Source organism: Sideroxydans lithotrophicus ES-1 (assembly GCF_000025705.1).
In the GTDB taxonomy this organism is placed as follows: Bacteria; Pseudomonadota; Gammaproteobacteria; order Burkholderiales; family Gallionellaceae; genus Sideroxyarcus; species Sideroxyarcus lithotrophicus.
Map to the genome: position 1 here is coordinate 2,154,646 of NC_013959.1, position 228,123 is coordinate 2,382,768.

At 58.4% G+C, this 228,123-nt stretch carries 231 protein-coding genes, 3 tRNA genes, 2 pseudogenes and 1 riboswitch (2 of these 237 cut by a window edge); of the genes and pseudogenes, 124 read left to right on the top strand and 112 right to left on the bottom strand.

Going from position 1 to position 228,123, the window contains the following annotated elements; genetic code table 11:
• Window positions 1–1,314 carry the 5' portion of a 2-isopropylmalate synthase gene (gene leuA / locus SLIT_RS10625; RefSeq protein WP_013030252.1) on the bottom strand. It extends 378 nt beyond the left edge of the window, so the window shows 1,314 of its 1,692 coding nt (coding positions 1–1,314); it begins with the start codon at window positions 1,312–1,314; the stop codon falls past the left edge of the window.
• Between the two features lie 175 nt (window positions 1,315–1,489).
• Between leuA and SLIT_RS10630 the strand changes: the two genes are divergently transcribed.
• Entirely contained in the window at window positions 1,490–1,963 is a 474-nt protein-coding gene (locus SLIT_RS10630; protein ID WP_013030253.1) for an Lrp/AsnC family transcriptional regulator, read from the top strand.
• Here SLIT_RS10630 and SLIT_RS10635 read toward each other — a convergent pair.
• Window positions 1,954–3,123, bottom strand: a complete 1,170-nt coding sequence (locus SLIT_RS10635) for an MFS transporter (protein WP_013030254.1) — start codon at window positions 3,121–3,123, stop codon at window positions 1,954–1,956. The two genes, SLIT_RS10630 and SLIT_RS10635, sit on opposite strands and share 10 nt — an antisense overlap.
• 108 nt (window positions 3,124–3,231) lie before the next feature.
• Here SLIT_RS10635 and grpE point away from each other — a divergent pair.
• The 8 genes and pseudogenes from grpE to SLIT_RS10675 form a co-directional block, all read left to right on the top strand.
• A pseudogene (gene grpE, locus SLIT_RS10640) lies at window positions 3,232–3,768 on the top strand (nucleotide exchange factor GrpE); the annotation flags it as partial.
• An 89-nt stretch (window positions 3,769–3,857) separates the two neighbouring features.
• A complete protein-coding gene (gene dnaK, locus SLIT_RS10645) occupies window positions 3,858–5,783 on the top strand; it encodes a molecular chaperone DnaK (RefSeq protein ID WP_013030256.1) in 1,926 nt (641 codons plus the stop codon).
• A gap of 64 nt (window positions 5,784–5,847) precedes the next feature.
• Window positions 5,848–6,972 carry a molecular chaperone DnaJ gene (gene dnaJ / locus SLIT_RS10650; protein WP_013030257.1) on the top strand — a complete coding sequence of 375 codons (1,125 nt, stop codon included), beginning with the start codon at window positions 5,848–5,850 and terminating at the stop codon, window positions 6,970–6,972.
• An 87-nt stretch (window positions 6,973–7,059) separates the two neighbouring features.
• Entirely contained in the window at window positions 7,060–7,629 is a 570-nt protein-coding gene (locus SLIT_RS10655) for a LemA family protein (RefSeq protein ID WP_013030258.1), read from the top strand.
• A 92-nt stretch (window positions 7,630–7,721) separates the two neighbouring features.
• The gene (locus tag SLIT_RS10660; RefSeq protein ID WP_013030259.1) at window positions 7,722–8,438 is read left to right on the top strand and encodes a hypothetical protein; all 717 of its coding nucleotides are present in this window, start codon (window positions 7,722–7,724) and stop codon (window positions 8,436–8,438) included.
• Window positions 8,439–8,477: 39 nt separating this feature from the next.
• Window positions 8,478–9,374 (top strand): GIDE domain-containing protein, encoded by an 897-nt coding sequence (locus SLIT_RS10665; RefSeq protein ID WP_013030260.1) that lies wholly within the window; start codon window positions 8,478–8,480, stop codon window positions 9,372–9,374.
• Window positions 9,375–9,434: 60 nt separating this feature from the next.
• Window positions 9,435–10,559 (top strand): GNAT family N-acetyltransferase, encoded by a 1,125-nt coding sequence (locus SLIT_RS10670; protein ID WP_013030261.1) that lies wholly within the window; start codon window positions 9,435–9,437, stop codon window positions 10,557–10,559.
• A gap of 51 nt (window positions 10,560–10,610) precedes the next feature.
• Window positions 10,611–11,069 carry a cytochrome c gene (locus tag SLIT_RS10675; protein WP_013030262.1) on the top strand — a complete coding sequence of 153 codons (459 nt, stop codon included), beginning with the start codon at window positions 10,611–10,613 and terminating at the stop codon, window positions 11,067–11,069.
• Between the two features lie 6 nt (window positions 11,070–11,075).
• Here SLIT_RS10675 and SLIT_RS10680 read toward each other — a convergent pair whose 3' ends face one another.
• The 4 genes from SLIT_RS10680 to SLIT_RS10695 are packed head-to-tail and all read right to left on the bottom strand — an operon-like array spanning window position 11,076 to window position 15,172.
• The gene (locus tag SLIT_RS10680) at window positions 11,076–12,278 is read right to left on the bottom strand and encodes a murein transglycosylase domain-containing protein (RefSeq protein WP_013030263.1); all 1,203 of its coding nucleotides are present in this window, start codon (window positions 12,276–12,278) and stop codon (window positions 11,076–11,078) included.
• A gap of 9 nt (window positions 12,279–12,287) precedes the next feature.
• Window positions 12,288–14,186 carry an ATP-binding cassette domain-containing protein gene (locus tag SLIT_RS10685; protein ID WP_013030264.1) on the bottom strand — a complete coding sequence of 633 codons (1,899 nt, stop codon included), beginning with the start codon at window positions 14,184–14,186 and terminating at the stop codon, window positions 12,288–12,290.
• Window positions 14,187–14,633, bottom strand: a complete 447-nt coding sequence (locus tag SLIT_RS10690; protein ID WP_013030265.1) for a hypothetical protein — start codon at window positions 14,631–14,633, stop codon at window positions 14,187–14,189. It lies immediately after the preceding gene.
• Entirely contained in the window at window positions 14,633–15,172 is a 540-nt protein-coding gene (locus SLIT_RS10695) for a peroxiredoxin (protein WP_013030266.1), read from the bottom strand. Before SLIT_RS10695 ends, SLIT_RS10690 begins: the two co-directional genes overlap by 1 nt.
• Window positions 15,173–15,244: 72 nt before the next feature.
• Between SLIT_RS10695 and SLIT_RS10700 the strand changes: the two genes are divergently transcribed.
• Window positions 15,245–15,319 (top strand) — tRNA-Arg (locus SLIT_RS10700).
• A 110-nt stretch (window positions 15,320–15,429) separates the two neighbouring features.
• Entirely contained in the window at window positions 15,430–16,092 is a 663-nt protein-coding gene (locus tag SLIT_RS10705) for a YajG family lipoprotein (RefSeq protein WP_013030267.1), read from the top strand.
• 63 nt (window positions 16,093–16,155) lie between these two features.
• On the opposite strand, the gene alr is transcribed toward SLIT_RS10705, so the two are convergent.
• Window positions 16,156–17,217 (bottom strand): alanine racemase, encoded by a 1,062-nt coding sequence (gene alr / locus SLIT_RS10710; protein WP_013030268.1) that lies wholly within the window; start codon window positions 17,215–17,217, stop codon window positions 16,156–16,158.
• Window positions 17,218–17,417: 200 nt separating this feature from the next.
• Between alr and lplT the strand changes: the two genes are divergently transcribed.
• The 6 genes from lplT to ald all read left to right on the top strand — a co-directional run bounded on the left by lplT (window position 17,418) and on the right by ald (window position 22,905).
• Window positions 17,418–18,644: a lysophospholipid transporter LplT gene (gene lplT / locus SLIT_RS10715; protein ID WP_013030269.1), complete on the top strand. Its 1,227-nt coding sequence runs from the start codon at window positions 17,418–17,420 to the stop codon at window positions 18,642–18,644.
• Window positions 18,645–18,771: 127 nt separating this feature from the next.
• Window positions 18,772–19,752: an esterase/lipase family protein gene (locus SLIT_RS10720; protein WP_013030271.1), complete on the top strand. Its 981-nt coding sequence runs from the start codon at window positions 18,772–18,774 to the stop codon at window positions 19,750–19,752.
• A 10-nt stretch (window positions 19,753–19,762) separates the two neighbouring features.
• Window positions 19,763–19,954, top strand: a complete 192-nt coding sequence (locus SLIT_RS10725; protein ID WP_013030272.1) for a hypothetical protein — start codon at window positions 19,763–19,765, stop codon at window positions 19,952–19,954.
• Window positions 19,955–19,968: 14 nt separating this feature from the next.
• Window positions 19,969–20,853: a peptidoglycan DD-metalloendopeptidase family protein gene (locus SLIT_RS10730; protein ID WP_013030273.1), complete on the top strand. Its 885-nt coding sequence runs from the start codon at window positions 19,969–19,971 to the stop codon at window positions 20,851–20,853.
• A 251-nt stretch (window positions 20,854–21,104) separates the two neighbouring features.
• Window positions 21,105–21,779: a DUF2461 domain-containing protein gene (locus SLIT_RS10735; protein WP_013030274.1), complete on the top strand. Its 675-nt coding sequence runs from the start codon at window positions 21,105–21,107 to the stop codon at window positions 21,777–21,779.
• 10 nt (window positions 21,780–21,789) lie between these two features.
• Window positions 21,790–22,905: an alanine dehydrogenase gene (gene ald, locus SLIT_RS10740; RefSeq protein ID WP_013030275.1), complete on the top strand. Its 1,116-nt coding sequence runs from the start codon at window positions 21,790–21,792 to the stop codon at window positions 22,903–22,905.
• Window positions 22,906–22,935: 30 nt separating this feature from the next.
• Here ald and SLIT_RS10745 read toward each other — a convergent pair whose 3' ends face one another.
• From SLIT_RS10745 to SLIT_RS10760, 4 genes are all read right to left on the bottom strand, one after another.
• Window positions 22,936–23,832: a hypothetical protein gene (locus SLIT_RS10745; protein WP_013030276.1), complete on the bottom strand. Its 897-nt coding sequence runs from the start codon at window positions 23,830–23,832 to the stop codon at window positions 22,936–22,938.
• A gap of 36 nt (window positions 23,833–23,868) precedes the next feature.
• A complete protein-coding gene (locus SLIT_RS10750) occupies window positions 23,869–24,855 on the bottom strand; it encodes a CapA family protein (protein ID WP_013030277.1) in 987 nt (328 codons plus the stop codon).
• A gap of 38 nt (window positions 24,856–24,893) precedes the next feature.
• Window positions 24,894–25,181 carry a hypothetical protein gene (locus tag SLIT_RS10755; RefSeq protein WP_013030278.1) on the bottom strand — a complete coding sequence of 96 codons (288 nt, stop codon included), beginning with the start codon at window positions 25,179–25,181 and terminating at the stop codon, window positions 24,894–24,896.
• A 63-nt stretch (window positions 25,182–25,244) separates the two neighbouring features.
• Window positions 25,245–25,733 carry a universal stress protein gene (locus SLIT_RS10760; RefSeq protein ID WP_223293790.1) on the bottom strand — a complete coding sequence of 163 codons (489 nt, stop codon included), beginning with the start codon at window positions 25,731–25,733 and terminating at the stop codon, window positions 25,245–25,247.
• 121 nt (window positions 25,734–25,854) lie between these two features.
• On the opposite strand from SLIT_RS10760, the gene SLIT_RS10765 reads away from it, so the two are divergent.
• Entirely contained in the window at window positions 25,855–28,278 is a 2,424-nt protein-coding gene (locus tag SLIT_RS10765; protein WP_013030280.1) for a Lon protease family protein, read from the top strand.
• A 25-nt stretch (window positions 28,279–28,303) separates the two neighbouring features.
• Here the strand turns inward: SLIT_RS10765 and hpf are convergent, their stop codons facing one another.
• The 4 genes from hpf to clpX form a co-directional block, all read right to left on the bottom strand.
• The gene (gene hpf, locus SLIT_RS10770; protein WP_013030281.1) at window positions 28,304–28,660 is read right to left on the bottom strand and encodes a ribosome hibernation-promoting factor, HPF/YfiA family; all 357 of its coding nucleotides are present in this window, start codon (window positions 28,658–28,660) and stop codon (window positions 28,304–28,306) included.
• 72 nt (window positions 28,661–28,732) lie between these two features.
• Window positions 28,733–29,233: a BCAM0308 family protein gene (locus SLIT_RS10775; RefSeq protein WP_013030282.1), complete on the bottom strand. Its 501-nt coding sequence runs from the start codon at window positions 29,231–29,233 to the stop codon at window positions 28,733–28,735.
• A 228-nt stretch (window positions 29,234–29,461) separates the two neighbouring features.
• Window positions 29,462–31,051, bottom strand: coding sequence for a bifunctional aminoglycoside phosphotransferase/ATP-binding protein (locus SLIT_RS10780; protein ID WP_013030283.1), 1,590 nt, complete (start codon window positions 31,049–31,051; stop codon window positions 29,462–29,464).
• A gap of 50 nt (window positions 31,052–31,101) precedes the next feature.
• Window positions 31,102–32,127 carry an ATP-dependent Clp protease ATP-binding subunit ClpX gene (gene clpX, locus SLIT_RS10785; protein ID WP_013030284.1) on the bottom strand — a complete coding sequence of 342 codons (1,026 nt, stop codon included), beginning with the start codon at window positions 32,125–32,127 and terminating at the stop codon, window positions 31,102–31,104.
• Window positions 32,128–32,474: 347 nt separating this feature from the next.
• On the opposite strand from clpX, the gene SLIT_RS10790 reads away from it, so the two are divergent.
• The 3 genes from SLIT_RS10790 (at window position 32,475) to SLIT_RS10805 (ending at window position 38,606) form a co-directional block, all read left to right on the top strand.
• Window positions 32,475–33,767, top strand: coding sequence for an HD-GYP domain-containing protein (locus tag SLIT_RS10790; RefSeq protein ID WP_013030285.1), 1,293 nt, complete (start codon window positions 32,475–32,477; stop codon window positions 33,765–33,767).
• Window positions 33,768–34,065: 298 nt separating this feature from the next.
• Window positions 34,066–37,338 (top strand): sensor domain-containing diguanylate cyclase, encoded by a 3,273-nt coding sequence (locus SLIT_RS15305; protein WP_013030286.1) that lies wholly within the window; start codon window positions 34,066–34,068, stop codon window positions 37,336–37,338.
• Between the two features lie 158 nt (window positions 37,339–37,496).
• Window positions 37,497–38,606: a metallophosphoesterase gene (locus SLIT_RS10805; protein ID WP_013030287.1), complete on the top strand. Its 1,110-nt coding sequence runs from the start codon at window positions 37,497–37,499 to the stop codon at window positions 38,604–38,606.
• Window positions 38,607–38,746: 140 nt separating this feature from the next.
• On the opposite strand, the gene SLIT_RS15310 is transcribed toward SLIT_RS10805, so the two are convergent.
• The 7 genes from SLIT_RS15310 to SLIT_RS15315 form a co-directional block, all read right to left on the bottom strand.
• Window positions 38,747–43,072 (bottom strand): PilC/PilY family type IV pilus protein, encoded by a 4,326-nt coding sequence (locus tag SLIT_RS15310; protein WP_013030288.1) that lies wholly within the window; start codon window positions 43,070–43,072, stop codon window positions 38,747–38,749.
• A 42-nt stretch (window positions 43,073–43,114) separates the two neighbouring features.
• Window positions 43,115–43,654, bottom strand: a complete 540-nt coding sequence (locus tag SLIT_RS10820; RefSeq protein ID WP_013030289.1) for a PilX N-terminal domain-containing pilus assembly protein — start codon at window positions 43,652–43,654, stop codon at window positions 43,115–43,117.
• Between the two features lie 5 nt (window positions 43,655–43,659).
• A complete protein-coding gene (locus tag SLIT_RS10825) occupies window positions 43,660–44,676 on the bottom strand; it encodes a PilW family protein (protein WP_013030290.1) in 1,017 nt (338 codons plus the stop codon).
• Complete coding sequence (pilV, locus tag SLIT_RS10830; protein WP_013030291.1) at window positions 44,673–45,314, bottom strand: type IV pilus modification protein PilV; 642 nt, start codon at window positions 45,312–45,314, stop codon at window positions 44,673–44,675. Before pilV ends, SLIT_RS10825 begins: the two co-directional genes overlap by 4 nt.
• Complete coding sequence (locus tag SLIT_RS10835; protein WP_013030292.1) at window positions 45,314–45,829, bottom strand: GspH/FimT family pseudopilin; 516 nt, start codon at window positions 45,827–45,829, stop codon at window positions 45,314–45,316. Before SLIT_RS10835 ends, pilV begins: the two co-directional genes overlap by 1 nt.
• A gap of 18 nt (window positions 45,830–45,847) precedes the next feature.
• Window positions 45,848–46,306 (bottom strand): type IV pilin protein, encoded by a 459-nt coding sequence (locus tag SLIT_RS10840; protein ID WP_013030293.1) that lies wholly within the window; start codon window positions 46,304–46,306, stop codon window positions 45,848–45,850.
• A 323-nt stretch (window positions 46,307–46,629) separates the two neighbouring features.
• On the bottom strand, window positions 46,630–48,336 hold the full coding sequence (locus SLIT_RS15315) for a histidine kinase (RefSeq protein ID WP_013030294.1): 1,707 nt from the start codon (window positions 48,334–48,336) through the stop codon (window positions 46,630–46,632).
• A 171-nt stretch (window positions 48,337–48,507) separates the two neighbouring features.
• On the opposite strand from SLIT_RS15315, the gene SLIT_RS10850 reads away from it, so the two are divergent.
• Window positions 48,508–49,188, top strand: a complete 681-nt coding sequence (locus tag SLIT_RS10850) for an arylesterase (RefSeq protein WP_013030295.1) — start codon at window positions 48,508–48,510, stop codon at window positions 49,186–49,188.
• A 312-nt stretch (window positions 49,189–49,500) separates the two neighbouring features.
• Window positions 49,501–50,892, top strand: coding sequence for a diguanylate cyclase domain-containing protein (locus SLIT_RS10855; protein ID WP_013030296.1), 1,392 nt, complete (start codon window positions 49,501–49,503; stop codon window positions 50,890–50,892).
• 49 nt (window positions 50,893–50,941) lie between these two features.
• On the opposite strand, the gene SLIT_RS10860 is transcribed toward SLIT_RS10855, so the two are convergent.
• Window positions 50,942–51,169: a hypothetical protein gene (locus SLIT_RS10860; RefSeq protein WP_013030297.1), complete on the bottom strand. Its 228-nt coding sequence runs from the start codon at window positions 51,167–51,169 to the stop codon at window positions 50,942–50,944.
• Between the two features lie 152 nt (window positions 51,170–51,321).
• Here SLIT_RS10860 and SLIT_RS10865 point away from each other — a divergent pair, with 152 nt between their 5' ends.
• Genes SLIT_RS10865 through SLIT_RS10875 form a run of 3 tightly spaced genes read left to right on the top strand, consistent with a single transcriptional unit; the run spans window position 51,322 to window position 54,338 of the window.
• Complete coding sequence (locus SLIT_RS10865) at window positions 51,322–51,648, top strand: hypothetical protein (protein ID WP_013030298.1); 327 nt, start codon at window positions 51,322–51,324, stop codon at window positions 51,646–51,648.
• Between the two features lie 58 nt (window positions 51,649–51,706).
• The gene (locus SLIT_RS10870) at window positions 51,707–52,588 is read left to right on the top strand and encodes a DUF6279 family lipoprotein (RefSeq protein WP_013030299.1); all 882 of its coding nucleotides are present in this window, start codon (window positions 51,707–51,709) and stop codon (window positions 52,586–52,588) included.
• A gap of 37 nt (window positions 52,589–52,625) precedes the next feature.
• A complete protein-coding gene (locus tag SLIT_RS10875) occupies window positions 52,626–54,338 on the top strand; it encodes an acyl-CoA dehydrogenase family protein (RefSeq protein ID WP_013030300.1) in 1,713 nt (570 codons plus the stop codon).
• A gap of 12 nt (window positions 54,339–54,350) precedes the next feature.
• On the opposite strand, the gene SLIT_RS10880 is transcribed toward SLIT_RS10875, so the two are convergent.
• The 5 genes from SLIT_RS10880 to SLIT_RS10900 form a co-directional block, all read right to left on the bottom strand.
• Window positions 54,351–54,905 carry a Spy/CpxP family protein refolding chaperone gene (locus SLIT_RS10880; protein ID WP_223293791.1) on the bottom strand — a complete coding sequence of 185 codons (555 nt, stop codon included), beginning with the start codon at window positions 54,903–54,905 and terminating at the stop codon, window positions 54,351–54,353.
• A 97-nt stretch (window positions 54,906–55,002) separates the two neighbouring features.
• Entirely contained in the window at window positions 55,003–55,656 is a 654-nt protein-coding gene (locus SLIT_RS10885; RefSeq protein WP_013030302.1) for a thioredoxin family protein, read from the bottom strand.
• A gap of 14 nt (window positions 55,657–55,670) precedes the next feature.
• Window positions 55,671–56,090 (bottom strand): secondary thiamine-phosphate synthase enzyme YjbQ, encoded by a 420-nt coding sequence (locus SLIT_RS10890; protein WP_013030303.1) that lies wholly within the window; start codon window positions 56,088–56,090, stop codon window positions 55,671–55,673.
• 40 nt (window positions 56,091–56,130) lie between these two features.
• Window positions 56,131–56,646: a GlcG/HbpS family heme-binding protein gene (locus SLIT_RS10895; protein WP_013030304.1), complete on the bottom strand. Its 516-nt coding sequence runs from the start codon at window positions 56,644–56,646 to the stop codon at window positions 56,131–56,133.
• A 27-nt stretch (window positions 56,647–56,673) separates the two neighbouring features.
• Window positions 56,674–57,000 (bottom strand): hypothetical protein, encoded by a 327-nt coding sequence (locus SLIT_RS10900; RefSeq protein ID WP_013030305.1) that lies wholly within the window; start codon window positions 56,998–57,000, stop codon window positions 56,674–56,676.
• Window positions 57,001–57,138: 138 nt separating this feature from the next.
• Between SLIT_RS10900 and SLIT_RS10905 the strand changes: the two genes are divergently transcribed.
• The 13 genes from SLIT_RS10905 to SLIT_RS10955 all read left to right on the top strand — a co-directional run bounded on the left by SLIT_RS10905 (window position 57,139) and on the right by SLIT_RS10955 (window position 68,564).
• Entirely contained in the window at window positions 57,139–58,509 is a 1,371-nt protein-coding gene (locus SLIT_RS10905) for an MATE family efflux transporter (RefSeq protein ID WP_013030306.1), read from the top strand.
• 54 nt (window positions 58,510–58,563) lie between these two features.
• Window positions 58,564–58,722, top strand: coding sequence for a hypothetical protein (locus SLIT_RS16120; RefSeq protein WP_013030307.1), 159 nt, complete (start codon window positions 58,564–58,566; stop codon window positions 58,720–58,722).
• Window positions 58,723–59,013: 291 nt separating this feature from the next.
• On the top strand, window positions 59,014–59,391 hold the full coding sequence (locus SLIT_RS10910) for a DoxX family protein (protein WP_223293792.1): 378 nt from the start codon (window positions 59,014–59,016) through the stop codon (window positions 59,389–59,391).
• A gap of 164 nt (window positions 59,392–59,555) precedes the next feature.
• Window positions 59,556–59,831: a hypothetical protein gene (locus tag SLIT_RS10915; RefSeq protein ID WP_013030309.1), complete on the top strand. Its 276-nt coding sequence runs from the start codon at window positions 59,556–59,558 to the stop codon at window positions 59,829–59,831.
• A gap of 229 nt (window positions 59,832–60,060) precedes the next feature.
• Window positions 60,061–60,411 carry a hypothetical protein gene (locus tag SLIT_RS10920; protein ID WP_013030310.1) on the top strand — a complete coding sequence of 117 codons (351 nt, stop codon included), beginning with the start codon at window positions 60,061–60,063 and terminating at the stop codon, window positions 60,409–60,411.
• A 230-nt stretch (window positions 60,412–60,641) separates the two neighbouring features.
• A complete protein-coding gene (locus SLIT_RS10925; protein WP_013030311.1) occupies window positions 60,642–61,523 on the top strand; it encodes a radical SAM protein in 882 nt (293 codons plus the stop codon).
• A gap of 142 nt (window positions 61,524–61,665) precedes the next feature.
• Window positions 61,666–61,845, top strand: a complete 180-nt coding sequence (locus SLIT_RS16400) for a DUF4160 domain-containing protein (RefSeq protein ID WP_398349088.1) — start codon at window positions 61,666–61,668, stop codon at window positions 61,843–61,845.
• On the top strand, window positions 61,826–62,095 hold the full coding sequence (locus tag SLIT_RS10930) for a DUF2442 domain-containing protein (protein WP_013030313.1): 270 nt from the start codon (window positions 61,826–61,828) through the stop codon (window positions 62,093–62,095). The genes SLIT_RS16400 and SLIT_RS10930 overlap by 20 nt, the downstream gene beginning before the upstream one ends.
• Before the next feature lie 478 nt (window positions 62,096–62,573).
• The gene (locus tag SLIT_RS10935; RefSeq protein ID WP_013030314.1) at window positions 62,574–63,386 is read left to right on the top strand and encodes a class I SAM-dependent methyltransferase; all 813 of its coding nucleotides are present in this window, start codon (window positions 62,574–62,576) and stop codon (window positions 63,384–63,386) included.
• A gap of 87 nt (window positions 63,387–63,473) precedes the next feature.
• The gene (locus SLIT_RS10940) at window positions 63,474–65,531 is read left to right on the top strand and encodes an ATP-dependent nuclease (RefSeq protein WP_013030315.1); all 2,058 of its coding nucleotides are present in this window, start codon (window positions 63,474–63,476) and stop codon (window positions 65,529–65,531) included.
• A gap of 137 nt (window positions 65,532–65,668) precedes the next feature.
• Window positions 65,669–67,483 carry a 3'-5' exonuclease gene (locus SLIT_RS10945; protein WP_013030316.1) on the top strand — a complete coding sequence of 605 codons (1,815 nt, stop codon included), beginning with the start codon at window positions 65,669–65,671 and terminating at the stop codon, window positions 67,481–67,483.
• A 107-nt stretch (window positions 67,484–67,590) separates the two neighbouring features.
• Complete coding sequence (locus SLIT_RS10950; protein ID WP_013030317.1) at window positions 67,591–68,091, top strand: hypothetical protein; 501 nt, start codon at window positions 67,591–67,593, stop codon at window positions 68,089–68,091.
• A gap of 101 nt (window positions 68,092–68,192) precedes the next feature.
• The gene (locus tag SLIT_RS10955) at window positions 68,193–68,564 is read left to right on the top strand and encodes a hypothetical protein (protein ID WP_013030318.1); all 372 of its coding nucleotides are present in this window, start codon (window positions 68,193–68,195) and stop codon (window positions 68,562–68,564) included.
• A gap of 273 nt (window positions 68,565–68,837) precedes the next feature.
• Here the strand turns inward: SLIT_RS10955 and SLIT_RS10960 are convergent, their stop codons facing one another.
• Together SLIT_RS10960 and SLIT_RS10965 are read right to left on the bottom strand one after the other, a co-directional pair.
• On the bottom strand, window positions 68,838–69,140 hold the full coding sequence (locus SLIT_RS10960) for a HigA family addiction module antitoxin (RefSeq protein WP_013030319.1): 303 nt from the start codon (window positions 69,138–69,140) through the stop codon (window positions 68,838–68,840).
• A complete protein-coding gene (locus SLIT_RS10965; RefSeq protein ID WP_013030320.1) occupies window positions 69,140–69,418 on the bottom strand; it encodes a type II toxin-antitoxin system RelE/ParE family toxin in 279 nt (92 codons plus the stop codon). The genes SLIT_RS10960 and SLIT_RS10965 overlap by 1 nt, the downstream gene beginning before the upstream one ends.
• Before the next feature lie 193 nt (window positions 69,419–69,611).
• Between SLIT_RS10965 and SLIT_RS10970 the strand changes: the two genes are divergently transcribed.
• Both SLIT_RS10970 and SLIT_RS10975 read left to right on the top strand, forming a co-directional pair.
• The gene (locus tag SLIT_RS10970; protein ID WP_013030321.1) at window positions 69,612–71,030 is read left to right on the top strand and encodes a PAS domain S-box protein; all 1,419 of its coding nucleotides are present in this window, start codon (window positions 69,612–69,614) and stop codon (window positions 71,028–71,030) included.
• Between the two features lie 162 nt (window positions 71,031–71,192).
• Complete coding sequence (locus tag SLIT_RS10975; RefSeq protein ID WP_013030322.1) at window positions 71,193–71,522, top strand: putative signal transducing protein; 330 nt, start codon at window positions 71,193–71,195, stop codon at window positions 71,520–71,522.
• Between the two features lie 28 nt (window positions 71,523–71,550).
• Here the strand turns inward: SLIT_RS10975 and SLIT_RS10980 are convergent, their stop codons facing one another.
• Complete coding sequence (locus SLIT_RS10980; protein WP_013030323.1) at window positions 71,551–71,943, bottom strand: S24 family peptidase; 393 nt, start codon at window positions 71,941–71,943, stop codon at window positions 71,551–71,553.
• A gap of 205 nt (window positions 71,944–72,148) precedes the next feature.
• A riboswitch (cyclic di-GMP riboswitch) is annotated at window positions 72,149–72,238 on the top strand.
• 103 nt (window positions 72,239–72,341) lie between these two features.
• Here SLIT_RS10980 and SLIT_RS15320 point away from each other — a divergent pair.
• The 5 genes from SLIT_RS15320 (at window position 72,342) to SLIT_RS16125 (ending at window position 76,420) form a co-directional block, all read left to right on the top strand.
• A complete protein-coding gene (locus tag SLIT_RS15320) occupies window positions 72,342–73,718 on the top strand; it encodes an adenylate/guanylate cyclase domain-containing protein (protein ID WP_013030324.1) in 1,377 nt (458 codons plus the stop codon).
• A 171-nt stretch (window positions 73,719–73,889) separates the two neighbouring features.
• Entirely contained in the window at window positions 73,890–75,128 is a 1,239-nt protein-coding gene (locus SLIT_RS10990; RefSeq protein WP_013030325.1) for an RNA methyltransferase, read from the top strand.
• Between the two features lie 44 nt (window positions 75,129–75,172).
• Window positions 75,173–75,574: a phage holin family protein gene (locus tag SLIT_RS10995; RefSeq protein ID WP_013030326.1), complete on the top strand. Its 402-nt coding sequence runs from the start codon at window positions 75,173–75,175 to the stop codon at window positions 75,572–75,574.
• A 3-nt stretch (window positions 75,575–75,577) separates the two neighbouring features.
• Window positions 75,578–76,240: a 3'-5' exonuclease gene (locus tag SLIT_RS11000; RefSeq protein ID WP_013030327.1), complete on the top strand. Its 663-nt coding sequence runs from the start codon at window positions 75,578–75,580 to the stop codon at window positions 76,238–76,240.
• Window positions 76,241–76,270: 30 nt separating this feature from the next.
• Window positions 76,271–76,420 (top strand): hypothetical protein, encoded by a 150-nt coding sequence (locus SLIT_RS16125; RefSeq protein WP_013030328.1) that lies wholly within the window; start codon window positions 76,271–76,273, stop codon window positions 76,418–76,420.
• 56 nt (window positions 76,421–76,476) lie between these two features.
• Here the strand turns inward: SLIT_RS16125 and clpB are convergent, their stop codons facing one another.
• The gene (gene clpB / locus SLIT_RS11005) at window positions 76,477–79,062 is read right to left on the bottom strand and encodes an ATP-dependent chaperone ClpB (RefSeq protein WP_013030329.1); all 2,586 of its coding nucleotides are present in this window, start codon (window positions 79,060–79,062) and stop codon (window positions 76,477–76,479) included.
• Between the two features lie 251 nt (window positions 79,063–79,313).
• Between clpB and nadC the strand changes: the two genes are divergently transcribed.
• From nadC to SLIT_RS11025, 4 genes are all read left to right on the top strand, one after another.
• Entirely contained in the window at window positions 79,314–80,159 is an 846-nt protein-coding gene (gene nadC / locus SLIT_RS11010) for a carboxylating nicotinate-nucleotide diphosphorylase (protein ID WP_013030330.1), read from the top strand.
• 111 nt (window positions 80,160–80,270) lie between these two features.
• Window positions 80,271–80,708, top strand: a complete 438-nt coding sequence (gene trxC / locus SLIT_RS11015) for a thioredoxin TrxC (protein ID WP_013030331.1) — start codon at window positions 80,271–80,273, stop codon at window positions 80,706–80,708.
• Between the two features lie 8 nt (window positions 80,709–80,716).
• Entirely contained in the window at window positions 80,717–80,905 is a 189-nt protein-coding gene (locus SLIT_RS11020; RefSeq protein ID WP_013030332.1) for a hypothetical protein, read from the top strand.
• Window positions 80,902–81,690, top strand: coding sequence for a class I SAM-dependent methyltransferase (locus SLIT_RS11025; RefSeq protein ID WP_013030333.1), 789 nt, complete (start codon window positions 80,902–80,904; stop codon window positions 81,688–81,690). Before SLIT_RS11020 ends, SLIT_RS11025 begins: the two co-directional genes overlap by 4 nt.
• Window positions 81,691–81,907: 217 nt before the next feature.
• Here the strand turns inward: SLIT_RS11025 and SLIT_RS11030 are convergent, their stop codons facing one another.
• The 8 genes from SLIT_RS11030 to SLIT_RS15330 form a co-directional block, all read right to left on the bottom strand.
• Entirely contained in the window at window positions 81,908–82,510 is a 603-nt protein-coding gene (locus SLIT_RS11030; RefSeq protein WP_013030334.1) for an SAM-dependent methyltransferase, read from the bottom strand.
• 182 nt (window positions 82,511–82,692) lie between these two features.
• Window positions 82,693–83,598: an AEC family transporter gene (locus SLIT_RS11035; RefSeq protein ID WP_013030335.1), complete on the bottom strand. Its 906-nt coding sequence runs from the start codon at window positions 83,596–83,598 to the stop codon at window positions 82,693–82,695.
• Window positions 83,599–83,663: 65 nt separating this feature from the next.
• Window positions 83,664–85,874 (bottom strand): O-linked N-acetylglucosamine transferase family protein, encoded by a 2,211-nt coding sequence (locus tag SLIT_RS11040; RefSeq protein ID WP_013030336.1) that lies wholly within the window; start codon window positions 85,872–85,874, stop codon window positions 83,664–83,666.
• Between the two features lie 38 nt (window positions 85,875–85,912).
• On the bottom strand, window positions 85,913–87,283 hold the full coding sequence (locus SLIT_RS15325) for a FecR family protein (RefSeq protein WP_013030337.1): 1,371 nt from the start codon (window positions 87,281–87,283) through the stop codon (window positions 85,913–85,915).
• A 27-nt stretch (window positions 87,284–87,310) separates the two neighbouring features.
• Window positions 87,311–88,672 carry a surface lipoprotein assembly modifier gene (locus SLIT_RS11050; protein WP_190272130.1) on the bottom strand — a complete coding sequence of 454 codons (1,362 nt, stop codon included), beginning with the start codon at window positions 88,670–88,672 and terminating at the stop codon, window positions 87,311–87,313.
• A gap of 263 nt (window positions 88,673–88,935) precedes the next feature.
• Window positions 88,936–89,541 (bottom strand): TylF/MycF/NovP-related O-methyltransferase, encoded by a 606-nt coding sequence (locus SLIT_RS11055; protein WP_223293793.1) that lies wholly within the window; start codon window positions 89,539–89,541, stop codon window positions 88,936–88,938.
• 182 nt (window positions 89,542–89,723) lie between these two features.
• The gene (locus SLIT_RS11060) at window positions 89,724–90,392 is read right to left on the bottom strand and encodes a response regulator transcription factor (protein ID WP_013030340.1); all 669 of its coding nucleotides are present in this window, start codon (window positions 90,390–90,392) and stop codon (window positions 89,724–89,726) included.
• Window positions 90,393–90,405: 13 nt separating this feature from the next.
• Window positions 90,406–91,866 (bottom strand): PAS domain-containing sensor histidine kinase, encoded by a 1,461-nt coding sequence (locus SLIT_RS15330; protein WP_190272131.1) that lies wholly within the window; start codon window positions 91,864–91,866, stop codon window positions 90,406–90,408.
• Window positions 91,867–92,065: 199 nt separating this feature from the next.
• Here SLIT_RS15330 and SLIT_RS11070 point away from each other — a divergent pair, with 199 nt between their 5' ends.
• Window positions 92,066–93,100, top strand: a complete 1,035-nt coding sequence (locus SLIT_RS11070) for a DUF535 family protein (protein WP_013030342.1) — start codon at window positions 92,066–92,068, stop codon at window positions 93,098–93,100.
• On the opposite strand, the gene thrC is transcribed toward SLIT_RS11070, so the two are convergent.
• The 3 genes from thrC to SLIT_RS11085 all read right to left on the bottom strand — a co-directional run bounded on the left by thrC (window position 93,028) and on the right by SLIT_RS11085 (window position 97,186).
• Window positions 93,028–94,461, bottom strand: coding sequence for a threonine synthase (thrC, locus tag SLIT_RS11075; RefSeq protein ID WP_013030343.1), 1,434 nt, complete (start codon window positions 94,459–94,461; stop codon window positions 93,028–93,030). The two genes, SLIT_RS11070 and thrC, sit on opposite strands and share 73 nt — an antisense overlap.
• Window positions 94,462–94,603: 142 nt before the next feature.
• Window positions 94,604–95,917, bottom strand: coding sequence for a homoserine dehydrogenase (locus tag SLIT_RS11080; RefSeq protein WP_041421276.1), 1,314 nt, complete (start codon window positions 95,915–95,917; stop codon window positions 94,604–94,606).
• A gap of 18 nt (window positions 95,918–95,935) precedes the next feature.
• A complete protein-coding gene (locus SLIT_RS11085) occupies window positions 95,936–97,186 on the bottom strand; it encodes a pyridoxal phosphate-dependent aminotransferase (protein WP_013030345.1) in 1,251 nt (416 codons plus the stop codon).
• A gap of 122 nt (window positions 97,187–97,308) precedes the next feature.
• On the opposite strand from SLIT_RS11085, the gene SLIT_RS11090 reads away from it, so the two are divergent.
• From SLIT_RS11090 to queD, 5 genes are all read left to right on the top strand, one after another.
• A complete protein-coding gene (locus SLIT_RS11090; RefSeq protein ID WP_013030346.1) occupies window positions 97,309–97,677 on the top strand; it encodes an Mth938-like domain-containing protein in 369 nt (122 codons plus the stop codon).
• A gap of 8 nt (window positions 97,678–97,685) precedes the next feature.
• Window positions 97,686–98,603 (top strand): AAA family ATPase, encoded by a 918-nt coding sequence (locus tag SLIT_RS11095; protein WP_013030347.1) that lies wholly within the window; start codon window positions 97,686–97,688, stop codon window positions 98,601–98,603.
• 197 nt (window positions 98,604–98,800) lie between these two features.
• Entirely contained in the window at window positions 98,801–99,754 is a 954-nt protein-coding gene (locus tag SLIT_RS11100; RefSeq protein ID WP_013030348.1) for a DUF58 domain-containing protein, read from the top strand.
• Window positions 99,751–101,685 (top strand): transglutaminase TgpA family protein, encoded by a 1,935-nt coding sequence (locus tag SLIT_RS11105; protein WP_013030349.1) that lies wholly within the window; start codon window positions 99,751–99,753, stop codon window positions 101,683–101,685. Before SLIT_RS11100 ends, SLIT_RS11105 begins: the two co-directional genes overlap by 4 nt.
• A 30-nt stretch (window positions 101,686–101,715) precedes the next feature.
• Entirely contained in the window at window positions 101,716–102,156 is a 441-nt protein-coding gene (queD, locus tag SLIT_RS11110; protein ID WP_013030350.1) for a 6-carboxytetrahydropterin synthase QueD, read from the top strand.
• Between the two features lie 3 nt (window positions 102,157–102,159).
• Here queD and SLIT_RS11115 read toward each other — a convergent pair whose 3' ends face one another.
• The 8 genes from SLIT_RS11115 to SLIT_RS11150 all read right to left on the bottom strand — a co-directional run bounded on the left by SLIT_RS11115 (window position 102,160) and on the right by SLIT_RS11150 (window position 111,275).
• A complete protein-coding gene (locus SLIT_RS11115) occupies window positions 102,160–103,128 on the bottom strand; it encodes a diguanylate cyclase (RefSeq protein ID WP_013030351.1) in 969 nt (322 codons plus the stop codon).
• Between the two features lie 80 nt (window positions 103,129–103,208).
• Window positions 103,209–106,451 (bottom strand): PAS domain S-box protein, encoded by a 3,243-nt coding sequence (locus SLIT_RS15335; protein WP_013030352.1) that lies wholly within the window; start codon window positions 106,449–106,451, stop codon window positions 103,209–103,211.
• A complete protein-coding gene (locus tag SLIT_RS11125; RefSeq protein ID WP_013030353.1) occupies window positions 106,448–107,185 on the bottom strand; it encodes a uracil-DNA glycosylase in 738 nt (245 codons plus the stop codon). The genes SLIT_RS15335 and SLIT_RS11125 overlap by 4 nt, the downstream gene beginning before the upstream one ends.
• Complete coding sequence (gene rimI, locus SLIT_RS11130; protein WP_013030354.1) at window positions 107,182–107,619, bottom strand: ribosomal protein S18-alanine N-acetyltransferase; 438 nt, start codon at window positions 107,617–107,619, stop codon at window positions 107,182–107,184. The genes SLIT_RS11125 and rimI overlap by 4 nt, the downstream gene beginning before the upstream one ends.
• On the bottom strand, window positions 107,616–108,293 hold the full coding sequence (gene tsaB, locus SLIT_RS11135; RefSeq protein WP_013030355.1) for a tRNA (adenosine(37)-N6)-threonylcarbamoyltransferase complex dimerization subunit type 1 TsaB: 678 nt from the start codon (window positions 108,291–108,293) through the stop codon (window positions 107,616–107,618). Before tsaB ends, rimI begins: the two co-directional genes overlap by 4 nt.
• A gap of 145 nt (window positions 108,294–108,438) precedes the next feature.
• Window positions 108,439–108,912, bottom strand: a complete 474-nt coding sequence (gene ispF, locus SLIT_RS11140; protein ID WP_013030356.1) for a 2-C-methyl-D-erythritol 2,4-cyclodiphosphate synthase — start codon at window positions 108,910–108,912, stop codon at window positions 108,439–108,441.
• Between the two features lie 2 nt (window positions 108,913–108,914).
• Window positions 108,915–109,595 (bottom strand): 2-C-methyl-D-erythritol 4-phosphate cytidylyltransferase, encoded by a 681-nt coding sequence (gene ispD, locus SLIT_RS11145; protein ID WP_013030357.1) that lies wholly within the window; start codon window positions 109,593–109,595, stop codon window positions 108,915–108,917.
• Between the two features lie 48 nt (window positions 109,596–109,643).
• On the bottom strand, window positions 109,644–111,275 hold the full coding sequence (locus tag SLIT_RS11150; RefSeq protein ID WP_013030358.1) for an HD domain-containing phosphohydrolase: 1,632 nt from the start codon (window positions 111,273–111,275) through the stop codon (window positions 109,644–109,646).
• Between the two features lie 160 nt (window positions 111,276–111,435).
• On the opposite strand from SLIT_RS11150, the gene mfd reads away from it, so the two are divergent.
• The 3 genes from mfd (at window position 111,436) to SLIT_RS11165 (ending at window position 115,628) form a co-directional block, all read left to right on the top strand.
• Window positions 111,436–115,008, top strand: a complete 3,573-nt coding sequence (mfd, locus tag SLIT_RS11155) for a transcription-repair coupling factor (protein ID WP_013030359.1) — start codon at window positions 111,436–111,438, stop codon at window positions 115,006–115,008.
• A 161-nt stretch (window positions 115,009–115,169) separates the two neighbouring features.
• Window positions 115,170–115,421, top strand: a complete 252-nt coding sequence (locus SLIT_RS11160) for a DUF4258 domain-containing protein (protein ID WP_013030360.1) — start codon at window positions 115,170–115,172, stop codon at window positions 115,419–115,421.
• Window positions 115,422–115,430: 9 nt separating this feature from the next.
• Window positions 115,431–115,628, top strand: a complete 198-nt coding sequence (locus SLIT_RS11165) for a DUF2283 domain-containing protein (protein ID WP_013030361.1) — start codon at window positions 115,431–115,433, stop codon at window positions 115,626–115,628.
• Between the two features lie 105 nt (window positions 115,629–115,733).
• On the opposite strand, the gene SLIT_RS11170 is transcribed toward SLIT_RS11165, so the two are convergent.
• Entirely contained in the window at window positions 115,734–116,582 is an 849-nt protein-coding gene (locus SLIT_RS11170; protein ID WP_013030363.1) for an SDR family oxidoreductase, read from the bottom strand.
• Window positions 116,583–116,678: 96 nt separating this feature from the next.
• Between SLIT_RS11170 and SLIT_RS11175 the strand changes: the two genes are divergently transcribed.
• From SLIT_RS11175 to SLIT_RS11190, 4 genes are all read left to right on the top strand, one after another.
• On the top strand, window positions 116,679–117,068 hold the full coding sequence (locus tag SLIT_RS11175; RefSeq protein WP_013030364.1) for a winged helix-turn-helix transcriptional regulator: 390 nt from the start codon (window positions 116,679–116,681) through the stop codon (window positions 117,066–117,068).
• A 110-nt stretch (window positions 117,069–117,178) separates the two neighbouring features.
• Complete coding sequence (gene serB / locus SLIT_RS11180; RefSeq protein ID WP_013030365.1) at window positions 117,179–118,015, top strand: phosphoserine phosphatase SerB; 837 nt, start codon at window positions 117,179–117,181, stop codon at window positions 118,013–118,015.
• 87 nt (window positions 118,016–118,102) lie between these two features.
• On the top strand, window positions 118,103–118,669 hold the full coding sequence (locus SLIT_RS15340; RefSeq protein ID WP_013030366.1) for a hypothetical protein: 567 nt from the start codon (window positions 118,103–118,105) through the stop codon (window positions 118,667–118,669).
• Between the two features lie 414 nt (window positions 118,670–119,083).
• Window positions 119,084–121,906, top strand: coding sequence for an adenosylcobalamin-dependent ribonucleoside-diphosphate reductase (locus SLIT_RS11190; protein WP_041420863.1), 2,823 nt, complete (start codon window positions 119,084–119,086; stop codon window positions 121,904–121,906).
• Window positions 121,907–121,959: 53 nt separating this feature from the next.
• Here SLIT_RS11190 and SLIT_RS11195 read toward each other — a convergent pair whose 3' ends face one another.
• Entirely contained in the window at window positions 121,960–122,856 is an 897-nt protein-coding gene (locus SLIT_RS11195) for an AEC family transporter (protein WP_013030368.1), read from the bottom strand.
• 15 nt (window positions 122,857–122,871) lie between these two features.
• Complete coding sequence (locus SLIT_RS11200; RefSeq protein WP_013030369.1) at window positions 122,872–124,224, bottom strand: DEAD/DEAH box helicase; 1,353 nt, start codon at window positions 124,222–124,224, stop codon at window positions 122,872–122,874.
• 118 nt (window positions 124,225–124,342) lie between these two features.
• On the opposite strand from SLIT_RS11200, the gene SLIT_RS11205 reads away from it, so the two are divergent.
• The 4 genes from SLIT_RS11205 (at window position 124,343) to SLIT_RS11220 (ending at window position 126,851) form a co-directional block, all read left to right on the top strand.
• A complete protein-coding gene (locus tag SLIT_RS11205) occupies window positions 124,343–125,593 on the top strand; it encodes a TIGR03862 family flavoprotein (RefSeq protein ID WP_013030370.1) in 1,251 nt (416 codons plus the stop codon).
• A 72-nt stretch (window positions 125,594–125,665) separates the two neighbouring features.
• Window positions 125,666–126,181, top strand: coding sequence for a cytochrome b (locus SLIT_RS11210; RefSeq protein WP_013030371.1), 516 nt, complete (start codon window positions 125,666–125,668; stop codon window positions 126,179–126,181).
• Window positions 126,182–126,196: 15 nt separating this feature from the next.
• Window positions 126,197–126,616: a SirB2 family protein gene (locus tag SLIT_RS11215; RefSeq protein ID WP_013030372.1), complete on the top strand. Its 420-nt coding sequence runs from the start codon at window positions 126,197–126,199 to the stop codon at window positions 126,614–126,616.
• 10 nt (window positions 126,617–126,626) lie between these two features.
• On the top strand, window positions 126,627–126,851 hold the full coding sequence (locus SLIT_RS11220) for a DUF2798 domain-containing protein (RefSeq protein WP_013030373.1): 225 nt from the start codon (window positions 126,627–126,629) through the stop codon (window positions 126,849–126,851).
• On the opposite strand, the gene SLIT_RS11225 is transcribed toward SLIT_RS11220, so the two are convergent.
• From SLIT_RS11225 to SLIT_RS11275, 11 genes are all read right to left on the bottom strand, one after another.
• Window positions 126,852–127,364, bottom strand: coding sequence for a disulfide bond formation protein B (locus tag SLIT_RS11225; RefSeq protein WP_223293794.1), 513 nt, complete (start codon window positions 127,362–127,364; stop codon window positions 126,852–126,854).
• Window positions 127,361–127,552, bottom strand: a complete 192-nt coding sequence (gene iscX / locus SLIT_RS11230; protein WP_013030375.1) for a Fe-S cluster assembly protein IscX — start codon at window positions 127,550–127,552, stop codon at window positions 127,361–127,363. Before iscX ends, SLIT_RS11225 begins: the two co-directional genes overlap by 4 nt.
• A 193-nt stretch (window positions 127,553–127,745) precedes the next feature.
• Window positions 127,746–128,090: an ISC system 2Fe-2S type ferredoxin gene (gene fdx / locus SLIT_RS11235; RefSeq protein ID WP_013030376.1), complete on the bottom strand. Its 345-nt coding sequence runs from the start codon at window positions 128,088–128,090 to the stop codon at window positions 127,746–127,748.
• 1 nt (window position 128,091) lies between these two features.
• Complete coding sequence (gene hscA / locus SLIT_RS11240; RefSeq protein ID WP_013030377.1) at window positions 128,092–129,960, bottom strand: Fe-S protein assembly chaperone HscA; 1,869 nt, start codon at window positions 129,958–129,960, stop codon at window positions 128,092–128,094.
• 9 nt (window positions 129,961–129,969) lie between these two features.
• Window positions 129,970–130,512, bottom strand: coding sequence for a Fe-S protein assembly co-chaperone HscB (gene hscB / locus SLIT_RS11245; RefSeq protein ID WP_013030378.1), 543 nt, complete (start codon window positions 130,510–130,512; stop codon window positions 129,970–129,972).
• Window positions 130,512–130,835 (bottom strand): iron-sulfur cluster assembly protein IscA, encoded by a 324-nt coding sequence (gene iscA, locus SLIT_RS11250; RefSeq protein WP_013030379.1) that lies wholly within the window; start codon window positions 130,833–130,835, stop codon window positions 130,512–130,514. The genes hscB and iscA overlap by 1 nt, the downstream gene beginning before the upstream one ends.
• A gap of 12 nt (window positions 130,836–130,847) precedes the next feature.
• Window positions 130,848–131,264, bottom strand: a complete 417-nt coding sequence (iscU, locus tag SLIT_RS11255; RefSeq protein WP_013030380.1) for a Fe-S cluster assembly scaffold IscU — start codon at window positions 131,262–131,264, stop codon at window positions 130,848–130,850.
• Between the two features lie 10 nt (window positions 131,265–131,274).
• Entirely contained in the window at window positions 131,275–132,489 is a 1,215-nt protein-coding gene (locus tag SLIT_RS11260) for an IscS subfamily cysteine desulfurase (RefSeq protein WP_013030381.1), read from the bottom strand.
• Between the two features lie 127 nt (window positions 132,490–132,616).
• Window positions 132,617–133,099: a Fe-S cluster assembly transcription factor gene (locus SLIT_RS11265; protein WP_013030382.1), complete on the bottom strand. Its 483-nt coding sequence runs from the start codon at window positions 133,097–133,099 to the stop codon at window positions 132,617–132,619.
• A gap of 130 nt (window positions 133,100–133,229) precedes the next feature.
• Entirely contained in the window at window positions 133,230–133,961 is a 732-nt protein-coding gene (gene cysE / locus SLIT_RS11270; RefSeq protein WP_013030383.1) for a serine O-acetyltransferase, read from the bottom strand.
• Window positions 133,954–134,718, bottom strand: coding sequence for an RNA methyltransferase (locus SLIT_RS11275; protein ID WP_013030384.1), 765 nt, complete (start codon window positions 134,716–134,718; stop codon window positions 133,954–133,956). The genes cysE and SLIT_RS11275 overlap by 8 nt, the downstream gene beginning before the upstream one ends.
• Before the next feature lie 265 nt (window positions 134,719–134,983).
• Between SLIT_RS11275 and SLIT_RS11280 the strand changes: the two genes are divergently transcribed.
• The 5 genes from SLIT_RS11280 (at window position 134,984) to SLIT_RS15345 (ending at window position 141,937) form a co-directional block, all read left to right on the top strand.
• Window positions 134,984–135,781, top strand: coding sequence for an inositol monophosphatase family protein (locus tag SLIT_RS11280; protein ID WP_013030385.1), 798 nt, complete (start codon window positions 134,984–134,986; stop codon window positions 135,779–135,781).
• Window positions 135,782–135,806: 25 nt separating this feature from the next.
• Window positions 135,807–136,841, top strand: a complete 1,035-nt coding sequence (locus SLIT_RS11285; protein ID WP_013030386.1) for an inorganic phosphate transporter — start codon at window positions 135,807–135,809, stop codon at window positions 136,839–136,841.
• A 9-nt stretch (window positions 136,842–136,850) separates the two neighbouring features.
• Window positions 136,851–137,501: a DUF47 domain-containing protein gene (locus tag SLIT_RS11290; RefSeq protein ID WP_013030387.1), complete on the top strand. Its 651-nt coding sequence runs from the start codon at window positions 136,851–136,853 to the stop codon at window positions 137,499–137,501.
• 10 nt (window positions 137,502–137,511) lie between these two features.
• The gene (gene mutS / locus SLIT_RS11295) at window positions 137,512–140,154 is read left to right on the top strand and encodes a DNA mismatch repair protein MutS (protein WP_013030388.1); all 2,643 of its coding nucleotides are present in this window, start codon (window positions 137,512–137,514) and stop codon (window positions 140,152–140,154) included.
• Window positions 140,155–140,467: 313 nt separating this feature from the next.
• Entirely contained in the window at window positions 140,468–141,937 is a 1,470-nt protein-coding gene (locus tag SLIT_RS15345) for a hypothetical protein (protein WP_150103000.1), read from the top strand.
• 8 nt (window positions 141,938–141,945) lie between these two features.
• On the opposite strand, the gene SLIT_RS16220 is transcribed toward SLIT_RS15345, so the two are convergent.
• Window positions 141,946–142,119: a DUF3301 domain-containing protein gene (locus SLIT_RS16220; protein WP_223293859.1), complete on the bottom strand. Its 174-nt coding sequence runs from the start codon at window positions 142,117–142,119 to the stop codon at window positions 141,946–141,948.
• Between SLIT_RS16220 and SLIT_RS15350 the strand changes: the two genes are divergently transcribed.
• Complete coding sequence (locus tag SLIT_RS15350) at window positions 142,066–142,956, top strand: CZB domain-containing protein (protein ID WP_013030390.1); 891 nt, start codon at window positions 142,066–142,068, stop codon at window positions 142,954–142,956. The two genes, SLIT_RS16220 and SLIT_RS15350, sit on opposite strands and share 54 nt — an antisense overlap.
• Window positions 142,957–143,197: 241 nt before the next feature.
• Window positions 143,198–144,685 carry a protein adenylyltransferase SelO gene (locus tag SLIT_RS11310; protein ID WP_013030391.1) on the top strand — a complete coding sequence of 496 codons (1,488 nt, stop codon included), beginning with the start codon at window positions 143,198–143,200 and terminating at the stop codon, window positions 144,683–144,685.
• Window positions 144,686–144,755: 70 nt separating this feature from the next.
• Here SLIT_RS11310 and SLIT_RS11315 read toward each other — a convergent pair whose 3' ends face one another.
• Together SLIT_RS11315 and SLIT_RS11320 are read right to left on the bottom strand one after the other, a co-directional pair.
• Entirely contained in the window at window positions 144,756–145,058 is a 303-nt protein-coding gene (locus SLIT_RS11315; protein WP_223293795.1) for a DUF3301 domain-containing protein, read from the bottom strand.
• Window positions 145,059–145,113: 55 nt separating this feature from the next.
• Window positions 145,114–145,305 carry a DUF1653 domain-containing protein gene (locus SLIT_RS11320; RefSeq protein WP_013030393.1) on the bottom strand — a complete coding sequence of 64 codons (192 nt, stop codon included), beginning with the start codon at window positions 145,303–145,305 and terminating at the stop codon, window positions 145,114–145,116.
• Window positions 145,306–145,430: 125 nt separating this feature from the next.
• Here SLIT_RS11320 and SLIT_RS11325 point away from each other — a divergent pair, with 125 nt between their 5' ends.
• On the top strand, window positions 145,431–145,964 hold the full coding sequence (locus SLIT_RS11325; RefSeq protein ID WP_013030394.1) for a DUF1697 domain-containing protein: 534 nt from the start codon (window positions 145,431–145,433) through the stop codon (window positions 145,962–145,964).
• Window positions 145,965–146,338: 374 nt separating this feature from the next.
• The gene (locus SLIT_RS11330; RefSeq protein WP_013030395.1) at window positions 146,339–146,548 is read left to right on the top strand and encodes a hypothetical protein; all 210 of its coding nucleotides are present in this window, start codon (window positions 146,339–146,341) and stop codon (window positions 146,546–146,548) included.
• 219 nt (window positions 146,549–146,767) lie between these two features.
• On the opposite strand, the gene SLIT_RS11335 is transcribed toward SLIT_RS11330, so the two are convergent.
• Window positions 146,768–148,039 (bottom strand): HD domain-containing phosphohydrolase, encoded by a 1,272-nt coding sequence (locus tag SLIT_RS11335; RefSeq protein ID WP_013030396.1) that lies wholly within the window; start codon window positions 148,037–148,039, stop codon window positions 146,768–146,770.
• 398 nt (window positions 148,040–148,437) lie between these two features.
• Here SLIT_RS11335 and SLIT_RS15355 point away from each other — a divergent pair, with 398 nt between their 5' ends.
• From SLIT_RS15355 to SLIT_RS11355, 4 genes are all read left to right on the top strand, one after another.
• Window positions 148,438–150,510, top strand: a complete 2,073-nt coding sequence (locus SLIT_RS15355; protein WP_013030397.1) for an EAL domain-containing protein — start codon at window positions 148,438–148,440, stop codon at window positions 150,508–150,510.
• Between the two features lie 52 nt (window positions 150,511–150,562).
• Entirely contained in the window at window positions 150,563–151,156 is a 594-nt protein-coding gene (locus SLIT_RS11345; RefSeq protein ID WP_013030398.1) for a 2OG-Fe(II) oxygenase, read from the top strand.
• A 148-nt stretch (window positions 151,157–151,304) separates the two neighbouring features.
• A complete protein-coding gene (locus SLIT_RS11350; RefSeq protein WP_013030399.1) occupies window positions 151,305–151,787 on the top strand; it encodes a C-GCAxxG-C-C family protein in 483 nt (160 codons plus the stop codon).
• Window positions 151,787–152,743 carry a PDC sensor domain-containing protein gene (locus SLIT_RS11355; protein WP_013030400.1) on the top strand — a complete coding sequence of 319 codons (957 nt, stop codon included), beginning with the start codon at window positions 151,787–151,789 and terminating at the stop codon, window positions 152,741–152,743. Before SLIT_RS11350 ends, SLIT_RS11355 begins: the two co-directional genes overlap by 1 nt.
• Window positions 152,744–152,902: 159 nt before the next feature.
• On the opposite strand, the gene SLIT_RS11360 is transcribed toward SLIT_RS11355, so the two are convergent.
• Complete coding sequence (locus SLIT_RS11360) at window positions 152,903–153,385, bottom strand: diguanylate cyclase domain-containing protein (protein ID WP_013030401.1); 483 nt, start codon at window positions 153,383–153,385, stop codon at window positions 152,903–152,905.
• A 451-nt stretch (window positions 153,386–153,836) separates the two neighbouring features.
• On the opposite strand from SLIT_RS11360, the gene SLIT_RS11365 reads away from it, so the two are divergent.
• Window positions 153,837–155,015 (top strand): NAD(P)/FAD-dependent oxidoreductase, encoded by a 1,179-nt coding sequence (locus tag SLIT_RS11365; RefSeq protein ID WP_013030402.1) that lies wholly within the window; start codon window positions 153,837–153,839, stop codon window positions 155,013–155,015.
• Between the two features lie 58 nt (window positions 155,016–155,073).
• On the opposite strand, the gene SLIT_RS11370 is transcribed toward SLIT_RS11365, so the two are convergent.
• The 3 genes and pseudogenes from SLIT_RS11370 to SLIT_RS11380 form a co-directional block, all read right to left on the bottom strand.
• Complete coding sequence (locus tag SLIT_RS11370) at window positions 155,074–155,793, bottom strand: hypothetical protein (RefSeq protein WP_013030403.1); 720 nt, start codon at window positions 155,791–155,793, stop codon at window positions 155,074–155,076.
• 84 nt (window positions 155,794–155,877) lie between these two features.
• Window positions 155,878–156,597, bottom strand: a complete 720-nt coding sequence (locus tag SLIT_RS11375; protein WP_013030404.1) for a hypothetical protein — start codon at window positions 156,595–156,597, stop codon at window positions 155,878–155,880.
• A 275-nt stretch (window positions 156,598–156,872) separates the two neighbouring features.
• A pseudogene (locus tag SLIT_RS11380) lies at window positions 156,873–157,991 on the bottom strand (PilT/PilU family type 4a pilus ATPase); the annotation flags it as partial.
• Window positions 157,992–158,153: 162 nt separating this feature from the next.
• Here SLIT_RS11380 and SLIT_RS15360 point away from each other — a divergent pair.
• The 3 genes from SLIT_RS15360 to SLIT_RS11395 are packed head-to-tail and all read left to right on the top strand — an operon-like array spanning window position 158,154 to window position 160,667.
• Window positions 158,154–159,068, top strand: coding sequence for an NAD-dependent glycerol-3-phosphate dehydrogenase domain protein (locus SLIT_RS15360; RefSeq protein WP_013030406.1), 915 nt, complete (start codon window positions 158,154–158,156; stop codon window positions 159,066–159,068).
• 47 nt (window positions 159,069–159,115) lie between these two features.
• Window positions 159,116–160,189: a glycosyltransferase family protein gene (locus SLIT_RS11390; protein ID WP_013030407.1), complete on the top strand. Its 1,074-nt coding sequence runs from the start codon at window positions 159,116–159,118 to the stop codon at window positions 160,187–160,189.
• A 46-nt stretch (window positions 160,190–160,235) separates the two neighbouring features.
• Window positions 160,236–160,667: a hypothetical protein gene (locus SLIT_RS11395; RefSeq protein WP_150103001.1), complete on the top strand. Its 432-nt coding sequence runs from the start codon at window positions 160,236–160,238 to the stop codon at window positions 160,665–160,667.
• On the opposite strand, the gene lepB is transcribed toward SLIT_RS11395, so the two are convergent.
• The 3 genes from lepB to SLIT_RS11410 are packed head-to-tail and all read right to left on the bottom strand — an operon-like array spanning window position 160,661 to window position 162,335.
• Window positions 160,661–161,317 carry a signal peptidase I gene (gene lepB, locus SLIT_RS11400; RefSeq protein ID WP_223293796.1) on the bottom strand — a complete coding sequence of 219 codons (657 nt, stop codon included), beginning with the start codon at window positions 161,315–161,317 and terminating at the stop codon, window positions 160,661–160,663. The two genes, SLIT_RS11395 and lepB, sit on opposite strands and share 7 nt — an antisense overlap.
• Before the next feature lie 53 nt (window positions 161,318–161,370).
• A complete protein-coding gene (locus SLIT_RS11405) occupies window positions 161,371–161,856 on the bottom strand; it encodes an FKBP-type peptidyl-prolyl cis-trans isomerase (protein ID WP_013030410.1) in 486 nt (161 codons plus the stop codon).
• Entirely contained in the window at window positions 161,853–162,335 is a 483-nt protein-coding gene (locus SLIT_RS11410) for a peroxiredoxin (protein WP_013030411.1), read from the bottom strand. Before SLIT_RS11410 ends, SLIT_RS11405 begins: the two co-directional genes overlap by 4 nt.
• Before the next feature lie 76 nt (window positions 162,336–162,411).
• On the opposite strand from SLIT_RS11410, the gene SLIT_RS11415 reads away from it, so the two are divergent.
• The 3 genes from SLIT_RS11415 (at window position 162,412) to SLIT_RS11425 (ending at window position 164,362) form a co-directional block, all read left to right on the top strand.
• Window positions 162,412–163,566: a cupin domain-containing protein gene (locus SLIT_RS11415; protein ID WP_013030412.1), complete on the top strand. Its 1,155-nt coding sequence runs from the start codon at window positions 162,412–162,414 to the stop codon at window positions 163,564–163,566.
• Window positions 163,559–164,050 (top strand): DUF7931 domain-containing protein, encoded by a 492-nt coding sequence (locus tag SLIT_RS11420; RefSeq protein ID WP_013030413.1) that lies wholly within the window; start codon window positions 163,559–163,561, stop codon window positions 164,048–164,050. Before SLIT_RS11415 ends, SLIT_RS11420 begins: the two co-directional genes overlap by 8 nt.
• Before the next feature lie 126 nt (window positions 164,051–164,176).
• Window positions 164,177–164,362, top strand: a complete 186-nt coding sequence (locus tag SLIT_RS11425) for a hypothetical protein (protein ID WP_041420864.1) — start codon at window positions 164,177–164,179, stop codon at window positions 164,360–164,362.
• 63 nt (window positions 164,363–164,425) lie between these two features.
• Here the strand turns inward: SLIT_RS11425 and SLIT_RS11430 are convergent, their stop codons facing one another.
• Genes SLIT_RS11430 through dapA form a run of 3 tightly spaced genes read right to left on the bottom strand, consistent with a single transcriptional unit; the run spans window position 164,426 to window position 166,708 of the window.
• Entirely contained in the window at window positions 164,426–165,190 is a 765-nt protein-coding gene (locus tag SLIT_RS11430; RefSeq protein ID WP_013030414.1) for an MBL fold metallo-hydrolase, read from the bottom strand.
• A complete protein-coding gene (bamC, locus tag SLIT_RS11435; protein WP_013030415.1) occupies window positions 165,168–165,821 on the bottom strand; it encodes an NlpB/DapX family lipoprotein in 654 nt (217 codons plus the stop codon). The genes SLIT_RS11430 and bamC overlap by 23 nt, the downstream gene beginning before the upstream one ends.
• Window positions 165,822–165,832: 11 nt before the next feature.
• Window positions 165,833–166,708, bottom strand: a complete 876-nt coding sequence (gene dapA, locus SLIT_RS11440; RefSeq protein WP_013030416.1) for a 4-hydroxy-tetrahydrodipicolinate synthase — start codon at window positions 166,706–166,708, stop codon at window positions 165,833–165,835.
• Between the two features lie 108 nt (window positions 166,709–166,816).
• On the opposite strand from dapA, the gene SLIT_RS11445 reads away from it, so the two are divergent.
• Complete coding sequence (locus SLIT_RS11445; RefSeq protein WP_013030417.1) at window positions 166,817–167,050, top strand: FeoA family protein; 234 nt, start codon at window positions 166,817–166,819, stop codon at window positions 167,048–167,050.
• Window positions 167,047–168,834 carry a ferrous iron transport protein B gene (feoB, locus tag SLIT_RS11450; RefSeq protein ID WP_013030418.1) on the top strand — a complete coding sequence of 596 codons (1,788 nt, stop codon included), beginning with the start codon at window positions 167,047–167,049 and terminating at the stop codon, window positions 168,832–168,834. The genes SLIT_RS11445 and feoB overlap by 4 nt, the downstream gene beginning before the upstream one ends.
• 17 nt (window positions 168,835–168,851) lie before the next feature.
• Here the strand turns inward: feoB and SLIT_RS11455 are convergent, their stop codons facing one another.
• The 3 genes from SLIT_RS11455 to SLIT_RS11465 all read right to left on the bottom strand — a co-directional run bounded on the left by SLIT_RS11455 (window position 168,852) and on the right by SLIT_RS11465 (window position 169,867).
• A complete protein-coding gene (locus SLIT_RS11455) occupies window positions 168,852–169,154 on the bottom strand; it encodes a hypothetical protein (RefSeq protein ID WP_013030419.1) in 303 nt (100 codons plus the stop codon).
• A gap of 16 nt (window positions 169,155–169,170) precedes the next feature.
• On the bottom strand, window positions 169,171–169,737 hold the full coding sequence (locus SLIT_RS11460) for a YfaZ family outer membrane protein (protein WP_013030420.1): 567 nt from the start codon (window positions 169,735–169,737) through the stop codon (window positions 169,171–169,173).
• Window positions 169,738–169,777: 40 nt separating this feature from the next.
• Window positions 169,778–169,867 (bottom strand) — tRNA-Ser (locus SLIT_RS11465).
• 197 nt (window positions 169,868–170,064) lie between these two features.
• Between SLIT_RS11465 and SLIT_RS11470 the strand changes: the two genes are divergently transcribed.
• The gene (locus SLIT_RS11470; protein ID WP_013030421.1) at window positions 170,065–170,754 is read left to right on the top strand and encodes a Bax inhibitor-1/YccA family protein; all 690 of its coding nucleotides are present in this window, start codon (window positions 170,065–170,067) and stop codon (window positions 170,752–170,754) included.
• A gap of 69 nt (window positions 170,755–170,823) precedes the next feature.
• A complete protein-coding gene (locus tag SLIT_RS11475) occupies window positions 170,824–171,174 on the top strand; it encodes a HopJ type III effector protein (protein ID WP_013030422.1) in 351 nt (116 codons plus the stop codon).
• A 9-nt stretch (window positions 171,175–171,183) separates the two neighbouring features.
• Here the strand turns inward: SLIT_RS11475 and SLIT_RS11480 are convergent, their stop codons facing one another.
• The 4 genes from SLIT_RS11480 to SLIT_RS11495 all read right to left on the bottom strand — a co-directional run bounded on the left by SLIT_RS11480 (window position 171,184) and on the right by SLIT_RS11495 (window position 174,591).
• Window positions 171,184–171,648, bottom strand: a complete 465-nt coding sequence (locus tag SLIT_RS11480) for a rhodanese-like domain-containing protein (protein ID WP_013030423.1) — start codon at window positions 171,646–171,648, stop codon at window positions 171,184–171,186.
• A gap of 14 nt (window positions 171,649–171,662) precedes the next feature.
• Window positions 171,663–172,961: a 23S rRNA (uracil(1939)-C(5))-methyltransferase RlmD gene (gene rlmD, locus SLIT_RS11485; RefSeq protein WP_013030424.1), complete on the bottom strand. Its 1,299-nt coding sequence runs from the start codon at window positions 172,959–172,961 to the stop codon at window positions 171,663–171,665.
• Window positions 172,958–173,746 carry a 3'-5' exonuclease gene (locus SLIT_RS11490; RefSeq protein ID WP_013030425.1) on the bottom strand — a complete coding sequence of 263 codons (789 nt, stop codon included), beginning with the start codon at window positions 173,744–173,746 and terminating at the stop codon, window positions 172,958–172,960. The genes rlmD and SLIT_RS11490 overlap by 4 nt, the downstream gene beginning before the upstream one ends.
• 248 nt (window positions 173,747–173,994) lie before the next feature.
• A complete protein-coding gene (locus SLIT_RS11495) occupies window positions 173,995–174,591 on the bottom strand; it encodes a LexA family protein (RefSeq protein WP_013030426.1) in 597 nt (198 codons plus the stop codon).
• 242 nt (window positions 174,592–174,833) lie between these two features.
• On the opposite strand from SLIT_RS11495, the gene SLIT_RS11500 reads away from it, so the two are divergent.
• From SLIT_RS11500 to SLIT_RS11535, 9 genes are all read left to right on the top strand, one after another.
• Window positions 174,834–175,337: a hypothetical protein gene (locus tag SLIT_RS11500; protein WP_013030427.1), complete on the top strand. Its 504-nt coding sequence runs from the start codon at window positions 174,834–174,836 to the stop codon at window positions 175,335–175,337.
• A gap of 54 nt (window positions 175,338–175,391) precedes the next feature.
• A complete protein-coding gene (locus SLIT_RS16295; protein ID WP_263053157.1) occupies window positions 175,392–176,219 on the top strand; it encodes an ATP-binding cassette domain-containing protein in 828 nt (275 codons plus the stop codon).
• 19 nt (window positions 176,220–176,238) lie between these two features.
• On the top strand, window positions 176,239–176,664 hold the full coding sequence (locus SLIT_RS16300) for an ATP-binding cassette domain-containing protein (protein WP_263053158.1): 426 nt from the start codon (window positions 176,239–176,241) through the stop codon (window positions 176,662–176,664).
• A gap of 64 nt (window positions 176,665–176,728) precedes the next feature.
• Window positions 176,729–177,448 (top strand): hypothetical protein, encoded by a 720-nt coding sequence (locus tag SLIT_RS11510; RefSeq protein WP_013030428.1) that lies wholly within the window; start codon window positions 176,729–176,731, stop codon window positions 177,446–177,448.
• A gap of 24 nt (window positions 177,449–177,472) precedes the next feature.
• Window positions 177,473–181,525: a Tle-like phospholipase domain-containing protein gene (locus SLIT_RS11515; protein ID WP_013030429.1), complete on the top strand. Its 4,053-nt coding sequence runs from the start codon at window positions 177,473–177,475 to the stop codon at window positions 181,523–181,525.
• Window positions 181,417–181,734 (top strand): transposase, encoded by a 318-nt coding sequence (locus SLIT_RS16225; RefSeq protein ID WP_223293860.1) that lies wholly within the window; start codon window positions 181,417–181,419, stop codon window positions 181,732–181,734. The genes SLIT_RS11515 and SLIT_RS16225 overlap by 109 nt, the downstream gene beginning before the upstream one ends.
• Window positions 181,731–182,705 carry a DUF3617 domain-containing protein gene (locus SLIT_RS11525; protein ID WP_013030431.1) on the top strand — a complete coding sequence of 325 codons (975 nt, stop codon included), beginning with the start codon at window positions 181,731–181,733 and terminating at the stop codon, window positions 182,703–182,705. The genes SLIT_RS16225 and SLIT_RS11525 overlap by 4 nt, the downstream gene beginning before the upstream one ends.
• Window positions 182,706–183,512: a D-alanyl-D-alanine carboxypeptidase family protein gene (locus SLIT_RS11530; RefSeq protein WP_013030432.1), complete on the top strand. Its 807-nt coding sequence runs from the start codon at window positions 182,706–182,708 to the stop codon at window positions 183,510–183,512.
• Window positions 183,493–184,878 carry a tetratricopeptide repeat protein gene (locus SLIT_RS11535; protein WP_013030433.1) on the top strand — a complete coding sequence of 462 codons (1,386 nt, stop codon included), beginning with the start codon at window positions 183,493–183,495 and terminating at the stop codon, window positions 184,876–184,878. The genes SLIT_RS11530 and SLIT_RS11535 overlap by 20 nt, the downstream gene beginning before the upstream one ends.
• On the opposite strand, the gene SLIT_RS11540 is transcribed toward SLIT_RS11535, so the two are convergent.
• From SLIT_RS11540 to SLIT_RS11555, 4 genes are all read right to left on the bottom strand, one after another.
• A complete protein-coding gene (locus tag SLIT_RS11540) occupies window positions 184,832–185,677 on the bottom strand; it encodes a M48 family metalloprotease (protein ID WP_013030434.1) in 846 nt (281 codons plus the stop codon). The two genes, SLIT_RS11535 and SLIT_RS11540, sit on opposite strands and share 47 nt — an antisense overlap.
• A 9-nt stretch (window positions 185,678–185,686) precedes the next feature.
• A complete protein-coding gene (locus SLIT_RS11545) occupies window positions 185,687–186,187 on the bottom strand; it encodes an SH3 domain-containing protein (protein WP_013030435.1) in 501 nt (166 codons plus the stop codon).
• Window positions 186,184–187,884, bottom strand: a complete 1,701-nt coding sequence (locus tag SLIT_RS11550) for a CHASE2 domain-containing protein (protein WP_013030436.1) — start codon at window positions 187,882–187,884, stop codon at window positions 186,184–186,186. The genes SLIT_RS11545 and SLIT_RS11550 overlap by 4 nt, the downstream gene beginning before the upstream one ends.
• Before the next feature lie 75 nt (window positions 187,885–187,959).
• Window positions 187,960–188,544, bottom strand: a complete 585-nt coding sequence (locus SLIT_RS11555) for a superoxide dismutase (protein ID WP_013030437.1) — start codon at window positions 188,542–188,544, stop codon at window positions 187,960–187,962.
• Window positions 188,545–188,707: 163 nt separating this feature from the next.
• Between SLIT_RS11555 and lipA the strand changes: the two genes are divergently transcribed.
• Window positions 188,708–189,643, top strand: coding sequence for a lipoyl synthase (gene lipA / locus SLIT_RS11560; RefSeq protein WP_013030438.1), 936 nt, complete (start codon window positions 188,708–188,710; stop codon window positions 189,641–189,643).
• Between the two features lie 106 nt (window positions 189,644–189,749).
• On the opposite strand, the gene SLIT_RS11565 is transcribed toward lipA, so the two are convergent.
• Window positions 189,750–189,968, bottom strand: coding sequence for a hypothetical protein (locus SLIT_RS11565; RefSeq protein WP_013030439.1), 219 nt, complete (start codon window positions 189,966–189,968; stop codon window positions 189,750–189,752).
• Between the two features lie 316 nt (window positions 189,969–190,284).
• On the opposite strand from SLIT_RS11565, the gene SLIT_RS11570 reads away from it, so the two are divergent.
• Entirely contained in the window at window positions 190,285–191,790 is a 1,506-nt protein-coding gene (locus SLIT_RS11570; protein WP_013030440.1) for a helicase HerA-like domain-containing protein, read from the top strand.
• Complete coding sequence (locus tag SLIT_RS11575; RefSeq protein WP_013030441.1) at window positions 191,790–192,500, top strand: DNA alkylation repair protein; 711 nt, start codon at window positions 191,790–191,792, stop codon at window positions 192,498–192,500. The genes SLIT_RS11570 and SLIT_RS11575 overlap by 1 nt, the downstream gene beginning before the upstream one ends.
• Window positions 192,501–192,528: 28 nt before the next feature.
• Here the strand turns inward: SLIT_RS11575 and arfB are convergent, their stop codons facing one another.
• Genes arfB through SLIT_RS11590 form a run of 3 tightly spaced genes read right to left on the bottom strand, consistent with a single transcriptional unit; the run spans window position 192,529 to window position 194,801 of the window.
• Window positions 192,529–192,942, bottom strand: a complete 414-nt coding sequence (gene arfB, locus SLIT_RS11580) for an alternative ribosome rescue aminoacyl-tRNA hydrolase ArfB (protein WP_013030442.1) — start codon at window positions 192,940–192,942, stop codon at window positions 192,529–192,531.
• Between the two features lie 3 nt (window positions 192,943–192,945).
• On the bottom strand, window positions 192,946–193,161 hold the full coding sequence (locus tag SLIT_RS11585) for an RNA-binding S4 domain-containing protein (protein WP_041421293.1): 216 nt from the start codon (window positions 193,159–193,161) through the stop codon (window positions 192,946–192,948).
• Complete coding sequence (locus tag SLIT_RS11590; protein ID WP_013030444.1) at window positions 193,161–194,801, bottom strand: peptide chain release factor 3; 1,641 nt, start codon at window positions 194,799–194,801, stop codon at window positions 193,161–193,163. The genes SLIT_RS11585 and SLIT_RS11590 overlap by 1 nt, the downstream gene beginning before the upstream one ends.
• Window positions 194,802–195,112: 311 nt before the next feature.
• Between SLIT_RS11590 and SLIT_RS11595 the strand changes: the two genes are divergently transcribed.
• From SLIT_RS11595 to SLIT_RS11670, 16 genes are all read left to right on the top strand, one after another.
• Window positions 195,113–195,913 carry an ABC transporter substrate-binding protein gene (locus SLIT_RS11595; protein ID WP_013030445.1) on the top strand — a complete coding sequence of 267 codons (801 nt, stop codon included), beginning with the start codon at window positions 195,113–195,115 and terminating at the stop codon, window positions 195,911–195,913.
• A gap of 62 nt (window positions 195,914–195,975) precedes the next feature.
• Window positions 195,976–199,317, top strand: coding sequence for a bifunctional diguanylate cyclase/phosphodiesterase (locus SLIT_RS11600; protein WP_190272132.1), 3,342 nt, complete (start codon window positions 195,976–195,978; stop codon window positions 199,315–199,317).
• Between the two features lie 146 nt (window positions 199,318–199,463).
• Window positions 199,464–199,841 carry an ArsR/SmtB family transcription factor gene (locus SLIT_RS11605; RefSeq protein WP_013030447.1) on the top strand — a complete coding sequence of 126 codons (378 nt, stop codon included), beginning with the start codon at window positions 199,464–199,466 and terminating at the stop codon, window positions 199,839–199,841.
• Entirely contained in the window at window positions 199,813–200,295 is a 483-nt protein-coding gene (locus tag SLIT_RS11610; RefSeq protein WP_013030448.1) for an SRPBCC family protein, read from the top strand. Before SLIT_RS11605 ends, SLIT_RS11610 begins: the two co-directional genes overlap by 29 nt.
• Window positions 200,296–200,342: 47 nt before the next feature.
• Window positions 200,343–200,660, top strand: coding sequence for a YciI family protein (locus SLIT_RS11615; protein ID WP_013030449.1), 318 nt, complete (start codon window positions 200,343–200,345; stop codon window positions 200,658–200,660).
• Window positions 200,657–201,310 (top strand): dihydrofolate reductase family protein, encoded by a 654-nt coding sequence (locus SLIT_RS11620; protein ID WP_013030450.1) that lies wholly within the window; start codon window positions 200,657–200,659, stop codon window positions 201,308–201,310. The genes SLIT_RS11615 and SLIT_RS11620 overlap by 4 nt, the downstream gene beginning before the upstream one ends.
• 31 nt (window positions 201,311–201,341) lie before the next feature.
• Window positions 201,342–201,809, top strand: coding sequence for an SRPBCC domain-containing protein (locus SLIT_RS11625; RefSeq protein ID WP_013030451.1), 468 nt, complete (start codon window positions 201,342–201,344; stop codon window positions 201,807–201,809).
• Between the two features lie 9 nt (window positions 201,810–201,818).
• Complete coding sequence (locus SLIT_RS11630) at window positions 201,819–202,316, top strand: SRPBCC domain-containing protein (protein WP_013030452.1); 498 nt, start codon at window positions 201,819–201,821, stop codon at window positions 202,314–202,316.
• A gap of 2 nt (window positions 202,317–202,318) precedes the next feature.
• On the top strand, window positions 202,319–202,900 hold the full coding sequence (locus tag SLIT_RS11635) for a dihydrofolate reductase family protein (protein ID WP_013030453.1): 582 nt from the start codon (window positions 202,319–202,321) through the stop codon (window positions 202,898–202,900).
• 102 nt (window positions 202,901–203,002) lie between these two features.
• Entirely contained in the window at window positions 203,003–203,533 is a 531-nt protein-coding gene (locus SLIT_RS11640; RefSeq protein WP_013030454.1) for an SRPBCC family protein, read from the top strand.
• Window positions 203,534–203,549: 16 nt separating this feature from the next.
• Entirely contained in the window at window positions 203,550–204,488 is a 939-nt protein-coding gene (locus SLIT_RS11645; RefSeq protein WP_013030455.1) for a VOC family protein, read from the top strand.
• A 102-nt stretch (window positions 204,489–204,590) separates the two neighbouring features.
• Window positions 204,591–205,202, top strand: coding sequence for a dihydrofolate reductase family protein (locus tag SLIT_RS11650; RefSeq protein WP_013030456.1), 612 nt, complete (start codon window positions 204,591–204,593; stop codon window positions 205,200–205,202).
• Between the two features lie 51 nt (window positions 205,203–205,253).
• Window positions 205,254–205,691: a VOC family protein gene (locus SLIT_RS11655; RefSeq protein ID WP_013030457.1), complete on the top strand. Its 438-nt coding sequence runs from the start codon at window positions 205,254–205,256 to the stop codon at window positions 205,689–205,691.
• 80 nt (window positions 205,692–205,771) lie between these two features.
• A complete protein-coding gene (locus SLIT_RS11660) occupies window positions 205,772–206,143 on the top strand; it encodes a VOC family protein (RefSeq protein ID WP_013030458.1) in 372 nt (123 codons plus the stop codon).
• A gap of 79 nt (window positions 206,144–206,222) precedes the next feature.
• Window positions 206,223–206,801, top strand: coding sequence for a DUF924 family protein (locus SLIT_RS11665; RefSeq protein ID WP_013030459.1), 579 nt, complete (start codon window positions 206,223–206,225; stop codon window positions 206,799–206,801).
• A gap of 165 nt (window positions 206,802–206,966) precedes the next feature.
• A complete protein-coding gene (locus SLIT_RS11670; protein ID WP_013030460.1) occupies window positions 206,967–208,478 on the top strand; it encodes a B12-binding domain-containing radical SAM protein in 1,512 nt (503 codons plus the stop codon).
• A gap of 231 nt (window positions 208,479–208,709) precedes the next feature.
• Here SLIT_RS11670 and SLIT_RS11675 read toward each other — a convergent pair whose 3' ends face one another.
• Both SLIT_RS11675 and SLIT_RS16405 read right to left on the bottom strand, forming a co-directional pair.
• A complete protein-coding gene (locus SLIT_RS11675; RefSeq protein WP_013030461.1) occupies window positions 208,710–209,648 on the bottom strand; it encodes a hypothetical protein in 939 nt (312 codons plus the stop codon).
• A gap of 47 nt (window positions 209,649–209,695) precedes the next feature.
• A complete protein-coding gene (locus SLIT_RS16405) occupies window positions 209,696–210,067 on the bottom strand; it encodes a histone H1-like repetitive region-containing protein (protein ID WP_083775037.1) in 372 nt (123 codons plus the stop codon).
• A 183-nt stretch (window positions 210,068–210,250) separates the two neighbouring features.
• On the opposite strand from SLIT_RS16405, the gene SLIT_RS11685 reads away from it, so the two are divergent.
• The 4 genes from SLIT_RS11685 to SLIT_RS16130 all read left to right on the top strand — a co-directional run bounded on the left by SLIT_RS11685 (window position 210,251) and on the right by SLIT_RS16130 (window position 212,552).
• Window positions 210,251–210,577: a transposase gene (locus SLIT_RS11685; RefSeq protein WP_013030462.1), complete on the top strand. Its 327-nt coding sequence runs from the start codon at window positions 210,251–210,253 to the stop codon at window positions 210,575–210,577.
• The gene (locus SLIT_RS11690; RefSeq protein WP_013030463.1) at window positions 210,574–211,434 is read left to right on the top strand and encodes an IS3 family transposase; all 861 of its coding nucleotides are present in this window, start codon (window positions 210,574–210,576) and stop codon (window positions 211,432–211,434) included. Before SLIT_RS11685 ends, SLIT_RS11690 begins: the two co-directional genes overlap by 4 nt.
• A gap of 258 nt (window positions 211,435–211,692) precedes the next feature.
• Entirely contained in the window at window positions 211,693–212,292 is a 600-nt protein-coding gene (locus SLIT_RS11695; RefSeq protein WP_013030464.1) for a DNA-3-methyladenine glycosylase I, read from the top strand.
• A gap of 89 nt (window positions 212,293–212,381) precedes the next feature.
• Complete coding sequence (locus SLIT_RS16130) at window positions 212,382–212,552, top strand: hypothetical protein (protein ID WP_013030465.1); 171 nt, start codon at window positions 212,382–212,384, stop codon at window positions 212,550–212,552.
• 78 nt (window positions 212,553–212,630) lie between these two features.
• On the opposite strand, the gene SLIT_RS11700 is transcribed toward SLIT_RS16130, so the two are convergent.
• Together SLIT_RS11700 and SLIT_RS11705 are read right to left on the bottom strand one after the other, a co-directional pair.
• A complete protein-coding gene (locus SLIT_RS11700) occupies window positions 212,631–213,464 on the bottom strand; it encodes an HDOD domain-containing protein (protein ID WP_013030466.1) in 834 nt (277 codons plus the stop codon).
• Window positions 213,465–213,609: 145 nt separating this feature from the next.
• Entirely contained in the window at window positions 213,610–215,070 is a 1,461-nt protein-coding gene (locus SLIT_RS11705; RefSeq protein ID WP_041421303.1) for a bacteriohemerythrin, read from the bottom strand.
• 168 nt (window positions 215,071–215,238) lie between these two features.
• Here SLIT_RS11705 and SLIT_RS11710 point away from each other — a divergent pair, with 168 nt between their 5' ends.
• Entirely contained in the window at window positions 215,239–216,045 is an 807-nt protein-coding gene (locus tag SLIT_RS11710; RefSeq protein WP_013030468.1) for a DUF3014 domain-containing protein, read from the top strand.
• A gap of 24 nt (window positions 216,046–216,069) precedes the next feature.
• Here SLIT_RS11710 and SLIT_RS11715 read toward each other — a convergent pair whose 3' ends face one another.
• From SLIT_RS11715 to lolB, 14 genes are all read right to left on the bottom strand, one after another.
• Window positions 216,070–217,986, bottom strand: a complete 1,917-nt coding sequence (locus tag SLIT_RS11715; RefSeq protein ID WP_223293797.1) for a nitric oxide reductase activation protein NorD — start codon at window positions 217,984–217,986, stop codon at window positions 216,070–216,072.
• A gap of 101 nt (window positions 217,987–218,087) precedes the next feature.
• Complete coding sequence (locus SLIT_RS11720) at window positions 218,088–218,894, bottom strand: CbbQ/NirQ/NorQ/GpvN family protein (protein ID WP_013030470.1); 807 nt, start codon at window positions 218,892–218,894, stop codon at window positions 218,088–218,090.
• A 123-nt stretch (window positions 218,895–219,017) separates the two neighbouring features.
• A complete protein-coding gene (locus SLIT_RS11725; RefSeq protein WP_013030471.1) occupies window positions 219,018–219,407 on the bottom strand; it encodes a YchJ family protein in 390 nt (129 codons plus the stop codon).
• Window positions 219,408–219,452: 45 nt separating this feature from the next.
• Window positions 219,453–219,830, bottom strand: coding sequence for an HIT family protein (locus SLIT_RS11730; protein WP_013030472.1), 378 nt, complete (start codon window positions 219,828–219,830; stop codon window positions 219,453–219,455).
• Between the two features lie 21 nt (window positions 219,831–219,851).
• A complete protein-coding gene (locus SLIT_RS11735) occupies window positions 219,852–220,841 on the bottom strand; it encodes a serine/threonine protein kinase (RefSeq protein ID WP_013030473.1) in 990 nt (329 codons plus the stop codon).
• Between the two features lie 87 nt (window positions 220,842–220,928).
• Window positions 220,929–221,498 (bottom strand): DUF1415 domain-containing protein, encoded by a 570-nt coding sequence (locus SLIT_RS11740; RefSeq protein ID WP_013030474.1) that lies wholly within the window; start codon window positions 221,496–221,498, stop codon window positions 220,929–220,931.
• A complete protein-coding gene (locus SLIT_RS11745; protein ID WP_013030475.1) occupies window positions 221,498–222,898 on the bottom strand; it encodes a DEAD/DEAH box helicase in 1,401 nt (466 codons plus the stop codon). Before SLIT_RS11745 ends, SLIT_RS11740 begins: the two co-directional genes overlap by 1 nt.
• A 160-nt stretch (window positions 222,899–223,058) precedes the next feature.
• Window positions 223,059–224,150, bottom strand: a complete 1,092-nt coding sequence (ychF, locus tag SLIT_RS11750) for a redox-regulated ATPase YchF (protein ID WP_013030476.1) — start codon at window positions 224,148–224,150, stop codon at window positions 223,059–223,061.
• A 74-nt stretch (window positions 224,151–224,224) separates the two neighbouring features.
• The gene (gene pth / locus SLIT_RS11755; protein WP_013030477.1) at window positions 224,225–224,803 is read right to left on the bottom strand and encodes an aminoacyl-tRNA hydrolase; all 579 of its coding nucleotides are present in this window, start codon (window positions 224,801–224,803) and stop codon (window positions 224,225–224,227) included.
• A gap of 57 nt (window positions 224,804–224,860) precedes the next feature.
• The gene (locus SLIT_RS11760; RefSeq protein WP_013030478.1) at window positions 224,861–225,523 is read right to left on the bottom strand and encodes a 50S ribosomal protein L25/general stress protein Ctc; all 663 of its coding nucleotides are present in this window, start codon (window positions 225,521–225,523) and stop codon (window positions 224,861–224,863) included.
• A gap of 85 nt (window positions 225,524–225,608) precedes the next feature.
• On the bottom strand, window positions 225,609–226,556 hold the full coding sequence (locus SLIT_RS11765; protein ID WP_013030479.1) for a ribose-phosphate pyrophosphokinase: 948 nt from the start codon (window positions 226,554–226,556) through the stop codon (window positions 225,609–225,611).
• Window positions 226,557–226,614: 58 nt separating this feature from the next.
• A tRNA-Gln gene (locus SLIT_RS11770) sits at window positions 226,615–226,689 on the bottom strand.
• A 41-nt stretch (window positions 226,690–226,730) separates the two neighbouring features.
• Window positions 226,731–227,612, bottom strand: coding sequence for a 4-(cytidine 5'-diphospho)-2-C-methyl-D-erythritol kinase (ispE, locus tag SLIT_RS11775; RefSeq protein WP_013030480.1), 882 nt, complete (start codon window positions 227,610–227,612; stop codon window positions 226,731–226,733).
• A protein-coding gene (lolB, locus tag SLIT_RS11780; RefSeq protein ID WP_013030481.1) for a lipoprotein insertase outer membrane protein LolB crosses the window boundary here: on the bottom strand, window positions 227,609–228,123 show its 3' portion. 37 nt of this gene lie beyond the right edge of the window; the window shows 515 of its 552 coding nt (coding positions 38–552); its start codon lies off the right edge, out of view; its stop codon occupies window positions 227,609–227,611. Before lolB ends, ispE begins: the two co-directional genes overlap by 4 nt.

Consider the following 228,123-nt stretch of genomic DNA (forward strand, 5'->3'; position numbering starts at 1 on the left):
AACCGTGTCGAGATAGGTCGCCGCGAACAACTGCCAGATCTCGGCCGCGCTGATCTCGCCGCCGTGGCTGTCGGCATGCTGCTGCACCACGCCCGAGAACTCCACCTGCAGGCGGCGCGGCATGACGACACCGTATTCCGTCTCCAGCAGATAGGCGATGCCGCCCTTGCCGGACTGGCTGTTCACACGGATCACCGAGTCGTAGCTGCGCCCGACATCCTTCGGGTCGACCGGCAGGTAGGGCACGTTCCACAACGCGCCAGGCTGCTGCGCGGCAAAACCCTTCCTGATCGCATCCTGGTGCGATCCGGAAAAGGCCGTGAACACCAGGTCGCCGACATAAGGATGGCGCGGGTGGATCGGCAACTGGTTGCAATACTCGACCGTGCGCGCGACAGCGTTGATGTCGGAAAAATCCAGTCCGGGAGCTATCCCCTGCGTGTAGAGATTCATGGCCAGCGTCACGATGTCCACGTTGCCGGTACGTTCACCGTTACCGAAAAGACAACCCTCGACACGGTCGGCGCCCGCCATCAAAGCGAGTTCGGTGGAAGCGACGGCAGTACCGCGGTCATTATGCGTGTGCAGGCTGAGGATGACGCTGTCGCGCCGTGCGAGATGGCGGTGCATCCATTCGATCTGGTCGGCATACACGTTTGGCGTGGCGACTTCCACGGTGGTCGGCAGATTGAGGATGACCTTGTTATGGGGCGTCGCACCCCAGGCTGCGGTCACGGCGTCGCATATCTCGAGCGAGAAATCCAGTTCGGCGGCAGTGAAGGTCTCCGGGCTGTATTCGAGCACCCATTGCGTTTCCGGCTGTTCGGCAGCCAATTGCTTGATCAGCTTCACGGCCGACACCGCCATGTCCACGACCTCCGCCTTGCTCATGCCGAAAACGACATCGCGAAACGTCTTCGAAATGGGGTTGTACACATGCACGATGGCGTGTCGCGCCCCCTTGAGCGATTCCATGGTGCGGCGGATCAGGTGCTCGCGCGCCTGCGTCAGCACCTCGATGGTGACATCCTCGGGAATATGGCCACCTTCGATAAGCTCGCGCACAAAATTGAAATCGGTGGCGGAGGCCGATGGAAAGGCGACCTCGATCTCCTTGAAACCGATCTCGCACAACATGCGGAACATGCGCATCTTGCGTTCGCCATTCATCGGCTCGAACAGCGACTGATTGCCATCGCGCAGATCGGTACTCATCCAGATCGGCGGACGAGTGATGGTGCGGTTAGGCCATTGACGTTCGGCAAGATCGATCGGCGGGAATGGCCTGTATTTGGTTTCGGGATGCTGCAACATGGCTTGGGCTCCTTGAGTGACGGGTCAACGACTCGATGAACAGAATCTTAGGAGCAACCCTCTGGCAGATGCTTGCGTATTTCATCAAAAATCCAAGATTATCAGCAATAATATTGCGTAAATTTCAGTTATGATTAAAACTATCTATCATCATAATGAAATTTAACAGAATCTTATGCAACTCGATCGCTACGATCTGCAGATATTGGAGATCCTTCAACAGGATGGGCGCATCAGCAACCAGGATCTGGCCGACCGCATCAGCCTCACGCCGTCGCCCTGCCTGCGGCGTCTGCATGCACTGGAAGAATCGGGACTGATCACCGGATACCGGGCGCTGCTCGACGCAAAAAAACTTGGTTTGTCGCTGATGGCACTGATCCTGATCTCGATGGACCGGCATACCCCCGAACGGTTGGGCAACTTCGAGGCTAAAGTACTGGAGATTCCGGATGTACTGGAATGCCTGCTCATCACCGGGCAGGATGCCGACTACCAGCTCAAGGTGGTGGTAAAGGACATGGATGCATACCAGGAGCTATTGCTCAACCGCATCACCCGCATCGAAGGGGTCACCGGCGTGCACAGCAGCTTCGTCTTGCGCCGTGTGGTGGACAAGACAGCGTTACCGCTAGGAACTCAGGCCTGAGTCAACACACCATGCGCCGCGTTGCGCAGCTTCCACCACATCAGCAACAGCCCCAGAAACGCCATTCCCGCGCTGAATGAATACAACGCCGATGCGCCCCAGTGTTGCCAGATGGGGCCGCTCGCCAAACCTCCCAGCATGCCGCCCGCACCATAGGAAACGCTTCCATAGAGCGCCTGCCCCCTGGATTGATGCTTGCCTTGAAAGAACTGGTGCACAAGACCCAGGGAACTGGCATGAAACGCGCCAAAGGTAAGCGCGTGCAGCATCTGGGCAAACAACAGCAGCACCACCCAGTCCACCGCCCACCCTATCAGCAGGAAACGCAGTACCGCAGCACCAAAACTGGCCAGCAGGATGCGGGTAAAGCCGAAGCGGTTGGCTAACGCCGGCATCAGGAAGAACACGCCGATCTCGCAGATGACCCCCAGCGCCCATAACCCGCCTACCGCGCTCTTGGAGTAGCCGTGCTCGACCAGATAGATGGAATAGAAGGTGTAGTACGGACCATGCGCGACCGACATCAGGAAGCACGCGCCGAACAAGGCCAGCACGCGCGGCTGCAACACGATCTGGCGGATCGGCTGGTGGTCGGTGTGATGCGCCAGCACATCAGTGCTGGGCAACTGGCGCGCAAACATCAGGATGCCGAGTTCGCACACCAGCCCCGCCCACAACAGCCAGGCGATGGCAATATAGTCGAAGGCGAAACCCAGCCCCACCACGGTGAGAATAAAACCGATGGATCCCCAGGAACGGATGCGTCCGTAATTCTCGGTGTTCTTGCCCAGATAGCTGAGCGTGGTCGCCTCCACCAGCGGCATCGAAGCGCTCCAGAAAAAGCTCATCAAAGCCAGCACCAGAAACAAGCCCCAGAAACTGGTGGTGGCGAACACACCCAGATAAAACAGCACACTCAGCCCGGCTGCCGCCTGCACAACCATCAGCCGCTTGCCCGTGTGGTCAGCCAGCCAGCCCCAGATGCCGGGGGCAACCATGCGCATCACCGGCTGGATCGACATCAGTATGGAAATCTCGATGACGTCGAAGTGGATGGACTTGAGATACAGACTCCAGTAGGGCGCAAACATCCCCACGAAGGCGTAATAGAAAAAATAGAAACCGGCGATGCGCCAGTGATAATTCTTGGAGTTCAGCATGTCAGGAAAACGGCTTAGCGGCGCGCATTATCGCACGCCGGAAAATAATTTCCGCCTTGGCCCTTGAAATCCGAAACCCTGCCCCAATAAGTCCCAAGTCGAAAACAGGAGAGTCGCATGGAGCAAAACGAGAACACCCCTCAGAACGAGCAACCGCAAGCCGGTGCCGGCGCGGCAGATACCACGCCCAGCCTGGAGGAAATGCTGAAAGCAGCCGAGCTCAAGGCCCAGGAACACTACGATGCCTGGATGTATGCCAAGGCCGAAGGCGAGAACATCCGCCGCCGCGCTGCCGAGGACGTGAGCAAGGCGCAGAAGTTCGCCGTGGAGCGTTTTTCCAACGAGATGCTGGCAGTGAAGGACAGCCTGGAAGCTGGCATGGCCGTGCAAACTGAAAATATAGAAAGCTTCAAGAGCGGCATGGAACTGACGCTGAAGCAGCTCTCCAGCGTGTTCGACAAGTTCAACATCAAGGAAATCAACCCGGTCGGCGAGAAGCTGGACCCGCACAAGCACCAGGCCATCGGCATGATCGACAGCGACCAGCCGGCCAACACCGTGGTCAACGTGATGCAAAAGGGTTACAGCCTGAACGACCGCGTGCTGCGCCCCGCCTTGGTCATGGTAGCCAAAGCCAAAGAATAGGCACTTGAAATATCCAATGTCGCCCTGATGTTAGGCGGCAAGGCAACAACAGAATTAACACTTACGTATTCAACTGAAAGGAAAGCATCATGGGAAAAATCATCGGTATCGACCTGGGCACGACCAACTCCTGCGTGGCCATCATGGAAAACGGCAAGACCAAGGTGATCGAGAACGCCGAAGGCGCTCGCACCACCCCGTCCATCATCGCCTACATGGAAGATGGTGAAGTGCTGGTGGGCGCGCCCGCCAAGCGCCAGGCCGTGACCAATCCCAAGAACACCCTGTACGGTGTGAAGCGCCTGATCGGCCGCCGCTTCGAAGAGCCGATGGTGCAAAAAGACATCAATATGGTTCCCTACTCCATCGTCAAGGCCAAGAACGGCGACGCCTGGGTGAAGGTGCGCGACAAGGAAATCTCCGCTCCGGAAATCTCCGCGCAAGTGCTGGCCAAGATGAAGAAGACCGCCGAGGACTATCTGGGCGAGCCAGTCACCGAGGCCGTCATCACCGTTCCCGCGTATTTCAACGACTCGCAGCGCCAGGCCACCAAGGACGCGGGCCGCATCGCCGGCCTGGAAGTGAAACGCATCATCAACGAGCCGACTGCGGCAGCGCTGGCGTTCGGTCTGGACAAACAGGAAGGCGACCGCAAGATCGCGGTGTATGACTTGGGCGGCGGCACCTTCGACATCTCCATCATCGACATCGCCGAAATCGACGGCGAACACCAGTTCGAAGTGATGTCCACCAACGGCGACACCTTCCTCGGCGGCGAAGACTTCGACATGCGCGTAATCGAGTTCCTGGTGGAAGAATTCAAGAAGGAAAGCGGCGTCGACCTGAAGAAGGACATGCTGGCCTTGCAGCGCCTGAAAGACGCGGCGGAAAAAGCCAAGATCGAACTGTCTTCAGCACAACAGACCGAAGTGAACCTGCCCTACATCACCGCCGATGCCACGGGCCCGAAACACCTGGCCGTGAAGATCACCCGCGCCAAGCTGGAAAGCCTGGTGGAAGACCTGGTCGCACGCACCATCGAGCCATGCAAGATCGCGATGAAGGATGCGGGCGTGTCCAATGCTGACATCGCCGACGTAATCCTGGTCGGCGGCCAGACCCGCATGCCGATGGTGCAGGAAAAAGTGAAGGCATTCTTCGGCAAGGAAGCGCGCAAGGACGTGAACCCGGACGAAGCCGTGGCAGTTGGTGCAGCGATCCAGGGCGGCGTGCTGCAGGGCGAAGTGAAAGACGTGCTGCTGCTGGACGTGACTCCGCTGTCTCTGGGTATCGAGACCATGGGCGGCGTGATGACCAAGCTCATCAAGAAGAACACCACGATCCCGACCAAGGCATCGCAGGTGTTCTCCACGGCTGAAGACAACCAGAACGCGGTGACCATCCACGTGCTGCAAGGCGAACGCGAAATGTCCTCCGGCAACAAGAGCCTGGGACAATTCAACCTGGCCGACATCCCGCCTGCACCGCGCGGCATGCCGCAGATCGAAGTGACCTTCAACATCGACGCCAACGGCATCCTGCACGTGAGCGCGAAGGACAAGGCCACCAACAAGGAAGCCAACATCACCATCAAGGCCAGCTCGGGCCTGAGCGAGGAAGAGATCAACCGCATGGTGGCCGATGCCGAAGCCCACGCCGACGAGGACAAGAAGGCGATGGAACTGGTGACTTCGCGCAACCAGCTGGACGCGCTGATCCACTCGACCAACAAGTCGATGAAGGAATATGGCGAGCAACTGTCCGCGGATGAGAAGTCCGCCATCGAGGCCGCGCTGAAAGATGCCGAAGGCGTGGTAAAGGGCGACGACAAGGCCGCCATCGACGCCAAGGCCGAAGCGCTGGCCACAGCCGCGCAGAAGCTGGGTGAGAAGATGTATGCCGCCGAACAGGCCAAGGCGCAGGCCGCCCAAGGCGGTGCTCAACCGGAAGCCAAAGCGGATGAGGCTGACGTGGTGGATGCGGAATTCACCGAAGTCAAAGACGACAAGAAATAAGACTCACCACTCTTGATGTTGTAATCGGTGGGGCGCATGCGCCCCATCGTCACATGGATAAAACATGAGCAAGCGCGACTACTACGAAGTCCTCGGCGTCAACCGCGACGCCTCGGAAGAAGAGATAAAAAAGGCTTATCGCAAGCTGGCGATGAAGCACCACCCCGACCGCAACCCGGACAACCCGAAAGCGGAGGAACACTTCAAGGAAGCCAAGGAAGCCTACGAGACCCTGTCCGACGGGCAGAAGCGCGCGGCTTACGACCAGTATGGTCACTCTGCCTTCGAAGCCGGCGGCATGGGTGGCGGCAATCCCTTCGGCGCCGGCGGAGCGCAGGGTTTCGATTTCGGCGACATCTTCGGCGACATCTTCGGTGGCGGTCGCGGCGGACGTTCGCAGGCGCATCGCGGCGCCGACCTGCGCTACAACATGGAGATCACACTGGAAGAAGCGGCGCGCGGCGCGGAAAAACAGATCCGCATCCCGGTCATGGAAGAGTGCGAGACCTGCAGCGGTTCCGGCGCCAAGCCCGGCACCAGCGCCACCACCTGCCAGACCTGCGCAGGCCATGGCCAGGTGCGCATGCAACAGGGCTTCTTCTCCGTCCAGCAGACCTGCCCGCGCTGTCACGGCAGCGGCAAGCAGATCAGCTCGCCGTGCAAGGACTGCCACGGCACCGGCCGGGTGAAGAAACAGAAGACGCTGGAGATCAAGATCCCCGCGGGTATCGACAGCGGCATGCGCCTGCGCCACAGCGGGCATGGCGAAGCCGGCAGCCACGGCGCGCCGCACGGCGACCTGTATGTGGAGATCCACATCAAGCAACACAGCGTGTTCCAGCGCGACGGCGACGACCTGCATTGCGAAATGCCGATCAGCTTCGCCACTGCCGCACTCGGCGGCGAGATCGAGATCCCCACGCTGGACGGTGCCGCACGCATCAAGATCCCGGCCGAGACGCAGAGCGGCAAGCAGTTCCGTTTGCGCGGCAAGGGCATCAAGGGCATGCGCACCCACACGCATGGCGACCTGCATTGCCATGTCGTGGTGGAGACCCCGTCCAATCTGACCGATCGACAAAAAGAACTGCTGCGCGAGTTCGACGCCATCAGCCAGCAGGACAGCGCCCGCCACAGCCCGCGCGCCAAATCGTGGATGGGCAAGGTGAAGGAATTCTTCGGCCAATAAGCAACAGTCAGCTGGCAATCTTGTGCAGCGGCGCGGCGAATTGTTTATCATTCGCCGCGTCGTCCAACTCGCACAAGGAGCATCGCAATGGGTAGCACGCTAATCCTTCTCGGCATCTGCGTCGTCGTACTGATCTACGGCATCACCTTGTACAACAACCTGGTCAGCCTCAAGCACGGGGTTTCCAAGGCATGGGCGAACATCGATGTGCTGCTCAAACAGCGCCACGACGAGCTGCCCAAACTGGTCGAGGTGTGCAAGCAATACAAACAGTTCGAGCAGGAGACCTTGCAGCGCGTGATCGCCGCACGCTCCCAGGTGCAATCCGCCCGCGAAAGCCAGGATATCGAAGCGTTGGGCAAGGCCGAAGGAATGATGCGCACCAGCCTGGGCGGCCTGTTCGCGGTAGCCGAAGCCTATCCCGAACTGAAGACCAACCAGAACTTCATGCAGCTGCAGACCCGCATCACCGGGCTGGAGAATGGCATCGCCGACCGCCGTGAGCTGTATAACGATTCGGTGAACATCTACAACGTCGGCCTCGAACAGTTCCCGGGAGTGCTCATCGCCAACATGTTCGCCTATGCCGCAAAACCGCTGCTGGAATTCTCCACTGCCGAAAAAGCCGACGTGGACATGAAGTCCCTGTTCAGCTAGGGTTTGCTGCACGGGATCCGCAGTACCGGGTTTTATCGCTTGTGCAGCTGCATGAGCGACCGATTTTCTTAAACAACACAGGAAAAAGTACCATGAAGAAACTGCTCGTTTTGCTCTGCACACTGGGTATCGCACAACCGGTAATGGCGGCCAACATCACCACCCTGGGAAGCCTGGTTCAGCCGGAATTCAGGACGCTTTCCGAGGACCTTGGTGCCGCCTTGAGCTACAAGCCCATCACCCCGGCCGCGCCGCTGGGAACCACCGGCTTCGACATGGGCATCGAAGTCACCCAGACCGACATGTCCAGAAGCTCGCAACTGTGGAGCAAGATCACCAATGGCGGCAGCACCATCAGCAAGCTGTATATCCCCAAGCTGCACATCGCCAAGGGCTTGCCGTTCGGCATCGATATCGCGGCGTTCTATTCCAAGATCCCGAGCACCAACATCTCGCTGTACGGCGGCGAACTGCGCTACGCCATTCTGGATGGCGGCCTTGCACAGCCGGCAGTCGCGATCCGCGGTTCCTTCACCAAGCTGAGCGGCGTGAATCAACTTTCGCTGGATACCAAAGGACTGGATGTCTCCATCTCCAAGGGTTTTGCCATGTTCACTCCCTATGCCGGCCTCGGCCAGGTGTGGGTCAATAGCACGCCGAACGTAGCTGGCCTGGTTGCGGAAAGTTTCACCCAGGGCAAGGTGTTCCTCGGAGCGAATCTGAACCTCGGCTTCAGTAACCTGGCGGCCGAATTCGACAAAACCGGCGGCGTCCAGTCGGTCAGCATGAAGCTGGGTTTCCGTTTCTAACCTGACGTCTCCGCTGCGCGTGACACCAAGAGGACGTCGATGCTGACCACCCTCCGCCGCGAATACGCGCAGCTCATCACTTCCGGCGGGCAACTATTACTGCTGCTTGTCGGCTTCAAGCTGGAATCGCGTACCGGCTGGCTGTGGTGCCTGGGCAGCATGTCCTTCGTCAGCCTGCTCGCCTGGTATTCCACCCTGTATCGCCTGCGCGCGATCAGCGGCACTCCCACTTCGCGCATCGCCTCCGCTGCTCAGGGCTATGTCGAACTGGTCGGGCAAGGCCAAGTGCATGGCATGCCTATCCTGTCCAGGTATTCGAACCTGCCCTGTCTGTGGTGCCGCTATAAACTCGAACGCAAGCGCAGCGACAACAAGGGCTGGAACACCGAGGAACAGGGCGAGAACAGCGCACCGTTCATTGTCGACGACGATACCGGAAAATGTGTGGTCGATCCGCAAGGTGCCGAGATACTCACCCGGCACAAGGACAGCTGGACATCGGGAGAGTACCGCTACACCGAATGGAGGCTGCTGGATATCGACACGATCTATGCTCTCGGCGAATTCAGGACTGCTGGCGGTAGCAACACCACGCTCACACAGGACGAATTGGTGAAGCAGGTCCTGTCCGAATGGAAGATGGACAACGCCGACCTGCTCAAGCGTTTCGACCTGGACAACAACGGCGTGCTCGACATGCAGGAGTGGATGCTGGCGCGATCGGCCGCAAAGCGCGAAGCGGAAAAACGTCTGGATGAGGCTCGCGCCGAACCCGATATCAACTTCATGATCAAGCCGCCGGATGGGCGGCTGTTCCTCATCAGCAACCTCGACCAGGACAAACTGGCACTCCGCTACAAACTCTGGGCCTGGGCGCATATCGTGATCCTGTTCGGCGCGTTGGGAGTCCTGGCCTGGCTGACGCGACAGCCTTAACCCTGAAGCCTGTTCATGGCATTCCCCACGCATTCGTGAGCGCTCCACTACAATAGCCATATGGATCAGCCCACCCTGAAAATCATCGAGGACATTGCAGACATTCCAGCAGCAGAATGGGATGCGCTTGCCGGGGGCGATCCGACGCTTTCCCACGCCTTCTTCCTTGCGCTGCAGGAAAGCGGCTGTGCCATGCCGCAGTTCGGCTGGAAGGCGCAATTCATCACCCTGTGGCAGGGGCCAACTCTTGCGGGTGCGATGCCGCTTTACCTCAAGATGAATTCTTTTGGCGAACATGTGTTCGATTTTGCCTGGGCCGATGCCTATCAACGCAATGGCTTGCGCTATTACCCCAAGCTGGTCTGTGCCGTTCCATTCACCCCGGTGAGCGGCAGGCGCTTGTTGGCAGCATCGGATGAAACGCGCGGCTTGCTGCTGAATCATGCCTTGCAATATGCTCGGGACAGCGGCGTCTCTTCGTTGCATTGCCTGTTCCTGAACGAGGCCGATGCACTGGAAGCGCAGGCTCAGGGCATGATGCTGCGCCAGGACGTGCAGTTCCATTGGCAGAACCCGGGCTATCGGGACTTCGACGATTTCCTGTCCACACTGAGCCGCGACAAGCGCAAACGCATCAAGCAGGAACGGCGCAAGGTGAAAGAGGCCGGCATCGAACTGCAATGCATCTCCGGAGAAACCACCACTTTGGAACAGTGGTCCTTCTTCGCCTCCTGCTACCTGCACACCCTGCGTCTGCACAATTCGCCGCACCAGCTGAACGAGGATTTCTTCCAGCGCATCGGCGCCGCACTGCCGCAGCACACCCTGCTGGTCATCGCATCGCGCGAAGGCCGACCCATCGCCAGCGCACTGAATTACAAGACCGAAGAAGCCCTGTACGGGCGTTCATGGGGAACGTTCGAATTCCATTCCGGACTGCATTTCGAGGTTTGCTACTACCAGGCCATCGAGTTCTGCATCAAGCATGATCTCAAGACCTTTGAAGGCGGCGCAGGAGGCGAGCACAAACTGGCGCGCGGCTTCCTGCCGGTGACCACGCGTTCTGCGCATTGGCTGGCACATCCGCAGTTCGCCCGGGCAGTGGAGAATTACCTGCAGAACGAGACCCATGCCATCTCGGAATACCTGGACGAACTGAATGAGCGCAACCCTTTCAAACACTAGCGCGAATCCATCGAACGTACTTACAATTTTCATTTAACGGGAGAAGCATTCATGAAGATATTACCCATTCCATTCATAGCGTTGACTGGCATGCTGCTCGCCAATGCAGCCGTTGCCGAGAACGATATGATGCAAATCGGCAAGCATCACGACATGAGCATGATCGACACGCGCATCTCGCTGAACGAATCACCGCAGATGAAACAACATCAGCTGTCAAACATGCGGGAACATGTGGTAGCGGTCAAATCCATCGTCGGCCTGATGGCGGAAGGCAGATTCGAGGAAGCCTCGAAGATCGCGCATGACAAGCTCGGCTTGACCCCGGAAATGAAAATGATGTGCGGCATGTTCAATAACGAGAACTTCGAGCAGCTTGGACTGGCCTTCCACAGGAGCGGCGACGAACTCGGCGATGCGCTGCATACCGGCGACATCAAAGCGTCGTTGCGCTCACTCAACAAGACCATGCAGTATTGCGTCGAATGCCATGCGACTTACCGTCAGTAGCCAGCCTTACATCGCGGCATAGCGTTTCTTCGCAGCTACCGCACTCACGATGTAACCGCGAGTCTCGGCATAAGGCAGCCTGGTGCGCAAAGCATCGTACACCTCGTCCGGACGCATCGAATTGATCCTGTCCAGCGCATCGTTCTGGCGCGCCTTGCCGCTCAACTTGCTGAACGCACGCAACACATTGCTGGGCCCGGTGTTGTAGGCCGCAATGGCGCAGTATTCGCGCGATACGGGATTGCGGATATCGCGCAACGGGCTGTCGTTGAGCAGCACGCCAAGATAGGTCGCCCCCAGCTCGATGTTGTTGTCGGCGTTGAACAGATAGTCCTTGCTCGGCATCACGTCCTCGCCCTTGGCCTTGCGATACGCCTCGCGTCCGCCGCTCGATGGAACGAGCTGCATCATGCCGTAAGCGGGCACACTTGAGACCGCATAGGGATTGAACGAACTCTCGACCTTGATGATGGCAAAGATCAGGCTGCGGCTGACCTGGGTGTCGCCTGAATACTTGCGCACCGAGGCTGCATATTGCAGCGCGCGCCGGTCCATATGCGCATTCACCATGTGCATCTCCACGTACAGCACCTTCTTGTTCACGCCGTTGACATCGATGGTGCGGCTCTGCAATCTGCTGTCGACCAGATACTGGGTATAGCGGTCGATGTCAGCGCGTGTCTGCAGCACCACATTATCCTGGTCCACCACCAGATCCTGCAGATAGGGCTGGCCTCCGAGAGGTATCTCCTTGTCCGAGAACAGGTCGACCGCACCCGGATCGTCCGGCGTCAGCAATGCCACGACTGCCGCTTTGCGCAATTTCTCCTTTGCGCTCTCCTCGTCCAGCTGCTCGATGAGGATGGTGCCCGCATCGTAATCCACCACCACGCGGTTCTTGTAGTTCTCGGTGTACTTCACATAGCGCGTGCGGCTCGCCAGCACGCGGGACTCTTTCTTGCCCCACTTCGCGCCGCTCTCTTTTTCGACATTGCCCATCAGGCGGTCGTATTCAGCCTTGGCTTTCCTGATATCGGAAAGGATCAGCGTGGGATTGTATTGATACGCCGTCACCCGGCGCTGCGCCATGCTCTTCAGCGCCTGCTCCGGATTCTTCGCCGTCGCCACGCTGATCATCTGCTGCGTGGTGCATGCCGGCAGGCAAAGTGCGCCTGCCGTCACCAACATCAATCCGCTCTTGACCTTCATCCGCACTCCCTATTTTTTCTCCAGCGTCTCCCAGCGCGCCATCAACTCCAACAACTCCTCGTCGATCTTGTCAGCGCGCTCCTGCAACTGCTTGGCATGTGCCGGATTATCGCGAAACAGGGTGCCCGAGCCAAGCGCTGCGGCGATGTCTTCCTGCTCGCGCTCCAGCACCTCAATGCGCTTCGGCATCTCGTCCAGCTCTTTCTGCTCCTTGAAGCTGCGCTTGCTGTTCGCCTTCGGCTTTTCGTCCGGCGCTTTGGCGGCAGGCTTGGCGGGCGTGGCCGGCGCCACTTTCTGCGTAGCCTGGAATTTCTTCACCCTGACCCAATCCTCGTAGCCGCCGACGTATTCCATCAGCTTGCCGTCACCCTCGAAAGCGATTACTTGCGTCACCACGTTATCGAGGAAGGCGCGGTCGTGGCTGACCAGGAACAGCGTGCCGTCGTACTGTGCCAGCAACTCTTCCAGCAGTTCCAGTGTCTCGATGTCGAGGTCATTGGTCGGCTCGTCCAGCACCAGCACGTTGCTGGGCCGCGTGAACAGGCGGGCCAGCAGCAGGCGGTTGCGTTCGCCGCCGGAGAGCGACTTCACCGGCGAGCGCGCGCGTTCCGGCGCGAACAGGAAATCGCCGAGGTAGCTGATGACGTGCTTCTTGGCGCCGCCGATCTCGATGAAATCCGAACCCTGGCTGATGGTGTCCGCCAGCGTGGCGTTGTCGTCAAGCTGCGCGCGCAACTGGTCGAAGTAGGCCACGCTGATCTTCGTGCCCAGCTTCACCGTGCCGGAATCCGGCGCCTGCTCACCCAATATGATCTTGAGCAAGGTGCTCTTGCCCGCGCCGTTGGGGCCGAGCAGGCCGATCTTGTCGCCGCGCTGGATGCGGCAGGAGAAATCGTCGATGATCTTGCGCGCGCCGAACGATTTGTTTACATGCTCCAGTTCCGCCACCAGCTTGCCGGAACGGTCGCCCACGTCGAGGTTCATCTCGACCTTGCCCTGCTTCTCGCGCCGCGCGGCACGCTCCAGCCGCAATGCTTCCAGCCGCAGCACACGGCCCTCGTTGCGCGTGCGCCGTGCCTTCACGCCCTGGCGTATCCACACCTCTTCCTGCGCCAGCACCTTGTCGAACTTGGCGTTCACCACCGCCTCGTCGGCCAGCATGCGTTCCTTGATCTTCTGGTAAGCGGCGAAATTGCCGGGGAAGCTTGCCAGCTTGCCGCGGTCGAGTTCGACGATGCGCGTGGCGACGTTGTCGAGGAAGCGCCGGTCGTGGGTGACCAGCAGCACGCTGCCGCGAAAGTCTTTCAGCAGACCTTCCAGCCATTCGATGGAGGAGAAATCGAGGTGGTTGGTCGGCTCGTCGAGGATCAATACTTCCGGCTCGGCCACCAGCGCCTGCGCCAGCGCCACGCGCTTGCGCACGCCGCCGGAGAGCGAGCCCACCAGTGCTTCCGGATCGAGCTCCAGCCGCTGGATGGCGGTCTCGATGCGCGCCTGCACCGCCCAGCCGTTCTGCGCTTCCAGCGCGGTCTGCAGCGGCTGCATGGCTTCCAGCAGCTTATCGTAATCGGCATCCGGCTCGCCCAACTGGTGCGACAAGTGATGATAGTCGGTGATGATCTGGTGCAATTCGCCCAAACCGCGCGCCACTTCGTCGAACACCGTGGCATTGGAATCCAGCACCGGTTCCTGGCTGACGTAGCAGATGCGCGTGGACGGTTGGCGCCACAGCGTGCCGTCGTCCAGATGCGCCTGCCCGGCCAGCACCTTGAGCAGGCTGGACTTGCCACCGCCGTTGCGCCCGATCAGGCCGACACGCTCGCCCTCGTCGAGTTGAAAATCCACATGATCCAGTAGTGCGACATGACCAAAAGCCAGCGAGGCTTTATCCAGCGTGATATACGGCATTTAACGTTTTTCTTCCTGCGGCAAAGCGGATTGATAGATGAGCGAGAAGCCGATGGCGAAACAGCCCATGGCGAAATAACCGAACGAGGTGGTGAACGTGTACAGCACAAGATGCGTGTTGTAGCTTTCGATACCAGGGGCGAAAAAGTGGAACACGAACAGCAGGCTCGCCAATAGGTTTCCCAGCAACAGCACCCGGTGCCCGATCTTGTAACCGTTGCCCCCCGGCTTGCCATGCGGCGGCAAGCCGTGCAGGAAATGCCAGACCAGATAGACGATCAGCAGCAACAGCAAGGCACCGACCAGGCGCCCCGGTATGTCGCCTTCATGAGTCGACACGCCCAGCAGCTCCAGCAGGATATTCCCTGCCGCCGCCACCCAGCCCATCGCCAGCGTCTGCAGCATGAAGAACCAGGCGGCAAAGGTATTCAAATTCGGGTACTTCATCACTTCCCTTTCATAGTCAGCTGCTTCAGATCCTCGATGATCTCTGTCGAATGTCTCGAGGTATCGACCTTCTCGTACACCTTGGCGATCCTGCCCTGCGGGTCGATCAGGAAAGTGTAGCGTTTGGCAAACTTGAACAGCCATAGATCCATCAGCGCGCCATAACGTGCAGCCACCTCGGTGGATCCGTCTGCCAGCAGCGGGAACGGCAGATGGTATTTTCTGGCGAATTCTGCATGGCTTGTGCTGTCGTCCACGCTGATGCCCACCACTTGCGCGCCCATGGCCGTCAGCTTGTGCAGGTCGTCGCGGAAGGCGCATGCCTCCTGCGTGCAGCCCGGCGTGTCGTCCTTGGGATAGAAATACAGCACCAGCCAGCTGCCCGAGAATTGCTTCAGGCTGTGCTTCACCCCGTTCTGGTCGGGCAACTCGAAGTCCGGGGCCGCTTCGCCCACCTTGGGCAGCTCGCCTGCCCGTGCCATCTGGCTCACCAACAGGGCAAAAGCAGCCAGCAAACCGAACAAGATCAGCCATTTCATACAGAAACCCCTCGTCCCGGATAAGCGAGGATGGGATTTTACGTTAGAATGCGCGCCGCATCTCCTGCATCTGTCCTCGTAGTTAAATGGATATAACCGGCCCCTCCTAAGGGTCAATTACAGGTTCGATTCCTGTCGAGGACGCCATCCATCCAATACTGCCACCATCCCACTATTTTATTATGGTTATGTTGGGCTATAGTTCGATTGTCAAATTCTGATCCACCTTCTTGTTCAACTTAAGCGAAAGGCAAGCCATGAAAATGAACGTATCGTTGAGAAGCCTGATGTTGATCGCAGCACTCGCAGTATTGACCGGCTGCGCCACCAGCCGCAGCGAGGTCAAGCTCGGCGGCATGGACACAGCCAACTACACAGTCACCAAGTCCAAGGTCGTCCTGATCCGCTCCGTGACCGACGAACGCGTATTCGAACAGGAACCCAGCGATCCCAGCACCCCGTCCCTGGGCGGTGAAGGTGCAAATGGCGCATCGGCAGACACCAAGGCCCGCGCGATCGGACGCAAACGCGGCGGTTTCGGCAAGGCGCTGGGCGATGTGCTGCTGGAAAACGGGCAGACCGTGGCTGGCGTGGTGCGCGAGAACCTGACTACGGCATTCAAGCAGGCAGGCTACCGGACGACGAGCAGCGCAGCCGAAGCAGGCCCGTCACCCATGATAGTCGACGTGCATATCAAGCAATTCTGGGCCTGGGTCCAACCCGGTTTCTGGGCACTGACGCTGAATAGCCATATCACCACCGACCTTGAAATAAGTGGAACAGCAGCGCCGACGGTCGTGAGCGTGAGCGAGAAAGATTCTCGGCAACTGGTCACCGACAGCGCCTGGATAGAGATCGTGGACAAGACATTGAAGGACTATCGCGAACAGGCCAGCGCCAAAGCTGCCGGTTTGCCGTAACCGACAGGTTGCAACGAGCCGGATGACGGAACGATGCGTCATCCGGCTCGTTGCATTTGTGCATCAATATTTGACTGGCACCCGCGCCGTCAGCGCGCACATCAACTCGTAACTGATGGTTCCTGCCGACTTCGCCACCTCTTCCACCGACAATCCGGTGCCCCACAAGGTGACGGGACTGCCGATATCGGCATCCGGTATCTCGCTCAGGTCGACACTCAGCATATCCATCGAGACGCGCCCCAGTGTGCGGGTGCGCTGTCCGTTCACCTGGATCGGCGTGCCGGTCGGCGCATGGCGCGGATAGCCGTCGGCATAACCGCAGGCCACCGTGCCGATACGCATCGTCTTGTCGGCACGGAACAGCCCGGCATAGCCGACGCGGTCGCCCGCCTTCAGTTCGCGCACCGAGATGATCTCGCTGGTCAAGGTCATCACCGGACGCAAGCCGAGCTGCTGAGCGCTGGCATCGGCGAACGGCGATGCGCCGTAAAGCATGATGCCGGGCCGCACCCATTCGCTGTGCGTGGACGGATAGCGTAACAGTGCAGCGGAATTGGCCAGCGAACGCGGCAAGCGATAAGCGGCGGTCAATCCCTTGAAGAGTTCGAGTTGCTCGGCGACACCTTCCGGCTCGTCGGCATGGGAGAAGTGCGTCATCAGGGTGATGTCGCGTACCGCCGGGTGCTTGCGCAATTTCTCCATCGCTGCGGGAACCTGTTCCGGCGCGAAGCCCAGGCGGTTCATGCCGGTGTTGATCTTGAGCCACACCTCCAGCGAGTTGCGGCGCGGGCAGGCATCGAGCATGGCCAGCTGCCGGGTGCTGTGGATGACGCTGCCCAGTTCGTATTCGGCCAGCAGCGGCAATTCTTCCGCGTCGAAAAAGCCTTCCAGCAGCAGGATGGTCTGGCGAAAACCGGCCTCGCGCAGGGCGATGGCATCGCGCACATCGAGCAATGCGAACCCTTCCGCCTCATTCAATGCCTCGGCCACACGCAGCAAACCATGCCCGTAGGCGTTCGCCTTGATGACCGCCATGATGCGGCTGGATGCTGTGCGGCGCGCCACGCGCAGATTGTTCTGCAGGGCGGAAAGGTCGATGTGAGCTTGTATCGGGCGGGACATGAGTGAAGGCAGGAGCGGTTAAACTGCCGCGAATGATAGCAGGCCTCATATTTTCGTGTTATAAAAGACCGGTCCTCCCAAAAAGAATCTATAGTGAATCGCGGTTTTTACACCATCCTGATAGCGCAGTTCTTTTGGCTACGGCCAGACAATGAACCCGTCTTTAACGTGCTGTGCACATTAGCCTCCGCCGAAAGAACATGAATCGAGGCTTCTACACAATTCTGATAGCGCAGTTCTTTTCCGCGCTCGCTGACAACGCTCTGCTGTTCGCCGCCATCGCCCTGTTGAAGCAGGTGCATGCGCCAAGCTGGCACACGCCTGTCCTGCAGCAGGCATTCATCATCTCGTTCGTCATTCTCGCCCCCTTTGTCGGTGCGTTCGCCGACTCGCTGCCCAAGGGTCGCGTGATGTTCATCAGCAACGCGATCAAGATGGTGGGCTGCATCGCCATGCTGGTCGGCATCAATCCGCTGCTGGCCTACGGCCTGGCCGGCTTCGGCGCGGCAGCATATTCGCCGGCCAAATACGGCATCCTCACCGAATACCTGCCGCCGGAAAGACTGGTGTGGGCGAACAGCTGGATGGAAGGCCTGACGGTCAGCGCCATCATCCTGGGCGCAGTGATCGGCGGCATGCTCATCACGCCCAGTATCGCCACAGCGATCCTGCAGGACTTGCATGTGCCGATGGTGGTGACCCCGGCAGAACTGGCCATCTTCATCATTTTCTTCATGTATCTTGTTGCGGCACTGTTCAACCTGTACATCCCGCTGGTACCCATCGAACACAAACCGTTCAGCCGCAGTCCGCTGTTCCTGCTCAAGGACTTCTGGCATTGCTTCACGCTGCTGTGGAAGGACCCGCTGGGACAGGTCTCGCTGGCTGTCACCACGCTGTTCTGGGGTGCGGGTGCGACGTTGCGTCTGCTGGTGCTGTCGTGGGCGGCTGTGGCGCTGCATTACAGCATGGGCGAAGCGGCCAAGCTGATCGCCTGGTTCGCCGTCGGCATTGCCATCGGCGCCGTGATGGCAGCGCGTCTGGTCAAACTCGAACACGCGGTGAACGTGCTGCCGGTAGGCATCGGCATGGGATTGCTGGTGCTGGTGATGATCCCGATCACCAACCCGCTGCTCGCCATCCTGCTGCTCATCAGCATCGGCATGATGGCCGGTTTCTTCGTGGTGCCGATGAACGCCCTGCTGCAGCACCGCGGACACTTGCTGATCGGCGCAGGCCGCTCCATCGCCGTGCAGAACTTCAACGAGAACATCAGCATCTTCCTCATGCTGGGACTCTATGCGCTGATGGAAAAACTCGAGCTCCATCTCAACCTCATCATTCTCGTGTTCGGCCTGCTGATGGCCGGCCTCATGGGTCTGCTGTACAAGAAACACGGCCACGACCAGGATAACGGCAGAATTTGAACGCTCCTCCAAGGAGATCGCATGGGAATCCGGATACTCGCGTTGCTGATCTTACTCAGCTGCTTTGTCGACGAGATCATCGCCCGTTCCGTCGGTGCAAGCATCCACAACGATTAGGGAGAGCAATATGAGAGCGCTCGTTGCATCGATCATCGTATGCTCGATTCTCGATCTGAGCGGCTGTGCTACCACCAGCCACGACCCGGCACTGCTCACTTTTGACCAATCCCGGTTGCCGCCTGCCGACCTCAGCCTGACGATCCCCGGTCTCGGCCCTTGCACCAACAACCCGGATCGCACGCTGCACCTCAACTCGCAACAGCCTGTGACCGTGCTGGTGCATGGTTGCCGCGGCTCGACCGGAAATTTCCGCGCACTGGCAGAAGTCATGGCGTTCCAGGGCCAGCAGACGGCCTGCTTCGATTACGACGACCGCGACAGCCTGATGCGCAGTTCGGCGCAACTGGCCGCTTCGCTCGATGCACTGGCAAGACAGATGCATGACAAACAGATCACCGTCATCGGCCACAGCCAGGGCGCGCTGATCTCGCGCAAGGCACTGGTGGCAGAGCGCCCCGACCCCATGCAGGACCAACAGGCTCAACTGCGACTGGTCACCATATCCGGCCCGTTCTCCGGCATCGCCTCGGCCGAGACATGCGGCTCACCTTCTCTGCTATGGCGCGTGGTGACACTGGGGATGGTGAAACAGGTGTGTCAACTCATCAGTGGCGACAAGTGGTTCGAGATCACCTCTGCTTCCGACTTCATCCGCGAACCTGGCAAACTGCGCGACCAGGTGCAGTCGTATCTGAAGATCGACACTGACGAGCGTGGCGCCTGCTATCGCGACAAAGAGGGCAATTGCATTGAGAAAGACTACACCTTCAGCCTGGCGGAACAGTATTACCCACCAGTCGACCATGCACCTCTGGTGAAGAACGTCGAGGTCAAGGCCGGGCATGTCGAGATCGTTGGCGACCAGCGTGTCGCCCCGGTCAAACTGATTGCCATCCTGCAGCAAAATGGCATACTTAACCGGACCGAGCCGCAGCGCAGCGCAGCATTCGACCTGTTACTGGCCAAACTGTATGTGCACGACAACTAAGGAGCCCGCCATGACCTACCGCACCGTCACCCTGCTATGCGCTATCCTGCTGCTCAGCGCTTGCGGCAAGAGCGATAACCAACCCGCTCCCAAGCTGTTCAAGGACCAGATCGATGTGCTCGACAAAGCCAAGGCAGTCGATCCAGCCTTGCAGCAACAGACGGACGAACAACGCAAGGCGATCGAAAAACAAGCACAGTAAAGGCCACAAGGTTCATGTACAAACTATCCGCCAATATTCTCCGCATCTGCTTCCGCGCCAGCCTGCTGGTTCTGGCTGTCCCTACACTTGCCCAGGCCAGCCTCCCCCTGTCCTCCGATGTTCCCGGCGGTGTCGCGGTCGTTCCTCTTGGCAGCACTTCCACCATTGCCGGCAAGCCGCAAACCTGGCTGGGTGAGCAACCAGTACTCGTCACCGCCGATCACGAACAATGGTACGCGGTGGTCGGCCTGCCACTGAGCATGACACCCGGTTCGCATGAACTGCGTGTCAAAGTCGGCGATGAAACGAAGACACAGTACTTCATGGTCAACCCCAAGGATTATCCCGAGCAGCGCATCATCCTCAAGGACAAAAGCAAGGTGGAGCTGTCGGCCGCCAACCTTGCGCGCGCCGAACGCGAGATCGCTGCGATCCATGAGCTGGAACACCACTGGAGTCCCATACAGGATACCGATATGGATTTCATCGTCCCCGCTGATGGCAAATTGGCCGGGCGCTTCGGACTGCGCCGATTCTTCAACGGCGAGCCGCGCGCGCCACATGCCGGGCTTGATGTGGCGGTAGCGCAAGGCACGCCGGTCATGGCGAGCGCTCATGGCACGGTGCTGGCGGTCGGCGACTATTTCTTCAACGGCAAAACAGTATTCGTCGACCATGGCAACGGGCTGATCACCATGTACTGCCACCTCGAACGGATCGATGTGCAAGCCGGGGAAACCGTCGGCAAAGGCCAGTTACTCGGGCTTTCCGGCAAAACAGGGCGTGCCACCGGCCCGCACCTGCACTGGAGCGTCGTACTGAACGGAACCATGGTCGATCCCGCGCTGTTCATAACGGAAAAACATCATTCCGAGACCGCCTTGAACACGCTTGAATGAGCATCGCCAGCTAACCGCCGGATTGGATCCATAGCTTCGCGCTTGACCGTGGCAGTTGAGTTGAGATGAAGAGAGCTGGTTGCTACAGGGTAAGGCGGCAGATCGAGGTGACGCAAACACCACAGACCTGCCTGGCCACAACTTGCCCGAGGAGGATCGTTATGGCTTCCGTTATCGTACATTTTCCGGCCTTGATCCGAGTCAAGAATATGTGAAAAGACTGTCGAAATTATTGGGATTCCGTCACCACCATGTTCACCAAAGCCACTTTCAAATTCCTCGACGAGCTGGCCGCCAACAACGACCGGGCCTGGTTCGAGGCGAACAAGCCGCGCTATGAAGCGCTGGTGCGCGAACCTGCACTGGACTTCATCGAGGCGATGGAACCCGTCCTCAAGACATTCGCCCCCAATTTCCGCGCCGAACCGCGCAAGATGGGCGGTTCGTTGATGCGCGTGTTTCGCGACACGCGTTTTTCGCGCGACAAGACGCCTTACAAGACCAACATCGGCATCCAGTTTCGCCACGCACTGGGCAAGGACGTGCATGCGCCCGGTTTCTACGTGCATGTCGCCGCGGACGAGTGCTTCTTTGCGGTCGGCTGCTGGCATCCGGAAGCAGATGCACTGGGACGGATACGCGATCTCATCGCACAGAAACCGGAAAAATGGTTTGCCGCACGCGACGACAAGAAATTCGTCGCGCAATGGGAGCTCTGGGGCGACAGTCTGACTCGCCCCCCGCGCGGCTATGCCAGCGATCACCCTGCGATAGCCGATCTGAAACGCAAGGATTTTGTCGCCCTGGCCCCGTTGTCCGTTGCAGAGATCACCGGTTCCGGCCTGGTCAAACTGGCAGGCAAGCGTTTTGCCGAGACGGCTCCATTCATGGCGTTCCTGTGCGCAGCGCTTGAAGTACCCTACTGAAGGACGATAAATGAAGATAGGCATCCCCAAAGAGATCAAAACCAACGAAAACCGCATCTCGCTGGTCCCGGCCGGAGCGGAAGCATTGGTGTCGGCCGGACATACGGTGATCGTCGAGGCAGGCGCGGGACTGGGCAGCGGTTTCAGCGACGCGCAATATCTGGCCGTGGGCGCGCAGATCGCCAGGGATGCGGATGCAGTCTGGGCAGCCTCCGACATGATCGTGAAGGTGAAAGAGCCGATCGAGTCGGAATGGCAACGCATCCGGCCGGGACAGACGATCTTCACCTACTTCCATTTTGCCGCCAACGAGCAACTGACCAAGGCACACATGGCATCCGGCGCGATCTGCATCGCTTATGAGACAGTCGAGTTGCCATCGCGCGAACTGCCCTTGCTGACGCCGATGTCGGAAGTGGCCGGGCGCATGGCGGTACAGGAAGGCGCCAAATATCTGGAGAAATTGAATGGCGGGCGCGGCATCCTGCTGGGCGGCGTGCCCGGTGTGCCTCCGGCCAAGGTAGTGATCCTCGGTGCCGGCGTGGTCGGCGTGAATGCGGCCAAGATCGCAGCCGGAATGGGCGCCAGCGTGGTCATCCTCGATGTGTCGCTGGAGCGGCTGCGCTACCTGAGCGATGTCATGCCGGCCAATGTACAACTGGTTTTTTCGGACCGGCACAATCTGCTGGCGCAGATCGCCAATGCCGATCTGGTCATCGGTGCGGTGCTGATACACGGTGCCGTTGCACCGAAACTGATCCGCCGCGAAGACCTCAAGACGATGCGCCCGGGCTCGGTGATCGTGGACGTCTCGGTCGACCAGGGCGGATGCATCGAAACGACTCATCCGACCACACATGAGAATCCCACCTTCATCGTGGACGGCGTAGTGCACTACGGCGTGGCCAACATGCCCGGCGGCGTACCGATCACCTCGACGCTGGCACTGACCAATGCCACCCTGCCCTATGTGCTGCAATTGGCCAACAAGGGATACCGGCAGGCGCTCAAGGAGTCTTCCGCCCTGCTCAACGGCCTCAATATCATCGGTGGCAAGATCACCCACCGCAAAGTCGCCGAAGCATTCGGCATGGAATATCGCCCGGCGGAATCCTTCCTCGATTAAGCGGCCAAGCACCCGAGCGCTGCGCAACGCTCAGTTGCGTTTCCACCAGTCCGCGATGATGCTTCCCACCGCCGGATTGACCAGGTAGCCAAAGGAACGATGGCTGTTCAGGCCTTCGTTGGTGCAGAAAAAATTGTAGATCCCCTGGCAATGATCTTCGATGGACTCAACCAGCCCTTGCTCCAGCATCGCACCGAAGCTGTCGTACAGGTTCCGTTTCAGGGAAACCAGATCGCCTTCCGATGACAGGTTGATCCAGTGCCGGATCAGTCCGGGATAGCTCTTCCGCCGTCCGCCATTCATGCCCATCAGGTATCGCTGTATATAGTGCATGCCCAGCGGACTGCCGATGGTCAGGAAGTCCACCTTCCCCTGCAGTTTTTCCTGATGCGTCATTTCCCAGAGTGCATCATAGGCGATGACGGAACCCAGGCTATGGCCGATCAGCAGGACGGGTTCCTGCTTCTCCAGCAACGGCCGCAATATGTGTTTCACCAATTTGCGCATCTCGGCTGCCACGTTATCGCCATTGCTGAAGTAGCGCCGGATCTCCTGGTCCGTGCTGCGCGCATCTTCCGGCAGGAGCCGTATCAGCACCGGAACATGATCAACCAGGTTAAGGATGAAACCGCTGATCCGCACCTTCCAGGAATTCGCATCCTGAATGTCCTGCTTGGTCGGGCCATGCTTGTTGATGAGCGCATCGATCCACGGGATCTCGCGGGTGACATCCTTGTACTTGTGATAGTAGAGGTAATTCCAGCTCGCCAGGTGGAACTGTTCGCGGCCATGTTGCAGCTCCTCGGCAACATGGCTGTCGGCACGGCGGACTCCTTCAACGAGGGTGCGCCAGAGCAATTCACGGTGCTGCGCCGCACGCGGCTTGGGATTCTTGCCCGGCACGAAAACGATATGCCTGTTTGCCACTATTTACCTGCCTCGACACAGTTGCAATTCATGTTTTCATGCCTCGTATACCAGCCGGTCGGCATGGCGCGCGAGCACAGTCCCGAATTCTGCGCACAGCATCTCCATGCGCGCACAGATCGCCTCGAATTCCTTGCCGCGTGCCAGCGCAACATATCCGACGCCCAGCGAGACCGGCAGCAGCTCGATGCGGCGCAAGCTGCCCTGTTCGAACATCACCTTGAACAGGCAGGAACGGTCGTTGCGCAGCAGCGGATGGACTGCGTAATCGTCGATGAAATTGCCGGTATCGTAAAGGATGGGTTTGCCCTGGTGGATCTCGATACCCTGACAGATGTGTGCACTGTGCCCGTAATAGATGTCGGCACCGAGATCGATCACCCGTCTGGCAAAGCTGCGGAATTCGGCAGCGGGACGTTCGATGAAATTTGCCCCCCAGTGATTGGAGAACACCACCAGATCGGCGCCCTGCGCACGCGCCTGCCCGATACAGCCGGCGATGCGCGCCAGCGTCTCCGGCTGCAGCGACACTTCCAGATAGTTGGTGCCGGGATGTCCGCCCTCGGCAGCAAAGACAGGTTCGTTGTCGGTAAAAGAAAGAAGAGCCACACGGTAGCCAGGCGCCCCATGCACTTCGAGCATGGCTGGGATGGCAGCCTCGGCCGCATCGGCACCGGCCCCCGCATGACAGATATTTGCCGCTTCGAGCGCATCCAAAGTATCGAGCAGGCCGCGCTCCTCGAAGTCCAGGATGTGGTTGTTGGCCAGCACACAGGCATCGATGCGTGCCGCCTGCAATACGCGCACCGCTTCGGGGTCGGCGCGAAAATGGAACATCTTTTCGGTGCGTTCCCATGGCTGGCGATGGCCGGTCAGGGCGCATTCCAGATTGACGATACGCAGATCGGCTTGTGCCAGATGCGGCAACAGGTCGTTCCACATCTCCGCAGGCGTGATGTTCTTCAGCAACTCGTTCACATAGCGACCGAGCATCACATCGCCGGTGAGAGCCAGTGTCAGCATTGGGAGGATTCAGCCGCAGGTCATGTTGGCCGGAATGATCATTCGTCGCTGAGATGCAGCGGCGATTCTTCTGCCGGCTCGCCGGTTTCCGGATCTATCCAGTCGGCCATGCCGATCTCCGATTCCGCTTCTTCCAGTGACTCACCTTCTTCGTAGTCGTTGCCGTCATGATCCTGCATGTCCTGCACCGCCCCGAGCAGCGTCGGGAATGGGCCATACAACTCCTCGGTATCCTTGTCCTGCCAGTAAAAACCGTCAGGTCGTTCGATCACTCGTGCCTGATCGTAATCGGGTGGAGTTTCGGGAATGGATTCATTGGTGACCATGGCTACCTCCCTTACTTGCTTGTATGCCAGAACGGAACAACAGCAGATGTAATTCAAGCCTCATCATTGTGCACGAACCAGCAGCACCGGAACCGATGCCACGCGCACCACGCCTTCGGCCACGCTGCCCAGCAGCAAACGGTTCAGGCCAGATCGGCCATGCGTGCCGATCACGATCAGGTCGGCCTGCCAATGCCCGGCCTCATTCCCGATCACATCGGCTATGCGCGCCCCCTTTGCTTCGAGCAGCGCCGTTTCGACTGCCGCATTCGATTGCCGAACTTTTTCTGCCGCTTGAGAAAGTGTGCGCTCTCCGGTCTGCCGCATCGCTTCCTGCAAGGAGGTGATATCGAAATAGGTATAGCCCTCGGCATCAAGCAGATAAACCTCCTCGAGCACGTAAACCAGGCGAATTTGAGCAGAGCGCTCCGCCAGCCTGGCCGCCTCCTGCAACGCATGCATGGAAGTGTCGCTGCCGTCGATAGGAACCAATATGCGCCGGTACATGGTGGCCTCCTGGTTTTCCGGGTCGGTACATGAACTGTTGATCATTCTATGCTTCTTTGAAGAGGATGTGGCACGCACATGATGATTGCCGCAAAACGACTTAAAGCGTTTAATCCAATCCACACAAGATTGCCCGATAATACAAATCTGATTTTGCAAACCAGCCATGCCAACCATGAACCTGACTCCCGCCGAACTCCGTCTCACCCTCGATCCGACCAAGCTTGGATTCGCCGACACTTCAGAGATGCTCGAATACCAGTTGCCGTGGATCGGCCAGGAACGCGCGGAGATGGCGGCACGCTTCGGGCTGCAGATGGAACAGCCGAACTACAACCTGTTCGTGCTGGGCGAGGTCGGCAGCGGCCGTTCTTCACTGCTCCAGCGGGCGATGCAAACAGCCGCTGCCGGCAAGCCGGTACCGCCCGACTTGTGCTACCTGCATAACTTCGACGCCCCGGAACGTCCTCGCGCATTGCGACTGCCCGCCGGGCAAGGCCGCCTGCTGCGCCAACTCATGGCGCAGATGATGAAATCGCTGCAGAAGAACATCCCGCAATGCCTGAACGGACAGGATTTCAAAGTCGAGAGCGAGCGCATCGGGAACACCTGCAAGATGGAAGAAGCCAAAGCCTATGCAGAACTCGACGCCTTTGCCGAGGCGCGCAAGTTCACGCTGCACCGCGAGAGCGGGCATATGGTCTTCACTTACCGCGATGCAAAAGGCCACACCCTGACCGAAGAGGAGATGCTGGCTCTGCCGAAGGAACGCCGCGCCGAGATCGACCGGGCAGAAGAGGAACTGCGTACCGAGATCAGCCGTTATTTCGAGAAAATGGGCGCAAAGGATCGCGTGAAAGATGAGGCCCTGGCCACATTGCGGCGACACGCGATCAAGCCGCTGCTGGATCACGAACTGCAGGAGATACGCAACAGTCTGAAGAAACAGATCAAGGACTCTGTCAAACTCGGCGTTTATCTGGAACAGGTCGAACATGACGTGCTCGACAATCTGGAACTGTTCGAGGTGCTGGATGCCGAAGACGATATCCGCCAGGAAGCGCTGCAGAAGATACTGTCGCGCTACCGCGTCAACCTGGTCGTGGATAACGGCGAACTGACCGGCGCGCCGGTGATCGTCGAGGACAATCCCTTGTTCCGCTCGCTGTTCGGCAGCATCGAATACCAGTCCGAAAACGACGTGCTGATGACCGACTTCTCGCGCATCCGCGCAGGCAGCCTGCACAAGGCACATGGCGGCTTCCTCATGCTGCACCTGCGCGACCTGTTGGCCGATGGACTGGTGTGGGAGAAGCTGCGGCGATTGCTGCGCAGTGGCAGGCTGCAGATCGAAGAGCCCGGTACCGCATTCACACCCATCGCGACGGTCTCGCTCGAACCCGAAGCCGTGGACGTCGAAGTCAAGATCGTACTGATCGGTTCGCGCGAACAGTATTACGAATTGCAGGAAGAAGACCCGGAATTCGCGCGCCACTTTTCCGTCAAGGTGGACTTTGCCGAAAGCTTCTCATCCAGCGCCGAGACACGCCGTGCGACGGCCATCTTCGTTGCCCATTCCTGCCGCCAACTGGGACTGTCGCACTTCACCGCAGCAGCCGTTGCACGTTTGCTGGAAGATGGGCACCGCGAAGTTGACGATCAGTCCCGCCAAAGCGCCATCTTCGCGCGCACCGAGGCACTGGTGATGGAAAGTGCCGCATTGTGCCGTGCGCATGCCGGCCGTCTGGTCGAGGCTGCGGATGTCGAGGCCGCACTGGCAGCGCGCACCCGGCGCCACGATTATCCCGAACAGCGCCTGCGGGAAGCGATCGCCGAGGGCGACCTGCTGATCTCCGTGCAGGGCGAGAAAGTCGGGCAGCTCAACGGACTGACCCAGGTGGATCTGGGCGACTACCGTTTCGGCTTTCCGATACACATCACAGCGCGCACTTTTGCCGGCGAGGATGGTGTGCTCAATATCGAGCGCGAGGTGGAGATGTCTGGACCGATCCACGACAAGGGCGTGCTGATCCTGCAGAACTACCTGTCGGCACTGTTCAGCCATAACGCACCGCTGGCACTGAACGCCTCGATCGTGTTCGAGCAGGAATACGACGGCATCGAAGGCGATTCGGCTTCCTGCGCCGAACTGTATGCGCTGATCTCCTCGCTGTCCGGCCTGCCGCTCAAACAGGGGATCGGCGTGACCGGTGCGGTCAACCAGCACGGCGAAGTGTTGCCGGTAGGCGGGATCAACGAGAAGATCGAAGGATATTTTCGCGTCTGTTCAACGGCAGGACTGGACGGCAGCCATGGCGTGCTGATCCCGCACCGCAACCGCCGCCACCTGATGCTGGAACGCAGGGTCGTCGAGGCGGTCGAGCAGGGATTGTTCCATATCTACACGGCAGCACAGGTCAGCGAAGGGATAGAGCTGCTCACCGGACGACCGGCCGGCATAGCCAACGATGCCGGCAACTATCCGCACGCCAGCGTGCTGGGGTACGCCCAGAAAGCCTTGCTGGCCTACCGCCGCGCCTGCCTGGCGTCTGAACACGCGAAGTCGGTACGCAAGCACCTGCATCCGTGACTGTCCGGCAGATCAAACCTCGGGCTTACGCTTCGCTTTCGTTCGCGCGCCTGGGTTCATGCTTCTTTACATCGCCACGCAGCTTGTGCGCATATTCCTGCACCTGGCGCTTGGCCGCATCGAAGGCGTCGCGCAGGGCCACATAGACATCTTCAGCCTGCTCGCGGTTGACTGCGATCTCGCCGCCCGCCACCCCGATGTCGATGCGCACGTTGAACAGCTTGCCCTGCTGATGATGCTTGTGCGGCATCTCGACCACCACCCGGCATGACATGATGTGATTGAAGAACTCATCGAGCTTCTTCGCCTTCTCGCGGATATGCGTTTCCAGCGCCTCTGACTGTTCGATGTCGCGAATCGTGATCTGTAACGGGATCTGCATGAGTCTCTCCTTTAGGTCGGTCCGAATGTGGTGTGCTGTGCCTGGCTGCCATCCCGCATTGCCATTGCCAGCTCAATGCGCCCAGCTCACCCGCAACAGATTCTGTTCAGGATTGTAATGGAACTCCAGTTCACCACGATAGGCATGATGCAACACATCACCGATACCGCGCGCCAAATGGATATCGGTGGTGGTCACCAGTGTGCCACCCTTTGTCTTCTCGATCGCCATGATGCGCTGCAAGGGATGCGCAGCTTTTTCCTTCGCCTCGTGATGATGGATCCGTTGCATGATCTCCTCTTCGTGCGCCACGAAGAACTCTCCACTCAACGACACAAACCCGGCAGGAAATCGATCCCGTATCCGGTGGCAGGCCGGGCAGTATGATTGATGTGCATCCTTGGGCTTGTCCAGCCATTGCCAGTGGCCGGCATGGTATACCGCGCCGCAATCCGGACAGAGCGTCGGCTCGGGAAGCTTGCCCTTGGCCTTGTAGGTGTCATGCTCCGCTTCCTGCAACAACTGGTCGCGACGGATGAGTTTGAATCCAGGTGGGTGGGTTTGATGTGACATGTTCGCCTCCTTGTAGACCGTACCTCCTGCTCATTGAGGGTTACAGGCGGTGCGGATATTTCATGAAATAGCGAAATCGATTGATTTGGTCGTGAACCTGGCAGATATATTTATGTGAGGAGTAGTATGCGCTCAAGACAACCCATATAAAACCATGTTTGGTGTAGAACATCAGTCAATCAGTCAACTACTTTGAGTGTCGATTGCCGATTTGGGTTTATGTCACGCTTATGTAACAGCCAGCAGTTTGGCCAGCTTGTTCCACCCCGATCTATTGGATTCACTATCGGGACTTTCTTCAGTGGTGAATTCAACTGTCTGCACCAATTCATGCGGCAACAGCGGGTGTCGCTTCGCTTGCAACAGCTCCAGCACCGCCAAATCCGCTTCCGAGGCGTCGTTGCGGCGCTGGCCGACACGCTCGCGCAATGTGGCGTCTCGCGCATGCAATGCAGCGATCGCGAAAGGCACCGACATATGCTGTGCCAGCGCTCGAAACATCTCGCGCTCGTCCTCCTTGAGGAAAGCGGCATCCACGATCACCGGATAACCGGCCAGCAACAACCCTCGCGCCAGTTCGTGCAGTCGCGCATAGGTCCGCTGCGTCGCTTCATGGCTATAGATATCACCGGCGCTGGAGCGACTGCTTTCCAGCATGCCCAGCCCGAACAGCCGCTTGCGCTCGACATCGGAGCGGATGCGGATGGCACCCATCTGCTGCAGCGCGAGCTGCGAGAAGGTGGTCTTGCCCGAACCGGGCAGGCCGTGCGTGATGATCAGGGCCGGACGATATTGCGCCAGACATCGCCGCGCCAAGGCCAGGTAACTGCGGCATGCAGCCAGTCCGGTTGCCCTGGCCTGCCTGGATATGTCCGTCTGCCCGGCCCGGATGGCGCTGACCTTGGCGCGCACCGTGGCGCGATAGGCCAGATAGAAACGCAGCACGGCGATGCCGCCGTAATCGCCGCTCACTTCCAGACAGGCATTCAACAGCCGCCAGGCGAATTCGTCATGGTCGCGGTGCAGCAGGTCCATCACCGAAAAGGCGAGCTCGTCCATCACATCTATCCAGCGCAAAGCCGGATTGAATTCGATGCAGTCGAAGGGAACGGGCTCGTCGCCGATGAGCACGATGTTGCCAAGATGCAGGTCGCCGTGGCATTCGCGCACGAAACCCTGCGCCCGGCGTTGCTCGAATATCTCTTTGCATTCGGCGAACTCGGCCTGGCTGGCCGCCTCCAATGCCGAGATGGCTTCCCTGTCTGCACTGCCTTTCAACAGCAGGCGCAATTGCGTGTAATTCTGCATTACTGCGGTATCGACCGTGGCAGCGCTGCCAAATGTCGAGGCCGGATCAGCCACGGGCAAAGCGGCGTGGAATCGGGCGATCACTGCAGCAAGGCTATCGATGTGGTGCGGCAGGATCCTGTCGCGCTGCAACAGCTCATCCATCAAGCTGGCGGATGCAAAGCGACGCATCCTGACGGCATATTCGATCGCAGGTCGTGCACCGAAATCCGGATCGTCCGGGCTGCCGCCGATGGGAACCATATCGAGATAGATGCCGGGAGCAGTACGACGGTTGAGCCTGATCTCCTCGTCGCAATAAAAGCGCCGCGCACCCAGTTCCGTGTAATCCAGGAAACCCAGATCGACGGCCTTCTTGATCTTGTAGGCATAGTCTCCGGCCAGCAGCACCCACGAGATATGCGTCTCGATCAATTGCACGGAAGAGGTGTTCAGGGCGTGGCGGTGCGGATCGCGCAGTGCGGCGATGAGCCTTTGCTGGTTCATGTAATCGCTTTGAGGATCACTCATGGTTTATCACCCGTGATGCCACAATCATAACTTCCCGGAGATTTCCTGTATCAGGACAAAGTGATCAGGCTGGGTTCTTCGAACAGCGACTTGATCACGACCCTGCGTATCTCCGGATGGTCGGGGACCAGGAACATCACCGGCGTGAGCATCTCCTCGAATATGCCCCGCAGGCTGCGTGCCCCCACCTTGTACTCGAATGCCATCTCGGCGATCTGCTGGAATGCCGCCAGTTCGATGTGCAATTCCACCCCCTCTTCCCTGAACGCTTCGCGAAACTGGTTGTAGATCGAGTTGCGCGGTTCGACCATGATCTTCACCAGCAACTCTTTGGACAGGTTCTGCAGGTTGGCGATGATGGGCAGGCGCCCGGCGAATTCCGGGATCAGCCCGAACTTGAACAGGTCGGTGGGTTTCACCCGCGAATTCAGTCGGTCGAGGATCTGCTGGTCGTCGTGCTTGTCGACGGAAATGAAACCGAAAGCATGGCTGGCCGCCGTGATGTCTTCCAGTCCGACGAACGCGCCCGCACAGATGAACAGGATGTTGGTCGTGTCGATGGTCTGCGCGCTGCCCAGACGCACCGGCGCACCTTCCATGATCTTCAGCAAGGCATGTTGCACACGCTCCCCGGAGGTACCGCGCTGCTCTCCTTCGGATGCTTTCAGCTTGTCGATCTCGTCGATGAAGACGATACCGCGCTGCGCCTTGGCGACATCCCCGCCCGCCTTCTCCAGCAGGCGCAGCAGCAATGCCTCGATCTCCTCGTTGACGTATTTCGACTGCGCCAGCGATGTCGCGTTGGCGGTGACGAAAGGGACGCGCGCCACACGCGACAATGTCTCGCACAGCAGCGTCTTGCCCGTGCCGGTCGGCCCGATGAGCAGGATGTTGCTCTTGGCGACCTCGACGTCTCCCAGACGCTGCCTGCCCTGTTTGCGGTAATGCGAATACACCGCCACCGAGAGCACCTTCTTCGCTTCATCCTGACCGACGACATATTGGTCAAGATAGCCTGCGATCGCACTCGGGGTCAGCTTCTTGCCCTGCATCTGCTCGCTGCCGGAATTCTGCATGTCATTCGCCTTCCTGATCCTGCTCGAACTTCATCATTTTGACATCCATAGTCTACCTTGATTGCGTCCCTCACGGTAAAGCGGCCCGGATATCCAGGCTGCGCCTTGCCGAAGTTTGCATTCTTGCATGCCCGCTGCTTCGCCAAGCCGGACAGGTGAGCAACATCGTCATATCTCACAAGCACCAAGGCCGCATTCGCGGCAATGATCCAGGATCCATTTCAAATCAAAACACGCACATGCAATATCGATATCCACATGTAACATATTGTCACAAGGCAATATATTGGCGTTAGAATGTCTGCAGCCGGATTTAACCCGGCTTAGAGCGAGATCATCGAACAGCCATGAATGAACCACATCCGCTCGCCGAGAACCAACTGGACGACTCACACTACCTGCGTAGCGTGACTCAACTGGGGGATACCCGCCGCATCGTCGCCAACCGCGACATTCATTCCACTTCGGGGATGAAGCTCATCAGTGCAGGCATGAAGATCGACAGCTCGCTATACGACCGCCTGCTGCAGCATAAACTCGTCCCGCCGCTGGATGACAGCCTGTCAACCGAGGACACGGTCACCGGCGCGAGCCTGGCGGGAAAAGCCATGCAGATGATGAAGGAAGACAAACAGCTGGAATCGATCCAGTCCACCCGGCAGGATGGACTGACGTTGCCGCATATTTTCAAAAAAGTAACGCTCCACCCCGCTATCGCGTTCAAGTTGACGGTCATGCGCGAAACGAACAGCGAGCTTTACCAGCACAGTATTTATGTAGCGCTTGTTGGATCATACATCGGGGTAAAGTTGCAGTTGCACCAGAACCAGCTGAGAGAACTTGCTACCGCCACATTGCTGCATGATATCGGCATGCTGCACCTGGACCCGGCGATATTGGCACGGGATTACAAAATGTCGGAGAGCGAAAGACGCCATCTCTATGTACATACCGTGACAGGCGCGATGATCCTGAAAGCCTATCCGGAATACACGCAAAAAGTGGTGGATGCGGTTCTGCAGCATCACGAGCACCTGGATGGAAGCGGCTATCCGCGTGGACTAAAGAACAAAGAGATCAGCCTGCTCGGCCAGATCACCGCGATCGCCGAGATCGTCGCCAGTCAGAACACTGGCAGCATTGCGGGATACGGTGGTTCAAAACTCGAGACGATACTCAAGCTGAACATGCGCCGTTATGGCGGCGATCTTGTCCGCCACCTCAGGGTGTTCTATCAAGATGAAGTTGAGGCACCTCCTTGCTCGGACATGGACAAATTGATGGCACAGGAGAAGACGTCGAAGATATCGGCCATATTCTCGTCATGGGAAAACAACAAGGGCAAATTCGATGCAAAAGACCCTGTCTCAGTTTTGGCCAACGAACGCATGCTGAACCTGAAGATGGAAGTCATCGATGCCGGCTTGAATCCCACCGGGGACAATAACGATCTGTTCGGTTTACAAGACGACCTGGCAGCATGCTTCGATGCAAGGATATTGCTGGATGAAACATTGTGGCAGCTTCGCAATATCCTGCTGGAGATCAAACGCCGCGTGCCATCGGTCGATGGAGAAAGCTCGGCGCAAGCCCCTGCCTCATTGAATGCGTGGGTCAAAGAAGTCGAAGCCCTGTTGTGAAAAAGCTTTCCAGCAGTGATTGCCGCAGCTTTGAAAACCAGAGCTTGATGTCACGGTCCAGGAATAAAAGCCAGTGATTTCGCAGGCTTATCGATAGCACGCGGAGAATTCGAGTGTAAAATGAGCAACAAGCAGGAGGGGTATCCTGATGATCGGGATGCAAAATATAAGCTGCAAAGAATAATGACAACCAGGCAACATCTCATCAGCGAGAGAACCGTTCTGACTCTGCCCGGAACGTCTGCTGAATCTTATGCGCGATCTGTTTTGCATATCCAGACCAACAATGGATCGGCACATGACAGATAACAGCGACATCTCCCAGGACACTTCCGCCAGCCGCGTGCGACAGTTGATGCCGTATCTGCTGCTAGCCATCGCCTATGTGATCAGCGGCAAGCTGGGATTGATGCTGGCGCTGCCTCCCGGCTATGCCTCGCCGATATTCCCGCCTGCCGGGATCGCGATCGCTGCGGCACTGATCGGCGGCAGAAAGACATTACCATGGATCTTCGCCGGCGCTTTCCTGCTCAATCTCTGGGTTGGCTATGCGGACGGCCACGTGATCAACCCGCTGGAACTCATGGCGGCGATCGCCATCGCAACCGCCTCGATGCTGCAGGCAGCCATCGGTGGATGGGCTTTACGGCGCGCTATCGGCTACCCGGCAGCGCTTGACCACGGCATCGAAGTGTTGCGCTTCCTGACACTGGCGCCGGTAATGTGCCTGACCAGCGCAACGCTTTCGATCGGCAGCCTGTGGGCTCTCGGCAGTATAAAAACCGCCGGCATTGGTGCCAACTGGGTCTCTTGGTGGGTCGGCGACACGCTTGGCTTGATCGTGATGCTGCCCATCGTCATGACGGTCGCCGGCCAACCGCATGAACTTTGGCGCGGCCGCATGCGCACCGTCGCACTGCCCATGCTGCTGGTGTTTGCCATCTTTATCGCGGCATTCCTCAAGATCAACCGCTGGGAATATGACAACTCGCTTTCCGATTTCAGACAGCTTTCGCAACAGGCATCCAGTCTGCTTAGCAACAGACTGGAAGAACAGGGAGCTCTGCTTGACGAGACCACCGGGCTGTTTCTTCACGATGCACACGGCCATGTGACGCGGGAAGAGTTTCACCGCTTCGTTCAAAGAACCCTGCAGCGTTTCCCGATGATCCAGGCGCTGGAATGGGTTCCGCGGGTAAATGCCGCGCAGCGAAACAGTTTTGAAGCAAAACAGCGCAACGATCTGCCGGGATTCGAGATCCGCGAACGCGATGCCGACGGAGAATTGGTGCGTGCAGGTAAACGCAACACATACTACCCGGTAACCTATGTCGAGCCATTGGCGGGCAACCAGCCTGCAGTGGGATTCGATCTCGCCTCGAATTCGATACGGCAAGCAGCGTTGCTCACAGCACTGAAGAACGGAAGCATAGTCACAACCGAGTCCATACATCTGGTACAAGATGCCCAGCCTCAGGCAGGCATATTGATCCTTTCAGCCATCGACCCGCATGACCAGGCATCCGGCTTCGTCGTGATCGTTCTGCGCATGGATGACTTCATGAGCGCATTGCTGTCGAGTACGCGCCACCTGGTCTACACGCGGCTCATCGACGTGGATGAAAAGAAGGTGCTCTATGACGATTTCACTCCGGAATCCAGCGGCATCCTGGAGCAGCGGGCTTTCACGTTTGGGACCCGGCATTATCAGCTGGAAACTTCCCCGACGCCTGCCTACCTGAAAGCGCACCGGGGCTGGCAGAGTTTCGTCGTGCTGACTTTCGGCTTGTTGGGTACGGGATTGATCGGCGCGTTGCTGTTGCTAGGCTCGGGCTATACCGCGCACATCGAGGCACAGGTCAGAGAGCGGACCAGGAAACTCAAGGAAAGCGAATCGCGTTTTCATTTCATCCTGGAGAACAGCCCCATCGCCATTCGCATCACGGCAAACGATTCCGGCAAAGTGGTCTTCGCCAATTCCAGTTATGCTGCATTGATCAACGCTACACGCGACAGGGTGATCAGCGTCGATCCAAGACAGTATTACTTCGATCCACAGGAATACGACGAGATACTCGACCGGATCAACAAGGGAGAGCGGATCAGCAGCCAGCTGGTCAAACTGCGCATACCCAATGGCCATTCGGACAGCAAATGGGCACTGGCATCCTACCTGCCGATCGAGTTCGAACAAAGGCCGGGCGTGCTGGGCTGGTTCTATGACATCACCGTGCGCAAGCAACTGGAGGACGAGCGCGAGGAAGCGCTGGACCGGCTGAAAAAGATCTCCAGCCGGGTACCCGGCATGGTCTACCAGTTCCTGATGCGCCCCGACGGAAGCTCCTGCTTCCCGTTCTCCAGCGAAGCCATACGCGAGATATACCGGGTCAGCCCGGACGAGGTGCGCGATGATGCCTCCAAGGTATTTGCCATACTGCATCCGGACGATTACGACGGTATCGTCGAATCCATCCAGTCCTCTGCGCGAAACCTGACCGTCTGGCATCACGAATACCGCGTGAGATTCGAGGATGGCACCGAGCGCTGGCTGCTCGGCAACGCGACTCCGCAGCGGGAAGAGGACGGGTCGACGTTATGGCACGGTTTCATCACCGACGTCACCGAACGAAAACGCACCGAACAGCAGGTACAGCGACTGGTGCGCGAACAGAAAGCGATGCTGGAAAACGACCTGATCGGCATCGTCAAGGTCAAGAACCGCATCATCGAATGGGCCAATCCGTCTTTCGAAAAGATGATGGGATATGGCATCGGCGAGGTCTACGGCACCTCTACCCGTCAATATTTTGTCAGCGAGGGAGCCTACCACTCGCTCGGTGCCGAAGCCTATCCTGTGCTGAATATGGGAGGCATCTACCGCACCCAGATCGAGCAGCAGCGCAAGGATGGAAGCGCGATCTGGGTGGACATGAGCGGGACCATGCTGGATGCTGCAACAGGCAATTCGCTGTGGGCGTTTGTCGACATCACCGAGCGCAAACTGGCGGAAGACCAGATCCATCATCTGGCTTTTTATGATGCATTGACCCAGCTGCCCAACCGCCGTTTATTCTACGATCGCCTGGAGCAATCCATGGCCGCCGGCAAGCGCAGCGGCAAGTTCGCCGCGATATTGATGCTCGACCTGGACAACTTCAAGGTGCTCAACGATACCCATGGACATATCGCTGGTGACCTGCTGCTGGCCGAAGTGGCGACCCGCCTGAAAAGATGCGTTCGTGCCATGGACACCATCTCCAGATTCGGCGGCGACGAGTTCGTGATATTGCTCAATGAACTCGATAGCGACGAGACTGAGTCGATCGCCCAAGCCAGGCATGTGGCAGAAAAGATCCGCGCCAGTCTGGCGGAACCGTACCGGCTGGTCGTCAAGAACGACAGCAATGCCGACCGGCTTATTCAACACCACAGCACGGCGAGTATCGGCGTGAAGGTCTTCCTCAACCATGAGGAAAACCGGGAACAGCTGTTAAGACGCGCCGATGTCGCGATGTATCAGGCAAAGGATGCCGGACGCAACCGGATCCACATCTACGGTTCGGGCGGCTGACGCTGCTGCATCCGGCCGAAAACCCATCGCGGCAATACAGTGAATCGGTCAATGCCGGCGATGGATTATTGGACGAATCAGGCTCAGAATGACGGCAGCTTGCGGTACACCTCATGCTGCCGCCGGCGCCGCATCGAATCACTCCAAGGAGCGTGGCAATGCTGATCTTCCTGAGCGTGGCTTTATTCATCTACGCTTCCATGCACCTGTATGCGTTCGGCAAGGTGTGGCTGGCTTTCCCTCCGCATTCGTTCGGGTTCGCCCTGACGCTGACGCTGGCCGGCATCTTGCTGACCAGTTCCCCGCTGATCGTCTGGTTCCTGGAAAGGCAAAGCTGGCATCGCGCCACTGTCGTCACCGCCTGGGTGAGCTACACCTGGATGGGATTCCTGTTCCTGTTCATCTGCATCGGACTGCTGTTCGATCTTGCGCATGCATTAGCCAGGCTGTTTGACCTCAAATGGCCGCTGAACGACATCGTGTCGCTGCGCACCAAAGGCCTGCTCGCACTGGCCTTGCTGGGCTATGGGTTCATCGAGGCACAGCTATTGCAGGTTGAGAAATTTGACATCGCCACACCCAAACTTGCTGCCGGACACATCACCATCGCGCAGATATCCGACCTGCACCTCGGCATCATGCAGGGAGATGGCGCGATTGATCGCATCGTCGACAAGCTGCGCGAACTGAAGCCCGACATCGTGGTGGCGACCGGCGACATCGTCGACGGTCAAGGCGATGACTTCGAGGGCATGTCCAGCCATTTCCGTGCCTACACGCCGCCGCTCGGTGCCTACGCCGTCATCGGCAACCATGAGACCTATGCCGGATTGAAAGACTCATTGCGCTTCCTGCGCAACTCAGGCTTTACCGTTTTGCGCGGCGGTTCGGTCAGGACAGGCGGCATCGTGCTGACTGGGATCGATGATCCCAGCGTGATGTCCTCGGGCCAGCAAGCCAGGCCCGATACCAAACCGGCGCTTGCCTCCACTACCCCGGACGATTTCATTGTCCTGCTCAAACACCAGCCCGAGGTGGATAACTACACGCCGTTCGACCTGCAACTGTCCGGGCATATCCATGGCGGTCAGATATTCCCGTTCGTCTACCTGACGCAACTGACCTATCACGTGCACACCGGCCTCACCGAACTGGCCAATGGCCAGCGTCTCTATGTCAGCCGCGGTGCGGGCACCTGGGGACCGCCGATACGCTTGTTCGCACCGCCCGAGATCACGCTGATCACCATAGCGAGCACGAACAAATGATCGACCGCTGAAGATCTCCGCCCATCGATCATGCCCACACGCGACAGATCGGGGGCATATGCCGACGTGCCTGCCGGCTACAGTCAATTGCCAGGCCCGTTATCGAGCCCATCTTCTTCCCGATACCTGCCAGTAGCCTCTCACTTATCCTTGATGTACCAGTAGGTCCTGCTGCGGCTGGTCGAGACATTGATCGCGGGTTTGCATCCGGCCAGTGCCGATTCGCCACTGCAGCCCGAATTGAAGGAATTGTCTTCGCCGCCGCCGCAACCGATACAGAACGGCACTTGCATGGTCTTCCCCGCTGCATCGGTGATGTTCACGATGCCGGAGACCGGCGAAGGCGGCAGGCCGCCGCCTTCGAACTCTCCGTTGAAATATTTTCCGGTGAATGGCGTGAGCTTGTAACCGGTCGCCTCGCCCAGGGTCTCCTCGCACAACTGGTTATTCGGTGCTTCTGCCGTATTCGTGCCGAAGTAGATGTATCCCGCCGTCACCAGCGGTGCGTTGACGGCTTTCTCGCAGGTATTGAAAGTGATGAAGTAGCCGCTGAGCGTGCCGTTATAGGCGAAGCTTGTCGCATCGAACAGATTGGCCGTCGTTCCCGGTTGTTCCGTGATGGTGGTCGTGCCGCTGCCATCCATTCCGATCGCCGGATCCTTCAGCAGGTAGGCCCGGTTCGTCACCGCACACGCCTTTTGCGGATACAGGGCCGGATCGGAATAGAGCGGATGCTCGCGATCACCGGTGGCAGTGAATACTGCGTCATAAGTCTTGGTCGTGATCACCTCCGGCGGGTAAAGGATCTTGCGCGGCGTGGTACCGGCGGCACATGTGCCGGTGTTGCACCCGAGCGCAGCCAGCTTTTCCACCTGCCAGAAATTGGGCGTGTTGCCGCCGGTCGGTTCCAAGTCCACGCGCCACACGTTGCCGCCCACGTCGCCCACATACAGCCGGTCGATCTTGCCGTCGCGGTTCCTGTCCAGCAGGGTGATGTCGGAGGGGATGCTGTATTGCATCGCAGCAACCTGAAGCTGGCATTGCGACGTGGTGCAGGCGAAAGTGGGAACACCGGGTGTCGCGCTCCATACGAGCGCACCGGTCGTTGCATCCAGGATGAATATCCCGCGTCCCATGGTGTCGGCCAAAGGCGCTTCCGCATCCTCGGCGACATTGTCATAGCCTGCGCCGAAGATCAGCACCGGATTGGGATAGCCGGTGACGCGTGCGACCTTGGGCAGCGACCAGGTCTGCCCGAGCTCGCCAAAGCCCGCATCCGTGTTGCTGTGCTTCCACAGGAATTTCGGATTGTTCGGATTGCTCACATCCAGCGCATAGATGAAACGTCCGCCACGACGCATGGCGAGATACAGGTAAGCCGCTGTGGTCCTGCCCAAGCCATCGATCGCCTGGTATACGCCAGTCGGGCCATCGACAAAATAATCCTTTCTTTGCGGTGCCGGAACGATGCCGGGCAGAGTGGAAGGCATCAGCAGTACCGGACTGTTGTCGTGCTGCCGCTTGAGCTTGCCGAAGAACTCGGACGGGACGAAACCCCACAGTTCATTGCCCGGATTGGGCATCGTGCTTCCCGCGGGGTTCACCTGATTGCCGTTGACGGCATGGAATGCGCCATCGTTGTCGCCATAGAACACGACCACGTTGGGGGATGCGGTCGCCGCGGTCTGGGCACCGGCCAACCCGCAGCCTGCAGTGGGATAAGTGAACGTGGTGCTCGTGGCGACCGTCACCATGCAGACATTGCCGTTGGCGAACGTGACCTTTCCCTGGGCGCCGGTCGCACCGATATTCGCCACGTCCGTTGCCGAAGCAGTCGCGGTGCGGGTGGTACCGGCATCGGAAGTCCCGCTGATGGCGATCATCGTGCCGCCATAGTTGAGCACCACCGGACGCGAGTGCAGTACATCGCCATGCACCGAAGGACGGATGTTCACCGCCGGATTGGGACAATTGCCCATCCCCGGAGTGCTGCCCGGCGGACAGAGGCTGGCCTCGTCGCCGTAATTATCTTCGCCGCGCACCCATCTGAGCAGGGCATCGCGGGTGGTGGTACTGCTGGCGGCGATCGCACCTGCGCCAAAGAAACCGGCCAACGGTGCGGCAACAGAATACTGGTAAGTGAAGGTGGATGGACCCGTGACGATGATGGGCCATGTACCGTTGTAGCCGGCAGGTGTCGCTCCACTGATGGTGACGACCGACCCGGCAGGCAAGCCGTGCGGCGCCGCCGTGGTGACGGTCGCGGTGTTCAGCGTGTAATTGCAGCCGGCATCATTCGTCGCCGTCGCAGCGACAGGCACAGCCACGGCAAGGTCGATGTAGTTGGGCGAGGCGGCAAAAAATGGAGAGACCGCAACCGTTGCAACAGTGTTGTTCAGTGTCGTGAATGTGGTGCAGCCGGAGATGGTCAGTGTCTGTCCAACTTGCAGGCCGTGAGCGACTTTGTATATCCAGAAATAGTTGGAAAAAACGGCTGCCGTGGACGGCAGGGCCGGCGCCCCCGCTCCACCCGCGTTAGTGTAGGTGAACGTGCTGGCGCCCTTCGCGGTCACCGTGCAGGGATTGCAATCGTACTTCGTCGCACCGGTCGCTATCTTGAGTTGCGTGCCGACAGCCAATTTCGCCAGGTCGATCGCAGACACGGTGGCAGTCACGGTATTGCCAGACTTGAAAAGTGAGGTGATCGAAACCGTTGCCGGTGTACCGCTTCCGCCGGCGTTCGCCCCCCCACCCGCTTGCGTGGTGGCGCTGGTGATGGAGCTGATCGCCACCGAGCCCGTGCCCAGCTGAGCATCGGTGATGTTGGCATTCGAGGTATCAAAAGCATTGGAGACATCCGGCAAGGCAGCGACACAACCCGTCCCCGCTGGGCAATAGGTGTACAGATTGCGCGGGTTGGTGGCGCTGCCGGGTGCCGTGGTGTAAGTGTCGGTCAGATTGGCCAGACGCAGCATCTGCGCCGCACCGCCCTTCTCCACCACTTCACCGTCGGGCAGGTCCCATGAGAGTCCCACGCTGCTCGGGCTGTTCGCCCAGTAGCCGACAGCGGGGTCCGTATTGCAGATGGATGTGTTGCTATACGGTGCCAGATTGTAAGGCGTCACGTTGATGGTCGTGTTCGCGGAATTCGAGCAGCTCCAGAAGCTGGCTGCATTCGGCGAAAGGAAGCCGGTGCCCGCCGCGCTGATGGCTGCGGTGCCTGTGGCGTCGGCCAGGAATATCTGCTTGGTGGTCGGGTCATAAGCGAACTGGTATTGCTTGAGGTTGCCCTTCCACCTGGGGGTGCCCGAGGCATCGGGGCGGAACATGCCCATGAAAACCTGGTTCAGGTAGGTGCCCTGACTGTTGACGCTGACGGGCAGGCTGGAGGAAGAGAACACGCTGTTGACTGCCTGCACCTCATTGAGCACCCGCAATATGGCCTGTTTGATGTCGTCCGCATTGCCGGTGGGAAAATACTTCCCGCCGCCATGGATCGCCATGCTGGTGAGCAGCGCCGGGTAGGCCGACTTGCAGGCATTGCTCAATACACCGACCGTGTAAGTGATGATCTTTCGCCTGGCGGGCATGACACCGGTTTTCAGATCGGTGTAGTACATGTAGCGCGCCCATTCGTCGGCATACAGGCCGGACGGATCGGTGTGGGTGTTGCCCATGGTGTAAGGATTGGGCGAACAGGTGAATGCGCTGGTGCCATATGCGCCGGAGGGAATCTGGATGACGCCGTTAAGCATCGATTTCTGCGTAGCGGTGAGCGCGGCATTGCCGTTGATCGTGGTGCTCAGCTGTGTACCCGGTGTGGCGCTGGCATCGCCGGGCGAACCCGAGTTGTTGATGGCATTGCCGATGAAGATGACATAGTTCTTCTGGCAACCGGCAAGCGCAGGCGAGGTATATGTCGTACCGGACATGCCTGTCTTGCCGGCATAGTAGGCCCAGGCTTCCTGCATGGCCTGTGCGGTCGCCTCGTTATTGGACTGCATGTTGCCGGAAGTCCACGCCTTGATGGCGGAGACGATGGCGGCTTTGCCCGCAGCGGTCATCGGGGTGAGCGGGGTCATCAGGCAACCGCCGACGGCGCTTGCATTGCAGCCGTACAGGGTGCTCATCCCGGTCTTGTTGTAGACCATGATGCCGATGTTGACCACTGCCTTGCCGTTAGATTGCAACGGCAACGCATTGATCGCGTTGACCAGCGCGCATTGCTCTATGCCGCCGGAGGTGTTGCCCAGGCTGGGCGAACCGCCGGTGTCGCTGTAATTGCAATCGGGTGCGCTGGCATTGAAGTTGGCCGCGTTATCCATTATGAACAACACATTGGGAAGATCCGTTCCCGTCACGCTTGCAGCGGAGCTGTACAGATCTATGTCCTCGGCCATGCCGGGTGCAGGATTGCCCAGCAAGACGATGAGCATTAAAGCCAGCAAGGATCGTATCGTATTCATGGTGTTTTTCTCCGAATGGTGCCGCCTGGGTTCGCTAAACGATCAACACGTCGTTCCGGCAGGAACGCGCAGGGATACGCCCTGATGTACTGTCACATCCGCACCGGTACCGGTGACGCTGGTCGCCTCCGCCGGAATATCCCACTGCTGTGCAAAACACCACGACTGGCCAGAGGTAGCCTGAACGCCCGAGGTGGAGATGATCCCGGTGTTGCTGGCGGTGCTGCTGCTGAAGCAGGGAACATCGTTGGGATTGTTCATGTCGAGGCTGCTGTTCATGAGCGGGACCGAGCCTGTGCAGGCCGGTTTCGATACTGCTGCCGTGTATTGGGGCGTCCCCGAGTTGTTGATGTCCACCGGGATCACTGCAGATACCGGATTGGCCGTGAAATTGCCGCTGATGACCTGCTCGATCGCCTGTTGCGCGGAAGCGGTAGCCTCTCCCTGCATCTGCATGTTGCCGGCAACGCGCAGGTTGGTGGTGCTGGAGCGGATGGCGGACACGACCAACAGCGTCAGCACTACCAGCATGACCAGGGCTACCAGCAGAGTGGCACCGTGCTGCTTGTGTCTTAAAGTCATGATGATCACTCTCTTCTTCCGCTGGGATTGATGGCACGCACCAGTTCGCTGTAGGCGTGGCGCTTGAAACTGTCGTTGAACGGACCCACCGAGGACACTCCGCTCACCGCACTGAGGCTGTATGTTTTGGTGTCCTGATAGCCTACGGTAGGATCGTTGTTGCGCGCGAGCAGGTTGACCTGGACCGCCATGACGTTTTGCCAATCGGTCGCCGCCGGCGTTGCGGTGTAGGTATCGGGAGCGCCGTCGCCGGTGTTGTCGATGCCGTAATCGAACTGCATGTTTTCAATTCCTTCCACCAAAGGAGTGATCACGGGCGCCGCGGCGGGACCGCTCTGCACCATCTTCAACGTGGGAATGGTGTCCGTGCCGCAAACATCGCAGCTGCTGATGTAATAGACATCCACCAAATATTGGCGGAGGTCGGCAGGCGTGGCGCAGTCTTTCTGCTGCAGCGAAAAGCCGCCCGTCCCCAGCACGAATGGCGTGGCCGAGGTATTGCACTCGGACACCTGGAGATAGGTTGTGCCTGCAGCAGCGGTTGCAACCGAGACCGCAGCAGTGGCCGTGCGCCGCACCACCAGGATCGCCGTATTGGGCTTGTAATTGGTCAGGCCGCATGTCGTTGCGGTCGTCGGATCGGCAGCCGCACCGGCATAGCCATAGACGGGTACCGGCACCTTGGGCGTGGCGTCCCAACCGGAATTGGTGCTACCGGGGTTTACATTGCAAGGATCAGCGGGCACCGTGTAGGCGACGCCGGAGGCAGGAGAATATTCGCCATAGAAGCCCGCAAGCTGGATGTCATCGTGCAACAGCTGCACGGCATAACGTCCGTTCTCGATCTCCCTGCTGGCTTTCTCCAGTTCACTGCGGGTGCTGCTCTGTTGCACGATGAGCGTGGTGATCCCGGTCAGCAGAACCAGTCCGATGGTGAGCGAGATCATCAGTTCGATCAAAGACAATCCGCCCTGATGGCAGGGCGATATGCAGGTGCGTTCTGGTATGGCGAGGGTATTCATAATGTGGTCAAGGAACCGGTCCTCAATGTCAGGCTGACTACGCGACGCTGTGCATCGTTGGCACCGAACAGCCCCTGGGCGCAGCTGGGGGTCGCGATGCCCGTGCTGCTCAATCCCTGCCAGGCCACCGCGATGGTGTAGATGCCGGAGCCGGGGATGGCCACACCGTTCTTGTCCAGCAGTTCCGTGCCGGCACCGTAACTGACACAACCGCGTGCGCCGGCCATGGCGCCGACATTGCTGCCGCTAGATGTTTCTGCAGCACCGGTCAACAGCGTGTTCCAGGCTTTCATATCGTTCACCGCCTGCGTGTTCTGCACGGCACTCCCGGCGGCGCATGACGGTGCGACCGTCGAGCCGGTGCCCAGGAATGTGCTGCTGGTGGCCGGATTGGGAACGGCAGTCGGAGTGAATGCATAGCAACCGGCCACCTTGCGGTTGGCGTTGATGCGACCGACCATATCCTTCAACAGGATGAGGGCCTGGACGCGCTGGTAGGATTCCACCTCGGAACGCTGGCTTTGCACCATCAAACCGGCCAATCCCAATAGACCTATCAGCAGGATGATGATGGTCACCAGCACCTCGATCATGCTGAACCCGGACTGGCGGCAGGAAATATCGCAGGGGGCACGCATCAGCAGTTTCCCTTCCTGCTGTTGGGCCGACCGCTCAGGTCGATGCTGATGCAGTAGGTGCTGGCACTGCTGGTGCCGGCACTGCCGATCTGCATCGGCGACACCGAAGCGGCAAGCCGTCCGTTGCTGTTGTAGGAAATGCTTTGCGTGCAGGCGGAATAAGGCGGCGCAATGGGCGGCGTACCGCAAGCGAGCGCCAGATTGGCAACCAGCGCATTCTGCCTGCTCATTGGAGCCACCATGCCGTTGGCAGTCATGGTCCATCCCTGCCGCCAATCACCATTCACCGGGGTGATGGTCACATTGCGGTCCCGCTTGATCGCCTCGCTGCGCGCAAGCGTCAGCGCGGACATCACGTCGAATGAACTGTTCTTGATGCGCATCCCCTCCACGAACGATCTGTAGGAAGGAAGCGCGAGCGAGGTGAGGATGCCGACGATCACGACGACCGTCAGCAATTCGATCAGGGTGAAGCCCCTGCAGCGTTGCATCGGTTTGAAAATCGAACAGGACATGATCTGGTCTTCCATTCCTCACCAGCACGACGTTACCGGGCTGGCAGTGCTCATGCCCTTGGTACCATCCTGCTTGAGCGTGAGCGACCCGCATTTGGTGTCGTTGGCCAATTGCGTCCCAGTCGGAGTTGCAGTGATAAGGTAGGTAGCCGGAGTGGCCGCACTGTTGGCGCAGATATCGATGCTGTAATTCTTGCTGACGCTGGCTGGCGGCGTAATGCCTATGCTGGTGAGCGCGGCACCGGCCAGAATGTTGGAGCAGCCGGCCGAAGTCGTGGGTGCGCTGAAGTATTGCCTGACGTCGAGCACATACTGTTCCTCCTTGTTGGCGACGCCCAGCATGTAGCTTTCCGCAGCACTGCGGTTGTTCCTGGTGAGGTATTGCAGATAGGAAGGATAGGCGATGGCTGCGATCACCCCTGCGATGACCACAACCACCATCAATTCGATCAGCGTGAAGCCGTTTTGAAATTTCATCAGTCGTTCCCGATATCTGTTTAGCGGGGCGGACTGTAAGAAAAAATGTACGGCGTACGCCATCGTAATTCGACAGATGGTCAGTTGGCCGGTATGAACGGAAAAAACTCTAAGGGGTTCTACTAGCAGGAGATTTCGCAAAACCCTGAAAGGCGATTTTTCGACGGATCAGCTAGTGGATTCCCCGACCCGGATGTGATCAGTACGTATCGGAAAAAACTATCGGACTCCTGCACGCACTTACGTCGCCAAGGATAAAGGGACAAGATCGTTTCCGTGAGGTGCCCGGTACACCAGCCAGAACGGCGGCAACCGAACCGATGTCACCGCCGCATGGGCAAGACGACAGTCACGCTGGTGCCGCCCTCGGGCCGTTCTGCGATATGGAATGCAGCGCCGAGCAAGGATGCGCGATAGTACATGGTATGCATTCCCAGTCCTTTGTTTGAATCTGCTGCGGCACGCTTGCTGATGCCGCAGCCGTTGTCGGCGATCTCCAGTTCCATGCGCTGCGGGGTTTCGGCCATCCTGAGCGTGATCCTGGTGGCACCGCTATGCTTGATCGCATTGTTCACCGCCTCCTGGGTGATCCGGAACAGATTGATCAGCACATGCTGGTTGCTGATGCTGCTTTCCGCTTCGCCGATGAGCTCGCACTCGATATGGTAGATCGATACGACATTGGCTGCGATCTGCGCCAGCATGGCATGCAGGCCTGCCCCCTTCAGCTCGACCGGATACAGTCCTTGCGCCAGATTGCGGGTCTTGTCGATGGCCTCGTTGATCATGGTGGTGATCTTCGCTGCCTCCTGATATTCGGGATTGCCCTGTTTCTTCAGATCCTGAGACAGCAACTCGGCCCTGAAGGCAGTGCCGGTCAGTTGCTGGCCCAGATCGTCATGCAGCTCCCTGCCGATCCTTTCCTGGGTTTCCTCTGTGACATTGATGATCCTGCGTTCGGCGATACTGGCGCGTTTCAGCGCGATCTCCGCCGTCTTGAGCGAATCCACATAAAGATAGGTGCCGCTGGCGATCAGGATCAGGATACTGCCGGCCATTCCCAGCAGGACTGCGAACCAGAGCTTGTCCCGGTTGAGGATATGGAATTCCGCGATATCGGTGTCGACATGGATCTTTATCCCATATTCGGGAATCACTTTCGACAGGATGATATGGGGATCGATGTCATCCTGTACACGCGACAAGGAAGCGAAACGACTATCCTCCCAAGGCTCGATGCGCAGCACAGGAAAATCATTTCTGCGGTAACGGTCGAACTTCTCCTTCGCGGAAAGCCCTTCGATCGGCGCACCGGGAAGCACACTCATCTCACGGCTCTTTTCATTCGCAAGGATGATCACACCGTTTGCGTCGGTCACGAAAGCGCTCACCTGCTTGATCATGGATGTCAGGTTGGGCACATCGTTCTTCGCCACCACCGACCCCATGTACCTGCCCTCGATGAAGATCGGGGACGCAAAGAACAGTCCGGGGATATGGGTGGTCTTGCCGACCGCATATTGCATCCCGCGATCGCCATTCCTGTTCGCGTGAACGAAGTCGCGCTCGGCGAAATTGGTACCGATGGAGCTACCGGGCGTATCGATATTGCCGGCGACGATGCAGTCACCCGCCGCATCGACCATATAGATCAGGTCGACATGGAGATTGCCCTGAACCTGATGCAGGTACAAACTCAATGACCTCAACATTGGATCGTTCGTCCAGCGCCTTTTCCTGACTTCGAGGGGTAGCGATGAGGGAGTGCTGTTCGTCCCGAAACGGGAGACGGTTTTCTTGACCCTTTCAGACTGCGCGAGCAGATCGGGGACGCCGGCGATGAAACTCAGGTTGCGCTGGATACTATCCGACAGGTCGACCGCAATATCCCTGGATATCTTGGTCTTTTGATCAAGGGCGATCTTCACTTGCGCAAGATAATACTGATCGGCGATGAACCAGGCCGACAGGCTCCAGGCTGCGATAAGGACGATCGCCGCGAGTACGATCTGGGTTCGGCTGTATTTCATTTGCGAGGACGGATGTTGATTGGACACACGATGGCTGGATCCACAATGTCCGCGATTATGCCCTAGCAGATCGATTCAGGAGTTTGAAAAAAAAGTATCCGGCAAGCCGGGCGTTTTCAAACAGCCTGCGCTGATAGTCAAAACAATTCGTTCACGGTACATTGCATTGCCATGAATCCTGCCTGCCTTCTCCGCCGCACAGACTGCCCTCGCCGCACCGGTAACGGCTCGATCCGGCGCTCCATCTTGTTGGCCGCCGCCATCGTCCTGCTCGCCGCCTGCAGCAAGCCCAAAGAGGAAGCCATTCCTGCCGGCAGCCATGTGCTGGCGCTGGGCGACAGCCTGACCGCAGGTGCGGGCGTAACCCGCGAAGAAGCCTGGCCCGATCTGCTGGCGAGCAAGACCGGCTGGGTGGTGATCAATGGCGGCGTGAGCGGCGACACCAGCGCCGGCGCGCTGCAGCGTTTGCCGCATCTGCTGGAGGAGAAGCAGCCGGTACTGGTACTGGTGACGCTGGGCGGCAACGACATGCTGCGCCGTATCCCGCAGCAAGAGACCATCGCCAACCTGCAAAAGATCGTCGAGATGGTCAGGGCGCACGGCGCCAGGCCGGTGCTGCTGGCAACGCCGAATCCGAGCCTGATGGGCGCCGTCTTCCAGCACCTGACGGCAGCCGATCTCTACCAGCAGGTAGCCGATGCGCAAAAGGTCCCGTTGATCAAGGATGCGTTGTCCAGCGTCCTGTCCGATCCGCAACTGAAGGTCGACCAATTGCACCCCAATGCCGCCGGACACGCGCTCCTGGCGGAAAGGATATTCAAGGAATTGAAGTCGATCGGATATGCACGCTAGCGGAAAGCATAACGCCACTCCCTTCGCGCAGCGGACATCTACAGCAGCGTGACCGCCCTTCAAGTCGCCCGTCGCCGCCCCTTCCTGCCCCCAACATCACCAGATGGGAATACAGGGTTCTGGGTATTGCACTAACAGCCTTTCAAACACAACATGTCGAGCCCGCAGAACGATTCGGGGCAGGACATGAACATCAGGGGGAATGAATATCCGATCCATTCACGTTCCCCGATAACAGCCAGGCACCGTAGCATCCTGCAAAAATGAGCGGCGGATCATCCGGGATGCGCCAAGCTCGTTGAAGGGGGCAATATGGGAATAGGCATCTTTGATTTCTCATATCGGACGATAGAGCGGTTCGCCAACCGCTACCGTTCGCTTATGCCAAGGACCTACCATCGCTATGGCGGCCACCTCGTGGCTGTTGCATTGGTGTCATTGGCTTTGCTGGTTCGTTTCGAGATCGCCCCCCTTGATGCCGGATTGCAGTACCTGACCTTCTTCCCGGCAGTCGCGCTGGCTGCCATCATCGGCGGTTTTGCATCCGGGATCATCGCCACCCTGCTCGGACTGATCCTGGCCACCTACCTGTTCGTCCCGCCCTACTACTCGTTCACGCTGGAAGGATGGCAGAGCTCGCTATGGTCCAACCTGGTGTTCCTCATGGACGGATTCATCGTATCCGTCTCGATCGAGGCGATGCATCTGTACCGCCAGAAGTACGAAGACAATCTCGATGAACTCACGCAACAGATCACCAGGCGCGACCTGGCCGACAAAGCATTGGCTGAACAGGAAGAGTTCTTCCGCCTGATGGCCGAGAATGTCGAGGACTTCATCGCCGTACTGGATCTGCAAGGACGGCGACTCTACAACAGCCCCTCCTACAGCAGATTCTTCGGCAATGCCGATGCCATGAAAGGCACCGACTCCTTCGCCGAGATTCATCCGGATGACCGCGAGCGGGTAAAGCAGGTCTTCAGCGAATCGGTGAAACTCGGCGTCGGTCTGCGCACGGAATACCGGTTCGTGCTACCTGACGGAAGCATCCGCGACATGGAATCCAGCGGCGGCCTGATAAGAAACAGCAAAGGCGAGACGGTACGGGTGGTCGTCGTGTCCCACGACGTCACCGATCGCAAGATGGTGGAGCAGAAAATAAACAGGCTCGCTTTCTACGACTCACTGACACAACTGCCCAACCGTCGCCTTCTGGATGACCGGCTGGAGCAGGCGATCGCGGCCAGCAAGCGCAGTGGTCAGTATGGCGCGGTGATGTTCCTCGATCTGGATAATTTCAAACCGCTCAACGACAACTATGGCCACAGGGCCGGCGACCTGCTGTTGATCGAGGTGGCGAAGCGCATCACCAGTTGCGTGCGCGAAGTCGATACGGTCGCACGTTTCGGCGGGGATGAGTTCGTGGTGGTACTCAGCGAGCTGGCCGGGAACGAATCGGAATCCGCGGCAGAGGCCAGGACCATCGCAAAAAAGATCCATGCTGCCCTGGCGGAACCCTACTGGCTGTCTTCCAACTTCAAAGGTACAACGCAACTGATCACGCACAACAATGTCGGGGCCAGCATAGGCGTGGTTCTGTTCAACCATGGCGACAGTGCCGAAAACATCCTCAAGCGCGCCGACAAGTCGATGTACCAGGCCAAAGCAGCCGGGCGCAACCAGATCCATTTCCATGTCACCTGAACCCGGCTGGAGTTGAACCAGAATACGCAGCAGGAACGTCAGGTGCGAATCAGGCGTTCCTGATCATCCTGTACTGCCTTTCGATCTCGGCTTGATCGAGGTGAAAGCCATCCGGACCTTCGATCTTCCAGACCGTCGCTCCGCTGTAGATGAGCTTGAAAGCATTGTTCATCGCCTCATCCCTCGTCACGAAGATCATTGGCAAGGTGAAGCTCAAGTCAGGCTGGGTGCCCGCAGGAACCGGCCTGTCGGTATAAAAGACCTTGTAGGTTGGCATCGTTTCCCCCTGAAAATGTCGGGATGGAAAAGTCTTCTGCAACTGGCTAGCTGAATCGGCGGATCAAAAGGCCTAGAATCACGTCAAAGCCCAAGTGTGAACTCGAACAATCCGGTCCGAATCTGCAATACCTGTGTGGGAGCACTGAAACCATGACGAGCGTCTGGTTCACAAAGAACCTCGGTGATGCGATGCTGGCTGATGCAGCCCTGACCCGGCTTGTAGCATTGTTTGCATTGACTTACGGGAAAGCGAACAGTTCCCCAAAGATCGCCGTATTCGTCCGGCACGAATCGGAAGGGCGGCTGCATTGCGAGGTCAAGGCCTATCTTTCGCCGGATGCCGCTGCGATGGCGAAACTCGTCGACGCGGCACCGTGCAAGAGACCTTCTACGGACGGTTTGAGTTTGCTTGCCGGCACCAACGATTGCTGGCCGGCACTCTTTCCGGAATCCGGGAAGCGAGTCATCCCTTCCTGATTCGCCATAGCGCAACGGCAGCCTGGTCGTGCAAGGCGGCATAAAGCAAGGATGAAAGATGAATTCTTCCAGGTCCATACTCATCGTTCTCGCGCTGATCCTGCTCAGCTGCAGCGGCTGCAGCACGGTCACCTTTGGCTACAACCACGCCGACTGGCTGCTGCGCTACTGGGTCAACGATTACACCTCGTTCGACTCCCGGCAAAAGAAAGAGATCCATGACGATGTCGATGACTACATGCGCTGGCATCGCCAAAATGCGCTGCCCGAATACATCGCCTTTCTGCAGGACCTGGACGCATTGACCCGGCACGGTCGCGCAATCGATGCCAAGGATGTCGACCGCACGAGAGCGGGAATCAACCGGCTGTACAGACTGACCGTGACGCCGGCCATCCGGCCTGCCGCACATCTGTTGAGCACGCTGGACGACCGGCAGATCGAAGAACTCCGCAAGACGCTGGCCGAGAAGAACCGCGATGAGAACAAGGAAGAGACCAGCGGCAGCGAGCAGGAAAATCTCGACCGGCGCGCGAAACGATACATCGACTTTGCCGAGACGCTGGCAGGTCATCTAAGTACCGAACAGAAACAGCGCATCAGGCAAATGAGCATGCGCATCCCGTTCATCACCACAGCGTATATCGAACACCGGGAAGCACAGCAGGCCGAGCTGATCGCCTTGTTGAAGCAACATGCGAGCGCAGGTGAAGACAAGATCTCCGCATTGTTCTCGCAATGGCTGGATGCCCCGCCGATCCCGGTATCGCCGCAAGCACAGCAAACCCTGCAGGCCTTTGACGATGCGATGAATGAAATGGTCGTGCGGACATTCGATCTGCTGACGGCGAAACAGAAGGAGCATCTGCACCAGAAGCTATCCGGCTACATCGAAGATTTTCAAAAGCTGCATACTGCGACAGAAATAGCCGGACAATGATTGCGACACTTGCCTGCCAATCATCCAGGATAAGACCATGAAGATCGTTGCGACACCCGAACTGATCAACATTCCCGAGATCCGGTTCGCCAACCTGCTCGACGAGGATCCGCTGGGCGAGGAATTCTGGAAGCACTGGCTAGGCGCGATGCGCTACCGCAAGCTGCGCCGTCATTTCAGCGCGCTGAGCGAAAGCGGTGCACTCGCCACCGAACTTTCCGCCCGTGCCGACAAACAAGGCCCCACGCTTGCGACACACGATGCACGAGGCATGCGCAGGGATCGTGTGGTCCAGCATCCCGACTACCATGAACTCGAAAGGCTCGCATACGGGCGCGGCATCGTCGGCATCAAATATGACGCGGCATTTCTGGCACAGCATCGCGAGGTCCGGCATCTTGCCGGGTTCGGCGCCGGATATTATTTCGCGCAAAGCGAGATCGGCCTCTATTGCCCCATCTGCATGACCGACGGCGTGGGCCGCGTGCTGGAGCGCAGACCCGCCGGGACGCAGACACCGCTGTATGAAACGACCATCGCCCATCTTGCCGCCAGCGACCTGGAGAATCTCTGGCAAGGAGCGATGTTCCTCACCGAAAGACAGGGCGGTTCGGATGTCGGTGCCAATACCGTGACAGCGACCCGGCAAGGCAGGCGCTGGCTGCTCAATGGCGACAAGTGGTTCTGCTCCAACGTTGCGGCAGACGCGATCCTCGCACTGGCGCGCATGCCGGGTGGCGCGCCCGGCACCAAAGGACTGGGACTCTTTCTCGTGCTGCGCCAGGAGCCTGCCGGCAATTCAGGCACGATCCGCATCCAGCGTCTCAAGGACAAGCTCGGCGTGCGCTCCATGGCGACAGGCGAAGTGACGTTCGAGAACACCGTGGCTCACCTGGTCGCCGGCGAGAACGAAGGCTTCAAGCAGATGGCCGAGATGCTCAACCTGTCGCGCCTCTACAATGCCGTCGCCAGTGTCGCCGGCATGCGCCGTGCGCTGCTCGAAGCGCTCAAGTACGGCGCCGGTCGCAACGCCTTCGGCCACAGACTCGACGAGCTGCCGCTCTGGCGCGCGGCGATGGCCGATCTGGTGGCCGAGCATCTGGGCATCTTCACGCTGGTGTTCGAAACCGTGCGCGCACTGGACCGCTCGGACAACGGTGACGACCAGGCGCGCAAACTGCTACGGATCGCGATACCGATGGCCAAGGCCTTGAGCGGCAAGCTCGCCGTGTTCGCGGTCAGCGAAGCGATGGAAGCCATCGGCGGAAATGCCTACATCGAAGAAAGCATCCTGCCGCGTCTGCTGCGCGATTGCCAGGTCCTGCCGATCTGGGAAGGCACCACGCACATCCTCACCCTCGACGCCCTGCGCGCGATCCAGAAAGAAGGGAGCCACGAGGCATTGTTCGCGCGGGTCCGGCTGGCACTTTCACGCGTGAGGGCATTTGACACCGGGCCACTCAGGGCCAGGCTCGACGATGACATCGGTCGACTTGAAATGCTGCTGAAACGGCCTGTCGAATCGCAGCAACGCGAGGCGCGGCAATGGCTAGAGAGCGTGGGCAGAACGTTCACGCTGGCCCTGCTGCTCGAAAACGCGATGCATCGGTCGCTGCAAAGACCCTGCCTGGCCGCATACAAGCGACTTTTCGTGCGTCCTGCCGGCGTGATGCCGGTGTGTCACGGCGACCCGGCAGGGCTGGCGGATACCGAAACGGTACTGCTCCGATCCGCGATCCGGAACGAATGATCCGGCTTGCGTTCAGTATTCCCGCATCATCGGTCCATAACCGGGACCACCATGGCGGAATTTCTCGCGCTGCTCCTTGGTCAGGATGGCGATGATCTGGTTGTGCACATCCACCGCGTTGTCCACCATCTGGCGGCGCATATCCTCGATCACCTTGTATTGCTTGTTGATCGCCGCGGCGTCCTGCTTGTCATCGTCATACAGGTCCTGCAGCTTGTCCTGCGCGTCCATCATCTGCCCCATCAGCGCCCATTGCTTGGTCCGCATCTCCTTGCGGAGTTTCAGTATCTTCGAACGTTGATCCGCACTCAGGTTCAGGTCGCGGTATTCCCCCCAGTAACCCATCATGCCATGGCCCATGCCGTAGCCGTATCCACCCATCATGCCCGGCCCCATCCCGTAACCGGATCCATAACCGCCCATCATTCCAGGGCCCATGCCATAACCGGGACCATAGCCGCCCCCCATCATGCCGGGGCCGCCCTGCCAGTTCTGGTCATCGGCAGCAGCCACGCTGGCAAATGTGCCCAGCAACAGGGTCGTCATGACGATACTCAAAATGCGCATGCAGTTCTTCATTTCACACCTCCTATGAGAATAAGTTGTGGAACAGTTGAACAACGGCTTAAACGATACTGCTTGAGGAAGCAGGTTCGGATTCGGATCAGCTACTTGCGCTTTGCTTCCCCAGTTCCTCCATCGCCTCTTCGGCGATGTCCCGCACTTCTTCGTGCGGATCCTTGAGGCAGGCTTCTACATAAGTGCGTGCAGCCACGCTGCCGGTGAGGCCGAGCAGATAGCACGCGTCGGCACGCACGCGATGGTCGAAGTGGAAAGTGAGTTCGGCCAGTTTCGGCAGCAGCGCCTGCAGTTCCGGCGTATGGGCATAGGCTTCCAGCAGCGCGCTGACACCGAGTCGCACCGAGATGTTGGCTTCGGGATCGGCAACGATGGCGAGCAGCGACTTGAGGCGCCGGGTGTCTGCGGTGATGAATGCCACAGCTTGCGGGTAGCTGCCCTCCTTCAGCAGATGCTCGACATAATGCGCAGTCCCCTCGTCCCCGCTCGCCCACTCTGCCCATTGCCTGAGCTCGGCCATGCTCTGCGCACCGGTGAGCGTGAAGGAACCCAGCCGCACCCAGGGAGCACCGCGCACGTCGTATTCCGCAGCCTGCTCCGGATGCGCTGCGATATTCACTACCGTCAGTTTGCCGACCTGCGCCTGCTTCACCAGCTCGGTCAGCGATTGCAACACCGCAGGGCAATGCGTGCAGACCGGGGTGATGAAAAGCAATGCGTCTGGTGGTGTGGGAGACATGATGGATCCCTCGGTTATTCGCCTTGTATGGTGACTATGATACGCCTGCTGCCACCGTTGTTCCTGTGTTCGCACAGGTATACCCCTTGCCACGTCCCGAGTTTTGGCTGCCCATCGGCGATGGGGATATCCAGGCTGCTGCCGAGCAGGCTGGACTTGATATGCGCGGGCAAGTCGTCCGCGCCCTCGTCCTGATGCCGGTAATAAGGCTCGTCCTCCGGCACGGCACGATTGAAATAGCTCTCGAAATCCTGCCGCACCGTGGGGTCGGCATTCTCGTTGAGCGTCAGCGAGGCGGAGGTATGCAGGATGAAGATGTTCATCATGCCGATCCGGAAGTCGCGCAGCTCGGGCAACTCGCGCAACAATTCACCGGTGATCAGGTGAAAGCCGCGCGGCCTGGGTTGCAGCTGTATCTCTTTTTGTATCCACATGGTTCGGCAAATTGCTCGAAGCGATCGCGGCAAAAGCGACTCATTCCATTTCGAGGTCGTCCTGCACCGCCGCCAGCCCTGCCTTGGCGCAGGCTTCGTCGGTCATCCCCGACGGCGCTCCGCTGACGCCGATGCCGCCCATGATGCTGCCGGCGACGTTGATCGGGATGCCGCCTGCCGACACCAGCAGCTCGTCGAGCTTCGGCACGCCGTAAGCACCCTTGAAACGCTCTTCCATCACCGAGGTGGGCGAATTGAACTCCATCGCGGTATAGGCTTTCTTGCGGCTGATCGGGACCGAGACATCCATCGCCAGCGTGTCGCGCAGCACCACTTGCGGATCGCCGCCGCGGTCGACCACGGTGACCGTGATCTGCACGCCTTCCTTGCGGCACTTGTCGATGGCGGCCTTGCCTATGCGCAGCGCCGTATCCAGCGACAGCCGCTTGATGTTCACCGTCAGCGGCTGTTTGCTTGCGCTTTCCGGGAACGCGGGTACCGAGAACATTCCGGCCAACAAACTCAACGTGACGACTGCGATATGTCTGGTTCCCATCTCACTCTCCCTGTCTGCTCATGCCGTTCACTTGTCGCGTGACTTTTCCACGCGAATCACTTCACCCTCGATCACTTCGCCTTCGAAGGTCTCGCCCTTGAATGCCTCGCGCTCCACGGTCGCGCTGCGCGCCTGGAATTCGCGCATCTGCGCCTTCATCACCTTGCGCACTTCGCGCGTCTTCCACCACAGATAGGTACCGCCGAACACGACGACGACCAGGAGGCCCGCAAGCAGCACCGCCGAGAACATCAGCGCCACACCAACCACGGCAACGGTCGCGACCACCGCGCCGGCCTTCTGCAACAGGCCGGGGCGATTGGACGAGGAATAGGAAATATATTTGTTCTGCATGGCGCAAGTTTATCGCATCCTTGCTTCGCCACGTCCGCAATCGCAAAAGCAAAATCAGCAGGCAGGCAACCGCAGCCGGAATACAATTCGCCCCCGGCACCGATCGTCCCGATTATTTCCAAAACCCGCAACTCCGCCATGCAACGCCCCGTATCCACAACCCGCGAACTCGTACACCTCGCCTGGCCCATGCTGGTCGCACAACTGGCGATGATGGCCAATGCCGTCATCGACACCGCCATGGCCGGACGGCTGACCGTCGTCGATCTTGCCGCAGTCGGTATCGCCGCCTCCATCATGGCCACGGTGCTGATGTCGCTGGTCAGCGTGTTGTTCGCGCTGCCGCCCATCATCTCCCACTTGTATGGCGCAAATCGCCAGGGCGAGATCGGCCGCGAGATACACCAGGGCATGTGGATATCGCTGGCGCTGGCGCTCGTGGCGATCCTGCTGATGCGCTTTCCCGGGCCGTTCATCGCCATCTCGCATCTGCAGCCCGCGGTGGAAACCAAGGTGCGCGCCTATCTGGATGCATCGGCCTGGGGCGTGCCCGCCGCTTTCGCCCTGCGTCTGTTCTTCGGCCTGTCGATGGGCATCCATCGCCCGCGTCCGGTGATGTTCTTCAACCTGCTGTCGCTGGGGCTCAAGGTTCCGCTCAACGCGCTGTTCATGTACGGCCTGTTCGGCCTCCCGGCACTGGGCGCGGCAGGCGCCGCGGTGGCAACCTCCATCGATGCCTGGCTGATGTCCGCGCTCGCTTGGGGCTGGTGCCTGCGCCATCCAAAATATGCGGAGTTCGAATTGCGCAGGCGCATCGCCGCGCCGGACTTCGCCGCCATCAAGGAATTCCTCAAGCTCGGCATTCCGATCGGTTTGACCTTCATCGCCGACGTGACCGCGTTCACCTTCATGGCGCTGTTCATCGCGCGGCTGGGGCCCATCATGTCCGGCGCGCACCAGATCGCGGCCAACCTCGCGGCACTCGCATTCATGATCCCGCTCTCGCTCGGCAATGCCACCTCGGTGCTGGTCGGTCAGGCGCTCGGTGCCGGGCAGCCCGAGCGCGCGCGCCACATCTGCTGGGAAGGCATACGTCTCGGCATATCCATCGCGGTGGTGCTGTGCCTGACCTTCTGGCTGGCCGCGCCGCACATCGCCGCGTTCTACACCACCGACCTGCAGGTGCAGACGATCGCCATACCGCTGATCGCGATGGTCGGCCTCTACCACCTGGGCGATGCGCTGCAGGCCATCACCGTCAATGCGTTGCGCGGCTACAAGAACTCGGTCGTGCCGATGATCATCTACACCATCACGCTGTGGGTGCCGGGCCTGGGCGGCGGCATCGTGCTGGGTCTCACCGACATGCTCGGCCCTGCCCGCGGCGCATCCGGCTTCTGGCTCGCGGGAATAGGCAGCATCTGGCTGGTCGGCGGCTTGATGGCGTTTTACCTCGATCACACCTCGAAGAAGCAGCGCCCGGAACAGGCTCCGGATACCGGGAACTGATATAATTTGCATCAACAAAACTCGCCGCATGGCGAGTCACTTTGGGAGAGACCGATGCAAGTCAGCGCCAAACTGAACCAAAAAATCGCCCAAGCCGTACAGACCTCAATGCGGATCGAAGGCTGCAAACCAGTGCAATCCGCTGCGGTCAAGAAACAGGCTCAAGCATTGATGGAACAGCACCGTGTCCAAGTACCAGTTCACAGAAAGTGACATCTCATCCTGCAAGGGCTGCAACGATAGCAGCATCTGGCAGGTCGGCGGCTTGATGGCGCTTTATCTCGATCACACTTCAAAAAAACATTGCTCGCGTTAGTGGCAAAACCGCGCTCCATACGCATGGATCGGATTGAACGCACGGCAACTCGATGCTGTCCTAGAAGCTCTGGACCGAAGTTCTTCCAGTTAGCGTAGGCCCTGAACAAGGGCACTTTAAAGGAGGGATTGATCATGATTTTCTCTGACGCGACTTGCAAAGTCTGGACTCCCCGAATCCTGGGAATAATGCGCATCATCGTTGGTTTTCTCTACGTGCAGCATGGCACCGCGAAACTGTTCGGCATCCCCCACATCCCGATGTTCGATGGCCTGCAGCTGCTCTCGCTGCTGGGGCTGGCCGGCGTGCTGGAACTGGTTGGCGGGACACTGATCCTGATCGGCCTGCTCACCCGGCCGGCGGCGTTCATCCTGTCTGGCGAGATGGCGGTGGCCTACTTCATGGCACATGCGCCGCAGGGCTTCCTGCCCATCCTGAACCAGGGTGAACTGGCCGTGTTGTACTGCTTCCTGTTCCTCTATCTTTCTGTTTCGGGTGCAGGTGCATACAGCGTGGACGAGATGCTTGCCCACCACCATCCCACGGGGAAGATGCAGACCACCTGAGCATTCGAGCAGGTATTGAAGGCTTGTGTAATATTGGCTCCGAGGAGCCGGGGGGATTTGTGTGCTTACATACAATGTGAATGGGTCTATTCAGCAAAATATTTTCGCCCGACTCATGCAATTCCAGTAAAGTTATCGCCTGCAATTCACATCGGTAAATGTCCATGGACTCAGCAGAGTTAAGCAAGGAACAACAGATCCTGCGCCAGATGCGCAAAACGCTGGGCAGCGTCGTCAGAGACGCCACACCGCTCGGCGGCCGTCCCAATCCGCTGAAGGAAACCACCATTCAGGAGATCAAGGATTGTTTTGCCCTGATCTCGGACCGGGAAAAAGAACTGGCCGCGCAACTCGGCTTCGACCAGGCCAAGCCCTATTACAACGACGGCGAACCGCAGAGCTCGAACGTCATCAACTTCGCCAAACCTTCCAAAGAATAGTTTTCAACTGCAGCTCCAACCGAGTCCTCCGTTCGTGCCGCTCTGGTAGAAGCATGAATGGAGGCACCCCATCTTCGCAGTCGCAATAACCGCTCCCCGACACGCCCCCGCTTATGCCTATTGGTTATTAGGATGTAACAAATAAGTATTTCGCTGGCATATGGTGCGCCGCTAGACTGGGCGCCAAGTTGATCGACTCAACCATACAACCACGAAAGGAAGGTGTCGTATGTCCACACTGAAAGACAGATTCGAAGACGTGCCAGACAACTGGAAGGTGCTGCGTCTCGCGGCAGGGGAAACACCGGACGGCGTCAAGCTGCCGGTCGGGCCGGTATTGGTGCCGCTGGCGGTATGGCAGGCGCGCCGCGCCGAACTGATCCGCCGCGAATACGACCATGGCTGGCCGCTCGGCGTTTGGCTGGGCGCAGAGGAAAGCCCTGCGGCCATCCGGCACGACATCGACGACTTCACCGTGGTCGGCGTCGAACCCGGCAAGAGCGTCGACCGTTACCTCAACGTGTGGCAGGTGCTCGAAAATTTCGGCTATCGCGGCGCGATCACAGCCACGCCAGCGTAATCGAACGGCGCAGGCCGGACAGATCGGCCAGCGCCGCTGCTTCAGGTTTCACCAAGGGCTGATCGAAACGTTGCGCAAATCAGCGTGCGTCGGGGTAGCCCCCTCTCCCTCTGGGAGAGGGCCAGGGTGAGGGAATAATGTGGCACCCAGCTTGCCTTGGCGTGTAGTTGGCAACACGCAACTTCGGTCTTCAGGTTCATTAATAGCTATCAACCTCGTTACAATTCGGCATGAACCTGCTCTACGACATGCCGCTGTATCGCCCTCCCTCCGAGGGCGACAATTTGATTGTCCAGGCCACGCTGGGGTGCAGCTTCAACCAGTGCAGCTTCTGCGCGATGTATCGCAGCAAGCAATACACCGAGCGCCCGCTCGACGACGTGTTCGTCGATATCCGCCAGGCCGCCGCCGGCTGGCCGGATGCGCACCGCGTGTTCCTCGCCGATGGCGATGCGCTGGCTCTCCCAACTCCACACCTGCTCGCCATCCTGCGCGAACTGGCAGCCGCGCTGCCGCGGCTGACGCGCGTCTCCTGCTACGCCACACCCGGCAACCTCCAGCGCAAGAGTCCCGCAGAACTGGCCCTGTTGCACGAGCACAAGCTGAACCTGCTCTACTTCGGCATCGAATCCGGCTCCGACCTCATCCTGAAAAAGATCACCAAGGGCGCCACACAACGGCGCATGGCCGAAGTGCTGCACAAGGCACAGGCGAGCGGCATGAAAGTCTCCGCCACCGTCATCCTCGGGCTGGGCGGCAGCCAGCACAGCAACGAGCATATCGACGGCACCATCGCCCTGCTCAACAGCGCGCCCGTCACCTACCTTTCCACACTGCAACTGTATCTGGACGAAAGCATCGAGGAAGAATTCCGCCGCAAATACGGCGAGCCATTCGAGATGCCGAACGACCTGGCGATATTGAAGGAACAGGAAAGACTGATCAGCGGCCTCAACCCGCCGCAGCCGCTCATCTTCCGCTCCAACCATGCCTCCAATGCGCTGGCACTCGCCGGCAACCTGCCCAGGGACAAAGAGAAACTGCTGCTGCAACTGCGTGAAGCGATGGCTGGCCATCGACCGCTGCGCCCGTTTTATATGCGAGGGCTTTAACCTGGCCCTTATGATTTTGCCCCTACAATTGCATGCTTTGCTTTGGTGTAGAATTCTTTTCATCCACTCCCTTACCTCACTGGGCATGCCAACCGTTCTACGATTACTAAACTGGCGTTTCCATTTCTATTCCGATGAAGGTATGGAGCCGCCACATATTCATGTGGACACGGGAGAAGGAGAATGCAAGTATTGGCTAGCGCCGATCAGATTGGCCAGAAGCCGCAACATCAGCCCAGTCGAATTGCGACGTATTGAGGCGGCAGTATTTGAGCATCAGGATTTGTTCAAGGAGAAATGGCATGAGTTCTTCCATCACTGAATTGGAGCATTGCGCTACCCGCGTCTGGGTGACGGGTCGTATCGTCTTTATCGAGCTCACAGATGGTCGACAGATCGGATTCCCCGCTGCCCGCTTCAAATTATTGAGCAAGGCGAGCGATGAACAACTCAAGAATGTCACGCTGCGGGCAAATGGCACTGCATTACGCTGGGACGAACTGGACGAAGATATTTCCGTAAGCGGTGTCGTTGAAGGACACTTCCAATTGCCACTACCAATGGCGGCATAAGCACAATCAGCTGACAAATTTGGTTTCTGCCAACGATTCGGCCTTGGCCAGTTTAATTTAATCAATGGCTGGAAACCGGCCATTGCGCCCGTTCTACATGCGCGGACTTTGAGGTGCAAGCAACTGGCTAGTCTGCGGCTTGATGGCGCTTCACATTAATTTCACTTTAAAAAATATTGCGCCAGCAAGCGCTTACCCATTTCCCTGCTATTCGCGTTGACACTCACCGCCCCACTCAAATAAAGTCTGCCCCTCTTGCAGATCTGCTAGATGCACATCGCACCGCACGCACGGCGCGAGGCTCACAGCAGAATCCCCAGAACAGTGAGGCTGGCGCAAGACACAAACCCGCAATAGCGGGTACAAGCCAGCATCACGACTGTTCGCAAAAGGGGAAGCACTTGTCTCACGCATCCAGCACCATCAAACACCATCCCCTCTCCCTTGCAGGGAGAGGGCTAGGGAGAGGGTAGACTCAATGAGCCAGAACCCCCTCTCCGCCACCGCCCCCTGGAACCTCGTCGCCGACGGCTACGCCGAGACCACCATGCTCGTGTTCGAGCAATTCGCCGACGAAGCCATTGCCGCCAGCAACCTCAAACCCAACTCCACCGTACTCGATGTCGCCTGCGGCCCCGGTACACTCGCACTCCGGCTCGCGCAGCAAGCCGGGCAAGTACACGGCATCGACTTCTCCGAAGCCATGCTCGCCATCTTCCGCAACAAGATCGAACAAGCCGGACACCGCAACATTGCCCTGCACTGCGGCGATGCGCAAACCCTGCCCTATGCCGACGCAACCTTCGACGCCGCCTTCTCGCTGTTCGGCCTCATGTTTTTCCCCGACAGGCAAAAAGGCTTTGCCGAGATCTACCGCACGCTCAAACCCGGCGGCAGCATCGCCATCACTAGCTGGGCGCCCGTGGACCAATCGCCCGCCATGCAAACCATGTTCGGCGCACTGCGCGCCATCAAGCCCGACCTGCCGCAACCGCAACGCTCCGTCGCCACACTGGAAAACCCGCAGCGCTTCAGACAAGAAATGGAAGAAGCCGGCTTCCGCTATATCGAGATACGCAGCGTCACCAAAGCCTTCCCCGTCGGCAGCACCGCCGAATTCTGGGACAACATGGTCAAGGGCAGCGCACCGATTCAGATGATGAAGAAGGGATTGGGCGAAGAGCAGTGGCGCGAGAAGGAAAAGCTGGCGCTGGCCTGGCTGGAAGAGACACTGCCTACGCTGAAGGGGCCATTGACTTCGGATGCTTGGTTGGGGGTGGGGGTGAAGTGATGGCCGCAAAGAAACCGCGGTCTATTCCCGATTGTTTATGCACCTGCCGTACTTAATTCCTTAAATTATTCAAGAAAGTGATATGTCATGCACATAAAAACACTGCGCATAAAGAATTTCCGGGCAATTGAAGACGTAAACGTTGAATTTGATAATCGTGTGAATATTATTGTTGGTCCCAATGCAATAGGAAAGACAACAATTTTGGAGTCAATTAGATTGGCGAAAGCATTGCTTTGTCCTCGGACTCAGAACGAGAGCATGCAAGCTCTTTTTGCTCTCGGTGCCACATCTCCACACATTCCTCAACAATTGGCTTTTCCTGCTTTGGCTAGAAATCCAAGTATTCCAGTGATAATTGGCATTCGTTTTGAAATGAGCAAGGATGAAATCGAGTGGCTAGAAAATTCCATACCCTTTGTATCGAGAGGAATTGTTCAGGCAAGAATGGGACAAGCTTTTTCGAATCCAACTACGCTTATAAATTTTCTGGGTACTCCGCAGGGTCAACAAGCAATTGAAGCAGCACAAAAGGAAGTTGCTTCAGCGATAAAAGTCGCGACGAACGACAACAGAGGTTGTCGCATTGAATTAACAATATCACAACAAACCGGCCCACAAGCGACTGACAATTCTATTTGGCCGAGTCTCATATCAATGCTCGACCAGCGCCATCCACCTGGCCTAGCAAGTTTTAGTTATTTCCCGGCTGACAGGGCGTTACCACAAGGTGAGCAGCCTGTTCAATTAGGCATGGCGGACGCTCAAGCGCAATTAGAGTCACATAGCTCTCAGCCGCAAACCAAATACACTCGGCTAAAAAACACAATATTTAACGCAATGATAATGAGCGAACTTGGGCGACAAGAATTAATCACAGAGTTCGAACGTATCTTTACTGGAATATTAAAAGGACGCCGCCTCAAAGGCATGGGGCTTAATCATTTCGGTTTGCTTTCCATAATGGTTGAAGATACAGAAACCGGACGAACATTCGATATTGATGGAATGAGTAGTGGAGAGAAAGGCCTTATCCTTACTTTTCTTCTCATCGAGAGGTCGATTGCTCAAGATGGCTTAATACTTTTAGATGAGCCTGAGTTACATCTTAATCCAGCGGTTTGTAAAGAACTTTTGTCGTTTCTCGTCAATGGCTATGCAGTTCGAAAGAATCTCCAAGTATTTGTGTGTTCACATTCTCCGGAAATCCTAGCAGGAGCATTTGAAAATGATGAATGCTCTCTTTATCACCTCGAGTCAGAACTTATGCTCACTAAAGTTCGTCGACAGGATCACGCAGTCATAGCCGAAGCACTTCGGCGACTGGGCACATCAGAAAGTGAAGGTCTTCTCTTCAAGGGAACAGTTTTCGTTGAGGGCACTGACGATATCAGCCTTTTAGAAGCTGGGTTTGGCACTATATTTCGCAGATACAAAGTTAAAGATTTAGGCGGACGTCGTGAGATAGAAAAAGAGATAAAGCAGCTACAGGATGGAGAGAAAGAGGGCATTGAGTTATCACCTCGTTTTTTCATTTTTGATCGAGATGAATCGCCCAGCAACTTAAAGAACACAAAATCAACGAAAATTCTCCAATGGGGACGGCGATGTTTTGAAAACTATTTAATCGACATCGACATCCTAGGTGATTTGCTTATGGATTCCGAAATTGTTAAAAATCCCCTCAAAAATCTAGGCGAGGTGAGCAAGTTGCTTCGTGACTTGGCTTTAGGTCAACTAGATGATTTCGTCGCCAAACAAATTTATTCATCGTACAAATATACTGATCCCGGTATTCGAGCGGCGGAAATTCAAGGAAAGAAGCTAGATGATATTTCTGAAATGCTACATGTGCGACTTCTAGAAATAATGAAACAGACCACCTCCGTTGACCAAAGCAACTGGAAGAATGATTTTCTGAATAAATGCACTGAAGAACGCGAAAAGCTATCCAATGTTTGGGAAACAAAATGGCAGGATGAGTGCGATGGAAAACGTCTATTTAGTGAACTCTGCCAACAAGTTCAGCCAAAAATGGGGCCAAGAAAATTCAAAATTCGGGTTATGACCGAAATGCGACTAAGACCTTCTGACAATTGGAGAGCTGTTAATGGTCTACTTGCTGAGTTACTCGCCAACAATTAGCAAATGCGTAGCCAGAGGCGCCAGAGTCGAGCCGTAGGTACCGGAGTCGAAATGTTGTTTTGCTAAGCTGAAAATTGAAGAAGATCAACTCCGCTACACTTTGCCTCTTTCTTCCACTTAAGTGCTAACCCCATCCCATGTCCACCCTAATCCCCTCCCTTGGCGCCGCCCGCTTCGATGCACGCGGTGAGCTGCGTCTTGCCGAACGCCTGAAGGATTGCCTCGAAGACAACGCCTGGGTGTGGCACAACATCCCAGTCGGGCCTTTCGGCAGGCATCCTGATTTCGTGGCCTTGCATCCGCAGCAGGGCATTGTGGTGCTGGAGGTGAAGGATTGGCGGCTGGATACGATAGGCAATGCGAACAGCAAGCAGGTGGAGCTGATCACTGATCGCGGCAATGTGCTGACTGACAATCCATTCGTGCAGGTGCGCAATTACATGTTCAACGTGGTGAATGCGTTGCAGCGCGATCCGTTGCTGGTGAACGAGGGCGGGAGCTTCAAGGGCAAGCCGGTGTTTTCTTTCGGGCATGGTGTGGCTTTCAGTAACATCACGCGCAAGCAATTTGAGCAGACCGATTTGTGGGAAGTGTTTCCGCCGGAGCGCTGCATCTTCCGCGACGAGATGGCGGAGAAGGTGGATGCCGATGCGTTTCGCGAGCGAGTCTGGCGCATGGTGTCGCCGCGCATTGGGCCTGCGTTGTCTCTGCCGCAGATCGACCGGGTGCGTGCGCTGCTGTTCCCGGAGATTCGCGTTACGCAGATTGCCCTGCCGTTTGATGATCCTGCGAAAACCTCGCCCGCCGATGACCGCTTGCTGGCGGTGATGGATATGCAGCAGGAGTTGCTGGCGCGCAGCATGGGCGAGGGTCACCGCATCGTGCGCGGCGTAGCGGGTTCGGGCAAGACGCTGATTCTGGCGTTCCGCGCCGAGCAGATCGCGCGTGCGGCGAGTCGCCCGGTGCTGCTGCTGAGTTACGCGAACGGCATCTCGGGACGGCTGGAGAATGCGATGCAGGACAGAGGGGTGGAGGACAAGGTGGTCACTTCGACCTTTCATTCCTGGTGCTGGAAGATGCTGCGCACTTACGGGCTGCCGATAGCAACCGAGAAAGAGATTCCCGATTTTTCGGAGCGGCAGGCCGCCAATGTGCAGGCCGTGCTTGATGCCGCCGAACGCGGGCTGATTCCGGGCGGGCAATACGATGCGGTGCTGATCGACGAGGCGCACGATTTCGAGCCGCAATGGCTGGCGCTGGCGGCGAAAATGGTGAACCCGGACACGAAGGCGCTGATGATTGTTTACGACGATGCGCAGGCAATCTACAAAGGGCGCAAGCGCCCGGTGTGGAAGCAGCTCGGTATCGAGGCCGCCGGCCGCACGACGGTGCTCAAGGTGAATTACCGCAACACCGCGCAGATACTGCGCTTCGCGCGCAAATTCGCCGCCGATGTGATCGGCGCACCGGGCGTATGCGCCGGTGACGAGAGCGCGATCCTGATGCCGGAAGACGGCGGGCGCGAGGGTGTGGAGCCGGCGGTGCGCCAGTGCGTGAGCCATGACGGCGAAGCCCATGCGATTGCGGAATGGCTGCAGGGACGCAAGGCCGCCGGCTACCAGTGGGGGCAGATGGCGGTGCTGTATCCCCGGCATTTCATCGGCGAGCGGTTCGAGAAGGTGCTGGCGAAACAAGGCGTGCCGGTGGATGTGGCCAAGGATCATCACAACCGCGTGGAGACGGAACGCGACGCGGTGCGCTTCATCTCCATGCACAACGCCAAGGGTCTGGAGTTTCCCTGTGTGGCGATTGGCGGATTGGGTGAGCTGAAGAAGCCCGAGGATATCGAAGACGATGTGCGCCTGACCTATGTGGCCATCACGCGGGCGACGCATGAGGCATTCATCACTTACTCGAACATGTCGGAGTTGGTGAGCAGGTTGGTGGTGTAGTCCGGCACAATGTCACACCCCGGTTTCCCGCCTTAACCGGCCCGCATCCATTAAACTCTCGCCCTCAAGTCCGTCTCGGACGCACGCTAACTCTGCAAAGGTTCACCATGTACCCCGTTTACGATGTCGATGCCGCCCTGCTGTTGTCCCTCACTGTTGCGGCCAAGCGCCGCCCGGCCGCGCTGGACGAGATCATCACCGCGCTGGCCATGGCCCAGCACGGCGAGATTCCGGCCAAATCCATACTGGTGGACGCGTTTGCGCACATGGGCGTTTGTGGCCTGATCACCGAGGCAGAGGGTGGCTATACCCTCTCTGCTACGGCGCAGGCGATGATGGCGGGGCAGCGCGCCAAGGACGACAGCGCCACCCGGCTGGCCCACCTCAAGCAACAGCTCGCCAACTTTGATCCCAAGGGCAAGCACCCAAGCATTCAGGTCACCCAGGAGCAGTTGCTGGCGGCGATTCAGAGCTACAAGGCGGCTGAACACAGCCACCAGGTCAAGAACATGCTGACCGACAGGCCCAAGGCTAAGAGCAGCTGGATTCCGACCAAGGATCTGGTGCAGGGCAAACAGCACCTGTCCTCCAAACGCCGCAAACCTTAAGTCTGCCAGAGAGACTAAAGGGCACCTCTAAAGGGGCCGGGCTTGGCCGGGCTCGAATAAAATTCCCTGCCACACTGCCAGCCCTTGAATGAAACCACGCCATGACCGAACCCCAAGCCCCCACCGCCCCTGAGACCGAGCGCGGCGTGCTGGTCGCGCTGATCTTCGCCCTGGTGGCGGAGCGTCTGCGTGTGCACGTCGAGCATTCGCAATGGCTCACCCAGGCGCAGGGCAGCACTCTCGCCGCAGACTGGCTGGCGCGCAGCAAGCGCAAGCTGCCGCTCGATCAACGCAAGCACCTTTCCGACTTGAGCGACCAACTGGCGCGGCAGCTTGCCGAATCCACCTCGCGCGAGGCAGGGCTGTATGTCAGCCATGAGCTGCAAGAGGCGTTGGATCCCCGCTACCAGTCCGAGCTGGGCCAGTCTGTGATGGCCGAATGTGCTCGCATGCTGGATGAGAACCCGCAATAACCTTGGGCCGCGAAAATTCGGAGTCTGATTTGGTGTCAGCATCGCAACTGTAGGGGACAACAATGCGCCTGACCTACATCGCCATTGCTCGGGCGACGCATGAGGCATTTGTTACTTATTCGAATATGTCGGAGTTGGGGGGGGTTGGTGGTGTAGCCACCCAAGAAGGTCTGATTCAGTCGTCGCACCGGCGAAGGCCGGTGTCCAGTTGATTAAGAACACTGGATTCCGGCCTTCGCCGGAATGACAAAATCTGAAGTATTAGAGATGCTCTCAAGCCGCCTTGAGTTGCCGGATGTTTGTGTAATCGCCTTCCTGTTCCAGTGTCCACACATCCACAGCTTGTTGCATACGCAACCACAGCCCTGCGCCATTGCCCAGCAATTTGCCCAAGCGGATCGCCATGTCCGGCGTAACCGGACGGCGTCCGTGCAGAATTTCGGACACGGTGCGGCGCGACACGCCCAGCCGGTCGGCAAACTCGCCTTGCGTGATTCCCAGTTCGGGCAATACCACTTCACGCAGCAATGTGCCGGGGTGAGTGGGTGCGCGTTTTTTGTTTCGTAAAGTATCCATCAGTGATAATCCTCCAAGTCCAGTATATAGGCATCGCCGTTTTCAAACTCGAATGTGATGCGCCAATTAGCCGACACTCTCACGCTCCACAAGTTGCGCTTGACGCCCTTCAGGCGATGCAGCCGGAAGCCGGGCAAGTCCAATTCGTTCACCTGATCCGCAACATCAATTGCGTCGAGCATCAGGGTAATACGTGTGGCGTAGTCAGCTTGTACGCCGCTGGCAGTGCCTTTGATAAACAGGCGTTCAAGTCCTTTATGTTTGAAACTCTTGATCATGTCGCATTGTAACCCCGTGAGTTACATTGTCAAATCGCACGAAACATCGGGAATCAACTAAAGAGGTTAGCTTCGCAATGGTTTTGCAGTGAGAGAAAATCAATAACAAAACCTGAGCCAGCCTCTTTTCCCTTGACTCCGACTCATGGCGCATTCAGCATCTCCGCTACTTGTCACTGCATAAGGGACACAAATGCCAAACACCAGCAATGAACATCGCCCCGGGCGGTTTCTGAAATATTCGGCAACGTTGCTGGTGGTTGCGCTGCTGGCTTACGCCGCCTTGCTTGTCGCGCAGTCCTGGCGCGTGGCCAAATCCGAGCAGGCCAGCCAGTTGGCGACGATCGCCGCGCTGAGCGGGAACTCCATCGATATCTATTTCACCCAGTTGCAGATCGGCATGCAGAACCTGGGCGCGGATCTGGTCGTCACCGGCAAGAAGGCTGACCTTGACCGTGCGTTTGCGCTGGTGAGCCGGTTTCAGGGTCTGCACACGGAGCTGGAGAACGTGATGCTGATCCGCGGCGATGGGCAGATATTGCTGACCGGGGAAACGCCTAACCGGCCGGACCTGCCCACGCTCGCCCATGAGCCTGTGTTCAAGCAGATACGCGACGAGTTGCAACAAGGTTCGCCCTTTGCGGTTGGTCGCCCGGTGACGGGGAATATAGACAGGAGCTGGGTCGTCTCGGCACGCTATGCCATCACCGACAAGGCAGGCAAGCTGGCCTACATCATCAGCGCCAACCTGCCGGTGGACATGATGCAACGCTACTGGATGGACGCCATCACCCCCCGCATCACCGCGCTGGGTCTGGTGCGCGACGATGGGTATCTGGTGAGCCGCTATCCCGAGCCGGATGCAGCCAGCCTGGACAAGACCTATGGCAAGCCGGTGACGGGTGCGATGGCCGAGTACCTGCGCGCGAACGACCATCCGCAACAAGGGCAGGTGGAGATACGCGACAACGGCAAGACCACGGGTCTGCTGGTGCTGCGCCGCCTGCAGCACTATCCGCTCACGCTGTATGTCGAAATGCCGGTGACGGAGATCAAGGCGGCATGGTGGCACGATATGCATGCGCCCTACTTCCTGATGGCGCTGGTGCTGGCGTGTGCGTTCGCTTTTTATGGCCTGCGGCAACACCGCCGGGCCTGGTCTGAGGAAAAGCGCCGCGAGGAACTGCGCCACCACTACGAACATGCCCTGCGCGTACGCAGCCCGAACGAGATCTTCATGTTCGATACCGGTACCTTGCAGATCACCTACGCAAACGACCGGGCGCTGGATGACCTGGGCTATGCCCTGGAGCAACTGCAACAGAAGAGCATCCTTGCCCTGCATCCGCAATCGGGCATCGAATCGTTTGGCGTGAGGCTCGAACAGTTGCGCCGCGGCGAGCAGGAGTCGATCACTTACCAGACCATCCAGGTGCGCGCGGATGGCAGCAACTATCCGGTGGAGGTGAACCTGCAACTGATCAAGTCGGAGGGTGATGGCGAGAGATTCCTGGCCATCGTGCATGACATCTCCGCAATCAAACTGGCCGAGGACAATATTGCAAAGTTCAATGCGCCCGTCGAACGGCGTGCTGGCAGGAATAATCAATGAAGCACCGAATAAGTCGTCACACCGGCGAAGGCCGGTGTCCAGTTGATTGTATACACTGGATTTCGGCCTTCGCCGGAATGACGGCTACTGCAGTCTAGTCGAGTAGAGTGTGCAGGCGCGCCCTGCAACTGCCGAGAAACTTGGATCTTTTAAGGTGCCCATATGCAAAGCGTATTTGAAGCTTCCTCCGGGCTGGATGCCCACATGGTCCTGAACCTGCTCGAACAGCACGGCATCTCGGGACGTATCGAAGGGGAGTATCTGCAGGGCGGCATCGGCGAGCTTGCGGCGATGGGCTTTGTGCGCGTGCTGGTCGCAGAGGCTGATCGCGCCGAGGCGATGCGGATAATCCGCGAGTGGGAAGCGATACAACCAGCGGAGGAAACGGCCAAACCGGAAACGAGCGCCTCTATCTCACTGCGCATCTTCGTTGCCGGGGTATTTGTGGGGGCGGCGCTGATGTATTGGTTGCTGAAGGTGTTCGCCGCCTGAGGGTGCCGCATGGCGAACGGATGCCGGGTCAGTGGGCCGTTTGCGTGTCGTAGTATTTGACCGACTTGCGCGAGCCGGGCTTCTTCTTGTGGGTGACCACGCCCTTGATCGTATCCAGTCCGGCGATGGCGATATCGGGATAAGCCGGGTTGAGCGCATGCAGCTGCCAGCCGCCATGGTCGCCGCGCCTGAGCTGGCGGAAGATGAATTCCTCGTTTGCCTCGCCGACCACGAACGAGCCATCCGATACCGGCGCGCCCATCTCGATGACCAGTATCTCTCCCTCGGTGAACTCCGGCGCCATGCTGTCGCCCAGCACCATCAGTGCGACGATCTCCTTGCCGGAACAGGCGCTGTCGTTCATGGCGTCTTCCTGCGAGGCGGCAACGACGGGGATGTTGATTGGCTTGCGCGTATGCATGAGCAGAGCTCCCGAATTCAAGGGTCGGATGATAGCGCCAAACCTGTAGCGGATGAACACACTCACAGCAGGGGCTAGTCATGCGTTGCCCGGGCGGCTGCACTGCTGTCTTTGCGGTAGCCGGCGGGCAATTATTGCAGAACTGTAATATCCCTTTAACTTGCTTGCCTTTTCGGAAGAAACCGGATGATAATGACCTCCAGCAGTAAACTAATAGCAAACCTATTGAAAGGTAGGGACGCAAAGTTTCCGGTCTAAGGGGTCTGCAAAGCCCTATGACAGCGGGATTGCCGGTAGCCACCGCCCTTGGAGTGGTTCCCGTTAGTACCTTAGCTCAGTCCAGCCGAAAACCTTGTGTCTCTCCTGTCCGATAGAGCGAGCGGATACAGGAGGGTTTCATGCAAGCAAATTTCAAGAGTCGCGACGTCTGGCTTCTGGTCATCGTTTCGCTGATGGCGTTCGGCGCCAACCTTCCCGAAAGCGTGTTTGGGAACGTGATCGATCGCAACCTGTTGCTGGCCGCACTGGCGGTGACGATCTTCATTGCCCTGTTCCGCTACCTCAGGCTGATGCTGTTCCTCACGGTCTCGGTATTGGCCATCGGCGCGAACCTGCCCGACCAGCTGGCTACCCAGTTCGGCATCAGCCGTACCGCGTTCATCATAGCCTCGGGTGTGCTGGTGGTGATTGCCTTGCTGTACAAGCTGTATGACCGGCAGAAGGCACTACGCAAGGCGGTTGCCGAACAAAGCTACGCTGGATTGCCGGGAGCCGAAGCAACGGGAGTGCAAATGGCGGTCAGCCACCTGCGCGATACCCTCGAATCCCGGGCGTCGGTCCTCGCCGCCATCTCGAACGGCGATTTTGCCGCTTTGCATCAATTGCTGATCTCCGATGTGGAGGTCAATTTCAGCCAGGACGGGCAGATCCCGATCTTCCTTGCCATCGAGAAAGGCAATGTGGATGTCGTGCTGCTGTTGCTGATCCACGGTGCAAAACTCAGGATCAAGAACCACCTCGGTCTGTCGCCCATCGACGTGGCCTTGAAACTCAGGTTCGCGCGCATCGCCAAGATCCTGCATTACGCCGATACCCAGAACATGGCCATCCAGAATCGCGCTGTCTATTCGGCCCAGCAGACAAGGAAGATGGCGGTCCTGTTCGCCGACATCTGCGGCAGCACTGCCTTGTATGACCAGATGGGGAACGAAGCGGCGCTGAACATGATCACGAGCACGCTGAACCTGCTGAAACAGGAGGTCGCCAAGCACAAGGGCACCCTGATCAAGACGATCGGCGACGAGATCATGTGCACATTCCCGAATGTCATGCTGGCGGCCAAGGCTGCCCGCGCCATGCATCTTGCGATCGACACGGAAAAGCCCGGCGGCGAGCTTCCCATCGCGGTCCGCATCGGTCTGCATTTCGGCGATGTCATCCTCAAGGCCAACGACGTGTTCGGCGACACCGTGAACGTCGCTGCACGCGTCGCATCGATCACCAGGGCACAACAGACCTTGACCACGCAGGATGTCATCGATGTCCTGCCTGAAGAATTCGATGGCAAGGTGATTCCCATCACCCGCGCATCATTCCGCGGCAAGCAGGATGCGCTGGCGGTGTTCCAGTTGCTCTGGGAACCGGAAGGTTCGCTGTCGAACCGGATAGGCGATGAGACATTGCGCAAACTGAAAGCGAGCACCGAGGAAACTTCCACCATGGAGCAAAGCATCCAGTTCTCACGCAGGATAGACCTTGCAGGAACAGTCAGCTAAGCGAATCACGTGCCCTGCCCGGATAGCCCTGACGAGAAAGCCCGGCATTGCCGGGTTTTTTCTTTGCCATAGCTGCACCATGTAGGGCAGTTCCATTACCTGGGTTAAAATGTTCACGGATCCCCGGTCGTTATTTGCATACCATCTTTGATACACGCTTTTCGCTCTCCCATGCGCATCTCCCATCTCCGCCAACGCCTGTACGATCTCGGTGCCAAGCCGTGCCACGAAGACCGTCTGCTGCGCGGCTGGAGCCAGGTGTGCTCGTACGACAGGAAGGGCAGCCCGGCCGAGACGTTCTTTCCGCTCGCATTGCGCAATGAGTTGCCGGGCATCGAAGCGGAACTGGATGGGCTGGCCCGGCTGAAGAGCGAACACCCGGACACCCTCACCCTACCCCTCTCCCAGGGGGAGAGGGAACTGAATCGGCATTCTGATAATGAGAAAGTAGCGCGCTTGCTGATCGAGCTGCACGACGGCCAAATGGTGGAAAGCGTGCTGCTGCCGCGCGGCGGGCTGTGCGTTTCGACGCAGGTGGGATGTGCCGTGGGCTGTGTGTTCTGCATGAGCGGCCGCGACGGTTTGCTGCGCCAGCTCGGCAGCGCCGAGATCGTCGCGCAAGTGGTGCTGGCACGCAAACGCCGCGCGGTGAGCAAGGTGGTGTTCATGGGCATGGGCGAGCCTGCACACAATCTCGACAACGTGCTGGAGGCGATCGAGCTGCTGGGCACGCAAGGGAACATCGGGCACAAGAACCTGGTGCTTTCGACGGTGGGCGATCTGCGCGTGTTCGAGCGTCTGATGGAAGGACTGACTCACAAGCCCTCACCCCAACCCTCTGGTGGAACTACTGACCATTCGACTAGGCCATCAGAAAACAATGGCCAAGTCGCTGGTCATCCCGCTTGCGGGAGAGGGGGCAACCGTGAAAGGCAATCTTCAATTGCTGCGGTGAAACCGGCACTCGCGCTTTCGCTGCACACCACCGATGAGGTGCTACGAACCAGGCTGCTGCCGCAGGCACCGCGCATTCCCGTGGAAGAGCTGGTGGAACGTGCCGAGATATATGCGCGTGCCACCGGTTATCCGGTGCAATACCAGTGGACGCTGATCGAGGGCGTGAACGACAGCGACGCCGAGCTTGCGCGCATAGTCCAGCTGCTCAAGGGCAAGTACGCGATCATGAATTTCATCCCCTTCAATGAAGTCGACGGCCTCACCTATCGCCGCCCCTCGGGCGAACGCATCGCGGCCATGGCTTATGCATTGAACGGGCAAGGCATCTACTCCAGGGTGCGCGATTCGGCAGGACAGGAGATCGAAGGGGCGTGCGGACAGTTGCGCGCGCGGGCCGCGAAAACAAGGGAGTCCGCATCAAACATTCGCGGGCAGATTCTGCAGCGCGCATAATACGGGCCCATGCACTGTCTTAAGGCAGGCAACTTCAGTACATCATGAACGACATTTTTCTTTTTCTGATCCATCTGGGCATCACCGCGCTATCGCTGTGGGTGGCCAGCTTCATCTTCCGCGGCATCAAGTTCGCCAACACGGGCTCGCTGACCATGGCGGCGCTCCTGCTGGGCCTGGCCAACGCCTTCATCAGGCCGATCATCATCGCGTTGACCATCCCGCTGACGGTCGTCACCTTCGGGTTCTTTCTGCTGGTGATCAATGCGCTGATGATGATGTTCGTTTCATCGGCAGTGCCCGGATTCAAGGTGTCCGGATTCTGGACGGCATTCTTTGCCAGCATCTTCATCGCAGTACTGAGTTTTTTCGTCGGATTGTTCATCTTCCAGTCTGGCGATCATCCCATCCTCGTTCCTGCACAGCATGGTCTGACCTACACTTGATGCATGCATAAGGCCGCCCCGACCAAGGATGAGATCGCGCTGCTGGAGCCATTTGCCGGCCTCACGCTGGAGCGTATCCATGTACCGACCAGCACCCCGGAGTTCGCCTCCGCCGCTGCCGAGATCAAGGCAGCGGGCATCGTCGGGTTCGATACCGAATCCAGGCCGACGTTCGTCACCGGCGATGTGAGCGAAGGGCCGCACGTGGTGCAGTTCGCCCTGCACGACAAGGCTTACCTGTTCCAGGTGCATCGGGAGGACGGGCTGCCGTTCCTGGTCGAGTTGCTGCAGTCGGATGAAGTCATCAAGGTCGGCTTCGGCCTCAAATCGGACAGCGGACATATCTTCAACAAACTGGGCGTGAGATTCGGTGCGGTGGTGGATCTGAATACGGTGTTCAACATGAAGGGCTACCGCAAGGAGATGGGTGCCCGCGCGGCAGTGGGCCTGGTATTCAACCAGCGCTTTGCCAAGTCTAAGAAGATCACCACCACCGACTGGTCGCAGCCTCGGCTCACCCATCAGCAGATACTGTATGCGGCGAACGATGCCTATGCAGCACTCAAGGTGCTGGAGGCGCTGAACCTGCCGCGCGCGGAGCTGCCGATCATGGGTTCGAACCAGCCCGGACGCCATTCACAAGGTCAAAATATTGGAGTAGCATGAATTTTCCTTAACACGATAAGGAGTTCGATCATGCCCCACACACACCACTCAAGCAGGGACAAGGACGCGAAGAAGAAGCCGCTGATGACGGCGAAGGAAAAGAGGATGGCCAAACATGCCAAGAAGCATCAACAGGAAGCCCAGCCTCTGATCACCCCCGAAATGACGCCCCATCATTAGAACAGCTTCCATTAAAAAAGCCCGGCGCTGCCGGGCTTTTTCTTTATTGCGGCTGCTTACGCCTTGTCGAACTTCATCATCCCGCCCTTGCAGTCCACCTTGATGGTGTCCTTGGCGGCGAAGTGGCCTTCGAGGATCTGCTTGGCCAGCGGGTTCTCCAGTTGCGCCTGGATGGCACGCTTCAGCGGACGCGCACCGTACACGGGATCGAAGCCGGCGTTGGCGATCTCGGCCAGGGCTGCGTCGGTCACGTCCAGCTTCATCTCCATCGCAGCCAGGCGTTTCTCCAGGCCGTGCAACTGGATGCGCGCGATGGACTTGATGTTCTTCTCGTCCAGCGCGTGGAACACCACCACCTCGTCGATGCGGTTGATGAACTCGGGACGGAAGTAGTTCTTCACCTCGCCCATCACCGCCAGTTTCACCACCTGGTAGTCGTCGCCTTCCATCTGCTGGATCATCTGGCTGCCCAAGTTGGAGGTCATCACGATCACGGTGTTCTTGAAATCCACGGTGCGCCCCTGGCCGTCGGTCATGCGGCCGTCGTCCAGCACTTGCAGCAGTACGCCGAACACGTCCGGGTGCGCCTTCTCCACTTCGTCGAGCAGGATCACGCTGTACGGTTTGCGGCGTACGGCTTCAGTCAGGTAGCCGCCTTCCTCATAGCCGACATAGCCGGGTGGCGCACCGATCAGGCGGGCGACGGAATGCTTCTCCATGAATTCGCTCATGTCGATGCGGATGAGATGGTCTTCCGAATCGAACAGAAAGTTGGCCAGCGTCTTGCACAGTTCGGTCTTGCCCACGCCGGTGGGGCCGAGGAACAGGAACGAACCATAGGGACGGTTGGGATCGCTCAAACCGGAACGCGAACGGCGGATGGCGTCGGACACCAGGCGCACCGCCTCGTCCTGCCCCACCACGCGCTCGTGCAGCTTGTCTTCCATCTTGAGCAGCTTGTCGCGCTCGCCCTGCATCATCTTGCTCACCGGGATGCCGGTGGCGCGGCTCACCACTTCGGCGATCTCTTCGGCGCCGACCTGGGTGCGCAACAGCTTGTTCCTGGTGCCTGTACCTTCGGCTTCGCGCTGCGCGGCTTCCTTCAATTTGGCTTCGAGTTGCGGCAGCTTGCCGTACTGCAGCTCGGCCACCTTCTCCAGCTTGCCTTCGCGCTGCAAGGCAACCATCTCGGCTTTCACATGGTCGATCTCTTCCTTCACGTTGGCCGCGCCTTGTGCCGCGCCCTTTTCCGCCTTCCATATCTCTTCCAGGTCGGCATACTCGCGTTCCAGTTTCCTGATCTCGTCCTCGATCAGGCCCATGCGTTTGCGCGAGGCTTCGTCCTTTTCCTTCTTCACTGCTTCGCGCTCGATCTTCAGCTGGATCAGGCGACGGTCGAGTTTGTCCATCACTTCCGGTTTGGAGTCGATCTCCATCTTGATGCGTGCGGCGGCCTCGTCGATCAGGTCGATGGCCTTGTCCGGCAGGAAGCGGTCGGTGATGTAGCGATGCGATAGTTCGGCCGCGGCGACAATGGCCGGGTCGGTGATCTCGACGCCATGGTGCAGCTCATATTTTTCCTGCAGACCGCGCAGGATGGCGATGGTGGATTCCACCGATGGCTCGTCCACCAGCACCTTCTGGAAGCGGCGCTCCAGCGCGGCATCCTTCTCGATGTACTTGCGGTATTCGTCCAGCGTGGTGGCGCCGATGCAGTGCAGCTCGCCGCGTGCGAGCGCCGGCTTGAGCATGTTGCCCGCATCCATCGCGCCTTCCGCCTTGCCTGCGCCGACCATGGTGTGCAGCTCGTCGATGAACACGATGTTCTTGCCTTCGTCCTGCGACAATTCCTTGAGCACCGATTTCAGGCGCTCCTCGAATTCGCCGCGGTATTTAGCACCGGCCAGCAATGCCGCCATGTCCAGCGACAGCACGCGTTTGCCTTTCAGAGTCTCCGGCACTTCGCCGTTGATGATGCGCTGTGCCAGGCCTTCGACGATCGCGGTCTTGCCCACGCCGGGTTCGCCGATCAGCACCGGGTTGTTCTTGGTGCGGCGCTGCAGCACCTGGATGGCGCGGCGGATCTCGTCGTCGCGGCCGATCACCGGGTCGAGCTTGCCCTGGCGGGCGCGCTCGGTGAGGTCCATGCAATATTTCTTCAGGGCTTCGCGCTGGCCTTCAGCTTCTTGCGAGCCGACCGATTCTCCGCCGCGCACGGCGTTGATGGCCTGTTCCAAAGGCGCACGCGCAACACCGTGCTGCTTGAGCAGGCGGCCGGCTTCGCCCTTGTCGTTGGTCAATGCGAGCAGGAACATCTCCGAAGCAATGAACTGGTCACCGCGTTTCTGTGCTTCCTTGTCGGTGAGGTTGAACAGGTTGGACAGATCGCGCCCGACCTGCACTTCGCCGCCGTGGCCCTCTATCTTGGGCAGGCGGTTCACGGCGTCATTCAGCGCAGTCTTCAACGCGTTGACGTTGCCCCCCGCGCGCGCCAGCAGCGAGCCTGCCCCGCTGTCGGCATCGTTGATCAGGGCCAGCAGCAGGTGCTGCGGCTCGATGAACTGGTTGTCGGCGCCGACGGCCAGGCTCTGTGCATCGGACAGGGCTTGCTGCAGCTTGGTGGTGAACTTATCGAAACGCATATCGGCTCCTTCAAAAAGACCGTCTCACAACTACTACGCTTGGTGATACTGCGTCGGAGCGCGGCTCGAAATCCTCATGTATACCCATACATTCCGGTTTCTCACCCCTCTCCGCCTTGTCTGACCTGCGCTCGTAACGTTGTGCGAAGGTCTTTTGGAATATCTGACTGCAGGGTAGATGGGGCGACTCGCTGCAATTTCAAGCCCGCGTGGTATCCCTTATACTACGCCATCATCCAACGGGACGTCACATGCCACACCTCAACCTTGCTCCGCATATCCGCGCCAACGTCCGTGCAGCGCTGGCCGAAGACGGTTATGACCACGACCTCACCGCACAGTTGATTCCGGAGCATACGCAGGCTCATGCCACTGTCATCACGCGCGAAGCCGCAGTGCTGTGCGGCACGCTGTGGTTCACTGAGTGTTTCCTCACGCTCGATCCGGACTGCAAGATAGCCTGGAAGCTGCAGGAAGGCGATCTCGCCGAAGCGGGCCAGACACTGTGCGAGATACGCGGCGATGCCCGTGCGATGCTCAGCGCGGAACGTCCGGCGCTGAATTTCCTGCAGACGCTTTCTGCCGTGGCCAGCCAGACGCGGCGCTACGTCGAAGCGGCGCAAGGCACGCAGGCCAGGATCATGGATACGCGCAAGACCTTGCCCGGCCTGCGCATGGCGCAGAAACATGCGGTGAAGGTGGGCGGCGGCTTCAATCAGCGTATCGGTCTTTTCGACGGCGTGCTGGTCAAGGAGAATCACATCGCCGCGGCAGGGGGCATCAGCAAGGTGCTGGAGCATGCCTTCCAGATCACGCCGCCGCACATTTCCATCCAGATCGAGGTGGAGACGTTGTCGCAGCTGGACGAGGCGTTACTGGCCGGCGCGAAGCTCATTCTGCTAGACAATTTCTCGCTCGCCGACATGCGCCTTGCCGTGGGTCATGCCGCAAAGCGCGCCGAACTTGAGGCTTCCGGTGGTATCACGCTGGAGAACGTGCGCCTGGTCGCCGAGACCGGCGTGGACCGGATATCCATCGGCGCACTGACCAAGGACATCAAGGCCATCGATCTGTCGATGCGCATCTCCCTCCCCTGAGTTCCTGGCAAGCGCCTTGTCCTTCAGCCGCTTGCGACATTTTTTCGCATGCCCCTTGAAATTTCGCTGACCGCCAAATATATTAGAATCTACTAATTTACTGAGGTAATCATGAGCGATCCCAAACATATCGTCTGCCCGCATTGCGATGCGGTGAACCGTGTCCCATCGGACAAGCTGGCCTCGCAGCCGACCTGCGGCAAGTGCAAACAGGCGTTGTTCACCGCCCATCCGGTCGAGCTGAACGCCACCAACTTCATGCAGCACATCTCGCGCAGCGATGTTCCGGTGCTGGTAGACTTCTGGGCACCCTGGTGCGGGCCGTGCCGTTCGATGGCGCCCGCCTACGAACAGGCCGCACAACGCCTCGAACCGGGCATGCGCGTGGCCAAGCTCAACACGGAAGAGGCACAGCAGCTCGCCGCACAGTACAACATCCGCAGCATCCCGACGCTGGCGGTATTCAAGGGCGGACGCGAGTTGGCGCGCCAGGCCGGAGCAATGGACGCGGCGAACATCGTCGCGTGGGCGAAGTCGAAAATCTTATAGGAATATATATGAAGCGAATTTTGCCCCTGATCGTCGTCCTGCTTTTGGCCGCATGCGGCGAGGATCCATATCGCGGCCTGTATGACGGTATCAAGAGCAACAACGATGCGAAACGCACGCCGACCGAGCGTGCAAACTCGCCGGCACCGAGTTACGACGAATACAAGAAAGAACGGGACTCGGAATCGGCAAAATGATGTCGACGAACACGGATCATTTCACGCCGCTCGCCAGGCAATACGCTTCGTTCCGCCCTTCCTATCCCGAAGAACTGTTCGACTGGCTGGCCAGCATCGCCCCACTGCGGCAAATGGCATGGGATTGCGGTGCCGGCAACGGACAGGCGACAGTTGAATTGGCTGCTCGCTTCGAGCAGGTGCTGGCTACCGACATCAGCGCTGCACAACTGGCTGCCGCCCCGCCGCGGGCCAATGTTGAATATCGTGCGGCGCCGGCCGAGGCCAGCGGTTTGCCGGCGCAATCGGCGGATCTCGTCACCATCGCCCAGGCCTTGCACTGGTTCGATCTGCCGAAATTCTATGCCGAGGTGCATCGGGTATTGAAACCGCACGGGGTCATCGCTGCCTGGGGCTATAACCGCCTGCGGATAGACCATGCCGGGCTGCAACAGGTGCTGGATCGCTTCTACGATGAGACCATAGGCGCATATTGGCCACCGGAGCGCTTGCACGTGGAGAACGGTTACCGCGACCTGGCATTCCCATTCGCCCGCATCGCCTCACCCGAATTCGCCTTGCACAAGGAATGGCAGCGCGAACATCTGCTCGGTTACCTGCGCAGCTGGTCGGCAGTCGGCAGGTTCCAGGCCGCACTCGGCTTCGATCCCGTCGACGAACTCGCCGAGGAGATCGGTGCGTATTGGCGCGAAGGAGTGGTTTACCGGATCGAGTGGCCACTGTTCATGCATGTCGGCCGGGTGGATCAGGGAACACCGGAATTACTGCACTCGTGGATCGCATGACGCAACCACCGAGCCGGGGACGGTCGCCAAGCGCAAACTTGTGTTGCACGAACCTGTTGACACATATTAGCGTTTCATAATATTCTAATACCCGTGGCGAAAGCTGCTGCACGTTTCACCTCCCTGAGCGTGCAGTCTTAACTAACCCCTTTGTTAAGACCCTCGCCCCTGACCTATCGGTTCAGGGGCATTTTTTTGTCCAGTGTGGCGGCCCAGCCTAAACTTTTCTGCGCGCAGCCAGGTCGATCAGCGCCGACATGCCGTTGTGACCTGCACCTTCGTTGATGATGCCGTCATGTTCGCGCAGATGCAGGATGTCCATGTCGGCGAACGCATCGCGCAGCATGGGCTCGGTGTAGAGATTCTCCGCCTGCGACGGGCCGCCGGTCCTGTATTCCAGCTGTCGCGGCGTGTAGCCCTGCAGCAGCAACAGACCTCCCGGTTTGAGGCAGCGCTTGATATGGGCGAACATCTGCTCGCGCAAGCCGGGCGGTGCGAACTGGATGAAGATCGCCACCACCACATCGAAGCGGCTATCGCCCCATGCCCATGCAGCAAGATCGGCCTGCTCGAACCGCACCTTCACGCCGCGCTCCTGCGCCAGCTTTCTTGCCTTGTCCAGGGCGACGGACGATGAATCCACCGACAGTACGTCCAGCCCCTGCCCGGCCAGCCACACACCGTTGCGTCCTTCGCCATCGGCTACGGCCAGACACGACATGCCCGGCTTCAATAAGTGTTTTTGTGTGACCAGAAAGGCGTTCGGCTCGGTGCCGAAGTGGTAGTCCTCGCCTGAGTAACGTTCGTTCCATATGCTCATTTGCATCTCCAAAATTTCAAATTTGCGAGCATCCGCTTCGCGGATTGCCTGCTTACCCCACTTCGTTGCAATACTGCGTTACTCCCCAAAAAATTACTCCTTACATACTCAAATGTATGCCGCGTCGCAATTTTTTGCTCGCGCCTTGTCTTGCCTAGAACTTTGAAATTTTGGAGACGCACTTATACTGATTTCCACAGCCACCACCACGCACCAAGCGTGAAGAAAGAGATGATGATCCCAACCGCCACCATCACATTCACCAGTGGCGGGTCGAGGTCGTGTTCGTTGGCCACGATGGCGGCAGCGATCATCGGCGGCATGGCGGCTTCGAACAGGGTGACTTGCATGGCCTGACCATGCGCGCCGAGCACTTGCACATAGAGCAGGTAGATCACCAGCGGTGCAAGAACAAGTTTGAAAACCAGCCCCAGGGCAAGGTTGCGCTTATGCTCGGCGACGTGCCCCAGGCGCAATTGCAGTCCAACCGACAACAATGCCAAAGGGGCGAGCGTGTCGCTCAGGCGTTTCAGTATCACCGTTGCCCATCCGGCATACTCGACCGGGATCAGCAGCAAAGCAATGACCAGCGCGATGAACGGCGGGAACAGCACGATGCGTTTGACGATCTCTGCCGCTGTCGGGCGACCCGATGAGTAGATACCCGCCACCGTGATGCCGAGCACCGAGAGCGCAAAGAACGAGCCCAGCTGGTCGACGATGATGGCCGTGGGTATCCCTGCATGGCCGTAGAACGCCTCGACCATCGGTACCCCGACGAACGAGGTGTTGCCCAACCCTCCGAGCAGCATCAAGGCACCCGTGGTGGCTCGCGGCAGATTCAGCCAGCGCCCCATCAACCAGAAGAAGCCCGCCGAAAGACCGAACAACAGCCAGGGCATCGCCACGATCAGGAACATATCTGTCGAAACATGCAGTTCGTGGATGTACAGCAGCGTCAGCGCGGGCAGCGAGACATGGATGATGAAGTTGTTGAGCGTGGCAGGCGCGTTTTCCGGCATGCGTTCGAAGCGGCGCAGCAGCATGCCGGCAATGAAGCAGAGGACGAGCAGGATCAGATTGTTCATAGCTTGTCATTTTGACACAGGCGGCCTTTTTTCAGGCAATGTCAAAACGACATAACCCTGGCATTTCAAGTTTTAAGAGATGGCTGATGCCTTGTTGAATTGCCGGATTCGGGAGATCGCAAGTCGGCGACCTGGAACGACTCCGGCGCCAGTCCACTCTGGTGGCGTTGCCACATCGCCTGGTAGGCGGACTCCAGGTTGCGCACTTGCCGTTCGGTGTCGAATAGTGTCGCGGACAGACGACGGTTTGCCAGCCTTTCCCTGACCTGAGCCAATTCGTTCGCGTGGGTGGCGAGACGATATGCGCATTCTTCATATTGCTGCGGACTGCCAGCGATCATCTCTTCCAACCCGATGGCATGCAACAGGCCGGAGGCAACTCGCGACGCCATGGTTACTCCGGGGCAGGTCAATACCGGCAATCCCGCCCAGAGCGCTTCGGCCGCAGTGGTCTGGGCATTGTAGAACGCCGTGTCCAGGAACAGGTCCGCCATGCGGTAGCGCGCAAGATATGTGGCATGGGGTGCCTGGTTCGCGAACACCAGTCGATGCGGCTCCACGCCGCGCGACTCGGCCTCACGGCGCAGATTGGCCTCGACCTCTGCGCTGCTTTTATACAGCCACAACACGCTGCCGGGCACACGTTTCAGCAAACGCATCCAGATGTCGAGATCCACTGGCGTGATCTTGTAGCTGCTGTTGTGGCAGCAGAATACGAAGCCATGCGCGGGCAGGCCCAGTTCCTCGCGCGTGAGCTGTTGCGGGGATATCTGCAGCCGGTTGTCGAACAGGAAATAACTGTTGGGCAGGTAGGCGATCTTTTCGGCAAAGAACCTCGCAGTTGTTGCCGCAGGTACGACGACCGGATCGGCCATGAAATAATCGATGAAGTCTGCACCGGTCGTCTGCAGCATCCCCAGATAGCTGGCCTGCAGCGGGGCCGGGCGCATGGCGAAGATCTCGGGACGGGAGAATCTCGTATAGCCGGCCAGGTCGATCAGGATATCGATGCCATCGCGATGGATGGTCTCGGCGGCTGCGCGGTCGTCCACTCCGCTGAGCTCCCGGAACACATCGCAGCCTTGCTCGATGTCGCGCCGGACTTCGCTGTTGTCTCCCGGATGCAACGAATAACCATAGACCTCGAACCTTTCCCGGTCGTGCAGTGCATACAGGCGACGCGTCACTGTGGCGATCGGATGGCTCCTGAAATCGGGCGACACATAGCCTATCCTCACTTTGCCGGCATGTTTTGTTTCATGGGCAAATGGCGGGAAACTCGCGACCTTTTCTGCGATCAGCACTGCAACGTTCTTTGCGAGCTCCAGGCTGGCATCGCCGGAAATCGGCAATGCACCAGCACGAAAAGCCAACGCAGGCTCGGCCATCTTTTCCGTCTGTCCCGATGAATGTCCGACCTGGTGACCGAAGTCGGCCACCAGGGCATTCCAGTTGCCCCAATCGCAGACATCCAGCCGTGCGGATTCCTTGAGCAGGTAGATCACTTCGGGGGTGAATTGATGCAGCTCGGCACCTGTCGATACGGCGGCATTGCGCATGAACTGGTCAAATGCTGCGGGGTCGATAACCTGCGTGGTCAGGAATTCCTGCCGCGCCCGATCGAATCGCTTCAGCATGGCAAGTGCAAGCCCGGCGGAGAAGTGAGCCTTGGCAGAACGAGGGTTAAGTGCAACAGCGCGTTCATAGGCAGCAAGCCCCTCTTCCCAGCGGCTCAAAGCCATCAGGGACTCGCCCAAGTTGAACTGGGCGTGTTCCCATTCCGGGTACAAGCCAACCAGACGCCTGTTATTGTCCAATGCGTCTTGCAGTCGTCCCAGTCTGATCAGCATGCTGCCACGATTCAGCAGTGCAGACGCAAATTCCGGATGATGCCTGAGCGCCAGATCGTACCGCTCAAGTGCCGCGTTTTGATCGCCCATCCGCTCCAGCACGATACCCATATTCAACAGCAATTGCGCATCCGCCGGAGCCAGATGCAGGGCCTTGCGGTAGACACTCAACGCCTCCTGCGACCGCCCAAGGTCACACAGTACTGCCCCCTTGGCACATCTGGCCTGGATATGACGCGGCTCTATGGAAAGTGCGCGTTCCAGCGCCTGCAATGCGGCTTCCAATCTATTGGCCTGGTGATTGCATGCACCTAGCAGAAACCAGGCATGTGCATCGCGGGGAGTTTTTTCACACTGCTCGACAAGCAGCGGCAATGCCTGTTGTGCATTGCCCCGTTCCAGCAGAAGTTCGGCATGACTCAGCATGCTGTGAGCACCCCCGAGTTAAATGAAGAATCGGGAAGTTAATTCTTCGCGAAAGCCGCCACACCCTGAATGTGATTAGCTGTGAGGTTATTGGTGATCGAGTAGGACAGCCCGGCTCGCGACGCGCTGGCTCCGGCAAAGAACCCGTTGACTGACGTGGAACATCCTGCTGTGCAATTGGTCAGGTTGGTGTAATTGGTGACCCCGGCAAAAGTCGCAGTGCCCGGTGTTATTGTCAGTGCGCCATTGATCCCGTATGTATTGGTTGAACTGTTCGCCACTGTCATGTTCACGCCGACCTGTCCTGAGGTCGCAGCGAAATTAACCGCGAGAGTTCCATTCACACTATACCCGGTCGATCCATCCGTAGCTGTCGGACTGGTATAGCCCATCAGGCTGTAGGTTGCCGTGCCTGTTGTCGGCATGGCTGCGGTGGGAATACCGATCACGTAGTCGAAGACGCCGGTCAAAGGGTTCGGTGCTGCGGTTCCTGCCGTAGTGCCGACCCAGCGCCCCCAGCCGATGATGCCGTCAGTCGCGGAAAAGGAGACCGCGGCTCCGCCAAGCGATCCGGTTTGCGGCGCTCCGTTAACATCGATCCAGTTATATTGGGTCAACTGGCTGGCGCCACTGAAAAGGGCGGTGACGCCGGTCAGCAGATTGGTACCGAAGGCAGCAGCCGTTGTCGTATACGCATCGGCCATCGCATAGCCAGGCCCCGACGGCAGACTGATCAAAGCCAGGCTCCCCGAGTTGTCGCGCTGGTCAGCCACCGTGAAAGTCGGCTCCTGCAACCCGTTCGGCGGCGTAAGCGGCTGCTCGGTAGTGGGCACCGGTGCAGTATTGAAGTTCGCCACATAGGCCGCATTGCCGGCCGTGACCACCAGCAGCCCGCCGTTATTGTTCAGCGAAATCGCTCCTTCTCCGACGTTCACGAACAGGCCGTCATCACGCAGCGCCATGTTGTATCCGGTACCGCGGATGCCGAGGGTGGCCGCCGGTGTCTTGACCCGGTAAGTGTCCTTGTTGAGATGGCCGATCACGCCGGTGATCGCCCTGAACCCGCCTTTCAGCAGGCTGAAGAAACCCTTTTCCTCGCCATCCGCCTTGCCCTTGTAGTTGAATTCATCCACCCGGAATACGGTACCGGGTTGCAGCGAAACGAAACCGCCGTCGGCAAAACGCACCTGTGCTCGCGCACCCGCCGCAGTGTTGATCGTCTCGCCGGAATTGATCTCGGTGCCTTTGTAGACCGGATGCCGGCTGCCATTTGCTGCGATCGCCTCCACATTGCCGATCGTGAAATCCACACGACCGGCAGCACAATATGCCGTCACCGGAAAAGCCGCCGAGATCGTGGCCAGCAACATCGCCTGCCGGGTCAATTTGAAACGCTCTTGAGGGGTCATGTCTTCTCTCCTCTATGCCGACACAGGTTAATTGAAGTCGCGGCGCAGACCGACACTGAATATGGTGCGCTTGTAGTCATTGATGACGATGTTGGATTTGTTCTTGGTGTAGCTGATCTGGGGGGTGAGCGTCCAGAGTTTGGCCATCTCATAGTTGACGCCCACTTTCAGGTCTGCCTGGGTGTCTTTGCGCGTGACCAGGAACAACGGGTCATCACCGCCGTAATTGCGCGATTCGGCGCTCAAAGAGCCGAACAGTTTAGCCTGCGCATAGATATTCATTTCGCCGCCGACTCTCATGCCGAAGAGCTTATGGCCGAGATAGGGTACGCCGGATTGTTTCTCCTTTTCCGTGCCCGCATAGGCGCCGAAATAGACGGCTGGCGTATATTCGCCGCCCAGCACGCTGGCATAGGCCACACCAAGCACATAGCGGTTGGCATCGCGAACCGACTGCCCGGGATACTTCAGGTTGGTGTACTGGAAATAGCCGCTGGCCTGGCTGCTTCTCTGGCTCAGGTCATGCTGCCACTGCAGGGTCATGCCGGTGCCATTCCGGTAACGCTTGTTGTCGACATCGAAGCTCTGCAACTGCAGGGCGGCGGAATAGCTGTCTTCCGCCTTGGTCAGATTGAAGCCGACATTGCCGTCCAGGCCACGCGTGTTGAAAACGGACTGTTTCGAGTTCAGGCGCTGGTTGACGTTCGCACCGCCGAATATCGACCATTCGGCATCCAGGGCATGACGGACATTGGCGCCACCGCTGACATTCGCAAAGGTGGCCCTGGTCTCAATGCCGCTCGCATTCAATGTCGCGACCGCACCGCCAAAAGCGGGGATCGCAACCTGGTTGCTGCCGGTCGCACTGTTGACGTTGCTGTCGCTACCCACGTCCGCTTCGAGATAACCGCTCAGCATCGTGGCTTCACCGCCCTGCCCCTGATTGATGGCATCAAGGAACCGCTGGATGGTGGCATTCACTTCTTTGGGCGGATTCTGGCTCTGGACCGTTTCGAATTCCTGCTTCGCGGCTGCCTTTTCGCCGACGGCCAGATATGCCCGGGCGATCTCGGCGCGCGCCTGCAAGTGGTTGGGTCTTACCGCAAGCACGCGCTCCAGCGCAAATATCGCCTCGTTCGGTTTGCCGCTGTCCAGGGCGGCGATACCCAGCAAATAGTCGTAATCCGGATCCCCGGCGCGTATGGATTGTTCCGGCTCCAGCAACAGGTAGGCGTCTTTCGACTTGCCGGATTTGATCAGATTGGCTGCGTCCTGCAGCAACTTCTGCCGTTCGATGGCTGCCGACTGCTGCGTCGATTCGGCAGTTCCCGCCGCGGCGGCGGTCTTGATTCTTTCATTCTGATTGATGGCGTCTTGAGCATGTGCCATGCCCGCCGCCAGCACCAGCCCAGACAACGCCCAACATGGCAATCTTGCGAATCTCATATCCCCCCCGCCCAATATCACAGCACATTGCAGCATGCGAGTACCACCAATCCAGGGCAAGCCGCTCCAGTTACGATGGAACCACTTGATAGAAAGACCAATCACGTGGCAGAGATTACATCCATCTTTCCCAACTATCAAACACGATCGATTACAAGGGAAAACGCAATTCCAGTGAATATGGATTGATTCTGACTCATTTGCGGTCAGGCATGTTTGATCACTATGCCCTGGCCCGTCGGGATTTCCAGGATGGAATGTCCGCGTTTTTCCATGAATGCCAGTTCGGCCTTCATTTGATTGACATTGCAAGTCCAGCCAAAGTCGTCCAGCACGATCATGCCTCCGGGAACCACTTTGTCGAACAGATGTTCCAGCGCCAGCATCTCGGCCTGCTCGGAGTTCATGTCGATATGCAGGAAAGCGATCTTCTCTGGAGCTGCCACTGAAAAAGAGTCCGGCACGATGCCACGGACGATCTTCACGTTGGCATATCTGGAGAACTTTTTTTGGACCTCGCCATAGATTGCTTCCGAGTCATATTGCGTATAGTCCCAGGTCCGCCGCTCCTGCTCGGTCGAAGTTTTCTCCGGCAGTCCCGCGAACGTGTCATAGAGGTATGCCTGGCGGGGCAGATTCCCGAAGTCGAGATACTTCAGCAACACTTCCGAGCAAAACCCCTTAAATACTCCGCATTCGACGAAATCTCCGGCGACATTCAAGGCATTCTTTGCCGCCCAGACCAGCGTATGCAGACGCCATACCAGGCTGCTCTCCTGTTCGTTCGTGACGGAATCATAGAAACTCGACATGAACCTCTGGTCATTCCGGAACGACAGATTCCGCCACAGGCATACGATCATGTCATTGCAATAGAATTGCCCTTTATAGATATCCTCTATTGTGGCGAGTGCCTGCTGCAAGTCCCTTTCTCTGCCCTTTGGGATTCCATAGAACATGGTTCATACCTCTTAATGTCAGGCGACAATCCAGGTTAACTTACGCGCGATGAGACCAGATTGATGGCAAACAGGGTGAGCTGGTTGCCGCTATCCAGATTGAGCTTCTTCTTGATATTGGCCTTGTGCGATTCGATGGTCTTGATGCTGCGCACCAGTTTGGCGGCGATCTCGCTGGTTCCCATCCCCAGTCCGACCAGGTGCAAGACCTCGAGCTCCGTGGGCGACAGATTGGCCACCGGCGAATCGCTCTTCTGGTTACCCATCATCTTTTTCAGCATGCGCGAATGCATCTGGTCGCTCAAGTACAGGTCGCCCTGCAGTATCTTGCGCATCGCATGCAGCAGCACATCGGTCGCCATCTGCTTCATCAGATAGCCGCGCGCACCGGCCTTCAGCGCCGCTTCCGCATAGATGGACTCATCATGCATCGACAATATCAGGATCGGCAGATCCGGAAACAGGAACTGGAATCGCCGCACCAGTTCCAGACCGGATGCATTGTCCAGCGAAATGTCCACGATGGCGATGTCATGCTTGCAGGCACGATTGACTTCAACCGCCTGTTCGATGTTCGCCGCCTCGCAACAGGCATGAAGGTCCGGCTCCCGATTGATCAGCATGAACATGCCTTGCCGGATGATGGCGTGGTCGTCCACCACCATCACTTTGGCTTTTCGATCTGCACTGAATGGGTATTGCATATACTCCTCGTCTCTAATGTAGTACCGGCAGGGTCACTGCCACTCTCGTTCCGCCACTATCGCGCGCACCGACCTCGAGCGCCGCGCCGAGCAATTCCGCCCGATAACGCATCGTGCGCATGCCCAGACCGGCACTTTCGCTTGCCTTTGCGTCCGTTATGCCGCAACCATCGTCCAGGATCTCCACCATCATCCGGTTGGAGGGTGAATTCACGACCCTTAATTCGACATGTTTGGCATGCCCGTGCTTGACTGCGTTGCTGACGGCTTCCTGGGTGATACGGAACAGATTGATCGCAACATCGGAACCTTCGATCTGGCAACCCGGCTGGCAGTAAAAATCGCAATCTATGCGATAGATACCCTCTACATATCCGGCGAACTTTTCCATCATTCGGCACAGTCCCTTTTCACCCAATTCCGCCGGATACAAGCCATGCGCCAGTAAACGGGTCCGTGACATCGCCTCGTTCACCAGCATGGTGATCTTGGATGCGTCCCGCATCTCTTCGATGCCGGCATCCTTCAATTTCTGGAACAGGACTTCCGACATGAAGGCCACCCCCGTCAACAGCTGCCCCAGATCGTCGTGCAGTTCGCGACCGATACGCTGTTGCGTTTCTTCGCTGATGCTGAGCAGTTTGCGTTCCGCCACGCCGGCGCGCGCAAGTGCGACTGCCGTTTCCTTGTCGGCACGCTGCCGCGCATCCTCCGACTCCTTGTATGCCGAAATATCAGTGAACACCATGAGCATGTACGAGGTGTCTGCGCGCTTGATCTGCCGTATCGAAGTAGCGCACCACACGTCACGACCGGCAACCGTGCAGAGTTTTGCGGTGAATTTCCGCTCTTCGCCGGAGCGCATCGCTTCTCGTCCGGCCGCCAGCAACCTCTGCATAAACCAGGTTGCATCGTCTTTATAGTTCAAGCCATATAACCGATCCAAAGGACAACCGAGTATCCTCGCGGCTGCATAGTTGGCGATGAGGCACTCGCCATCATCCCTGAACACCATGATGCCGGAATCCGCATTGGTGATGATGGCCTCGTTCAGTTTCGACAGTTTGTCCAGCGCTTCTTCCGCATGCCTGCGTCCGCTAAGTTGCGCATTCATCAAATAACAGAACAGGGTATATATCGACAGGGTTGAGACGAACTGCCACTGCGCGTGCCACCAGAGTGCATCGTCCGGATAGAAACCGACCTTGATCAATGTCTTGCCGGTTGCCGCAACGAAAGCGAGGATGAACGAAAAACGCGCCCCCAGGTACTTGGCTGCAAAATACAGATTCAGCAGGTAAAAGATCCCCAGTGGAACCCACACGCCGGAGATCGAATAGGCATAAAACAGCAACGCCTGAATGGAAAGTATCCCCGCTGCCAGGTAAGTGCGCGGAAGGGAAAATAGTACTTGATCTATTCTTTTAACCAAGCCGTTACCGACTTTTGTAACCGTCAGGCTGCCAGTCATCATCGCTCCACATGCCCGGAAAACCGCCGAGCATCTCATCGGCGCGCATTTTGAACGAGCGAACGAAGCCTAGCAACTTCAACTAGTGGATTCCCTTATCCGGTGTTGCGGCAAGATACATTCCATTTCCAGCTACCCCCCTACAGCCCTCACTCGTCGGCATCGTTAACATTCGCGCACATCTTTCGATCACTGCGCAGATATGCCGACGACTCACCCAGAACATGTCCTTGCCAAATCGACACAGATCTTCCTCAGCCAATTCCAGCAATGCGGTTTCGTCTATGCATTCCGGAAGTTTCTGGCGATCACCTTTCTGCGCAAACTTTCCGCCCATATTGAAGTTGCCCATGCGCTTTCCCTGCCGCACACCAGAGAGTTGGCACGACAGCATCCAAGATCCGCTTTCAAATATCTGCGCAAATACCTGGCTCGTTCTTTTGATATCCATACACGCTCTGCCATCCTGTCCAACCATTATCGCTTCCTGAATAACTGGATCCGGCCGGACTTCATCGGCCGGATCTGCCGCGGAAAGATCATGCTCTGGGAGTGCACGACCGACGAACACCGCTATGGGATCAGCCTGAGTTACCCCAAGAACGAAGAGGGAGAACTGTTTCTGGAGTTCAGCGAAGATGATGCCGTCATCTTCACTCTGTCATTTACTTTTGCACCGGGGAAAGCATTGGGGCTGCGGGATAAGCAGGTCTCTTTCATTGGCAGGGTTCAAGGTGTCAACAACTGCTGGGAATCCATCAGGCGCGCCACCAAGTCGTGCCAGGATATTGCGCCCGCCACCTTGCTGCTCGATGCGGTCCGCGCAATTTCCTTATCGATGAACATAACGGGCATCGTCGGTGTCAGCGCCAGCAACCAGGTCTGTCTTTGCGGCAGCCGCAAAGGCACAGCGCTCTCTTCCTACGACGAATTCTGGGTGTCCGCTGGCGCCAGCGCGATCAACGACCTGGGATACTATCTGCCGACCATCACGGAAGAAAAACCGCTAAGCGAAATCAAGAACAATCACCGGTCTCGCGTCAAGCGCAAACGCCAATTCAGGAACGCACTGACAGAAAAGATAAGCACGGTGTTCGAAAGCCAGTGCACAGCCCCGACCTTGCAAGTAAGCTCATCCCGCCTCACCGGGATGAGGTTCGGGAATTACAGCGGTACGCTTGTAGCGATGAACGACTTGAGTTTCGCCACATCCGCATCCATCACTTCGCAGCGCTGAGGCAGATCCTCGATACCTTCCAGACCGGCAGGACGTTCCGGCTCGCACCCGAGCGCTTCCCGGATCGTTTCGGCGAACTTGGCCGGTAGCGCAGTCTCCAGGCAGATCAGCGGCAGGCTGGGGCGACGCTGTTCCAGACCGACTTTCAGGCCATCGGCGGTATGCGTATCCACCATCACGCCGTATTCCTGCCACACTTCGCGGATCGTCTTGAGGCGATCCTGGTGCGTGCTCTTGCCGGAAGCGAAGTCGAACTTCGGCAGATCGTTCCAGTATGAAGTGCCCTTGATGTCGAACGAGCCGCCCTTGTCCACCTTGCTCCAGAATTCGCGCACCTTGGCACCGTCGCGACCGACCAGGTCGAACACGAAGCGCTCGAAGTTGCTGGCCTTGCTGATATCCATCGACGGGCTGCTGGTCTCGTAGGTGTGGTCGGTACCGCGCGGACGGTACACGCCGGTGCGGAAAAACTCATCCAGCACGTCGTTTTCGTTGGTCGCCAGGATGAGTTGGCCGATGGGCAGGCCCATCATGCGCGCGATGTGGCCGGCGCAGATGTTGCCGAAGTTGCCGGACGGCACCGAGAACGCGACCTGCTCGTCGTTGGATTTCGTCGCGGCGAAATAGCCCTTGAAGTAATACACGATTTGCGCCGACACGCGCGCCCAGTTGATCGAGTTGACGGTGCCGATCTTGTATTTGGCCTTGAACGCGTGATCGTTGGACACCGCCTTCACCATGTCCTGCGCGTCGTCGAACATGCCGTTGATGGCGATGTTGTGGATGTTCGGGTCCTGCAGCGAGTACATCTGCGCGCGCTGAAACGCGGACATCTTGCCATTCGGCGACAGCATGAACACACGGATGCCGCGCTTGCCGCGCATGGCGTATTCGGCAGCGGAACCGGTGTCACCGGAAGTCGCACCCAAGATGTTCAGCTCTTCATGCTGCTTCGCCAACGCATATTCGAACAGGTTGCCGAGCAGCTGCATCGCCATGTCCTTGAACGCCAGCGTCGGGCCGTTGGAGAGTTCGAGGATGTAAACGTTATCGGCGAGTTTGCGCAGCGGGGTAATGTCGGCAGCGTTGCTGTCGCTGCGGCCGTTGCTGTAGACCTGCGCGGTATAGGTTTTGCTGACGATGGCCTTGAGGTCGGCCGCCGGGATGTCGGTGGCGAACTTGGACAAGACGGCAAAGGCCAGATCGGCATACGACAGCTTGCGCCAGGCATCCAGCTCGGCGCGCGTCACCTGCGGGTACTGCTCGGGCAGGTACAGGCCACCGTCCGGTGCCAGGCCGCCCAGCAGGATATCGGTGAAGGTCTTGGCGGGCGCGTTGCCGCGGGTGGAGATGTATTTCATCGTTCGCTCTCTTTAATCCGTCATTCCGGCGCAGGCCGGAATCCAGTGAAACATAGAATCCGGCGAAGCCGACAACTAGCATTTGTCCCGCTGCGCGGGACTATTGAATCAACTGGATTCCGGCCTGCGCCGGAATGACAGCCTATTTCCCCAGCTCTTCCAGTCGCAGCTTGGTCACCTTCCCTGCCACCACGCCCAAGGCTTCGATCTTGGTAATCGCCGCATTGATACGCTTCTCGCGCGTCTGGTGGGTCAGCATGATGAGGTCGGTCTGGTCTTCGCCTTCGCCCGGTTCCTTCTGGATCACGGCGTCGATGGATATCTGCTCGTCGGCCAGGATGCGCGTGATGTCGGCCAGCACGCCGGGTTTGTCCTGCACGCGCAGGCGCAGGTAATAACTGGTGATGACATCGTCCATCGGCAGCACCTTCAGATCAGCCATCGCGTTCGGCTGGAACGCCAAGTGCGGCACGCGGTTCTGCGGGTCGGAAGTCGCCATGCGTGTCACATCCACCAGGTCGGCGATCACCGCACTGGCGGTCGGTTCGGCACCGGCGCCCTTGCCGTAATACAAGGTCGCTCCAACGGCGTCGCCCTGCACCACCACCGCATTCATTGCGCCTTCGACATTGGCGATCAGACGCTTGGTCGGGATCAGCGTGGGATGCACGCGCAGCTCCACACCTTCCGCTGTGCGTTTGGTGATGCCCAGCAGTTTGATGCGGTAGCCGAGTTGTTCGGCGTACTTGATGTCGGTCGCATCGAGCTTGGAGATACCTTCGATGTAGGCTTTTTCGAACTGCATGGGGATGCCGAATGCCAGCGAAGCCAGGATAGTGATCTTGTGCGCCGCATCCACGCCTTCGATGTCGAAGGTCGGGTCGGCTTCGGCATAACCCAGACGCTGTGCTTCCTTCAGCACCGTGTCGAAGGAAAGGCCCTTGTCGCGCATCTCGGACAGGATGAAGTTGGTGGTGCCGTTGATGATCCCGGCGATCCATTCGATGCGGTTGGCGGAAAGTCCTTCGCGCAGCGCCTTGATGATGGGGATGCCGCCGGCCACTGCCGCCTCGAACGCGACCATCACGCCCTTGTCCTGCGCGGCCTTGAAGATCTCGTTGCCGTGCGTAGCCAGCAATGCCTTGTTGGCGGTGACCACATGCTTGCCATTCGCGATCGCTTTCAGCACGAGTTCCTTCGCCACGCCGTAACCGCCGATGAGTTCGACGACGATATCGACTTCCGGATCGGCCACCACGGAGAATGCATCGTCAGTGACCCGGCATTTGCCGCCGGTGACATTTCTGGCCAGGGCCAGATTCTTGTCTGCCACCACCGTGATACGGATGGGGCGACCGGCTCGGCGCGTGATCTCTTCTGCGTTGCGCTGCAGCACGGTGAAGGTACCGCCGCCGACTGTACCGATGCCCAACAGACCTACATTGATTGGTTTGATGCTCATGACTCTCTTTCGTTAATTGGTGCCGTGCTGCTTGCGATAGTTCTCGAGGAAACGTGCGATGCGTGCGATGGCTTCCGTCAGGTCGTCGGAATTGGGCAGGAACACCACACGGAAGTGGTCGGTATGCGGCCAGTTGAAACCGCTGCCCTGCACGATCAACACCTTCTCCTGTTCCAGCAGTTCGAGGATGAATTTCTGGTCGTCCTCGATCGGGTACATCCTGGGATCAAGCTTCGGAAACAGGTACAGCGCAGCCTTGGGCTTGACGCAGGTCACCCCGGGAATGGCAGTGAGCAGCTTCCAGGCGAGTTCGCGTTGCTTGTACAACCTGCCTCCGGGTGCGACCAGGTCATTGATGCTCTGGTAGCCGCCGAGCGCGGTCTGGATCGCGTATTGGCCCGGCACGTTGGAACACAGGCGCATCGAGGCGAGGATGTTCAACCCATCCAGATAGTCCTGCGCCGATTTCTTCGCACCGGAGACCACCATCCAGCCGGAGCGGTAACCGCAGGCGCGGTAGTTCTTGGACAAGCCGTTGAGTGTGACGAACAACACGTCGTCGGCCAGTGAAGCGATGGAAGTATGCGTCACCCCGTCATACAGCACCTTGTCGTAGATCTCGTCGGCGAAGATGATGAGGTTGTGCTCGCGCGCCAGTTGGATGATCTCTTTCAGTATTTCGTCCGAGTACACCGCACCGGTCGGATTGTTCGGGTTGATGACGACGATGGCGCGCGTGTTTTTCGTGATCTTGCTGCGCATGTCGGCCAGATCCGGATTCCATTCATTGGCCTCGTCGCAGATGTAATGGCGCGGCGTGCCGCCCGCCAGCGTGACCGCCGCCGTCCACAACGGATAGTCGGGCGCCGGCACCAGCACCTCGTCGCCCGGGTTGAGCAGGCCCTGCATGCACATGACGATGAGTTCGGAAGCGCCGTTGCCGATGTAGATGTCGTCGATGGTGACGCCCGCGATCTTCTTCAGCTGGGTGTAATGCATGATCGCCTTGCGCGCGGCGAACAGGCCCTTGGAATCCGAATAGCCGGACGAGTTCGGCAGGTTGAGGATCACGTCCTGCTGCACCTCTTCCGGCGCGTCAAAGCCGAACGGTGCCAGGTTGCCGATGTTCAGCTTGATGATGCGCTGCCCCTCTTCTTCCATCTGCTTGGAACGCGCCATCACCGGGCCGCGGATGTCATAGCAGACATTGGCCAGCTTGGCGGATTTCAATACGGGTTTGGGCGTGTCTTTTTCGGATTTCACGTGAGCGCTTCCTAATCTGCCGAACCTGCGCCAATGGTAGAATCATCGACATCAAGGCCAGGCGTTGCAAAGGTCGCGATTCTACCGCGCCGCCGCCATGTGCCGCAAATGGAGACACCGCTTTGTCACTGCAACTTCAAACAGACTCAGGCCAGAAACTGTTCACCGGGCACGGCGAAGGCTATGTCTCGGTCAATACCCATCGCTACCGGCAGCCCATCGTGGTGATGGCCGCAGAAGTCCGCACCGACTGGCCTGCCACGGACTTTGCCGCGCTGACTTCAGCGCATTTCGAGTATTTCCTCGCGCTTCAGCCGGAAGTGCTGCTGCTCGGCACCGGCGCCAGACAGCAGTTCGCCCATCCCGAGCTGTACCGGGAACTCATCAAGGCCCGCATCGGCATCGAATTCATGGATACCCCTGCCGCCTGCCGCACTTACAACATTCTCGTCGCCGAAGACCGCAAAGTGGTCGCAGCTGTCCTGATCTAAGGAGTCGTATGACCCACCCACTGCACAATGTCATCGCCCAGACCGAGCAGGTCATCCTCGGCAAGCCCCGCCAGATCAGGTTGGCGCTCACTTGCCTGCTGGCACGCGGGCATCTGTTGATCGAAGACCTGCCCGGCGTCGGCAAGACCATGCTGGCGCATGCACTGGCCAAGACGCTCGGCCTGCAGTTCCAGCGCATCCAGTTCACCAGCGACATGCTGCCCGCCGACATCCTCGGCGTCTCGATCTACCAGCGCGACAGCGGCGAATTCAAGTTCCACGCCGGCCCGATCTTCGCACAGATGATCCTCGCCGACGAAGTGAACCGCGCCACGCCCAAGACGCAAAGCGCACTGCTGGAAGCGATGGAAGAACACCAGGTCACCAGCGAGGGCGAGACGCGCCCGCTGCCGGTGCCGTTCTTCGTCATCGCCACACAGAACCCGACCAACCAGATCGGCACCTTCCCGCTGCCGGAATCCCAGCTCGACCGCTTCCTGATGCGCATCCAGCTAGGCTACCCGGACAAACAGGCAGAACGCGGACTGCTGGCCGGCGTCGAGCGCCGCGACCTCATTGCCAAGCTCACACCGCAAATGGAGATCGCCGAACTGATGGATCTGCAACAGCAGGTCAAACAGGTGTTCACCTCTCCGGCGCTGCTCGATTACGTGCAGGCCATCCTGCGTCACAGCCGCGAATCGGCCCGTTATGTGCACGGTCTGTCGCCGCGTGCCGGGCTTTCGCTGCTCGCCGCCGCCCGCGCCTGGGCGCTTCTTGATGGGCGTAATGCCGTCATTCCAGAGGACATCCAGGCGGTACTGCCGGGTGTGGCCAGCCATCGACTGCAGAGCGTACAGGACATCCAGGCCTCCGACGGCGACAAACTGGCGCGCGACCTGGTCGAGGCGGTCGCCATTCCCTGACGGGCAGGGCATTCAGCTGTCTTTGAATATGAAAATCGCCGCGCCCGTCCCCTCACCACAATCCCCTGGTAGAACTACTAGCCAATCGACTACGCCCGCAAGCGGGCAAGTCGCTGGTTATCCCGCTTGCGGGGAGAGCGAAGCGAGGGGGGCGGAGCCAGGCGATCGAACCGCTGCGCGGGACTCTCGTTAAAGCCGTGTTCACCACACTCAAACAAGGCTTCCGCAACTGGGCATTCCGCCGCGCTGTCGAAAGCGGCACGCTGGTGCTCAACCAGCGCCGCATCTACATCATCCCTTCCCGCCAGGGATTCGGCTTTGCCTTTGTGCTGGCGCTGATGCTGCTGGGCGACATCAACTACAACCTGAGCCTAGGTTATGTGCTCACCTTCCTGCTCGCCACGACGGCCGGCATGACCATGCTGCATGCATTCCGCAACATGGCGCAGCTGGAGATACGCGCCGGCCATGTCGACCCGGTGTTTGCCGGGGAGCAGGCCCGCTTCGTATTCCATTTCAACAATCCCGGCACACTGCCCCGTTACCAACTCCATCTGCATGACGACGATGGGCGCCACACAGTGTTCGACCTGGATGCGCAGCGCTCCACCCCTATCGAACTCGCCATCCCGTCGACGCAGCGCGGCTGGCTGGACAGCGGACGGCTGACGCTGTACACCCATTACCCGCTGGGGCTGTTCCATGCGTGGACGTATATCCATTTCGACGTGCGCTGCCTGGTCTACCCCAGACCTGCGGCGCCGCAGCCCCTGCCCGCCGCCTCCGTGCGGGATGGCACCGGCAAATACCTTGCCGCAGGCGACGAAGACTTCTCCGGCCTGCGCAACTATGTCGCGGGCGATGCGATGCCGCGCATCGCCTGGAAGGCACTGGCGCGCGAGCAAGGATTGCAGGTCAAGCAATTCTCCGCGCAACAAGGTCAGGAGCTGTGGCTGGACTGGTCGCTGCTGCCGAACATCGCGCAAGAGATGAAGCTGCAACTGCTTACGCGCTGGGTGCTGGATGCCGACGCGCAAGGACTGCTATACGGGCTGCGCCTGCCGGATAGCGAAATCGCTCCGCAACACAATGCCGGGCATCGAGCGGAATGTCTGCGCAGGCTGGCTTTGTATGGGCTGGTTGAAACATGAAGCTCTCCGCCCAACTCGTCTACGGCCTCATCGCCTGCATCCTGATGGTGAGCGCCCCGCACGCCGAGCACCTGCCGCTGTGGGTCAGCGCGGTCTGTGCGGCGTTGCTGGCCTGGCGCGGCTACCTGAACTACAGCGGCAACCCGCTGCCGGCGCGCTGGCTGCTGCTCGCCGTCACCGTCGCCTGCGTGCTGGCCATTGCCGTCAATTTCCACACCCTGTTCGGGCGCGAGGTCGGCGTCACGCTGCTGATCATGCTGGCCACGCTCAAGCTGCTTGAACTGCGTGCGGTACGCGACGTCACGATAGTGGTCTATCTTTCCTGCTTCATCATCATCACCAATTTCTTCTACTCGCAGAGCATCCCCACCGCGCTGTACATGCTGCTCACGCTGCTGGTCATCATGGCCACATGGGTGCACATGCAGACCGGCGCGCTCGCACTCAAACCGCGCCTGCGCATCGCCGGCATATTGCTGCTGCAGGCCATCCCGCTGTCGCTCATCATCTTCGTGCTGTTCCCGCGCGTACAGGGGCCGCTGTGGGGATTGCCGCAGGACGCCTATGCCAGCAGCGGCCTGACCGACCGGATGGCGCCGGGCAGCATGAGCAAGCTGTCGCTCTCCGATGCGGTGGCGTTCCGCGTCACCTTCAGCGGCAAGGTACCGACACGCGAACAGATGTACTGGCGCGGGCCGGTGTTATGGGACTTCGACGGCACGACCTGGACGCGCGGCCACAACGCCACCCTGCAACGCCCGACCCTCGCCGATGCCGGCATGCCCGTGGATTACACCGTGACGCTGGAGCCGCACAACAGGCGCTGGCTGTTCGCACTGGACATGCCGGCCAGGATCTCCATCCCTGCCGATTTCGCACCGGACTTCCAATTGCTCAACCGGACGCCGGTGAATGCGCGTATCCGCTATAACGCCACCTCGGAGCTCTCCTATCGCGCCAATCCCGGCGAGCCGCCGCAGCAATTGCGGCGCGCCCTCGCCCTGCCGCCAGGTTATGACCCGCAGGCCAGGAAACTTGCTGCAGACTGGCGCGCGCGCAGCGACAGTGATATCGCATTGATACGCACCGCGCTCAACTATTTCAACCAGAACGGTTTCGAATACACGCTGGAACCGCCGCTGCTCGGTTTCAATAGCGTGGACGATTTCCTGTTCAACTCGAAAAAAGGCTTCTGCGAACACTATGCCGGCAGCTTCGTTTTCCTGATGCGCGCGGCGGGGTTACCGGCACGCGTGGTGACCGGCTACCAGGGCGGCGAATACAACGAACTGGGCGGCTATTACATCCTGCGCCAGTCCGATGCGCATGCCTGGGCTGAGGTATGGCTGCAGGATCGCGGCTGGGTACGCATCGATCCCACTGCCGCCATCTCCCCGGCACGGATACAGAACGGCCTTAACGCCGCCTTGCCGAATGACGCAGCCTTGCCGTTCCTTGCCCGCACGCAATCGCCGTTGCTGCTCAAGCTGAGGTTCAACCTCGACGCTCTGACCAATCAGTGGAACCAGTGGGTGCTGGGCTACGACACCGAGCGTCAGTTCGCATTCCTGACCCGCCTGGGCATGGAAGACATCACCTGGCAGAAGCTGGCGATCGACATGCTGGCCGGCGTCGCCCTGCTCGTGGGCATCTTCACGCTGATCATGTTGCGCCGCCTGACCGCACACCAGATCGACGCGGTGCAGGCCGCATGGCTGAAGGTCTGCCGCAAACTGGGGAAGGCCGGACTACCGCGTGCGCCGCATGAAGGAGCGATGGATTATGCGGCGCGCATCGCCGCCATGCGTCCAGACATTGCGGAAGGCATCCGCGACATCGCCGCGCGTTACGCATCGCTGCGCTATGGCGGCGAGACCGAGCAGGAAGTGTTGGCAGCTTTCAGGACGGCGGTGCGAGCGTTCAAGCTATAATCCGCACCAATCCAACCGAAGCAAACCATCATGCAGATCACCCGAAGACTGGAATTCGATGCCGGACACCGCATCCCCAACCACAACAGCCAGTGCAAACACCTGCACGGACATCGTTACGCCATCGAGATCACCTTGTCCGGCGACATCATCACCACAGAGGGCGTTTCGGAACAGGGTATGGTGATGGATTTCTCGGACGTGAAGCGCATCGCCAAGGAACAGGTGGTGGACAAGTGGGATCACGCGTTCCTGGTCTATCGCAACGACAAGGTGGTGCTGGATTTCCTGGACACGCTGCCTGAGCACAAGACGGTGGTGATGGACGTCATCCCGACAGCCGAGAATCTGGCCAGGGTCGCATTCGACCTGCTGCGGGGAGCCTACCACGACACCTACGGCAACCATCTGCGCCTGGAGAGGGTGCGGCTTTTCGAGACGCCCAATAACTGGGCGGATCACACGCGCTGAACTTCAGACCTCGCCGTAATCCCCAACCACGACCCGATCGCGTCCTTCGACCTTGGCCTGATACAGGGCACGGTCCGCGGAGCGCAACAAGACATCCAGTGAAAAACCGCTCTTGGGCTCGACCGAAGCAATGCCGCAGCTGATGGTGACGCGCCGCGATGGCGTGGCATGCGGGATGCCGAGTTCGGCCACATGCTGGCGGACGTTCTCTGCCACCCATTTTGCGCCGTCGGCATCGGTCTCGCCCAGTACCAGCACGAACTCTTCGCCGCCATAGCGTGCTGCCAAGTCGGCTGCGCGCGGTGCTGCACGCGCCACCTGCCCGGCGACTGCACGCAGGCATTCGTCGCCGGCCTGGTGGCCGAACTGGTCGTTGAAGAGTTTGAAACTGTCGATATCCAGCATCACCAGCGCGAGCGGTTTCTTCATGCGTTCGCAACGGCGCCACTCGCGCAGCGACAACTCGTCGAACATGCGGCGATTCGCGATGCCGGTCAGGCCGTCGGTGGTGGAAAGGCGTTGCAGCTCCTTGTTGGCCGCATTCAACTGGTGGCTGACATCGACCAGCGAACGCTGCATCTCGATCAGCCTGCGCATGGCGCGCACTTTGGCATGCAACACCACCTCGCTGATCGGCTTCATCAGGTAATCGTCGCCGCCGACTTCGATGCCGCGCGCGAGGTCCTCGTCCTTGGTCATGCTGGTGAGGAAGATGATCGCCGTCCAGTCGTCTTTCTTCTCGGAGGAACGGATCTGCCTGGCGATCTCGAAGCCGTCGATATCGGGCAGCTGCGCGTCCAGCATGATGATATCGGGGCGTTCCTTGCGATAGATCTCGATGGCGGCGGCGCCCGTCTCGGCGGTCAAGGGTTGCTTGATATCCATGCGTTCGAGGAAATTGCACAGGACCTTCAGGGTGACTTTGCTGTCTTCCACGACCAGCACTTTGAGCGCGTCTGTTCTTTTTTTCATATGGCGGCGGTTGAGGTTTTGCCGCCATTATAAGGCCGAAATGCAAAATTACCGCCTTTTGTCAGTCACATAGCGTGAAATTATTCGTTCCCTTCGTGTGACTGTTCCATCAGCTCCGACTCCCAATGCGATTGCATCTCCGGGTCGTAGAAGCGCACATTATTGCGCCCGGCGTCCTTGGCCTGATACATCGCGGCATCGGCATACTTGAGCAATACATCCATGCTGTCGTCGTTGCCGTGATACAGGCTGATGCCGATGCTGGGCGAACAGCGATATTCGAGCTCTTTGAGCCGGTAGGGCCGGGACAAGGCATCGCGTATTTTCTCCGCCACCACGCCGGACTTGTGTGCGGCCTCTTCCCTGTCGCTGCTGATGCTTTCGAGCAGCACCACGAACTCGTCGCCGCCGAAACGCGCTACCGTATCGATCTCGCGCACGCATGCCTTGATGCGCGACGCCACTTCGACCAGCAGCAGATCGCCGTAATCGTGGCCGAACTTGTCGTTCAGCAGCTTGAAACGGTCCAGGTCGAGGAACAGGATGGAACCGAAATCGCCATAGCGCGCAGACGCTGCCAGCGCCGTATGGAATCGCTCCAGGAACAAACGACGATTGGGCAGCAGCGTCAACGGATCGTAGAAGGCCAGGTTGCGTATCTCATCCTCTGCCTTCTTGCGCTCGGTGATGTCGCTGAAGATGGAGACATACTGCGTCGTCTCGCCGCGATCGTTCTTCACCACGGTGATGTTCATCCATTTCGGATATATCTCGCCGCTCTTGCGCCTGTCCCATATCTCGCCCGCCCAGGTACCTGTCTCCAGGATCTGCTGCCACATCGCCGCATAGTATTCCCGGTCATGACGCCCGGAGCTCATGAAGCGCGGGTTCTTGCCCATTGCCTCTTCCGGGGTGTAGCCGGTGATATCGGTGAACGCCTTGTTGACGCGAATGATGTTGACCTGCGCATCGGTGATGAGGATCGCTTCGTGCGTTTCGAATGCCGCCGCGGCTATGCGCAACGCCTGTTCGGCCTGCTTGCGCTGGGTGATGTTGTGGCTGAACACGAAGAATTTCCCGGTTTCGACCAGGAAGGTGACCGCAACCTCCACATCGATCACGCGCCCATCCTTGCGCCTGTGCCTGGTCTCGAAGCGGCCATACCCCTGCGCCATGAGCTTTTCCATGTGAGCTTTGACAGCTTCCTCGCTCTCATTGGCCTCAAGCTCGCTGATATGCATGCCCACCAGTTCCTTCATCGTGTAACCGGACATCTTCACATAGGCCTCGTTCGCATCCTCCAGGAAGCCATTTGCATCGGCCATCCAGAAGCCGTCCATCGCCGTTTCGAGCACCAGCATATACCGCCGGTACACGGACAGCAGTTTCTTGCGCTCGGTGATGTCGCGGCTGGAAGCGAACATGTAACCCTTGCCGTCGATCTCCACGCCAGTGGCGCATATCTCGACATCCAGCAGGGTCCCGTCCTTGCGCTGATGCACGGTCTCGAACGTCTCGCTCTTGCCGATGCGCGACTGCATCCTTGACCGCAACTCCCCCGCAGAGAACTGTTTGTTCCAGTCAGTCACATGGAGATGCATCATTTCTTCGCGGGCATAGCCCAGCATGTTGCAGAAGGCTTCGTTGGCTTCGAGCAGATTGCCATCCACATCCATCACGTGGATCCCCTCCATCGAGTTGCGCATCAGCGCCTCGTTGCGCCGCAACATCGCTTCGCTCAAGCGGCTATCTTCACGCTGTTTCGAGATATCCAATCCCAGGCCGACCAGGATCGGCATCCCTTCGTGCATCACGCGCTTGCCGGTGAAATGAAATGGCGTCTTGCTGCCGTCCTTTGCGACCAGCTCCGCTTCCACCGACGCGTCACCCGCCTCGAACACCTGGCGTATCGCTTTCTCGATATTGACCTTGTCCTCGCCCTCGAAGAAGTCCAGCGGGTGGCTGGACGCCATCTCTTCCGGACTGCGTTGCACCACCTGCTCCAGGTTGTGGTTCCACATCATGAACCGCCCCTGGGCGTCGATCATGTAGAAGACACCGGGCAAAGCCTCGATCAGCGCCTTGCGAAACGTATTCTCCCGTTCGATCAGGTCGCTGCCCGACAATCTGTCCAGCATCATGTTCAACGCATCGGCAAGTTTGCCGATCTCTCCTTTGCCGGTTTCCGTCAGACGGATATCCCGATTCCCGGCGGCGATCTCTTTCGCTGCCGCGGTGATGCGCTTGAGCGGGGAAAAGGTATGACGCAGGATCAGCATGAACAGGCTGCTCACCAGCAACATCCCCAGCAGCGTATATGCCAGATTCGGCGGGGATATCGCATCGAACCGGTGTGCTTTCGAACTCGCCGGGAGATCGTTGGCCAGCAGCAGGAATCGCGACGGATCGCTGGGATCGAAGAACATGCGCTCGAACGCCAGGTATCCCCCCTTCCCGTCATTCATGGTCTGGACGGACTCGTCCTGCATGCTCTGGACTGCGAATGCCGGCTTCAACACCGGAAAGTCATCGGCAATATTCCCCCTGTTTCCTTCTGCCGGAACAGATGCCGGCCCAGCTTCAGGACGGAGCAGATAATGCCCGTATTGATCGGAGACATAACTCCGGACATCAGCTTGCAACCCATTTGACACCAGATCAAACAGCGAACGCACATCCTTGTTGATCACCACCATGCCGAACACGTTCCCGTTCGCATCGAACACGGTCGTCACTGCATACAAGGTCGGACGATGAGGTTCCTCGACCTTGCCATGCTCCTGATTGAGCGTGAACTCGGACAGATGCACACGACCGGCAGTCAGCACCAGACCCGCCTTGAAGAATGCCTGGTCGCCTTTTGCCTGCAACGCCTCGCGGGGAATCACTTCGATACGGCCACCGCTGTTGTCGACGCGCACCAATTCCCTGCCCTCGCCTGCCGCAGCGATGTAGCTCAATTGGTGATATTCCGGATGCGCCTGCAGAAAAGCGGCAAATATCTCCTGCAGACGTTCCTGCCAGACTGCCATGCTCGTCTTGTCGCGCAGGTCGATGCCGCCATTCGCGCTGGCACGCACGATGCCGGAGATCGGTGGCACTGAAGCAAGGAACAGCAAGTCCTTGCGTAGCGCACTGATGGACTGTGCCAGACGAGCCTGCTCCAGATGAATATCCGTTTTCAGATCGGCACTACGCTCGCTGAGGTAGCTCTCCTGATCCCGTTTCATGTCCTGGTTTATCCACAGCAATCCGCCGGCCACCACGAACAGCAATGCCCATAGAGTGATACGCGTGGACAGGCCGATATCTCCGAATCTCACGGCAGCATCCTCTGTCGGGCGAAGCACAGGTCCTGCCAGGCCTTGGCTTTCTCGGCCGGACTGCGCAGCAGATAAGCGGGGTGATAGGTGACGATAAGCGGCGTACCGTGGTAGTCATGCACGGTGCCGCGCAGCGAGCCGAGCGTTGCATCGCGCCCGAGCAAAGACGTCGCCGCGGTCTTGCCCAGCGCCACGATGAGTTTGGGCTTGATCAGTTCGATCTGCTGCTGCAGATACGGCATGCAGGTGGCGATCTCGTCCGGCTCCGGCGTGCGGTTGTTGGGCGGGCGGCATTTGACGATATTGGCGATGTAGACCTTATCGCCGCGCTTCAGCCTGAGCGCCGCCAGCATGTTGTCGAGCAGCTTGCCGGCCTGCCCCACGAACGGTTCGCCTTGAGCATCTTCGTCTGCACCCGGCCCCTCGCCGACGAACAGCCATTCAGCCTTTTCGTCGCCCACGCCGAACACGGTCTGCGTGCAGCCGGAGCGCAGTTTGCAGGCGCTGCAGTCGCGCACCACCCGCTTGAGGTCGGTCCAATTCAATGTTGACGCCGGGGGGGGCTCAGTCTGTTGCCGCAACATCGGCTGCTCGGCAACCGGTAAAGCTGGTTGCGACGTCTCGGCATGAGCTGCGGGCAAAGACGCAACATCGGCCTCTGCAGGTACGCCGCGCCGCACCCATAACGGGTAAAGATTGAGTTCGCGCAGAACGGTCTCGTCTCGAATATTCACAGCTCTCGCCCCATCAGGATCGCATCTTCGCGCCCATTCTCCGCCTGATAGTAGTCCCGGCGCAATCCGATATCGGAGAATCCGGCCTGGCGGTACAACGCGATCGCCGCCGCATTGGATGCCCGCACTTCCAGCACGACACGGCGCATGCCCTGCCGGCGCGCCACGGCCATCATCTCGTCCAGCAATCTGCGCCCCCAGCCATGGCGCTGGTGCTGCGCGGCGATCGCGATATCGAGCAGTTCGGCTTCGTCCACGGCCAGCATCAGCACCGCATACCCCAATATGTCGTGCTTGTCCTCATAGATCTTGCACACATACTTGCTGCGCAAGGCATCGCTGAAGTTTCCCTGCGTCCATGGATGGGTGTGAACCTCGCGTTCGATGCGCAGCACCGCATCCAGATCGGCTCCGGTCATGTCGCGCAGGATCATGATGCCCGTTCGCTGGTCTTCAATGCGACCTTGTCGCGCAGATAGAGCGGCAAAGCCTGTGCGGCATCCAGCGCATTCCCCTTGACGAATTCGCCTGCTGCCAGTGCAGCGACTGCACTGGCCAGCGGCGCGGCACTGCCATCCACTCCCGCCAACTGTTGGCCGTAATGCGCCTGCAGCACACCAGTGTTCACTGCAAACCCGCTGCCTGCACCGAACCAGCCGTTTCCTGCAACATCCGGGGCCATGTCCGCTTTGCACAGGCAGGGTTCGATCACTGTCAGCCAGCTGCCATCGCGTTTCTCATAAGCGGCGAGATACAGCTCGCCCATGCGCGCATCCAGCGCCGCGATGACCTTGTCGCGGCCGGACGCCTGCGCCAATGCCTGCAACGTGCAAACGCCGACCACGCCCACATCGGCACCCAATGCCAATCCCTGGGCTACGCCGCAGGCGATGCGCACGCCGGTAAAGGAGCCCGGGCCTTCGCCGAACGCGATGCCGTCGACCTGGCCGATCCTGATGCCTGCATCCTTGAGCACTCCATCCAGCATCGCCATCAGCACTTCGGAATGTTTCTGCCCGACCAGTTCGCAGCGTTCGCTCACCGTGCCATCCTGCCACAGCGCGACCGAGCAATACTCGGTGGAAGTCTCTACCGCCAGGATGCGCATGTGGAAACCTCTGGCAATCGTAGCGAGCAATTCGAGAGCAAGGCGCACGGAGCGCAGCGACCGAAACATACCTGTGGGTAGGCGAGGGAGTGAGCACCGCGCAACGCCGCTATCGAATTGCGCAGTAGATTGAAAGAGGTTTCCATCAGGCCACCAGCAACAACGCCACCGCCTGCGCCGCGATGCCTTCGCCGCGGCCGGTATAGCCGAGATGTTCGGTGGTGGTGGCCTTCACGTTCACGGCGTGGTGCGCGATGCCGAGGTCGGCGGCGATGTTGGTGACCATCTGCGGGATGTGCGGCGCCATCTTCGGCGCTTGCGCGATGATGGTGGCGTCCACGTTGCCGATGCGATAACCGGCGGCCTCGATCTTCTTCGCCACGTCGCGCAACAGCAGGCGGCTGTCGATGTCCTTGTATTTCGCATCGGTGTCGGCGAAGTGTTTGCCGATATCGCCCAGCGCCGCCGCCCCCAGCAATGCGTCGCAGATCGCATGCAGCAGCACGTCCGCATCGGAATGACCGAGCAGGCCTTTGCTGAACGGAATATCCACTCCTCCAATGATCAGCTTGCGTCCCGCCACCAGTTGGTGAACGTCGAAACCTTGTCCGATACGCATGGTCATTTTCCTTGTTGAAGCAACAGTTCGGCCAGCACGATGTCCTGCGGATAGGTCACCTTGAAGTTGCTGGTGTCGCTGGCCACCAGTTTCGGTTGCAGCCCCAGCGCTTCGATGGCTCCGGCATCGTCGGTGATGTTGCTGGAACGGGCCAATGCTTCCGCCAGCAATCCGGCACGAAACATCTGCGGCGTCTGCGCCTGCCACAATCCTTCGCGCGGCTCGGTATGGGCGATGCGCTGCTGGGCGTCGGCACGCTTCAGGGTATCCGCCACCGGCACCGCCAGAATGCCGCCCACCGGATCGTCGCGCAGTTCGGCGATCATGCGCGCCAGCAGGTGCGCACTCAGGCAAGGCCGTGCCGCATCGTGCACCAGCACCCAGTCGTCCGGCTCCAGCTCGGATGCCAGCAGGCCGTTCTCCACGCTCTCGGCTCGCGTCTTGCCGCCGCAATACAGCGGTGCCAGCTTGTCCTTGCAATGCGACCAGTCGTAGCGCGCGAAATACTCGTCTTCCGGCGCCAGCACCACGAACACGGTCTTGATATTGGAATTGGCACAAAGGGTGGAAAGCGCGTGCCAGATCATCGGCCGGCCGGCCAGATCGAGATATTGCTTGGGCAACTCGTTGCCCATGCGTGCGCCGAAACCGGCGGCGGGGACTAAAGCGTAGAAATCGGACATGGGCAGGAGTTTACCAAACTCCCGCAATCCGAACGCGGGATTGAGCGATCAGGCGAACGCGAATCCCGCCTCGATCACCTGGCAGCAGGCATCGACCACCAGCGCATCATAGCTCACACCGCGGTTGGCAACGATCTCTTCCAGTGCTGCCTGCATACCCAGTCCGGGGCGATAGGGACGGTAGGAAGCCATGGCTTCAACCACATCGGCCACCGCGATGATGCGCGTTTCGAGCAGTATCTCCTCGCCCTTCAACCCGTCCGGATAGCCGGAGCCATCCTGCCGTTCATGATGAGAGCGCACCATCTGCGCGATGGGCCAGGGGAAATCGACGTCCTTGAGAATCTCATAGCCGACTCCCGGGTGCCGTTTGATCAAGTTGAACTCGGTACCGTCAAGCGTCCCGGGCTTGCTCAGGATCTCCGCCGGCACGCCGATCTTGCCGACATCGTGCACCGTCCCGGCGAGGCGGATGCCGTGGATGCGTTCCGGTGCCAGCCCCATGCGGGTGGCGATCGCTACGGCAAGCTGCGCCACGCGCCGCTGATGTCCTGCAGTGTAGGGGTCGCGCATCTCCACAGTTGCTGCGATCGCCTGGATCGCATCTTCCAGTCCCTTGCGCAGTTGCGCAGCACTGCGCAGATTGATGATGCCGTAAGCGAGATCGCTGGCAAGTTCGCGCAGCAGGCGGATCTCCTCTTCGTCGAAGGCATTCGTTTCGGCGGCATCGATGGTGATGGCGCCAAAAGCATGCCCCTCGCTATCCATCAGCGGCAACGCAAGTATGGAGGCACACTTGCACGCGATCGCTTCCGCGCGCCAGGGGGCAAAGCGCGGATCCGTATAGGCATCCTTTACCTCCTGCAGTTCGCCGCTGCGGATGGCCGCGCCTGTCGGCCCGCGCCCGAACTCGTCATCAGCCCAGGTGTGACGCAGGTTCGCAAAGGTATCCGCCGCGACCCCATACTGCGCCATGGGACGCACCGACTTTTGCTCATCCTGCTGGGCATAGCCGACCCAGGCGACCTGATAGCCGCCGATCTTGACCACCACGCGGCACATTTCCCGCAGCAGCATGGTCTCGTCCTTGGCCCGCACCAGGACCTCATTGCCCGAGCTCAGCGTCGTCAGCACACGATTGGCCTTGCGCAGGCTTTCCAGGGCTGCATCGCGCTCGGTGATCAGCCCTGCGCTATAGGCATCAAATTGCCGGCATAGCAGTATCGCCTTGGCCAGATTCGCCATCACCGGCTGGAAGATGCGCGTGAACGGCAGCTCGCTTTCCGGAAGGTTTTGCCCAAGCAACAGGATCACGCCATTGCCATCGATGGGGAGGCGCAGAAAAACAGAATAAGAATTCCCCCCGCCATGCAGCGATCCAAGCAAGTCCGGGTCCTTGCGCAACTCGGGGCCGCCGCGCAGCAATGCCGAGGGCAGCGTCAATATGCGACCGACGCTTTCGACCAGCTCGAAGTCCCCGACAACCGCCTCAAGGCGGGCTTCGACTGACGCCGCACCGGTTGCGGGCGGCAGATCGAGGAACACCAGGCCCGCCGGGAACGATGTATGGTAAAGCAGCTGCTGCAAGGTTTTGGTCAACAGCGGCTTCACGCTCACCTCGCCACCGATGGCCAGGGTGATCTCGTAAAGCACAGTCAGGATTTGCTGTTCGTTGCGCATGGCTCACTTCGTTCCGGTAGTACGCAACCAGAATATGATCATGCGACGGATGATAGCCCCATTGGTCGGGAATTCCCATGGGCCGGCGCAACCATTGGGCGCTGTCATCAGCGCCCAATGTCGAGAGTATAATGCGCGCCTTTGTTTCAGGTTGTCCGCCGTGCTTTTCTCGTCCAAACATTCCCGTCCGCGCTATTCGAACCTGCAGGGTTCGTCCGACGCACTGGCCCTGGCGCAATACGCCGTACAACACTCTCCGCTGGTGATCATCGCCGCCAATGCGCTGGAGGCGCAGCGACTGGTGGAAGAAATCCCGTTTTTCGACCCCAAGCTCAGGGTTCATTTATTACCCGACTGGGAAACGCTGCCTTACGATCACTTCTCGCCGCACCAGGACCTGATCTCAGAGCGCTTGGCCACGCTGCACCATATCCGCAGCATCGGGCAACAAACCGCCCGCCCCTCTCCTCAATCCTCTCCCGCAAGCGGGAGAGGAAGCGAACGAGAGAATCAATCTTCAACCTCCGCCTGCGATGTCATCGTGGTGCCGATAACCACTGCGCTGTACCCGCTGCCGCCGGTTTCATACTTGGCCGCCTACACCTTCTTCCTGAAAAAGGGCGAACGCCTCGACCTCGACGCCTTCCGCCAGCAAATGACGCTGGCCGGCTACAACCACGTGCAGCAGGTACTCACCCCCGGCGAATACTGCGTGCGCGGCGGCATCATCGACCTGTTCGCCATGGGCAGCGTGCTGCCCTACCGCATCGACCTGTTCGACGACGAGATCGAGACCATCGCCACTTTCGACGTCGATACCCAGCGCACCCTGTATCCGGTACCGGAGATACGCCTGCTGCCCGCGCGCGAGTTTCCGCTGGACGAGAAAGGCCAGGCCACCTTCCGCCAGAACTTCCGCGACCGCTTCGAGGGCGACCCGTCCAAATCCCGCATCTACAAGGATGTGAGCAAGGGCATCGCCCCGGCGGGCATCGAGTACTACCTGCCGCTGTTCTTCGACCAGACCGCGACGCTGTTCGACTACCTGCCGAAGATCGCCACACTGTGCCTGCATCACAACGTGGACGAGGCTATCACCAGTTTCGGCAAGGATGCCGCCTCGCGTTACAACCTGCTGCGCGGCGACCCGCAGCATCCGCTGCTGGAGACGAAGGAGCTATTCCTGGATGGGGAGCAGTTCTTCATCCGGGCGAAAGAGTTCGCGCGGATAGATGTGATTGCCGCGAGCGCTCCCTCACCCCTAGCCCCTCTCCCAGAGGGCGAGGGGAATTTAAGCTCCCTCTCCCCCGGGGAGGGGGTTGGGGTGAGGGAAGACTCTAAAAACACCACCCGCTGCTCGACCGCCGCAATCCCACCCATCGCCGTGGATCGCCGCGCCGAAGTCCCCACGCAGAAGTTCGCCGACTTCCTGCGTGCTTATGCCGGACGCGTGCTGCTGCTCGCCGAAAGCCTCGGCCGCCGCGAGATCATGTCCGGCTACCTGAAGGAATACGGCCTCACGCCTGCCGTGTGCGAAGACTATGCTTCATTCCTCGCCGGCCAAGACAAGTTCATGCTCGGCGTCGGCCCGGTGCAGATCGGCTTCAGCCTTCCGGATGAACAGCTCGCCATCGTCACCGAGACCGAACTCTATGCCGCGCAACCCAGAAGCAGAGCCAATCGCGCCGCCAGGAAGAGCAACGTCGAAGGCATGCTGCGCGACCTGTCCGAACTCAAGCCGGGCGACCCGGTGGTGCACGAGCAGCACGGCATCGCGCGCTACCGGGGGCTGGTGAACCTCGACCTCGGCGAAGGCGAGAACGAGTTCCTGCTGCTGGAATATGCGGGCGAGGATAAACTGTACGTGCCGGTCTCACAGCTGCACGTGATCAGCCGTTACAGCGGCGGCGCGGCGGAAGCCGCACCGCTGCACAAGCTGGGCAGCGGTGCGTGGGACAAGGCCAAGCGCCGCGCCATGCAGCAGGTGCGCGACACCGCCGCCGAACTGCTCAACATCTATGCCCAGCGCGCCACGCGCAAGGGCCATGCGTTCAAGCTCACCTACCACGACTATGAGGCGTTCGCCGCCGGCTTCGGCTTCGAGGAGACCGCCGACCAGGCCGCCGCCATCGAAGCCGTGCTGCTCGACCTGCAATCGGGAAAACCGATGGACCGCCTCATTTGCGGCGATGTCGGTTTCGGCAAGACCGAGGTCGCGTTGCGTGCCGCCTTCGTTGCGGCCAGCGAAGGCAAGCAGGTAGCGGTACTGGTACCGACTACGCTGCTGGCCGAACAGCATTTCCAGAACTTCTCCACCCGTTTCGCCGACTGGCCGATCAGGATCGCCGAACTGTCGCGCTTCCGCTCGGCCAAAGAGGTGACGCAGGCACTGAAGGACTTGGCGGACGGCAAACTGGACATCGTCATCGGAACGCACAAGCTGATCCAGAAGGACGTGAAGTTCCACAACCTCGGCCTGGTCATCCTGGACGAGGAACACCGCTTCGGCGTACAGCAGAAAGAAAAACTGAAGGCATTGCGCGCCGAGGTCGACGTGCTCACGCTCACCGCCACGCCGATCCCGCGCACGCTGGCGATGTCGCTGGAAGGCCTGCGTGACTTCTCGGTGATCGCCACTGCGCCGCAGCGCCGCCTTTCCATCAAGACCTTCGTCAGCGGCTTCAGCCAGGGTGTGATCCGCGAAGCCGTGCTGCGCGAACTCAAGCGCGGCGGACAGGTGTACTTCCTGCACAACGAGGTCGACACCATCGCCAACATGCTGGAGAAGCTGGAGACGCTGCTGCCGGAAGCGCGCATCCGCGTGGCCCACGGCCAGATGGGCGAACGCGACCTGGAAGCGGTGATGCGCGACTTCCACCACCAGCGCTTCAACGTATTGCTGTGCTCCACCATCATCGAAACCGGCATCGACGTGCCCACCGCCAACACCATCATCATGAACCGCGCCGATCGCTTCGGCCTCGCGCAACTGCACCAGCTGCGCGGCCGCGTCGGTCGTTCGCACCACCAGGCCTATGCCTACCTGCTGGTGGACAGCATGGACGGCCTCACTGCACAGGCGAAAAAACGCCTCGAAGCGATCCAGGCCATGGAACAACTGGGCAGCGGCTTCTTCCTCGCCATGCACGACCTGGAGATACGCGGTGCCGGCGAAGTGCTGGGCGAATCGCAGAGCGGCGAGATGCAGGAGATCGGTTTCAGTTTGTATAACGACATGCTCGCTGCCGCCATCGCTTCGCTCAAGCAAGGCAAAGAACCAGACATGACACACCCGCTGGGCGTGACCACCGAGATCAACCTGCACACGCCCGCATTGCTGCCCAACGACTACTGCGGCGACATCCACCAGCGCCTGATCATCTACAAGCGGCTGGCGAACTGCGACACACAGGAAGACCTGGACGACATGCAGCAGGAACTCATCGACCGCTTCGGCCTGCTGCCCGAACCCGCGCAGACCCTGCTCGACAGCCACCGCCTGCGCATCCTCGCCAAGCCGCTCGGCATCAGCAAGGTGGACGCTTCAAGTGAAGCCATCGTGATCCAGTTCGTGCCGAACCCGCCCATCGACCCGATGAAGGTCATCACCATGATCCAGAGCAAGCGGCATATCAAGATGGCGGGGCAGGACAAGCTGCGAATCGAGTTGAAGTATGGGGATCTGCAGCAGCGGGTGTTGGCGGTCAGGAATTTCTTTGGGGAATTGAAGTAAGTATTCAGCCCGTTCGGGCTGAGCCTGTCGAAGTATGAACGTTCCGCAAAACCAACACCGCCGGGGATTGCAGCGCCATATATCGAGCTAGTGATAAACGCTATCAGAAATATCCGCTAAAATGGCGCATCATCAGCCTCAACTGAGGAGTGTCGCCTGATATGTTCAGCCAACGCTTTCAACGTCCCGTTGTCGTTTCTGCCCATGCGCGAATACGCATGGAGGAACGAGAAATCAGCGATACGATGCTGCTTGAGGTGATTGATTCGGGCGAAACGCGATACAAGGACACAACCCACTTGTGGGCGTTCAAGGAATTCCCGGCACGGCACGATAATTTGTTGTGCGCCATTCTGGTATTGGAAGATTGCGTGGTCGTTAAAACGGTCATGCACCATTTCACGGTTTTGTAGGAGGTTGCCATGCACACTACTTATTTCGACGAAGACGACATTCTCGTTATCCGACTTTCGGACAAACCGATCGTGCGCGAAGTTTCGCAAAACTGGAATACACACATCAGTTATGCCGAAGACGGTTCCACTGTTGAAGTGGTGCTGCTGGAGGCGCGCGCCAATGGTGCGTATCCGCTGGATGTTCAACACGCACGTGCAGCCTGAATATTTCAGAATAAAACGCGATATACCTCAAATCGCCAGCATTATCCGGTTTGCTCAGTTTATTCATCATTCAATCAGGGGCAGGCTAAGGCCCGCCCCCTCTTCTTACATCGCCACTTTTACTGCTACAGCCAACGGTGTCGTCGGCCTGCCGATGAGCTTGCTCAATTGATGGCTGTCGTCGAATAGCCCACCTTTGGATACGCCCGTGTCCGAATCGGAAAGCAAGTCGGCGACCGGTTCCGGCAACCCCACCTTGATCAGCACATTCTTGTACTCGGCTTCCAGCAGGTTCACGTAGCCGATGTCTTTTCCGGACTGACGCGATATCTCTGCCGCCAGCTCAGCCAGCGTGTAAGCGCTATCGCCTGCCAGTTCATAGACTTTCCCGGATTGTCCATCTGCCGCGATCACAGCAACGTCGGCTTCCGCATAGTCGGCACGCGCGGCCGATGAGATGCGGCCATTGCCGGCGCAGCCATACACGGCGCCATGCGCCAGTGCGCCGGGGATACCTGCGGTGTAGTTCTCCGTGTACCAGCCATGGCGCAGCAATACGAAAGGCACGCCGGAGGCGCGGATATAAGCCTCGGTCTCCCTGTGTTCGGCGGCAAGCCCAAGCGGGGAAGTGTCGGCGCGCAACACGCTGGTATAAGCCAGCAGTTTCACACCTGCCTTTTTGGCTGCATCGATGACGGCTTTGTGCTGTTTCGCACGCTGACCGATCTCGCTGGACGAGATCAGCAGCACTTTGTCCGCGCCTTTCAGCGCTGCGTCCCAGCTTGCGGGCTGGTTGTAATCGGCAAAGCGCACTTGCACGCCCAATGCTGCAAGGTCTTTGGCCTTGTCCACATTGCGCACAGCGGCAACGATGCCCGAAGCCGGGACCTTCTTCAGCAATGCCTTGATAACCAGATGACCCAGTTGTCCGGTGGCTCCAGTGACGACGATCATGATGTTTCCTTTCGTGATTTATAGTTAATGGATTGGTGAGCCGAAGCTTATCCTGTACACTTACTTTATGTAAGTACGTACAAAAAGGTAAGTGTCATGCCACAAGTCAATTCGCGCATCTCGAAGATCGCCCAACGGCGGGGTGAGGTGTTTTCCGCCGCCTGCCCCTCGCGGGAGATACTCAATCACGTCACCAGCCGCTGGGGCGTGCTGGTACTGGTCGCATTGATGGAGGGAACCCACCGCTTCAGCGATCTGCGGCGCAAGATCGACGGGGTGAGCGAGAAGATGCTGGCACAAACCCTGCAGCAACTCGAAAAGGACGGTTTCATCGACCGCGTATCCCTGCCGGTCGTGCCGCCGCATGTCGAGTATTCGCTGACTCCATTGGGGGAGGCGATCGGCCGCCAGGTCGATTCGCTGATCGACTGGATCGAGACCAATCTGCCGAAGATCATGAAGGCGCAACAGGCACGCCAGCAATGAGCGGGCGACCAATGCCCCGAGCGCAACTTCTTGCCGTGTTTGTCTGCCGTTGCATTAAAATGCAGCGCTTTTTTTGACTTTGGCGCGAATGCCCTCGCCGCAACAAAATAATGAACCTGATCCTCCAAGCCACCCACGACATCCCCTCCGCCCAGGTCGAGCATCTTGCCCGGCTTTCCAGCGCGGCACGTATCGAACAGGTCGCGACTCATCTGTATCGACTGACCGAAGCAAAGTTGCACGCCGAGATCGCCGCCTACTGTTTCGAACACCGGATCGATTACGGCTTTGTACCCCGCAACAAACGCCTTTCCGATTTCGGCCTGGTGGTGATGGACATGGATTCGACGCTGATCAGCATCGAGTGCATCGACGAGATCGCCGACATGCAGGGGTTGAAGCCACAGGTGGCAGCGATCACCGAATCTGCGATGCGCGGCGAGATCGAGTTCGCCGAGAGCCTGCGCCGCCGCGTGGCATTGCTGGAAGGGCTGGACGAAGCCGCATTGCAGCGCGTGTATGACGAGCGCCTGCAGCTCAACCCCGGCGCGGAGATCATGCTGGCACAGTTGAAGCAGCATGGCGTCAGAACATTGCTGGTATCGGGCGGTTTCGTGTTCTTCACCGACCGGCTGAAGACGCGCCTCGGCCTCGATTTCACCCATGCCAACACGCTGGAGATCGTGGATGGCAAGCTCACCGGAAAGGTGTCCGGCAAGATCGTCGATGCGCAAGGCAAGGCGGATTGGCTGAACCATGTGCGCGAAGAACTGGGACTGAAGCCCGAGCAAGTCATCGCGATGGGCGACGGCGCGAACGACCTGAAGATGATGGCTCAGGCCGGCGTGAGCATCGCCTATCACGCCAAACCGGTGGTGCGCGAGCAGGCCAGTTATGCGCTGAATTTCGTCGGCCTGGACGGTCTGGTGAATCTGTTGGGTAATTGAAGCGCCCGGCCGCCACGTGCGGCTCAATCCCGTTTCGGTGTGATACAGTGCCTGCGCTCTTTCGCGAGCTAGCCCGGAAGGATATCCATGCAGAACGTCATCTTGAGGTTGGTGGACGTACCTATCGCACGCATGTTCGTGCTGGCCGGCTTCATTTTCATGATGATCGCCGTGCTGGGCAAGATCGAGGGCAAGATCGAACCCGGCAGCTTTGGGCGCATAGGCGCCGCCATCCTGGGAGCCATCCTGATCGCGATCGGCATCTCCATGCAGTCTGACGAATCTCGCGACATATATGCCAAGGTCCCGCAGAGCGTGATCAGCGCCATACCAACCCGGAACGTAGTCGCGATCACCCCTGCCAGCACAGCCTCGAACACCGAATCGAGCCTTATCAAGGTAACCTCTGCGACCTACGGGCGCAACTGCAATGCCAAACCGGGCAATGCCACGGCCCAGGTCGCCAAGGAATGCGATGGACACAACAATTGCGACTTCACCATCGACACGGCAGCACTGGAAGACCCGGCACCGAGCTGCAGCAAGGACTTCGCAGCAGAGTGGAAATGCGGCAATGGCAATGCGATCTATTCCGCTGCGCTGACCAGCCTCACCGGCAAGAATGACAAGCTGCACCTGAACTGCGCCAACTGAACGTAGCTCCACCTGCACATCACCTTAATCCTGATCTTGGTGCAAGCGAAGTACCTGATAAAAATAACTTAAGTCCATATTTGCCATTTTTATAATATGGTTATCAGATCTTTACTGATCCCGCTCCCGGCCAAAATCAGCCCTCAGCTCAATATTCCACTTAAGATTTCACTTGAAATATATCTTTCGAGGTACTACAGTTAGTCGCAAATCAGATGTCCGACCACTAGATATAGTGGTTTTTTGCTTTTCCGGCTGAAGCAAGCTGCGCGATCAAAGGGAGGTACTATAATGTTCGATACCGAAAGTGTTTCGCCTTCAACCTCATCCAGTAGCGACTCCGAACACCAGACGTCAAGTAACCATCATCCGGACCGACACAAGAACAAACCCGCCTTAGAAGGAAACAATGCAATGACGCAAGAGATCAGCACCGAAGTGCTGCTGGAAAAATATGCGGAAGCGGATGAGAAGTCTGTGCAGGACGTACGTCGCCGGGTCGCGCGCGGCCTGGCCCAGGCCGAGACACCGGAACAGCGCGCAAAATGGGAGGAGGCTTTCTTCCTCGCCCAGGAGAACGGTTTCGTACCCGCCGGCCGGATCAACTCCGCCGCCGGGTTGAAGATACAGGCGACACTGATCAACTGTTTCGTGCAGCCGGTAGGCGATGCCATCTCCGGTACCAATGACGGCAAGCCCGGCATCTACGACGCATTGCAGCAAGCCGCCGAAACCATGCGGCGCGGCGGCGGTGTCGGTTATGACTTTTCTTCCATCCGCCCGGAAGGCGCGCATGTGAAAGGCACCAATTCTCGCGCCAGCGGCCCGATCTCCTACATGCGCGTGTTCGACCGCTCCTGCGAGACCGTGGAATCCGCCGGTGCCCGGCGCGGTGCACAGATGGGCGTGCTGCGCTGCGACCATCCCGACATCGAGAAATTCATCAGCGCCAAGGACCAGGGCGACCTGCGCAATTTCAATATCTCGGTCGGGGTTACCGATGCGCTGATGCAGGCGGTGGAGAAGGACGAAGAGTTCGAACTGGTGCATTCTGCTGAACCCTCTACGGCCATCAAGGAAGCCGGTGCAACGCGGCGCGAAGACGGCAAGTGGATCTATCGCAAGGTGCGCGCGACCGACCTGTGGAAACAGATCATCGCCAGCACCTACGACCATGCCGAGCCGGGCGTGCTGTTCATCGACCTGATGAACCGCGACAACAACTTGTCCTATTGCGAGATCATCGAGGCGACCAATCCCTGCGCCGAGCAACCGCTGCCGCCCTACGGCTGCTGCTGCCTCGGCTCCATCGACCTCACGCGCATGGTGAAGAATCCGTTCTCGAAACATGCCGGTTTCGACTACGAGCCTTTCAAGCAACTGGTGCGCGTCGCCGTGCGCATGCTGGACAACGTGCTGGACGTGACCGCATGGCCGCTGCCGGAACAGCAACAGGAAGCGAAGAACAAACGCCGCATCGGTCTGGGCTTCACCGGACTGGGCGATGCGCTGGTGATGATGGGACTGCGTTACGACACCGATGCGGCGCGCGCCTTTGCCAGCGACATCACGCGCATCATGCGCGACGAGGCTTATCTCGCCTCTGTTGACTTGGCCGTCGAGCGCGGCAAGTTTCCGCTGCTGGATGCCGACAAATACCTGTCCGCGCCGCGCTTCGCATCGCGCCTGCCGGACGAGATCAAGGACAAGATACGCAAGCACGGCATCCGCAACAGCCACCTGCTTTCCATCGCGCCCACCGGCACCATCTCGCTGGCCTTTGCCGACAACGCCTCCAACGGCATCGAGCCGGCTTTCTCGTGGTTCTACACGCGCAAGAAGCGCATGATGGACGGCACCACCAAGGATTACCCGGTGGAAGACCACGCCTGGCGCGTGTTCAAACAACAGGGCGGCGACGTGAGTCATTTGCCGCCCTCCTTCGTCACTGCGTTGGAGATCAGCGCCATCGATCACATGAAAATGGTCGCTGCAGTCGCGCCGTACATCGACACCTCGATCAGCAAGACCGTCAACGTTCCCGCCGATTATCCGTATGAGGATTTCAAGGATCTTTACACCGAAGCCTGGAAGGCAGGACTGAAGGGACTGGCGACCTATCGCCCGAACAGCGTGCTGGGCTCGGTGTTGTCGGTGACCACGGAAAAGAAGGAAGACCAGCCGCAGGATTTCGTGTTCGACCAGGACCGCCGCATCGTACTGGAAGCCACGCCCAATCCTGCCCTCGCCTCGTTGCGCTGGCCGGGACGCCCCAAGCTCACCGCCGGCAGCGAGGGCTGGGTATCGCAAGTGGTGAAGCATCCGCTCGGCAGTTTCGTCACCTTCGTGTCGCATACCACCAACGGGCACAACCATCCGTTCGAGGTCTGGGTGAATGGTGCAGAACAACCGCGCGGACTTGGCGCGCTGGCTAAATCGCTATCGATGGACATGCGCACGCGCGACCCGGTATGGGTGCGCATGAAGCTGGAGATGCTGATGAAGACCGCTGGCGACGATGCATTCGACATGCCGATGCCGCCGGACGGCGAAGTGAAGCGTATGCCCAGCCTGGTGGCCGCATTCGCACATCTGCTGAAATACCGCATCGAGCAACTGGGCGCACTGGAAGTCACCGAGGGCGTCACCACGCCGATGATGGATGCACTGTTCGCCAGGAAGGAACCGAAGACCGGCACCGACGGCACCATGAGCTGGACGGTGGACATCTCCAACGCGGGCACCGGTGACGACTTCGTGCTGGGCCTGAAAGAGCTGGTGCTGCCGGACGGGCAGCGCCGCCCCTACTCGATGTGGCTATCCGGAGTGTATCCTCGCGCCCTCGACGGCCTGTGCAAGGTGCTGAGCCTGGACATGCGTGTGATCGACCCGGCATGGATCGGCATGAAGCTGCGCAAGCTGCTCAACTTCGGCGAGCCGCTGGGCGATTTCATGGCCCGCGTGCCGGGCGGCAACAAGATGGAGAGCTACCCTTCGACCGTCTCCTATGTCGCCAAGCTGATCATCCACCGCTACGCCATGCTCGGTATCCTCGACGAACACGGCTACCCAGTGCAACAGATGGGCGTGCTGGAGATCCCGGAAGGTCATATCAAGCCCACCGGCATCAAGACCATCGTCGGCAAACAGTGCAAGGAATGCGGCAACGCCACGCTGATCAAGAAGGACGGCTGCGAGTTCTGCACCAGTTGCGGCGCGATCGGCGCGTGCGGCTAGTGCTGTAACGATCGGTTGCGGCATCTGTGAGCAAGGATCAGCGCCGCCCTTGCTCACAAACCCATCAGCAACAACCAGAACGGTAGCGTCAGCGCGGCAAGCAAGGTGCTCAGCATCACTTGCGCCGCGATGGTATTGCCGTCCCCGCCCATGCGCTTGGCCAGCACATAAGACACGGTGGACACCGGCAATGCCGCCATCAGCACGGCGATATGGAAATACACGCCGCTCAAACCGAATGCCACAGCCAGTCCCCAGGCAATGGCCGGCAGCACCAGCAGTTTGACCGTCACTCCATACCACAGCGTCCCCCGCTCCTTGTGCAGTCCTTGCATGTGCAGCCCGGCGCCGACGGCGATCAGCCCCATCGGCAACGAAGCTTGTGACAGCAGCCCCAGCGTCGCGTTGATTGTCGTCGGCAACGCAAGCCCGGCAAGACTGAAGGCGATGCCGCCGGCCGTGGCCATGATCAGCGGATTCAGCAAAATCTCCTTGAGCCAGTGGCTCTCGCTGTGGCGCGCCAGCATCAGCACTGCAGCGACGTTGGCCACCGGCACCATGAAGCCCATCAGCAAGCCGATGGCAGCAAGCCCGTATTGTCCGTGCAAACCGCCGGCGATGGCCAAGCCGACATAACTGTTGAAACGGAAAGATGCCTGGAAGGTAGCGGCATATACCTTGGGCGGAGCGCGGAAGAAATATTTAGCGATGTAGCCCAGCGCGATACCGGCAAGCATGTACAACATGGCCACGACCAGCATCGGCATCGCCGCACCCACATCGATCTTGAAATGAGAGAGCGAGTTGAACAGCAGTGCCGGGAAGAACACGTAGTAGATCAGCCGATCCAGCTGCGGCCAGAAGTCTTCGCGCAAGCCGAACCAATGGCGCATGGCTACGCCAAGCAGGATCAGCAGGAAGATCGGAATGATGGTTTGCGCGACGAACATGCCGTGCAAACAGGATCAGTTGGTGCGGCGCACGAACAGCGCGGGGATTTGCGCTTTGGGTTTGTTCACTACCGGCTCAGGCTTCTTGACCGGCGCTTCCGCACTGATGTTCGGCACATAAGGTTTGTCGAACCAGGGATCGTGACTTGGTTTCTTCGGTGCGGGAGCGTGGTATTCGCGGTTGCGTTCACGAGGTTCGGCGCGATGCGGCCGGGCGTCGGGTGCGGGCATATCCACCCGTTCTTTCTGGATCTCCTTCTTGATCAGCTTCTCGATCTCCAGCAGATATTTCTCTTCTTCCGGCGACACCAGCGAGATCGCCGTACCCGAAGCCCCGGCCCGGCCGGTGCGACCGATGCGGTGCACATAATCCTCCGCGGCATGCGGTATCTCGTAGTTGATGACCATCGGCAGGCTGTCGATGTCCAGTCCACGCGCTGCCACATCGGTGGCGATCAGCACGGCGACCCTGCCCTGCTTGAACGCATCCAGCGCCTGCATACGTTCCAGCTGGCTCTTGTCGCCGTGGATGGCATCGGCCGAAACACCTTCGCGCTGCAGCTGTTTGGCCAGCCGGCTGGCGGTCAATTTGGTCTTTGTGAACACGATGACCTGTTTCGCGTCGTCGCCGCGCAGCAGTTGTGCCAGCAGCTGATGCTTGCCGGACTGTTCGACCAGGTAGACCTTCTGCGTGATGTTCTCGGCCGACGCGTTGCTGCGCGCGACCTCGATCAGCGTCGGGTAGTTCATGAAATCCTCGGAGAGTTTCTTGATCTCGTTCGAGAATGTCGCGGAGAACATCAGGCTTTGCCGCTGCCTGGGCAACAAGGCCAGAATGCGTTTCAGCGCCGGCATGAAGCCCATGTCCAGCATGCGGTCGGCCTCGTCCAGCACCAACATCTGCACCTGGTTCAACAGCACCGTTTTCTGTTCGATATGGTCCAGCAAGCGGCCCGGCGTCGCCACCAGTATCTCCACGCCGGTCTTCAGGTGCGGAGTCTGCGTCTTGATATCCACACCACCGTACACCACCAGCGAACGCAGGTTCGTGTGTTTGGCATAAGCCTTGACGCTCTCTTCCACCTGCACCGCCAGTTCCCGCGTCGGCACCAGAATCAGCGCCCGCACCGGATGCTTTGCCGGCGAAGTGCTGGCGCTGGCATGCGGCAACAGCTTTTGCAGCATGGGCAAGGCAAAGGCCGCGGTCTTGCCCGTACCGGTCTGCGCACCCGCCATCAGGTCGTGCCCCTCCAGCGCCAGCGGGATGGCTTGCGCCTGGATCGGGGTGGGGGTGACGTAACCGGCTTCGGTGAGTGCCTTGAGGATTGGCGGGGCCAGCTTCAGATCGACAAAACTAACTGTGTTCAATTATCTTCTCTTCGTAGTATTCAGGCTTGAGTGCACACATTATACGCTCCTCCACCAATACCGGCCGGAACTGCCGTTAAGCCCTATAATCGCCCGCCTCGACAAGACCTTACCGCACATGCCCGCAAGCACCCAATCTTCTTACCCTGTCGTTGCCATCATCGGCGGCGGCCCCGCCGGACTGATGGCTGCAGAAGTGCTCGCAGAAAACGGCGTGTGTGTGGAGGTATATGACGCGATGCCCAGTGTGGGGCGGAAATTCCTGATGGCAGGCAAGGGTGGCATGAACATCACCCATGCCGAGCCGTTTGAAGATTTTCTTGCACGCTACGGTTCCCGGCATGATCGCATCGAGCCGCTGCTGCGCGGTTTTCCGCCCGAGGTTTTGCGTGCATGGATACATGGCCTCGGCATCGAGACGTTCGTCGGAACTTCAGGCCGCGTCTTCCCCACCGACATGAAGGCTGCGCCGCTGCTGCGTGCCTGGCTGCATCGCCTGCGCGAGAACGGAGTGCATTTCCATGTGCGCCATCGCTGGCTCGGATTCGGCGAGAATGGGGCTTTGCGCTTCGCCACACCCGAAGGCGAACGCACCATGATCGCAAGCGCGACAGTGCTGGCATTGGGCGGCGGCAGCTGGCCGCAACTCGGCTCGGATGGCGCGTGGGTGTCGCTGCTGGCACAGTGCGGTATCGACATCGCACCGTTGCGCCCTGCCAACTGCGGTTTCGATGTGCGCTGGAGCGATCACTTCCGCGAGCATTTTGCCGGCGAACCGCTGAAATCCATTGCAGCCACATTGGGCACCGTTCGCAAACAGGGTGAATGCGTCATCACCGAACACGGCATCGAAGGCGGGGTGGTCTATGCTTTCTCAGCCGCCTTGCGCGACGAGATCGAGCGCAACGGCAGCGCGACACTCTATCTCGACCTGTTGCCGGACTGGACTGCGCAACGCGTGCAAAAGGAAGTTTCGCATCCGCGTGGTTCGCGCTCGCTTTCCACCCATCTGCAAAGCCGCCTGGGTTTGAAAGGTGCCAAGGCCAATCTGCTGCGCGAAGTGCTGAATACGGAACAAATGCACGACAGTACGGTACTGGCGCACGCCATCAAGTCCTTGCCACTTCGACTCCTGGCAGCGCGCCCATTAAGCGAGGCGATCAGCTCGGCAGGCGGCATCACATTTGAAGCATTGAATGACGATCTGATGCTGCAAGATTTGCCGGGCATGTTCTGCGCAGGCGAGATGCTGGATTGGGAAGCGCCGACCGGCGGTTACCTGCTCACCGCCTGCCTTGCCAGTGGCCGTACCGCAGGAGCCGGTGCGTTGAACTGGTTGCAGCACACCAGGGACTTGCATGACTCGTGACCGTCATGCAATTTGGCAAGCCGTACCCATGCGCTACAATGCGGAAAATTCATTTACCGAAAGGACAAGATCATGAAGCAGTACAGCAAACGCACCGCAGTTCTCCACTGGCTGATCTTCCTGCTGGTCATCGCGGCGTTCTTCCTCGGGCACGAACTGGATGAAAGCAAGAACACAGCACAAAAGTTTCCCATGTTTCTGGTGCATTTCCTGATTGGCGACACCATCCTGCTGCTGACCGTGTTGCGTATCTATTTCAGGAAAAAAGACGGCGAACCTGCTCCGGCCAACGCCAATCCCTTACTGAACAAGCTCGCCGCAGCCACGCACGGACTGCTGAATCTTTCCGTCATCGGCGTGACCATTGCCGGCGGCGTTACCGCCCTGACCTCAGGCGTGCTCGATGCATTGAAGAAAGGCGACCCGAATCTCATTCCGGATTTCGACAAGGTCAAATCCTTTGAATTCCATCAATTGTTCATCGCATTGATGCTGTTACTGGTTGCGTTCCATATTGCGGCAGCGCTTTATCACCAGTTCATCGTCAAGGACAGCCTGCTGCGACGCATCATGATCAAGCGCTTCTAAGACCACGTTGACCGCATGTTGGCGGATCGATATCTGCCCCATTTCATCCTGGATATGCCCTTACTCAAACTTGTCCACATCGGCTGTGTGATCCTCAGCTATTCGCTGTTCTTCCTGAGAGGGGTGTGGATGCTTCGCGACTCTTCATCGCTGCAGCAGCATTGGGTGAAAGTCGCGCCGCATATCGTGGACACCGCACTGATCCTTAGTGCGATCACACTGGCCTGGCAACTCGGCATCTCGCCGCTTGCAGCGCCATGGCTTGCAGCCAAGATCGTTGCATTACTGCTATATATCGCCGTCGGTATGATGGCATTGAAGCTGGGCAAGACAAAACGGGTCCGACTCATCTCTTGGCTGATGGCGCAACTGCTGTTCTTTTACATGGTGAGCGTGGCCGTGACTCATGACCCGCTGCCTTGGCAAATTCTATAAGAGGCCAATAATGAAGATACCGGCGAGATACAGCCATGTGCTTTTCGGAGGCATGCTCTCCGTCATCATGGTCACCATCATCTCGGGCACGGTGGTGCTGATCAACCAGGGTTACGACCAGGAATTCTTCAGGCGCTGGCTACGGGGATTCATCACGGCATGGCCTGTCGCCTTCCCTTCCGTACTGGTGGTCGCACCGTTCGTGCGGCGCGTCGTATCCAGGATCACTGAGTGATCAGCGTTTCTTCCAGCCGACGAACAGCGCAAACACGCCCAGCAGGATGTACCAGATCAAAGACCACTCCGGAATGCCGAGTGTCAGGAACGTCCACCCCTTGGCGGCGCATTCGCCGGAGCCGTGCATCAGCTCCTGCAACACATCGGACATCGGGAAATGCTTCAGCATGAAATCGAGTCCGGGACCGCAGGCAGGAATCTGATCCTTGGGCAGATGCTGTATCCAGATATGGCGTCCGGCGACGGCTATGCCACCTGCAGCGAAGAGGGCGATCAGGGCCGAGTAGATCCGGCTACCGACCCTGCCGGCATTGAACAAGGCGGCGATGAAGAACAGCACGCCGATGACGATGAAGATCACCCGCTGTATCATGCACAGCGGACAGGGTTCCTGACGCAATACGTATTGCAGATACAGTGCCGAGCAGAACAAGGCCCCCACCACCAGCGCACCGGCGAGGTACAGCCAGCGTTTTGACATGCTATCCCAATATTTCAGCATGCCACTCATGCCTCATCCATCCATGCAGTCTGAATAGCCTCCAGCACCTTCTCGCCGCCGCGGCTGTGGTCGTCATCGAAACCATCAAGATCGACCACGTAATTGTGCAGATCGACGAAGCGCACCTTGCTCGGGTCGATGTCGGGATATTTTTCGGCCAATGCGATCGCGATATCGCGGACGTCTATCCATTTCATATGAGAGCCCCAGTAAATTGTAGCGAGCAGTTCGAAAGCAAGGCGCACGGAGCGCAGAAACCGGAATGTACAGCTAGTACATGAGGATTTCGAGCACCGCGCAGACAATTCCGCATCTGGCTTGCCAGATAGCGGATTGCGTACCGTTGGTGCAACGCAGTTTTCAAATTGCGCAGTAAATTTATGGGGACTCTCATTTTGAGTGACCTTCCTTCGCCATGTTGATGGTGTACTTGGGTATCTCGACCACCAGATCCTGTTTGCCGACGATGGTCTGACAGCTCAGGCGCGAGTTGGATTCCAGCCCCCACGCCTTGTCCAGCAGATCCTCTTCCTGCTCAGTCGCTTCCTCCAGGCTGTCAAACCCTTCGCGCACGATGACGTGGCAAGTCGTGCAGGCGCAGGATTTTTCGCAGGCATGCTCGATCTCGATGTCGTGCTCCAGCAGCGCATCGCAGATGGAAATACCGGGCTCGACCTCGAACAGTGCACCTTTCGGGCACAACTCCACATGCGGCAAAACGATGATCTGAGTCATGTCACCTCTCCAAGTCGGCCAGTCTATGTCCGGTCAGCGCATGTTTCACACTTTGATCCATGCGGCGCTGGGCGAACTCGGTCGTCGCCATGTTCAACGCCTCGACGGCCCGTTTGATCGCCTGATGGTCACTGCCGCCGAGTACCACCCTCAAGGCATCCATGCTGCGGCGGATGCGCACCTGCGCTTCAGCATCCAGCAACGCATCGCCATCCTGCTGCAGCGCATTATCCACCGCCTCGAGCAATTGCGCTGCCTCGGTCTGCTGCTCGCGCAAAGCTCGTGCCTTCATGTCATCGTGTGCGTGGCGGGTGGAATCCTGCAGCATGCGGGCGATCTCCTCATCGCTCAGACCGTAGGAGGGTTTGACCGTGATGTTCGCTTCGGTGCCGCTGGCCATCTCGCGCGCCGAAACGCTGAGCAGGCCATCGGCATCCACCTGGAAAGTAACGCGGATGCGCGCAGAGCCGGCCACCATCGGCGGAATGCCGCGCAGCTCGAATTTCGCCAGCGAGCGGCAATCGCTCACCAATTCGCGTTCGCCCTGCACCACGTGGATGCTCATGGCGGTCTGTCCATCCTTGTAGGTCGTGAATTCCTGCGCACGCGCATTGGGTATCGTGCTGTTGCGCGGAATGATCTTCTCGACCAACCCGCCCATGGTCTCGATGCCCAGGCTCAGCGGAATCACATCCAGCAGCAGCCAGTCGTCCCCGCCGCGATTGCCAGCCAGCACATTGGCCTGGATCGCGGCCCCCAGGGCAACGACCTTGTCCGGGTCGAGATTGTTCAGCGGAACCTGTTTGAAGAACTCCCCTACCGCGTGCTGCACTTGCGGCATGCGGGTCGAGCCGCCAACCATCACGACGCCCTTGATGTCTTCCACTTTCAGCCTGGCATCGCGCAAGGCGCGGCGCGTAGCCTGCAAGGTGCGCGCCACCAGGTTCTGCGTCATTTCGTAAAAGTCATCGCGTTTGAGCGTCAGATCGACCAGCTCGCCCTGGCCCATCACCGCGGTGATCTGTGTCTGCGGCAGTTCGGTAAGCTGCTCCTTGGCACCGCGCGCATGCGTCAGCAGCAAGCGCGTGTCATGCGCACTCAGGGCGGACATGCCGGCCTTCTCCAGCATCCAGCAATAGATGCGATGGTCGAAATCGTCGCCGCCCAGGGCCGAATCGCCGTTGGTGGACAGCACTTCGAACACCCCCTTGGAAAGCCTCAGGATCGATATGTCGAAGGTGCCGCCGCCGAGGTCGAACACTGCATACACGCCTTCGGCAGCGTTATCCAGCCCATAGGCGATGGCAGCGGCAGTGGGCTCGTTGAGGAGCCTCAGCACGTTGAGCCCCGCCAGTCTGGCTGCATCCTTGGTGGCCTGGCGCTGGGCATCGTCGAAGTAGGCTGGCACAGTGATCACCGCGCCGACCAACTCCCCACCCAGCGATAGCTCGGCCCGCTCGCGCAACACCTTGAGTATCTCGGCCGAAACTTCTACGGGACTCTTGATGCCGGCAACGGTGCGCAATTGCAGCATGCCGGGCGCGTCGACGAAGCGATACGGCAGGTTGCCGACTTCGCCCACGTCCTTGAGGCTGCGCCCCATGAAGCGCTTGACCGAAACGATGGTGTTTTGCGGATCTTCGCTCTGCACGGCCTGGGCTTCCTGGCCGACTTGGACACTGCCATCCGGCGCATAACGCACCACCGAAGGCAGCAACGCACAGCCGTGAATGTCATTCAGCACCGTGCTGATGCCGTTGCGCACGGTCGCCACAAGTGAATTGGTCGTACCGAGGTCGATGCCGACCGCCAGCCGATGCTGATGGGGAGCGGCGCTGAGGCCGGGTTCTGCGATTTGCAACAGTGCCATTATTGTTGTTTAAGAATCTAATTCGTCGAACGCGGAACCGATCTCTTCCGCCAGTTTCTCTAGAAATCTGAGCTTGCGAACTATACCGGAAGCTGCGGTGTAATCGCGAGTCTCGTCCATATCGATAGCGAGTTGCTGTTGCAGATTCCGCACCTCATGCTGCATGCGCTGTTCCAGCTCTTCCAGTGCCGAATTGTCTTTCGCCTGCCTTGCTGCTTCCAGCGCTTCGCGCCATTCCATCTGCTGCATCAGGAAATCGGTCGGCATCGCCGTGTTGCTCTCCTCCTGCGTGTCCACGCCATGCAGCGACAACAAATAGCGCGCGCGGCTCTGCGGATTGCGGAGAGTCTGGTATCCCTCGTTGACACGGGTCGCCCATTGCATGGAAAGGCGGCGCTCCGCCTCGGAAAGATGAGCAAATTTATCGGGGTGGACTTGCGCCTGCAGCTCAAGGAAGCTTCTCTCCAGCGCGGCACTGTCGATCTTGAATAATGAAGGTAAGTTGAAGAGCTGGAAGTGATCCTGCTGGAAATCCAACGTCAGAATATTCATCAAACCTTGAAGCTTTCCCCGCAGCCGCACTGATCCTTCACGTTCGGATTGTTGAACTTGAACCCCTCGTTCAACCCCTCGCGCGTGTAATCGAGTTCCATGCCGTCGATATAGGGCAGGCTGTGCTGGTCGACCAGCACGGTCACACCGTTGCTGACGAACTGCAGGTCTTCGCTATCGACCGCATCGGCGAACTCCAGCTTGTAGGCCATGCCGGAACAACCGCTGGTGCGCACGCCGAGACGCAGACCGACGCCCTTGCCGCGTTTGGCCAGGAAATTCTGCACATGTTTCGCCGCATTTTCAGTCAACGAGATGGTCATGCTGAGCTCCAGTCATTTATTGCCGTTACAGGCTGCTGTCTCCAGCGTTGCGCCATTCTTTGCCTTGTAATCCGCCACTGCCGCCTTGATCGCATCTTCCGCCAGGATCGAACAGTGTATCTTCACCGGCGGCAATGCCAGCTCTTCGGCGATGTGGGTGTTCTTGATCGCCAGCGCCTGATCGACTGTCTTGCCTTTGACCCACTCGGTGACGAGCGAGCTGGATGCGATAGCCGACCCGCAACCGTAAGTCTTGAATTTGGCATCTTCGATGAGACCGTCCTTGCCGACCTTGATCTGCAGCTTCATCACATCGCCGCATGCCGGCGCACCGACCATGCCGGTGCCGACATATGCGTCGTCCTTATCCAGGGAACCGACGTTGCGCGGATGTTCGTAGTGATCCAGTACTTTTTCGCTGTAAGCCATTATGTCCTCCTTAATGTGCAGCCCACTGCACAGTATTCATATCTATGCCATCCTTGTACATATCCCATAAGGGGGATAAGTCACGAAGTTTGGCAATCTTTTCCTGCAGCAGTTTCACTGTGTAATCAACCTCTTCCACCGTGGTGAAACGTCCGACCGTGAAACGGATCGAGCTGTGCGCCAATTCATCGTTGCGCCCCAGAGCACGCAGCACGTAGGAAGGCTCCAGGCTGGCCGAGGTACAGGCGGAGCCGCTGGAAACCGCGACATCCTTGACCGCCATGATGAGCGACTCACCCTCGACGAAGTTGAAGCTCACATTCAGATTGTGCGGCACGCGGTGTTCCATATCGCCATTGAGGTAGACCTCTTCCATGCCGGACAACCCCTTCCACAAGCGGTCGCGCAACATGCGGATGCGCTCGTTCTCGCTTGCCATCTCTTCTTTGGCGATGCGGAACGCCTCGCCCATGCCGACGATCTGGTGCGTCGGCAATGTGCCGGAACGGAAACCGCGCTCATGTCCGCCGCCATGCATCTGCGCTTCCAGACGCACACGCGGTTTGCGCCGCACATACAGAGCACCGATGCCTTTCGGGCCGTAGGTCTTGTGCGCCGAGAACGACATCAGGTCGATTTTGAGCTTTTGCAGATCGATACCCACCTTGCCGGTCCCCTGCGCCGCATCGACGTGGAACAGGATGCCGCGCTCGCGGCATATCTCGCCGATGGTGGCAACATCCTGGATCACTCCGATCTCGTTGTTCACCAGCATCACCGACACCAGCGTGGTATCCGGACGCAGCGAAGCCTTGAACTTGTCCAGGTCGAGCAAACCATTCGGCTCGGGATCCAGATAAGTGGCAGCGAATCCCTGCCGTTCCAGTTCGCGCACGGTATCCAGCACGGCCTTGTGCTCGGTCTGCACGGTGACGATATGCTTGCCCTTGTCCGCGTAAAAATGCGCCGCGCCCTTCAGGGCAAGATTGTTCGATTCGGTCGCACCCGAGGTCCACACGATCTCTTTCGGATCGGCATTGACCAAAGCAGCAACCTGCTCGCGCGCACGCTCCACCGCTTCATCCGCCGCCCAGCCGAAAGAATGCGAACGAGAGGCGGGATTACCGAATTTCTCGGTGAGATACGGGATCATCGCCTCGGCCACGCGCGGATCGACCGGTGTGGTTGCGGAATAATCCATATAGATCGGCAAATGCAGCTTCATTACATTCCTCCTGTAACCAATGAGTTGACCCGGCATCTTTGCCGGTCAAGCCAGCTGCCTATAACCAACGACTCGCCCGGCGTGTTTTGCCGGGACAGTCAGAAGGCAGTAGTCAATCAGTTTTATATCAAGCAGGCACTCGTGCAGCAGTGTCGGCCTTCGTCGCCATCGTGATGGGAGCGATCTCGGAAACGCCAGCCTTGCTCTGAATCTGACCGTCGACCAGTTGCTGAAGATTGATCTTGCTCAGATATTCGTGGATCGCCTCATTCAGGCCAAACCACAGATCATGGGTCAGACAAGGTTTGCCGTCTGCACAATTGCCTCGCGTCCCGCATTGCGTTGCGTCCAGCGCCTCATCCACGGCAGTGATGATATCTACCATCGATATCTTGTTCGCAGGGCGCGCCAGACAATAGCCGCCACCCGGACCGCGCACGCTGGCCACCACATTGTTGCGGCGCAACTTGCCGAACAACTGCTCCAGATAAGACAGCGAGATCTTCTGCCGCTCGCTGATTCCTGCCAGCGTCACGGGGCCCTTGCCGCCGCGCATCGCCAGATCCACCATTGCCGTTACTGCAAACCGCCCTTTCGTCGTGAGTCGCATAACATTCCCCTTCTTCAAATTAAACCAGATGCGGCGAACTGCCGCCCGTTACCCATTCGCATTTTGAGGGCGTTATCCCTCTAACTTCTGAGGGCATCATAGAATACCTGATTCTTTTAATCAACTTCTTTTAATCGACTATCTTATTTAGATGGTTCGGATCGAATTTATCGGCGGTGGCACGCTCTTCTTCCACGCGCACGCCCATCTTTTCCAGCTGCTGCAGAATGAAGTCGATGCGCTGATCGACAGTGACGCTATGCCCGATCAAACCGTGCAGGGTCTTGGCGACCGGATCGTTCTGGTCGTTGCCGATGGCATAGGCCTTGAAGCCATGGTCGGCCTTCTTCTCCTCATCCAGGATGCGCGCGGGGATACCGGCAGCCGTCGCGCCCGCGGGCACGTCCTTCACCACCACGGCATTGGAACCGATCTTGGCGCCATCGCCGATATGGATCGGGCCGAGCACCTTGGCGCCGGCGCCGATCACCACGCCGTTGCCCAGTGTCGGATGGCGCTTGCCCTCTTTCCACGAAGTACCGCCCAGCGTCACGCCGTGATACATGGTCACATCGTCGCCGATCTCGGCAGTCTCGCCGATCACCACGCCCATGCCATGGTCGATGAAGAAGCGCCGCCCGATGGTCGCCCCGGGATGTATCTCGATGCCGGTGAACCAGCGCGCGAAGTGCGAGATGAAACGCGCCAGCCATTTCAGGCCGACGTGCCACAGCGTGTTGGACATGCGATGGAAGATGCGCGCATGCAGCCCCGGATAGCAGGTCAGCACCTCGAAAGTATTGCGCGCCGCCGGATCGCGGTCGAATACGCTGGCGATGTCTTCGCGAATATTTTTAAACATCTTTGTGCTCTTCCAGATAGCGTTTTCTCAGACGGGCATTGTACTCGGTTGCCACGGTCAGCATGCCGCGCAGGATATTGATCTCCTCATCCTCCAGCCGGGTACGCGAGTACAGGCGACGCAGACGCTGCATCAACCGCGCCGGATTCTGCGTGGTGAAGAAACCGATCTCGAACAGCGTCTTTTCGAGATGTGCATACAAACCTTCGACACGTTCATGCGTGGCAGGTTCGATCTGCGGGATGGCCGGGGTAAAGCTCTGTGCCGCCACGTTCAGCTCATAGGCCATCACTTGCACCGCCGCCGCGATATTGAGCGAAGAGAAATCGGGGTTCGCCGGAATGTTCACGCCCAGCTGCGCCTTGCCCATCTCTTCGTTGGTCAGGCCGGACATCTCGGTGCCGAACAACAGGGCCACCGGATTGCTGGCAGCATGCTGCAACACTTCCGGCATCGCCTCGCGCGGCGCCTTCACCTCAATGGAGATGTCGCGCAGGCGCGCCGTCATCGCCACGGTGAACACCACGCCTTGCAGCGCCTCGTCGATGGAACTGCACACCACCGCACTCTGCAGGACATCGTCCGCACCGGCAGCCATCGCCGTCGCCTGTGCATCGGGGAAATAACGCGGATTGATCAAGTACAGATGCTGCAACCCCATGGTCTTCATCGCCCGCGCAGCCGCGCCGATGTTGCCAGGATGGGTGGTGTGGCTGAGCACCACACGGACATTCTCTAAAGGATTAGGTTTATTCAAAACGCAATACCAACTAAAATACGGGCTGGTTAAATCAATCGGAACTTCGGGCAACCGTCGCGAGCGGCTTGAGTGCAAGGCGCGTGGAGCGCAGAACACGAGACATATCTGACAGATAGGCGAGTGTTTCGAGCACCGCGCAACGCAGCGAGCGGATGGGTGGCGATGTAACCGCCGGGCACCCACCGGCCTGCCCCTTGCGGGTAAATCAAGTCGCGCAGCAGGTTAACCAAAGTTCCGTGCTCATTAAAAAGGTCGTACATATATGCACCCCATGCTCAACATCGCGGTGAAGGCCGCCATTCGCGCAGGCAAACTGATCTACCGTGCCGCCGACAACCTCGATCACCTCACCGTGACCAAGAAATCCCACGCGGATTACGTCAGCGAAGTCGACCGCGCCGCCGAGCGCATCATCATCGAAGCCTTGAAGGAAGCCTATCCCAGCCACGCGATTCTAGCAGAAGAGAGCGGCGCCCAAGGCGAGTCGGAATACGTGTGGATCATCGATCCGCTCGATGGCACCACCAATTTTCTGCATGGCGTGCCGCAGTATGCAGTCTCCATCGGCCTGCAGCACAACGGCATAATGACCCAGGCCGTGGTGTACGACCCGACCAAGAACGACCTGTTCACCGCCACCCGCGGTCGCGGCGCTTTCCTCAACGACAAACGTCTGCGCGTCAGCAAACGCAAAGAGATGGCGGACGCCCTGATCGGCACCGGTTTCCCGTATAGCAGCTTCGAACACATGGATGCCTATATGGGCATCGTCCGCGATGTCATGCAAAAAAGTTCGGGCATACGACGCCCCGGCGCCGCCTCGCTGGATCTCGCGTGGACAGCCGCCGGCCGTTACGATGGCTTCTTCGAGACTGGACTGAAACCCTGGGACATGGCTGCCGGATGCCTGCTCATCACCGAAGCGGGCGGCATGGTCAGCGACCTGCATGGATCGGACACATACCTCAAGAGCGGCCATATCTGTGCTGGCAACCCCGACATCCATCAGCACCTGCTGCATATCATCTCGCCGTATCTGACACCCGGCCTGAAAGGCTAACGCAGACGAGCTTACGACGGCCCCCATGGATTCAACCATTCTCGTCCTCGCGATCTCGACCATCGCCATCGTGCTGATCTTCGAGTACACCAACGGATTCCATGACGCCGCCAACATCATCGCCACACTCATCGCCTCGCGCGCGATGACGCCGGTGCAGTCCGTGCTGCTGGTGGCCTTCTTCGAATTCCTCGGCCCCCTGCTCGGCGGCACTGCGGTAGCCGACACCATCGGCACATTCGTATCGCTGGGCGATATCGACCGCGTGCTTGCCCTGACCATCGTGCTGTGCGGCTTGATCGGCGCCATCGCGTGGAACCTGCTGACCTGGTGGTTCGGCATCCCCTCTTCTTCGTCACATGCACTCGTCGGCGGTCTGGCAGGCGTGGTCATGGTCGCCGCCGGATCGCACCATGTCGCCTGGGGCTTCAGCGACCTGCTGCACGGCCACCTGAGCGGTGTCGCCAAAGTGATCGCCGCGCTGATCCTGTCGCCCATCATCGGCTTCGGCATCGGTTACCTGTTGCACAAGATCATGCTGCGCCTGTTGCGCGGCGCACATCCTTCCATCAACCGCGACCTGCGCCATCTGCAATACGTGACCTCGGCCGGACTGGCCTTTTCGCACGGCGCCAACGACGGACAAAAGAGCATGGGCATCCTCACGCTCGTGCTGCTGCTGGGCGGCTTCATCCCCACCTTCGCCGTGCCGTTCTGGGTGATCGTCGCCTGCTCCCTGACCATCACGCTGGGCATCCTCTCCGGCGGCTGGCAGATCGTGCGCACACTGGGCTTTTCGATCTACAAGATCCGCCCCCTGCATGCACTGGATTCGCAGATGACCGCCGCCAGCGTGATCTTCAGTTCCTCGCTGTTCGGCGCCCCCGTCTCCACCACCCATGTGGTCGCATCCTCCATCATGGGCATCGGCGCTTCGGAACGCCCGAAGGCCGTGCGCTGGGGCAAGGCGACCGAGATCGCCACCACCTGGGTGATCACCATCCCCGGTGCGGCATTGATGTCGATTAGCTGCTATCTTGTCATCCGAGCATTCGTCTGAGAACAACAAATGACCAAAGCCAATCCAGCCTCCAAATTCCTGCTTGCACGCATCCTCGACCGGGTATTCCCCAAGGTGCCGGATTTCTTCCAGATGCTCACCGAGCAAACGCTCAAGGTCGCGCACACCGTCAACCTGCTGGTCGAATACATGGAACACAACGACCCGACGGTCGCCGAAGCGCTCAAGCAGAACGTGCACGAAGCCGACCTGATCAAGGTGCGCAACCTGCACGAACTCAATGATGCCTTCTCCACCCCGATCGACCGCGAGGATATCTACCGCGCCATCGTCGCGCTCGACGACATCGTGATGTACTGCAAGACCACCGTGCACGAGATGGACGTGCTCGCCGTCACCTCGGACCAGTTCATGCGCGACATCTCGCACTGCATCAAGGAAGGCGTCGATGCGCTGTCCAAAGGCTACGCCAAGCTCGGCACCTCCCCCGCCTCCGCTGCAGCGGACGCTGACGCAGCGCGCAAAGCCGAACGCCATGCCGAAAAAAAATACCGTTTTGCCCTGTCGACCCTGTTCGAGGGCAGCGACTACGTCAACATGTTCAAGCGCCGCGAGATCTACCGCCACCTGACCAATGCCGCCCATCACATGGCGCAATGCGCCAACACACTGCACGACATCGTGGTCAAGATAAGCTGAGTCTCGCCGCATGAACGCCCCGGAAAAATCCAGCCATACACCCATGATGCAGCAGTATCTCCGCATCAAGGCCGAACACAACGACAAACTGCTGTTCTACCGCATGGGCGATTTCTACGAGCTGTTCCATGACGACGCCGTGCGCGCGGCCAAGCTGCTCGACATCACGCTGACGCAGCGCGGCGCCTCCAACGGATCGCCGATCAAGATGGCGGGCGTGCCCTACCACGCCGCCGAGCAATATCTGGCACGGCTGGTGAAGATGGGCGAGTCTGTGGCGATATGCGAGCAGATCGGCGACCCCGCCACCAGCAAAGGCCCGGTCGAACGCAAGGTGGTGCGCATCGTCACCCCCGGCACTGTCACCGACTCAGCCCTGCTGGAAGAGAAGCGCGACAACCTGCTGCTGGCGCTACACCAGCGCAGCGGCAAGCTGGGCCTGGCCTGGCTGAACCTCGCCTCCGGCCAGTTCTTCGTGTGCGAGACCGCCACCGACAACCTCGCCGCCGAACTGGAACGCCTGCAGCCTTCCGAGATCCTGCACGCCGAAGATGCTGCCCTGCAAGCAAGTATTCATGCGGCTTTCAAGACATTGCCAGTCTGGCATTTCGACCTTGAAACGGCTCGCCGCGGCCTGTGCCAGCAATTCGCCACCATCGACCTCGCCGGTTTCGGCTGCGACGATTACACGGTTGGACTGGAAGCTGCGGGCGCATTGCTGGGCTACGCCAAGCTCACCCAGGGCCAGAGCATCAGCCATATCCGCAGCGTGCAGGTCTACAGCGCAGACCGTTATGTGCGCATGGACGCCGCCACCCGGCGCAATCTGGAGATCACCCAGACACTGCGCGGCGAGCCTGCGCCCACCCTGCTCTCGCTGCTCGACACCTGCGCCACCAACATGGGCAGCAGATTGCTGGCGAACTGGCTGCATCATCCGCTGCGCGACCGAAACGTGCTGGGAGCAAGGCTGGAAGCGGTCGAACAACTCTTACTCCCCTCGCCCTCAGGGAGAGGGGCTGGGGGTGAGGGAAGAAATGGTGAAGTACACACCGAGAGTTCCCTCACCCCAGCCCTCTCCCAAGGGGCGAGGGAGCTTTACCCCCAAGTCCACGACCAGCTCAAACCCAGCGTCGATGTAGAACGCATCACCGCACGCATCGCATTAAGATCGGCCCGTCCACGCGACCTGTCCGGCCTGCGCGACACGCTGCTCACCTTGCCGCAACTGCACGCCGCGCTGGCGCGGTGCGATGCCGCGCTCATCCAGCAGCTGGCCGACGCCCTGGTTGCCGATCACACATTGGTTGAGTTGCTTCAGAAAACCATCAAACCCGAACCCTCTTCCGTGTTGCGCGAAGGCTCCGTCATCGCCGACGGCTTCGACCCCGAACTGGACGAACTACGTGGCATCCAGACCAACTGCGGCGATTTCCTGATGGAGCTGGAACTGCGCGAACGCGCCCGCACCGGCATCGACAAGCTGAAGGTGGAATACAACCGCGTGCACGGCTTCTACATCGAGGTGAGCTTCGCCAATGCAGACAAGGTGCCGGACGACTATCGCCGCCGCCAGACGCTGAAGAACGTCGAGCGCTACATCACGCCGGAATTGAAAGCCTTCGAGGACAAGGCGCTCTCTGCCAACGACCGCGCCCTGGCGCGCGAGAAATTCCTCTACGAACAACTGCTCGACCAACTCGCGCCGTTCATCCCGCAACTGCAGCGCATCGCTGCCGCCATCGCCGAACTGGACGTGCTTGCCACATTCGCCGAGCGCGCTGCCACGCTGAATTTCAGCGCGCCGCAGTTCGCCGACGACGCGCAGATCAACATCGTCAAAGGCCGGCATCCGGTGGTGGAAGCACAGGTAGACCAGTTCACGCCCAACGACACCACGCTCAACGACGCGCGCCGCACTCTGCTCATCACCGGCCCCAACATGGGCGGTAAATCCACTTACATGCGCCAGGTCGCCATCATCGCGCTGCTCGCGCATGTCGGCTGCTTCGTGCCCGCACAGGAAGCCGTGCTCGGCGAGATCGACCAGATCTTCACCCGCATCGGCGCATCGGACGACTTAGCCTCGGGACGCTCCACCTTCATGGTCGAGATGACCGAGGCCGCCAACATCCTGCACAACGCCACCGACAAGAGCCTGGTGCTGGTAGACGAGATCGGCCGCGGCACCAGCACCTTCGACGGTTTGGCTTTGGCCTACGCCATCGCCCGCCACCTGCTGGAACTCAACCGCAGCTACACCCTGTTCGCCACCCACTATTTCGAACTCACGCGCCTAGCCGAGGAATTCAAACAACTCGCCAACGTCCACCTCGCCGCCATCGAACACCAGCACAGCATCGTCTTCCTGCACTCTGTCAACGAAGGCGCCGCCAGCCAAAGCTACGGCCTGCAAGTCGCCGCACTCGCAGGCGTGCCGAACAGCGTCATCCGCTCTGCAAAAAAACAACTGGTGAAACTGGAACAGAACAGTGCCGCGCAAAACCCGCAGGGCGACCTGTTCACCGCCGCACCCGAAGCACCGGAGCCGGAAGAACATCCGCTGCTGTCGGCGCTACGCGATTTGCAGCCGGATGAGATGAGTCCGAAGGAAGCGTTGGAGAGGATTTATCAGTTGAAAAAGATGGTGTAGCAAAGCATCCCAAAAGAATTCAACTCCGGTAACATTGACCCCGCTGCTCCACCCGGGCACCCCTATGCAATGTGTTAATTCATTCTTGGGCATCTGTTTTGTTCCCGTCACTTCGACGGCGAGCATATTCGGGTTCAAAGATTTCATCTCTGCACTTGCCTTACTCATTATCATCTACACGATATCCGATGTGCGATATCGGTTCCGCATAGCGGTCTCACCCACACCGCTATACAAGATCAGCTATTGGCTCATCGCACTAATTGGATTTGGTACATTGCTAACCGACATTTGGATTAGCGAGAAATGGCTCGTGCCAAACATCCTCATCAGCGCTGCGATCTGGCAAGGGATATTGGCTGCACTATTTCTCGGACTGGTTATCACATGGATGCACTACGCGTTCATCAAACCAACGATCTTCGGGCGCAATAACTACTACCAGTATGCACAAGAACTTTATCGTATTGTGTTGAAAGGATCGGAGACAGAACTTCCAATCATCGCTCACGAACTCGCGTATTCTGCTGAATCACTGGTCACTTTCGCTGCAGGATTGAACAAGGCTAAAACTGAGGCAAAAGATAAGCTGAAACCATGCGCTGAAGGTTACGCAAACGATATGTTGTTACTTATCGCCAATCGAAAGCTCTGTAGACATATTGTGGCCTCATCTCCTATTACGGCTATCCGATTCCTCGATGCTGTCGCCGAATCAAAGGCATTCCACGTTCCCATTGGCTTATTTGCTAAGAACGTATCTACCGAAGCGATTCAAAACAAAGACTCCAGTTTGTACCATGAGGACGATGGATATAACTCGGGGCTGCTTGGTTACATCAAACCACTTAGTCAAGCTCTTTATGGGAACTACAAACTGGTGGAAGCCCTTCAGAATCATTCCCCGCTCGATATCGATTACAAATCAGTTTGGGCTTGGAACGCTGATCAATTCGAGGCTTATTGTCGCGCTGTGCAGATGACACTCAAGAACTATTTGGATGATGGACATTGGGGTCAACATTCCTACGTCTTGACTGGAGCTCTGGGCAATATTCACGAAACCTGCAATCGCGCTATCTGGGATATCAAAAAGTCTGACGACGACTACGTTGGCGATGCATGGCATCGCCTCGATGCTGGCGTGGATTTCATAAAGAACAGCATAAATGCGATTGACCAACTGAAGCCTCAGCCGGAGGCGCGTACCTTGCGGATTCACCATCGAGAACGCAATCGACTTATGAATGAGGACTTCTACGACAGGCTCGCCGAGGCCATGTTTAAAATCATACATTCTGCGGCTTTAATCGACGGACCGTCAGACAAGGCATGGAGTATCCATCACAATTCCGTATGGGGTGATTTTTTCGGGCTCAGCAATGAAGGGCGAGCTTGGAAAATCGTTCAATTCAAGCTGCGCCGGCTGCTCTATGATGAAATACAGAGCATCGAATCTTCGCCAAACTACAAAAATGCACGCTTGCTGGGCATTTGTTTGAACGTCATGGGCCTGAAGATGGGAAAACGCTCAGGCTACGGTCGAGATTGTGCAGCCCTTAAAGCGGTAATACTGGCATTGACGCAGAGAAACTATCTGCACTTGCGACAAGTAAACACAGAGATTGCAGATGCCTGCCTAATTGGAGGCATTACTTTCGATGCTGATCAATCACGGCTGGTCAAGACCTACGCAAAAGGGCTGCGACCAGAACCGGACAGAGAGTACTTACTACTTCAGCAACCGGCGGAGCTAAAAGGGTCAGCTTCGCATTTCCTTTAGCCAGCCCCTCACTCCACAACCTGATACGGCTCCATAGCCACCCTTTCAACCCGCTCGCCGAGCATGACCACTTTCCCTTCCTGCCTACTGTCACCCGTTTCGCTGAATTCAAAACGATAGACGCCTTCATGGCCGATATTCCGGTTATGCTCTTGGTCAAGCCAACCACGGAAGGTGAAAATATGATCGACTTATTTTCCGAACAATGGATGACCGCCCTGAAGAATGCATGGAACTCAGCTCCCCAGGTCTACGAGCCCTTGCAGAAGGCATTGTTTTCTTCCCGAGTCGGGTACGGTTTCATTGGGGAACCCCAGCCGCGGGGTGTACTCGTCATTGAAGACGGAATGGCGACTTCGACGCTTTCCGGTATCAACAGCGGCGAGGTCGATTGGGATCTGCGCGCAACAGAAGACAACTGGAAGAGCTGGATCGAGAATGGTTTCTCGCTTTACAACCTGGGCATTGCATTCGCCACCCATCAGTTGCAGTTCCAAAAAGGCGATTACGCCCAGATGCTGAAGAACCCGCTGCTGAGCCGGCCCTTCGTAAGGCACTTTGAACTGTTCGAGAACATTCAGACCTATCAGACCAACTCGGGACTCCTGTACCGGCTAGGGCTGAAAAAGAAGAAGGGTGTGATCGAATCGGATAACTCCGGCCAGCGCTCCGGATTGGATCTGTTGGAAGCGATTCAGGCTCATATCAAATGGAAAGCGCGTTTCCAGAATGCTATCACTGGCGAATCGAAGGAGGTTTTCAATCCCGGAGATGTCTATGTTGATACGGCATGCGAGCTGGGTAAATGGATCCATAGCCCTTTTTCCGAGATCTTCCACGACCAACCTCATTTTGAAAACCTCAAGAACACCCACGCCGAGTTTCACAAGCACGCTGGCGACATCGTAATCAAGATTCAAAGCGGTTCGAGGGAAAGTCTGGATCAGTCGATAGACGAGTTCAATCGCATTTCTCGCAGTTTGATTCGTGATCTGCATGAGCTAGCCAAGTTCATGTAGGCTGTGCCATCCGCTGAGAGGCCATTAGGGTCAGCTTCGCATTTGATTTTCAGTAGAACAATCAGGAGCAGACCACAACTCCCCGCGCCACCCCTCCAACCTCTCATCCAAACACCCCTACTACCCGTACCCATTTTTATTGCCTGAGCTCAGGCGTAGGATGTTTTCCACGGAGGGCATCAGCCCTGCCGTCCTTGGCGATGCATGCGCATCGCGCCCTATTCCATTACAGGCTGACACCATGTCCACCATAGATAAACAGACCGGTTTGCGTCTGGATAACCAGTTCGCCCGAGAGGTGCAATGCATGTATGTGCGCTGGCAACCCGAGCCAGCGCCTGCGCCGCGCTGGCTGCAATTCAACGATGCACTTGCACAAGAGCTGGGGCTGGATGCGCAGGCATTGCGCAGTGATGCTGGGCTTGCGGTGTTTTCCGGGCAGCGCATCCCCGAGGGGGCAGAGCCGGTGGCGCAGGCTTATGCCGGTCACCAGTTCGGGCATTACTCGCCGCGTTTGGGTGATGGGCGTGCGTTGTTGCTGGGCGAGATCGTCAATGCCTCCAGACACCGCTTCGATCTTGCGCTGAAGGGTTCCGGCCCCACGCCTTTTGCACGCAATGGTGATGGCAAGGCGGCGGTGGGGCCGGTGCTGCGCGAGTTCCTGATCGCCGAAGCGATGCATGCGCTGGGTGTGCCGACGACGCGGGTGCTGGCGGCGGTGGCGACGGGCGAATCGGTGCGCCGCGAAAGGGCCTTGCCCGGTGCGGTACTCGCGCGTGTGGCTGCCAGCCATCTGCGCGTGGGCAGTTTTGAATATGCGGCGCGCGCCGAGGATGCCGCGTTGCTGGGCCGCCTCGCCGAGCATGCCATCACGCGCCATGCGCCGCACTTGCAGGGCCAGCCGCAGCGCCATCTCGGCTTGCTGGAGCAGGTGGTGGAACGCCAGGCACAGTTGATCGCGCAATGGATGGGGTTGGGTTTCATCCACGGGGTGATGAACACCGACAACATGACCATCTCCGGCCAGACCATCGACTACGGGCCTTGCGCGTTCATGGAGCATTTCGATCCCGAGGAGGTGTTCAGTTCGATCGACCACGATGGGCGCTATGCCTGGGCCAACCAGCCTGCCATCGCGCACTGGAACCTTTCGCGTCTGGCCGAGACGCTGTTGACGCTGATCGACACCGATGCGGATCGCGCAGGCGCGCTGGCGATGGCGGCCATCGGGAAGTTTGAGAAGCAGTTGTCTGCGCACTGGTCGGCGTTGCTGCGCAGCAAGGTGGGGCTGCCGGATGGTGGCGAAGCGGCAGACCTCCTCGCCACCGAATTCATGCATCTGTTGCAACGCTATGAGGTGGACTTCACGCTGGGCTGGCGTCGGCTGGGCGATGCTGCCGCTGGCAACGAAGCGCCGCTGCGCGCATTGTTCGGTGCGCATGCTGCCGCGCTGGAAGATTGGTTTGCACGCTGGCGGGCGATGTTCGGCACCGTGCCGGGGGCCGAGCGCGCACAGGCAATGGCGAAGGTGAACCCCATGGTCATTCCGCGCAACCATCTGGTCGAGCAGGCGTTGGCGGCGGCTTCTGACTACGACGACCTTGCTCCGTTCGAGCGCCTGCTGGACGCGGTGCGCCGACCGTTCGAGCCGCGCGATGACGATGATATCTACATCCAGCCCGCGTCGCGCGAAGAGACGGCGAGCTACCGCACGTTCTGCGGGACCTGAGGGTTGACTGTAGAATCGCCACCGCCGTCCCGACACCATGTGAGGTAGCTCCCCATTGCCTTGCGCGCCCTCACTCCAATATCTGATACGGCTCCATGGCAACCCTTTCAACCCGGTCGCCAAGCATCACCACCTTCCCCTCCCTCCGGCTATCGCCTGTTTCGCTGAATTCGAAGCGATAGGTGCGACGCAATACCCGACGACCGTTCGCATCGCGCGCCAGCGCCAAGTGGCTGCTGGCAACGGTATCGTCCAGAAATTGAACGTCCATCCTGTTGCAGGCTCGCCTGCCGGCTTCGCGTGCAAGCTCGAGGATGCGTATGCTGTGCAGCCAGAACCAGCCTCCCAGTCCCAATACTGTCAGTAGCAACAAGCTCGCAAAGTCCACCGTGAGTCCCGATATGAAATGTCGATCGAGAGGCCGCAGTTCAGCCCAGTGGGGCGAAGCGCGGTACGGTCTGCCCCTGGTGTTGCACTGTCTCGAAGAAGGCAGTCTTGGGGCGCGTCCAGATCATGCCTTCTTCAGACTTGTAGACCATCATGAAGATGTTCGGGTCGGCCTCCAGCTTCGCCTCGCAGACGATCTCGTAGATGCCGCCCTTGTAGTGCCGGTATTTCATTCAATCTTCTCCTCGCGCTGCAACTGCACCGATTCTGGCACAACTCCCGAATCAAAGGATCAGGCTCGAATCGATTTTCGATAAACTATGCTCCTGACCATTACCGGTTCCCGATCTGGCAACCCATGACCACACTCATCGCCCTGCTGCGCGGCATCAATGTCGGCGGCAACAACAAGTTGCCGATGAAGGAGCTGTCTGCTCTGCTGACGGAGATGGGATTGTGCGATGTGCAAACGTACATACAGAGCGGCAATGTGGTGTTCGGTTGCGACCTGAAGAACAAGGCAACGCTGGCGGCAAAGATCAGCGCGGCGATCAAGGCACAGCATGGCTTTGCGCCGCACATCCTGCTGCTGGATGCGGCGGAGTTGAAAAAGGCGATGGCGGGCAATCCTTACCCGGAAGCCGAGTCCGAACCCAAATCGCTGCACCTGTTCTTTCTGGATGAGGTACCGCAGCAGCCTGACCTGAAGTCACTGGAAGCCATCAAGACCCCCAGCGAACGCTTCAAGCTGGCGGGCAAGGTGTTCTATCTGCACGCCCCGGATGGCGTCGGCAACTCCAAACTTGCAGCGCGAGCCGAAAGACTGCTTGGCGTGGCAGCCAGTGCGCGCAACTGGAACACGGTGTGCAAACTGGCGGAGATGGCTGCCTGAGCTTTCCTATCTGGCCTGGTATTAAAGGGGAAAACATCTCATCAGCTCCGCCAACGGATGCTCTGCACGACCAGAACGTGACACACCAGCTTGCCCGGAATGCCCGTCAATAGGCGATCTTCAGGCTATCGCCTGACGCAGCCTCCCCCAGGCCAAAGCCTGAAAAAGAAACCGGTTCGGGTATTTTTGTCTTGCCGCGTCATCCGCCATCGCCCCGAAAACGTTATTGGAAGTGCATTTGGCCGATCCTGGTCAGATGCGGCTACTGGTTCGGCCAGCGGTGAAATACCGGATATTGCTTATGTATTTCATCTGCCCGTTCCGCTAGTATGCAATCGGGGTGTGGTTTTGCTGCCCCAGCAAGGAGGTGTGTCATGGCTACCATTGTGCTGGATATGGATGGATGCGATATCGCACATGAGCAACTGATGCTTGAAGAGTATGGCGAGGAAGTGATGAGTGCGGGATGGATTCCGCCGCGTACGCTGAAGGGCGAAAACGAGGTTGCACTCGCTATCGCCCCGGTGGAGCCGGCCGATACCGGCGAGTTCTTCCTGTCCACTGCCTTCCCGCAATGCCCGTGAACAGGCATTCTATAGACTGCTAGCTGTTCAGCACCGCCTGGGCAGCTGGAGTATCTGTTTCAACGAACCTCGATCGACGAGGCCGGGTTCGAGTCACTTTCGATAAAACACGGCCTTGGTCAATTCCATCCTTTCTCCCGAAAGCCGATGAACACTCTCATCGTCCTGCTGCACAGCAGCGATACCCAGCCTGCAGCAAACCGCCGGAACTGCATTTGCTCAATCAGCACTGACTCCCTGCAGGACAGGTGCCATCTGCACTTCCCCTTTGCGGATCGCGGCTTGCCAGCAGGCATGCAGATCCAGGTCGACCTTGCCGACCACATCGGCATCCAGTTTGCCTTTGGCGACCTGTTCCTTGAGGATGACCAGGATCTGTTCCGGCGGCAGCGGTTCGCGGTAAGGGCGGCGCTGCGCCAATGCCTGGAACACGTCGGCGACTTCGATGATGCGTGCTTCCAGCGACAGCCCGTCCTTGTCGAGATGGTAGGGATAGCCGCTGCCATCCACTCGCTCATGGTGATGCGCCGCCCATAGCGAGACTTGTTCCAGCCCGGTGATGTTCTTGAGGATGTTGTAGGTGTCGAAGCTGTGGCGGCGCATTAGGCCGATCTCCGCTTCGGTGAGCCTGCCCGGCTTTTCCAGCAACTCGTCGGGGATGCGCAGCTTGCCGATGTCGTGCAACAGGCCTGCCAGTTCGAGCATCTCGCAGTTGGTCTCCGCCAAGCCGAACAGTTCGCCCAGATGGCGCGACAGATTGGCCACGCCATCCGAATGCTCCCGGGTGAAGGCGCTTTTGGCATCGACGATGCGCGAGAACACGCTGACCAGGCTGCGCAACTCCTCGAAGCTCATGCGCTGCGCGTGGGTCTCGCTCAGCCAGGTCGAGACATAGCCGTTGATGTTGTTGGCCTCAAGCGAGAACCAGAAGGCTTCGGAATACGATATTTCCATGAACGCATCGACCAGTTCCGGGCAGAACCATTCGTCGCGCCTGTCGGCGATGGTCTGGCGGATGGATTCCTTGCCCAGCAGGATGTCGGTATCGTTGACGAGATATTTGAGGGTGAGGATGTCGACGCGGTCCACCATGTAGATGCAGTTGGCATTGAGTTTGACCTCGAGCGGCAGGTCCATCGACTTGAGCTCGTGCCAGTGGGTGTGATGGTGCCGCACGATGGGAGCGAAGCGTTGCAGCATGGGCGACGAGCTCATCAATGCTGCTCCCAGATGGCAATGCTCACTCTCCTCTTCCCATTGCAACTGGGCCAGCTTGGCATGCACCGCAGTCTTGGAAACGCCGCTGTCGTGCAGGATGGCTGCCTGGAACAGTTCGTCGAGTTGCGTCTTGTTCCAACACAGATGCTTGCCGCACTCCGCAGCCATGTAGGCGACGCGCTTGCCGTGATGGATGTGGGTCACACCGACCAGATCGAGCGCATCGGACAGGGAGTAGATCGCCTCATGCAGGTTGATGAGATAGTCGGACACAGAGCCTCCGCTCCGTCATTGAACGCTTGCAGTATACCCCTTGCCACGTGCCCCGGCGCTGTGCCGGTTCGAGTACTGGCACGCTTCGGTACAGTTATTGCGGCTGGCGCCATATCCTTTCACGCCAGTTTCGGAGCATCGAACCATTGAATTCGACTGACCGAAGACTAGGGGAAAACACTAGGATAAAAGCACCGTTGTCGCAGTGAAAAATGCTGGCAATGTTCGCTTGGCAACATATAGAATGCCGCCACCGGAATCTGCAATCAAACCAATAGCCGGAAAAAGATCCCTCAAGGAGGAAGTAAAATTTTCTGCCGCCCTGACACGCTTGCATCCTTCTTGGACCAGGCATCGTTTCCACATGTCTTCATAAGCTTGCAGCATTGCCGGCGCGGATGAGCCACGACGATTTCAAATCGCTGCTGGAAGTCAGGAACGAGGCCGAACTTCGGCAGCGGGCACAGGAAGTTGTGGTTGGTTTTGGCTTCGATTATTTCCTGTATGCCACCGGCCTCAAGATGGAGAACAGCACCACCAGCTTCACCAAAGTCATCACCACTTACCCAGCCGCATGGATCGAAAAGTATGTCAGCGCAGGCTATGCCTCGATCGACCCGGCGGTGCGTCACAGCATGGAGCGGCGCACGCCTTATATCTGGAGCGCCGAGGCATTCGAAAGCGCAGGAGCAGGACTCATGTTCGAGGATGCTCGACATCACGGCATCGTATCGGGCATGTCGGTGCCTTTGTTCGATAGCGCCAGCAACAGTATCGGCGGCATGGGACTGGCCTGCCGCAGCGAGACTTGCCGCGGGCTGGAGGATATCGGGCGCGTCGTCCTGTTCGCCCTGTATTTCCAGGAAGCCTATTCCCGCATCGCCGTGCCTTTTCTGCATGACGAGGATGGTGTGTTGTCGCGCCAGGAAGGCGCATGCCTGGGCTGGATCTCCGACGGCCTGGACGTGGCGCAGATCGCGCAAAGACTGGCCTTGCCCGAGGCGGAAGTGCAGCAGTTGCTGGAGCAGGTGTTGCACAAGCTGGATGCCAGTTCGCTGCCGCAGGCCGTGGCACACGCTTTCGCCGGCGGCTTGTTGACCTGCTTCCCCGGCCACCCGGTGCGGCCCGTGGCGGACGAAGAGGCCTCGCTTGCCGCTTCGCCGCACTATTGGGCGCTGCGCGAGATCGAACGGGAGATCGCGGAAGCACAAGCGCAACAATACGGTTTCGCCGTCGCTGTGCTGGATCTGGATCACTTCCGGCGCGTCAACAATGCGCTGGGACATAACGCCGGCAATGTCCTGCTGGCCGAGGTCGCCGAACGCCTGCGTTACAACCTGCCGCCGCATGCCCACATGACCGGACTTGAAGGCGACGGTTTCCTGCTGTTGTTGCCCGAGCTTGCCAGCGAGCAGGTAGCCAATCATCTGCTCGCCTGTCTGCGCTCCCCGATCACCGTGCTGGATCGCCAGTTCACGATCACCGCCAGCATGGGCGTGGTGCGCTATCCCCAGGATGGCGAATCGGCAGAGGCATTGCTGCGTTGCGCGGAGATTTCGCTGTACCGCGCCAAGGAGCACGGTCGCGACCGGGTGGAGTTCTTCGCGCCCGAGATGAGCCACAAGGCAGAACGCACGGCGACGCTGGAAGTGGAACTGCGCGCCGCCCTTGGACGCGACGAACTGACTCTGTACTACCAGCCGCTGGTGGACAGCCATTCGGGACAGATCCGCGGCCTGGAGGCCCTTTCGCGCTGGCACAGTCCGCTGCTGGGCACGGTTCCTCCGGATCAGTTCATTCCCGTGGCCGAGCAATCCGACCTTATCCGCATCCTGGACGAATGGGTGTTCCTCAAGGCCTGCCGCCAGCTCAAGGTCTGGCGCGAGCAGTTATGCCCCGACCTGTTCATGGCAGTGAACGTTTGCCCCTCCCGCTTCCTGAATGCAGGCGTCGTCGAGCACACCATCGCCACGCTGCGTGCCCAGGAATTGCCGCCGGAATGCCTTGAGATCGAGATCACCGAACGCATGTTGATGGACAGCGATCCCATCGTGCGCGAGCGGCTGACCGAACTGCGCAACCACGGTGTGCGGATATCCATCGACGACTTCGGCACCGGGCACTCTTCGCTGTCCTATCTCAGCCGCTTGCCGGTGGACGTGCTGAAGATCGACCGCTCTTTTGTGCAGAATGTGACCTCCAGCAGCGAACAATCCGTGCTGGTGGAAGCCATCGTGGCGATGGCTGGCAAACTTGGGTTGCATGTGGTGGCCGAAGGCGTCGAACAGGAAAGCGAAAAGCGTTTCCTGATGTCATGCGGGTGCGACCTGCTGCAGGGCTATCTGATCGGACACCCGGAACCGCCGGAAAACATCGCACAGCTGTTGCAGGTACAATCGCTGCACCCTCACACCGGGATGTCCGACCCGGACTTCAAAGGCCAGCTACGCATCAACCTCGGCGTGACCTGAGCCCGCCAATCGGCACCGGAGCACCACTGTATCAGTGCTAGACTCGAACACCATGGACATCGTAAAGATCGCCGACGCGCTTGAACGCAAGGGCTACATCATTCTCGACAGGCCGCTGCCGGATGAACTGCTGGCCGGACTGCTCGCGCGCTGCAACGACGACGATCCCGCGCGCTTCCGTGCCGCACAGGTGGGACGCGGTGCGGCGAAACAGCGCATCGATTCGATACGCGGCGATGTCATCGATTGGCTGGATGCCTCCAACAGCTCCGATCAAGCCTATCTGGCCCGCATGGAAGAGTTGCGCCTGGGGCTGAATGCAGCGCTATTCATGGGTTTGTTCGATTACGAGTGCCACTACGCGATCTACGGCGAGGGTGACGGTTACGCAAAACATTCCGATGTGCTGCAAGGCAGGAAGAACCGCATCCTGACCACCGTGCTGTACCTGAACGAAGACTGGCAAGCCGGCAATGGCGGCGAGCTGCTCATCTACGATCCGTCCGGAGACACGGCCATCGAGAAGGTCCAGCCGACCTTCGGCACGATGGCCATCTTCCTGAGCGAGCAGTTCCCGCATGAGGTTCTCGTTTCGCATGCCACCCGGCGCAGCATCGCCGGCTGGTTCCGCGTCAGCGGCAGTTGATGGAACGCCCTTCGGCGAACTACATATTTCCTTAATCTTGCCGCCGTAGCATATCCCGGCACCAACGATCCCCGAAACCCTCCATTGCGGATCGAACCTCCCAGACGTATCATAATATTAGTGCTTACTAATATTAAGGAGCCTCATCATGGACACCGAACAAAAGTGCGCGCTTGGCGAACAGGCCTACGCGAAGGCCCTCCAGTACGAACTTGATTACGGCTGTTGCCCGCAATGCGTACTGGCGACCGTACAGGAGACCATTGGCATCGTCGACGACCAGACGGTGAAGGCGAGTCACGGGCTCTCGGGTGGCGGCGGGCTGCTAGGCGAGGGTGTCTGCGGCGCACTCACCGGCGGTCTGATGGCACTGAGCGCAAAATATGGGCGCGACCGCGACAAGCTGGATAGCGGACGCCATATCAACAATTTCAGGAAGGCGAAGGAGCTCACCGAACGTTTCCGCCAGGAATTCGGCGGCGTCACCTGCCAGCAATTGCAGCAGCAGTTCACGGGCCGCACCTACGACATGTGGAATGCCGACGAATACAAGGCATTCGACGAGGCGCGTGGCCAGCAGTGTGCCCATGCCACCGGAACGGTGACGAAGTGGGTCGTCGAGATGTTGTGATGCCCGCCGCGAAAGAGACATTGCAGCAAAGCATCGCGCAGCAGCGCAGCGAACTTCTGCAAGTCATGCAGGAGCCGCTGCAGCGACTGGCGGAACGTTGCCATCCGGTCTGGACCGATCGCACGAGACTTGACCAGATGCTGGTCGATGGCTTGCAGACGCTACCCTTCGGCAGAGCGCTGTATGCGGTGGATACCGGCGGGATACAGGTCAGCAGCAATGTCGGCGCTGATGGCCTGGCACCCGCATCCTTTGGTCGCGACAGGTCGAAGCGGCCTTACCTGAACGTAGTCTTGCCGGTCTCCGGCACGCTGCTTTCGGAAGCCTATATCAGCCTGATCGGACGGCGCCCTTCGCTCACCGCCGTGCAGGTGGTACGCGACCGGGCGGGTATTGTGCTCGGCTTCATCGGCACCGATTTCGATCTGCGCGACCTGCCGCTGACGCACAAGCTGTACGACGAGCCGGCGGTCTGGCGCCAGCTCAAGGGCGACCCTTCCATCCGCGACACGGTGTTTCACCAGCACAGGGTGGAAAGCGCGATGGACCAGCACATCGATACCGTGCTGGGAGTGCTCGAGGAATTGATGGTCTACCACGGCGTCTACCATGTGATGCTGCACTTCTCCAGCAGCCGCGCCGTGCTCTGGGTGATGGACGATCCCTATCGTTACCGCCTGCTCGATATCGATGCGCTGAACGACCCCGATATCTGCCTCGCCTATCCCGTGACGACCTATCCAAAGGATGCGCTGGTGCCGCGCGACCGGATACGCGCGGTGCTGGAACTGTTCCGCCAGCTGCGTTTCATGGACGAGATGTTCTACCTGCGCTCGGGCACGCTGAACCTGTTCAACGGCATCGTCGGTCTCACGTTCTCGTGCGACGGCTCGCATTACATCCCCCACGACGAGTTCCTGAGTGCGGGCTACGATTTCTGGGTCGACAATAAATGAGCGGCCGAATCCGAATTATCGGACTGGGTTGAAGCCCATCAACGGCAACCAGGTCTGGCTGTGCGAATCAGCCGGGAAGATCGGACAAAAATACCCGACCGGACAGGATATGCCCGAGCCGAGTATTGTCGATTTGAAATTATTCCGCTTTTGGAATTGCTATTCGCTGGCCGGCAACGATATTTCGTTGCTGGCCAGGGTGATGTGATTCATCTTGAGATAAGCAAGAAACTCCTGGGCAGTGACATTTTCACCCAGTTGAGCCGCATCGTTGGGCAACAGGAAGATCGAGATGTCACGCTCCACGATCTGCAGTCCGCTCTGTGACGCTGTTTCGATGATGTATCTGATCTTGTCGACAAGCTTCTCGGCAGGGGCAAAAGGCACCAGTATCCAGAAGTCACCTCCATCGCGCGCCACCAGGTCGCTCTTGCGGAAAGCCTTGCGCAAAGAGTGCGAAACCTCATCAAGCTTTTGCGCAGCTTTTTGCGCCCCGTATGTCTCGCCGAGGATCTTTGGAGATTCGTAATTGATATGGGCCAGGCCAAACTGCAGCCCGCCGGCATGGCGCTTGGTAACAGCCAGCAGCCATTCCAGCGTAAAGAGGAATTTATCGTGCGCCTCCAAGTCTTCATGTGACATAAGTCCCCCGCTTTGAATTATCGATCAACCTGCAAAATCACTGCGCCAATTGGCACAACATGATCGACCTGGAATGTATTTCCGGAAAATCGGCTGCTCCGGTCAATCTTTATGCTTTTAATAATTCTGGGCGTCAACGCCAATCCGACAGCGCACTGACCATCCTCCTGCGGTCACCATACCATAAAGCGAATATCCATCCAATCGGATGGTGACTGCTGCGCGCGAGTTCAAACATTCCAAAGCGGCCGAATTTCGAATTCGATCGGGGGCGTGCCGTCTATGTCATTGTTGGGAGGGACTTTCTCGACGTATACGCCAACTCCCTGTTTACGGCGTAAGATATCGTAGTCATGTTGGGTGATTCACCCCACGTTACTTTAATGCAGCAGGCTATGGATACCGTTCCGGCATAACGTTATCGCAAGCCTGACAATTGAAAGGAGCGGACATGAAACACTCCAAATATCTCATCGTCGGCGGCGGGATGACTGCCGACTCTGCCATCCGCAGCATCCGCAAGATCGACAACAGCGGCACCATCACCATGTTCAGCGATGAACATGACCCGCCCTATGACCGCCCCCCCCTGTCCAAGTCGTTATGGAAAGAGACTCCGTTCGATTCGATCTGGCACAGCCTCAACGGCCTGAACATCGACCTGCATCTGGGCAGGAAAGTGGTGGCGCTGGATGCGGGGGAAAAGATCGTGACCGACGACGCCGGCAACGACCATACCTATGAAAAGCTGTTGCTGGCCACGGGCGGTTCGGTGCGGCGGCTGCAGGATGCCGACGATTGCGTGATCTATTTCAGGACTGCAGCCGACTACCGCAGATTGCGTTCGCTGAGTGAGCACGGGTCGGACTTCGTGGTGATCGGCGGCGGTTTCATCGGTTCGGAAGTGGCTGCTGCACTCGCCATGAACGGCAAGCGGGTCGCAATGATCTTTCCGTCGAATGCGCTCGGGTCGCGCATCTATCCACGGCCGCTCGCCGAATTCCTGAATTCGTACTACCGGGAAAAAGGGGTGACGCTGGTGGCGAACGAGACGGTCAGGTCCGTGCGCAAGGCCGGGGACAAGATGGTCGTCACGACCGGCAAAGGACTGGAAATCCATGCCGACGGCGTCGTGGCCGGATTGGGCATCCAGCCCAACACCGAGCTGGCAGAACGGGCCGGCCTCAAGGTGAGCAACGGCATCGTGGTGGACGAATTGCTGCGCACCAGCGATCACGACATCTATGCCGCAGGCGACGTGGCGAATTTCTACAGTGCCGCACTGGACCATCGCATGCGGGTCGAACACGAGGACAACGCCAACGTCATGGGCGAGATGGCGGGCAGGAATATGACCGGGCAAACCGACATCTACAGCCATCAGCCTTTCTTCTATTCCGACCTGTTCGAGCTGGGCTACGAAGCGGTGGGAGAACTGGACGCCAGCCTGGACATCGTCGAGGACTGGCAGGAGCCGTTTCGCAAGGGGGTGGTCTACTATCTGCGCGATGGCCGGGTGCGCGGCGTGCTGCTCTGGAACACCTGGGGACAGGTCGAGGCTGCCGCACTGCTGATCGCGGAAAAAGCGCAGCACTCACGGTCGTCACTGTCAGGGCGGATAAGCGATTAGGGTTGTGTTTGAAGTGCAGTCTGGCTCAAATCGTCGGGCCAGACCGCATGGACCAGGATCAAACGTCGCCAGCCATCTTTCCGGTAGCGGCGATGCTGGCGATCTTGTTGAGCGCGCCGGACAAGTCTTTCACCTTGGCTTCCAGCGCCGCCAGTTCTTTGGCTCTGGAATCTTGTTCGGCTGACTTGCTCATCAACTCGGTCATCCTGGCCTGATCCTGCTTGAGGGTTTCCCTGAGCTGTTCGATCGTTCTCATGTATTCGAGCGACTTCTTCTGCTCCTCTTCAAGCTGGGCGTTCTTCTTCATGAGCTGGTTCTCTTCCACCGCATCGAGCCGGTTCAACTTGGCTTCCAGCGCGGCTGTCTTCTTGACCACCTCGGCAAAATTGGTCTGCTCCTGCTTGAGGCTCACCTTGAGTTGCTCGTTCAGTTTTATCTGTTCCTGCGTCTTCTTTTTTTCCTCTTCCAGCTGAGCGGCCAACCGGGTCAGATCTTTCACTTGTGCCAGCGACTCTTCTTTCGCCTTGGCCTCCAGCTCGGACGCTTTCTTGACGATCTCGGAAGTCTTTACCTGTTCCTGCTTGAGGCTTTCCCGAAGCTGCACGATCGTTTTCAGCAGATCGAGCGACTTGCTCTTCTCTTCCTCCAGCAGGGCCTCCTTCTTCGCCAATTCGGACGCAGTGCTCTGATCGGCAAGATTGCCTTGCTGGGTATCGATCGTTGCTTCGTCTTTATAAGCCGGGATTTTTACTGTTTTTTCCATGGCGTCGGTCTTCATAGATTCGGTGTTCCAGCACTAGGCAATGAGTCTGTTGATTTATGCGAATGTTGTTCCAAATTCACGCCAGGGGCAAGTCCCCGGCTACTTGCCTGGCAGGCCGGCAGGCTGTGCCGGTTGCGGGGCATTTGCGGGCGGCTCGGTTGCCGGATTATCCAGTTGTATCGGCGCAGCAAGAGAAGGAACAACGCCTGCCGGGCTGCTGGCCGCAGACTGTGCTGCCGGCTGTATGACACGCGGAGCCGCCACAGCCTGGGTTGTCGGCTGCGTGGTTGGCAACGGCTTATGCATCAAAGGTTTGACTGGCGGATTCCTGGTTGCGGTTGCCGCAGTCGGCGCCGACTGCGGCTTGATCGCCATCTGCCCGCCGCCTTTCAGTGTGCCAACTGGCGGCGGCGCAATCCCGTCGACTGCAGGCTTATCGGGTTCGCTTTGCGGGATCGTGGCCGGCACCTCCTCCTTTGCGGCAGCTGCGGGAGAGGGTGCAGCGTCCCCGCTTTGCAGGTCGGGTGAGTTCAACCGTTCATTTACGCTGTCAGACGACAGGGAATCTGCACTCTGCTGGATATCGGTCGGATGAAGCACTCGCCACCCTTGCCAGGCAGCCGCAGTCGCGGCCACGATCGCCAGCAGCCACAAGGCGCGGTGGAGTTTGTCGTGCTTGCGGATGATGCGCACCTTGGCCCTGCCGAAGATCGTATGGGTGATCTGCGCCTCGCCGATCTCCGTCCACACGCTCGGATGCGGGCTTGGCCCCAGTAACGGGCGGTCTGGAATATCGAGCTGGCTGTTCTCGTGACTCATTGTTCTGCTCCCTGATATTGCAGATCGATTGCCGCATGATAACAAGGAATCGCCAAGCCACACTACTCCAGCGAAAGCTCTATCTTGTCCAGCACGACAGGCTGGTGTGGCTTGGCAGCCTGAGCCTCATCCTGCTGCAATTTTTCCTGCTGTTGTTTGGCAAGTTGCGCTGCCTCGAACTGGCGCTTGCGCTCTTCCTGCGCGGCCAGCTCTTTCTTCCGTTCCTCTTCCAGTTCTTCCGATGTCTTGTGCACGTGCAGCGAAAGCTCGATGCCCGATGCGTCGCCCGGTTCGCCGCGCTTGCTCTTGAGCTTGATGTTCAGGCGCAGTTCGTTGGCGGAGTCGGCATTGCGAATGGCCTCTTCGTAGGAAATATGGCCGTCGTTGTACAGTTCGAACAACGACCAGTCGAAGGTGCGCATGCCGAGCTCGCGCGATTTTTCCATGATGCCTTTTATCTCGTGGAACTCGCCCTTGAATATCTTGTCGGCGATGATCGGCGTGTTGAGCAGGATCTCGATGGCAGGCTTGCGTCCCTTGCCGTCCGGCGTGCGGATCAGGCGCTGCGAGATGAGCGCGCGCATGTTGGCGGAAAGGTCCATCAGCAACTGGTTGCGGCGCTCTTCGGGGAAGAAGTTGATGATACGATCTATGGTCTGGTTGGTGCTGTTGGCATGCAGCGTGCCCAGGCACAGGTGGCCGGTCTCGGCAAAGGCGATGGCGTGTTCCATGGTCTCGGCATCGCGGATCTCGCCGATCAGGATAACGTCCGGTGCCTGGCGCAGGGTGTTCTTCAATGCATGGTGCCAGCTGTGCGTATCCACGCCGACCTCTCGGTGGGTGACCAGCGATTGCTTGGACTTGTGCACGTATTCCACCGGGTCCTCGACGGTGATGATGTGCCCCTTCGAGGTGCTGTTGCGGTGGTCAATCATCGCGGCCAGTGAGGTGGACTTGCCGGAGCCGGTGCCGCCGACCACCAGCACCAGCCCGCGCTTGTGCATGATGATCTCCTTCAGGATCTCGGGCAAGCCGAGCTTCTCGAAGGTGGGGATCTCGGCGGCAATGGTGCGGATGACCATGCCGACGTTCTGCTGCTGCACGAATACGTTGACGCGGAAACGCGAGACGCCGGGAACGGAGATGGCGAAATTGCATTCCATCTCCTTCTCGAACTCGGCCCGCTGGGTCTCGTTCATCAGTGCATGCGCCAGTTGGCGCGTGATCGCGCCATTGAGCTTCTGCGAGGTCATCGGCGTCATCTCGCCGTGCGACTTCATGCTGGGCGGGAAGTCGTTGGAGATGAACAGGTCGGAGCCGCCCGCCTTGCTCATGGCAGTGAGCAGCTTGATGATGTATTCGTATGCTTGCTGGTCGGTAAGGCCTGATGACATCGCATTCCCTCGTTACGGTTGGTTCGAAAAATAGTGGCGCATTCTAGCAGCAAGCTGCGGGAGAAAATTGATCCGGCCTGAATGGATGGCTGTAACAAGGCCGGCGTTTCCGGACTGCGTGTTTTTAGGATATTGTCCGCCTGTTCGAACAAGGGGCTGATTATGAAGAAACGCGTATTGATCCTGGGGTACGGCAAGATGGGACACGCCATGGAAAGCCTGCTGGCCGGTCGGCACGATGTCCGTGTCTGGAACCTGGGTACCGTGATCAAGGGCAGCCATACGACACTGGAAGAAGAGGTCGCCGAAGCGCAGGTGATCCTGTTTTGCCTGCCGGTGAATCCGCATCACGAGATCGCCAGCCGCATCGAGCCCCATCTCGCCAGGGGCAGCCTGTGCCTGACCATCGCCAAGGGACTGGACGAATCCGGGCGCACCGCGGCGCAGATCTTCGAGCGTGTGCTCACGGACGGACATCACTACGGCGTGTTGTACGGCCCGATGATCTCGGCGGAGATATTGACAGGACGCCATGCTTTCGCCGATGTGGTGCTATCCGAAGCTGCGGATTTCGACGTGATACAGAGCCTGTTCCATGGCAGCAAGCTGGTTTGCCAGCAGGCCTCGGACATGCACGGCAGGAGCTGGTCGGTGATCCTGAAAAACGTGTATGCGATCATGTTCGGGGTGGCGGACGAACTGAAGCTGGGCAACAACATGCGCGGCCACCTGATGGTCGCCGCGATCGCCGAGCTGTCGGGTATCGTGCAATCGTTCGGCGGGCAGGCACATACGCCCTACAGCTACGCCGGACTGGGCGATCTGCTGACCACGGGCACCAGCGAGGATTCGCATCACCACGCACTCGGCCGTCAACTGGTGCGCGGCGAATGGTCGGACATCTCCGGCGAAGGCGTGCACACCCTGCAGATGGTGGAGAAGTTCCACCCATTCGAATGGCGTGCCTTCCCGCTGTTCGCGCTGGCGCACGATATCGTCACCGCACCGGCGACACTGCGGCAGCGTGTAGAGGATTATCTGAAGCAGCTGCGGGAAACCGAGAGCTGTGCGATATGAGCATTGCATGTCGGATCGGTCGCCCTGCCTACTTTTATTATTGAGTGATGCCCCATCTCGTCGTCTCCATCTCCGGCCACGGTTTCGGCCATGTCGCGCAGACCGCCCCCATATTGAACCTGTTGCATGAACGCATGCCGCAGCTGCGATTGACGGTTCGTTCCAACGTGCCGGCCTCACATCTGCGGTCGCGCATCAAGGCGCCGTTCGACCTGCTGCCCAGCGAAGGTGATATTGGCATGTTGATGTCTTCTGCACTGGATGTGCGCATCGAGGAGAGCTGCGTGGCATATCGTACCTTCCACGCAGACTGGGACGCACGCGTCGCCGAAGAAGCACGCCTGCTGCGCGGGCTAGGCGCGGACATGGTGTTCTCCAACGTGGGCTACCTGACGCTGGCAGGGGCACAGCGGGCAGATATCGCGAATGCGGCACTGTGTTCGCTGAATTGGTCAGATATCTATCGCCACTATTGCGGCGATGATGCGATCGCTGCGCAGATACATTCCAGCTACGCCAATGCCGATGTCTTTTTTCGCGCCACGCCGGGAATGGAAATGGGCGATCTGCACAATCTCATGCCGGTTGCGCCCATCGCGGTCACGGGCAATGAACGGCGCGACGAACTGAACCGGGTGTTGCATTTATCGAAAGAAGAGAAGCTGGTGCTGGTGAGCATGGGCGGCATCGCCAGCCGCCTGCCCGTCGAGCATTGGCCTCGCATCGACGGCGTGCGCTGGGTGGTGCAGAACAGCTGGCGGGCAGCGCATCCCGATGCCATCGTGCTCGAGTCGCTGCCATTCAGTTTTGGCGATCTGCTCGCCAGTTGCGATGCGCTGCTGTGCAAACCGGGTTACGGCAGTTTCGCGGAGGCCGCCTGCAACGGCACACCGGTGCTGTTCGTGACACGGGAAGGCTGGCCGGAAGCGCCCGCACTGGTTGCGTGGCTGCAACAGCATGGCGTTTGCCGCGAAGTGTCGCGCGACCGGATGGAAAGCGGAAATATCGCTGATGAACTGCAGGCACTTTGGGACACATCTCCAGTCGTGCCGCCGTTGCCGGATGGTGCGTCGCAGGTCGCGGACTGGCTTGCGCACCGGCTCTCACTTCCGGGTGATTGATTTTGACCGGGCTGCAAGGCAGGATGTCACACCTTCACTTGCAGATTTGAACACCATGATCGAGTACATCTTCTTCGACGCAGCCCTGCGCGACAAATTCGTTGCCCATGCCAAACAGCGCGGCGTTCCGTACACGGAACAAGACGACCACATGGGCATGGTGGTGGCGATCCCCGAAGATATCCCCGAGGAGATATCGGACGAGATTGAGGAATACTATGAAACCCTTGAAGACGAACAGGAACAGCTGAGCAAGACTGAAGGCGACCTGAAACGCCTGGCCGGGTTCGGCTTCAAACTACCCAATGGGGAGTCGCGCTTGCTGCCGGTGGAGACCGAGATGGCGAACCGCCTGCTGGCGAATTTCACGCTGGAGGAGATCCAGTCGCTGTTCAATGCCGTTGCAGACTGCACGCTGAACCCGAACGACGAGCATCTGTGCCACATACTCGCCACCCGGAGCCAGAAGGATCAGTAGAGCGATTTTCCGAAGCGTGCAAGGCGCGGCATCCAGTTATCCAGGATGTTGGCAGAGACCAGGATGCGCTCGGCGCGCCCGATCAGTTCCTTGCGCGGAATGAAGCCGATGTAGCGCGAATCGGCACTGTTGTCGCGGTTGTCCCCCAGCATCAGGTACTGGCCAGCAGGAACTTTCTCCGGTCCGAAGTCGGCCGCCTCGGTCAGATCGGGCAGCCATTGGATGGAGCGTTGGTCCCCATCCAGTTTTTCGGTCAGGTGCAGGACCGGGAGCACAGTGCCGTTGCCCATCGGTTCGCTCGCTTCATCCAGCAGCTTGTAATCCGCATGCTCGCCATTGATGAGCAATTGCTTGTTGCGCATCTCGACGACATCGCCCGGCAGTGCCACCAACCGTTTGATCAAGCGCTTTCCATCCGCCGGCGATGTGAATGTGACGATATCCCCCCGTTGCGGATCACCCAGATGGGCCAGCACGACATTGGTCAGCGGCAACTTGAGATCGTAGGCCAGCCGGTTGACGAACACCACATCGCCTTCGAGTATGCTGGGACGCATGGAACCGGTCGGAACCGGGTTCCAGTCTGCGATCGCCGTACGGAACACGCCGAACAGCATGAGGAAAACGATGAAGCCACGGTTTCCGCTCATCCATTTTTTCCATTTATCCATGGACATCCCCTGTAGCAAGGCTTGGCCGGAATTTAGTGATGGTGGCCGCCATCGCCATGCACGTGACCGTGCGCCAGTTCTTCCTGGGTAGCTGCGCGCACGCCGGTGATGACGCCGGAGAAGATCAGCTTCTTGCCGGCCAGCGGGTGGTTGCCATCCACAGTGACCTCGTCGTCGGTGACCTCGGTCACGGTGTAGAGCATGTAGTCTTCGTCGTCATCGCCTTCGGCACCGCCTTCGAACTGCATGCCAACGGCGACATCCTTGGGGAACATCCCGCGCGGCTCGGCACGCACGAGTTCATGTTCGTATTCGCCGAATGCATCGTCAGGCTCCATGCTGACGGAGAACTTGTCGCCTACCGCCTTGCCGTGCAGCACCTCCTCGACTGCGGGGAAAATGCCATCGTAGCCACCATGCAGGTAGCTGATGGGCTCGCTGTTCTTTTCCAGAAGGGCGCCGCTGGCATCGGTCAATTCATAGGTCAGCGAGACAACGGCGTTCTTTTCGATGTTCATTTCATTTCCTTTATCAGTTTAAGAATCTCTTGGGGGTGCCCATGCGCATGGACACCGTAAAAGACATGGCGCAACTCGCCCTGCTTCCCGATGATGAAAGTGGAACGCTGGATGCAAAGCTTCTTGTGTCCGTCCACTTCCTTCTCGTACAACACACCGTATTTCCTGCAGACTCGTCCATCCATGTCGGACAACAACTGTACCGAAAGGCCGTATTTGTCGCGAAAGGTTGCGTGGCTGATGCAATCGTCGCGGCTGACTCCCACCACGATGGTGCCGTACCTGGCGAATTCGTCTTCGTGATCGCTGAACTCGTTCGCCTCCATCGTGCATCCCGGTGTGTCGTCCTTGGGATAGAAGTACAGCACGATGTTCTTGCCGCGATGCTCGCTCAAGCTGAACATCTGCATGTCCGCATCGGCCAGCTCGAATTGAGGTGCATCAGTCCCGGCCTGCAATTGCACAACCTGTATTGGCATAGAGCCCTCCTGCCGGGACATTCTAACCGAGTTTTATTTTGTGCCAAACGATTTTACGAGCGAATATAATCAGCACATGGATACCAAACTTGCTCTGCTCGGCGGACTGACCGTCAATGAGTTCTTGCGCGATTACTGGCAGAAAAAGCCATTACTGATTCGGCAGGCCGTCCCCGGTTTCAAGGGCCTGCTCGGTCCGCAACAATTGATCGACCTTGCCTGCCGCGACGATGTGCAGGCACGCCTGGTCACTTACCAGCGCAAGCAATGGAAATTGCGCCAGGAACCGTTCGAACCCCTCGATTTCGAAGGTCTTTCGCGCAAGGGGAAATGGTCGGTGCTGGTGCAGGGGGTCAACCATTTTCTGCCGCAAGCCGCCGATCTGATCAAACGTTTCAGCTTCATCCCGCATGCCCGGCTCGACGACCTGATGGTCAGTTATGCACCCAAAGGTGGCGGGGTCGGCCCTCACTTTGACGCTTATGATGTGTTCCTGCTGCAGGGACTTGGTCATCGTCGCTGGCAGATATCGACGCAAAAAGACCGCACGCTGGTCGAGGGTGCGCCGTTGCGTCTGCTGAAGAGTTTCAAAGTGGAACAGGAGTGGGTGCTGGAGGCCGGCGACATGCTCTACCTGCCCCCGCATTGCGGCCACAACGGCATCGCCGAAGACGATTGCATGACCTATTCCATCGGCTTCCGCACACCGTGGTATCAGGAACTGGCGGAACAGTTCCTGGTGTATCTGCAGGACCGCATCGAGATCGGCGGCACCTATGCCGACCCCGAGCTGAAAGCGCAAAGACACCCATCCGAGATCAGCGCCGACATGTTGCAACAAGTCGGAAAAGCCATCCGCAAAGTGAAGTGGGACGAAGAAGACGTGGCCAATTTTCTGGGCAGTTATCTTTCCGAACCCAAACCCCACATCTTCTTCGACGCACCCGCCAAATCCATGACCGAAGGGCGTTTCGCGCAGGCACTGGAAAAGAACGGCGCGGTGCTCGACCTGAAGACGCAGATGCTGTGCCATGGCAACACGGTGTTCATCAACGGCGATGCACATCCTGTCGGTCAAGGCTGCTACCGCATCCTGCGCGAACTGGCGGATGCAAGAATGCTGCCCCCGTCGCGCAAGCTTACACGCCAGGCAGCCGACCTGCTTTATCAATGGTATCTTGATGGATATCTGTTTCCGAATTCAAAACAGGGATCGAACCGACATGAGTGACGACAGCCTGCAGCATACCCAGTTCGACGGTGTGGCCGATTACGTCGCCGCCCTGGACACGGTGTGTTCATCGGCACAGCATACGCTGAATATCTTCGAGCAGAACTACGAAGACATCGGTTTCAATTCCGAAGCGCGTTTCGACATATTGCGCCACTTCCTGCTTGCCAGCCCGATAAACCGCCTGAACCTGCTGGTGCACGATCCGCAGCATCTGATCCGTTTTTGTCCGCGCATGATGATGCTGTTGCGCCAGTTCGGTCATGGCATGTTCATCTACCAGACACCCAGGAATCTGCAAAACATCACCGAACCGTTTGCGGTGGCCGACGATGCCCATTACGTGCGCCGCTTCCATTTCGACGATACGCGCGGCTTGCTGGCCCAAAACGACCCGGAAGGCGCGCGCCTGCTCAATTCGCGTTTCCACGAAATGTGGACATCCTCCCACCCCTGCGCATCCGGCACGACGTTAGGGTTATAGCTCCCGGGGGTACTTGTATTTCCCAATGGAGTCGCTAGAATGCGGCGCCTTTTGCAATGGTGTTAAGCCAGCGTGAAAAGCAAGAACAACTATCGACTCTTAATCTGATCCTTAAAGGAAAATCAAATGAAACTCTCTGCTCTGTTGGCCGCTCTGTTGGCTCTGTCTCTGTCCGCCTGTGGCAAGGAAGCTGCTGCTCCGGCAGCTGCACCTGCTGCCGCTCCTGCTGCTGAAGCCGCTTCTGCACCTGCTGCCGCACCGGCCGCCTCCGAACCAGCTGCTGCTCCGGCTGCTGACGCTGCCAAGAAGTAAGCCAAGCAAGCTGATAAAAAAGCCGGCGCAAGCCGGCTTTTTTTATTGCCTGTGACACTTGGTTCAGACGACCTCACACCAATCCAGCCCCTGCTCCTGCGTTGCCACGGCGACACGCACTGGTTCCCAGCCCAACGCCCCGCTTAACGCTTCCACCGCCAGCCTGACTTCGTTGTTCTTGTGGCTCAGGTGCGCGGCCACGATATGCTGCAACCGGCTGTTGTCCAGCCGCCCCAGCAATGCCGCGGCATCTGCGTTGTTAAGATGCCCGAAACGGCCGCCGACGCGCTGCTTCAGGCTATAGGGATAATCTCCTTCGGCCAGCATCCCGGCATCGTGGTTGCATTCCAGCACCAGCGCATGGCAGCCGCTCAACGTCTCCTCGATATGCGGAGTAGCGCTGCCCGTGTCGGTCAGCACCCCCAGCCTGCGCGTACCGTCGCTGAACACGTACTGCACCGGTTCCGCCGCATCGTGCGGCACAGGATAGGGTTGCACCTGCACCTCCCCGATGGAGAATCGGGAATGCGGGCTGATTTCGGTGATGGAAAGTCCGGCGAATGCCGCGCTCTGCGTGCGCAGGGTGCCGTGGGTGAGCCAGACCGGCAGGCCGAATTTGCGCGCCAGCCGGGAAACTCCAGAGATGTGGTCGCCATGTTCATGCGTGACCACGATGCCTTGCAGCTGTTCGGCTTGCAATCCGAGCCGGGCCAGGCGCGATACCGTTTCGCTCAGCGAAAAACCGCAGTCGAGCAGGATGCGTGTCTGGCCGACTTGAACGACGAGGGCATTGCCTTCGCTGCCGCTACCGAGCAGGGCGAACCGCATCTCCGCGATCGTTCTTGTCCAGGTTCTGGTATATCACATCGACCATGCGAGTCGTCTCTGCATCGCTCTTGCCGTTCTGTCCAACAACGGTGACTTCGCTGCCGGCCTTGTTCTCCCGCACTACGACCTGGTAGTCCGGCTGTTTCTTTTTGGCATCCTTGCTGTCTTTGTCCGGCGAGACGACAAAGTAGATTCCCTTGCTTCTGTCCTTATCCGAAGTGACGAGTCGGGCATGATCCAGCGCCAGACCCACCCTGCGCCAGCTCCGGTCGAACGGTTCGCCCAGCTGGATGCTCTTCGTGCTGTTGCCTTCCAGTAGTTTGGCGCTCGGCGCCGGTACTGACGCTGGCGCCGGCGCAGGATTGGCCGCTACCGGTGCGCTGGCAGCTGAGATACAAGGCTGCTCCGTCTTCTGTCTGGAATATTCCGAATAGCTGGCGACCTTCTCTCCATCATTCCCGGGAATCATGAAGCGTTGGTCTGTTTCGGGAACCGTCAAATCCGGCGGCACCTCCAGTGATGGCGTCTGTATGGCGCCAGCCTTGTAATCCACCGGCTTCCGCTCGAAGATGCTGCAACCGGCAAGCATTGACACTGCCACGAATCCCAAAATACCGTTCTTCAACTTCATGTCTGTCCCTATCAAATGACGCCAGCCTGACGCATGGCTGCTTCCACCACTGGTTGCGCTCCGGCAGTGAGCGGAGTCAGCGGCAGACGCAGAGTGTTCTTCATCTTGCCCATACGCGCAACCGCCCATTTCACCGGGATCGGATTGGCTTCGACGAACAGGTTGCGATGCAAGCCGAGCAGGCGGAAATTGATCTCGCGTGCCTTGGCAAGATCGCCATCCAATGCTGCAGCACACATCTCGTGCATCAGTCTGGGGGCGACGTTGGCCGTCACCGAGATGGTGCCGTGTGCTCCGAGCAGCATCAATGCCAGCGTGCTCGCATCATCGCCGCTGTAGATGGCGAAATCCTTCGGTGCGCGCTGTAACAGGTCGCTGCCGCGCGAGATGTCGCCGGTCGCATCCTTGATGCCGACGATGTTCCTGATCTGCGCCAAACGCAGCACAGTATCATTGCCCATGTCGACACCGGTGCGCCCCGGCACGTTGTACAGGATATGCGGCATATCCACCGCTTCGGCGATAGCCTTGAAGTGCAGGTACAAGCCTTCCTGTGTCGGCTTGTTGTAGTAGGGGACGACGGTAAGCGAAGCATCGGCGCCGGCCTTTTTCGAGAACGACGCCAGCTCGATCGCCTCCTTAGTGGAATTGGCGCCTGTTCCGGCGATGATGGGGATACGCTTGGCGGCATGCTTCACCGCCTCAGCGATGAGCAATTCGTGCTCTTCCACATTCACAGTAGGGGATTCGCCCGTGGTGCCGACCACCACGATGGCATCGGTCCCTTTGGCGATATGAAAATCCATCAATGCGCGGAAAGCCGCCAGGTCCAAGCTGCCGTCTTCCTGCATCGGCGTGACGATCGCTACGAGACTTCCTTTGATCATGTCTGTTGCCACAAAAATAAAGTCTGCATTCTACCCCAATCCCCCCACCTTACGCGACAAGAGCGGCACCCCTGTGGAATAATGCAGGCAATTGGAATCCACTCGATCATGTCATCTTTCACCTTAGCCAGTCTGCAACCCGGCGACACCGCCGACATCGTCTCCATCCGTGCCGAAGAAGCCTTGCATCAGCGCCTGCAGGCACTGGGCTTCCGTAGCGGGAAACAGATATTGCTTATCCGCAAGGCCAGCTTCTCCGGGCCATTGCAAGTCCGCATCGGCACCACCGACATCCTGCTTCGCCGCAACGAGGCAGAGAAGATCATGGTGTGCAAAGCGTGAAACGAATCGCCCTCCTGGGAATGCCCAACACGGGCAAATCCACCCTGTTCAACCGGATGACCGGCGGCGCGGCGCGCGTCGGCAATTGGCCAGGCATCACCGTGGAACTGCTGAGCGGCAAGATATTGCTGGGCAGCGACATGGTGGAGATCATCGACTTGCCCGGCATCTACGACCTGCACGGTTTTTCCGATGACGAGCAAGTGGTCCGGCACTTCCTGCATGACAACGTTCCGGATCTGGCGCTGGTCATCCTCAATGCCACGCAGATCGAACGCCAGATGAGCCTGTTGCTGCAACTCAAGCAACTCGACATGAACATCGTGGTGCTGCTCAACATGGCGGATGAAGCGAAGAAATACGGCATCAGCATCGACAACAGGAAGATGGCGGAAATGCTGAACATGCCGATCTTCATGCTCAGCGGCAAATACGGCACCGGCTACCAGGAAGCGCTGCAGGCCATCACCAAGGCGCTGCGCTACCCCACGCCCGGCATGGCTGAAGATCTGCGCAGCCAACTGGAAAAGGACCAGCATATCGAGTCCGAGATGGCGCGCGTGCTGCAGCATGCCGTGCAAGTCCCGGCACAGCTGCCGGAGAATCTCACCGACAAGCTCGACCGGGTGATGCTGCATCCGTGGTTCGGCCTGCCAGTGTTCTTCGGCATCATGTACCTGCTGTTCCAGGGCATCTTCCTGCTCGGCCAGCCGTTGCAAGCGGGGGTGGGCGATGCACTTGGCTGGTTGCGCACGGTCGCGCTCAACCCGGTACTGGCGCCTTTACCGGGCTGGTTATCGGGCTTGTTGCTGGACGGCATCTACAACGGTGTTGCGACGGTCGCCGCTTTCGTCCCCATCATCATCCTGTTCTTCCTGTTCATGGCGATGGTGGAAGATAGCGGCTATCTTTCGCGGGCCGCTTTCCTGATGGATGCACTGATGGCGAAGATGGGCCTGGACGGACGCGGATTCGTCATGCTGCTGATGGGTTTCGGCTGCAACGTGCCGGCGTTGATGGGCACGCGGGTGATGCGTTCGCGCAAGCTGAGGTTGCTCACCATGCTGGTGATCCCGTTCTCGTTATGCTCGGCGCGCCTGCAGGTGTTCGTCTTCATCACCGCCGCACTGTTCTCGCCCAAAGCAGCGCCGGTTGTCCTGTTCAGCCTTTACCTGTTCAGTTTTGCCGCGGCCATACTCACTGCGTTGCTGTTCAAAAGAAGCTTCCAGAACAACGAGCCCTTCGTGCTCGAACTGCCGCCCTATCGCTTCCCTACGGTACGCCAGATGTTGCTGCGCGGCTGGCTGGAAGTGAAACATTTCCTGCGTCGTGCCACACAATTCATCATCGCGGGCGTGGTGCTGGTGTGGCTGCTAACCCATCTGCCGACATCCGCAGCTCCCGCCAGCGCCGACACCCTGGCCGGCATGATAGGCAGCGTGCTGCATCCGATCTTCGCCCCCATCGGCATCAACGACCAGCTCACTATCGCCCTGATCTTCGGCTTCGTCGCGAAAGAGATCGTGATCGGCTCCTTGTCGGTGATCTATGGCCTGAGCGGCGATGCACTGGGCGGCACGCTGGCACACCAGCTTGATTGGGTACAGGCCTACAGTTTCATGCTGTTCACGCTGATCTATGTTCCCTGTCTCTCTGCAGTTGCCACCTTGCGCAGCGAATCGAAGGACATGCGCTATACCTTGTTCGCACTCGCATGGTCCTTGCTGCTGGCTTGGACCGTCAGTTTCATCTTCTATCAGGGAGCGCGCGCGCTGGGATATTGAACGCGCGGAAATCGGGACTACGGTTGCTTCCAGGCCTGGTCGAGCAACTCCTGTGCTCTTGTGTATTTCGCCTTGGCTTCGTCCAGATTCTTTTGCGAAGCTGCAGCTTTCTGCCGGTCTTCTTCCAGTCGTTTCTGGGCCTCCGCCAATCGCTTCTCGGAATCGGACACCCGTTGCAGGTTGTCCTTGTGTTCTGCCTCGGCTTTTTCCAGGTTGCCGCGAGCATATTCCACGCCGACCTGTTTCGCCGAGACATCCTTGGCCTGTGCCAGGGATGTCATCGAAAGCAATACTGAAAGGAGCAGAACCTTCTTCAGCATGGCGCCGGCCCGGCGATCAGAACGAGAACTGCACACCGATGTGCGGACCGTTGATCAGCGCCACATCGGTATTCGTGGTCTTTACAGTGAATTGCGTCTTGCGATAGCCGGCATAGACCTGCATCTGCGGAGAGATCGAGAACTCGGCACGCGCACCGTACTGCTGATACTGCTTGGCATCGCCGAAAGCGATGATCTCCGGTCCGTAATAGAACTCGCCCGCAAAAGCCACGCGTCGATCCGCCGGCAACTCATATCTGACCTGGGCGCCCAGCGCGACAGCCGATACGTTCTTCCTGACAGGCAATTCCTTGATCGTGGCAGCGACTGCTTTGGCGCCGATACCGATGGTCAGGCCCGGGACCTGAAGTTCATCGTTTGCCACCAGCAGGCCCACGCCACCGATGATGCTGTTCTTGTCGTTGTACATGAACTCCGCATACATCTCGGACTTGCCAGCCAGCGTGCTGGGAACGCCATATTTGAATTGGGCGGTCGTGTTGCTCAGACCGATATCCAGGGTATCCGCCGTGGCGAATGTAGCAACGGACATCAAAGAGATTGCCAGGATTTTGCGCAGCATAGTTTTTTTACTCCTAAACGATTACAAGATGATTCGAATTTGGCGGAGGCGGTGAGATTCGAACTCACGGAGGACTTTCATCCTCGCTAGTTTTCAAGACTAGTGCCTTCAACCGCTCGGCCACACCTCCATTTACCCGCAAGGTGCCGACCCTAAGGCTCTGGTTTCACTCGAAAGTTCCATCGACCCGCAAACCGCCAGCACACAATGCCGCGCATGATACCTGAAATACCCGGCGTTCCCAACGGGCAAGGTTGCAACTTTTACCCTGCTTCTGTAGTCTCACGCCCGTCGTTAGAAACAGAACTGCTTTCCTAGGAGAAACTCATGCAATACGAACCCGTTTCAGTAACACAAACCACCGCGCTTGGCATCGAGCAGAACAAGGTCCTGCGCAACACCTACATGATGCTCGCGCTGACCATGATCCCGACGATCATCGGCGCGTTCGTCGGCACCTCGATCAACTTCTCGTTCATGGCGGGCCATCCCATCATGTCGTCACTGTTGATGTTCGGCGCGATGATGGGCCTGATGTTTGCCGTGACAGCCCTGCGCAATAGCGTGTGGGGCATCGCCGCCCTGCTCGGTTTCACTTTCGTGGCTGGCGTGTTCCTCGGCCCGATCCTGCAAGTCGCCTTGCATCTGAAGAACGGCGCACAGCTTATCGGCCTGGCTGCAGGCGGAACCAGCATCATCTTCTTCTCGCTGGCGACCATTGCCACTACCACGAAGAAGGATTTCAGCTTCATGGGCAAGTTCCTGTTCATCGGACTGGTCCTGCTGATCGTCGCTTCGCTGGCCAACATGTTCTTCCAGATCCCGGCGCTGTCGCTGACCATCTCCGCCATCGCCGTGATGATCTTCTCGGCCTACATCCTGTTCGACGTGAGCCGGATCGTGCAGGGCGGCGAAACCAACTATGTGATGGCGACACTGTCCCTGTATCTGGACATCTACAACCTGTTCGTCAACCTGCTGAACCTGCTGATGGCATTCAGCGGCGAACGCGATTAAGGCTTGATCGCATCACCCACAAAGGCGGCCTTGGCCGCCTTTGTTTTTGCACAAATCGGAATTGAGCCCATGGAATTGAATGCATTTTTGCTGCAATTGAACGATAAGCCCGATAGCGTTACGTTCAACCACACGATAACTGTGATCGACTCGCTGTACGACTTCACCCCGACATCGTTCAGGAACGGTGCACTTCTCAATGAGGCCGGCCAGAACAACGGCTCGTGCAAGCTGTTCTCCTTTGCCCGCCTGCACGGTTTGTCGCAACAACAGACCTTGAATTGCTTTGGCGCCTACTACCGGGACGACGTGCTCAGGCACCCGGACGGCAGCGATCACCAGAATATCCGCAATTTCATCAAGGCCGGCTGGGCCGGCATCGAGTTCAGCGGCAACGCATTGACACCGAAGAAGCCGTAACCGGATTGGTTATTTTGGCTTGCGCTGTTCAGGCTTCACGCGCGGCGCCAGCAGTTCATCGCCGGCGTCCGCATCCAGCTCTTCGCCTTTCGCATTCGTCAGCGGCTGCTCGTAGTCGCTCCAGCCGCGCACGCCGGTCTTGAGCGAGACCACTTTGGCGAATCCCATCCGCTGCAACATATCTGCTGCCAGCACCGAGCGCTTACCGGAACGGCAGATCACAACGATCTCCTGATCGCGTGCAGCAGCCAATTCGGGAACAGTTTCGTCATAGTCCCATTCGCAGGATTGCTCCAGCACTCCGCGCGGCACGTTGATCGATCCGGGTATGCGCAGCAGATCGAACTCCGCCGGTTCGCGCACATCCAGCAGGACAGGTTTGCTGCCTGCCGCCAGTGCCCGGCTCAGGTCCCACGGCATGATCTCCTTCACGCGCGTGAGTGCCTCGGCAACCAGGTCGTCATAACGTTCCATCGTCGAGTCTCCTTTTACAGATCAAAGACCGCAATCGATTCCACATGCGAGGTCTGCGGGAACATGTTCATCACTCCCGCGGCTTTCAAGCTGTAGCCTTTTGCATGCACCAGCACTTCGGCATCGCGTGACAGCGTGGAAGGGCTGCAGGAGACATAGACGATCCGGCGTGGCGCAGTCGCTTCACTGATGGATTTCATCAGCTCGATCGCGCCGTCGCGCGGCGGATCGACCAGCCATTTGTCGAATCTTCCGGCTCGCGCCAGAGTCGCCTCATCCATCTCGAACAGGTTCATCATCTGGAACGTCGTGTTGCCGGATAGTCCGTTGTATTCGGCGTTCTGCCTGGCGCGCCGCACCAATGCATCGCTGCCCTCGATACCCAGCACCTGCGCTCCGCTGCGCGCTATCGGCAGCGTGAAATTGCCCAGGCCGCAAAAGAAATCTGCGATGCGTTCGCCGGCTTGAGGAGCGAGCAGGCGCATGGCGCGGCTGACCATCAGGCGGTTCATGTCGCTGTTCACCTGGGTAAATTCGGTCGGCGCAAACGGCATGGTGATGCCAAATTCGGGCAGGCTATAGCTCAAGGACGGTGCATCCAGCGGATAGAACGGAGCAACCGTCTCCGGCCCCTTGGTCTGGGTCCAGAACTGCACCTGATGCTTGTCGGCAAATTCCCTGATCAACGCCTCATCCGAGGGTGAGAGCGCAGCAAGGATGCGCAGCACCAGCACATCGACGAACTCGCCGACCGCCACCTCGATCTGCGGAATGATGTCGCGAGCCGTGAATTTCTCGTTCAGCTCGCCCAGCAACGGCAACAGGCTGGCGATCTTGGGCGTCAGTATCTCGCAGTGCTGCATATCCGCCACATACTTGCCGTTCTGTTCGCGGAAACCGACCAGCGTTTTCTCTTTCTTCAGCACATGCCGCACCGAAAGCCGCGCGCGCTGGCGATAGCCCCACGGCTGGCCATAGATAGGCGGCAGCACGACTTCGGGCTTGACCTTGCCGATGCGCTGCAGATTGTCTTCCAGCACGCGCTGCTTGACGGCCACTTGCGCACGCGGGTCCAGATGCTGCATGGAACAGCCGCCGCACACACCGAAGACCGGACATTTCGGCTGCACACGCATGAACGACTGCTTCAGTATCAGATCGACCTTTGCCTGTTCGTAGTTGTTTTTTTTGCGATACGAGGAATAGGTCACGCGTTCGCCGGTCAGCGCACCTTCGATGAAGATCACCTTCCCATCGGCATGCGCGATGCCGCGACCTTCGTGGTCGAGAGATTCAATCATTACGGAATTCATACGGATTTCTTTTCAGGCCACTGTGCCAGGAATTCTTTCCAGTGCACTTCATCGGATTTGCCCAGCGTGCTGCGCACCAGCTCCAGCTCCTGCTCGTAACGTGCCTTGGTGAATTGGCCGCGCATCAACTGGAAACGCGCAAACACCAGCCAGGTGTTCACCACGTCGGTCTCGCAGTAATTGCGTATCTCTGCCAGTTTCCCCTGCTGGAAGGCTTCCCACACTTTGCTGCCATCCATACCCAGCTTACCGGGGAAGCCGATCAACTTCGCCAGTTCGTCCAGCGGCGCATTGGCGCGCCCGCTGTACATCGCCAGCAGGTCCATCAGGTCGAGATGGCGCGAATGGTAGCGGCTGATGTAGTTGTTCCACTTGAAGTCCTTGTCGTCCTCGCCCTGATCCCAATAGCGTGGCGACTGGATGCCATGGATCAGCCCGCGATAATGCAGCACCGGCAGGTCGAAACCGCCGCCGTTCCATGAAATGATCTGCGGCGTGTATTTTTCGATGCCGTCGAAGAAACGCCGGATGATGCTGCCTTCGTCCTCATCCATTTCGCCCAGCGTCCACACCTTGAAGTTGTCGCCTTCGCGCAGCACGCAGGAGATGGCGACCACGCGTTGCAGATGATGCGGCAGGAAATCGCTGCCCGTCTTCTGGCGGCGCATCTGAAACGCCATCTCCGCCACTTCGGCATCGGCCACGGCACTGTCGAGTTCATACAGAGCACGCAGCCCGGCGATGTCGGGTATGGTTTCGATGTCGAAGACTAAGGTTGGATTCATGGTAGACAAGCCGATTGCAAATGGGTGGCGATTTTAGCAAACCCTGACCGCTAATCGCCCAAAATGCTGTGAGAAAAAGCGGAAACCCGAAATCAAGCCACAGAGATCACAGAGCACACAGAGGATGAACAGTTTCACCCAAACACTCCGCCCTACCCATAAAAACTGCTAGCGCTCGTTGCACGCACAAACTTTCTCTGTGATCTCTGTGGCTAATTATTGTTTTTCTGTTTTTGATACTCGCCACATCAACGGTATTTGCGGATCAACCCCACCAGCACACCGAAAATCTCCAGCGTGCCTTGCGGCCGTATGACCGGATAAGCCGGATTGGCCGGACGCAGAATATATTGGCCACGTTCCTTGTCCAGCGTCTTCAGGGTGAACTCGTTGTCCACGATAGCCACGACAATATCGCCGATATTGGCGACGTGGCGCTTCTCCACCACCGCCACATCGCCCTCATGGATACCCGCGTCGATCATGGAATCACCCTTCACCGTGATCATTGTGGTGGTGGAAGGCTTGTCGACCAGCATCTCGTCGATGACGAAATACTCCCCGTGCGTCTCGTTCACCGCGACCGGCATGCCGGCCTGCACGGTAGCCTCGGCCAGCGGCCGGGCAAAGAACTGGCGGCTGGGTATCCACATCCCGTCCGGCGTGCGTTCAACGAACCCGGCCTTCTCCAGACGATCCAGGATCGCCTTGACCCAGGACTTGGAAGCGATGCCGAACACGTCGCACAAGGCGGCATAGGAAGGGATGCTCTTCCACGAGGCATAGTAATCCTGCAGCTTCGCCAGATACTCCGCGTCTCTGGCACTGGGGTCGGAATCGGACATGATGTCACCTCTACAGAACGAACGTTCTTGCATCCTAAAGAACGAGCGTTCTGATGTCAATACATAAAGGTAACAAGGAGCAAATCCCCTCTCCCGCTGGGAGAGGGTTAGGGTGAGGGAGCATTCTTTGAATTCCCCCTCCCACACTAGCCTTCTCCCAAAATTGAGGGGGAGACAGTTTTATCCGGTACCCCCGCAAGACTCCCTTGCTAGAATGCCGCGCCGATCATGGAGACCTGCTTTTGCATAAGTTAAAACGCCTGTTGCTGGTTCCGCTGTCGTGGCTCGCCGCAATGGTCTTCCTGATCGAGGAAGCCATCTGGGACTGGACTGCCGCGCTCATGGCGAGGCTCGGCGCGGTCCGCTTCATCCATGCAGTCGAAGAACGCATCGCCGCCTTGCCGCCGCGCTGGGCGTTGGTCGCCTTTCTGTTGCCCAGCGTCACCCTCATTCCGGCAAAGCTGATCGGCGTGCATGCCATCGCCACCGGACACTGGTTGCTCGGCAGCACAGTCTTCATGCTGGCAAAACTGCTCGGCATGGCATTGTTCTCGCGTATCTTCAACCTCACCCGCCCGGCGCTGATGCAACTCGCCCGGTTCGCAAAGCTGTATGCCGCGGTGATGCATTACCGCAACCGCATCCACGATTACCTCGACAACTGGCCTGCCTACCAGCGCATCAAGCAGCGTATAAAGATCCTGACTGCTTCGATCAAAACAACCTTCAAGCGCAATATGAAATAAGTAATAGACCGTTTGGCATATTGACCCTGTCCCAAGGTCGGGTTAGCTTGCGGCATGTTTCTCACCGCCCAGATCATGAGCTTCATCGTCGCGCCTCTATTCAGAACACGCCTGAACGAACAGTTCATGCTGGGTGCGCGTAATCAGGCATTCACCACCGAATACGTGTCCGGCCTGGAAACCGTCAAGAGCCTGCAGATGGAACCGCAGCTCAATGCCCGCTACAGCGACTACCTCGCCGAATACCTGCGTACCGGTTTCAATGTCCGCCAGATCGGCAACACCTATAACGTCATTTCCAACGGCCTCGAACAAATGATGACCCTGCTCATCCTGATCGTAGGGGCCTATACCGTGATGAACAGCAGCGACTTCTCCATCGGCATGCTCATCGCCTTCCAGATGTACGCCAGCAAAGTCTCCCAACCCATGCTGCGGCTGGTGGGGCTGTGGCAGCAGTTCCAGCAGGCCAACATGTCTGTGCAGCGCCTGGGCGACATCATGAACGCCCCGATGGAACCGTATTCAGTCCTGCCCAGCCGCATGCGCGAAGGCAAGGGCCAGATCGACATCGAAGCCTTGAGCTTCCGCTATGCCGAAGATAGGCCTTTCCTGTACCAGAACTTCAACCTCAAGGTCGTCCCCGGCAAGGTCGTCGCCATCATGGGGCCATCGGGTTCCGGCAAGAGCACGCTCACCAAACTCCTGCAAGGCTTCTACCAGCCCGCCAGCGGCACCATCAAGATCGACGGCAACGATATTCGCTATCTGTCGGCCAACGAACTGCGCCACTACTTCGGCGTGGTGCCACAGGAAACGGTACTGTTCTCCGGCACCATCTACGAAAACGAGCCGCATGCGGTGAGTTTCAGTGCAGGCTAATGTGAGCGGAGCGAACGTTATGCCGGAACTACAACTACCTTGCCACACCACCTTCGACCAGATCGTGCAGTGCTGCAAGATGGCCGAGATACACAGCGCCATTGAAGCATTGGCACAAGGCTACCAGACCGAGATCGGGGAACGCGGTGTCGGACTCTCCGGCGGGCAGAAGCAACGCATGGCCATTGCGCGTGCACTTATCAAACAACCCAAGATACTCGTCTTCGATGAAGCCACCAGCAGCCTTGATTCCAACACGGCCGAACACTTCGCCGCCACCATCAACCAGCTCAAAGGCAAAGTCTCGATGCTGTTCATCACCCATGCCATGCCGAAGAACCTGCTGGTGGATGAAGTGGTGAGAATTGGGCAGGGGACGTTGAGTGCGGTGAGTGATTCCAATGAACCACATCAGAAGGAAGTTGAGGGTGGAGCACATGGGTAAGGCGGACGCATCATGGATCGTAGCGGACGATTGGATATTCTGAAATGTATTCGAGGGGATCTACATGAGTAACAACAATTGGGTGACGAAGCATATTACGAGACTTGTATTGTTGATGATGATAGGGGTAGGTATGGATGCCAACGCAGGGTTGTTCGGAATCGGGGGCGCAAGCTGGAAAGAAGAAGCACTTCAACCAGATGGGCAGAAGATCATGGTTGAAAGAAACGTTGTTCGCAAAGGAAACCATGAGATAGGGCAACGACCGCCAATCGGGAATCAAAGTCTGACCTTCAGTATTCCTAATACCGGCGAACGTGTTACTTGGGAAGATTCCTACAGCGAAGACGTTGGCGGCGGTAATTTCAACCCCATGCTGCTTGGCGTTCAAAAAAACACTGCATATGTACTCGCCTCTCCTGCAGGTTGTTTGTCTTATAACAAATGGGGCAGGCCTAATCCTCCTTATGTCATATTCAAATATGAGGCTAAGCAGTGGCAACGGATTCAACTGCAGGAATTGCCAGCAGAATTCAAATCACCAAACTTGGTTATCTCATCACCTGATGATGCGGCAGAAGAAGCTACTCATGGCATTCTCATGGCAGACAAAATCAGTGAATTAAACACAGGATTCCAACAGCCTGTATACATGTCCATCCTGAGGGAGCCGCTTGCCGCTAGCGGTCAAGGAAGTTGTCCAGAATTAGTTTATTACAAAGGTGCATGGATAGGTCCAGGGGACTCTATTGGCAAGAGAATGATGGATCGTATTAAGAAATAACTAAACTTCTAGAGGGTTAAGAACATGACAACTACTGTTGATTATGCATTAATGTCCGGTGCATCCTATATCTCAAACCGCGCTAGCTTAAACAGTTTTCCAATTCCGCTAGGTTGGGCTAAGGTGATAAACCCAGATTCATATGTTATTGACCCTATATCTGGATTTGAAGCTATTTCCTATACAAATGGCACTGATATCGTAATTTCCTTCGCCGGAACCGATCCTAAATCCACTGCCGACAAATTGGCCGACGCCGAGCTGGCACTGGGTGCGTGGTCCGACCAACTCGGTGAGGCGGCGGCCTATTACTTGCAGATCAAGGCAGCGAGCCCACTAGGTGCCAACATTACCTTCACTGGTCACTCGTTAGGCGGTGGATTAGCTGCATTGATGAGCGTATTTTTCAACATACCCGCAGTTACATTCGACCAGGCACCTTTTGCAGCCTCCGCCACGCTGGTAATGCGCGCCAACCTGATTAATTATCTCGAAACAACCGCTCACTATACAGCTACCGACTTGGCAGCGCTGGCACCGGAACTCTTTGGGTTCACACTGGCAGGTGGCAATAGCACTGTCAGCGATATCACTGTTCAAGGAGAATTCCTGTCGACATTTCCTTGGAATGCGCTCACACGGATAGGTACACCACCGACGATAATTTCCGACAGTGCTGCTGGAGTGGATCCGCAAGACCTGCATTCGATAGCGTTGCTCACCGCTTTCGAGCAGAGCCAGCAGACCGCAGCTACAGGATATGCACTGAATGACGTTACCAATAAGCTCACTGATCTTCTGAAGATGGTCTTTGATACCAGATTGTTTGCGCATTCAACTGACCGGAATAATACGCAGTATGTAAATTTCCTCGAAGACATCGTTCGTCATCAATCCGGCGTTGCCGCCGACACCGTGATGGGAGCGACGGCCATTCCATCGGACAGCATGGTTACTCGTTTCACTACCGACCTGTGGCAGATTGCGCAGGACGGTGGCCTGTCGATGGTCGACAAGAATCTGACCGATGCATTGATCGCGTTTGCCATGCAATCCTATTATGAAGGGGCTAATTCGAGTGACTCAACGGGAACAAAGCATCTTTTCAACGCAGTGAGCGGCGGCATTGAATTTGCTATTACCGACGTATCTAAAAGCGGCACACTGGATACTGCTAAAGGCTATTCCCAGTATTTCGCAAAAATTCTTACCGATAATACCGATTCAAACTTTACCTATCTAAGCAATGCAGAACGTGCCGCCATTAAATCTGTACTTTTCACGCTACAAGACTGGTTCATCCAGGCGGGTGCAACAGACATGTATGCGACAGCAAGCGACACGAGCGGTGCTTTCATGTTGGGAGGAACGGGAAGCGACGTACTGGCTGGCGGAGCTATGAATGACTTGTTGGTGGCTGGTCAAAATGGCAACGATACGTTGAATGGTGGTACAGGTAATGACACGCTCATTGCTGGCTCAGGCAATGATTTTCTCGTGGGAGGGGAGGGTAACGATACCATTTATGCCGGTAGCGGCTTCGACACCTTCAACTACGTTTCGCCTAGTTTTGGAACGACAACAGAAACTATAATTTCGGCTGCAACTGGGACGGGGATGGTGGAGGTAGATGGCACTCAATTGACAGGCGGCAGTGCGGTTCGAGAAAAAAACAGAGTATGGACTGACGATAATGGAGATCAATACCAATACGTTGCTTCCAGTGTCAACCCATATATAGGCACATTAACCATCACTCAAGGACTACTGGGAGCAGACGGCAATCAGATCGTCATCCAGAATTTCGATCTGTACAAGGCACAGACTGACCAGAACGGTTACCTGGGCATTAAACTTACCGAACAATTGGCGATTAAAGCGGATACAAGCACCATCAATCCCTTTGCTAGCAGCACGCCAATCAATTCAACTGCTGACGTTCCCAAAGGCAATACCCAAGCTTTCACGATTTATGCATCTGCTGTCAGTTCTGTGGATCAAACTATCCAGATTAGCTTACAAGGCGGTGGTTCAAATCAATACGTTTGTACGGGTGCGACTATCGTTGCCTTCGATGCAAACGGCAATGCCACGGTCATCATCCCCGCGGGCCAAGATCATGTCTCTGTCACGTTGGTGGATGCCAACAACACCAATAGTGCAGACGTACTCACTTTAACGGCGACATTGGTCGATCCCAATGCTCCGGCGGGCAGCACACCTGTCACCAGCAACAACCTCGCCATCACTTTCGACAGCCCGAATCCCAATGCGAACCCCACTCAGCCAACGCCGGGTACTGCCGACTACAGCATCAATGGCGACGCGGCTCCACAGGAATTTACCGATGAAGTGGCGGTTGGGACGCCAATCGATCCCAGTTGGAAATGGGGGGCGATTGTAAGTACACAAGTCGGTGCCACACACACAGTAACCGATGCCAGTAATAATGTGTACACAGTCGTCGATAGCTACATCTACACCCATTACAAATACGATCAGGCGGGCAACCTGATCCCCAGCGCAGCCGACCCCAACCGCAACGACAGCCTGGTCGGCACAAGCGGCAACGACTCGATCAATGTGGGCGGAGGCGACAACACCATCAGCGCAACGCAAGGCGGCAACGACACCCTCATCGGTGGCGACGGCAAAAACTATATCAACGCAGATAGCACCGGCAACAACGTCATCACAGTAGGTAATGGAGGCAACACCATTACCGTGGGTGACGGAAAGAACGTCATTACAAGTGGTAGCGGCAACGACACTATCAAGGCAGGAAAGGGCGACAACATCATCATCGGTGACGACGGGAAGGACATCATCCTCGCAGGCAACGGCAACAACCAAATCTATGCCAACTCTCAGGTTGATTTAGCCACTGCACTCGCACAACAGAAGACTGCCACGTTCAATAGTCAAAATGGCAGCCTGATTGCCGTCGGCGACGGCGACAATCTCATCGTTGGCAGTACCGGCAATGATGTGATTTTTACGGGGACGGGGAATAACACGATTGTATGCGGGCCGGGATCGGTGGAGTTTTTTGGTGGCAGAGAAGTTAGCAACGTGCAATCAGACTGGAGCGTCAATGTCCAATTGGCGTCTATCATGACGAATCCACGGGTCATTGAGACTTATTCTCAATTAACCGTGACCAGCAGCGCTCCATTCATCAATGCGCCCAATCCGTATTACGGTACCACGGTGTCTGGCGTCCCCGTCGGCAGTGGCAACGACACCATCTTCGGAGGGACGGGAAACAGCGTATATGACCTCTCCAATGGCAACAATTGGCTGGATGCGGGAGGTGGGAACGACTTGATTTTGTCAGGGATCGGCAGCAATGTCATCTATGGCGGGATCGGCAACGACACGATCTTCGGTGCTGGCGGAAAAGACTTCATCAACCTCGAATCCGGCAGCGACACCGTTGTACTGTTCGGCGGCAGCAACACCGTTGTTGGAGGCAGCGGCGACAACCTGATTTATTCCGGGGATACGATCAACTGGGCGACCTCGACCCCCACTGCGAACAACTACATCTACGGCGGCTCCGGCAACACCATTATCTACGGCTCCGGCGGCAACGACACGCTACTTAGCGGCAGTGCAAGCGGAACCAACAAATCCACCACTATTTTTGCGGGCGACGGCAATGAATACATCGTCGGCGGTAACGATAGCGACACCATCCTGGGCGGCGCAGGCAGCGACACCATCTATGCAGGTGACGGCAATACCACCATTCAACTGAGCACCAACACAAACGAAAACAGCAACGTATACGGCGGCAATGGTTCGGACACGATCATTGGCGGGGCAGGCAACGACACTATCTCGGCAGGTGATGGTGGTACTGCGAGCATCAAAAGGGTCAGCATCGCATTTAATTTCCCAAAATCATGCCACGTCGCCCACGCATTAACACGCCAAATATCCCGCAGCACATCGTGCAGCGCGGAATCAATCGCGAACCGTGTTTCTTCGCCGAAGAGGATTATCACTGTTACCTCCACTGGCTACAGAAATCGGCTGGCGATTGGCACTGCGCCATTCACGCTTTTGTACTGATGACCAACCATGTACATCTGCTGGTGACATCAGAAAGGGCGGACGGCATCGCCAAGATGATGCAATCCATCGGACAGCGATTTTGGGTTTTGAACGGGAGAATTAAGATGCGAAATCCGTTTATCCTTGACGTACGTCTCCGGAAGGCAAAGAATCGTGCCGGCATGGCCAAGACTCGCTTCCAACCCAATCTTGTGGAGAGATCATGAACAAACATTCTGTCGCCTTCCTTGCCCTGATGTCCGGTGTGTTGAGTGCTGCAGCCCACGCTGCACCCGGCGAATATTGGGAAGTCACCAACAAGATGGAGATGCCCGGCATGCCCTTCGCGATGCCTGCCACCACCATGAAAGTCTGTATCCCGAAAGGTGGAGAAAACGATCCCCAAAAGACTTCCGGCGACAAAGACTGCAAGATGACCGACATCAAGACGGTGGGCAACAAGACCACCTGGAAAGCGCGTTGCGACCGCAACGGCGAGGTCATGACCGGCAGCGGCGAGCAAACCACCAGCGCCAATGGATACCAGGGGAAAATGAGATTCTCCGGTAAATCTGGCGGGGAGGACATGAACATGAGCATGGCTTTCAGCGGCAAGCGTCTCGGCGGCAGTTGCGACTCGGAAGAGGCAGTCAAGAAAGCCAAAGCCCAGATGTGCGACAAATCGCGCTACATCACCACTGCCGACTGGATAACCAATGCCGACCTCATCCTGCGACCGAACTCGGCCTGTGCCGACCAGCGTAGCCAGTTGTGCGACTTGGTCCAACGCGACACGCCCAAGGACGTTCGCTCCTATGAGGCGCTGCTGATGCACGACCAGCAGATGGGCAGCAATATCTCGGTCGCCAAGGAATGCAAGCTGGACATGAAGGCCACCACCAAATCGATCTGCAAGAAACTCGATGCAGACAACTACGGCCAGCTCTCCGCTCATTGCCCAGCCGAGGCCAAGGCTTTCCGGGTAGCTCAGCGGCGCAGGGAATGCGAGGGCCGCAGCTATACAGCTGAAACACGCGCGGCTGATCTGAAGAAGTGCCTGAGCGGCAAAGCCGATTCTTCGGATGAAGACAGCTCAAGCGAAGCCCCAGCAAAGCAATCGAGCAAATCATCCGGCAGCAGTACGGCATCAGATGCACTGGAGGCTGCGAAGAAACTGAAGGCACGCTTCGGGTTCTAAGTGCGCAAGGCCCTCTTCATCGGGCTGTGGCTGCTTGCCAATACGGTGCAGGCAACGACAGCACAGCCCGATCCCTTTCCGGAAGTCGCAACCGCCTACCTGGTCGAGCTGAACGGCAAGGCAATCTGGGCCAAACAACCGGATCGGCGGCTTCCTCCCGCCAGCCTGACCAAGCTGATGACCGCCCTGCTGGTGCTGGAACGGACGCGACCCGATGACATCGTGACCGTCACCCCCTCCGCCACGCACGAGACCGGTACCCGTATCGGCCTGAAGACCGGCGAACGCTTTCATGTGCAGGACCTGCTCGCCGCCGCGCTCCTGCCGTCGGCCAACGACGCCTGCCAGGCGCTGGCCGATCACCTCGACGGCGACGAAACCGGATTCGTCGCACGCATGAACCAGCGCGCCCATGAACTCGGCATGCGCAACACCCATTTCGCCAATGCCTGCGGACACGACAAGGCCAGACATTATTCCAGCGCAAAAGACCTCTCCATACTGGCGCATGCATTGCTCAAGTACCCGTCTCTGCTCGATGTCACTTCGCAGAGAAAGCTGCAGATCGCCACACTGGACGGGCAGCATCGCTACATCCTGGAAAGCAAGAACGCGCTGATCGGCCGTTATGACGGTGCGATCGGCATCAAGACCGGCTATACGCCCAATGCCGGAAAATGCCTGGTCGCCTACGCCAAGCGTGATGGCAACGCCGTGCTGTTCATCATGCTGCACGGGCATGACCGCTGGTGGGATGCGGTGGACGTGCTCGACCTGGCCTTCGACCATGTACGCGAAATGCGCTGATACACATGTCCACGCAATGATGTGGCTGGCGCTGGCAGTAGGCATCAGTTATGCGAATGCGCTCACCGGCACGTTCCAGTTCGACGACTACAACGTCATCGTCAACGAACCGCATGTCCACAGCTGGACCAATTGGCTAGCAGGTCTCGGCAGCGGCATCCGCCCCCTGCTCAAACTCAGCTACACGTTGAACTGGACCATGGCCGCTGGCGTGGTCGGCTTCCATGTGACCAACCTGCTGATCCATTTGACCAACGCTTGGCTGGTCTATCGCCTTGCGCAGGCTTACACCGACAAACATCAGCAGCATGAGAACCTGTTGCAGGTTCCGTTGCTCACCGCACTGCTGTTCGCTGTACACCCCGTCAATACCGAAGCGGTGAGTTACATCTGCGGACGCTCGGCCTCGCTGATGACGCTGTTCTACCTGGCCGGACTGTTGTGCTATGAGATCGGCCGCAGCCAGCACCGTAATGTCTGCTTGTATGCAGCTACGCCGTTACTGTTCCTGCTGGCACTTGGCGTGAAAGAAACGGCCATGACCTTTCCGCTGGCGCTGCTGCTGTGGGAACTGGGCTGCGGCGGACGATGGCAGGTCGCATTCAAACTGCAATGGCCGGTCTGGGCATTGTCAATCGTTGCAGCGCTGTTCTTTCTGTTCAACGACAGCTACCTGACGCAGATGGAACGCAGTGCGCAACTCAACTCACTGTCCGGCAACCTCGCCACGCAACTGCTTGCCTTCTTCTGGCTGCTGCGGCAATGGGCATTGCCGTTGTGGCTGAACATAGACCCGGACCTGCCGTTGCAGACCGATCTTTCCAACATGCTGTTGCCGCTCACCGCCTTCATCGCGCTGTTCGCATCGATGCTGGTCTGCTGGCGCAGGCGCCCCTGGATGGGCTTTGCGCTGGCCTGGGCAATGCTGCAACTGGTCCCGCTGCACCTGCTATTGCCTCGTATCGACATCGCCAACGAACGCCAGATGTATCTGGCCGGATGGCCGCTGTATCTTGCCTTGAGCATCGAACTGACATTGTGGCTGAACATCAGGACATGGCGCCGGGTCTCCGCCGCACTCTTGCTTGCTCTTGCCAGCCTCACCTTGATGCGCAACGAGGCTTACACCAACGAGATCAGCCTGTGGGAAGACACCGCGAAGAGATCGCCAGACAAGGCGCGCGTGCACAACAACCTCGGTTACGCCTATCTGCAGTCACATCGAACTGACGATGCACGGCGCGAATTCGCCGCCGCACTACGACTCGACCCGCGTCTCTACCAGGCGCGCTATAACCTGCAGCGCCTGGACGACGAGGTCAAAGCTTCGGGCGATAGAAACGCGAGCTCACGGTCAGCCCCTTGATGCGGTCGAAACGGTCGCCCATGGCGCTGTCGAGTCTGGCCAGACGTGCATCGGGCAGCGGGTGGGTCTTGAACAGCAAGGCAACGCTGCCCTCGTCCTTGGCAAAGTGCCCGATCTGCTGCAGCACGCTCGGCAAGCCATAAGCGTCATAACCGGCACGCGTCGCCAGCACCACACCGATGCGGTCCGCCTCGAACTCTGCATCCTTGTCGAGCGAGCGTGCGACGATCTCGGCACCGCTGCCGATCATCTGCTGCACCTTGTCGTTGCCGCCGACCTCTTTCGACAGCGCCTTGCTGCCTGCCTCCACCAGCTTGCTCTGCTGCAACAGCTTCAGATGATGCTTGCGGATGACGTGCCCGATCTCGTGCCCCAACACACCAGCCAGATCCGCTTCGTTCTGCAGCAGGCGGTACAGGCCCAGCGTGACAAAGATATAGCCGCCTGGCGCAGCGAACGCGTTCACGTCCTCAGACTGGATCACACCAAAATGCCAGGGCAGTTCGGGACGCTCGCTCTGGCTCGCCACCCAGGTACCGACCTGGTTCACGTATTTCTGCAACCTAGCATCTTTCACCAGCGGCGCTGCCCCCAGCAGGTCGCCTGCGATCTGCCTGCCGATTGCGATCTCTTCTGCTTCATCCGACCCCTTGATCTCCTTCATCGCGGCGATCACCTTGGGGTTGACCGGCAATTCGGCCTTGAGCTGGTCGCGCAAACCGCCCAGATCCAACGCCGAAACGTTCATGGCAACGCATGCCAAACCAGCAACCGACATCCATTTCATCATCGTCTTCATGTCGTCTCCTTACTGTCCGGCCGGCAGATAATCGAACGGACGCGCAACCAGTTTTCCTTGCGCGGCGAATTTTTTTGCATCGGCCAGTTTGACTGCATAGGATTCGGCAAGCCGTACCTCCTGCTCATTGAATTTCGCCGCCTTCAATTCTTCTTCATTCAGTCCACGCACACCGGTGGTCGCCACCACTTTACCGGTTCCGGCGCGACCGGACGACAGCGCCAGCAATCCGGAGGAGGCGCTTGCCCCTTTGGGGACATCGCCCTTGCGCACGCTCAACATGTGCACCCAGCCGTTGCCCTTGCCTGTCTTGACCTTGAACCAGCCCCCCTGCTTACCCAGGATGGACACCTTCTCGCCTGCAGCCAGCGCCTTGACGGTCTTCGCGTCGCGGTACGGCTCCGCTTTCAGCTCTTCGGCTTTCAACAGCGTACCGCTTTCCGCCGCCCATGCAGTCTGCGCACACAGCAGCGCGCACACGACGATTGTTCGAATCCCGGCTATCTTCATGATGACTTCTCCCACTTGAGTAATGCTTCTGCAAACAATGCGCGCCAGCCAGCCGCCGCCTGTTCGCCACCTTGTATCCGGCCACTGTGTACCGTATGGCTTTCCGCCCCCTCGACATGCAGCAGAAACTTGCGCAGCAATGGCTGCAGTTCGTCCAATATCTTTTCCAGATCGGTTGCGATCGCCTTTTGCGCCGCATCATCATCCGCGGCCGCCACCCACGAGATGGCGATGGTCTTCTCGAACAGGCCCCACAATCCGCGTTGCGCACCGCTCAACACTTCCACGCTCTTGTCTCTGGAACCGATGCGCTTAAGTCCGAGGCGGATCTTCTCCAGCACGCTGTCCGGGATCACGTTGCGCCGGCCATCGAAGCGGATCAGCAGCAACGTGGCCTGCAAGTCATCGGCACGTGCCGTCGCCACACGCACCATGTTCTGCTCCAGTGCCTTGCCGGTCGCCGTAGCATACAGCCGGGCCAGCGTGAAGTAGGCGATACCCAGCATCACCGGTCCGGCCAGATTGATATAGGTGTTGGTGAAATTGATGCTGGCGAACGAGAAACCGATCAGGATGATTTGCGACAGACCGAACAGCTTGTCGATGTTGCCGCGCCCCTCTTCGCGATAGAACGCCCATGCGGTAAGCCAGATGATGGCGAGCGTAATGAGCAGGTACCAGATGCGCCCTTCGGGAAAGCGCAGCGAATCGCCGTGCTTGTAGTTGTCGATGGCGGTCGCCAGCACCTCCACCCCGGGATGCAGGCGTGCCATCGGCGTTGCACGCAGATCGAACAGGCCGGACGCGGTAGAGCCGATGATGACGATCTTGTCCTTGAACTCATCCTGCGGACGCTGCTTGTTCTTGCTGCCCATGTCTGCAAAAACGTCTGCGAGGCTCACGTAGTGGTAGCTGAACGGCATTCCGCGCCAATTGAGCAGCATGCGTTCCGTCGTCGGCGTCGGCCAGCCGAACTCGCGCCCGATGCGTGAAGGCAACGAAGGAATACGCCAGCCGTCCTTGGCGATGAACACCGGATAGCTGCGCACCACACCGTCCGCGTCGGGATAAACGTTGTGCGTCCCCAATCGCCCGCCTGCCAATGCCGACTGGAAATGCGGCAGCACCACGCCGATGGTCGCATCGCGGTTCACCTCCGCATCGGGCAAGGCCGTCACGCCGGGGATCTGCGCCACCCTGACCTCGCTCAATGCATCGCTGGCAGGATCGAGACGCAACATCGGGAAGAAGGTGTTGCCGGTCGCCGCGATGGCCGCATCGAAATAGGTATCGCTGTCCGGATTGAACACGTCCGCGTCGCTGAACAGGATGTCGAACACCACCGCCTTCGGCTTCTGTTTCTCGACACCTTCGAGGAACTCCCCCAGCACCTGCCGTGGCCACGGCCAGCGTCCGTAATCCTTGGCCATCGCCGCCAGGCTGGCCTCGTCGATATCGGCGATGACAATATCCGGATCGGGCTTGGGCGGAGCCAGACGATGACGCACCATGGCATCGAACGCCGCCGTGCGCATCTCGCTGGTGATATGCAAAAAGGCCGTATCAAGGACGGCGAACACCGTGAACAATACCGCCAGATACAGATAGAAATTACGTTTCCATCGGCGCGCCAGCAGGTTCGAGAACGCCTCGAATGCGAAACGGAAACGGCTGAGCAGGAATAGGCGCAGGTTCATGGGGCAGAGTTTACCAGTCGCGCCAAAGAAAAAGCCGGAGCATCGCTCCGGCTTCGCATCTGGACTTACCAGCGATCAGGCGAAGTTCTTCGCCACGAAATCCCAGTTCACCAGATTGTTGAGGAAGGTCTCGACGAATTTGGGACGCATATTGCGGTAGTCGATGTAATAGGCATGCTCCCATACATCCACGCACAGCAGCGCCTTGTCGCCGGTGGTCAGCGGCGTACCGGCGGCACCCATGTTGACGATATCCAGCGAACCGTCGGCCTTCTTCACCAGCCAGGTCCAGCCGGAACCGAAGTTGCCCACGGCGGAAGTCTGGAAGGCTTTCTTGAAGTCGTCCAGGTTGCCCCACTTCTTGTTGATGGCTTCGGCCAGTTTGCCTGCAGGTGCACCGCCGCCCTGCGGCTTCATGCAGTTCCAGAAGAAAGTGTGGTTCCACACTTGGGCGGAGTTGTTGTAGATGCCGCCTGCCGGGGCCTTCTTGATGATAGCTTCCAGTTCCAGGTTCTCGTATTCGGTACCCTTGATCAGGTTGTTCAGGTTGGTAACGTAGGCCTGATGGTGTTTGGCATAGTGGTAATCGAAAGTCTCGGCGGACATGTGCGGCGCGAGCGCTTCGCGTGGATATGGCAGAGGGGGCAGTTGGTGTTCCATGGCAGTCTCCTGATTATTTTTGGTAAAAGGGGAAATGGCATAACCATCGGCGTGCAATATACCATACCTTATTGCTTGGGTATTATATATCCGCACATCTTACAGGGCTTCACGACTGATATGAAGTTAAGCCTTTGTCTGGATGACTTACAATACATCTCTTATGAATGACACCCACAAACAGACCGGCGCAGCCAAGACCGCGCGCAATCCGATCAAGATCGTGCCCCTGCAGGAGCGCCTGCGAAAACCGCAATGGATACGGGTCAAACCCGGCAACGGCGCGGGATACAGCGAAGTGAAGCGCATGCTGCGCGAACACAAGCTGCACACCGTGTGCGAGGAGGCATCCTGCCCCAACATCGGCGAATGTTTCGGCAAGGGCACCGCCAGCTTCATGATCCTGGGCGATGTCTGCACGAGACGCTGCCCCTTCTGCGACGTGGCACACGGCAAACCGTTGCCGCCGGATGCCGACGAACCCGGCAACCTCGCCCACTCCATCGGTCTGCTCAAACTCAGGTACGTTGTCATCACCAGTGTCGACCGGGATGACCTTCGCGACGGCGGCGCAAAACACTTTGCCGATTGCCTTACGGCCATTCGCGCCACATCGCCCGGAACCAAGCTGGAGACGCTGGTACCTGACTTCCGTGGTCGCCTCGACATCGCGCTGGATGCGCTGGCCGAGAGCCTGCCGGATGTGCTCAACCACAACCTGGAGACCGTGCCGCGCCTGTATCCAATGGCACGCCCCGGTGCCGATTACGCGCATTCGCTCAAACTGCTCAAGGACTTCAAGGCCCGTTTCCCGCAAGTGACGACCAAGTCCGGCCTGATGCTGGGCCTGGGCGAGACCGACGAGGAAGTGCTGCAGGTCATGCGCGACCTGCGCGCGCACGATGTCGAGATGCTCACGTTGGGTCAATATCTGCAACCCTCGGACGGCCACCTGCCAGTATTGCGCTATGTTCCGCTGGAGACCTTCAAGATGTTCGAGGATGCGGCAAAAGAGATGGGGTTCTCGCACGCAGCCTGCGCACCGATGGTGCGCTCAAGCTATTTTGCGGACATCCAGGCCGAACACGCCGGAGTGTAAGCGCTACCCGGCAAGCCGTTTAAACTCAAAACCTGCACTGAGCTGCAAAACAAAACGGGCGCGACCTGAGGTCGCGCCCGTTGCTTGTCTGACCTGCCCTTGAACGTCAGGCCTTGACGTTGATGATGGCACCCACGGTCTGCCCGTTGGTATTGACGGTAGGTTGCGACAAAACATTGGAATTATTCGCCGCTGCAGCCTTGGCAGCATCGTCCCTGTCCTTGTCGTTTTCCTTTTCGGCAGCTCTTTCAACCGGTGTCTGCGGTTGCGGCTGAACCTGGGAAACGTAGTTATTGCCTGAATTTATTGAATTAATTGTCGCCATGACATCCTCCTAGTGACTGGTACGGCCAGCTTCCTGCTCGTCTGGTGTTTTTATCGGCAAAGGCCGAGAAAACTTTAACCATTTTTATCAATTTATAAAAGGCGTACCTGCAGCAGGGCTAAATACCTTCTACAAACCGTTATGGGCAGGCTCACTTTAACCGAAGACTCACCGGCTTAACAAGCCAGGCCGACGAACGAACCCGACATGGAGTTCATGCCCCTGTCTGCTCCAGATTGCGGCAGTTCACATCTGCCATGATAATGCGCGGCCCGGATCGGAACGGGCATCCGCAGCCCAACCTCAAGGAACACGTATGACCGCACCGTTACTCGTCGCAAAAAACGACAAAGTCGAACTCGAACTGCTGCCGCAGATGGCGAACCGCCACGGCCTCATCACTGGCGCAACCGGCACCGGCAAGACGGTGACGCTGCAAACGCTGGCGGAATCATTCAGCCGTATCGGGGTGCCGGTGTTCATGTCCGACATCAAGGGCGACCTGTCCGGAATTTCGAAGATCGGCGGCGGCAATGCCAAGGTGCAGGCACGCGTCGAGCAACTGAAGCTGGAAGGCTACACGAACCGCGCCTTCCCGGTGACGTTCTGGGACGTGGAAGGTAAACAGGGCCATCCCGTGCGTGCCACGGTATCGGACATGGGGCCGCTGCTGCTCGGGCGCATGCTCAACCTCAACGACACACAGCAGGGCGTACTCACACTGGTGTTCAAGATCGCCGACGACAGCGGCATGTTGCTGCTCGATTTCAAGGACCTGCGTGCGATGGTGCAGCATGTCGGCGATAACTCGAAGGATTTCACCACCGAATACGGCAACATCTCCACCGCCAGCATCGGCGCGATCCAGCGCGGCTTGCTGGAACTGGACAGCCAGGGCGCGGAGCAGTTTTTCGGCGAACCGATGTTGAACATCGACGACCTGATGCAGACCGACAGCAAGGGCAACGGCATGATCAACATCCTCGCTGCCGACAAGCTGATGCAATCGCCCAAGGTTTATTCGACGCTGTTGCTGTGGCTGCTATCCGAGTTGTTCGAACACCTGCCGGAAGCGGGCGACCTGGACAAACCCAAGCTGGTGTTCTTCTTCGACGAAGCGCACCTGCTGTTCAACGACGCACCCACCGCGCTCATCGACAAGATCGAACAGGTGGTGCGGCTGATCCGCTCCAAGGGCGTGGGCGTCTATTTCGTCACCCAGAATCCCATGGACGTGCCGGACAATATCCTCGGCCAGCTCGGCAACCGCGTGCAGCATGCCTTGCGCGCCTTCTCACCGCGCGACCAGAAGGCCGTGCGTGCCGCCGCCGAGACCATGCGTGACAATCCGCAGCTGGACGAAGCCGCAGTCATCACCGAACTCGGCGTGGGCGAGGCACTGGTTTCGTTGCTGGACGAGAAAGGCCGCCCCGCCATCGTCGAGCGCGCCCTCATCGTGCCGCCGCAGGCGCAGATCGGGCCGATCACCGATGCAGAACGACAGGCCATCATCCAATCTTCGCTGCTGGCTGGACATTACGAACAAGTCATCGACCGCGAATCTGCCTACGAAATCCTTAAAGGACGCACTGCACAGAAACAGGCCGAAGCAGAAAAAACGACCCCTGCCGCCGCGACGGGGAACGGCGTGATGGATGGTCTGCTCGGCGGCCTTCTGGGCGGAGGCAACTCACGTCGGCAGGGCGTGGGCGAAGCCATGGTGAAGAGCGTGGTGCGCACCGTCGGTGCCGAGCTCGGCCGTCAGCTGGTACGCGGCGTGATGGGTTCACTGCTGGGCAGCAGTGGCAGCCGCCGCAAATAATGAGCACATCTGCAACCACGATCAGCAAAGAATTGCGCGCACTGGCTTCACCCGAGATTGCGTGCAAGCAACAACGTTATTTCAAGACCGGGCCGGGGCAATACGGCGAAGGTGACACATTCCTCGGCATCAAGGTGCCGCCATTGCGTGCGCTGGCCAAACGCCACCGCGATGCCGGCCTCGATGCCGTCTCCAAATTGCTGGATTCTCGTTACCACGAAGAGCGCCTGCTCGCCCTGTTACTGTTGATGCAACACTATCAACGCAGCGACGATGAGAGCCGGACAGCCGCGTATGAACTCTATCTGGGCAAAACTCCCCGCATCAACAACTGGGACCTGGTGGATGTCAGTGCACCGCACATCGTGGGCCGTCATCTGCAGGAGCGCCCGCGCAAGATCCTGCACCAGCTGGCACGCTCGCCCTCGCTGTGGGAAAAGCGCATCGCAATCATTTCCACGTTGTGCTTCATCCGCCATAACGATTTCGGCGACACGCTGCGAATCGCCGAAACGCTGCTGCATGACGAGCATGACCTGATGCACAAGGCCGTTGGCTGGATGCTGCGCGAAGTGGGCAAGCGCGATCTGGCTGCCGAAGAAGATTTCCTGGAACGACATTACCGCGACATGCCGCGCACCATGCTGCGCTACGCCATTGAACGCTTCTCCGAGGCCAAACGCCAAAATTACCTGTCAGGAAAAATATAGGGCCCATGCAGCCAGTCTGCATTTTTCCTCACTCAGTCACTCTCCCCCGCAACGACTTGGTTTCACCGCGCCTGGTCTTGCTTTCCAATCGCTTCTTCTGCGAACTGCGGCTCGGCTTGGTGGCCACGCGCGGCTTCGGCTTGACCGCGATCGACATCAGCAGGGATTTCAGTCGCCGCAATGCCTCGTTGCGGTTCTGTTCCTGATTGCGGAATTCCTGCGCCTTGATGACAACCACGCCGTCCCTGGTGATGCGCTGGTCGCTGAGTTGCAACAGCCGTTCCTTGAATTCCGGCGGCAGGGATGAAGCAGCGATGTCGAAGCGCAGATGTACCGCACTCGACACCTTGTTCACGTTCTGCCCGCCCGCGCCCTGCGCGCGCACGGCAGTCAGTTCGATCTCGCGTTCCGGGATGACGACGTTGTGGACGATGTACAACACGATTCAGGCAAGCACGCGGATCTGCACATCACCGGCACTCACCACCTGTCCGGCGCGTATCTTTGCGGTCTTGCGCAATTCCACTTGGCCATCGACTGAAACCACGCCTTCCGCCACCAGCGCCTTGCCGGCACCGCCGCTGTCGCAGACTCCGCTGAGTTTGAGCAGGTTGCACAGCTCGATGAATTCGCCGCGCAGATGGAATTCCAGTTGTTGGATCACAACTTCACCGCGTGTTCGCGGGTGGTATGGAACACCACTTTGGGCCAGCGCTCCTGCGTCAGGTTGAGGTTCACCTTGTTCGGTGCGAGATAAGCCAGGTTGCCAGCCGCATCGATGGCGAGGTTATGCGACAGCGCCCTCTGGAAGTCGGCAAAGATCTTTGCATCGTCACAGGTCACCCAGCGCGCGGTGTTCACCGCGGAGCCCTCGAACATCGCGTCCACGCCGTATTCACCCGCCAGGCGGCTCGCCACCACGTCGAACTGCAGCATGCCGACCGCACCGAGGATGAGGTCGCCGCCGTCCGCCGGCTTGAACACCTGCACCGCGCCCTCTTCGCCCAGCTGCTGCAGGCCCTTGTGCAACTGCTTAACCTTGAGCGGATTGCGGATGCGCACGGTCTGGAAATGATCCGGCGCGAAATACGGGATGCCGGTGTACTGCAATGCCTCGCCTTCGGAGAAGGTGTCGCCGATCTGCATGTTGCCGTGGTTGGGCAGGCCGATGATGTCACCGGCGAATGCCTCTTCCACCAGCTCGCGGCTGGACGCCATGAAGGTCACCACGCTGGACACGCGTATCTCCTTGCCGATGCGCAGGTGCTTCATCTTCATGCCGCGCTCGAAGTGGCCGGAACACACGCGCAGGAAGGCGATGCGGTCGCGGTGGTTGGCGTCCATGTTGGCCTGGATCTTGAACACGAAGCCGGAAAATTTCGGCTCGGTCGGACTCACCGCGCGCACCGTGGCATCGCGCTCACGCGGCGCGGGTGCCCACTCCAGCAGCGCATTCAGGATCTCGCGTACGCCGAAGTTGTTGATGGCGGAACCGAAGAACACCGGTGTCTGCTTGCCGGCGAGGAATGCTTGCAGATCGAACGGATGCGAAGCACCGTGCACCAACTCCACCTCCATCTTCAGCTGTTCGATCTCCAGCGGGAAGCGCTCGGCCAGTATGGGATTGGCTATGCCCTTGATGACTTCCACCTCGCCGTCGGCGCGCTCTTCGCCCGGTGTGAACAGCAAAATCTCGTCGCGCAACAGGTGGTACACGCCGCGGAAGGTCTTGCCCATGCCCAGCGGCCAGGTGACCGGCGCGCACTGGATCTTCAGCACCGATTCCACCTCGTCCAGCAGCTCCAGCGGATCGCGCACCTCGCGGTCCATCTTGTTCATGAAGGTGAGGATGGGCGTGTCACGCATGCGGCACACGTCCAGCAGCTTGATGGTCTGCGCTTCCACGCCCTTGGCCGCGTCGATCACCATCAGTGCCGAGTCCACGGCAGTGAGCACGCGGTAGGTATCTTCGGAGAAGTCCTGGTGGCCGGGCGTATCGAGCAGGTTCACCACATGATCGCGGTATTCGAACTGCATCACCGAGCTGGCGACCGAGATGCCGCGCTGCTTTTCGATCTCAAGAAAGTCCGAGGTCGCATGGCGCCCGCTCTTGCGCGCCTTCACCGCGCCAGCCAACTGGATCGCGCCGGAGAACAGCAGCAGTTTTTCGGTGAGCGTGGTCTTGCCCGCGTCGGGGTGGGAGATGATGCCGAAAGTGCGGCGACGCGCCACTTCGCGTGCGATCAGGTCGCGCGAGACGGCCGCGGGTTCCTTGATGGTTTGTTCGATATCGCCGGACATGGTGCTTGCCTGTGAAAAAGTGCGCAAGTCTAAAGGCTTAGCGAGGGAATGTCTAACTTCGGGATATAACGAATCCCTCTTTCAGCGCTCAAATCTGCGCGCAAATAGCTGAATCGGTCGCATTCCCAACATGCCCACCCATAAAAGTCACATAGACTGTGGGTGTTTTGCCGATCTCAGGCGAATAAGCCTACCGGCAAAATGTTAATATCATGTCAAAGCGACTTCGGGTATTTGCGGTGCTTGCCGGGTTCCCGTCGATCGACATATGCGAAGGTAAATTTATTACCTCATACATCAGGAGAGAGATTATGCGCACCACTCACGCGCTGGCGATGCTTTTCGTCGCCTGCACGATATCGCCGCACACTTTTGCCCAAGACACCCTGCCCGGCCACCTTGATCGAATCAGGTCTGCCAAAGCAGTCCGCGTGTGCATCTGGCCCGATTACTACAGCATCACCTATCGCAATCCGAAGACACAGCAGCTTTCCGGCATCGATGTCGACATGGCCAATGAACTCGGCAAAGACCTTGGGGTCGCGGTCAAGTTCGTCGACAGCTCCTTCGCCAAGCTGATCGACGATGTCACTCAGGATCGTTGCGACGTCGCCATGTTCGCCATCGGCATCACCCCTTCCCGCGCGGAGAAACTGCGCTTCACTCGCCCCCATCTCGCCAGCGACATCTACGCGATCACCACCAAGTCCAACCGCCGGATCAAAACCTGGGACGATATCGACAAACCCGGGTCAGTCGTGGCGGTTGCCAAAGGAACCTTGCATGAACCCGTGATGAAGGAAATGCTCAAGGCTGCGAAGTTGATCGTTCTCGACACCCCCTTTGCTCGCGAACAGGAAGTCGAATCCGGCCGCGCCGATGTCTTCATGACCGACTACCCATACAGCCAGCGTTTCCTGGCCAATGCCGACTGGGCGCGCCTGGTTTCGCCGCCCGGCACTTATCACGTCACGCCTTATGCCTATGCCGTGAAACCCGGCGACGACGCATGGTTTGATCGAGTCGACAGGTTCGTAAGCGATATCAAACGCGATGGTCGGCTGATGAGATCGGCAAGGCAATACAAACTCGTTCCTATCGTCGTCCCATGAACCTGCGCGCGCTTCGGCCCCGCCACGCCCTCCTTGCCGCATTGGCGCTCTTTGTGTGCGCCATGTTCAGCTTCACCGGATACACATTATGGCGGCTGCATGCTACCGCCATATTCAATGGCCTCGAAATCTCCGAGATGCACACGCGCAGTTTCGAGGACTTCCTGACACAAAGCCTGCGCGTCACCGAGCTGTCCGCCACCCAGATCGTGCCGCAGGATATCGATGTACGCGATCTTCGTCATATCGAGGCCGGCCTGGTCAATAAGTTGCAGCATGCGCCATATCTTCGTTCGATTTCGCTGCTGGACAAGCATGGACATATCGTTGCGAGCACCGACCGCGCCAACATCGGTGTACTGGTGGATGCTTCGAGTTATCTGCCTCCCGCAGCCGCAGATCAGGAGATCCTGCGCATCGGGCAGCCCTGGTCGGGTCGCGATTTCGGCGATGGCCGTGCATCCACCCCCGCGGAGCCGGTCGGCGCCGAAGCCCTTAACTTCATTCCCATCACTCGCACGCTGATGCTCGGCAAGAATGACGTGACACTGCTGTTCGCCCTCAATCCGGATTATTTCATCAACCATATTCTGCTGACACTTCCCGTCGATGCCGGCACTGTCGAGGTGATGCGTTACGACGGCTTGCTGCTGATGGACACCGATGTCAAAGCACGTCCCGGCACTTTGCACGCCAAGGCAGTACATGACTTGCGACTGTCCGAAATCGAGTCCGGCAGGTTCCAGCAGGATCTTGGCGATGGCCGCGGCGAACTTACCGCCTTCCGTGCATCACGCCTCTATCCATTTGCCGTCCTCACTCACATCGATCGAACCCGCGCACTGCAAAAATGGCAGGCGGAGGCCAAGACCCTGCTCGCCGTGGTGATCCCGGTCTTGCTGGCGATCAGCTTGTTGGCTATGGCGTTCTATCGACGGCTGGCGCAAAACGAAGCACAGCGCAGGGAAGCGGAACGCCTGCAGCGTATCAATGCCACAGTCTTCGATTCCAGCGCGGAAGCCATCATCATCACCGACCTGAATGCCAACATCATCTCGGTCAATCCCGCCTTCACCCAAATCACCGGTTACAGCCCGGAAGACGTCCTGGGAAAGAATCCCCGCATCCTGTCCTCGGGCCAGCAAAGCAAGGGTTTCTACCGGGAGTTGTGGGAGGCACTGCTCCGTGACAATTTCTGGCAAGGGGAACTGGTGAACCGCCACAAGAATGGCAGCCTCTACAACATCCACCTGTCGATCTCTGCATCCCGTGACGGAACAGGACAGTTGCAGCACTTCATCGGCGTGACGACAGATATCACCGAACGCAAACAGCATGAAAGCGAACTGAGGATGGAGAGCGAGAAGAACATGGTTCTTTTGCGCAATGCCAGCGACGGCATCCACATCCTGGATCCCGATGGCAACATCATCGAAGCAAGCGATTCGTTCTGCTCGATGCTGGGCTACCAGCGCAATGAGATGCTCGGGATGAACGTCTGCCAATGGGATGCGGATTTTAGCGACCCCAGAATCGTGAAACTGTTCAGGGACCAGTTCACCAATAAAGGCAGGACCCAGTTCGAGACCCGGCACCGCCGCAAGGATGGCACCGTCATCGATGTCGAGATCAGCGGTTATCCGCTCCAGTTGCACGGCAAGCCCGCCCTGTTCAATTCCTCGCGCGATATCACGGAACGCAAGAAGATCGAGGTCGAGATCCAGATCGCAGCCACCGCCTTCGAGGCGCAGGAAGGCATGCTGATCACCGATGCCGATCGCAACATCCTCAGGGTCAATCGTGCCTTCACCGACATCACCGGATACTCTGCCGAAGAAGTCATCGGCAAGAATCCGCGCATACTCAGTTCCGGCCTGCACGACTCGCATTTCTACGCGGCCATGTGGAATACGCTCGTTGCCACCGGTGCATGGAAAGGCGAGATATGGAACAAGCGCAAGAATGGCGAGGTCTACCCGGAGCGGCTCGCCATCACCGCGGTAAAAGATGCACGGGGAGTCGTCATCAATTATGTCGCTTCGCTTTCCGACATCACACTGCACAAGGCGGCAGAGGACGAGATCAGAAGCCTGGCATTCTTCGACCCGCTCACCGGGCTGCCCAACCGGCGGCTATTGATGGATCGGCTCCAGCAAGCACTGGTTGCCAGCTCGCGCAGCGGCAAGGCCGGGGCCCTGTTGTTCCTCGATCTGGACAATTTCAAGAATCTCAATGACACGCTTGGACATGACATCGGAGATTTGCTGCTGCAGCAAGTGGCTCAGCGTTTGAAAAATTGCGTGCGTGAAGGTGACACTGTCGCGCGCATAGGCGGGGACGAATTCGTCGTCATGCTGGAAGACTTGAGCGCCGAGTCCATCGAGGCGGCATCGCAAACGGAAGCCGTCGGCTGGAAGATAATCTCTACGCTCAACAAACCTTATCATCTTGAAAAGTTCGAAGTCCACAGCACACCGAGTATCGGCGCCACCCTGTTCGACAGCCGCCCGCAGATAATCGACGACCTGTTCAAACAGGCGGATATCGCCATGTACCAGGCCAAAAAAGCCGGTCGCAACACCATGCGTTTCTTCGATCCGCAGATGCAGGACACGCTCAATACCAGGACGGCTCTCGAAGCTGACTTGCGCAAGTCGATCGAGCGCAGGGAATTCAATCTCTTCTACCAGATCCAGGTCGATGAGATGAATCGTCCTGTAGGTGCTGAAGCCCTGATCCGCTGGATACACCCGAAACGCGGAATGGTGTCACCTGCCGAATTCATCCCGCTGGCCGAAGAAACGGATCTGATCCTGAACATTGGCCTATGGGTACTGCAGGAGGCCTGTGCCCAATTGAAGACATGGCAGAACAACCCCCTCACGCGGAATCTCGTACTAGCTGTCAATGTGAGCGCAAAGCAATTCCGTCAATCAGATTTCGCAACCCAGGTTCGGGTCTTTGTGGAAAAGTATGCAATCGATCCATCAAAGCTCAAGCTCGAACTGACCGAAAGCATGTTGCAGGAAAACATTGAGGATACGATCCTGATCATGAACGCCCTGAAAGAGATCGGCGTCCAGTTCTCCCTCGACGACTTCGGCACCGGCTATTCGTCCCTGCAATACATCAAGAAATTGCCGCTCAACCAGCTCAAGATCGATCAATCCTTTGTGCATGACCTTGATTTCGACAGGGACGACAAAGCCATCGTGAGAGCCATCATTGCCATGGCGAAAAGCCTGCAACTGGACGTTATCGCCGAAGGAGTGGAAACCCAGGAACAACGGCAACTGCTGCTGAACAAAGGCTGTACGCATTTTCAGGGATACCTTTTCAGCAAGCCGTTACCGATCAGGGAGTTCGATGCTTTGCTGGAACGCGCTATCGAACTCCATGCTTGACCCGGATGCGAGACTCTAGCTCGCATCAACGGAAGTTTTCCCCAAGCCCCCTGCTTCATAACCATTTCCCCATCAGCGGCATTTCTTGACAAGTCACATTCCGCAAGAGTAATTTACCATTCGGTTAATTAAAGAATGGTAAGAATATGCCCGCCGATCACCTCAGCGCCACCTTCGCAGCTCTTGCCGACCCCACGCGCCGCGCCATCCTTGCGCGCCTCGCCCTGGGCGAGACATCGGTTGCCGAACTGGCCAAGCCGTTCTCGATCAGCCCGCCGGCGGTGACCAAGCATCTCAAGGTATTGCAGCGTGCCGGACTCATCACGCAAGGCCGTCAGGCGCAATGGCGTCCCTGCAAGCTGGAAGCCGCACCATTGCAGGAGGCTGCCGGATTCATCGAGCAATACCGCCAGTTCTGGGAACAGAGGTTCGATCGCCTTGACAGCTATCTGCAGGAACTGCAAGCCGCCGAAATATCCAAAAAGGAGAAGAAGAATGGACGCACAGGCAAAAAGCCTAAATAGCACTGCCGACCGCGAGATCGTCATCGAACGCGTCTTCGACGCGCCACGCACACTGGTATGGGAAGCATGGACCAATCCCGAACACGTGGCAAAGTGGTGGGGACCAAACGGTTTCAGCACGACCATCAAGAAGATGGATTTCCGCGTAGGTGGCGCATGGAAACTCACCATGCATGGCCCCGACGGCACCGATTACCCCAACAGCAGCGTGTTCCGCGAGATCGTCGCACCGGAGCGCATCGTGTTTTCTCACGGCGGCGGACGCGAAGGCGGACCCGGTGCCCACTTCCTGTCGACCTGGACATTCGAGGCTCTGGGCGAAAAGACCCGTGTGACCATGCACCTGCTGTTCGATACGCCCGAAGATCGCGACCTCGTCATCCGGGAATTTGGCGCCTACGAGGGCGGCAAGCAGACGCTGGCGCGGCTGGCCGATTACCTGGCAAAAGCATGAGCAGCGCAAACCAGCCATAACTAACAAGTTCGGTTACAGGAGAAGTCATGACACAGTATCTGGTTGCTATTCACCACCCCGACGACTACGACCCGTCCGTCGCAGAGGACGAAGCGATGTCCCGCGATATCGACGCGCTCAACGATGAAATGAAAGCTGCCGGTGTCAGGGTTTTCGTAGGCGGCCTGCGCCCGGCAAGCAGCGCGAAGTCACTGCGGATGCAGCCTGATGGCCGGGTGCTCATCACCGAAGGACCATATCTGGACCACCGAACCAGGCATTCGTTCCAGCCACCCGAGTCGTCCAGCCTGGACGTCAGGCGGCAAAACATTTACCTGTGCGATTTAAAAGGAGAAATGATATGAGCAAACTGCGTGTAGCTTGCTTCGCAATTTCCATCGACGGGTTCGGTGCTGGGCCGAACCAGAGTCTCGAAAATCCGCTGGGCGAAGGTGGAATGAAGCTGCATGAATGGGTGTTCCCAACCCGGACCTTTCAGCAAATGCACGGGGATAAGAATGCTGGCGGTACGACCGGCATCGATGATGATTTTGCGGCCAGAGGAGTTCGTAATATCGGCGCCTGGATTTTAGGCCGCAATATGTTCGGTCCGATCAGAGGGCCATGGCCGGATACGAACTGGAAAGGCTGGTGGGGCGACAATCCGCCGTACCACACACCGGTCTTCGTGTTGACGCATCACCCGCGCGAATCGATCACCATGGAGGGCGGAACCACTTTTCATTTTGTGACCGACGGCATCTTCAGTGCATTGCAGCGAGCCCAAGAGGCGGCGAATGGACTGGATGTGCGAGTCGGCGGCGGCGCGGAAACGATCAGGCAATACCTGCTTGCGGGATTGATCGACGAGATGCATATCGCCATCTCCCCCATCCTGCTCGGTTCGGGCGAGCAACTGTACTCCGGGATCGACTTGCCAGCGCTCGGTTACTACTGCGCCGAACATACCAGCTCGCCCAACGCCACTCACGTGATCATCAAGAAAAAAGGCTGAACGTCTCCACCAACCCTCTCGAAAGTCAAAGATGAACCAGGCAAACAACAATGAACTCGTCATCACCCGCACCTTCGATGCACCACGTGCCTTGGTGTGGCAGGCATGGACCGATCCGAAGCACATCAAGCGATGGTGGGGACCGGCAGGTTTCAACAACGAAACCTGCGTAAGCGATCTTCGGGTGGGTGGGCGTTTCCACCTGGAGATGCGCGCGCCGGACGGCAACATGTATCCCTGCATCGGTACTTTCCGCGAGATCGTCGAAGCGGAACGCATCGTGTATGAAGGCGAAGCGACCGATGGACATCCCTGCGGGGCGGGCATCCCGCCGCGAGCCACGGTGACGGTCAGTTTTGCCGAACAGGACGGCAAGACGCACCTGACCCTGCATACACGCTTTGCCAGTGCAGAACGCAAACAGGCGGCAGCGGACGCACGCTTCGTCGTCAGCTGGAAAGAGGCGCTCGAACGGCTGGCCGAAGACATCGGCAGATAAGGAACGACCATGGACGCTGCCACACGGAACACTCTGGGACTCACCATCGCCCGCACCTTCGACGCACCGCGCGAACTGGTTTGGGAGGCATGGACGAAACCCGAGCATGCGCTGCAGTGGTGGGGCCCGTCGCATCACCCGGCAACGAAGATCGAATGGGATGCACGCCCCGGCGGACGCTGGCGCAACTGTTTGCAGTCTGTCGAAACAGGCGAAGCGCTCTGGCACGGCGGCGTGTTCCGCGAAGTCGTCAGGCCGGAGCGGCTGGTATTCACCTTTGCCTGGGAAGAACCCGGCGAGCGCGGCGTGGAAACGGTGGTGACCGTGACCTTCGACGAATCGAAAGGCAAGACGCAAATGACGATGCACCAGGTGCCGTTCCAGTCCATCACCGAACGCGACGGACACGACGAGGGCTGGAACAGCACCTTCGACCGTCTGGCAACCTATTTAACGCAGGAGTCAGGGCGTCTTCAATTTTTCAACGGTCGGAAGGAGAGTCACTAATCATGCGCAAGCTGATCGTCTGCAACCTCATCTCGCTCGACGGGTTTTACTCCGGCCCAGGCGGGAACATCATGGCCATGCCGTTCGACAACGGCTTCTCTGACTACAACGCGGAACGGCTCCGGGCGGCCGACACGCTGCTACTCGGGCGCAATTCGTTTGAGATGTTCCGGTCCTACTGGCCCGCGATCGCCGAGGACGTGAGCCAGCCGGCGGTGGAGCGAGAGATATCGCGTCTCAACACCGCCATCGAGAAAGTCGTGGTCTCGAACGGCCTGCAGCCCAACGAAGCCGAGGGGTGGGGTCCGACCCGTGTCGTACGGCGTGCGAGTGCACACGCGGAGGTTGCCGCACTTAAATGCGGATCGGGACGGGACATCCTGATATTTGGAAGCCACCTTCTTTGGAATGACCTGCTCGCTGCCGGGTTGGTTGACGAGCTGCATTTCATGATCGGCGCTGGCGTTGTCGGCGAGGGTGTCCGGGCATTCGAGACCCGGCCGCCCGGCCCGCTTCGCCTGCTGGACACCCGCACCTTTGAAGGTTCGAGCCTGCTCCTGGTTCAGTACTCCGTCGAACGCTGACTATTGGAGCACGACAAGGCACAGGCCTGACATTCATTCAAGCCGACGCTGCTTCGCAGCACAGCTTGATTCAATCGCTATCCAAACGGGAAGGAGACAGAGATGCTCAAAGTGATCTTGCTGGTTGCAGTAGTTCTGGTTGGCATCGTGCTGATCTATGCGGCGATGCGCCCGGACGAGCTGCAGGTGGAACGCAACATCGACATTCAGGCCAAGAGCGAAAAAGTGTTCAATCTCATCAACGATTTTCACCGTTGGCAGGAATGGACGCCTTACAACAAGGATCCCGCGATGCAGAAGAACTACAGCGGCAGCGCCAGCGGCCAAGGTGCAAAGTATGCCTGGGAGGGCGACAAGAATGTCGGCAAGGGAGAGATCAGCATCACCAGCAGCACTCCCCTCAAGGAAATCACGCTCGACCTGCACATGATTCAGCCTTTTGAAGGACGCAATGTGGTGGTGTTCTCATTGAATGAGGCGCAGGGCGTGACGCATGTCACCTGGAGCATGATGTGCAAGCAGAGCTTCGTCCCCAAATTGCTGGGGCTGTTCATGGATATGGACAAGATGATAGGCGGCGATTTCGAACAGGGATTGAGCAACCTGAAGACGGTGGCAGAAAAACAAGGCTAACGACAGGGAGGGCATCATGGATAACACCGGAAAGTCAGCATCCAATATCGCGCACAAAATCACGCCCCATCTATGGTTCGACAAGGAGGCGAAGGAAGCGGCCGAATTCTATGTCGCCGCATTCGGCGGCGATTCCGCCGTGACCAGCCAGACACCGCTTTCCGATACGCCATCGGGCGATGTCGAGGTAGTGTCGTTCCGGTTGCTCGGCCATGAGTTCATGTCGATCAGCGCCGGTCCGCTTTTCAAGTTCAATCCTTCGATCTCGTTCATGGTCAACTTCGACCCCTCGCAGCGCACGGATGCGAAACCGGCGCTGAACGCGCTGTGGGGAAAACTCGCCGATGGCGGAACGGCGCTCATGCCGCTCGACAAGTACCCGTTCAGCGAACGTTACGGCTGGATCCAGGACGAGTACGGCGTTTCCTGGCAGCTGATCCTCACCAACCCCGCAGGCGAAGTGCGTCCGAACATCATCCCGTCGCTGCTGTTCACCGGGGGCATGTGCGGGAAAGCCGAAGAGGCGATGAAGTTCTACACCGGCATTTTCGAAAACTCGAAGCAAGGCATGGTCGCGCGCTACGGTCCCGGCATGGCTCCGGACAAGGAAGGTACGGTGATGTTCGAAGACTACATGCTGCGCGGGCAGTGGTTCGCCTCCATGGATTCGGCGCACAAGCACGACTTCTCTTTCAACGAAGCCGTCTCGCTCATGGTCAATTGCGACACGCAGGCCGAGATCGACTACTTCTGGGAAAAACTTTCGGTCGTGCCCCAGGCCGAAGCCTGCGGCTGGCTCAAGGACAAATTCGGCGTGTCATGGCAGGTCGTTCCGTCGCAAATGGGCGAACTGATGGGAGGCTCTGCGGAACAACGTGCACGCGTGACACAAGCGTTCCTCAAGATGAAGAAGTTCGACATTGCCGCCTTGCAGCGCGCCGCGGCTGGAAGCTGATTTTTCAATCGTTCCCAGGCTCCGCGCAGGAACGATAGCTGGTGGATGTGCTGCGCTTACCCCCTTGCTGGCACCTGACTTTAATTGAGAAAGGAGCAGATCATGAGAAAAATCATAACAACCACATTCGTCACGCTCGATGGAGTGATGCAGGCGCCGGGCGGCCCGGACGAGGATAAAGACGGCGGTTTCAGTTACGGTGGGTGGTCGTTCGGCGGCTACTGGGACGATGTGATGGGCGGCATCATGCAAGGTTTCATGGAGCGTCCATTCGAGCTCCTGCTGGGCCGACGCACCTACGACATTTTCGCCGGATATTGGCCGACAGCGACAACAGACGAGGCCATCGCTAAACCCTTCAACAGCACCAGGAAATACGTCGTTTCCCACAAGCAGATGGAACTGTCCTGGCACAACTCTGCGTTGATCACCGGAGACGTGATCGGCGAACTCAGAAAACTGAAGCAAATGGATGCACCGGATCTGTGGGTGCATGGCAGCGGCAAGCTCATTCAGACACTGCTCGCGAACGGGCTTATCGATTTGATGCATGTGTGGATTTTCCCAGTGACACTGGGGCCAGGCAAACGACTCTTCGCCGAGGGCACGCGTCCCGAAGGATTCAAGGTCGTTGACACAAAAGTTGCCACGAGCGGCGTCATCATCGCGACCTACCAACCCACCGGCACGATCAAGCTGGGTTCGTTCGTCTGAAGATCAACAACCCTGTCGAACAATTCGCCAGGAAGAAAGGAGGAACACAAAATGGCACATGTAAGCACTTACCTGAACTTTCCCTGCACTACCGAGGAAGCGTTCAATTTTTACAGATCCGTTTTCGGCACCGAATTTGCTGCCCCGATCGCGCGCTTCAAGGATATTCCGCCGCAACCCGGACAACCACCCCTGAGCGAGGCCGACGGCAAGCTGGTCATGCACGTCGCGCTGCCGATACTGGGCGGGCATGTGCTGATGGGCACCGATGCGCCGGGCAGCATGGGTTTCAAGCTCAACCAGGGCAACAACGTGTACATCAACCTGGAACCGGATACACGCAGCGAAACCAGACGTCTGTTCGAATTGCTGTCGCATGGCGGCAAGGTGGAGATGCCCCTGCAGGACATGTTCTGGGGCGCTTACTTCGGCAACCTCACCGACAGATTCGGCGTCCAGTGGATGTTCAACTGCAACGAAAAGAACTGATCTGGAAAGCATGGCGGATTTCGGGCACAGGCATGTTCGATACCGCCCTCGTTTCAATCGCTCTGGCAAAGGAGACCGCCATGAAGAACAATCCCGTCAACTGGTTCGAGATCTATGTGCAGGATATGGTGCGTGCAAAACGGTTTTACGAGACCGTGTTCCAGCGCAAGCTGGAAAATATCGAGAACCCCGAGCTGGAAATGTGGAGCTTCCCGATGCAAACGGACCGTTTCGGCGCCGGCGGATCGCTGGTCAGGATGGAGGGCATGCCGTCTGGCGGCAACAGCACGATCATCTATTTCATCTGCGAGGATTGCGCGGTGGAAGCGTCGCGTATTGAAAAGGCCGGCGGCCGCATCTTCAAGGACAAGATGTCCATCGGGCAATACGGCTTCATTGCACTGGCGTACGACACCGAGGGCAACATGATCGGGCTGCACTCGATGCAATAGCCGCCAGCGTCGGATGTATCACTTCAACGGCATGTAGATGCCGGTCACGGGTTCGTGGTCAAGCTATCGGGAGTCACGTATGCAAGACTATCAGGCGGTTCTGGAATATTGGTTCGGCGATGGCAGCGATGCCGCGCGCCGGCAGCGCGAGCTTTGGTTCGCCGGCAGTGCGCGTGTCGACGCGAAAGTGCGCGAGCGCTTCCTGCCGGAGGTGGAACGTGCCGAACGCGGGGAACTCGACCACTGGCGGAAAACGCCCGACGCCTGCCTGGCGTTGATCGTCGTGCTCGACCAGTTTCCGCTGATGACCTTCCGCGGCGAAGCGCGCGGCTACCGGGATGGTGACCTCGCGCTGCCGGCGGCACGCCATCTGGTTGAACATGGATTCGATGCGGGCTACACGCCGAGTGAACGACTATTCGCCTATCTGCCCTTCGAGCACAGCGAAGACCTTGCCGACCAGGAACGGGCGCTGGAGCTGTTCGGCAAGATCCGCGATCTGCCGGGGATGGCCATGGCCTACGACTACGCCGTCAAGCACTGGGAGGTCGTCAAGCGTTTCGGCCGTTTTCCCCATCGCAACGACGCACTCGGCCGCACTTCGACGCCTCAGGAGATCGAGTTCCTGAAGCAACCCGGTTCCCGATTCGGAGGCTGACAGGCTGCTCACGTGACCGATACCGCCTCCCCGGTCATGGCTGCCGATGACCGGGCATCTGATCCAATTTGTTGCGAGCGTCCGCTACCTTGATTATTGATCGGCCATTGCCGACATGTACCGGAACTGGCGTAACATATCGGCCTTTCGACACACCTGCCCCGCATGTCCGCCATCGTCCTCACCACCCTCAACGCGCGCTACATCCATGCCTCGCTGGGCTTGCGCTATCTCGCCGCCAACATGGGCGAGCTGGAACAAGACACCGAGATCATGGAGTTCATCCTGCAGAACCGGCCCGAGGAGATCGTCGAGGCTTTGCTGGCGGCGCAGCCGCGCATCATCGGTTTCGGTGTTTACATCTGGAACGTTACCGAGATCACCCGCGTGGTCGCGTTGCTCAAACGCGTCGCCCCGCAGATCACCGTGGTGCTGGGCGGGCCTGAAGTCAGTTACGAATGCGATGAGCAGGAGGTCGTGCGCCTGGCCGATCACGTGATCACCGGCTGGGGAGACATCAGCTTTGCCAGACTTTGCCGCGAACTTTTTCAGCAGCGGCCGCAGGCGCAGAAGATCATTGCCGGCATCCAGCCGAAATTGTCCGAGATCAAACTGCCCTATGCGCTTTACTCGGACCACGACATCGCACACCGCACGCTGTATGTGGAAGCTTCGCGTGGTTGCCCGTTCAAATGCGAATTCTGCCTCTCGTCGTTGGACAAGACGTCCTTGGCCTTCGATCTTGACCGCTTCCTCGATGAGATGGACAAGCTCTATCAGCGCGGCGCGCGCCTGTTCAAATTCGTCGACCGCACCTTTAACCTCAACATCAAGACCGGCGTACGCATCCTGGAATTCTTCCTCGAACGCCTTGACGATAAACTGTTCGTGCACTTCGAAGTCATCCCCGACCACCTGCCGGAGCAACTGAAAGCGCTGATCGTCAAATTCCCTGTCGGCTCGCTGCAATTCGAGGTGGGCATCCAGACCTTCAACCCGGAAGTGCAGGCACTGATCTCGCGCAAACAGGACACGGCAAAGACAGAAGAGAACCTGCGCTGGCTGCAGCAGGAAAGCCACGCGCACGTCCACGTCGACCTCATCATCGGCCTGCCCGGCGAAGATGTGGCGAGCATCGCTGATGGCTTCGACCGACTGATCGCGCTGAAGCAGCAGGAGATCCAGGCCGGCGTGCTCAAGCGCCTGCGCGGCACGCCCATCATCCGCCATACCGAGGCGTACGCCATGCGCTACACCCCGTACCCGCCCTACACCATACTCGCCACCGACCGCATCGACTTTCCCACCATGCAAAGACTGGTGCGCTTTGCCCGCTACTGGGATCTGGTAGGCAACTCCCAGCGTTTTCCGAAGGCGCTGGAACTATTGTTGGATGAAAGTCCGTTTGCACGCTTCCTGACTTTCTCTGACTGGCTCTATGCCACCGCGCACCAGACTCATCAGATTCCACTGCACCGTCTGTTCGATCTGCTTTTCACCGGGCTGACTACAGCTCTTGCAGTGCCGATAGAAAAGGCCCGCGCAGCGCTGGAGCAGGATTTTATTCAGTCAGGCTGCAAGGAGATGCCGCCGTTCATGAAAACAGAAAAGGATTTGCCCCGCAAAAGCAAGGCTGGGAATCTGGCAAAACGACAGGCACGGCTTCTGGCGGAATAACTTTTTAGTTCATTTTTTTCGCACGCAGGCATGGAACAGCAAAAGGCGAGTTTAATCTCGTTGCGATGGCGTGGAATTTGAAGCAGAGGTGCAGCCCAAGCCGAAATGAAGACGGGCTGGAAGTCGGCCATAACAGCCACTTTGAACCAGGTGGCGTTACTTCCGCTTTCGACTCAAGCCGGTCGTTGCTCGAAACTATTGCGATGCTGCCCCCTATCGTTTGACAAATACTTACTTAACCTTGCTGATAAAATCACTGGCCCGTTTTCCGACAGCGGCTGGCAGTCCTAATTCAGTTATCCCACAAAAAGTCCCGATGAGAAAAGCAAGCATGGGATTGTTTGACGACAAGTCAGTTAACGGATAAGTGCCCAAGGTGATTTGGACTACACCAAGCGTAAACATGAGCCCGAGAATCATTGTTAGAATTCCAGCAAATATTAGCCTAATAGATGGTAAGAGGCGGTCACTGTCAGTGACCGTCAAATCTGTAAGAGTAAAAATGGAAGTGCGGATACCGTAGGAGAGCCAAACACCGACGAAACAGCCAAGCCACAACATCATGAAATTTGCAAAAACTGCTAGCTGGACACCAAGTTTCGCTAAGTAATGTACGGCCACGCTATCAGTTGGAATGAGTTGTGCTATTACGTACAACGAGCAAAATGGTATTGAAAACCACATCGCTGTTTTACCCAAACGCTTCAAGTGCCCGTTCTTCACCCGAGCTGCCTCGTCGTCAATAAGGTCTGCGGTAACCGTAGCCAAGACACTTTTTGAAATATCTGGTGCCGCGTTGGGTCCCTCTAACCCCAACTTCGCGAGATGAAAGATGCGCATGTAATAAGGGCGAAACTGCTCCTTTCGGTGCTTTTCTTGAGTAGCGACTGGTAGATATATTAAGTTCACGGCTCTTAAAAGCTTTTCAATATCCTGTAGCAGTTCAAACTGGTCATTTGGAGGTGGGGATAACGTGGAAGATATAGCTGCCCCCGCTGAAGGTGGAGGTGCTGGTGGGGTAGATATAACAGGCACCCCGAAATAGATATTCGTCGCATTTGGATCCATTGGATCAGGCGGTGGAACGATTGGGATTGCTGCCGTGGGAAGTGTTCCCAAGGGATGTCCGTCTTTATCAGCCGTCCATATTATGTATGAGCCTTGTGCCATGAATGTACCTGAATGGTGGTAGTTATAGCGCGCGAGTTATTAGTAGCCTACTTTGTCTTTGGTGGCCATGGACCAACGATTCCAAGTGATCCGGCAACAATTCTTCCTGCGACCGCTTTTTTGGCAGCTGGCTTCTTCGCTGCGACTTTCTTAGCAGCTGGCTTCTTCGCTGCGACTTTCTTAGCAGCTGGCTTCTTCGCTGCGACTTTCTTAGCAGCTGGCTTCTTCGCTGCGACTTTCTTAGCAGCTGGCTTCTTCGCTGCGGCTTTCTTAGCAGCTGGCTTCTTCGCTGCGGTTTTTTTGGCAGCTGGCTTCTTCGCTGCGGTTTTTTTGGCAGCTGGCTTCTTCGCTGCGGTTTTTTTGGCAGCTGGTTTTTTCGTTGCAGCTTTCTTTGTCGTCGATTTATTAGATGTGGACATATGACCCTCCTTGGTCAAATAGGCACGGTAGACGGTTCAAATATTTCAACAGCACAGACACTACGTGACTTTGAAGTGCAGGACAACATTCCATTTAGCGATAGAACGATAGGGGTCAGCATGAACTGACCCGGGCCTTTCGGACACATTTAAGTGGAGTCACAATACACTTGGAGGTGTCAGATGGGCAAGGAACGAAGAGCAGTCAATCCTGAGCGAGTGCGTCAGCGTTTCAACCGGGAATTCAAACTGGAAGCGGTACGGTTGCTGGAACTGGGCGAGAAGCCGGCAACGCAACTGGCGATGGAACTGGGCATTCCCCGCAACCGGCTCTACAAATGGCAGAAGGAACTGAGCACCAAAGGGCCGGAAGCGTTTCAGGGAACAGGACGCAAACCCTTGGAACAGCAAAGCGAAGTGGCCCGGCTCAAAGCGGAACTGAAGCGTGTCACGGAAGAGCGGGACATCCTAAAAAAGGCCGCAGCGTACTTTGCCAAGGAACTCGGGTGAAGTACGCCTTCATACAGAAATACGAGAACGAGTACCGGGTCAGCAGCCTGTGCCGCGTGATGCAGGTATCGCGCAGCGGCTACTACACATGGCGTGATCGACCTGCAAAGAGCGATGCGCCGCAGAATGAGTTGCTGTCGCAGATACGCCGTGTGCATATGCAATCGCGGCAAGCCTACGGGGCGAAGAAGACCTGGCTTGCGCTGAAGTCGCGAGGCGTTACCTGCGGCAAACATAGTGTGGCGCGGTTGCGCAAACAGGCGGGGATAGAAGCAAGGCGCAAACGCCGCTTCCGGATAACGGTTGAGAACCATGCCACCGCTCCGGCAGCACCCAACCTGGTGCAACAGCAGTTCCGGGTGGATCACCCGAATCGCATCTGGGTGGGCGACATGACCTACATTCGCACTCGTCAGGGATGGTTGTACCTGGCCATATTGCTGGATCTGTACTCGCGGAGGGTGGTCGGCTGGTCAATGAGCGACCGACCTGACTTGGCCTTGATCTTGAACGCGCTCGACATGGCGCTGGAGCAACGCCAACCGCGTGCGGGATTGATCCACCACACCGATCAGGGGCCGATCTATGCGGCACGGAAATATCGTGAGAGGATGGCGGCGCACGGCATCCAGCCCAGCATGAGCGCCAAGGGCAATGCGTACGATAACGCGGTGGCGGAAAGCTTCTTCGGCAACCTGAAGAACGAAGTGATCCACCATATCGACTTCGAGAGCCGTGATACAGCCAGGGCGGCTGTATTTGATTACATCGAGCTGTTCTATAACCGTAGCCGGATGCACCAGTCGCTAGGTTATGTCAGTCCGGTAGAGTTCGAGCGAAGCATGTGTGTCGCTTGATTGGAGTGTCCGAAAGGCCCGGGTCAATTCAGCATCGCAATAGTTTTGAGCAACGACCGGTTTGAGTCAAAAGCGGAAGTAACATCACTTGGTTTAAAGTGGCTGTTATGGCCGAAAAGCAGAAACTCCCCAAAGCGGTTTCAACTTACAAAGAATATGAAATCCGGCCCGGCACATGAATGCTGCCACTACGCTGCCAGCAAATTGCGGTAGAGTTCGTCATACCACGCCGGTCCGGACCGGCGTACAAGGGCCGACATGAAACAAGCAAAAGAACTTTGCCGTTGCCATTGGGTCGATCTGGACAAGCCCGATTACGTCGATTATCACGACAAGGAATGGGGCGTGCCCGTGCACGACGACCAGCTCCTGTTCGAATTCCTTACGCTGGAAGCCGCCCAGGCCGGGCTGAGCTGGTACACCGTGCTGCGCAAGCGGGAGAACTACCGCGCCTTGTTCGACGGTTTCGATCCGCACAGGGTCGCAAGATACGGCGACCAGAAAGTCGAAAGACTTTTGGGCGATGCCGGAATCATCCGCAACCGCGCCAAGATCCTCGCAGCGATCAATAACGCGCAGCGGTTCCTGGAAGTGCAAAAAGAATTCGGCAGCTTCGATGCCTACATCTGGCGGTTCGTCGGCGGCAAGCCCATCGTGAACAAGATACGCACGCCAGCGGACTACAGGGCGACCAGCCCGGAATCCGATGCCATGAGCAAAGACCTTGTCCGGCGCGGTTTCAAGTTCGTGGGCTCAACCATTTGCTACGCGCACATGCAGGCCACGGGCATGGTGAACGACCATGCGATGGACTGCTTTCGCAGGAAAGAGATAATCGCAATTTCAAAACCATCATAGGTGACTCATCCTAAAGCCCCCGTGATAACTGCCGATATCTGGATCAATATGCGATCGGCCATCGCCGATAACCACTGCAAAGTTCATCTATGAGCGAAGCAGATACCTCGATCCTCAAACAGTTGAAGCTCTCTTTCCTGGGTAATGAAATTCACACCAACGATGTCGTCACGCGCACCGCATCGTGCGTGACCGAAGCCGAACGCATGGTCGAAGCCGCACGCGACCTGAACGCGACCACGACAAAATTCGCGGTCTGAACCGGCTACATCGCGAACGCACCAGGCAACTGCTGGCGCCGGCTGATGTGATATGGAAGGCCCGCAGAGGAGCGCAGGCTAATCGCCCGAAAGCAGTTCGCGCGTAGTCCGCACCTGGTTGCCGAAGCGTTCGTGAAATTGCGCGCATTCTTCGGGGCTCATAGCCAGGCGTTGCAGTGCAAAGACGCTGTCCCAGGCAACAGTCCCGGAGGATGGCTGGCTCAACAGATTGGCTACCGTGACAACATCCGCGTAATCTGCCTGCTTCGCCCCGGTTTCGCGTTGCAGGTTCTCCAGCGCAACAGGCACTGCAACCAGCTCGTCCGGGAACGACCATGCCTTCAGCAACATCTCGCCTATCTTGCCGCGGAACCTGTTCACGATCAGGTCGCAACCCCGCTCATCCGCCCTGGAGATATTCTTGTCCATGTACATGCAGATGGGCAGGATGCCGATGTTGTGCACCATCCCTGCGAGCATCGCCTGGTCCGGGTTGAGGTATTTGCGTTGCCAAGCGAGCACGTAACTGATGGCGGCGACATTGCGGCTGTTCTCCGTGAACTCGGCCAGGCGCTTGCGCAAGACCGGATGGTTGGCATTTGCAAGTCGCGTCATCGTGATCTTCATGACCAGCGTGCGTAGCAGCTTGTGACCCAACCGGCTGAGTGCGCCATTGACCGTATCGACCTTGGGCTTGTCGGCGTAGACCGCGCTGTTTGCCATCCGGATCAGCTGCGCCGCGAACGCGGGATCGCCGGAGATGACATTCACGATCTGGCTGGAAGAAGCATCGGCATCGTCAAGCAGTTTCTGTATCTTGACCGCCCATTCCGGCATGGAGGGCAGCACGAGTTCGTTGTTTTCGATGGCTTTGACGAGCTGGTCAAATTCAGGTGGAGTGTCGTTGTGCATGTTGTGCTTTCGATTTCCGGAAGGCATCCATCGATGCGGGTGCAACTGTAGTGTTCCACGTAATGTGGCACGCCGCAACATCTTCCTTGTACCGGTGACACCGATCACCCGCAAACACCAGCGCAAAAGAAAATAAGGCGGGCTCTCACCTGATGAAATGGAAACGCGACTTCCCTTCCCTTTTTGCGGCCAGCATCGCCTCATCGGCATGCTTCAGCAATACTTCCGGTTCACTATGATCGCGCGGATAGAACGTCACCCCGATGCTGGCGGTCACTTGTGCCCGGCTCCCGTGTATCGACATCGGTTGCGCGATGTCCTGCAGCAGCCTGGTCAGCAGCTGCACGACATTCTCTTCGCCATCGAGATCGCCCAGCAGCAAGACGAATTCATCCCCGCCCAGGCGCACCACGGTGTCCTCGCCGCGCAAGACTTTGACCAGTCTTCCGGCAATGAGTCGCAGCACGTCGTCCCCGGCATCATGCCCGAGCGTATCGTTGACCTGCTTGAACCCATCCAGGTCGAGGTAGCACACTGCCAGCATGCGGCCACCCCGTTTGCTGCGTGTAAGTGCCTGTTCGAGCCTGTCCTGCAACAGCCGGCGATTGGGCAAGCCGGTCAGCGCATCGTGATTGGCCTCCACTTCCAGAACGTGCTGGCGTTCCACCAGATGGGTGATGGACGATACCACCCCGACGTAATGAGTGATGGCACCCTGGCTATCCTTGACCGCTGAGAGTGCCAGCCATGCGCCTTCGATGTTTCCATCGGCATCCCGCCCCACCGTCTCTCCTGCCCAGTGGCCGTTCTCGGTCGCCGTTCTCCATATCTCATCGGACTTGCTCGGGCTGAACAATCCCGGCTTCAATTGCCGGACATCTTTACCGATGATCCGATCGTGCCCCATCTTCACTGCCTGGCAGAACGAAGGATTGGTATCGATGACCTTCCCGCGCTCATCGGTGATGAATATCGCCTCCAGCGTGCTATCGATGACCATTTTCGATAATCTCAATCTGTCTTCGGCCCGCTGGCGCTCGGCGATTTCGCGCATGAGTTGCAACGTCCGCGATGACAAGGTGTCGTACATGCCGAGGATCGTTTCGATCAGCACCCGCAATGCGCCGCTCATTTCCACACGGGCTTTATCTTTGGCCTCTTCCAGGGACAGGCCAAGCTGGACGGAAAGCACGATCTTCGCCATATGCTTGTCTGTCTCGAGGATATGGAAAGCCAGCCAGTGCGTAAGGAAGATCACGATCTCCTCGATCACCTGCTCGGACGCCAGCAAATCCTGTTTGCCCCTGAGCTTGAGTACTTCCGCAATGAATTCCTGATGTGTCTTGACATGTTCGTTCAATAGATCGTCTGCCCGAAGATATTTGTTCCAGATGCTCTCCTCGGTCTTGAAGTGATATTGCGCATAGTCGGCCAACTCATCGAATACCTTGTTCAATTGAGGCTTGTCGACGCCGTAAGCCAGATGGCCGGCAAGTTTGTTCAACAGCTCGACAAGCTTGCGGTGCTGCTCGTCAATGACGGGGATGCCCGTCCGAAAATTGTCATTCCAGGGGAAGATTTCGGAAGGAGTGATATTTATGTCCATTTGCGCAACATACATCATTAGCTGCGCATTGAGAATCATGATTCGGCGCCAGAACTATTTTGGCCGAACCGATATCTATATGCTGCATACTATGTTCCTCAGTTCGACCAATATAGTTTGCATACAAATTGTTGCTCGTATTTATGTATCCAGAACCGGAGAATGAACATGAATAAGAAATTGTTGTTTGCGATCGCCACACTGATCTTGCTGGGAGGCATTTATGCTGCTTACCAGTATTGGCAAAACAGCCATCCCGCGCCCGAGACGAAACAAGCACAGCTTCCTCCTCCGCCTCCGGCAGCGCCGCCGGAACCGCCTGCACGCCAGGTGATCGAAACGCCGCCTGCCGCCCCGCCTTTGCCCAAACTGGAGCAAAGCGACAGTTTCGCGCTCGATGCGATCTCAGGCCTGGTGGCCAATGGATCGTTGATGAAACTGATCCATGCGCAGCGACTGATAAACAATATCGTTGCCACCATCGATAATCTTCCCCAGCAGCGAGTGCCCGCAAATATCATGCCGTTCGATCCCCCTTCAGGGCACTTTGTCGTAACCAGCAGCGGGGCCGACCTGACCATCAATTCAAGGAACGCGAATCGCTATGCATCCTATGTGAGCCTCGCCGGGGCAGTGGATGCAAAACAACTGGTTGAACTGTATGTCCGCCTGTATCCGCTGTTTCAGCAGTCGTACGAAGAGCTTGGTTACCCGAAGAGATATTTCAATGACCGGTTGATCGAGGCGATAGACGACCTGCTGGATACGCCGGACGTCAAGGAGCCGATCCAGCTGGTACAGCCAAAGTATTTCTATCTTTATGCCGATCCCGACTTGGAGGCGAGCTCTATCGGCCAGAAGATCATGATCCGGTTGGGCAGCAAGAACCGGAAGATAGTGAAGAACAAGTTGCTTGAGATCAAACAGGAGCTCAGCCAGCACATGCAAGACATCAAGGCCGGCAAGGCAGACTGAATGCGAACGGATCAGCCCGGAGACTCAGCGGGTAAGTGCCGCATAGAGCAGCAGCATCTTCTCCGGCAAGCTGCGGACATGGTCGACCACCATGTAGTTCCTGGCGCCGAAAATGCGGGACACGTATTCATCGGCGCGAGGGTCGAGGCTCATGCAAAAGGTGTTGATGCCATTGCGGCCTGCACCCTCGACCGCCTTTTTCGTGTCGCTGAGCAGGTATTCCGTTCCGCGCACATCGATATCGTCCGGCGCCCCGTCGGTGATCAGTATCAATAGTTTCTTGCGCGACTGCTGTCTGTTCAGATGATGGGTGGCATGGCGTATCGCCGCCCCCATGCGGGTGGCACGCTGGCCGGTCATGCCGGCGAGCCTGGCCTTGGGCAGATCGTCGTAAGGCTGATCGAAATCCTTCAGCCGGTAATACTCGACATTGTGCCGGCTTTCGGAACAGAAACCGTGGATGGCGAATGGATCGCCGACCGTTTTGATGGCATCCGCAAACAGCACGCAAACCTGCCGGGTAAGTTCGAGCACCGTATGTTCCTGCCCCTGAACCTTCTCGTTCGTCGATTTTGACAGATCCAGCAGCAGCAATACCGAGATGTCGCGTGTCTTCCGCATTGAGCGCATCATGATCCGCGCGTCCGGCTGCAAACCGGACCGGATGTCGATCTGGGCGCGGATGGCGGCGTTGATATCGATGTCGTCGCCCTCCTCCAGCTTCCTGATGCGATGCACCCCGCCATACCGGATGGCATTGAGCAGGGTCTTCATGCGCGACAACAGGTCGTTGTTCTGCTCGATGATGTGATCGACCACTTGCAGATCCCCTGTCTGCGGCTTCATTTCACGCACGGTCACCCAGGATTCGGTCTCGATCTGGCTGCGGAAATTCCATTCCGGATACGAGTAGGTTTCCGTAGCGGCATGCCTGATTTGCGGTTTGTCGGATACCAGCTTCGAGATCTTCCTGGCAGCTTCGTCGGATTCGGGATCTGCGGCGATCTCGTCATGCTCTTCGATTCCCGGCCTGCTTTCCTCAGCGAAGAGGAATTTGGAATCATAAAAAGTGATGGGCGATTTCTTTTTTCCGCCGGAACCGAACCTGGCGAATTCCCATATGGAGAAATATTTCGATTCGAAAAATGTGGAAGGGGCCAACGGCTCCTTGCCGGCATCTGGTTGCGGCAACTCCCACAGAAAGCGGTTATCGTCACGGTAGGCTGCGCTGTGTGTGCTCGTGAGGATATTGAGCCTGATCTTCTTTTTCTGCAGCTCCTGCGCCAGAGCCAGGCCGATGTCACGGGCAATCTCCTCGTCCTGCAGATCGCCCACCGTCGCGAACAGTTCGCGTCCCTGCCCGATCCAGGGATCCTCGTCCACATAGTCCTCGTCCAGCAAGGCACGCGCAAGGCGCGCCAGGTAATCGCCACTCGTCCGGCTTTGTCCGGGCGAGGCCGAGTGCTGTGTGCTCCACAGTTTCTTCAAGCCGGGGAATCTGCGTATCGCCAGCGCTTCCACGCGCGCATCCTCGATCGTGCCAATCAGCGCCTCTTGCAATTCATCGAAGTTCTTTGCAGGGAGGCGTTGCTTCGAATAAACGATGTGCGCCGATGCATGGGCTGCCGCAGCACGGTAGATATCCAGACCGGGGACAGTATCTCCTCCGTCCAACGGGATATCCCGATAGACATTGGGCAAATGGATGCAACCATCCTTGATGAAAGGCGTTTGTCCCGTTCGGTCATCGACATCGCCGGCGCGCGGCTGGATGGCAAAATCGAAATCCCACAAGGCGCGCAGATAGATGCCGATGCGGCGTTGAACATCGACGAGCTTTGTTCTCTGAAGATTCTGCTGCAAGGCAGAGGGAGACTTCCCGGCAGACGATGTCAGGTAGTTGTGCAGCTTTTGCGCAAAGTGGCTGAAAGCGGAGTTCATGCTTGAATCAAATTCGGGCCAGAGCGGATATCCGGTGCAAAGGGCATCGCGCATACCTCATCGTTGTTCGTCGCCCGCATCGTGATCGCCTTGATCGACGTCTATCCGAAGAAGGTCGTCACCGCCGCATCGAGCGCATCGCGCATGTCCGGGTCGTCCGTGATCGGTGCCGCAAGGGCGACGCGGCAGGCCCGTTTTGCCTCGACATTGTTGGCAATGAGGTTGCCTGCGTAGATCAACATCCGGGTTGAGATGCCTTCATCCAGGCCGTGGCCTTTCAGGTTGCGCGCCATTTTTGCGATCGAGACCAGCTTGCCCGCGATCTCGCGCGGCACGCCCGTCTCATGGGACACGATCTCTTCCTCGATCGCGGGTTCGGGATATTTGAAGTCGAGCGCACCGAAACGCTGCTTGGTGGACTGCTTCAGGTCCTTCATTACACTCTGGTAGCCGGGGTTGTAGGAGATCACCAGCTGGAAATCGGGATGCGCGCTCACCAGTTCGCCGGTCTTTTCCAAAGGCAGGACCCTGCGGTTATCGGTGAGTGGATGGATCACCACGGTGGTGTCCTGGCGCGCCTCGACGACCTCATCGAGATAGCAGATGGCACCGAAACGTGCCGCGATGGTGAGCGGTCCGTCCTGCCAGCGTGTGCCGTTGGCGTCGAGCAGGAATCTTCCCACCAGGTCGGATGCGGTCATATCCTCATTGCATGCGACGGTGATCAGTGGCTTCTGCAGCTTCCAGGCCATATATTCGATGAACCTGGTCTTGCCGCAACCGGTCGGACCTTTCAGCATCATCGGCATGCGCACGGAATAGGCCGCATCGTAAACGGCGATCTCGTCCGAGACGGCCCGGTAGTAAGGTTCCTTGTCGATGCGATATTGGCTGATGACGTCTTTCATTGTCTTTCCTTTAACAATCAACTGTATTGCTCATTTGCAGCGTTCCTGCGGCGAGAATCATTTTCTCAAAATCGACATAAAGAAAACGTGAAACTCACTGGCATGCTGCCGCCACATCTTTCGTTAGCCGACATCCCCATCCAGATAGAACCACTGCCCTGTCTCCCGCACGAAACGGCTGACTTCGTGCAGCCGGTATGCACGACCTCCCACCTTGTAGCGCGCGACGAATTCGACAATGGCATGGTCGGCATCCTGCTGTTCGCAGCGTTTGACTTCCAGACCCAACCACTTGGTCGGCACATCCTCCGCCAGGCCCAGTGATGCAGGCCGCGCGGATGCATGCCAGGTCGCCAGCAGGTAGTCCTCGCGCAACATGGCATAGGCGGTGTAGCGCGAACGCATCAGGGCTTCGGCAGTAGCGGCAATTTGGCTGCCATCCAGATAAGCGGCGCAGCAAGCGGAAAATGATTTTTTGCTGCCGCAGGGACAAAGGGTAACTTGGTTCTTCATTTCAACGGATGTGTTCCTGGATGTGCCGGTCTGCAGCTCCGCTCCTCAATATGCCTGCCTGGATGGAATCACTCCGCGCACGCCGCCGCGGGGATTGTCCATATCGCCCCGATAGCGCGGAATGAGGTGCAGATGGACATGCATGATCGTCTGCCCCGCCACCTCGCCCACGTTGATGCCGACGTTGTAACCCGCGGGGGCATACTGACCATCAAGGTGATGTTTCGCCTTGTCGAGCAGCGACAACAGCGCATTCTTCTCCGCCTCGGTAGTGAGGAAGAAGTCAGCGATATGACGCCTGGGAATGATGAGCAAGTGGCCGGGGTTGACCGGAAACTTGTCCGGTTTGGCATATGCCAGCTCATTCTCGAACAGGATGCCATCGGGCTTGCAGAATGGACAATTGTCAGCGTGGTCGCTCATTGCGGTCTCCATTCTGCCGAGTCAGTTTTGCCACAGCGGAGGCTCTTCCATCAACGCGATCTGCTCGCGCAATTCCAGGATGCGGTCCTGCCAGTAACGCTGCGTGTTGAACCACGGGAAGGCATGCTTGAATGCCGCATCGTCCCAACGCTTGGCCAGCCACGCGGAATAATGGATCAGCCGCAGCGTCCGCAATGCTTCGATGAGATGCAATTCGCGCGCATCGAATTCACAGAAATCCTCGTAACCGGCCAGCACATCGCCCATCTGCCGTATCCGATCTTCGCGTTCGCCGGAAAGCAGCATCCACAGATCCTGTACCGCCGGCCCCATGCGGCTGTCGTCGAAATCGACGAAGTGGGGGCCATCATCCGTCCACAACACGTTGCCCGCATGGCAATCGCCGTGCAGGCGCAAGTGCTTTACATCACCCGCCCGGTCGAAGCAATGGCGCACGCCATCGAGCGCCTGCTGCGCCACGCTGCGATAGGCTGCGTCGATATCCGCCGGAATGAAACCATTTGCCAGCAGGAAATCGCGCGGCTCGATGCCGAACGTCTCGATATTCAAGTCGGGGCGATGCTGGTAGTCCCTGACCGCACCGACGGCATGGATGCGCCCGAGGAAGCGGCCCAGCCATTCCAACGTGTCGCGGTCTTCGAGTTCGGGAGCGCGTCCGCCGTGTTTCGGGAAGACAGAGAAACGGAAGCCGTCGAACAGATGCAACGTCTTGCCATCGATCACCGAGGCAGGCACGACGGGGATCTCGCGCTCGGCCAGCTCTTGCACGAAGGCATGTTCTTCGAGTATGGCCTCATCCGTCCAGCGTGCCGGACGATAAAATTTTGCCACCAGGGGGGCGCCGTCTTCGATACCTGCCTGGTACACGCGGTTCTCGTAGCTATTGAGCGCCAGCAACCGGCCGTCGCAGCGCAGTCCCACGCTCTCCAGCGCATTCAGCACGCAATCCGGAGTGAGCATGGAAAACGAATGATCGGTTCTGGCATTCATGGAGATAACTATAACTTCATTCACACATCGAGTGTGCTGTTGGCAGCCGCAATGTGCTCCTGGGGGGGGCTTGCTGGAAATTAAGGGTTACTTATCCTTCTGCACTTCGGCCAGCCCCAAGGCGTTCCATCCTTCATGCCCGAGCTTCTGCATGGTCTCGATGTTCTTCTCGAAGATCATCTCGGCTTCCGGGAAGGCGGCCACGGCCTCGTCGATGCTGGCTTCGCGGATCAGGTGCAGCGTCGGATAAGGCGAACGGTTGGTGTAGTTGGTGATGTCGTCCGGCTCGGTGTCCGCAAACTGGTATTGCGGGTGCATGCTGGCGACTTGCAGTTCGCCCGCCAGATCGACTTCCTCCAGCGCTTCGTCCACCACTTCGAGGAAGTCGTTGTAGTCGAGGAAGTCGTTCAGCACGTGCGGATGGATGAGCAGCGTGGTATCGATCTTGTCGCGGCTGGTCTCGGCCAGCAACTCAAGCTCTTGCAATACATCGGCCAACAGATCTTCCGGCGTTTCCGCCGCGCTCACGAAATAGCGGATCTGGTTCTTGATGTGCACGCCCTTGGCGAACGGACACAGGTTGAGGCCGATCACTGCACGTTCAAGCCAGAGCCGGGTGGCGGCGATGGCTTGTTCCTCACTGACGGTGGCGCTCATCAACGACCGCGACCGCCGGAACGATGCTGCGCCGATGATGGCACAGCTCCACGCCCAGCACCGCCAGCCGGTTTCCCGCCTGTGCGCGGCACTCCACCGGGACGGCCTTGCCCGCCACCAGCACGCGGTTGACCGCGGCCTTGTCCGCGACCGCCCTGGCCGCGATTCTGGCCGTTCAGGATCGGTTCCGCCTTGATGCGCGGATCGGGTTCGAAACCGGGCACCTGGACTACAGGTATCTCGCGTTTGATCAGGCGTTCGATGTCATGCAGCAGTTTCTTCTCGTCGATGCACACCAGCGAACTCGCTTCGCCTTCGCTGCCTGCACGTCCGGTGCGGCCGATGCGGTGCACATAGTCTTCCGGTACATTGGGCAGCTCGTAGTTCACCACATGCGGCAATTCGCTGATGTCGATGCCGCGTGCGGCGATGTCGGTCGCCACCAGCACTTGCAGCTTGGCGGTCTTGAACTCGGCCAGCGCGCGGGTACGCGCTGCTTGGCTCTTGTTGCCGTGGATCGCCATCGCGGGGATGCCTTCCTTGTTCAGATGGTCCGCGAGGTTGTTCGCGCCATGCTTGGTACGGGTGAACACCAGCACCTGGAACCAGTTGTGATCCTTGATCAGGTGCGTGAGCAAATTGCGCTTGCGCTCGCGGTCCACCGGATACACGCGTTGCTCGATCAGTTCGTTCGCCTGATTGCGGCGCGCCACTTCGATCAGTGCCGGGTTGTTGAGCAGGCCATCGGCCAGCAACTTGATCTCGTCGGAGAAAGTGGCGGAGAACAGCAGGTTCTGGCGTTGTTTCGGCAGCACCGCAAGCACACGTTTGATGTCGCGGATGAAGCCCATGTCCAGCATGCGGTCAGCCTCGTCCAGCACCAGTATCTCGACATGCGACAGGTCCACGGTCTTTTGCTGCAGGTGATCGAGCAAACGCCCCGGTGTCGCCACCAGGATGTCCACGCGGCCATGCAGCTGCTTGATCTGCGGATTGATGTTGACGCCGCCGAACATCATCATGGATTTGAGCGGCAGGTATTTGCCATAGAGGCGCACGCTTTCCTCCACCTGGGCGGCAAGTTCGCGTGTGGGCGTGAGTACCAGTGCGCGGATGGGTGCACGGATTGAAGAGTGCTTTTCTCGTTCGCCTCCTCTCCCGCTAGCGGGAGAGGATTGAGGAGAGGGCTGCCCGCTAATGGGCTTCTCCATCAGTCGCTGCAACAGCGGCAAGGTGAAGCCAGCGGTCTTGCCGGTGCCGGTCTGGGCGCCGCCCATCAGATCGCCGCCTTTCAGGATGACGGGAATGGCCTGTGCCTGGATGGGAGTGGGTTCGGTGTAACCGCGCTCGGAAACGGCACGGGCGATTTCTTCGGACAGGCCGAGAGATTTGAATGACATATTGTTCTTTCCTGGTACAAACGGCCTGTCGCCCTTGAAGAGCGCCAGTCTGAGGCTGAATGAAGTGGGTGTTACGAACCGGAATCGGCAGCGACAACTAGACTGAAACGATATCGCGGCGCGCAGTGTAACAGAACGCGCCGCTTTCCTGAGCTAATCGTTATACATTGAACAGGAAGTTCATCACGTCGCCGTCCTGCACGACGTAATCCTTGCCTTCCACACGCATCTTGCCCTTCTCCTTGGCGCCCGCCTCGCCGCCGCAGGCGATGAAATCGACGTAGGAGATGGTCTGCGCACGGATGAAGCCCTTCTCGAAGTCGGTGTGGATCACGCCTGCAGCCTGCGGTGCCGTGTCGCCCTTGTGGATGGTCCAGGCGCGCACTTCTTTCACGCCTGCGGTGAAATAGGTCTGCAGGCCAAGCAGGTCGTAGCCGGTGCGGATCAGGCGGTTCAGGCCCGGTTCGTCCAGCCCCAGGTCGGCGAGAAATTCTTTCTTGTCGGCATCATCGAGGTCGGCCAGTTCGGCTTCGATCTTGGCGCACAGCGCAACGACCGGCGCCCCCTCTTTTGCAGCGTGCTCGCGCAACTTGTCCAGATGCGGGTTGTTCTCGAAACCGTCTTCCAGCACGTTGCCGACATACATCGCCGGCTTGACGGTGAGCAGGCACAGCGGCTTGATCAGCAACTTCTCCTCGTCGGTCAAACCGAACGTGCGCGCGGGCTTGCCTTCGTTCAGGTGCGGCAGCAATCGTTCCAGCACGGCCACCAGCTTCTGTGCATCCTTGTCGCCGGACTTGGCCTTCTTGCCGTCGCGCTGAATGGTGCGCTCCACCACCGCGAGGTCGGCCAATGCCAGCTCAGTGAGGATGACCTCGATGTCGGAGATCGGGTCGACCTTGCCGGCCACATGCACCACGTTGGGGTCGTCGAAGCAGCGCACCACGTTGACGATGGCGTCGGTCTCGCGAATATTGGCGAGGAACTGGTTGCCCAAACCTTCGCCTTTGGATGCACCCGCCACCAGACCAGCGATGTCAACGAACTCGACGATGGCCGGCTGCATACGTTGCGGTTTGACGATCTTGGCCAGCTCGTCCATGCGCGGATCGGGTACTTCGACGATGCCGACGTTGGGTTCGATGGTACAGAACGGGTAGTTCTCCGCAGCGATGCCCGCCTTGGTCAGCGCATTGAACAGGGTGGACTTGCCCACGTTGGGGAGACCGACGATACCGCATTTGAGACTCATGATTTTTCCTCTTGAAGAGGATTTAGGATTTAGCAAAACCCCTGCCCCAAATCCTAAATCCCAGTTCCTAAATCCTAGTTTGTGTGCAGCTTCAGCATCGCTGCTTCCATTTTTCCTTCGATAATAAGCGATGCGACGTCTTGCGCACGTTGCATCGCTTCATCGATCAGCACCTGCTCTTCCTTGCGCGGTGCTTTCAATACGTAATTCACTACTTCTGCGCGCTCGCCGGGATGGCCGATACCGATACGCAGGCGCCAGAACTCCTTGGTGCCGAGATGCGCGATGATGTCTTTCAGCCCGTTGTGCCCGCCGTGTCCGCCGCCCAGCTTGAGTTTGGCACCGCCGGGAGGCAGGTCGAGTTCGTCATGCACTACCAGTATCTGGTTGGGCAATATCTTGTAGAACAGCGCCAGTGCAACTACCGCCCGGCCGCTCACGTTCATGAAGGTCTGCGGCTTGAGCAGGTGGACCTCGTGTCCATGCATGGTAGTGCGCGCAACCAGACCGTGGAATTTGTTGTCGGTCCTGAAGTTTGCATTGTGTTCGCGTGCAAGCTCATCCAGCCACCAGAATCCGGCATTGTGGCGCGTCGCTTCATATTCACTGCCGGGATTGCCCAGTCCGACGATGAGTTTGATTGGTTCGCTCATAATGAAAAAACCCGCCACGCATCATTTGATGACATGGCGGGTTGTTCCTGATGCTGATTACTTCTTGGCAGCGGGTGCAGCAGCGGGTGCGGCAGCCGCGGCAGATGCGGCAGCAGCATCTGCGGCAGCGGCGGCTTCTGCTGCTGCCTCAACGTGACCGCGTGGCACTTGCACGGTCGCCACGGCATCGCTTGCATGATGGTGGCCGGCCAATTCCACACCCTTCGGCAATTTGACGTCGGACACGTGGACGGAGTGGCCCAGTTCCAGTCCGGACAGGTCCACTTCGATCGCTGCGGGCAGGTCTGCTGGCAAGCAGACGATTTCCAGCTCGTTCAGCACGTGGCTGATGATGCCACCGCCGACCTTCACCCCAGGAGCGACATCGGCGTTCAGGAAGTGCAACGGCACCTTCATGTGGACCTTCTTCTTGGCATCGACGCGCTGGAAGTCGATGTGCTGCACTTGCTGGCGGAACGGGTGCATCTGGAAGTCGCGCAGCAGTACGGATTGCTTCTTGCCGTCCAGTTCCAGCGACAGGATCGATGCATGGAACGCTTCGTTGCGCAGTGCGTAATACAGTGTGTTGTGATCGAGTTCGATCATGGTTGCTTCGCCTGCACCGTAAACGATGCCGGGGACGCGATTCGTTTTGCGCAGACGGCGGCTCGCACCCGTTCCTTGCGCTTTACGTGTTGTTGCGCTGATTTCGATTGCCATTTTACTTCTCCACTTCTAGTGAAGCACTCCGCGACCAGAGTGCTTCGGGTTGCGCGACTACCGACATGGTAATCGCAAAAAATCCTTAATCCATGAACAGCGAACTGACCGACTCTTCTGCATTGATGCGGCGCATGGTCTCGGCCATCAGTTCCGCCACGCTCAACTGGCGGATGCGCTTGCAGTTGCGGGCTTCTTCGCGCAACGGGATGGTGTCGGTCACCACCAGCTCGTCGATCGCCGATTTTTCCAGACGCTCGATCGCGGGACCGGACAATACCGGATGAGTACAGTATGCGATCACGCGCTCGGCGCCCTTCTCCTTCAGGGCATTGGCCGCCTCGCACAGCGTATTCGCAGTATCCACCATGTCGTCCATGATGATGCAGGTGCGTCCGGCGACATCGCCGATGATGTTCATCACCTTGGCGACATTGGGCTTGGGGCGGCGTTTGTCGATGATCGCCAGGTCGGATTCCAGGCGCTTGGCCAGCGCACGCGCACGCACCACACCGCCCACGTCCGGCGAGACCACCACCAGATTGTTGTAATTCTGTTTCCACACGTCCGACAACAGGATCGGCGCAGCGTAGATATTGTCCACCGGGATATCGAAGAATCCCTGTATCTGATCGGAGTGCAGATCCATGGTCAACAGGCGGTCGACGCCGACGCCGACCAGCATGTCCGCCACGACCTTGGCGGTGATCGCCACGCGCGCGGAACGCGGACGGCGATCCTGGCGGGCATAGCCGAAATAGGGCAATGCGGCCGTGATGCGTGCCGCAGAGGCGCGTTTCAGCGCATCCACCATCACCATCACTTCCATCAGGCTGTCATTGGTCGGCACGCAAGTCGATTGCAGCACGAACACATCCTTGCCACGCACATGTTCAAGAATCTCCACCATCACTTCGCCGTCCGAGAAACGACCAACTGTGGCACGACCGAGATGGATGTGGAGATGCTTCGCTACGTCCTGAGCGAGCTTGGGGTTGGCATTACCGGTGAAGACCATCATGTCGCCGGACATGGGCACCTCGCAAAATTAAAATGGGCGCGCACGCCCATCAAGACCTGATTGAAAAATCTGGCTGGGGAGGTAGGGATCGAACCTACGAATGTCGGAATCAAAATCCGATGCCTTACCACTTGGCGACTCCCCAAAAACTCTCAGAAGCCGTTTAAAACCAATGCGCTCATCGTTCTAAACTGCCTCAGATACTGCAAAATCTTTCAGCGGATGCTGTTGCAAACCTTGCGCGACGAATCCGCGCATATTCGGCGGCAACTGCTGCAATACCGCTTGTGCTTCTTTTTCCGTGGCGAACTCGGCAAACACGCAAGCGCCGGAGCCCGTCATCAGTGCAGGGGCGAACTTTGCCAGCCATGCCAGATGTTCGGCCACCTCGGGGTACAACTTGCACGCCACCGCCTGCAGATCGTTACCGAGAACCAAACCATCCGAACGACCCACCCGAAAATCCGGCCCCTTCGGAAGGGCGCGCATTGTCATCGAAATCGTATTTCGTGTCAATTCCGGATGCGTGAATATCTGCACCGTAGGCACATGCACCGGAGGACACAGCACCACATACCAGGCCTCAGGCAAAGGATAAGGCTGCAAACGTTCGCCCACGCCCTCGGCAAAGGCATTCTCGCCGAATACGAACACCGGCACGTCCGCCCCCAGCCTCAACCCCAATTGCATCAGGCGTTCGCGCGACAGATCCAGTCCCCACAAACGGTTCAGCGCCAGCAGGGTGGTCGCCGCGTCCGAACTGCCGCCGCCCAGGCCGCCCCCCATCGGGATGCGCTTCTCCAGCCCGATGTCCACACCCTGCTTGCAGCCGGTTTCCTGTTGCAACAGGCGCGCAGCGCGCACGCACAGATCCTGTTCCGGCGGCACGCCGTCAAGCGCATCCACACGGCGCACGTCGCCATCGGCGCGCAGGGTGTAACGCAGGGTGTCGTTCAGGTCGATGAAACGAAACAAGGTCTGCAACAGGTGGTAACCATCGGCACGGCGGCCGACCACATGCAGGAACAGGTTGAGCTTGGCCGGCGCGGCACACGTCAGCGTATTCACTGCGCTTCCCAATCGTCGATCAGCAGCAGCACCTCCATGTCATCGCGCGTCAGCCTGAGGCGCAGCGGCAGCGCATCCGGCGCGACTGCAGCATAGCGCGTGTAATGTATTTCCCAGCCCTGCTGGCGCAGCACGCTCATCTGGCCGTTCGCATCGCGCTCGATGCTGGATTGTCCATCCGGCGCCGGCAAGCCGGTGACCCAGTAACGCAAGCCCGAGAGTGGCAGCTGCCAACCCAGTTCCTGCTGCATCAAGGTCTCCATATCCTGTGCGGCATGATGTTGGCCGGAGGCGTCCAGCGTCACTGCGTTCGCATCGCGATGGATGCGCGCGACCGTCTGCCCCAATGGCGCAAGAAACAATATCTCGTCTTCTGCCGGACTGTGCACCCAGCGTACGCCTGCGCTTTCGCGCTGTTCGCCATGTTTGAAGGCTACGCGGCCGTTGAAGGTGAATGGCGCATCGGGTTGCGCCGGGCGCTGCACTTCCACGGGCGTGGTCGCGCAGCCTG

Bases quoted from the DNA above. Each gene is read 5' to 3' on its own strand.
- SLIT_RS10630 (WP_013030253.1), top strand. From the start codon at position 1,490: ATGCAACTCGATCGCTACGATCTGCAGATATTGGAGATCCTTCAACAG.
- SLIT_RS10635 (WP_013030254.1), bottom strand. From the start codon at position 3,123: ATGCTGAACTCCAAGAATTATCACTGGCGCATCGCCGGTTTCTATTTT.
- dnaK (WP_013030256.1), top strand. From the start codon at position 3,858: ATGGGAAAAATCATCGGTATCGACCTGGGCACGACCAACTCCTGCGTG.
- dnaJ (WP_013030257.1), top strand. From the start codon at position 5,848: ATGAGCAAGCGCGACTACTACGAAGTCCTCGGCGTCAACCGCGACGCC.
- SLIT_RS10655 (WP_013030258.1), top strand. From the start codon at position 7,060: ATGGGTAGCACGCTAATCCTTCTCGGCATCTGCGTCGTCGTACTGATC.
- SLIT_RS10660 (WP_013030259.1), top strand. From the start codon at position 7,722: ATGAAGAAACTGCTCGTTTTGCTCTGCACACTGGGTATCGCACAACCG.
- SLIT_RS10665 (WP_013030260.1), top strand. From the start codon at position 8,478: ATGCTGACCACCCTCCGCCGCGAATACGCGCAGCTCATCACTTCCGGC.
- SLIT_RS10670 (WP_013030261.1), top strand. From the start codon at position 9,435: ATGGATCAGCCCACCCTGAAAATCATCGAGGACATTGCAGACATTCCA.
- SLIT_RS10675 (WP_013030262.1), top strand. From the start codon at position 10,611: ATGAAGATATTACCCATTCCATTCATAGCGTTGACTGGCATGCTGCTC.
- SLIT_RS10680 (WP_013030263.1), bottom strand. From the start codon at position 12,278: ATGAAGGTCAAGAGCGGATTGATGTTGGTGACGGCAGGCGCACTTTGC.
- SLIT_RS10685 (WP_013030264.1), bottom strand. From the start codon at position 14,186: ATGCCGTATATCACGCTGGATAAAGCCTCGCTGGCTTTTGGTCATGTC.
- SLIT_RS10690 (WP_013030265.1), bottom strand. From the start codon at position 14,633: ATGAAGTACCCGAATTTGAATACCTTTGCCGCCTGGTTCTTCATGCTG.
- SLIT_RS10695 (WP_013030266.1), bottom strand. From the start codon at position 15,172: ATGAAATGGCTGATCTTGTTCGGTTTGCTGGCTGCTTTTGCCCTGTTG.
- SLIT_RS10705 (WP_013030267.1), top strand. From the start codon at position 15,430: ATGAAAATGAACGTATCGTTGAGAAGCCTGATGTTGATCGCAGCACTC.
- alr (WP_013030268.1), bottom strand. From the start codon at position 17,217: ATGTCCCGCCCGATACAAGCTCACATCGACCTTTCCGCCCTGCAGAAC.
- lplT (WP_013030269.1), top strand. From the start codon at position 17,418: ATGAATCGAGGCTTCTACACAATTCTGATAGCGCAGTTCTTTTCCGCG.
- SLIT_RS10720 (WP_013030271.1), top strand. From the start codon at position 18,772: ATGAGAGCGCTCGTTGCATCGATCATCGTATGCTCGATTCTCGATCTG.
- SLIT_RS10725 (WP_013030272.1), top strand. From the start codon at position 19,763: ATGACCTACCGCACCGTCACCCTGCTATGCGCTATCCTGCTGCTCAGC.
- SLIT_RS10730 (WP_013030273.1), top strand. From the start codon at position 19,969: ATGTACAAACTATCCGCCAATATTCTCCGCATCTGCTTCCGCGCCAGC.
- SLIT_RS10735 (WP_013030274.1), top strand. From the start codon at position 21,105: ATGTTCACCAAAGCCACTTTCAAATTCCTCGACGAGCTGGCCGCCAAC.
- ald (WP_013030275.1), top strand. From the start codon at position 21,790: ATGAAGATAGGCATCCCCAAAGAGATCAAAACCAACGAAAACCGCATC.
- SLIT_RS10750 (WP_013030277.1), bottom strand. From the start codon at position 24,855: ATGCTGACACTGGCTCTCACCGGCGATGTGATGCTCGGTCGCTATGTG.
- SLIT_RS10755 (WP_013030278.1), bottom strand. From the start codon at position 25,181: ATGGTCACCAATGAATCCATTCCCGAAACTCCACCCGATTACGATCAG.
- SLIT_RS10760 (WP_223293790.1), bottom strand. From the start codon at position 25,733: ATGATCAACAGTTCATGTACCGACCCGGAAAACCAGGAGGCCACCATG.
- SLIT_RS10765 (WP_013030280.1), top strand. From the start codon at position 25,855: ATGCCAACCATGAACCTGACTCCCGCCGAACTCCGTCTCACCCTCGAT.
- hpf (WP_013030281.1), bottom strand. From the start codon at position 28,660: ATGCAGATCCCGTTACAGATCACGATTCGCGACATCGAACAGTCAGAG.
- SLIT_RS10775 (WP_013030282.1), bottom strand. From the start codon at position 29,233: ATGTCACATCAAACCCACCCACCTGGATTCAAACTCATCCGTCGCGAC.
- SLIT_RS10780 (WP_013030283.1), bottom strand. From the start codon at position 31,051: ATGAGTGATCCTCAAAGCGATTACATGAACCAGCAAAGGCTCATCGCC.
- clpX (WP_013030284.1), bottom strand. From the start codon at position 32,127: ATGCAGAATTCCGGCAGCGAGCAGATGCAGGGCAAGAAGCTGACCCCG.
- SLIT_RS10790 (WP_013030285.1), top strand. From the start codon at position 32,475: ATGAATGAACCACATCCGCTCGCCGAGAACCAACTGGACGACTCACAC.
- SLIT_RS15305 (WP_013030286.1), top strand. From the start codon at position 34,066: ATGACAGATAACAGCGACATCTCCCAGGACACTTCCGCCAGCCGCGTG.
- SLIT_RS10805 (WP_013030287.1), top strand. From the start codon at position 37,497: ATGCTGATCTTCCTGAGCGTGGCTTTATTCATCTACGCTTCCATGCAC.
- SLIT_RS15310 (WP_013030288.1), bottom strand. From the start codon at position 43,072: ATGAATACGATACGATCCTTGCTGGCTTTAATGCTCATCGTCTTGCTG.
- SLIT_RS10820 (WP_013030289.1), bottom strand. From the start codon at position 43,654: ATGACTTTAAGACACAAGCAGCACGGTGCCACTCTGCTGGTAGCCCTG.
- SLIT_RS10825 (WP_013030290.1), bottom strand. From the start codon at position 44,676: ATGAATACCCTCGCCATACCAGAACGCACCTGCATATCGCCCTGCCAT.
- pilV (WP_013030291.1), bottom strand. From the start codon at position 45,314: ATGCGTGCCCCCTGCGATATTTCCTGCCGCCAGTCCGGGTTCAGCATG.
- SLIT_RS10835 (WP_013030292.1), bottom strand. From the start codon at position 45,829: ATGTCCTGTTCGATTTTCAAACCGATGCAACGCTGCAGGGGCTTCACC.
- SLIT_RS10840 (WP_013030293.1), bottom strand. From the start codon at position 46,306: ATGAAATTTCAAAACGGCTTCACGCTGATCGAATTGATGGTGGTTGTG.
- SLIT_RS15315 (WP_013030294.1), bottom strand. From the start codon at position 48,336: ATGAAATACAGCCGAACCCAGATCGTACTCGCGGCGATCGTCCTTATC.
- SLIT_RS10850 (WP_013030295.1), top strand. From the start codon at position 48,508: ATGAATCCTGCCTGCCTTCTCCGCCGCACAGACTGCCCTCGCCGCACC.
- SLIT_RS10855 (WP_013030296.1), top strand. From the start codon at position 49,501: ATGGGAATAGGCATCTTTGATTTCTCATATCGGACGATAGAGCGGTTC.
- SLIT_RS10860 (WP_013030297.1), bottom strand. From the start codon at position 51,169: ATGCCAACCTACAAGGTCTTTTATACCGACAGGCCGGTTCCTGCGGGC.
- SLIT_RS10865 (WP_013030298.1), top strand. From the start codon at position 51,322: ATGACGAGCGTCTGGTTCACAAAGAACCTCGGTGATGCGATGCTGGCT.
- SLIT_RS10870 (WP_013030299.1), top strand. From the start codon at position 51,707: ATGAATTCTTCCAGGTCCATACTCATCGTTCTCGCGCTGATCCTGCTC.
- SLIT_RS10875 (WP_013030300.1), top strand. From the start codon at position 52,626: ATGAAGATCGTTGCGACACCCGAACTGATCAACATTCCCGAGATCCGG.
- SLIT_RS10880 (WP_223293791.1), bottom strand. From the start codon at position 54,905: ATGCGCATTTTGAGTATCGTCATGACGACCCTGTTGCTGGGCACATTT.
- SLIT_RS10885 (WP_013030302.1), bottom strand. From the start codon at position 55,656: ATGTCTCCCACACCACCAGACGCATTGCTTTTCATCACCCCGGTCTGC.
- SLIT_RS10890 (WP_013030303.1), bottom strand. From the start codon at position 56,090: ATGTGGATACAAAAAGAGATACAGCTGCAACCCAGGCCGCGCGGCTTT.
- SLIT_RS10895 (WP_013030304.1), bottom strand. From the start codon at position 56,646: ATGGGAACCAGACATATCGCAGTCGTCACGTTGAGTTTGTTGGCCGGA.
- SLIT_RS10900 (WP_013030305.1), bottom strand. From the start codon at position 57,000: ATGCAGAACAAATATATTTCCTATTCCTCGTCCAATCGCCCCGGCCTG.
- SLIT_RS10905 (WP_013030306.1), top strand. From the start codon at position 57,139: ATGCAACGCCCCGTATCCACAACCCGCGAACTCGTACACCTCGCCTGG.
- SLIT_RS16120 (WP_013030307.1), top strand. From the start codon at position 58,564: ATGCAAGTCAGCGCCAAACTGAACCAAAAAATCGCCCAAGCCGTACAG.
- SLIT_RS10910 (WP_223293792.1), top strand. From the start codon at position 59,014: ATGCGCATCATCGTTGGTTTTCTCTACGTGCAGCATGGCACCGCGAAA.
- SLIT_RS10915 (WP_013030309.1), top strand. From the start codon at position 59,556: ATGGACTCAGCAGAGTTAAGCAAGGAACAACAGATCCTGCGCCAGATG.
- SLIT_RS10920 (WP_013030310.1), top strand. From the start codon at position 60,061: ATGTCCACACTGAAAGACAGATTCGAAGACGTGCCAGACAACTGGAAG.
- SLIT_RS10925 (WP_013030311.1), top strand. From the start codon at position 60,642: ATGAACCTGCTCTACGACATGCCGCTGTATCGCCCTCCCTCCGAGGGC.
- SLIT_RS16400 (WP_398349088.1), top strand. From the start codon at position 61,666: ATGGAGCCGCCACATATTCATGTGGACACGGGAGAAGGAGAATGCAAG.
- SLIT_RS10930 (WP_013030313.1), top strand. From the start codon at position 61,826: ATGAGTTCTTCCATCACTGAATTGGAGCATTGCGCTACCCGCGTCTGG.
- SLIT_RS10935 (WP_013030314.1), top strand. From the start codon at position 62,574: ATGAGCCAGAACCCCCTCTCCGCCACCGCCCCCTGGAACCTCGTCGCC.
- SLIT_RS10940 (WP_013030315.1), top strand. From the start codon at position 63,474: ATGCACATAAAAACACTGCGCATAAAGAATTTCCGGGCAATTGAAGAC.
- SLIT_RS10945 (WP_013030316.1), top strand. From the start codon at position 65,669: ATGTCCACCCTAATCCCCTCCCTTGGCGCCGCCCGCTTCGATGCACGC.
- SLIT_RS10950 (WP_013030317.1), top strand. From the start codon at position 67,591: ATGTACCCCGTTTACGATGTCGATGCCGCCCTGCTGTTGTCCCTCACT.
- SLIT_RS10955 (WP_013030318.1), top strand. From the start codon at position 68,193: ATGACCGAACCCCAAGCCCCCACCGCCCCTGAGACCGAGCGCGGCGTG.
- SLIT_RS10960 (WP_013030319.1), bottom strand. From the start codon at position 69,140: ATGGATACTTTACGAAACAAAAAACGCGCACCCACTCACCCCGGCACA.
- SLIT_RS10965 (WP_013030320.1), bottom strand. From the start codon at position 69,418: ATGATCAAGAGTTTCAAACATAAAGGACTTGAACGCCTGTTTATCAAA.
- SLIT_RS10970 (WP_013030321.1), top strand. From the start codon at position 69,612: ATGCCAAACACCAGCAATGAACATCGCCCCGGGCGGTTTCTGAAATAT.
- SLIT_RS10975 (WP_013030322.1), top strand. From the start codon at position 71,193: ATGCAAAGCGTATTTGAAGCTTCCTCCGGGCTGGATGCCCACATGGTC.
- SLIT_RS10980 (WP_013030323.1), bottom strand. From the start codon at position 71,943: ATGCATACGCGCAAGCCAATCAACATCCCCGTCGTTGCCGCCTCGCAG.
- SLIT_RS15320 (WP_013030324.1), top strand. From the start codon at position 72,342: ATGCAAGCAAATTTCAAGAGTCGCGACGTCTGGCTTCTGGTCATCGTT.
- SLIT_RS10990 (WP_013030325.1), top strand. From the start codon at position 73,890: ATGCGCATCTCCCATCTCCGCCAACGCCTGTACGATCTCGGTGCCAAG.
- SLIT_RS10995 (WP_013030326.1), top strand. From the start codon at position 75,173: ATGAACGACATTTTTCTTTTTCTGATCCATCTGGGCATCACCGCGCTA.
- SLIT_RS11000 (WP_013030327.1), top strand. From the start codon at position 75,578: ATGCATAAGGCCGCCCCGACCAAGGATGAGATCGCGCTGCTGGAGCCA.
- SLIT_RS16125 (WP_013030328.1), top strand. From the start codon at position 76,271: ATGCCCCACACACACCACTCAAGCAGGGACAAGGACGCGAAGAAGAAG.
- clpB (WP_013030329.1), bottom strand. From the start codon at position 79,062: ATGCGTTTCGATAAGTTCACCACCAAGCTGCAGCAAGCCCTGTCCGAT.
- nadC (WP_013030330.1), top strand. From the start codon at position 79,314: ATGCCACACCTCAACCTTGCTCCGCATATCCGCGCCAACGTCCGTGCA.
- trxC (WP_013030331.1), top strand. From the start codon at position 80,271: ATGAGCGATCCCAAACATATCGTCTGCCCGCATTGCGATGCGGTGAAC.
- SLIT_RS11020 (WP_013030332.1), top strand. From the start codon at position 80,717: ATGAAGCGAATTTTGCCCCTGATCGTCGTCCTGCTTTTGGCCGCATGC.
- SLIT_RS11025 (WP_013030333.1), top strand. From the start codon at position 80,902: ATGATGTCGACGAACACGGATCATTTCACGCCGCTCGCCAGGCAATAC.
- SLIT_RS11030 (WP_013030334.1), bottom strand. From the start codon at position 82,510: ATGAGCATATGGAACGAACGTTACTCAGGCGAGGACTACCACTTCGGC.
- SLIT_RS11035 (WP_013030335.1), bottom strand. From the start codon at position 83,598: ATGAACAATCTGATCCTGCTCGTCCTCTGCTTCATTGCCGGCATGCTG.
- SLIT_RS11040 (WP_013030336.1), bottom strand. From the start codon at position 85,874: ATGCTGAGTCATGCCGAACTTCTGCTGGAACGGGGCAATGCACAACAG.
- SLIT_RS15325 (WP_013030337.1), bottom strand. From the start codon at position 87,283: ATGACCCCTCAAGAGCGTTTCAAATTGACCCGGCAGGCGATGTTGCTG.
- SLIT_RS11050 (WP_190272130.1), bottom strand. From the start codon at position 88,672: ATGGCACATGCTCAAGACGCCATCAATCAGAATGAAAGAATCAAGACC.
- SLIT_RS11055 (WP_223293793.1), bottom strand. From the start codon at position 89,541: ATGTCGAGTTTCTATGATTCCGTCACGAACGAACAGGAGAGCAGCCTG.
- SLIT_RS11060 (WP_013030340.1), bottom strand. From the start codon at position 90,392: ATGCAATACCCATTCAGTGCAGATCGAAAAGCCAAAGTGATGGTGGTG.
- SLIT_RS15330 (WP_190272131.1), bottom strand. From the start codon at position 91,866: ATGATGACTGGCAGCCTGACGGTTACAAAAGTCGGTAACGGCTTGGTT.
- SLIT_RS11070 (WP_013030342.1), top strand. From the start codon at position 92,066: ATGCCGACGACTCACCCAGAACATGTCCTTGCCAAATCGACACAGATC.
- thrC (WP_013030343.1), bottom strand. From the start codon at position 94,461: ATGAAATACATCTCCACCCGCGGCAACGCGCCCGCCAAGACCTTCACC.
- SLIT_RS11095 (WP_013030347.1), top strand. From the start codon at position 97,686: ATGACCCACCCACTGCACAATGTCATCGCCCAGACCGAGCAGGTCATC.
- SLIT_RS11105 (WP_013030349.1), top strand. From the start codon at position 99,751: ATGAAGCTCTCCGCCCAACTCGTCTACGGCCTCATCGCCTGCATCCTG.
- queD (WP_013030350.1), top strand. From the start codon at position 101,716: ATGCAGATCACCCGAAGACTGGAATTCGATGCCGGACACCGCATCCCC.
- SLIT_RS11115 (WP_013030351.1), bottom strand. From the start codon at position 103,128: ATGAAAAAAAGAACAGACGCGCTCAAAGTGCTGGTCGTGGAAGACAGC.
- rimI (WP_013030354.1), bottom strand. From the start codon at position 107,619: ATGATCCTGCGCGACATGACCGGAGCCGATCTGGATGCGGTGCTGCGC.
- tsaB (WP_013030355.1), bottom strand. From the start codon at position 108,293: ATGCGCATCCTGGCGGTAGAGACTTCCACCGAGTATTGCTCGGTCGCG.
- ispF (WP_013030356.1), bottom strand. From the start codon at position 108,912: ATGCGTATCGGACAAGGTTTCGACGTTCACCAACTGGTGGCGGGACGC.
- ispD (WP_013030357.1), bottom strand. From the start codon at position 109,595: ATGTCCGATTTCTACGCTTTAGTCCCCGCCGCCGGTTTCGGCGCACGC.
- SLIT_RS11150 (WP_013030358.1), bottom strand. From the start codon at position 111,275: ATGCGCAACGAACAGCAAATCCTGACTGTGCTTTACGAGATCACCCTG.
- SLIT_RS11160 (WP_013030360.1), top strand. From the start codon at position 115,170: ATGTTCAGCCAACGCTTTCAACGTCCCGTTGTCGTTTCTGCCCATGCG.
- SLIT_RS11165 (WP_013030361.1), top strand. From the start codon at position 115,431: ATGCACACTACTTATTTCGACGAAGACGACATTCTCGTTATCCGACTT.
- SLIT_RS11170 (WP_013030363.1), bottom strand. From the start codon at position 116,582: ATGATCGTCGTCACTGGAGCCACCGGACAACTGGGTCATCTGGTTATC.
- SLIT_RS11175 (WP_013030364.1), top strand. From the start codon at position 116,679: ATGCCACAAGTCAATTCGCGCATCTCGAAGATCGCCCAACGGCGGGGT.
- serB (WP_013030365.1), top strand. From the start codon at position 117,179: ATGAACCTGATCCTCCAAGCCACCCACGACATCCCCTCCGCCCAGGTC.
- SLIT_RS15340 (WP_013030366.1), top strand. From the start codon at position 118,103: ATGCAGAACGTCATCTTGAGGTTGGTGGACGTACCTATCGCACGCATG.
- SLIT_RS11190 (WP_041420863.1), top strand. From the start codon at position 119,084: ATGACGCAAGAGATCAGCACCGAAGTGCTGCTGGAAAAATATGCGGAA.
- SLIT_RS11195 (WP_013030368.1), bottom strand. From the start codon at position 122,856: ATGTTCGTCGCGCAAACCATCATTCCGATCTTCCTGCTGATCCTGCTT.
- SLIT_RS11205 (WP_013030370.1), top strand. From the start codon at position 124,343: ATGCCCGCAAGCACCCAATCTTCTTACCCTGTCGTTGCCATCATCGGC.
- SLIT_RS11210 (WP_013030371.1), top strand. From the start codon at position 125,666: ATGAAGCAGTACAGCAAACGCACCGCAGTTCTCCACTGGCTGATCTTC.
- SLIT_RS11215 (WP_013030372.1), top strand. From the start codon at position 126,197: ATGTTGGCGGATCGATATCTGCCCCATTTCATCCTGGATATGCCCTTA.
- SLIT_RS11220 (WP_013030373.1), top strand. From the start codon at position 126,627: ATGAAGATACCGGCGAGATACAGCCATGTGCTTTTCGGAGGCATGCTC.
- SLIT_RS11225 (WP_223293794.1), bottom strand. From the start codon at position 127,364: ATGAGTGGCATGCTGAAATATTGGGATAGCATGTCAAAACGCTGGCTG.
- iscX (WP_013030375.1), bottom strand. From the start codon at position 127,552: ATGAAATGGATAGACGTCCGCGATATCGCGATCGCATTGGCCGAAAAA.
- fdx (WP_013030376.1), bottom strand. From the start codon at position 128,090: ATGACTCAGATCATCGTTTTGCCGCATGTGGAGTTGTGCCCGAAAGGT.
- hscA (WP_013030377.1), bottom strand. From the start codon at position 129,960: ATGGCACTGTTGCAAATCGCAGAACCCGGCCTCAGCGCCGCTCCCCAT.
- hscB (WP_013030378.1), bottom strand. From the start codon at position 130,512: ATGAATATTCTGACGTTGGATTTCCAGCAGGATCACTTCCAGCTCTTC.
- iscA (WP_013030379.1), bottom strand. From the start codon at position 130,835: ATGACCATCTCGTTGACTGAAAATGCGGCGAAACATGTGCAGAATTTC.
- iscU (WP_013030380.1), bottom strand. From the start codon at position 131,264: ATGGCTTACAGCGAAAAAGTACTGGATCACTACGAACATCCGCGCAAC.
- SLIT_RS11260 (WP_013030381.1), bottom strand. From the start codon at position 132,489: ATGAAGCTGCATTTGCCGATCTATATGGATTATTCCGCAACCACACCG.
- SLIT_RS11265 (WP_013030382.1), bottom strand. From the start codon at position 133,099: ATGCGACTCACGACGAAAGGGCGGTTTGCAGTAACGGCAATGGTGGAT.
- cysE (WP_013030383.1), bottom strand. From the start codon at position 133,961: ATGTTTAAAAATATTCGCGAAGACATCGCCAGCGTATTCGACCGCGAT.
- SLIT_RS11280 (WP_013030385.1), top strand. From the start codon at position 134,984: ATGCACCCCATGCTCAACATCGCGGTGAAGGCCGCCATTCGCGCAGGC.
- SLIT_RS11285 (WP_013030386.1), top strand. From the start codon at position 135,807: ATGGATTCAACCATTCTCGTCCTCGCGATCTCGACCATCGCCATCGTG.
- SLIT_RS11290 (WP_013030387.1), top strand. From the start codon at position 136,851: ATGACCAAAGCCAATCCAGCCTCCAAATTCCTGCTTGCACGCATCCTC.
- mutS (WP_013030388.1), top strand. From the start codon at position 137,512: ATGAACGCCCCGGAAAAATCCAGCCATACACCCATGATGCAGCAGTAT.
- SLIT_RS15350 (WP_013030390.1), top strand. From the start codon at position 142,066: ATGGCCGATATTCCGGTTATGCTCTTGGTCAAGCCAACCACGGAAGGT.
- SLIT_RS11310 (WP_013030391.1), top strand. From the start codon at position 143,198: ATGTCCACCATAGATAAACAGACCGGTTTGCGTCTGGATAACCAGTTC.
- SLIT_RS11320 (WP_013030393.1), bottom strand. From the start codon at position 145,305: ATGAAATACCGGCACTACAAGGGCGGCATCTACGAGATCGTCTGCGAG.
- SLIT_RS11325 (WP_013030394.1), top strand. From the start codon at position 145,431: ATGACCACACTCATCGCCCTGCTGCGCGGCATCAATGTCGGCGGCAAC.
- SLIT_RS11330 (WP_013030395.1), top strand. From the start codon at position 146,339: ATGGCTACCATTGTGCTGGATATGGATGGATGCGATATCGCACATGAG.
- SLIT_RS15355 (WP_013030397.1), top strand. From the start codon at position 148,438: ATGAGCCACGACGATTTCAAATCGCTGCTGGAAGTCAGGAACGAGGCC.
- SLIT_RS11345 (WP_013030398.1), top strand. From the start codon at position 150,563: ATGGACATCGTAAAGATCGCCGACGCGCTTGAACGCAAGGGCTACATC.
- SLIT_RS11350 (WP_013030399.1), top strand. From the start codon at position 151,305: ATGGACACCGAACAAAAGTGCGCGCTTGGCGAACAGGCCTACGCGAAG.
- SLIT_RS11355 (WP_013030400.1), top strand. From the start codon at position 151,787: ATGCCCGCCGCGAAAGAGACATTGCAGCAAAGCATCGCGCAGCAGCGC.
- SLIT_RS11360 (WP_013030401.1), bottom strand. From the start codon at position 153,385: ATGTCACATGAAGACTTGGAGGCGCACGATAAATTCCTCTTTACGCTG.
- SLIT_RS11365 (WP_013030402.1), top strand. From the start codon at position 153,837: ATGAAACACTCCAAATATCTCATCGTCGGCGGCGGGATGACTGCCGAC.
- SLIT_RS11370 (WP_013030403.1), bottom strand. From the start codon at position 155,793: ATGAAGACCGACGCCATGGAAAAAACAGTAAAAATCCCGGCTTATAAA.
- SLIT_RS11375 (WP_013030404.1), bottom strand. From the start codon at position 156,597: ATGAGTCACGAGAACAGCCAGCTCGATATTCCAGACCGCCCGTTACTG.
- SLIT_RS15360 (WP_013030406.1), top strand. From the start codon at position 158,154: ATGAAGAAACGCGTATTGATCCTGGGGTACGGCAAGATGGGACACGCC.
- SLIT_RS11390 (WP_013030407.1), top strand. From the start codon at position 159,116: ATGCCCCATCTCGTCGTCTCCATCTCCGGCCACGGTTTCGGCCATGTC.
- lepB (WP_223293796.1), bottom strand. From the start codon at position 161,317: ATGAGCGGAAACCGTGGCTTCATCGTTTTCCTCATGCTGTTCGGCGTG.
- SLIT_RS11405 (WP_013030410.1), bottom strand. From the start codon at position 161,856: ATGAACATCGAAAAGAACGCCGTTGTCTCGCTGACCTATGAATTGACC.
- SLIT_RS11410 (WP_013030411.1), bottom strand. From the start codon at position 162,335: ATGCCAATACAGGTTGTGCAATTGCAGGCCGGGACTGATGCACCTCAA.
- SLIT_RS11415 (WP_013030412.1), top strand. From the start codon at position 162,412: ATGGATACCAAACTTGCTCTGCTCGGCGGACTGACCGTCAATGAGTTC.
- SLIT_RS11420 (WP_013030413.1), top strand. From the start codon at position 163,559: ATGAGTGACGACAGCCTGCAGCATACCCAGTTCGACGGTGTGGCCGAT.
- SLIT_RS11425 (WP_041420864.1), top strand. From the start codon at position 164,177: ATGAAACTCTCTGCTCTGTTGGCCGCTCTGTTGGCTCTGTCTCTGTCC.
- SLIT_RS11430 (WP_013030414.1), bottom strand. From the start codon at position 165,190: ATGCGGTTCGCCCTGCTCGGTAGCGGCAGCGAAGGCAATGCCCTCGTC.
- bamC (WP_013030415.1), bottom strand. From the start codon at position 165,821: ATGAAGTTGAAGAACGGTATTTTGGGATTCGTGGCAGTGTCAATGCTT.
- dapA (WP_013030416.1), bottom strand. From the start codon at position 166,708: ATGATCAAAGGAAGTCTCGTAGCGATCGTCACGCCGATGCAGGAAGAC.
- SLIT_RS11445 (WP_013030417.1), top strand. From the start codon at position 166,817: ATGTCATCTTTCACCTTAGCCAGTCTGCAACCCGGCGACACCGCCGAC.
- SLIT_RS11455 (WP_013030419.1), bottom strand. From the start codon at position 169,154: ATGCTGAAGAAGGTTCTGCTCCTTTCAGTATTGCTTTCGATGACATCC.
- SLIT_RS11460 (WP_013030420.1), bottom strand. From the start codon at position 169,737: ATGCTGCGCAAAATCCTGGCAATCTCTTTGATGTCCGTTGCTACATTC.
- SLIT_RS11470 (WP_013030421.1), top strand. From the start codon at position 170,065: ATGCAATACGAACCCGTTTCAGTAACACAAACCACCGCGCTTGGCATC.
- SLIT_RS11475 (WP_013030422.1), top strand. From the start codon at position 170,824: ATGGAATTGAATGCATTTTTGCTGCAATTGAACGATAAGCCCGATAGC.
- SLIT_RS11480 (WP_013030423.1), bottom strand. From the start codon at position 171,648: ATGGAACGTTATGACGACCTGGTTGCCGAGGCACTCACGCGCGTGAAG.
- rlmD (WP_013030424.1), bottom strand. From the start codon at position 172,961: ATGAATTCCGTAATGATTGAATCTCTCGACCACGAAGGTCGCGGCATC.
- SLIT_RS11490 (WP_013030425.1), bottom strand. From the start codon at position 173,746: ATGAATCCAACCTTAGTCTTCGACATCGAAACCATACCCGACATCGCC.
- SLIT_RS11495 (WP_013030426.1), bottom strand. From the start codon at position 174,591: ATGTCCGATTCCGACCCCAGTGCCAGAGACGCGGAGTATCTGGCGAAG.
- SLIT_RS16295 (WP_263053157.1), top strand. From the start codon at position 175,392: ATGTTTCTCACCGCCCAGATCATGAGCTTCATCGTCGCGCCTCTATTC.
- SLIT_RS16300 (WP_263053158.1), top strand. From the start codon at position 176,239: ATGCCGGAACTACAACTACCTTGCCACACCACCTTCGACCAGATCGTG.
- SLIT_RS11510 (WP_013030428.1), top strand. From the start codon at position 176,729: ATGAGTAACAACAATTGGGTGACGAAGCATATTACGAGACTTGTATTG.
- SLIT_RS11515 (WP_013030429.1), top strand. From the start codon at position 177,473: ATGACAACTACTGTTGATTATGCATTAATGTCCGGTGCATCCTATATC.
- SLIT_RS11525 (WP_013030431.1), top strand. From the start codon at position 181,731: ATGAACAAACATTCTGTCGCCTTCCTTGCCCTGATGTCCGGTGTGTTG.
- SLIT_RS11535 (WP_013030433.1), top strand. From the start codon at position 183,493: ATGTACGCGAAATGCGCTGATACACATGTCCACGCAATGATGTGGCTG.
- SLIT_RS11540 (WP_013030434.1), bottom strand. From the start codon at position 185,677: ATGAAGACGATGATGAAATGGATGTCGGTTGCTGGTTTGGCATGCGTT.
- SLIT_RS11545 (WP_013030435.1), bottom strand. From the start codon at position 186,187: ATGAAGATAGCCGGGATTCGAACAATCGTCGTGTGCGCGCTGCTGTGT.
- SLIT_RS11550 (WP_013030436.1), bottom strand. From the start codon at position 187,884: ATGAACCTGCGCCTATTCCTGCTCAGCCGTTTCCGTTTCGCATTCGAG.
- SLIT_RS11555 (WP_013030437.1), bottom strand. From the start codon at position 188,544: ATGGAACACCAACTGCCCCCTCTGCCATATCCACGCGAAGCGCTCGCG.
- lipA (WP_013030438.1), top strand. From the start codon at position 188,708: ATGAATGACACCCACAAACAGACCGGCGCAGCCAAGACCGCGCGCAAT.
- SLIT_RS11565 (WP_013030439.1), bottom strand. From the start codon at position 189,968: ATGGCGACAATTAATTCAATAAATTCAGGCAATAACTACGTTTCCCAG.
- SLIT_RS11570 (WP_013030440.1), top strand. From the start codon at position 190,285: ATGACCGCACCGTTACTCGTCGCAAAAAACGACAAAGTCGAACTCGAA.
- SLIT_RS11575 (WP_013030441.1), top strand. From the start codon at position 191,790: ATGAGCACATCTGCAACCACGATCAGCAAAGAATTGCGCGCACTGGCT.
- SLIT_RS11590 (WP_013030444.1), bottom strand. From the start codon at position 194,801: ATGTCCGGCGATATCGAACAAACCATCAAGGAACCCGCGGCCGTCTCG.
- SLIT_RS11595 (WP_013030445.1), top strand. From the start codon at position 195,113: ATGCGCACCACTCACGCGCTGGCGATGCTTTTCGTCGCCTGCACGATA.
- SLIT_RS11600 (WP_190272132.1), top strand. From the start codon at position 195,976: ATGTTCAGCTTCACCGGATACACATTATGGCGGCTGCATGCTACCGCC.
- SLIT_RS11605 (WP_013030447.1), top strand. From the start codon at position 199,464: ATGCCCGCCGATCACCTCAGCGCCACCTTCGCAGCTCTTGCCGACCCC.
- SLIT_RS11610 (WP_013030448.1), top strand. From the start codon at position 199,813: ATGGACGCACAGGCAAAAAGCCTAAATAGCACTGCCGACCGCGAGATC.
- SLIT_RS11615 (WP_013030449.1), top strand. From the start codon at position 200,343: ATGACACAGTATCTGGTTGCTATTCACCACCCCGACGACTACGACCCG.
- SLIT_RS11620 (WP_013030450.1), top strand. From the start codon at position 200,657: ATGAGCAAACTGCGTGTAGCTTGCTTCGCAATTTCCATCGACGGGTTC.
- SLIT_RS11625 (WP_013030451.1), top strand. From the start codon at position 201,342: ATGAACCAGGCAAACAACAATGAACTCGTCATCACCCGCACCTTCGAT.
- SLIT_RS11630 (WP_013030452.1), top strand. From the start codon at position 201,819: ATGGACGCTGCCACACGGAACACTCTGGGACTCACCATCGCCCGCACC.
- SLIT_RS11635 (WP_013030453.1), top strand. From the start codon at position 202,319: ATGCGCAAGCTGATCGTCTGCAACCTCATCTCGCTCGACGGGTTTTAC.
- SLIT_RS11640 (WP_013030454.1), top strand. From the start codon at position 203,003: ATGCTCAAAGTGATCTTGCTGGTTGCAGTAGTTCTGGTTGGCATCGTG.
- SLIT_RS11645 (WP_013030455.1), top strand. From the start codon at position 203,550: ATGGATAACACCGGAAAGTCAGCATCCAATATCGCGCACAAAATCACG.
- SLIT_RS11650 (WP_013030456.1), top strand. From the start codon at position 204,591: ATGAGAAAAATCATAACAACCACATTCGTCACGCTCGATGGAGTGATG.
- SLIT_RS11655 (WP_013030457.1), top strand. From the start codon at position 205,254: ATGGCACATGTAAGCACTTACCTGAACTTTCCCTGCACTACCGAGGAA.
- SLIT_RS11660 (WP_013030458.1), top strand. From the start codon at position 205,772: ATGAAGAACAATCCCGTCAACTGGTTCGAGATCTATGTGCAGGATATG.
- SLIT_RS11665 (WP_013030459.1), top strand. From the start codon at position 206,223: ATGCAAGACTATCAGGCGGTTCTGGAATATTGGTTCGGCGATGGCAGC.
- SLIT_RS11670 (WP_013030460.1), top strand. From the start codon at position 206,967: ATGTCCGCCATCGTCCTCACCACCCTCAACGCGCGCTACATCCATGCC.
- SLIT_RS11675 (WP_013030461.1), bottom strand. From the start codon at position 209,648: ATGGCACAAGGCTCATACATAATATGGACGGCTGATAAAGACGGACAT.
- SLIT_RS16405 (WP_083775037.1), bottom strand. From the start codon at position 210,067: ATGTCCACATCTAATAAATCGACGACAAAGAAAGCTGCAACGAAAAAA.
- SLIT_RS11685 (WP_013030462.1), top strand. From the start codon at position 210,251: ATGGGCAAGGAACGAAGAGCAGTCAATCCTGAGCGAGTGCGTCAGCGT.
- SLIT_RS11695 (WP_013030464.1), top strand. From the start codon at position 211,693: ATGAAACAAGCAAAAGAACTTTGCCGTTGCCATTGGGTCGATCTGGAC.
- SLIT_RS16130 (WP_013030465.1), top strand. From the start codon at position 212,382: ATGAGCGAAGCAGATACCTCGATCCTCAAACAGTTGAAGCTCTCTTTC.
- SLIT_RS11700 (WP_013030466.1), bottom strand. From the start codon at position 213,464: ATGCACAACGACACTCCACCTGAATTTGACCAGCTCGTCAAAGCCATC.
- SLIT_RS11705 (WP_041421303.1), bottom strand. From the start codon at position 215,070: ATGGACATAAATATCACTCCTTCCGAAATCTTCCCCTGGAATGACAAT.
- SLIT_RS11710 (WP_013030468.1), top strand. From the start codon at position 215,239: ATGAATAAGAAATTGTTGTTTGCGATCGCCACACTGATCTTGCTGGGA.
- SLIT_RS11715 (WP_223293797.1), bottom strand. From the start codon at position 217,986: ATGAACTCCGCTTTCAGCCACTTTGCGCAAAAGCTGCACAACTACCTG.
- SLIT_RS11720 (WP_013030470.1), bottom strand. From the start codon at position 218,894: ATGAAAGACGTCATCAGCCAATATCGCATCGACAAGGAACCTTACTAC.
- SLIT_RS11725 (WP_013030471.1), bottom strand. From the start codon at position 219,407: ATGAAGAACCAAGTTACCCTTTGTCCCTGCGGCAGCAAAAAATCATTT.
- SLIT_RS11730 (WP_013030472.1), bottom strand. From the start codon at position 219,830: ATGAGCGACCACGCTGACAATTGTCCATTCTGCAAGCCCGATGGCATC.
- SLIT_RS11735 (WP_013030473.1), bottom strand. From the start codon at position 220,841: ATGAATGCCAGAACCGATCATTCGTTTTCCATGCTCACTCCGGATTGC.
- SLIT_RS11740 (WP_013030474.1), bottom strand. From the start codon at position 221,498: ATGAGCGCCACCGTCAGTGAGGAACAAGCCATCGCCGCCACCCGGCTC.
- SLIT_RS11745 (WP_013030475.1), bottom strand. From the start codon at position 222,898: ATGTCATTCAAATCTCTCGGCCTGTCCGAAGAAATCGCCCGTGCCGTT.
- ychF (WP_013030476.1), bottom strand. From the start codon at position 224,150: ATGAGTCTCAAATGCGGTATCGTCGGTCTCCCCAACGTGGGCAAGTCC.
- pth (WP_013030477.1), bottom strand. From the start codon at position 224,803: ATGAGCGAACCAATCAAACTCATCGTCGGACTGGGCAATCCCGGCAGT.
- SLIT_RS11760 (WP_013030478.1), bottom strand. From the start codon at position 225,523: ATGGCAATCGAAATCAGCGCAACAACACGTAAAGCGCAAGGAACGGGT.
- SLIT_RS11765 (WP_013030479.1), bottom strand. From the start codon at position 226,556: ATGTCCGGCGACATGATGGTCTTCACCGGTAATGCCAACCCCAAGCTC.